214 protein-coding genes, 1 tRNA gene, 2 other RNA genes, 1 pseudogene and 1 riboswitch are annotated in these 225059 nt (G+C 61.1%); of the genes and pseudogenes, 117 read left to right on the top strand and 101 right to left on the bottom strand.

The window, feature by feature from the left end; translation table 11 throughout:
- The first annotated feature begins 200 nt into the window (after window positions 1–200).
- A complete protein-coding gene (locus tag NA8A_RS05790) occupies window positions 201–947 on the top strand; it encodes a DUF4336 domain-containing protein (RefSeq protein WP_009449705.1) in 747 nt (248 codons plus the stop codon).
- A 65-nt stretch (window positions 948–1012) separates the two neighbouring features.
- On the opposite strand, the gene NA8A_RS05785 is transcribed toward NA8A_RS05790, so the two are convergent.
- Window positions 1013–1333 carry a DMT family transporter gene (locus NA8A_RS05785; protein ID WP_009449704.1) on the bottom strand — a complete coding sequence of 107 codons (321 nt, stop codon included), beginning with the start codon at window positions 1331–1333 and terminating at the stop codon, window positions 1013–1015.
- 96 nt (window positions 1334–1429) lie between these two features.
- Complete coding sequence (locus NA8A_RS05780; protein WP_040671878.1) at window positions 1430–1774, bottom strand: ArsR/SmtB family transcription factor; 345 nt, start codon at window positions 1772–1774, stop codon at window positions 1430–1432.
- Window positions 1775–1925: 151 nt separating this feature from the next.
- Between NA8A_RS05780 and NA8A_RS05775 the strand changes: the two genes are divergently transcribed.
- The 4 genes from NA8A_RS05775 to NA8A_RS05760 all read left to right on the top strand — a co-directional run bounded on the left by NA8A_RS05775 (window position 1926) and on the right by NA8A_RS05760 (window position 6544).
- On the top strand, window positions 1926–3101 hold the full coding sequence (locus NA8A_RS05775) for an MFS transporter (RefSeq protein WP_009449702.1): 1176 nt from the start codon (window positions 1926–1928) through the stop codon (window positions 3099–3101).
- A 180-nt stretch (window positions 3102–3281) separates the two neighbouring features.
- Window positions 3282–4220, top strand: a complete 939-nt coding sequence (ypfJ, locus tag NA8A_RS05770; RefSeq protein WP_009449701.1) for a KPN_02809 family neutral zinc metallopeptidase — start codon at window positions 3282–3284, stop codon at window positions 4218–4220.
- Window positions 4221–4266: 46 nt separating this feature from the next.
- On the top strand, window positions 4267–4782 hold the full coding sequence (locus NA8A_RS05765; protein ID WP_009449700.1) for a DUF2937 family protein: 516 nt from the start codon (window positions 4267–4269) through the stop codon (window positions 4780–4782).
- Window positions 4783–4939: 157 nt separating this feature from the next.
- Window positions 4940–6544 carry a TadE/TadG family type IV pilus assembly protein gene (locus NA8A_RS05760; protein ID WP_009449699.1) on the top strand — a complete coding sequence of 535 codons (1605 nt, stop codon included), beginning with the start codon at window positions 4940–4942 and terminating at the stop codon, window positions 6542–6544.
- A gap of 75 nt (window positions 6545–6619) precedes the next feature.
- Here NA8A_RS05760 and carA read toward each other — a convergent pair whose 3' ends face one another.
- Entirely contained in the window at window positions 6620–7816 is a 1197-nt protein-coding gene (carA, locus tag NA8A_RS05755; protein ID WP_009449698.1) for a glutamine-hydrolyzing carbamoyl-phosphate synthase small subunit, read from the bottom strand.
- 376 nt (window positions 7817–8192) lie between these two features.
- On the opposite strand from carA, the gene NA8A_RS05750 reads away from it, so the two are divergent.
- Window positions 8193–8642, top strand: coding sequence for a GatB/YqeY domain-containing protein (locus NA8A_RS05750; protein ID WP_009449697.1), 450 nt, complete (start codon window positions 8193–8195; stop codon window positions 8640–8642).
- 148 nt (window positions 8643–8790) lie between these two features.
- On the opposite strand, the gene NA8A_RS05745 is transcribed toward NA8A_RS05750, so the two are convergent.
- On the bottom strand, window positions 8791–11163 hold the full coding sequence (locus NA8A_RS05745) for an EAL domain-containing protein (protein WP_040671876.1): 2373 nt from the start codon (window positions 11161–11163) through the stop codon (window positions 8791–8793).
- Between the two features lie 252 nt (window positions 11164–11415).
- Here NA8A_RS05745 and dnaG point away from each other — a divergent pair, with 252 nt between their 5' ends.
- The 5 genes from dnaG to NA8A_RS05720 all read left to right on the top strand — a co-directional run bounded on the left by dnaG (window position 11416) and on the right by NA8A_RS05720 (window position 17502).
- A complete protein-coding gene (gene dnaG / locus NA8A_RS05740; protein ID WP_009449695.1) occupies window positions 11416–13350 on the top strand; it encodes a DNA primase in 1935 nt (644 codons plus the stop codon).
- A gap of 369 nt (window positions 13351–13719) precedes the next feature.
- Window positions 13720–15723, top strand: a complete 2004-nt coding sequence (gene rpoD, locus NA8A_RS05735; protein ID WP_009449694.1) for an RNA polymerase sigma factor RpoD — start codon at window positions 13720–13722, stop codon at window positions 15721–15723.
- A gap of 122 nt (window positions 15724–15845) precedes the next feature.
- Window positions 15846–16265 (top strand): secondary thiamine-phosphate synthase enzyme YjbQ, encoded by a 420-nt coding sequence (locus tag NA8A_RS05730; protein WP_009449693.1) that lies wholly within the window; start codon window positions 15846–15848, stop codon window positions 16263–16265.
- 190 nt (window positions 16266–16455) lie between these two features.
- Window positions 16456–16749 (top strand): HlyU family transcriptional regulator, encoded by a 294-nt coding sequence (locus NA8A_RS05725; protein WP_040671953.1) that lies wholly within the window; start codon window positions 16456–16458, stop codon window positions 16747–16749.
- A gap of 51 nt (window positions 16750–16800) precedes the next feature.
- Entirely contained in the window at window positions 16801–17502 is a 702-nt protein-coding gene (locus tag NA8A_RS05720; RefSeq protein WP_009449691.1) for a DUF599 domain-containing protein, read from the top strand.
- A gap of 22 nt (window positions 17503–17524) precedes the next feature.
- Here NA8A_RS05720 and NA8A_RS05715 read toward each other — a convergent pair whose 3' ends face one another.
- The 3 genes from NA8A_RS05715 to NA8A_RS05705 all read right to left on the bottom strand — a co-directional run bounded on the left by NA8A_RS05715 (window position 17525) and on the right by NA8A_RS05705 (window position 19663).
- A complete protein-coding gene (locus NA8A_RS05715; RefSeq protein ID WP_009449690.1) occupies window positions 17525–17941 on the bottom strand; it encodes a VOC family protein in 417 nt (138 codons plus the stop codon).
- 85 nt (window positions 17942–18026) lie between these two features.
- Entirely contained in the window at window positions 18027–19277 is a 1251-nt protein-coding gene (locus NA8A_RS05710) for an RNA polymerase sigma factor (protein WP_009449689.1), read from the bottom strand.
- On the bottom strand, window positions 19274–19663 hold the full coding sequence (locus NA8A_RS05705; protein WP_040671951.1) for a YciI family protein: 390 nt from the start codon (window positions 19661–19663) through the stop codon (window positions 19274–19276). The genes NA8A_RS05710 and NA8A_RS05705 overlap by 4 nt, the downstream gene beginning before the upstream one ends.
- A gap of 339 nt (window positions 19664–20002) precedes the next feature.
- Here NA8A_RS05705 and NA8A_RS05700 point away from each other — a divergent pair, with 339 nt between their 5' ends.
- Window positions 20003–20695, top strand: a complete 693-nt coding sequence (locus NA8A_RS05700) for an orotate phosphoribosyltransferase (RefSeq protein ID WP_009449687.1) — start codon at window positions 20003–20005, stop codon at window positions 20693–20695.
- A 268-nt stretch (window positions 20696–20963) separates the two neighbouring features.
- Here the strand turns inward: NA8A_RS05700 and NA8A_RS05695 are convergent, their stop codons facing one another.
- A complete protein-coding gene (locus tag NA8A_RS05695) occupies window positions 20964–22994 on the bottom strand; it encodes an OmpA family protein (RefSeq protein ID WP_009449686.1) in 2031 nt (676 codons plus the stop codon).
- Window positions 22995–23187: 193 nt separating this feature from the next.
- Here NA8A_RS05695 and NA8A_RS05690 point away from each other — a divergent pair, with 193 nt between their 5' ends.
- The 3 genes from NA8A_RS05690 to NA8A_RS05680 all read left to right on the top strand — a co-directional run bounded on the left by NA8A_RS05690 (window position 23188) and on the right by NA8A_RS05680 (window position 24624).
- On the top strand, window positions 23188–23634 hold the full coding sequence (locus NA8A_RS05690) for a YcgN family cysteine cluster protein (protein ID WP_009449685.1): 447 nt from the start codon (window positions 23188–23190) through the stop codon (window positions 23632–23634).
- Between the two features lie 66 nt (window positions 23635–23700).
- Window positions 23701–24114 carry a ketosteroid isomerase-related protein gene (locus NA8A_RS05685; RefSeq protein WP_009449684.1) on the top strand — a complete coding sequence of 138 codons (414 nt, stop codon included), beginning with the start codon at window positions 23701–23703 and terminating at the stop codon, window positions 24112–24114.
- 96 nt (window positions 24115–24210) lie between these two features.
- Window positions 24211–24624 (top strand): hypothetical protein, encoded by a 414-nt coding sequence (locus NA8A_RS05680; protein WP_009449683.1) that lies wholly within the window; start codon window positions 24211–24213, stop codon window positions 24622–24624.
- Window positions 24625–24747: 123 nt separating this feature from the next.
- Here the strand turns inward: NA8A_RS05680 and NA8A_RS05675 are convergent, their stop codons facing one another.
- Window positions 24748–25467 (bottom strand): SIMPL domain-containing protein, encoded by a 720-nt coding sequence (locus NA8A_RS05675; protein ID WP_009449682.1) that lies wholly within the window; start codon window positions 25465–25467, stop codon window positions 24748–24750.
- A gap of 118 nt (window positions 25468–25585) precedes the next feature.
- On the opposite strand from NA8A_RS05675, the gene NA8A_RS05670 reads away from it, so the two are divergent.
- Window positions 25586–25662: transfer RNA gene (locus NA8A_RS05670), tRNA-Ile, on the top strand.
- Between the two features lie 178 nt (window positions 25663–25840).
- Here the strand turns inward: NA8A_RS05670 and NA8A_RS05665 are convergent.
- The 11 genes from NA8A_RS05665 to NA8A_RS05610 all read right to left on the bottom strand — a co-directional run bounded on the left by NA8A_RS05665 (window position 25841) and on the right by NA8A_RS05610 (window position 36563).
- On the bottom strand, window positions 25841–26254 hold the full coding sequence (locus NA8A_RS05665; protein ID WP_009449681.1) for a hypothetical protein: 414 nt from the start codon (window positions 26252–26254) through the stop codon (window positions 25841–25843).
- A gap of 528 nt (window positions 26255–26782) precedes the next feature.
- Complete coding sequence (locus tag NA8A_RS05660; RefSeq protein WP_009449680.1) at window positions 26783–26980, bottom strand: hypothetical protein; 198 nt, start codon at window positions 26978–26980, stop codon at window positions 26783–26785.
- Window positions 26981–27131: 151 nt separating this feature from the next.
- Window positions 27132–27575: a hypothetical protein gene (locus NA8A_RS05655; protein ID WP_009449679.1), complete on the bottom strand. Its 444-nt coding sequence runs from the start codon at window positions 27573–27575 to the stop codon at window positions 27132–27134.
- Window positions 27572–28072: a hypothetical protein gene (locus NA8A_RS25060; protein ID WP_143087882.1), complete on the bottom strand. Its 501-nt coding sequence runs from the start codon at window positions 28070–28072 to the stop codon at window positions 27572–27574. The genes NA8A_RS05655 and NA8A_RS25060 overlap by 4 nt, the downstream gene beginning before the upstream one ends.
- Window positions 28073–28119: 47 nt before the next feature.
- Window positions 28120–29637 (bottom strand): hypothetical protein, encoded by a 1518-nt coding sequence (locus NA8A_RS05645; protein ID WP_009449677.1) that lies wholly within the window; start codon window positions 29635–29637, stop codon window positions 28120–28122.
- Window positions 29634–29834, bottom strand: a complete 201-nt coding sequence (locus tag NA8A_RS05640; RefSeq protein WP_009449676.1) for a hypothetical protein — start codon at window positions 29832–29834, stop codon at window positions 29634–29636. The genes NA8A_RS05645 and NA8A_RS05640 overlap by 4 nt, the downstream gene beginning before the upstream one ends.
- Window positions 29834–30259 (bottom strand): hypothetical protein, encoded by a 426-nt coding sequence (locus NA8A_RS05635; protein ID WP_240532741.1) that lies wholly within the window; start codon window positions 30257–30259, stop codon window positions 29834–29836. Before NA8A_RS05635 ends, NA8A_RS05640 begins: the two co-directional genes overlap by 1 nt.
- A gap of 383 nt (window positions 30260–30642) precedes the next feature.
- Window positions 30643–32997: a bifunctional DNA primase/polymerase gene (locus NA8A_RS05630; RefSeq protein ID WP_009449674.1), complete on the bottom strand. Its 2355-nt coding sequence runs from the start codon at window positions 32995–32997 to the stop codon at window positions 30643–30645.
- Between the two features lie 385 nt (window positions 32998–33382).
- The gene (locus NA8A_RS05620; RefSeq protein ID WP_009449672.1) at window positions 33383–33583 is read right to left on the bottom strand and encodes a helix-turn-helix transcriptional regulator; all 201 of its coding nucleotides are present in this window, start codon (window positions 33581–33583) and stop codon (window positions 33383–33385) included.
- A 241-nt stretch (window positions 33584–33824) separates the two neighbouring features.
- The gene (locus tag NA8A_RS05615; protein WP_009449671.1) at window positions 33825–35171 is read right to left on the bottom strand and encodes a tyrosine-type recombinase/integrase; all 1347 of its coding nucleotides are present in this window, start codon (window positions 35169–35171) and stop codon (window positions 33825–33827) included.
- 498 nt (window positions 35172–35669) lie between these two features.
- Window positions 35670–36563 carry a LysR family transcriptional regulator gene (locus NA8A_RS05610; protein WP_009449670.1) on the bottom strand — a complete coding sequence of 298 codons (894 nt, stop codon included), beginning with the start codon at window positions 36561–36563 and terminating at the stop codon, window positions 35670–35672.
- Between the two features lie 101 nt (window positions 36564–36664).
- Between NA8A_RS05610 and NA8A_RS05605 the strand changes: the two genes are divergently transcribed.
- Complete coding sequence (locus NA8A_RS05605; RefSeq protein WP_009449669.1) at window positions 36665–37060, top strand: (R)-mandelonitrile lyase; 396 nt, start codon at window positions 36665–36667, stop codon at window positions 37058–37060.
- A gap of 31 nt (window positions 37061–37091) precedes the next feature.
- Entirely contained in the window at window positions 37092–37835 is a 744-nt protein-coding gene (locus tag NA8A_RS05600; RefSeq protein WP_009449668.1) for an SDR family oxidoreductase, read from the top strand.
- Window positions 37836–37954: 119 nt separating this feature from the next.
- On the opposite strand, the gene NA8A_RS05595 is transcribed toward NA8A_RS05600, so the two are convergent.
- The gene (locus NA8A_RS05595) at window positions 37955–41671 is read right to left on the bottom strand and encodes a DUF7929 domain-containing protein (protein WP_009449667.1); all 3717 of its coding nucleotides are present in this window, start codon (window positions 41669–41671) and stop codon (window positions 37955–37957) included.
- A gap of 11 nt (window positions 41672–41682) precedes the next feature.
- Window positions 41683–43680, bottom strand: coding sequence for an SMP-30/gluconolactonase/LRE family protein (locus tag NA8A_RS05590; protein WP_009449666.1), 1998 nt, complete (start codon window positions 43678–43680; stop codon window positions 41683–41685).
- 493 nt (window positions 43681–44173) lie between these two features.
- Here NA8A_RS05590 and NA8A_RS05585 point away from each other — a divergent pair, with 493 nt between their 5' ends.
- The 3 genes from NA8A_RS05585 to NA8A_RS05575 are packed head-to-tail and all read left to right on the top strand — an operon-like array spanning window position 44174 to window position 46813.
- The gene (locus NA8A_RS05585; protein ID WP_009449665.1) at window positions 44174–44746 is read left to right on the top strand and encodes a sigma-70 family RNA polymerase sigma factor; all 573 of its coding nucleotides are present in this window, start codon (window positions 44174–44176) and stop codon (window positions 44744–44746) included.
- Window positions 44743–45396: a hypothetical protein gene (locus tag NA8A_RS05580; protein WP_009449664.1), complete on the top strand. Its 654-nt coding sequence runs from the start codon at window positions 44743–44745 to the stop codon at window positions 45394–45396. The genes NA8A_RS05585 and NA8A_RS05580 overlap by 4 nt, the downstream gene beginning before the upstream one ends.
- A gap of 16 nt (window positions 45397–45412) precedes the next feature.
- Window positions 45413–46813, top strand: a complete 1401-nt coding sequence (locus NA8A_RS05575; protein ID WP_009449663.1) for a S8 family serine peptidase — start codon at window positions 45413–45415, stop codon at window positions 46811–46813.
- Window positions 46814–46890: 77 nt separating this feature from the next.
- Here NA8A_RS05575 and NA8A_RS05570 read toward each other — a convergent pair whose 3' ends face one another.
- From NA8A_RS05570 to NA8A_RS05550, 5 genes are read right to left on the bottom strand one after another with little or no spacing between them, the layout of a single operon-like run.
- Entirely contained in the window at window positions 46891–47991 is a 1101-nt protein-coding gene (locus tag NA8A_RS05570) for an energy transducer TonB family protein (protein WP_009449662.1), read from the bottom strand.
- Window positions 47988–48773, bottom strand: coding sequence for an ABC transporter ATP-binding protein (locus tag NA8A_RS05565; RefSeq protein WP_009449661.1), 786 nt, complete (start codon window positions 48771–48773; stop codon window positions 47988–47990). The genes NA8A_RS05570 and NA8A_RS05565 overlap by 4 nt, the downstream gene beginning before the upstream one ends.
- The gene (locus NA8A_RS05560; RefSeq protein WP_009449660.1) at window positions 48773–49762 is read right to left on the bottom strand and encodes a FecCD family ABC transporter permease; all 990 of its coding nucleotides are present in this window, start codon (window positions 49760–49762) and stop codon (window positions 48773–48775) included. Before NA8A_RS05560 ends, NA8A_RS05565 begins: the two co-directional genes overlap by 1 nt.
- Window positions 49759–50631, bottom strand: a complete 873-nt coding sequence (locus NA8A_RS05555; protein WP_009449659.1) for an ABC transporter substrate-binding protein — start codon at window positions 50629–50631, stop codon at window positions 49759–49761. The genes NA8A_RS05560 and NA8A_RS05555 overlap by 4 nt, the downstream gene beginning before the upstream one ends.
- Window positions 50628–52475 (bottom strand): TonB-dependent receptor plug domain-containing protein, encoded by a 1848-nt coding sequence (locus NA8A_RS05550; RefSeq protein WP_009449658.1) that lies wholly within the window; start codon window positions 52473–52475, stop codon window positions 50628–50630. Before NA8A_RS05550 ends, NA8A_RS05555 begins: the two co-directional genes overlap by 4 nt.
- A 131-nt stretch (window positions 52476–52606) precedes the next feature.
- Window positions 52607–52808: riboswitch (cobalamin riboswitch) on the bottom strand.
- A gap of 258 nt (window positions 52809–53066) precedes the next feature.
- On the opposite strand from NA8A_RS05550, the gene NA8A_RS05545 reads away from it, so the two are divergent.
- The 7 genes from NA8A_RS05545 (at window position 53067) to NA8A_RS05515 (ending at window position 59592) form a co-directional block, all read left to right on the top strand.
- The gene (locus tag NA8A_RS05545) at window positions 53067–54095 is read left to right on the top strand and encodes a peptidase inhibitor family I36 protein (protein ID WP_009449657.1); all 1029 of its coding nucleotides are present in this window, start codon (window positions 53067–53069) and stop codon (window positions 54093–54095) included.
- Between the two features lie 200 nt (window positions 54096–54295).
- Window positions 54296–55648, top strand: coding sequence for an NAD(P)-dependent oxidoreductase (locus NA8A_RS05540; RefSeq protein ID WP_009449656.1), 1353 nt, complete (start codon window positions 54296–54298; stop codon window positions 55646–55648).
- Window positions 55649–55662: 14 nt separating this feature from the next.
- Complete coding sequence (gene preA / locus NA8A_RS05535; RefSeq protein ID WP_009449655.1) at window positions 55663–56976, top strand: NAD-dependent dihydropyrimidine dehydrogenase subunit PreA; 1314 nt, start codon at window positions 55663–55665, stop codon at window positions 56974–56976.
- Between the two features lie 174 nt (window positions 56977–57150).
- Window positions 57151–57648, top strand: coding sequence for an RrF2 family transcriptional regulator (locus NA8A_RS05530; RefSeq protein ID WP_009449654.1), 498 nt, complete (start codon window positions 57151–57153; stop codon window positions 57646–57648).
- A gap of 33 nt (window positions 57649–57681) precedes the next feature.
- The gene (locus NA8A_RS05525; RefSeq protein WP_040671939.1) at window positions 57682–58149 is read left to right on the top strand and encodes a carboxymuconolactone decarboxylase family protein; all 468 of its coding nucleotides are present in this window, start codon (window positions 57682–57684) and stop codon (window positions 58147–58149) included.
- A gap of 35 nt (window positions 58150–58184) precedes the next feature.
- Window positions 58185–58559, top strand: a complete 375-nt coding sequence (locus NA8A_RS05520; RefSeq protein WP_009449652.1) for a DoxX family protein — start codon at window positions 58185–58187, stop codon at window positions 58557–58559.
- Between the two features lie 88 nt (window positions 58560–58647).
- Window positions 58648–59592: a DMT family transporter gene (locus NA8A_RS05515; protein WP_240532740.1), complete on the top strand. Its 945-nt coding sequence runs from the start codon at window positions 58648–58650 to the stop codon at window positions 59590–59592.
- A gap of 30 nt (window positions 59593–59622) precedes the next feature.
- Here the strand turns inward: NA8A_RS05515 and NA8A_RS05510 are convergent, their stop codons facing one another.
- Genes NA8A_RS05510 through paaI form a run of 4 tightly spaced genes read right to left on the bottom strand, consistent with a single transcriptional unit; the run spans window position 59623 to window position 62951 of the window.
- The gene (locus NA8A_RS05510; protein WP_009449650.1) at window positions 59623–60504 is read right to left on the bottom strand and encodes a PaaX family transcriptional regulator; all 882 of its coding nucleotides are present in this window, start codon (window positions 60502–60504) and stop codon (window positions 59623–59625) included.
- A 39-nt stretch (window positions 60505–60543) separates the two neighbouring features.
- Entirely contained in the window at window positions 60544–61140 is a 597-nt protein-coding gene (locus tag NA8A_RS05505) for a TetR/AcrR family transcriptional regulator (RefSeq protein WP_009449649.1), read from the bottom strand.
- Window positions 61141–61174: 34 nt separating this feature from the next.
- Entirely contained in the window at window positions 61175–62485 is a 1311-nt protein-coding gene (paaK, locus tag NA8A_RS05500; protein WP_009449648.1) for a phenylacetate--CoA ligase PaaK, read from the bottom strand.
- A gap of 28 nt (window positions 62486–62513) precedes the next feature.
- Window positions 62514–62951: a hydroxyphenylacetyl-CoA thioesterase PaaI gene (paaI, locus tag NA8A_RS05495; RefSeq protein ID WP_009449647.1), complete on the bottom strand. Its 438-nt coding sequence runs from the start codon at window positions 62949–62951 to the stop codon at window positions 62514–62516.
- 154 nt (window positions 62952–63105) lie between these two features.
- Here paaI and NA8A_RS05490 point away from each other — a divergent pair, with 154 nt between their 5' ends.
- Both NA8A_RS05490 and paaZ read left to right on the top strand, forming a co-directional pair.
- The gene (locus NA8A_RS05490) at window positions 63106–64353 is read left to right on the top strand and encodes a cytochrome P450 (RefSeq protein WP_009449646.1); all 1248 of its coding nucleotides are present in this window, start codon (window positions 63106–63108) and stop codon (window positions 64351–64353) included.
- A gap of 33 nt (window positions 64354–64386) precedes the next feature.
- Window positions 64387–66417 (top strand): phenylacetic acid degradation bifunctional protein PaaZ, encoded by a 2031-nt coding sequence (paaZ, locus tag NA8A_RS05485; protein ID WP_009449645.1) that lies wholly within the window; start codon window positions 64387–64389, stop codon window positions 66415–66417.
- 157 nt (window positions 66418–66574) lie between these two features.
- Here the strand turns inward: paaZ and NA8A_RS05480 are convergent, their stop codons facing one another.
- The 9 genes from NA8A_RS05480 to aptA form a co-directional block, all read right to left on the bottom strand.
- Window positions 66575–67558: an ABC transporter substrate-binding protein gene (locus NA8A_RS05480; protein WP_009449644.1), complete on the bottom strand. Its 984-nt coding sequence runs from the start codon at window positions 67556–67558 to the stop codon at window positions 66575–66577.
- A gap of 43 nt (window positions 67559–67601) precedes the next feature.
- Window positions 67602–68465 (bottom strand): ABC transporter permease, encoded by an 864-nt coding sequence (locus NA8A_RS05475; protein WP_009449643.1) that lies wholly within the window; start codon window positions 68463–68465, stop codon window positions 67602–67604.
- Window positions 68462–69397, bottom strand: a complete 936-nt coding sequence (locus tag NA8A_RS05470) for an ABC transporter permease (RefSeq protein WP_009449642.1) — start codon at window positions 69395–69397, stop codon at window positions 68462–68464. Before NA8A_RS05470 ends, NA8A_RS05475 begins: the two co-directional genes overlap by 4 nt.
- Before the next feature lie 111 nt (window positions 69398–69508).
- Window positions 69509–70354, bottom strand: a complete 846-nt coding sequence (locus NA8A_RS05465) for an ABC transporter ATP-binding protein (protein WP_009449641.1) — start codon at window positions 70352–70354, stop codon at window positions 69509–69511.
- A gap of 6 nt (window positions 70355–70360) precedes the next feature.
- Window positions 70361–71812 carry a dihydropyrimidinase gene (hydA, locus tag NA8A_RS05460; RefSeq protein WP_009449640.1) on the bottom strand — a complete coding sequence of 484 codons (1452 nt, stop codon included), beginning with the start codon at window positions 71810–71812 and terminating at the stop codon, window positions 70361–70363.
- Window positions 71772–72779: a hypothetical protein gene (locus tag NA8A_RS05455; protein ID WP_009449639.1), complete on the bottom strand. Its 1008-nt coding sequence runs from the start codon at window positions 72777–72779 to the stop codon at window positions 71772–71774. The genes hydA and NA8A_RS05455 overlap by 41 nt, the downstream gene beginning before the upstream one ends.
- A 56-nt stretch (window positions 72780–72835) precedes the next feature.
- Entirely contained in the window at window positions 72836–74086 is a 1251-nt protein-coding gene (locus NA8A_RS05450; protein WP_009449638.1) for a Zn-dependent hydrolase, read from the bottom strand.
- A 15-nt stretch (window positions 74087–74101) separates the two neighbouring features.
- Window positions 74102–74395, bottom strand: coding sequence for a cupin domain-containing protein (locus NA8A_RS05445; protein ID WP_009449637.1), 294 nt, complete (start codon window positions 74393–74395; stop codon window positions 74102–74104).
- 1 nt (window position 74396) lies between these two features.
- Window positions 74397–75725, bottom strand: coding sequence for an omega-aminotransferase AptA (gene aptA, locus NA8A_RS05440; RefSeq protein WP_009449636.1), 1329 nt, complete (start codon window positions 75723–75725; stop codon window positions 74397–74399).
- Between the two features lie 278 nt (window positions 75726–76003).
- On the opposite strand from aptA, the gene NA8A_RS05435 reads away from it, so the two are divergent.
- The 3 genes from NA8A_RS05435 (at window position 76004) to NA8A_RS05425 (ending at window position 78204) form a co-directional block, all read left to right on the top strand.
- A complete protein-coding gene (locus NA8A_RS05435) occupies window positions 76004–76618 on the top strand; it encodes a TetR family transcriptional regulator C-terminal domain-containing protein (RefSeq protein ID WP_009449635.1) in 615 nt (204 codons plus the stop codon).
- 94 nt (window positions 76619–76712) lie between these two features.
- Window positions 76713–77612, top strand: coding sequence for a tetratricopeptide repeat protein (locus NA8A_RS05430; RefSeq protein WP_009449634.1), 900 nt, complete (start codon window positions 76713–76715; stop codon window positions 77610–77612).
- Between the two features lie 103 nt (window positions 77613–77715).
- Complete coding sequence (locus NA8A_RS05425) at window positions 77716–78204, top strand: CreA family protein (RefSeq protein ID WP_009449633.1); 489 nt, start codon at window positions 77716–77718, stop codon at window positions 78202–78204.
- Between the two features lie 109 nt (window positions 78205–78313).
- Here the strand turns inward: NA8A_RS05425 and NA8A_RS05420 are convergent, their stop codons facing one another.
- Both NA8A_RS05420 and NA8A_RS05415 read right to left on the bottom strand, forming a co-directional pair.
- Window positions 78314–78649 (bottom strand): hypothetical protein, encoded by a 336-nt coding sequence (locus tag NA8A_RS05420; protein WP_009449632.1) that lies wholly within the window; start codon window positions 78647–78649, stop codon window positions 78314–78316.
- A gap of 148 nt (window positions 78650–78797) precedes the next feature.
- The gene (locus NA8A_RS05415) at window positions 78798–79232 is read right to left on the bottom strand and encodes a PaaI family thioesterase (protein ID WP_009449631.1); all 435 of its coding nucleotides are present in this window, start codon (window positions 79230–79232) and stop codon (window positions 78798–78800) included.
- 120 nt (window positions 79233–79352) lie between these two features.
- Here NA8A_RS05415 and paaA point away from each other — a divergent pair, with 120 nt between their 5' ends.
- From paaA to paaE, 5 genes are read left to right on the top strand one after another with little or no spacing between them, the layout of a single operon-like run.
- Window positions 79353–80348, top strand: coding sequence for a 1,2-phenylacetyl-CoA epoxidase subunit PaaA (gene paaA / locus NA8A_RS05410; RefSeq protein ID WP_009449630.1), 996 nt, complete (start codon window positions 79353–79355; stop codon window positions 80346–80348).
- 5 nt (window positions 80349–80353) lie between these two features.
- Window positions 80354–80641: a 1,2-phenylacetyl-CoA epoxidase subunit PaaB gene (gene paaB / locus NA8A_RS05405; RefSeq protein WP_009449628.1), complete on the top strand. Its 288-nt coding sequence runs from the start codon at window positions 80354–80356 to the stop codon at window positions 80639–80641.
- Window positions 80641–81408 carry a 1,2-phenylacetyl-CoA epoxidase subunit PaaC gene (paaC, locus tag NA8A_RS05400; RefSeq protein WP_009449627.1) on the top strand — a complete coding sequence of 256 codons (768 nt, stop codon included), beginning with the start codon at window positions 80641–80643 and terminating at the stop codon, window positions 81406–81408. Before paaB ends, paaC begins: the two co-directional genes overlap by 1 nt.
- 5 nt (window positions 81409–81413) lie before the next feature.
- Complete coding sequence (gene paaD / locus NA8A_RS05395; protein WP_051017962.1) at window positions 81414–81941, top strand: 1,2-phenylacetyl-CoA epoxidase subunit PaaD; 528 nt, start codon at window positions 81414–81416, stop codon at window positions 81939–81941.
- 7 nt (window positions 81942–81948) lie between these two features.
- Window positions 81949–83028 (top strand): 1,2-phenylacetyl-CoA epoxidase subunit PaaE, encoded by a 1080-nt coding sequence (gene paaE, locus NA8A_RS05390; protein ID WP_009449625.1) that lies wholly within the window; start codon window positions 81949–81951, stop codon window positions 83026–83028.
- A gap of 11 nt (window positions 83029–83039) precedes the next feature.
- Here the strand turns inward: paaE and NA8A_RS05385 are convergent.
- The 5 genes and pseudogenes from NA8A_RS05385 to NA8A_RS05365 form a co-directional block, all read right to left on the bottom strand.
- Window positions 83040–84399, bottom strand: a pseudogene (locus NA8A_RS05385) (Nramp family divalent metal transporter).
- A gap of 256 nt (window positions 84400–84655) precedes the next feature.
- Window positions 84656–85018 carry an SHOCT domain-containing protein gene (locus NA8A_RS05380; RefSeq protein ID WP_009449622.1) on the bottom strand — a complete coding sequence of 121 codons (363 nt, stop codon included), beginning with the start codon at window positions 85016–85018 and terminating at the stop codon, window positions 84656–84658.
- Between the two features lie 129 nt (window positions 85019–85147).
- Window positions 85148–86797 carry a thiamine pyrophosphate-binding protein gene (locus NA8A_RS05375; RefSeq protein WP_009449621.1) on the bottom strand — a complete coding sequence of 550 codons (1650 nt, stop codon included), beginning with the start codon at window positions 86795–86797 and terminating at the stop codon, window positions 85148–85150.
- On the bottom strand, window positions 86794–87969 hold the full coding sequence (locus NA8A_RS05370) for a CaiB/BaiF CoA transferase family protein (RefSeq protein ID WP_009449620.1): 1176 nt from the start codon (window positions 87967–87969) through the stop codon (window positions 86794–86796). Before NA8A_RS05370 ends, NA8A_RS05375 begins: the two co-directional genes overlap by 4 nt.
- Window positions 87970–88048: 79 nt before the next feature.
- A complete protein-coding gene (locus NA8A_RS05365; protein ID WP_009449619.1) occupies window positions 88049–89005 on the bottom strand; it encodes an alpha/beta hydrolase in 957 nt (318 codons plus the stop codon).
- A 168-nt stretch (window positions 89006–89173) separates the two neighbouring features.
- Here NA8A_RS05365 and ettA point away from each other — a divergent pair, with 168 nt between their 5' ends.
- Together ettA and NA8A_RS05355 are read left to right on the top strand one after the other, a co-directional pair.
- On the top strand, window positions 89174–90823 hold the full coding sequence (ettA, locus tag NA8A_RS05360) for an energy-dependent translational throttle protein EttA (RefSeq protein WP_009449618.1): 1650 nt from the start codon (window positions 89174–89176) through the stop codon (window positions 90821–90823).
- A gap of 285 nt (window positions 90824–91108) precedes the next feature.
- A complete protein-coding gene (locus NA8A_RS05355; protein ID WP_040671926.1) occupies window positions 91109–92230 on the top strand; it encodes a beta-ketoacyl-ACP synthase III in 1122 nt (373 codons plus the stop codon).
- Window positions 92231–92247: 17 nt separating this feature from the next.
- On the opposite strand, the gene NA8A_RS05350 is transcribed toward NA8A_RS05355, so the two are convergent.
- Window positions 92248–92586: a DUF2293 domain-containing protein gene (locus NA8A_RS05350; protein WP_009449616.1), complete on the bottom strand. Its 339-nt coding sequence runs from the start codon at window positions 92584–92586 to the stop codon at window positions 92248–92250.
- A gap of 115 nt (window positions 92587–92701) precedes the next feature.
- Between NA8A_RS05350 and NA8A_RS05345 the strand changes: the two genes are divergently transcribed.
- The 4 genes from NA8A_RS05345 to NA8A_RS05325 all read left to right on the top strand — a co-directional run bounded on the left by NA8A_RS05345 (window position 92702) and on the right by NA8A_RS05325 (window position 98055).
- Complete coding sequence (locus NA8A_RS05345) at window positions 92702–93733, top strand: ArsR/SmtB family transcription factor (protein WP_009449615.1); 1032 nt, start codon at window positions 92702–92704, stop codon at window positions 93731–93733.
- Window positions 93733–94656, top strand: a complete 924-nt coding sequence (gene metF, locus NA8A_RS05340; protein WP_009449614.1) for a methylenetetrahydrofolate reductase [NAD(P)H] — start codon at window positions 93733–93735, stop codon at window positions 94654–94656. The genes NA8A_RS05345 and metF overlap by 1 nt, the downstream gene beginning before the upstream one ends.
- 626 nt (window positions 94657–95282) lie before the next feature.
- Window positions 95283–96503: an alanine racemase gene (locus NA8A_RS05330; RefSeq protein ID WP_009449613.1), complete on the top strand. Its 1221-nt coding sequence runs from the start codon at window positions 95283–95285 to the stop codon at window positions 96501–96503.
- A gap of 124 nt (window positions 96504–96627) precedes the next feature.
- Window positions 96628–98055: a cation:proton antiporter gene (locus NA8A_RS05325; RefSeq protein ID WP_009449612.1), complete on the top strand. Its 1428-nt coding sequence runs from the start codon at window positions 96628–96630 to the stop codon at window positions 98053–98055.
- A 54-nt stretch (window positions 98056–98109) separates the two neighbouring features.
- Here NA8A_RS05325 and NA8A_RS05320 read toward each other — a convergent pair whose 3' ends face one another.
- Complete coding sequence (locus NA8A_RS05320; protein WP_009449611.1) at window positions 98110–99288, bottom strand: lytic murein transglycosylase; 1179 nt, start codon at window positions 99286–99288, stop codon at window positions 98110–98112.
- Between the two features lie 26 nt (window positions 99289–99314).
- Window positions 99315–100109: a glycoside hydrolase family 25 protein gene (locus NA8A_RS05315; RefSeq protein WP_040671924.1), complete on the bottom strand. Its 795-nt coding sequence runs from the start codon at window positions 100107–100109 to the stop codon at window positions 99315–99317.
- A 215-nt stretch (window positions 100110–100324) separates the two neighbouring features.
- Between NA8A_RS05315 and NA8A_RS05310 the strand changes: the two genes are divergently transcribed.
- Window positions 100325–101722, top strand: coding sequence for a serine hydrolase domain-containing protein (locus NA8A_RS05310; RefSeq protein WP_009449608.1), 1398 nt, complete (start codon window positions 100325–100327; stop codon window positions 101720–101722).
- A gap of 16 nt (window positions 101723–101738) precedes the next feature.
- Here NA8A_RS05310 and NA8A_RS05305 read toward each other — a convergent pair whose 3' ends face one another.
- The 3 genes from NA8A_RS05305 to NA8A_RS05295 form a co-directional block, all read right to left on the bottom strand.
- Complete coding sequence (locus tag NA8A_RS05305) at window positions 101739–102359, bottom strand: class I SAM-dependent methyltransferase (RefSeq protein ID WP_051017961.1); 621 nt, start codon at window positions 102357–102359, stop codon at window positions 101739–101741.
- Window positions 102360–102391: 32 nt separating this feature from the next.
- Entirely contained in the window at window positions 102392–103648 is a 1257-nt protein-coding gene (locus tag NA8A_RS05300; RefSeq protein WP_009449606.1) for a BtaA family protein, read from the bottom strand.
- 172 nt (window positions 103649–103820) lie between these two features.
- Complete coding sequence (locus NA8A_RS05295; RefSeq protein ID WP_009449605.1) at window positions 103821–107450, bottom strand: hydantoinase B/oxoprolinase family protein; 3630 nt, start codon at window positions 107448–107450, stop codon at window positions 103821–103823.
- Between the two features lie 146 nt (window positions 107451–107596).
- Between NA8A_RS05295 and NA8A_RS05290 the strand changes: the two genes are divergently transcribed.
- The 32 genes from NA8A_RS05290 (at window position 107597) to ilvD (ending at window position 143249) form a co-directional block, all read left to right on the top strand.
- Window positions 107597–108580: a TRAP transporter substrate-binding protein gene (locus tag NA8A_RS05290; protein ID WP_009449604.1), complete on the top strand. Its 984-nt coding sequence runs from the start codon at window positions 107597–107599 to the stop codon at window positions 108578–108580.
- A gap of 92 nt (window positions 108581–108672) precedes the next feature.
- The gene (locus tag NA8A_RS05285) at window positions 108673–109224 is read left to right on the top strand and encodes a TRAP transporter small permease (RefSeq protein WP_040671921.1); all 552 of its coding nucleotides are present in this window, start codon (window positions 108673–108675) and stop codon (window positions 109222–109224) included.
- On the top strand, window positions 109224–110528 hold the full coding sequence (locus NA8A_RS05280) for a TRAP transporter large permease (protein ID WP_009449602.1): 1305 nt from the start codon (window positions 109224–109226) through the stop codon (window positions 110526–110528). The genes NA8A_RS05285 and NA8A_RS05280 overlap by 1 nt, the downstream gene beginning before the upstream one ends.
- Window positions 110528–111055 carry a winged helix DNA-binding protein gene (locus tag NA8A_RS05275; RefSeq protein ID WP_009449600.1) on the top strand — a complete coding sequence of 176 codons (528 nt, stop codon included), beginning with the start codon at window positions 110528–110530 and terminating at the stop codon, window positions 111053–111055. The genes NA8A_RS05280 and NA8A_RS05275 overlap by 1 nt, the downstream gene beginning before the upstream one ends.
- Window positions 111056–111197: 142 nt before the next feature.
- On the top strand, window positions 111198–111404 hold the full coding sequence (locus tag NA8A_RS05270; RefSeq protein WP_009449599.1) for a membrane lipoprotein lipid attachment site-containing protein: 207 nt from the start codon (window positions 111198–111200) through the stop codon (window positions 111402–111404).
- Between the two features lie 146 nt (window positions 111405–111550).
- Window positions 111551–112261: a J domain-containing protein gene (locus NA8A_RS05265; protein WP_009449598.1), complete on the top strand. Its 711-nt coding sequence runs from the start codon at window positions 111551–111553 to the stop codon at window positions 112259–112261.
- Between the two features lie 47 nt (window positions 112262–112308).
- Window positions 112309–113040, top strand: a complete 732-nt coding sequence (locus NA8A_RS05260; protein ID WP_051017960.1) for an N-acetylmuramoyl-L-alanine amidase — start codon at window positions 112309–112311, stop codon at window positions 113038–113040.
- 187 nt (window positions 113041–113227) lie between these two features.
- The gene (locus NA8A_RS05250) at window positions 113228–113890 is read left to right on the top strand and encodes a lytic transglycosylase domain-containing protein (RefSeq protein WP_009449595.1); all 663 of its coding nucleotides are present in this window, start codon (window positions 113228–113230) and stop codon (window positions 113888–113890) included.
- Window positions 113891–113974: 84 nt separating this feature from the next.
- Window positions 113975–114412: RNase P RNA component class A (gene rnpB, locus NA8A_RS24290), an RNA gene on the top strand.
- A gap of 470 nt (window positions 114413–114882) precedes the next feature.
- A complete protein-coding gene (mraZ, locus tag NA8A_RS05240) occupies window positions 114883–115350 on the top strand; it encodes a division/cell wall cluster transcriptional repressor MraZ (RefSeq protein ID WP_009449593.1) in 468 nt (155 codons plus the stop codon).
- Window positions 115347–116366 carry a 16S rRNA (cytosine(1402)-N(4))-methyltransferase RsmH gene (gene rsmH, locus NA8A_RS05235; RefSeq protein ID WP_040671858.1) on the top strand — a complete coding sequence of 340 codons (1020 nt, stop codon included), beginning with the start codon at window positions 115347–115349 and terminating at the stop codon, window positions 116364–116366. Before mraZ ends, rsmH begins: the two co-directional genes overlap by 4 nt.
- A 9-nt stretch (window positions 116367–116375) precedes the next feature.
- Window positions 116376–116744, top strand: a complete 369-nt coding sequence (ftsL, locus tag NA8A_RS05230; RefSeq protein WP_009449591.1) for a cell division protein FtsL — start codon at window positions 116376–116378, stop codon at window positions 116742–116744.
- Window positions 116741–118477 carry a peptidoglycan D,D-transpeptidase FtsI family protein gene (locus NA8A_RS05225; RefSeq protein WP_009449590.1) on the top strand — a complete coding sequence of 579 codons (1737 nt, stop codon included), beginning with the start codon at window positions 116741–116743 and terminating at the stop codon, window positions 118475–118477. Before ftsL ends, NA8A_RS05225 begins: the two co-directional genes overlap by 4 nt.
- A 64-nt stretch (window positions 118478–118541) precedes the next feature.
- The gene (locus tag NA8A_RS05220) at window positions 118542–119996 is read left to right on the top strand and encodes a UDP-N-acetylmuramoyl-L-alanyl-D-glutamate--2,6-diaminopimelate ligase (protein WP_009449589.1); all 1455 of its coding nucleotides are present in this window, start codon (window positions 118542–118544) and stop codon (window positions 119994–119996) included.
- Window positions 119993–121417 carry a UDP-N-acetylmuramoylalanyl-D-glutamyl-2,6-diaminopimelate--D-alanyl-D-alanine ligase gene (locus tag NA8A_RS05215; protein WP_009449588.1) on the top strand — a complete coding sequence of 475 codons (1425 nt, stop codon included), beginning with the start codon at window positions 119993–119995 and terminating at the stop codon, window positions 121415–121417. Before NA8A_RS05220 ends, NA8A_RS05215 begins: the two co-directional genes overlap by 4 nt.
- Window positions 121418–121420: 3 nt before the next feature.
- Entirely contained in the window at window positions 121421–122503 is a 1083-nt protein-coding gene (mraY, locus tag NA8A_RS05210; protein ID WP_009449587.1) for a phospho-N-acetylmuramoyl-pentapeptide-transferase, read from the top strand.
- 10 nt (window positions 122504–122513) lie between these two features.
- Window positions 122514–123923 (top strand): UDP-N-acetylmuramoyl-L-alanine--D-glutamate ligase, encoded by a 1410-nt coding sequence (murD, locus tag NA8A_RS05205; protein ID WP_009449586.1) that lies wholly within the window; start codon window positions 122514–122516, stop codon window positions 123921–123923.
- A gap of 1 nt (window position 123924) precedes the next feature.
- Window positions 123925–125079, top strand: a complete 1155-nt coding sequence (gene ftsW / locus NA8A_RS05200; protein WP_009449585.1) for a putative lipid II flippase FtsW — start codon at window positions 123925–123927, stop codon at window positions 125077–125079.
- Window position 125080: 1 nt separating this feature from the next.
- Window positions 125081–126205, top strand: coding sequence for an undecaprenyldiphospho-muramoylpentapeptide beta-N-acetylglucosaminyltransferase (gene murG, locus NA8A_RS05195; RefSeq protein WP_040671920.1), 1125 nt, complete (start codon window positions 125081–125083; stop codon window positions 126203–126205).
- Window positions 126202–127605, top strand: a complete 1404-nt coding sequence (gene murC / locus NA8A_RS05190; RefSeq protein ID WP_009449583.1) for a UDP-N-acetylmuramate--L-alanine ligase — start codon at window positions 126202–126204, stop codon at window positions 127603–127605. Before murG ends, murC begins: the two co-directional genes overlap by 4 nt.
- Entirely contained in the window at window positions 127605–128567 is a 963-nt protein-coding gene (gene murB, locus NA8A_RS05185; RefSeq protein ID WP_009449582.1) for a UDP-N-acetylmuramate dehydrogenase, read from the top strand. The genes murC and murB overlap by 1 nt, the downstream gene beginning before the upstream one ends.
- A 252-nt stretch (window positions 128568–128819) precedes the next feature.
- Entirely contained in the window at window positions 128820–129746 is a 927-nt protein-coding gene (locus tag NA8A_RS05180) for a D-alanine--D-alanine ligase (RefSeq protein WP_009449581.1), read from the top strand.
- Window positions 129734–130642 carry a cell division protein FtsQ/DivIB gene (locus NA8A_RS05175; protein WP_009449580.1) on the top strand — a complete coding sequence of 303 codons (909 nt, stop codon included), beginning with the start codon at window positions 129734–129736 and terminating at the stop codon, window positions 130640–130642. The genes NA8A_RS05180 and NA8A_RS05175 overlap by 13 nt, the downstream gene beginning before the upstream one ends.
- A complete protein-coding gene (gene ftsA, locus NA8A_RS05170; protein WP_009449579.1) occupies window positions 130639–131952 on the top strand; it encodes a cell division protein FtsA in 1314 nt (437 codons plus the stop codon). The genes NA8A_RS05175 and ftsA overlap by 4 nt, the downstream gene beginning before the upstream one ends.
- A 67-nt stretch (window positions 131953–132019) precedes the next feature.
- On the top strand, window positions 132020–133669 hold the full coding sequence (ftsZ, locus tag NA8A_RS05165; RefSeq protein ID WP_009449578.1) for a cell division protein FtsZ: 1650 nt from the start codon (window positions 132020–132022) through the stop codon (window positions 133667–133669).
- 385 nt (window positions 133670–134054) lie between these two features.
- Window positions 134055–134993, top strand: a complete 939-nt coding sequence (gene lpxC / locus NA8A_RS05160) for a UDP-3-O-acyl-N-acetylglucosamine deacetylase (protein WP_009449577.1) — start codon at window positions 134055–134057, stop codon at window positions 134991–134993.
- Between the two features lie 209 nt (window positions 134994–135202).
- Window positions 135203–136027: an outer membrane protein assembly factor BamD gene (locus NA8A_RS05155; RefSeq protein ID WP_009449576.1), complete on the top strand. Its 825-nt coding sequence runs from the start codon at window positions 135203–135205 to the stop codon at window positions 136025–136027.
- A 112-nt stretch (window positions 136028–136139) separates the two neighbouring features.
- The gene (gene recN, locus NA8A_RS05150) at window positions 136140–137813 is read left to right on the top strand and encodes a DNA repair protein RecN (RefSeq protein ID WP_009449575.1); all 1674 of its coding nucleotides are present in this window, start codon (window positions 136140–136142) and stop codon (window positions 137811–137813) included.
- A 175-nt stretch (window positions 137814–137988) separates the two neighbouring features.
- Window positions 137989–140100 carry an NAD-dependent DNA ligase LigA gene (gene ligA / locus NA8A_RS05145; protein WP_009449574.1) on the top strand — a complete coding sequence of 704 codons (2112 nt, stop codon included), beginning with the start codon at window positions 137989–137991 and terminating at the stop codon, window positions 140098–140100.
- A 92-nt stretch (window positions 140101–140192) separates the two neighbouring features.
- Entirely contained in the window at window positions 140193–140921 is a 729-nt protein-coding gene (locus tag NA8A_RS05140; protein WP_009449573.1) for an AzlC family ABC transporter permease, read from the top strand.
- Window positions 140918–141217, top strand: a complete 300-nt coding sequence (locus NA8A_RS05135; protein WP_009449572.1) for an AzlD family protein — start codon at window positions 140918–140920, stop codon at window positions 141215–141217. Before NA8A_RS05140 ends, NA8A_RS05135 begins: the two co-directional genes overlap by 4 nt.
- A 193-nt stretch (window positions 141218–141410) precedes the next feature.
- Window positions 141411–143249, top strand: a complete 1839-nt coding sequence (gene ilvD / locus NA8A_RS05130) for a dihydroxy-acid dehydratase (protein WP_009449571.1) — start codon at window positions 141411–141413, stop codon at window positions 143247–143249.
- Between the two features lie 209 nt (window positions 143250–143458).
- Here the strand turns inward: ilvD and NA8A_RS05125 are convergent, their stop codons facing one another.
- Complete coding sequence (locus NA8A_RS05125; RefSeq protein ID WP_009449570.1) at window positions 143459–145288, bottom strand: aminopeptidase P family protein; 1830 nt, start codon at window positions 145286–145288, stop codon at window positions 143459–143461.
- A gap of 228 nt (window positions 145289–145516) precedes the next feature.
- Between NA8A_RS05125 and NA8A_RS05120 the strand changes: the two genes are divergently transcribed.
- Window positions 145517–145705: a hypothetical protein gene (locus tag NA8A_RS05120; RefSeq protein WP_009449569.1), complete on the top strand. Its 189-nt coding sequence runs from the start codon at window positions 145517–145519 to the stop codon at window positions 145703–145705.
- Between the two features lie 108 nt (window positions 145706–145813).
- Here the strand turns inward: NA8A_RS05120 and NA8A_RS05115 are convergent, their stop codons facing one another.
- Together NA8A_RS05115 and NA8A_RS05110 are read right to left on the bottom strand one after the other, a co-directional pair.
- Window positions 145814–146689: a 50S ribosomal protein L11 methyltransferase gene (locus tag NA8A_RS05115; protein ID WP_009449568.1), complete on the bottom strand. Its 876-nt coding sequence runs from the start codon at window positions 146687–146689 to the stop codon at window positions 145814–145816.
- Window positions 146690–146701: 12 nt separating this feature from the next.
- Entirely contained in the window at window positions 146702–147280 is a 579-nt protein-coding gene (locus NA8A_RS05110) for an SCO family protein (protein WP_009449567.1), read from the bottom strand.
- Window positions 147281–148185: 905 nt separating this feature from the next.
- Here NA8A_RS05110 and NA8A_RS05105 point away from each other — a divergent pair.
- Window positions 148186–148614: a hypothetical protein gene (locus NA8A_RS05105; RefSeq protein WP_240532739.1), complete on the top strand. Its 429-nt coding sequence runs from the start codon at window positions 148186–148188 to the stop codon at window positions 148612–148614.
- A gap of 122 nt (window positions 148615–148736) precedes the next feature.
- Here NA8A_RS05105 and NA8A_RS05100 read toward each other — a convergent pair whose 3' ends face one another.
- Both NA8A_RS05100 and NA8A_RS05095 read right to left on the bottom strand, forming a co-directional pair.
- The gene (locus NA8A_RS05100) at window positions 148737–151259 is read right to left on the bottom strand and encodes an ATP-dependent helicase (RefSeq protein WP_009449565.1); all 2523 of its coding nucleotides are present in this window, start codon (window positions 151257–151259) and stop codon (window positions 148737–148739) included.
- Between the two features lie 132 nt (window positions 151260–151391).
- A complete protein-coding gene (locus tag NA8A_RS05095; protein WP_009449564.1) occupies window positions 151392–151805 on the bottom strand; it encodes a MerR family transcriptional regulator in 414 nt (137 codons plus the stop codon).
- A gap of 159 nt (window positions 151806–151964) precedes the next feature.
- Here NA8A_RS05095 and NA8A_RS05090 point away from each other — a divergent pair, with 159 nt between their 5' ends.
- Window positions 151965–152843, top strand: a complete 879-nt coding sequence (locus NA8A_RS05090; protein WP_009449563.1) for a dienelactone hydrolase family protein — start codon at window positions 151965–151967, stop codon at window positions 152841–152843.
- 10 nt (window positions 152844–152853) lie between these two features.
- Here NA8A_RS05090 and NA8A_RS05085 read toward each other — a convergent pair whose 3' ends face one another.
- Window positions 152854–153054, bottom strand: coding sequence for a hypothetical protein (locus NA8A_RS05085; protein ID WP_009449562.1), 201 nt, complete (start codon window positions 153052–153054; stop codon window positions 152854–152856).
- A gap of 374 nt (window positions 153055–153428) precedes the next feature.
- On the opposite strand from NA8A_RS05085, the gene NA8A_RS05080 reads away from it, so the two are divergent.
- Window positions 153429–155288: a chloride channel protein gene (locus NA8A_RS05080; RefSeq protein WP_009449561.1), complete on the top strand. Its 1860-nt coding sequence runs from the start codon at window positions 153429–153431 to the stop codon at window positions 155286–155288.
- A gap of 28 nt (window positions 155289–155316) precedes the next feature.
- On the opposite strand, the gene NA8A_RS05075 is transcribed toward NA8A_RS05080, so the two are convergent.
- On the bottom strand, window positions 155317–155811 hold the full coding sequence (locus tag NA8A_RS05075) for a thioesterase family protein (RefSeq protein ID WP_040671912.1): 495 nt from the start codon (window positions 155809–155811) through the stop codon (window positions 155317–155319).
- 243 nt (window positions 155812–156054) lie between these two features.
- Between NA8A_RS05075 and NA8A_RS05070 the strand changes: the two genes are divergently transcribed.
- Entirely contained in the window at window positions 156055–157473 is a 1419-nt protein-coding gene (locus tag NA8A_RS05070) for an FAD-binding oxidoreductase (protein ID WP_009449559.1), read from the top strand.
- Between the two features lie 96 nt (window positions 157474–157569).
- A complete protein-coding gene (locus tag NA8A_RS05065) occupies window positions 157570–161400 on the top strand; it encodes an AsmA family protein (protein WP_276274602.1) in 3831 nt (1276 codons plus the stop codon).
- Between the two features lie 15 nt (window positions 161401–161415).
- Here the strand turns inward: NA8A_RS05065 and NA8A_RS05060 are convergent, their stop codons facing one another.
- The 4 genes from NA8A_RS05060 to ssrA all read right to left on the bottom strand — a co-directional run bounded on the left by NA8A_RS05060 (window position 161416) and on the right by ssrA (window position 162913).
- The gene (locus NA8A_RS05060; protein WP_009449557.1) at window positions 161416–161634 is read right to left on the bottom strand and encodes a ribbon-helix-helix domain-containing protein; all 219 of its coding nucleotides are present in this window, start codon (window positions 161632–161634) and stop codon (window positions 161416–161418) included.
- Window positions 161634–161831, bottom strand: a complete 198-nt coding sequence (locus NA8A_RS05055; protein WP_009449556.1) for a DUF4169 family protein — start codon at window positions 161829–161831, stop codon at window positions 161634–161636. Before NA8A_RS05055 ends, NA8A_RS05060 begins: the two co-directional genes overlap by 1 nt.
- A 3-nt stretch (window positions 161832–161834) precedes the next feature.
- A complete protein-coding gene (locus NA8A_RS05050; protein ID WP_009449555.1) occupies window positions 161835–162365 on the bottom strand; it encodes an SspB family protein in 531 nt (176 codons plus the stop codon).
- 179 nt (window positions 162366–162544) lie between these two features.
- Window positions 162545–162913: a transfer-messenger RNA gene (gene ssrA, locus NA8A_RS24615) on the bottom strand.
- Window positions 162914–163063: 150 nt separating this feature from the next.
- On the opposite strand from ssrA, the gene NA8A_RS05045 reads away from it, so the two are divergent.
- The 7 genes from NA8A_RS05045 (at window position 163064) to NA8A_RS05015 (ending at window position 169170) form a co-directional block, all read left to right on the top strand.
- Window positions 163064–163375, top strand: a complete 312-nt coding sequence (locus NA8A_RS05045) for a DUF2853 family protein (RefSeq protein WP_009449554.1) — start codon at window positions 163064–163066, stop codon at window positions 163373–163375.
- A gap of 357 nt (window positions 163376–163732) precedes the next feature.
- Window positions 163733–164527, top strand: coding sequence for a thymidylate synthase (locus tag NA8A_RS05040; protein WP_009449553.1), 795 nt, complete (start codon window positions 163733–163735; stop codon window positions 164525–164527).
- A 71-nt stretch (window positions 164528–164598) separates the two neighbouring features.
- Window positions 164599–165096 (top strand): dihydrofolate reductase, encoded by a 498-nt coding sequence (locus tag NA8A_RS05035; RefSeq protein WP_009449552.1) that lies wholly within the window; start codon window positions 164599–164601, stop codon window positions 165094–165096.
- Between the two features lie 144 nt (window positions 165097–165240).
- Entirely contained in the window at window positions 165241–166347 is a 1107-nt protein-coding gene (hflK, locus tag NA8A_RS05030) for an FtsH protease activity modulator HflK (RefSeq protein WP_009449551.1), read from the top strand.
- Window positions 166347–167270 carry a protease modulator HflC gene (hflC, locus tag NA8A_RS05025; RefSeq protein ID WP_009449550.1) on the top strand — a complete coding sequence of 308 codons (924 nt, stop codon included), beginning with the start codon at window positions 166347–166349 and terminating at the stop codon, window positions 167268–167270. Before hflK ends, hflC begins: the two co-directional genes overlap by 1 nt.
- Before the next feature lie 9 nt (window positions 167271–167279).
- Window positions 167280–167465, top strand: a complete 186-nt coding sequence (locus tag NA8A_RS05020) for a DUF2065 domain-containing protein (protein ID WP_009449549.1) — start codon at window positions 167280–167282, stop codon at window positions 167463–167465.
- Window positions 167466–167667: 202 nt separating this feature from the next.
- Entirely contained in the window at window positions 167668–169170 is a 1503-nt protein-coding gene (locus NA8A_RS05015) for a DegQ family serine endoprotease (protein ID WP_009449548.1), read from the top strand.
- Window positions 169171–169258: 88 nt separating this feature from the next.
- Here NA8A_RS05015 and NA8A_RS05010 read toward each other — a convergent pair whose 3' ends face one another.
- Window positions 169259–169822, bottom strand: coding sequence for a GNAT family N-acetyltransferase (locus NA8A_RS05010; RefSeq protein WP_009449547.1), 564 nt, complete (start codon window positions 169820–169822; stop codon window positions 169259–169261).
- Window positions 169819–170709, bottom strand: coding sequence for a phosphoserine phosphatase SerB (serB, locus tag NA8A_RS05005; protein ID WP_009449546.1), 891 nt, complete (start codon window positions 170707–170709; stop codon window positions 169819–169821). Before serB ends, NA8A_RS05010 begins: the two co-directional genes overlap by 4 nt.
- Here serB and miaA point away from each other — a divergent pair.
- Both miaA and NA8A_RS04995 read left to right on the top strand, forming a co-directional pair.
- Window positions 170708–171679, top strand: coding sequence for a tRNA (adenosine(37)-N6)-dimethylallyltransferase MiaA (gene miaA / locus NA8A_RS05000; protein ID WP_009449545.1), 972 nt, complete (start codon window positions 170708–170710; stop codon window positions 171677–171679). The genes serB and miaA overlap by 2 nt on opposite strands.
- Window positions 171680–171766: 87 nt before the next feature.
- Window positions 171767–172549: a GGDEF domain-containing protein gene (locus NA8A_RS04995; RefSeq protein WP_009449544.1), complete on the top strand. Its 783-nt coding sequence runs from the start codon at window positions 171767–171769 to the stop codon at window positions 172547–172549.
- Window positions 172550–172724: 175 nt separating this feature from the next.
- On the opposite strand, the gene NA8A_RS04990 is transcribed toward NA8A_RS04995, so the two are convergent.
- Window positions 172725–174602 carry an ATP-binding protein gene (locus tag NA8A_RS04990; RefSeq protein ID WP_009449543.1) on the bottom strand — a complete coding sequence of 626 codons (1878 nt, stop codon included), beginning with the start codon at window positions 174600–174602 and terminating at the stop codon, window positions 172725–172727.
- A gap of 339 nt (window positions 174603–174941) precedes the next feature.
- On the opposite strand from NA8A_RS04990, the gene NA8A_RS04985 reads away from it, so the two are divergent.
- From NA8A_RS04985 to NA8A_RS04975, 3 genes are all read left to right on the top strand, one after another.
- The gene (locus NA8A_RS04985; RefSeq protein WP_074896505.1) at window positions 174942–176744 is read left to right on the top strand and encodes an acetolactate synthase 3 large subunit; all 1803 of its coding nucleotides are present in this window, start codon (window positions 174942–174944) and stop codon (window positions 176742–176744) included.
- A gap of 58 nt (window positions 176745–176802) precedes the next feature.
- On the top strand, window positions 176803–177375 hold the full coding sequence (ilvN, locus tag NA8A_RS04980) for an acetolactate synthase small subunit (protein ID WP_009449541.1): 573 nt from the start codon (window positions 176803–176805) through the stop codon (window positions 177373–177375).
- Between the two features lie 120 nt (window positions 177376–177495).
- Entirely contained in the window at window positions 177496–178095 is a 600-nt protein-coding gene (locus NA8A_RS04975; RefSeq protein ID WP_009449540.1) for a LysE family translocator, read from the top strand.
- Window positions 178096–178125: 30 nt separating this feature from the next.
- Here the strand turns inward: NA8A_RS04975 and NA8A_RS04970 are convergent, their stop codons facing one another.
- Window positions 178126–179940: a glycoside hydrolase family 9 protein gene (locus tag NA8A_RS04970; protein WP_009449539.1), complete on the bottom strand. Its 1815-nt coding sequence runs from the start codon at window positions 179938–179940 to the stop codon at window positions 178126–178128.
- Window positions 179941–180067: 127 nt separating this feature from the next.
- On the opposite strand from NA8A_RS04970, the gene NA8A_RS04965 reads away from it, so the two are divergent.
- Entirely contained in the window at window positions 180068–181195 is a 1128-nt protein-coding gene (locus NA8A_RS04965) for an ATP-dependent DNA helicase (RefSeq protein WP_009449538.1), read from the top strand.
- 45 nt (window positions 181196–181240) lie between these two features.
- Here the strand turns inward: NA8A_RS04965 and NA8A_RS04960 are convergent, their stop codons facing one another.
- Window positions 181241–181672 carry a SpoIIAA family protein gene (locus tag NA8A_RS04960; protein WP_009449537.1) on the bottom strand — a complete coding sequence of 144 codons (432 nt, stop codon included), beginning with the start codon at window positions 181670–181672 and terminating at the stop codon, window positions 181241–181243.
- A gap of 135 nt (window positions 181673–181807) precedes the next feature.
- Between NA8A_RS04960 and NA8A_RS04955 the strand changes: the two genes are divergently transcribed.
- Window positions 181808–182548, top strand: a complete 741-nt coding sequence (locus tag NA8A_RS04955; protein WP_009449536.1) for a pyridoxine 5'-phosphate synthase — start codon at window positions 181808–181810, stop codon at window positions 182546–182548.
- A gap of 188 nt (window positions 182549–182736) precedes the next feature.
- Window positions 182737–183315, top strand: a complete 579-nt coding sequence (locus NA8A_RS04950; RefSeq protein ID WP_009449535.1) for a transglycosylase SLT domain-containing protein — start codon at window positions 182737–182739, stop codon at window positions 183313–183315.
- 93 nt (window positions 183316–183408) lie between these two features.
- On the opposite strand, the gene NA8A_RS04945 is transcribed toward NA8A_RS04950, so the two are convergent.
- Window positions 183409–184302, bottom strand: a complete 894-nt coding sequence (locus tag NA8A_RS04945; protein ID WP_009449534.1) for an SDR family oxidoreductase — start codon at window positions 184300–184302, stop codon at window positions 183409–183411.
- A gap of 219 nt (window positions 184303–184521) precedes the next feature.
- Between NA8A_RS04945 and NA8A_RS04940 the strand changes: the two genes are divergently transcribed.
- The 5 genes from NA8A_RS04940 to NA8A_RS04920 all read left to right on the top strand — a co-directional run bounded on the left by NA8A_RS04940 (window position 184522) and on the right by NA8A_RS04920 (window position 188495).
- Window positions 184522–184902 carry a winged helix-turn-helix transcriptional regulator gene (locus NA8A_RS04940; RefSeq protein WP_040671910.1) on the top strand — a complete coding sequence of 127 codons (381 nt, stop codon included), beginning with the start codon at window positions 184522–184524 and terminating at the stop codon, window positions 184900–184902.
- Between the two features lies 1 nt (window position 184903).
- On the top strand, window positions 184904–186184 hold the full coding sequence (locus tag NA8A_RS04935; protein WP_009449532.1) for an FAD-dependent oxidoreductase: 1281 nt from the start codon (window positions 184904–184906) through the stop codon (window positions 186182–186184).
- Between the two features lie 119 nt (window positions 186185–186303).
- Window positions 186304–186957 (top strand): TetR/AcrR family transcriptional regulator, encoded by a 654-nt coding sequence (locus NA8A_RS04930; protein ID WP_009449531.1) that lies wholly within the window; start codon window positions 186304–186306, stop codon window positions 186955–186957.
- On the top strand, window positions 186954–188030 hold the full coding sequence (ilvC, locus tag NA8A_RS04925; protein ID WP_276274599.1) for a ketol-acid reductoisomerase: 1077 nt from the start codon (window positions 186954–186956) through the stop codon (window positions 188028–188030). Before NA8A_RS04930 ends, ilvC begins: the two co-directional genes overlap by 4 nt.
- A gap of 141 nt (window positions 188031–188171) precedes the next feature.
- Window positions 188172–188495: a hypothetical protein gene (locus tag NA8A_RS04920; RefSeq protein ID WP_009449529.1), complete on the top strand. Its 324-nt coding sequence runs from the start codon at window positions 188172–188174 to the stop codon at window positions 188493–188495.
- A gap of 274 nt (window positions 188496–188769) precedes the next feature.
- Here the strand turns inward: NA8A_RS04920 and NA8A_RS04915 are convergent, their stop codons facing one another.
- The 3 genes from NA8A_RS04915 to NA8A_RS04905 are packed head-to-tail and all read right to left on the bottom strand — an operon-like array spanning window position 188770 to window position 190375.
- Window positions 188770–189108 (bottom strand): hypothetical protein, encoded by a 339-nt coding sequence (locus NA8A_RS04915; RefSeq protein ID WP_009449528.1) that lies wholly within the window; start codon window positions 189106–189108, stop codon window positions 188770–188772.
- Entirely contained in the window at window positions 189093–189656 is a 564-nt protein-coding gene (locus NA8A_RS04910; protein WP_009449527.1) for a 3TM-type holin, read from the bottom strand. The genes NA8A_RS04915 and NA8A_RS04910 overlap by 16 nt, the downstream gene beginning before the upstream one ends.
- Window positions 189653–190375 (bottom strand): glycoside hydrolase family 108 protein, encoded by a 723-nt coding sequence (locus tag NA8A_RS04905; protein WP_009449526.1) that lies wholly within the window; start codon window positions 190373–190375, stop codon window positions 189653–189655. Before NA8A_RS04905 ends, NA8A_RS04910 begins: the two co-directional genes overlap by 4 nt.
- Before the next feature lie 177 nt (window positions 190376–190552).
- Between NA8A_RS04905 and NA8A_RS04900 the strand changes: the two genes are divergently transcribed.
- A complete protein-coding gene (locus tag NA8A_RS04900) occupies window positions 190553–191335 on the top strand; it encodes a glycosyltransferase family 25 protein (protein ID WP_009449525.1) in 783 nt (260 codons plus the stop codon).
- Here NA8A_RS04900 and NA8A_RS24285 read toward each other — a convergent pair.
- The 28 genes from NA8A_RS24285 to NA8A_RS25045 form a co-directional block, all read right to left on the bottom strand.
- Complete coding sequence (locus NA8A_RS24285) at window positions 191332–193527, bottom strand: hypothetical protein (protein WP_051017957.1); 2196 nt, start codon at window positions 193525–193527, stop codon at window positions 191332–191334. The two genes, NA8A_RS04900 and NA8A_RS24285, sit on opposite strands and share 4 nt — an antisense overlap.
- A 153-nt stretch (window positions 193528–193680) precedes the next feature.
- Window positions 193681–196161 carry a hypothetical protein gene (locus NA8A_RS04890; RefSeq protein ID WP_009449523.1) on the bottom strand — a complete coding sequence of 827 codons (2481 nt, stop codon included), beginning with the start codon at window positions 196159–196161 and terminating at the stop codon, window positions 193681–193683.
- A complete protein-coding gene (locus tag NA8A_RS04885) occupies window positions 196158–198608 on the bottom strand; it encodes a hypothetical protein (RefSeq protein WP_009449522.1) in 2451 nt (816 codons plus the stop codon). Before NA8A_RS04885 ends, NA8A_RS04890 begins: the two co-directional genes overlap by 4 nt.
- Window positions 198605–201373 carry a transglycosylase SLT domain-containing protein gene (locus NA8A_RS25700; protein ID WP_009449521.1) on the bottom strand — a complete coding sequence of 923 codons (2769 nt, stop codon included), beginning with the start codon at window positions 201371–201373 and terminating at the stop codon, window positions 198605–198607. Before NA8A_RS25700 ends, NA8A_RS04885 begins: the two co-directional genes overlap by 4 nt.
- A gap of 11 nt (window positions 201374–201384) precedes the next feature.
- The gene (locus NA8A_RS04875) at window positions 201385–201921 is read right to left on the bottom strand and encodes a hypothetical protein (protein WP_009449520.1); all 537 of its coding nucleotides are present in this window, start codon (window positions 201919–201921) and stop codon (window positions 201385–201387) included.
- Window positions 201922–204414 (bottom strand): phage tail protein, encoded by a 2493-nt coding sequence (locus NA8A_RS04870; protein ID WP_009449519.1) that lies wholly within the window; start codon window positions 204412–204414, stop codon window positions 201922–201924.
- Window positions 204415–204418: 4 nt separating this feature from the next.
- Complete coding sequence (locus NA8A_RS04865; RefSeq protein WP_009449518.1) at window positions 204419–205060, bottom strand: phage connector family protein; 642 nt, start codon at window positions 205058–205060, stop codon at window positions 204419–204421.
- A 58-nt stretch (window positions 205061–205118) separates the two neighbouring features.
- Window positions 205119–205409 carry a hypothetical protein gene (locus tag NA8A_RS04860; protein ID WP_009449517.1) on the bottom strand — a complete coding sequence of 97 codons (291 nt, stop codon included), beginning with the start codon at window positions 205407–205409 and terminating at the stop codon, window positions 205119–205121.
- 53 nt (window positions 205410–205462) lie between these two features.
- Entirely contained in the window at window positions 205463–206326 is an 864-nt protein-coding gene (locus NA8A_RS04855; protein WP_009449516.1) for a phage capsid protein, read from the bottom strand.
- A gap of 219 nt (window positions 206327–206545) precedes the next feature.
- On the bottom strand, window positions 206546–207406 hold the full coding sequence (locus NA8A_RS04850) for a hypothetical protein (RefSeq protein WP_009449515.1): 861 nt from the start codon (window positions 207404–207406) through the stop codon (window positions 206546–206548).
- Window positions 207403–207837, bottom strand: coding sequence for a hypothetical protein (locus NA8A_RS04845; protein WP_009449514.1), 435 nt, complete (start codon window positions 207835–207837; stop codon window positions 207403–207405). Before NA8A_RS04845 ends, NA8A_RS04850 begins: the two co-directional genes overlap by 4 nt.
- A 39-nt stretch (window positions 207838–207876) precedes the next feature.
- Window positions 207877–209490 carry a portal protein gene (locus NA8A_RS04840; RefSeq protein WP_009449513.1) on the bottom strand — a complete coding sequence of 538 codons (1614 nt, stop codon included), beginning with the start codon at window positions 209488–209490 and terminating at the stop codon, window positions 207877–207879.
- Complete coding sequence (locus NA8A_RS25055; protein WP_009449512.1) at window positions 209490–209684, bottom strand: hypothetical protein; 195 nt, start codon at window positions 209682–209684, stop codon at window positions 209490–209492. Before NA8A_RS25055 ends, NA8A_RS04840 begins: the two co-directional genes overlap by 1 nt.
- A 54-nt stretch (window positions 209685–209738) precedes the next feature.
- On the bottom strand, window positions 209739–210167 hold the full coding sequence (locus NA8A_RS04835) for a GNAT family N-acetyltransferase (RefSeq protein ID WP_143087883.1): 429 nt from the start codon (window positions 210165–210167) through the stop codon (window positions 209739–209741).
- A complete protein-coding gene (locus NA8A_RS04830) occupies window positions 210155–211723 on the bottom strand; it encodes a hypothetical protein (RefSeq protein WP_009449510.1) in 1569 nt (522 codons plus the stop codon). Before NA8A_RS04830 ends, NA8A_RS04835 begins: the two co-directional genes overlap by 13 nt.
- A 404-nt stretch (window positions 211724–212127) precedes the next feature.
- Window positions 212128–212706 carry a hypothetical protein gene (locus tag NA8A_RS04825; RefSeq protein WP_009449509.1) on the bottom strand — a complete coding sequence of 193 codons (579 nt, stop codon included), beginning with the start codon at window positions 212704–212706 and terminating at the stop codon, window positions 212128–212130.
- A complete protein-coding gene (locus NA8A_RS04820; RefSeq protein WP_009449508.1) occupies window positions 212706–212891 on the bottom strand; it encodes a hypothetical protein in 186 nt (61 codons plus the stop codon). Before NA8A_RS04820 ends, NA8A_RS04825 begins: the two co-directional genes overlap by 1 nt.
- Before the next feature lie 273 nt (window positions 212892–213164).
- Window positions 213165–215069 carry a hypothetical protein gene (locus NA8A_RS04815; RefSeq protein WP_009449507.1) on the bottom strand — a complete coding sequence of 635 codons (1905 nt, stop codon included), beginning with the start codon at window positions 215067–215069 and terminating at the stop codon, window positions 213165–213167.
- 24 nt (window positions 215070–215093) lie between these two features.
- A complete protein-coding gene (locus NA8A_RS04810; protein WP_009449506.1) occupies window positions 215094–215690 on the bottom strand; it encodes a hypothetical protein in 597 nt (198 codons plus the stop codon).
- A 110-nt stretch (window positions 215691–215800) separates the two neighbouring features.
- Window positions 215801–216109: a Gp49 family protein gene (locus tag NA8A_RS04805; RefSeq protein ID WP_009449505.1), complete on the bottom strand. Its 309-nt coding sequence runs from the start codon at window positions 216107–216109 to the stop codon at window positions 215801–215803.
- A 2-nt stretch (window positions 216110–216111) separates the two neighbouring features.
- The gene (locus NA8A_RS04800; protein ID WP_009449504.1) at window positions 216112–217230 is read right to left on the bottom strand and encodes a DUF7146 domain-containing protein; all 1119 of its coding nucleotides are present in this window, start codon (window positions 217228–217230) and stop codon (window positions 216112–216114) included.
- Window positions 217227–217673: a hypothetical protein gene (locus tag NA8A_RS04795; RefSeq protein ID WP_009449503.1), complete on the bottom strand. Its 447-nt coding sequence runs from the start codon at window positions 217671–217673 to the stop codon at window positions 217227–217229. Before NA8A_RS04795 ends, NA8A_RS04800 begins: the two co-directional genes overlap by 4 nt.
- 134 nt (window positions 217674–217807) lie before the next feature.
- A complete protein-coding gene (locus tag NA8A_RS04790) occupies window positions 217808–218128 on the bottom strand; it encodes a hypothetical protein (protein ID WP_074896563.1) in 321 nt (106 codons plus the stop codon).
- 6 nt (window positions 218129–218134) lie between these two features.
- Window positions 218135–218281: a hypothetical protein gene (locus tag NA8A_RS25050; protein WP_157174135.1), complete on the bottom strand. Its 147-nt coding sequence runs from the start codon at window positions 218279–218281 to the stop codon at window positions 218135–218137.
- Window positions 218278–218550, bottom strand: coding sequence for a hypothetical protein (locus tag NA8A_RS04785; RefSeq protein WP_009449501.1), 273 nt, complete (start codon window positions 218548–218550; stop codon window positions 218278–218280). The genes NA8A_RS25050 and NA8A_RS04785 overlap by 4 nt, the downstream gene beginning before the upstream one ends.
- Window positions 218547–218837 carry a hypothetical protein gene (locus NA8A_RS04780; protein ID WP_009449500.1) on the bottom strand — a complete coding sequence of 97 codons (291 nt, stop codon included), beginning with the start codon at window positions 218835–218837 and terminating at the stop codon, window positions 218547–218549. The genes NA8A_RS04785 and NA8A_RS04780 overlap by 4 nt, the downstream gene beginning before the upstream one ends.
- Window positions 218834–219040, bottom strand: coding sequence for a hypothetical protein (locus tag NA8A_RS04775; RefSeq protein WP_009449499.1), 207 nt, complete (start codon window positions 219038–219040; stop codon window positions 218834–218836). Before NA8A_RS04775 ends, NA8A_RS04780 begins: the two co-directional genes overlap by 4 nt.
- On the bottom strand, window positions 219037–219246 hold the full coding sequence (locus NA8A_RS25045; RefSeq protein ID WP_143087884.1) for a hypothetical protein: 210 nt from the start codon (window positions 219244–219246) through the stop codon (window positions 219037–219039). Before NA8A_RS25045 ends, NA8A_RS04775 begins: the two co-directional genes overlap by 4 nt.
- A gap of 95 nt (window positions 219247–219341) precedes the next feature.
- Between NA8A_RS25045 and NA8A_RS04770 the strand changes: the two genes are divergently transcribed.
- The 13 genes from NA8A_RS04770 (at window position 219342) to NA8A_RS04720 (ending at window position 224940) form a co-directional block, all read left to right on the top strand.
- Complete coding sequence (locus NA8A_RS04770) at window positions 219342–219974, top strand: S24 family peptidase (protein WP_009449498.1); 633 nt, start codon at window positions 219342–219344, stop codon at window positions 219972–219974.
- A gap of 156 nt (window positions 219975–220130) precedes the next feature.
- Window positions 220131–220442, top strand: a complete 312-nt coding sequence (locus tag NA8A_RS04765; RefSeq protein WP_009449497.1) for a hypothetical protein — start codon at window positions 220131–220133, stop codon at window positions 220440–220442.
- Complete coding sequence (locus NA8A_RS04760; RefSeq protein ID WP_009449496.1) at window positions 220439–220783, top strand: hypothetical protein; 345 nt, start codon at window positions 220439–220441, stop codon at window positions 220781–220783. Before NA8A_RS04765 ends, NA8A_RS04760 begins: the two co-directional genes overlap by 4 nt.
- Window positions 220780–221064: a hypothetical protein gene (locus NA8A_RS04755; RefSeq protein ID WP_009449495.1), complete on the top strand. Its 285-nt coding sequence runs from the start codon at window positions 220780–220782 to the stop codon at window positions 221062–221064. The genes NA8A_RS04760 and NA8A_RS04755 overlap by 4 nt, the downstream gene beginning before the upstream one ends.
- Entirely contained in the window at window positions 221061–221285 is a 225-nt protein-coding gene (locus NA8A_RS04750; protein ID WP_009449494.1) for a hypothetical protein, read from the top strand. Before NA8A_RS04755 ends, NA8A_RS04750 begins: the two co-directional genes overlap by 4 nt.
- Window positions 221282–221557, top strand: a complete 276-nt coding sequence (locus tag NA8A_RS04745; RefSeq protein ID WP_009449493.1) for a hypothetical protein — start codon at window positions 221282–221284, stop codon at window positions 221555–221557. Before NA8A_RS04750 ends, NA8A_RS04745 begins: the two co-directional genes overlap by 4 nt.
- Window positions 221554–222237 carry a hypothetical protein gene (locus tag NA8A_RS04740; protein WP_009449492.1) on the top strand — a complete coding sequence of 228 codons (684 nt, stop codon included), beginning with the start codon at window positions 221554–221556 and terminating at the stop codon, window positions 222235–222237. Before NA8A_RS04745 ends, NA8A_RS04740 begins: the two co-directional genes overlap by 4 nt.
- Entirely contained in the window at window positions 222224–222361 is a 138-nt protein-coding gene (locus tag NA8A_RS25040) for a hypothetical protein (protein WP_157174134.1), read from the top strand. Before NA8A_RS04740 ends, NA8A_RS25040 begins: the two co-directional genes overlap by 14 nt.
- A complete protein-coding gene (locus NA8A_RS25645) occupies window positions 222351–222482 on the top strand; it encodes a hypothetical protein (RefSeq protein ID WP_276274377.1) in 132 nt (43 codons plus the stop codon). Before NA8A_RS25040 ends, NA8A_RS25645 begins: the two co-directional genes overlap by 11 nt.
- 101 nt (window positions 222483–222583) lie before the next feature.
- A complete protein-coding gene (locus NA8A_RS04735; protein WP_143087885.1) occupies window positions 222584–223945 on the top strand; it encodes a site-specific integrase in 1362 nt (453 codons plus the stop codon).
- Window positions 223942–224295, top strand: a complete 354-nt coding sequence (locus NA8A_RS04730) for a hypothetical protein (RefSeq protein ID WP_009449490.1) — start codon at window positions 223942–223944, stop codon at window positions 224293–224295. Before NA8A_RS04735 ends, NA8A_RS04730 begins: the two co-directional genes overlap by 4 nt.
- A 31-nt stretch (window positions 224296–224326) precedes the next feature.
- Complete coding sequence (locus NA8A_RS04725) at window positions 224327–224527, top strand: hypothetical protein (protein ID WP_009449488.1); 201 nt, start codon at window positions 224327–224329, stop codon at window positions 224525–224527.
- A 170-nt stretch (window positions 224528–224697) separates the two neighbouring features.
- Window positions 224698–224940, top strand: a complete 243-nt coding sequence (locus NA8A_RS04720; RefSeq protein WP_009449486.1) for a hypothetical protein — start codon at window positions 224698–224700, stop codon at window positions 224938–224940.
- Window positions 224941–225059: the final 119 nt, after the last annotated feature.

The raw sequence follows: 225059 nt of genomic DNA, 5'->3' as shown, positions 1-225059 counted from the left end.
GGGAGGTCCGATCTTGTGCGTGCGCACGGCACCGTCGCGCGGGGAGGCGGAAGGGCCATGCGAAAATTGTCAGGCTAGGCGGGCCTTATAGGCAATGGCGGCGGGAGACGGAACCCCGAAAATGCACTGGACACAGACAGATCGTCTCATCACGTCGGATGTGGTTAGACTATAGGGGAAGAGCTGAAGGGAGAAAGCCCATGTCTGCTCACCGCGATGTCACCTATCCACCGCTCAACACCCTCAAGCCCGTGGCCGAGAATGTCTGGATCGTCGATGGTCCGGCAATCCGTTTCGGCATGCCATGGCCAAAGATGAAATTCCCCACGCGGATGACGATCGTGAGGCTCGCAAGCGGGGAACTGTTCGTGCATTCGCCCACACATCTTACCGAGGATCTGCGTGAGGCCATCGATGTGTTGGGGGCCGTCCGTCATATCGTTGCACCCAACCGCATACATTATTGGTGGGTGCCTTTCTGGAGGCAGGCCTTTCCCGAGGCGCAAATTTGGCTCGCCCCCAGGATCAGGGAGCAGGCGGCGGGGCGGATCGACTTCGAAGCTCGTGAATTCGCGAGCGTCGATGGCTATCCCTGGGACAAAGAGATTTTCACGCTTCCCATTGCTGGCAGTTTCATGACTGAGGTGGAATTTTTCCACCGTGCCTCGCGCACGCTGGTGCTCACCGATTTCATCGAGAATTTCGAGCCGCGCAAATTGTCGTTTCCAATGCGCGTTCTGACATGGCTTGGCGGCGTGCAGGATCCGGACGGACAGATGCCGCGCGACATGCGGCTGACCTTTTCTGCCCAGAAGGATGCGTTGAAAGCGGCAGTCGAAACCATGATCGGGTGGCAGCCCGAACGCGTGATCATCGCTCACGGGCGCTGGTACGAACGTGACGGGACGAAGGAGCTGAAGCGCGCCTTCCGGTGGCTTCTCGAGTGATCCTGATATTGGCGGGCTGATACTGCCGGCCTGATACCGCCGGAGTGTCTGACTGCGGAGATGTTCTAATGGCCGGAGGTGAGTTTCAGGCCGACCATACCGGCCACAAGCAGGGCTGCGCTCACCAATCGTCCTGCTGTGGCCGGTTCATGCATGAAAAGAATGCCGACCACAAAGGCTCCGATAGCGCCGATGCCCGTCCAGATCGCGTAGGCAGTGCCCAGCGGCAATGTGCGCATGGCAGCGGCCAGCAACCAGAAGCTTCCGAACATGGCCACAGCCATGAGAAGCGTCGGAACAAGCTTCGTGAAACCGGCCGATTCCTTCATGAAGGTCGCCCAGACGACTTCAAGCAGACCAGCAACCCCGAGATAGAGCCATGCCATTTTGGCTGTCCTTCGCAAAACGGGCCGCATGCCGGCCGGGGAAGAAGGGAAGAGAATCCGCGGCGCGCGCGGACCCGAGCTTTTCGGCAAGTGGTATCAATCGACCGGAGCCAGCCGCTTTTCGGGCGGCGGCATGCTTACAGCCGTCGAGATGATCGAATCGAGCAGGCCCGGAAAGCGGGAATCGAGATCGGCCCGGCGCAGCGTCACCAGACGCGCGGTGCCGCAGGGCTCCACACGGATGATGCCTGCCTCGCGCATCTTGGCGATGTGATAGGAGAGGTTCGACTTCGATCCCAGCCCCGAAAAATGCGAACAGGACAGGGCCGTGCCCTCGCGCCGCGCCAGGTCGCCGACGATCGCCAGCCGGGTGGGATCCCCGAGCGCGGATAAAACAGTGTGCAGACTGAGCTGCTCGACAGTCGGATGCGGCAACATGATCGGTCTAACCTAAGCGATCCTGATCGGGATGCAAGGACCCGCGACGCGGTGTCACCGTGTCAGGAGGCGGCGGCAATCGACGTATGGCGATTGACATGGACGAGTACATGTTCAATAGTTCAATGAATTTTGAACAAAGGCAACTCCTCCCATGGACAAACGTCTTTCCCTGCTGGCGCTGGGCGCCTTCGCGGTCAGCACCGTCGCTTTCGTTTTTGCCGGGCTCCTGCCTTTGATATCCGATGAGACCGGGGTGACGGTGGCGGAGGCCGGTTATCTCGTATCGGCCTATTCCATGGCCTATGCGCTCGGCACACCGGTGCTTTCCGCGCTTACGGGCGGCATGAACCGGCGCCGCGCCATCGCCCTTGCCTTGAGCTTTTTCGTGCTCGGCAATCTCGTGGCCGCTCTCAGCGGCGGTTTTCTGCCTCTCTTCGGTGCGCAGGTGATCATCGGGCTTGCGGGCGGCCTGTTTGCTGCCACGGCGCAGGCTGCGGCGGTCACGCTCGCAGGGCCTGAGCGGCGGGCCGCCGCGATTTCGGTGGTTGTCGGCGGCACGACATTCGCACTCGCCTTTGGCGCGCCGGCAGGTTCGTTTCTGGCGCATATGGTGGGTTGGCGGGGTGCTTTCGTCATGCTGGCCGTGGTTGGCTTCTTCTGCCTCTCGGCATTGTGGATATGGCTGCCGCGCACGATCGAGGGCACGCATATCCCGCTTTCCGAGCGGGTTCTGGTGGTGCGTCGTCCCGGCATCCTTCTCAGCCTTGCCGTTTCGGTCCTTTACCTTACGGGCGGGTTTGCCGTGATCGCCTATCTCGGGCCAATCGCTACGCAAGGGGTGGGACTTTCTCCGGATTATCTGCCGATGGTGCTTCTGGCCTACGGGTTGGGGGCGATCCTGGGAAATTATGCAAGCGGCCGCCTTGCCGACAGGCTCGGTGCCTCGCGCGTGGTGGTGGGCTCGATGCTTCTGGCCGCGCTTTTCTCGCTTGGCTTTTCGGTGCTGATGCGGTTTGCGCCGGTGAATATTGCCGGGCCGCTTCTCTTTGCCCTCATCGTGCCATGGGGTTTCGTGGGCTGGACGTTTCCGCCTGCGCAGGCGAGCCGGCTTGCGGGGTTTGCACCGGATGTGGCGGGTCTTGCGCTGGCCCTCAACGCTTCGGCCATCTATCTGGGTGTGGCGCTTGGCACGATGGTGGGAGGCCGGGTTCTTGAATATGCCGATGTTTCGGATCTGGGTATCGCCGGGGCCGCTTTCCCGCTGGTCGCATTGATGCTCATGCATCTGGCGCGGCGTGAAAGCCGGCGTGTGGCGCTTATGGGCTGAACGGGCGAGGGCCGGCGCTTATGTGCATATCGCCGGCTTCGCGCCTAAATTCCCGAGGTCGAATTTCATTCCGATTTTCCGGGCTTTCCGCTAACCTTGCGCCAGCAGGGACACAAGTCACTGGCGTCGGGAGCCGCTAGGCGTTATTCGTGGCGTCGGAAACGATCTGGAGTTGAATGAATGCGCTGGAAAGATCGCCGTCAGAGCAGCAATGTCGAGGATCGCCGCAGCGAGGGCGGTGGTAGCGGCGGACTTCCGGGTGGGTTTGGCCGTTCGGGTGGCCGTATGCGCTTACCGGTCGGCAATTCTCGCAGCGCCGGTGGCGGGCTTTCTGGAATCATCATCCTGGTGGTGCTGTTCTTCGTGCTGAAATCCTGCGGCATCGATCCAATCGGCATGCTGACCGGCGATCCGGGCAGCGGCGGGCAGGTCGTGACGCGCCAGACCACGAACAATGGCGGCAGTGGCACTTCGGCGGCCAGTGACGAGATGGCACAGTTCGTGAGCGTCGTTCTGGCCGAGACGGAGGATACCTGGAAGGGTATCTTCGAATCGCAGGGGCTCGATTATCGCGAACCTTCCATGGTGTTGTTCACCGATGCCGTTCGTTCGGCTTGCGGTTATGCTTCCGCAGCCACCGGGCCGTTCTATTGTCCCGGGGATCAGAAAGTTTATCTCGATCTTGGCTTCTTCGATCAGCTGGCGCGCCGTTTCGGCGCCTCCGGCGACTTTGCGCAGGCCTATGTGGTCGCGCACGAAGTGGGCCACCATGTGCAGAACGTGACCGGTATCCTGCCGCGCTTCAACGAGATGCGCCAGCGCATGAGCCAGGCGGAAGCAAACGCCATGTCGATGCGGGTCGAGCTTCAGGCCGATTGTTTTGCCGGTATCTGGGCGCATTACACGGCGCAAAAGGGCCTTCTGGAAGAAGGCGATGTGGAAGAGGCGCTCAATGCAGCCAACCAGATCGGCGACGATACGCTGCAGAAGCGCACCCAGGGCTATGTGGTGCCGGAAAGTTTCAACCATGGTACGTCGGAGCAACGGCGCACCTGGTTTGCGCGGGGGCTCAAGAGCGGACGGTTGGCTGATTGCGATACGTTCAACGAGCCTATCTGAGCCTCGGGCTGGCTGTTCCGCTGCCAAAGGAAAGGCATGACGGAGCATGTTCGGATTGGGAAGAATTCTCGGCCTGCTGGTAGCGTTATCGGGCGGGCTGGTGACCTCGCAGGCACCTGAACTGGCGCAGCAATACCGCCAGCGCATGAATGGCGCCATGAACGAGCTTGGCGGCGTGATCGCCGCCTTCGATCGTGATGCGGCGAACAATAATCTGTCCCGCGCCGATATCCTAAAGGTCTATGACGCTTCGACGGTTCCGGTGCTGAGGGATCGCGGGCTTTCCATGCGCGTGGCGATAGACCGGTACGGCAATCTCATTGCCCAATCGCAGGCGTTCGAAAGCCTCCCGCCCATCATGCGCCCGATAGCATTGCTGAAGAACCCGGACGCGGTTCTTTTCAAGGGAACTGTTTCGGATTTCGAACCGGCCGTACCCGTTACACCGCATGGTCTCGTGTGGACTGCGCTGGGGGTGATTTTCGGCGGTGGGCTGAGCTGGGGTTTAGGCAGGCTTTTCCGGCGTAGAAAGGTGCCTCCCGTGCGCAATATACGTGTATAAAATTAAGAATACCCGTTTAAATTGTTTTTAAGAAGCTCGCCATATGAATGGGCCAACAAAAGGGTTGGCGGTATTGGCTATGCGAGTTTCTTCAAAAGTGCTGCGGCGGTTTCATAGTGGATTGCTGCGGGGGGCTGCAAGGCACGCAGGTCAAGCTTTGCCCGGCAAGGTTAAGGCCCGCTTTAACGGGTACGTTCCGGCGCGCCAGGGGCTTTTGCGCTCCTTCGTGGAGGATCGTGCGGGCAATTTTGCAATTCTTGCCGCGATCTGCAGCATACCGCTTGTGGGGGCCGCGGCGCTTGGGGTCGATTACGCCAATACGAGCCGTGTGCGCACGCAGCTTCAAAACGCACTCGACACGGCCGTGCTCGCCGTTGCCCAGAAGGGCGTCAAGATCAGCGATGACGAAGCCAACCTGATCGCCCGGCGCTTCATGTCCGGCAATCTCGACCCGCAATATGTGAACCTGAAGATGGTGCGCAAGGACACATCTGTCACGCTGGAAGCCGGGGTGGATGTCGGATTGTATTTCGGAGGTATTCTGGGCAAGAAAAGCGTCCCCGTCTTTGCCTCCTCGACGGCCGATCTCGCCATGGTTTCCTATGAAATCGCGCTGGTTCTGGACACTACCGGCTCGATGGCTGGTGGAAAGCTGCAGTCCATGAAGGAGGCCGTGATCGGGCTGATCGAGGATATCTCCAGCCAGGTCACAGATACGGAAAAACTCAAATTCTCGCTGGTCCCGTTTGCCACCTTCGTCAATGTCGGCCCGCAATATGGCCCTGAGTTCGACAAGCATGGCCGGGTCAAGAAAGGAACGGGAGCGGAATGGCTCGATCTCGAGGGCAGCAGCGAGATTCCCCAGCTCGAGCTCAAATCGGGTGTAAGCCGTTTTGAGGTTTTCCATAATCTTGGTCAGGAATGGGCCGGTTGTGTGGAAACCCGCATGCCGTCCAAGAAGGGCGACCACGATACCGATGACACGCCTGTTCTCAAATCGGACAAGGCAAGTTATTTCGTGCCGGCTTTCGCCATCGATGAGCCGAATGAGCGCGGCTACAGCAACGACTATATCAACTCTTCCGTAAATCCGCTCGACAAGTCGCTCACCGGCGAGCTTCGCAAGCTTCTCAAATACGGTGTGGGCGATCTCCTCGGATCGCTGCTTTCTCCCCCAGGCGGCGTCAATATCGAGGGCGGGCGGGGGCCCAATCGGGGCTGCAACATGCAGCCGATCACATCGCTCACCAATGATTACGGGCTTCTGAAGAGTAAGGTCAGTGCGCTGGAAGCCAGCGGCAACACCAATATCATGGAGGGTGTTTCTTGGGGCATGCGGGTCCTGTCGCCGCAGGAACCTTTTGCCGGTGGGGCGGAGCGTCCCGGCCTTGAGAAGGTCATGATCGTTCTCACGGACGGTTCGAATGTGTTTGGAACGACCCGCACGGCACTCGGCTCAAGCTATTCGAGTTTCGGTTATCTCGTGGATGGACGCCTTGACGGGCTGACGGCTGCAAGCAGCTCCAAGATGACCGAAAAGATGAACGAGAAAACGCTTGCTGCCTGCAGCAATGCGAAGAAGAAGCACGACATCAGTATCTACACGATCCGCCTGGAAGAACGCGATACGAATACGGGATCGATGCTGGCGCAATGTGCGAGCGACTCGACGCAATATTTCGACGCGCCGTCGCGCAATCAGCTCAAGGATGTCTTCAAAGCGATCGGCGAGAAGATTGTGAAGCTGCGCCTTTCATCCTGATCGGGATGCCGGACAGGCGAAGCGAAGGTTACGCAATGTCGGCGCCGCACGGAAACGTGCGGCGCTTTTTTGCTCTCACTCAGCCAAGGCGGGCTCGCCGCGGCGGCTACGGATGAGGTTGGCGAAGCGCCGGAAGAGATAGTGCGAATCCTGCGGGCCAGGCGAAGCCTCGGGGTGATGCTGGACCGAAAAGACAGGCCGGCCGGTAATGGTCAGGCCGCAGTTCGAACCGTCGAACAGCGAGACATGGGTCTCCTCGACGCCTTGGGGCAGGGTATCGCCATCCACCGCGAAACCGTGGTTCATGGATACGATTTCCACCTTGCCTGTGGTGAAATCCTTTACCGGGTGGTTCGCGCCATGGTGGCCTTGATGCATCTTCACCGTCTTGGCGCCCAGCGCCAGCGCCAGCATCTGGTGTCCGAGGCAGATGCCAAAGAGCGGAATCTCCGTCTTGAGAAGCTGCTGGATCATGGGAACCGCATATTCGGCGGTAGCGGCGGGGTCGCCAGGGCCGTTCGACAGGAAAATTCCGTCCGGGCGAAGGGCGAGAATATCATCTGCGCTCGTCTTCGCAGGCACGATGGTGACCTTGGCGCCGAGGCCGGCCAGCAGCCGCAGGATATTGCGCTTGGCACCATAGTCCACCGCCACGATATGTGTGGTGGGTTCGTCCTGATTGCCATAGCCTTCATCCCATACCCAGGGTGTTTCGGTCCAGGTCTGGGACTGACCGGAGGTCACCTCCTTCGCAAGGTCGAGGTCGACAAGGCCGGACCATTCGCGGGCCTTTGCCTTGAGGGCATCAACATCGAACACACCGTCGGGATTGTGGGCGATCACGGCATTTGCCGCGCCTTTTTCGCGCAGCAAAGCAGTAAGGGCGCGCGTATCGACGCCGGCAATCGCGACAATACCCCGGCGCTTCAGCCATTCGTCGAAATGGGATGCGGAGCGGTAATTCGAAGGGTTTGAGATATCCGCGCGGAACACGGCCCCCACCGCTCCGGCGCGGGCTGCGGGGTGCAGGTCCTCGATGTCTTCGTCATTGGCGCCGACATTGCCGATATGCGGGAAGGTGAAGGTGACAATCTGCCCGGCATAGGAGGGGTCGGTGAGGATTTCCTCATATCCTGTAAGCGCGGTGTTGAAGCAGAGTTCGCCGACAGCCTGTCCGCCTGCGCCGAGGCCTCGGCCCTCAATCACCGTTCCGTCGGCGAGCACGATCAACGCGGTCGGCCGGGTTTCGCTCCAGGGGGCGGTGCTTGCCATCGGATTGTCTCCATCCTTCGTGTAGCCGGGCGCGCGGTCGCGTCGAGGCGGCTGCGCTCGTGGCCATCTTCGGTACGTGATGCTTGTCGCCTTCCGGTTGTCACTTTTTCCCGCCGAGCGCAAGGGGCTTGAAAGCTTCCTCCACCTACGCCATATGGCGCATCGAATGTGCCAAGGGGTGCGGCGCGGTTCCGTTACTGCCCCGGAAAGGACCGCAATTGTCCGTTCGGGGCGTGGGCGGTCGGCAATGGCTATTGGGTAAATCAGTCTGCTGTAAAATATTTATTCTAATATTTACAGTGACTTATGGGTTTCCCTGTGCTTGCTTCCAAAATTGACCGGCGCTATGTTGCCCCCTGTACGGGAGACTAAGGTAATGCGCGAGATGTTCGCAAAGGCGTTAAATGACGCCGTAAAACAGAAAGACAAACGTCGTATATCGACGCTTCGACTGATTCAGACTGCGATCAAGGATCGCGATATCGCCAATCGCGGTGCGGGCAAAGATCCCGTCAGCGACGAGGATATCCTGCTGATCCTGGCAAAAATGGCCAAACAGCGCGCGGAATCGGCAAAGGCATTCGAGGAGGGCAACCGCCTCGAACTCGCCGAGCAGGAGCGCGAGGAAATCGCCATCATCAAGGAATTCTTGCCCAAGCAGATGTGCGAGGATGACGTGAAGAAGGTGTGTGCCGAGGTGGTGCAGGAAATCGGTGCGGATGGCCTGCGCGACATGGGGCGCTGTATGAATATCCTCAAGGAGAAGTTCTCCGGCCGCATGGATTTCGGCAAGGCGAGCGGCATCGTCAAGAACATGTTGCGCTAGGGTTTTCTGCGCTCTTGACGAAGCAGGACGTTCTTCCTGCCGCATATCCGGCTTGTCAAAACAAAACGGGGCTTCCTGCGAAGGAAGCCCCGTTTTGTTGTGCCCGTCTTGCTCTGCCCCGTCTTGTGCTGGACTGCGCGCCGGGCGTTCAGGCGGCGTTGGCGGAACTGTCTTCCTTGTCGCCCTCAATGTCCTCGATGGAGGAGGGGCGTCCCAGGTAGTAGCCCTGGCCGATCTGACAGAGCTCGCGGCTCAGGAAGCTGGCTTCGCCCGAGGTTTCCACCCCTTCGGCCAGAACTGGCAGGCCGAGCCCACGACCAATACCGAGAACGGCCTTCACGATGGTGGCGGACTGTTCGTTCGTGTCGACCTGACGAATGAAAGACCCGTCGATCTTGATCTTGTCGAAGGGGAAGGCGCGCAGGTTCGACAGGGAGGAATACCCGGTGCCGAAATCGTCCATGGCCACGCGCACGCCGAGCGACTTCAATTGGCGCAGTGTCGTCAGTGCACGATGCATGTCGCGCACCAGAGCGGTTTCGGTGATCTCGATTTCGAGGCGGCGCGGCGAAAGCCCCGTCTCAAGCAGAATGCGATGCACGGTCTGGGTGAAGTTCGGGCTGTGGAGCTGCACGGCCGAGACGTTCACGGCGATGGTCAGGTGGGGCGCCCAGCTGGCGGCCGTGCGGCAAGCGTCTTCCAGTACCCACTCGCCGATGGGAACGATCGCACCGCTTTCCTCGGCAACGGGAACGAAAATCGCCGGGGAAACATTGCCGCGTTCGGGGTGCTTCCAGCGCAGCAGTGCCTCGTATCCCACCACCTCGCCCGTATCGAGGCGCTTCTGCGGCTGGTAGACGAGGCGGAATTCCTTGCGCGAAACGGCATGGCGCAGTTCGTGTTCCATGATGCGGCGCGAACGCGCTTCCTGGCCCATGGCGTGCTCATAGAAGCGATATGTGTCGCGCCCTTCGGATTTTGCGCGGTAGAGCGCCGTGTCGGCATGGCTGATGAGGTTTTCCTGATCCTGGGCGTCCGCGGGATAGAGCGCGATGCCGATGCTCGAGGACATGAGGCCGTCGCTGGTCGCGCGCTCGTTTTCCTTGCGGAAGGCATCGAGAATGTCCTGAGCGAGATCGGCAGCTTCCTCAGGGTCCGAAAGATCCGGTGCAATGACGGCGAATTCGTCGCCGCCCAGGCGCGCCAGAACCTGCCCCTCGCGCAGGACGCTGCCGGCGCATTCGGCAACCTTCTGGAGCATGGCATCGCCGGCGGCGTGGCCGAACAGATCGTTCACTTCCTTGAAGCGATCGAGATCGAGGCACAGCAGTGCGATGGATTTGTCTTCGGCGAGTGCCGCCATCTCCTGTTCAAGTCGGGTGGTGAAGGAGCGGCGGTTGGGCAGGCCCGTGAGCGTATCGTGCATTGCGAGGCGGTGAATGTCGGCCTCGGCTTTCTTGCGCTCGCGAATGTCGCGAACTGCAATCACCGTATGGGGCTTGCCGCCATAGTCGACGACGCGGGTCAGAAGCTCGACCGGAGAGCGGGAACCGTCAACATGGATGAGGTTGCTTTCCCAGATCGGATCCGCGTTGGCGGAAAGACCGGATGAGGGATTGATGGCGCTGAACAGTTCGGTGAAATCGCTGCCGATCATGTCACCCAACGTACGGCCGCTCAGGCGGCAGAGGCTCTTGTTGGCGGTGACGATGGTGGTGTCGTCGCAAACGATCAGCCCTTCGAGCGCTGCATTGGCCAAACCATTCATCCGCCGCTCCTCAAGCTTGGCGCGCTGTGCGTCGCGGATGTCGACCCACAGCGCAAGCCCGGTCAGCATGAGGATGGTGAAGGCGGCGAGCGCCACGGCTGTGGCAAGCCAGTTGGACGGCACGGAGGAGGGGGCGATCACCATGGCCGGGTCGGGATAGATCGACACCGCGCCCATTGCCGTGAAATGCATCGTGCAGATGGCGAGGGTCAGGAGGATCGTGCCGATGACATTGTTCATGCCCGAGGTGCGGCGCATGGCAATGCGGATGGCGGCAGCACCCAGAAATACACCGAAGATCACCGAGGATGTGACGAGCGCCTTGTCCCATACGATGCGGCCTTCCACCTGAAACGCCATCATCCCGGTAAAATGCATCGCTGCCACGCCGGCACCGACGATGGCGCCACCCACCAGATGGTGATCGGTCTTCTGACGCGTGGCGGCGACGGCAATGCCGATACCCGTGACGACCACCGCAATCACCAGCGAAAGCAAGGTGATCGGCATGTCATATGCGTTGGGAATGCCGGGTGAGAACGACAACATGGCCACGAAGTGCGTGGCCCAGACGCCGAAACCGAAGGAAAGCGCTGAAACCAGCGTCCAGACGAGCCGCATCTGCCCGCGGGCCTTGCGCATATGCTGGAGGATGTTGACTGCTGCAAAGGAGGCGATCGCCCCGATCACCCCAGCAAGTAAGACCAAGGTTAAATTGTGGTCGTTAACAATGCAATTGTAGACTGTAAGCACTTTGCCCCACCGCGCTGACTGGTCGTCCTTGCGTCGATTTATTGCCTTTACGCCAAGGACTGAAATTTGCCCGATACTTGATACTTGCCCTCAATTCTGATGCGGTAGCACGTCAGATTTGAACAATCGGTTAAGTTGTATGACGGCCAATTGGCGCATGTTGTGAATTACGTGCAGAAGTGCTGCCTCGATTCGCTTCCTGGGACGCGCATGCTTATATGATGGTCCTGCACTCTTCCGGCCGCCAGAACCATGCGCTTTTCGAACTCATTCCTCGACGAACTTCGCGATCGCGTTCCCATTTCGCAGGTCGTCGGTTCGCGTGTGACATTCGACCGGCGCAAGACAAATGCATCGCGTGGCGACTACTGGGCTTGTTGCCCGTTTCACGGCGAGAAATCGCCGAGCTTTCACTGCGAGGACCGCAAGGGCCGCTACCATTGCTTCGGGTGCGGCGTTTCTGGCGATCATTTCAAGTTTCTCTCCGAGCTCGACGGGATCAGCTTTCCCGAGGCCGTCGAACGGGTGGCCGATATGGCCGGCGTGGCGATGCCCGAACGCGACCCGCAGGCGGAACAACGGGAGAAAAAGCGTGCGTCGCTGACCGATGTCATGGATATGGCAGCTCGCTTCTTCGAGGAATCTCTTCAGGCGCAGGCCGGCGCGGCAGCGCGGGCCTATCTGCGCGGACGCGGGCTTTCGAGCGCGACACAACAGTCTTTCCGGCTTGGCTATGCGCCATCCAGCCGCAATGCGCTCAAGGAATATCTGGCAGGCAAGGGGGCTTCGAAAGATCAGATCGAAGCCTGCGGCCTCGTCGTGTTCGGTCCCGACATTCCCGTGTCCTATGATCGCTTCCGGGACCGGGTAATGTTTCCCATCGAGGATGCACGCGGGCGCGTGATCGCCTTCGGCGGGCGCGCCTTGTCTTCGGATGTCCCTGCGAAATATCTGAACTCTCCGGACACGGAGCTCTTTCACAAGGGCAATGTGCTCTACAATCTGGCGCAGGCGCGCCGGGCCGCCGCCAAGGGCGAGACAGTGATCGCGGTCGAAGGGTATATGGACGTGATCGGTCTTGCGCAGGCGGGGTTCGAAAACGCCGTGGCGCCGCTCGGCACCGCGCTGACCGAAAACCAGCTCGATCTTCTGTGGCGCATGACCGGTGAGCCGGTTTTGTGCTTCGACGGTGATGATGCGGGATTGAAAGCGGCCTGGCGGGCAGCCGATCTGGCACTGCCCCTCGTGCAGCCGGGGCGCAGCCTGCGCTTTGCGCTCCTGCCTGAAGGAAAAGACCCCGACGACATCGTGCGTGAAAGCGGGCCGGATGCCTTTGCGTCGGCGCTGTCGAGCGCCCGTCCTCTCGCTGATGTCCTGTGGATGCGGGAGACCACGGGCAAGATGTTCGATACGCCGGAGCGCCGGGCCGAGCTGGAGAAGAACCTTCAGTCGCTCACGGCGCGGATCGCCGATGAGAATCTGCGCCGGCATTATGCGCAAGACATGCGCGAACGGGCGCGTGCCTTCTTCGGCAATGAGGCGCCGCGGCGCGGTCAGGGTGGTTTCGACCGGCAGGGTGGGCGTGGCGGACGCGGCGGCGGTGGCGGTCGGCCCGGCGGCGCCTCCGGGCGGCTTGCGGTGTCGGAAAGCCTTGCCCGTTCCGCATTGGTGCGCAGCACCGCCCAATCCATGCCATTGCGCGAGGCGACGCTGATGGTGTCCCTCGTCAACCACCCGGAGCTCATCGACGCCTATTTCGATGCGGTCGAGCAGATGGAGGTGACGAGCGGCGATCTCGGTCGCTTGCGTTCCGCCGTGTTCGATGCGGTGGCGCATAATCCGACGCACGATCGGGCCTTGCTTCTTTCCGCCATCGAAGCGGCGGGCCTGACGGCGATATGGAAGCAGGCCGAGGCGCGTGTGAAGTCCGCCTATCAGTGGCCCGCACTGGAAACGGCGGCGCTGGAGGATGCGCGGGAAGCCTTCGCCCAGACGCTGCACTTGCACCGGCGCGCAAGCTCTCTACATAAGGAACTGAAAGCGGCCGAACTGGCGCTTGCGACGGATTGGAACGAAGAGGATGCGCGGCACCTGGTTGAAATCCAGGCGGAGCTGAGCAACCTGCAGGCGACCGAAGCGCTGATCGAAGGCTTTGGCCTCCTTTCCGGACGCGCGAATCGCTCCTGACAGGAACGAAGGTTCGAATGCCGGGCTGAGGGCTTGAAGAGTGGTCAAAGGGGCTTATTTGGCTTCTGATTCGCTTTTTTGCCACGAATCATGGCACTGCGTCTTGACCTGCGGACGGATTAACGGAATCAGGATCGATTCGAGAAATTGCGCCACTTCATGATGTGCGGCGCGGCAGGGCAGAAGCAAAATAGCGGAATTCGACGTCACAGGGAGTCCGTCCAGGCATCAAGCCAGGCATCAGGGTTAATCGGGCTTTAACGCGGCCAACGATAAATCACGAATCAGAATGCAGGATGTCGTTGCGTTACGGCGCAGCGACGGCGACGGGGGAAAGCAGGACCCCCGCTCGGTTGGAGAAGACACAGCATGGCGACAAAAGAGAAGGAAGAGGTCGAGAACGAACGCGAAGGGTCCGATGGCCCGCTGCTCGACCTTTCCGACGACGCAGTCAAGAAAATGATCAAGGCCGCAAAGAAGCGCGGCTATGTCACGATGGACGAGCTTAATGCTGTCCTTCCCTCCGGCGAGGTCAGCTCCGAGCAGATCGAAGACACGATGGCGATGCTCTCCGACATGGGCATCAACGTCGTGGAGGACGATGAGGAAGTCGAGGACAACGATTCGTCCAACGAGGAGAGCGAGGAAAGCAACGAACTCGCGCCTTCAGCCGGTACTGCGGTTGCTACCGCCGCCAAAAAGGAGCCGACGGACCGCACCGATGATCCCGTGCGTATGTATCTGCGCGAGATGGGATCGGTGGAGCTGTTGTCGCGTGAGGGCGAAATCGCCATCGCGAAACGCATCGAGGCCGGTCGCGAGACGATGATTGCGGGGCTTTGCGAAAGCCCGCTGACCTTCCAGGCGTTGATCATCTGGCGTGACGAGTTGAACGAAGGCAAGATTCTCCTGCGTGAGATCATCGACCTCGAGGCCACCTATGCCGGCCCGGAGGCCAAGCAGGCCCCGGTCGTGCAGCGTCCCGACGAGGAAGACAAGCAGGCGGCGGAAAAGCCGAAGCGTGGCCGCGGTGAGGACGATATTACCGATGTCGGCGGCGAGAGCCGCCCTGAGGAAGAGGACGATGAGGAGGACGAGGCCAATCTGTCGCTGGCAGCGATGGAAGCCGAGCTCAAGCCCGGCGTCATGGAAACGCTGGACTTCATCGCCGACACCTACAAGAAGCTGCGCAAGCTGCAGGATCAGGAAGTCGAATCCAGCCTGGCCGATGGCGACAGCCTTTCGGCCAGCCAGGAGCGCCGCTACAAGCAGCTGAAGAGCGAGCTCATCACCTCGGTGAAATCGCTGTCGCTCAACAATGCCCGTATCGAGACGCTGGTCGAGCAGCTTTACGACATCAACAAGCGCCTCGTGCAGAACGAGGGACGCCTGCTGCGCCTGGCCGAGAGCTATGGTGTGAAGCGCGAGGACTTCCTGAAGGAATATCAGGGCTCCGAACTCGATCCCAACTGGGCCGAACGCATCGCCACGCTTTCTTCGAAGGGGTGGAGGGAGTTTACGCAGAACGAGCCGAAAGCCATCGACGATCTGCGCTCAGAGATTCAGAATCTTGCGCAGGAAACAGCCATTTCCATCGGCGAATTCCGTCGCATCGTGAATCAGGTGCAGAAGGGCGAGCGCGAAGCCGCCATCGCCAAGAAGGAGATGGTGGAGGCCAATCTGCGCCTCGTGATCTCCATCGCCAAGAAATACACGAACCGTGGCCTGCAGTTCCTGGATCTGATCCAGGAAGGCAACATTGGTCTGATGAAGGCGGTGGACAAGTTCGAGTATCGCCGCGGCTACAAGTTCTCCACCTATGCGACATGGTGGATCAGGCAGGCGATCACCCGTTCGATCGCCGACCAGGCCCGCACGATCCGCATTCCGGTGCACATGATCGAGACGATCAACAAGATCGTGCGCACCTCGCGCCAGATGCTGCATGAGATCGGTCGTGAGCCGACCCCTGAGGAGCTGGCCGAGAAACTCGCCATGCCGCTTGAGAAAGTGCGCAAGGTGCTGAAGATTGCCAAGGAGCCGATCTCGCTCGAAACGCCGGTGGGCGACGAGGAGGATTCGCATCTGGGCGATTTCATTGAGGACAAGGGCGCGGTTCTGCCGATCGATGCGGCCATTCAGGCCAATCTGCGCGAGACCACGACGCGGGTTCTCGCCTCGCTGACGCCGCGTGAAGAGCGTGTGCTGCGCATGCGTTTCGGCATCGGCATGAACACCGACCACACGCTGGAGGAAGTCGGCCAGCAGTTCTCGGTTACGCGTGAGCGTATTCGCCAGATCGAGGCCAAGGCGCTCAGGAAGCTCAAGCATCCGAGCCGTTCGCGCAAGCTGCGCAGCTTCCTCGATAGCTGAGACCGGAGTAGACGGCCGTTTGGCCAGAGAAGTGTCATTGGAAGCCGGGCGCATGCGCCCGGTTTTTCATTTCCGGAATTGCCACCGCTTGACGAACCGACCTTCCGATGTTCCAGAAAAACATGCGACAGACAATTATCCGCATTTCCACATCCGGGGCCGGACTTTACGAATTCACCGAGCGTGTGCGGCGCTTCGTGGACGAGAGCTGCGTGGAAACCGGGCTTCTGACGGTCTTTGTGCGGCATACATCCTGTTCGCTGATGATCCAGGAAAATGCGGACGTGGACGTTCAGCGCGATTTGAGCGCGTTCTTTCACCGTCTTGTGCCGCCGTCGGACGACCCGTCCATGGGATGGGTGGTGCATCGCCATGAGGGGCCGGATGACATGCCCGCTCACATCAAGTCTGCCCTGACCCAGACATCCATCGGGATTCCCGTGTCGGATGGGCAAGTGATGCTTGGCACCTGGCAGGGCCTTTATCTCTTCGAGCATCGAGCCAATCCGCACCGGCGCGAGGTGGTTCTGCATATCGGCTAGGGCATTTTGCGCCCGGGCGGTTACGCCTGACATTCGCATAAGTTGGGAAAACAAGGGATGGAGCATCCTTTGTACTTCCGAATGGGCAGGCAATGGATGTTCGGGCGATGCGCGATCTTTATCCTGGAACCGGTTTCCTCGGCCGGGAGACATGTTTTAGAATGCATCAGACAGAAACGGGAGTATGGGCATGTCATTTCTGAAGCGCCTTTTCGGCGGCGGTGAAACGGGTGCGACGGCGGGCGCGGACACACCTGCCGGCGCAGCCGTGGAACACAAGGGGTTCACCATCCAACCGACGCCCTTCTCCGAAGGCGGACAGTACCAGACCTGCGCGATGATCACCAAGGAAGTCGATGGCGTGGTCAAGGAACATCGGCTTGTGCGGGCCGACCGGTTTCCGAGCGCCGACCTTGCCGTCGAACATTCGATCCGGAAAGGTCGCCAGGTGATCGATGAACAGGGCGAAGCGATCTTCCGGTAAATCTGCACACCTGCTTGTGCGGGCGTTCCGGCCCGCCTTTGCTTTGATTGGGTGTCAATCGAAAGCCTGAAAGGAAAGACCATTCTTACCCTGGCCGCTTCCCTGTTTCCGCTCTTTTGCTGGGGCTTCTACACCATGTTCGCCACCTGGCTGGAAAAGCGGCGGCCATCGCTTTCAACCATCATGGCGGAGCAACGCAAGCGCTGGGTGCGCAATGCGGTGCGGCGCGATACGCCGCTCGACGCGATCCTTTCGGGCAATCTGATGAGTGCGGTGTCGTTTTTTGCCTCGACCACAGTGCTGATCATTTTGGCGGTCATTGCGGTGTTCGGCCAGATCGATGCGGTTCATGAGGCGGTGTCTCTGATGCAACCGGATTCGGATATCACCAAGACGGCCATCGAGCGGCATCTGGTCATGTTCCTCATCATGTTTCTGATGGGCTTCATGGCGTTCACGCTGTCGCTGCGCCAGTTCAACCATTTCTGCATCCTGCTTGGAGCCGCTGATCAAACGGGCGAGGGCGATCCGGAGGAAGTCCGGGTGATGGCAAGCATCAACACGATTGCCGCGCGCAACTTCAACAAGGGGATCCGCACCTATTATTTCGCGATCGGCATGATCGCGTGGTTTGTGTCCATCTGGGCAGCCATAGGTGTTTCTGTCGCGGTCTTCGCCTCGATCCTTTACCGCGAGTTCTTTTCCGCTGCGCGCGACCTTGCTGCCGGCCTCAAGACCTACGACGCGCCCTGAGACGAGGGCGCGCCGTAAAGCCTTATTTTCCGACGAAAGCCCAGCGAAACCCGAACGGATCGCGGACTTCGCCATAACGGTCTCCCCAGAAGGCTTTTTCCAACGGAACCAGCACTTCGACGCCAGCGCCGATGGCGCGGGCCCACCAGCTGTCGACCTCTTCGCCGAGCGTGAGGGTCAGGGTGAAGCCCTGCGGGGTAACAGCAGGTTGACCGTATTCGGGATAGGGATCGCAAAGCATGATAGATGCTTCGTGGATATAGAGGTGGATGTGCATGGTGCGCCCCTGATCGTCTTCAGGCTGACGAAACACTTCGCGCGCGCCGAACGCTTCCTCGTAGAACCGCGCGGCGCGGGAGGCGCCGTCGACCATGAGATAGGGAACCACGCCGCCTTTGACCTGCGGCATTTCCAGTGTGTCTGCTTGCATTTGCGACATTGTCTTCTCTTCTTGAAAGGCACCAATGGCGGGCCTTGTCAGGAGGACGAATGGGCGCGGGCCAATCCGACAGCGCCGATGCAATTCAGGCGGAATTTTTTTTTGACAGCTTGTCCAGATGCTGGCGAATGTGGGCGGCCTCGGCCGGAGTACGCGCTAAAGCGATGGCGCGGCCGAAGGCTTCGCGGGCTTCGCCGGCACGGCCAAGCTCGCTCAGATAAGCACCGCGCACGCCGTGATAGTAGAAGTATCCCGAAAGGCGTTCGGCAAGTGGCGCGATCAGGTCGAGTGCGCTCTGCGCGCCGTTCATCTTTGAAATAGCGACCGAGCGGTTCAATGTGATCACGGGCGAGGGCTGGAGACGTTCCAGCATCTGGTAGAGAAGGTCGATCTCCTCCCAATCCGTGTCTTCCGGCTTCGCCGCGCGCGCGTGAAGCGCGGCTATTGCCGCCTGTACCTGATAGACGCCCGGCGCCCTGTGACGCAGGGCTTTCTCCACCAGCGCCAGCCCCTCGTCGATCTGCGACCGGTTCCAGAGATTGCGGTCCTGGTCGTCGAGAAGGACGGCGTTACCCTCGGCGTCGACACGTGCTTTTGAACGGGCATGCTGGAGAAGCATCAGGGCCAGAAGGCCCATGATCTCCGGTTCGGCGGGAAAAAGGCGCAGCAAGAGGCGGGCAAGGCGGATTGCCTCCTCGCAAAGCGAGGCGCGAACCATATCCGCGCCGCCGGAGGCCGAGTATCCTTCGTTGAAAACCAGATAGAGCATGGCGGCAACGGCTCCGAGGCGTGTTGCCCGTTCTGCAGCATCCGGTGCCGCGAAGGGTATGTTGGCCTGCGAAACCCGCCGCTTGGCCCGGGTAATTCTCTGCTCCATGGCTTTCTCATTGACGAGAAAGGCGCTCGCGATTTCCCGCACCGAGAGGCCGGAGACGATCCGCAGGGCAAGCGCCACCTGCTGGGTGGCCGGCAGGTCGGGATGGCAGCAGACGAACATGAGGCGCAGAATGTCGTCCCGGTAATGCGCATCGTCGAGCCGCTCTGCCATATCGGCTTCCACGTCTTCCAGATCGGAGATGCGTTCCTCGTCGGGCAGGGCGGTGTTGCGGCTGTCGCGGCGCAGATGGTCGAGTGTGGCGTTGCGGCCAACAAAAATCAGCCAGGCGGCCGGGTCTCGCGGCGGACCGTTGACAGGCCAGCTCTTCATGGCCCTGAGGCAGGCTTCCTGAAACGCCTCCTCAGCCCGGTCGAGATCGCGGAAATAGCGCAGAAGTGCTGCAACCGCCTGCGGTCGCGCGCCCGTCAGTGCATTCTCGATCCAGGCCAGTTCCGTCATGATGCGAGCGTTTCCTTTCCACTCAGATTACCCGTCTGGAAAATGCTCATCGGGCGAATTTCGAAGGTGCAGGTGTTTTCCCCTTCCTTCATGCGCTTGGCGAAGTCGATGACCTCTTCAAGGCTTTCGCAATCGACCACATAGAAACCGAGCAACTGTTCCTTGGTCTCGGCGAACGGCCCGTCGAGCACGAGCTGCTCGTCGCCGGAATTTCGGATCGTGGTGGCGGCGGAGGTGGGAAGCAGGCGCAGGGCAGGGCCCATCCGCCCCTTGTCGACAAGCTCCTGCTGGACCTTGTGGCGCTTGGCCAGAACGGCATCGTCTTCTTCCTTCGTCCAGGACATGACGACGTCTTCATCGTGGTAGCAGAGGATGGCGTAGAGCATTCCGGTTCCTTTCCTTGCTTCAAGACGTGCGAGCTTGCCGCAATCCGACATGCCGCGTCGAGATTTTTTCCCGATCAGCCAAAAAGAGTGCGTCACGGCGGTGTTTTGCCGGTTTTCTTCGTTTCGGGTGTTTTCAGCCGGGGCCAAAAGTTCTACTGGGTCCTTTTGAGCCGCATGGGTGCCGAGGGTGTTTAGGCCGAAGCATCGCGCTTGCCGAAAACCGGCTTCGGTTTTCGGGTCGGTGCGCTAAGCGCCATCCACCGGAATATTTCGCAGAAAACTTTCTCCTGGCGCGCAATCCTGATAGCTGGAAGCCGCGTCAGAAACCGAGGGCCAGCCATGTTCGCCAACACCTTTCCCGACCGCGCGTTGATCGCCGAAACCGTGGCCAAGATGCTGCTCGAAATCAAAGCGGTGCACTTTCGCGCCGACGAGCCATATACTTTCACTTCGGGGCTTGCGAGCCCCGTTTACATAGATTGCCGCAAGTTGATCTCCTATCCGCGCATCCGTTCAGGCGTGATCGATTTCGCCGCCTCGGTGGTGCTGCGCGATGCGGGTTTCGAGAAGTTCGATGCGGTGGCTGGCGGTGAGACTGCCGGCATCCCGTTTGCCGCCTGGTTGTCCGATCGGCTGGCCCTGCCGATGCTTTATGTCCGCAAGAAGCCGAAGGGCTTCGGCCGCGATGCCCAGATCGAAGGCAATCTGAAGGAAGGCGCGCGCCTGCTTCTGGTCGAGGATCTGACGACCGACGGTGGCTCCAAGCTGAAGTTCGCCGAGGCGATCCGCCGTGCAGGGGCCGAAGTCACCGATACGTTCGCCGTTTTCTACTACGACATCTTCCCCGAAACGCCGAAGCGCCTCGAGGATGCGGGCATGCGTCTTCACTATCTCACCACCTGGTGGGATGTGCTCGGCGTTGCCCGCAAGGAAAAGCTCTTCGACGAGAAGACGCTCTCGGAAGTCGAGAAATTTCTCAACTCGCCGCTCGAATGGTCGGGGGTGAATGGCGGGATTTCCTCGCTCGGCTGACGAGCGGCGCCAGATATAAAGAGACCCGACCGGAGGAGGGAACGTCCGGTCGGGCTCCTTCCGCTTTTCCCTTTGACGCGGGTACGCAGCGGAAGTTTCAGGTCGGGATCGGCTCCAGCCTTTCGGGAAGGTCGGAGCCGATCTTTTTTAGCTCTCTCAAAATGGAAGAGAGCTTCTCGCCGGTCTTGAACATGCCGGCTTTTGCAGTGTGGATCGCAGTGCGATCGTTCGCTGGTTTCAGACCGCTGTTTTCCGGCAGCAAAAGCCTTTAGTTAGCGCTCGCCACCGGGGCGACAAGTGGCGTGATGCGGCGCAGAGCCACGCGACGGTTCTGCCGTTCGCGTTCCTGGGTGTCGATCTTCAGGTAGCGCTCACCGTAGCCCTGGGTAACGAGATTTTCCGGCGGGATGCCGAAAACATCGGTGAGGGCACGGGCCACCGATTCCGCGCGGCGATCGGAAAGCGCGAGGTTCGAAAGATCGGAGCCGACCGCATCCGTGTGACCTTCGATCAGGAAGGTTTCAGCCGGATTGTCTTTCAGCATCCGCTCGATGGCCGTGGCGATGGCCTCCAGCTCATCGATCTCGCTTTCGTCGATATCCGCCGAGCCGAAGGCGAATTCGATGGTGTCGAGATCCACGCGACGCACCATGTCACGCACGCGGGCCGAACGCTTCACCTCCTCCAGCGAATAGATGCGCTGCACGGTTTCGACGGGCGGCTTCTCAAGGAACGTGTAGTAGATGTTGGGATCCTCGACCCGTTCGGCTTCCAGAATATAGTCGCTGACGGGAATGGTCAGGCGCAGCGGCGGCAGATCTTCTGCCGGATCGCGCCAGCGATCGCCTCGGTCCAGACGCTCATCTGGAACGAAGACGAGAACCTGTTCACGACCTTCGGGTGTCACACGGACGCGGCGGATCACGTCGCCATAGCGGTTTCGCACCGTGATGAGCTTCACCCCATTGGGGCGTGTGACGACCTCGCGCACACGGCCGCGCGGCAGCTCCTCATAATAGACCTCATCCCTGTCGCGGATGAGGCGGTCGCTGTCCGGGCTTTCGACAAAGATCTGGTTGTTGATCTCGATGATCGTGCGGTTATCGTTGAACTGCTTCACAACCTCCGTTCCCTCGGGACGCTGGCGCATCTCGCGGCGTCGTTCGCGACGCTCTTCGCGCGTGCGTCCCATGTCGATCCGTTGGCCCTGATCCTTCAGGATGCCCTGAATCTCGTTGCGCAACGTCTCGACATTGATGGTTTCTGTCTGCGCCTCCGCATCGTTGGCAGGAGGCGGGGTTGCAGCCTTCTTGCCGGCCGAAGAGGGGGCAGCCTCTGGTGTTCCGTTGGATGCAGGGACTTCGGCGTTTTCGCCTCCGTCGCCCTTCTTCTGACTGTCGAGGACAGGGGCGGCATTTTCAGGCAGGACTTGCTGACCCGCATCGGCAGGCTGTTCCATTTTGGGTTCCTGCGGCGCGCCTTCCGAGCGCGGAGAAGGAGCCGGTACGGGGGTATTCCCCGCATCGGGAGCAGGGGGTGCCGGCGTGGGTGCTTCAGGTGTGCTGCTTTCTGCCGGAGTCTCCGGTTTTGCGGGCTGTTCGGCAGGCACAGGCTTTCTCGGTACGCGGGGCTTGGTTGCTTCGCGCGGTTCCTGCTTCGGTTCGGGGGAGGCCTCTTTGCGTGCCGGCTGTTCTGCTTCAGGAGCAGGTGCTTCCTGTGCGCCGGAGCGCTTTTCGTTCTCTGACGGCTGGCTGGCTTCCGGTCTGCGGTTGGATTCCTCGCTCCGGGGACGCTCGCGGCGCTGCTGCGCGCGAGGAGCTGGCTCTGCCGGTTGTGCGGGCGTTGCCCCTTCGGGTTGCGCAGGCTTTTCCTCAGCCTTGGGGGCAGGCTCAGGCGTTGCAGGCTTGGCTGGTTCGGCGGGCGCGGCCGGAGGCGTCTCTTCCCTCACTTCAGGCTTTTCCGGCTTCACTTTAGGCTTGGCCGGGCGTTCCTCTGCCGACGCGGGCTTCTTTGCCTCGGGTTTGGCTTCAGGGGCGGGCGGGGTTTCTGGGGCCTTCGGTTCACCCCTTTTTTCACCGCGTTCCCGACCGGGAGCTTCTTCGCGCTGCTCACCCTTATCCTGCCGCTTCTTCAACAGGGCGCGCCAAGCCTCTTCGCTCATCCCTTCCGGCTTTTCAGCCTGAGCCAGGATGATGCCTGCCTTTTGCGCCATGGAAGGCGCAGCAGACATTGCAAGCGGTGCTGCAGCCAGAAGAAGGCCAAGGGCCGTTTTCGACATGATGCGCTTTCGCGTGTTCATTAAACTCTCCTTGATCGGGGGTGTCCCATCGCGGACTAAACAGGCGAGATGGCGCAAGGTTCCGGTATCGCGACAAATGAGAGCTGATCGATACCTGTGCGTGTGGAACCGTGGCGAAGACGTGGCAGGGGAATGGCGCGAATGCGTCGAGGGGCGCTTGACGACTGGCTCCGCGCGCGCGAAACAACCGCTCATGAGCGAAGCTTTCTGGAAAACGACCCCTCTTTCTCAGATGTCGCCGGAGCAATGGGAATCCCTTTGCGACGGCTGCGGAAAATGCTGCCTTGCCAAGCTCGAGGATGAGGATAGCGGCGAGATTTACTGGACGAGCGTCGGCTGCCGCCTGTTCGATGCGGAAGCCTGCCGTTGCCATGATTATGAAAACCGCTTTGCGAAAGTGGCCGATTGCGTTCGCCTGACGCCGGACAACGTGAAGACTATAAGCTGGCTGCCAGCGACCTGCGCCTATCGGCTTATTGCGGAAGGGGAAGACCTCTATTGGTGGCACCCACTCGTTTCGGGCGACCCAATGACGGTGCATGAGGCGGGTATTTCGATCCGGGGCCGTGTCGAGGCTCTTGAGGATGAACTCGACGAACCGGAAGCTTATTTCCCATATATATTGGAAGAGGAACCTTGAGAGGCTTCCGGGCTTCTCCTCAGGAGGGCCATCAGGCTTCATATAACATTCTGTCGAGGAGCTATCATGTCGGAACAGGAAACCCGTGCGCTGGTGCTGCGCTATCTGGAGGCTTTCAATGCGGCCGATCATGCCGGCATGCTGGATCTGGTGAGCGAGGATGTGGCGCATGATCCCTTCGATGCGGAACGTGAGATCGGCAAGGAAAAGCTACGCTGGCGCCTCGGGCTGGCGGGACGCCATTTCGACGAAACCCTGGCCGATATTGCGGTGATGGCTGAGGAGGGGGGCGTTCGGGCCGCTGCCGAATGCACGGTTCGTGGTGTCTATACGACATCGGCGGATGGTCTGCCGGAAGCTCGGGGCCAGAGTTACGCCGTGCCGGCCGGCTTTTTCTTCGAAATCGATGAAGGGCGGATTTCGCGGATTTCCGCTTATCGAAATCCGGTGACCTGGCTTTCAGCCCTTGGCGGGGAGTGAATGGCGCATGAACGGATCATTCCCGAACGGTTCAGGATGGGAATGAGAAAGTGCGTCCATTGCAGGAAGCGTTCCTGCCCACTCGAGGAGAGCATCATGTTCAAGAAAATCAAGATGGCTGGCTTATCGGTTCTCATCGGACTGGGTGCGCTGGCAGCCGCTCCTGGCGCAGCGCAGGCCGACAATCTCTATTTCGGTCTGGGTATCGGCACGTCTTCCCAGATGAGGCCGCCTGCCGCCAGCGGTCACCGCAGCGATCGTAACGACCGCTATGACCGGGGCCGCCACGACAATGGTCGTTTCGACCGGGACAGGGGGCGTCGTCATGGCTGGCAGCAGGCGCGTGCCTGCACTCCGAACGACGCCATGCGCAAGGCTGAACGCTACGGTATGCGCCGCGCCCGCATCGTCGATGTGAACCGCCGCACGATCCGTGTTTCGGGCCGGGTCAACCACCATCGTGCGCAGTTCGTTTTCGGACGTGCGCCCGGATGCCCGATGTATCGCTGATCTGTCTTGTGGAGGAGGCTGTTTCTCCGCAACGGTGAAACAACTCAACGAAAAAAGCCGCCGGATTTTCCGGCGGCTTTTTTGCAGGCGCAGGCTGCCTGGGGCGGCCTGCGCACCTATTCGTTATTGATCGAGCTCGAAGGTGACGTTGACCTGGACCTTGTAGCTGTTTTCGCCCGCCTCGACGGGAACAGAATCGGCTGACGCTTCTATCCGCATCATGCGGCCGCTCACGGGCATGGGCTGGGGACGGAAGGACTGCTCGGAAATCTCCGTCACCTTGCCGAGCTTCACTCCGGCTGCTTCCGCGAGGGTTTCGGCCTTGGCGCGGGCATCGGCAACTGCGCGCTTGCGTGCTTCGGTGAGGGTTTTTGACGGATCGTTGTTGGTGAAGACGATGCCGCCGCCCTGGTTGACGCCGAGCGTTACGGATTTGTCGATCAAGTCGCCCACTTTTTCCATGTCGCGGATGCGAACGGTAAGTGTGTTGGTAACGTCATATCCAACGATGCGCGGGGCCTTTTCGTCGTTGTTCTTGTCCGGATAGACGTAACGTGGGTTGATGGACAGACCGCCGGTCTGCAGGTCGCGGGCCTCGATGCCTCCGTCCTTCATGGCTGCGATGACGGAGCCCATGGCTTTGTTGTTCGCGTCGAGCGCGATCCTGGCTGTTTCGCCGTCGCGAAGAACCGACAGGGTGAGGATGGCCATGTCGGGGGCGACTGCGGCTTCGCCTTCGCCGGTAACGATGATCTGGGGCATTCTGTCCTCTGCGAAAACGGGTGATGCAGCCATAAGCGATGCGGCAAGCGCCGGAACGGCGAAAAGCATGGATCTGGTCATTGAAAACTCCTCATTGCAGAATTCCAGCAGAATTCAGTGCCTCTATTAGGGGATTGTGGGGCGATTGCGGCAAGGTCTCTTGTGCCGCAGCGAAAAAGCAACTAATCCATCGCCCACCGGGCCTGTAGCTCAATTGGTTAGAGCCGGCGGCTCATAACCGCTTGGTTGGGGGTTCGAGTCCCTCCGGGCCCACCAGAAAATCTAATAAAAACAATATTTTAGATTTCATCCCGGTTTTGTTGTGGAAAATTGAGCTACATTTTGAGCTACAAGACTGAACGTTGTAGCTTTGTAGCTCACAGTGTTTCGTTGCCAGCGGCAGATTCACTCTGCAAAATGACAGCGTCGTGCGCTTGGGCAGATGGCCCGCTGGTTAAATCAGGGCGGAACCTGTCAAGAGGGCCATTAAGGCCAGCAGATATGTAGAAGCCACCACACCGATCAAAAATGCAACGACTAGGACCAACGTGACGAACAAGCCAAGAGGGCTGCGTGGAGGGAAGTTCGCTGACACAAAGTCCCTGATCCTCACTGGCACGAATGACGACAGGTATCCAAAAACCACGCCGCAAAGAGCGCTGAAAATAAGCCCCCCAAGAACAAACGCGCCAAATGAGAAAAAGCCGGAGGACAGAGCCACCGCGACAACGTTGTCAAGGTGGTGCTTAATCCCGTAATCCCAAAAATGACCGGGAAGCGCCGGGAACACAAACATGAACAAAGCGGCGACCACCCAAGCGAACCCTGCTATAGAAAAGCACCCTAAGAATTCATCTCTGGGGTTCATGAAGACCTCTTAAATCCGCAAGCTATGCTACCGCGCAGTAACTACCGAGATAACGCGGCATTGCGCACTACGACGAGTGGGCCGTCAAGCAACTATTCTTCTTCGTCATCGATCTCGACGGCGATCAGGTGAGCTATTTGAGTCAGTAGTTCGATGATGATCGACGCCCGCGTTCAGATCAATGCAACGCTCGCTTGGGTTGGCGATCCTTGAATGCACGCTGCCCTTATGCTGATCTGCGTACCTTCATAGGGGAGGATGTACATTGAACCGGATTCTCGCGGACGCACTTTCGGCGCTCAACATCGCAATCGCGATAGTCGTAGTACTCGGCTTTACGTATTTCGGCTATCGGGCCTTATCAGGCTTCGGAGCATCAATCGGATTTGTCGTTGGAGCGCTCACTGCAGTACTAATCTGCGGGTACGTTGCTTATTTGTCGTTGATCGAAAGCCATCTTAGAAAACTCGCCGGATCGGAGAATCCGTCCCCTGAAAACGCTCCGGCGATTCGAAGGGAACCAAATTTCTAGTCCCGCGAAAGCTCACGGAAGCGCTTAGCCCAATCCGTCGCGACGATTGAGTTTAACACCTCATCAAGCGCGGACTCGGTCAAGCCATAGCGATCAGCAATTGCGCAAAGTTCGTAGCCTTCGCTAGCAAGCCGCCGGGCCAATCGCTTCTGCGCGGGCGTCAGCAAATCCTCATCGCGTCTCGTCTTTGCCATTTTCAAAAATCCTCACAACGCAAAACGCCCCGAGATCGGACAACTCGGGGCGTTGTTTTCCGCAACTCCGGGCAAAGTTGCGGCTGCTGAGGGGCGAACCGGCGGACGGTGGGAGAAAACCGCCACGCAAACCGGTTCGACCAACCACTTGTCAACCGTTCGGATACATTGTCGCGTGCTTCTCTTCGAGACGCTGCCGGTAGGCGCTTTCCTCAGACTCGTAAGATTTCGCCATCAGATCGGGCCGCTGTTTAAGCAGTCGGATAGCCGCCTCCTGTTCGGTGACGTCCCATTTCTCGCTATAAGACTTTACAAGTTCGTCATAAGTCATCGAAGTTTCTTCCTTTTTTCCAATGCCCAATTCGCGGGCTTTTTTCATAGTTGCGGCACCGTCAATGATGTTCGGACCGCGAGCATGTGATTTCTCGACGGGCTTGGCCTTGGTGCTGTCGAGCCGTCCGGCAACATCCAGCATCGAGCCGTCCGCCGCCGTGGAAGTTCCGCCGACATGACCGAGTCGAACGGCTGCGAGCAGGCCGGACGTCAGGCCAAATTTATGAATTTCGGATGAGGTGAAGCGGTCGAGGTCGTTCATGCCTTCGCTCGCTTAATATCTTCCGGCGAAAGCCAGCGATGAAGCGTGCGAACGTCCTGCGACAAAAACGGAGTGCCGTCCGAATGATGGTCGATTCGACAGGCCTTCAACATTCCGTTGGCATTGAGTCCGCTTCGAAGGTTCGTTTCGTAGTAAGCACTGCGAGTATCGACCGTGCCAAGATGGGGAAATTCCCGGAACGGTCGGGATTTTTCAGCAATTTCCCGATAAATTTCCCGGCGCTCCAGCAGCGCCCGACGTGTCGCATCGACCGCCTTGTCAAGTTTTTCGCTTACATCGATAAGATGTTTTGCCAGTTCCTGACACTCGACCTTGCGGCCTTCGAGCTTCTTTTCCTCTTCAACGCGCTTTCTCTCAAGTTCCGCCTGCCGTTCTTCTTCGACAAGAGGAGACAATGCACGGACCTGTTCCGCGTGAAATGCGTTTAAGCGCTCAAGCTCTTCGGATGCGGATAATTTTTCTTTTGTCTTACTCATGATTTGAAGTATTATCACGCGATTCGGTATATTGCATAGCCCCTGCGCTAACGGCTCCGCGACGCTCCAAAACTTGCAGGATCATGCGCGCTGTGATCGGCGTAAGTCATTGAAAACTCGCCACCATTGAGGCTGAATGCGGGTGCTGCGAGTGCGAATTTCGGATGGGCGGCGGGCTTCGTCAGCGCATACGAGACACCCGCAACGGCGTTCACAATGTCATCATGCGCGTGAATGCTTCTGCCGTGTCCGATCTGCTGTTTCCCACCAGATGAAATGCGACGTTCCAGCCCTAGCGCCTGCCGACGCAGCTTCTCATCGTCCAAGAGCCGAATATTCTGAGCATTCACAACCGGCAGGAGCGCGGCGAACAATTCCGACGCAGTTTTTGTGCTCGGGCGGTGCGCGATGCCGTGTCGCACCCACGATGTGCTGTTCCATGCCGAAGCGTATCGATCCGTTTGGATTGTGCGCACGCCGTAGCGCTTCAAGTCGGCTGCGTAGGCTTCCACGATCTGCTCAGGATTAAACGGCGCGAGGGTCTCACGGATCAAATCCAAAACCACAACGCCATCTTCCATGTGCGCGATAGTGAGCGTGAAGCCGTCCAGTCCGGTGCCGCCGCTCGGGTCTGCATAGGCTGCGTATCGAATGCCTGGGATCGGCTCACGCTCCGTCACGCCAATATCGGTGATGGCGTTCAGGCCGTCGATTGTGAAAATATTCAGCACTGAAGCGAGGAAATTGCCGTTCCATTCTGCGTCAGCCATCGCGGCGTCACGCTCCATAGCGCGCTGCACGGTCTTAGGATCAAGCGTGCTGTTCCATTCCAGCGACGAACCCTTCGCCACCACAATATCAGCATCACCGTTCGGGCCGTGATGCTTGGCAAACGCATCGTATAGCTCGCCCTTCGGCCCCCATGGGCTGGAGATAGCCACAAGCGGGCCGTGGTGCTTACCGGACTGGAGAGATGGCCGCACAGCGTCCAGCAGCCCCGCATCGGTCAATACGCCCTCGGTGTAGAAGTGGGCAATCTCATCCGCGATAGCCAGCGGGCTAGTGATGCCGCGAATGGTCTTTTGATTACCGGGGCGGACCTCAATATCGCAGCGGGTCTTGAGGCGGATGGTTTCGCTGTTCGACGTATCGATCTGCTTGGACAGGATCGGGCTATCTTCCAGCAGCATACAGGCGCTGAACGCTTTCTGTGCCTGTACGGTCGAAACGGCCATAACGGGGATCGTGGCACGTTCGGAACTGGAGAGGTACGCGGAATGGTCCACACAGGTGCCCACGAACGCCGCAAGGGTGCCAGCGGCCCGAGTCTTTCCGCTGCGACGACCAGCTACCGCGAAGAACTCGGCAGGGATAAAGCCCGGTTCGGCGTCACGTCCGGTAAACTGGCGATAGATCGCGCGTTCATCGTCCGTCAGTTCCTCGCCCATGATCGCAACAAGCATCGTGCGCCACGGGAGCCATGAGTCACCCGGCAGCGCATGACCAAGCAGCTTCGGTTCGTGCAGGGCTTCACGGATGGTGAGTTTCTTGGACAGACCAATCATCGCCCGGCCTCCACGGCTTCAAGGCCACGCGCGACGAATGCAAACCGGCGCTCATAGTTCGTACGTTCGGCGGTGCGTTCCATCTCTTCGATGAACAGACGCGTTGTGAACGTCGCGAGGCGGCTCATCTTACCGTCCTGCAACAGTTCGTCTGCGGTCTGGCGCAACACAGCGAGGGCATAGGGATCAGCCACCATCACGCCCTCCCTGCGATGTACGCATCAAGATCGTTCGCATCCTTCATCACACGATCCATGCCGAGAAGTTGCGCGGTGCGGTTGCGTGAATTGACAAGAGTCGCCACGCTGCCCGGATCGATCTGTTCGCCGCGCAGGAACCGAGCCGACGCGTCGGAAATCATTGCGGACATGACGGCGAGCGATGACGCCATTTCCAGTTTAATGGCGCTGAGAGAGCCTTCACCGCCCAGATCGGCGATGACACTATCACGAAGGTCGAACGCATAGCGCGCTGCTGCGGTGCGTTTGTCCAAATCGTCAAGCGACAAAAGTCGCGCTTTCTTCGTATCGGCCCGCTTCGGCGTTGCGGTTGGCACGTTCATGCCCGGTAGCCCAGGCATACCGGGGGCGGAACTGAGGGTATTTTTCGTCGTCAAATTCATTAAATGTAGCTCATTTGTAGCTTTCATTTCCTCTTGAATAGCATATGATTCAATGTATTGAGAAGGTTAAGTCATATAACCACGCGGTTGTAAGCCGCTGATCGGTGTTGTGAGTGAAAAATGTTAAGGGACCGGAGGATGCGAAGAGCGGGCGTTTCGACCTGCCAATTACCAGTTGCGGGCGGGTGCGGGGAGCTTTGTGGAGTTCCCGGCTGTTGGGATTCCAGCACACCATGAGGGAGGGTATAGATATGAATGAAAAACACTTAAAATGTAAAAGGGTCCCCGCAGTCCCCGCAAAGCGTCGCAACACCTTGTAAAATAAAGAACAATTATGCGGGGACCGGAAAAACAAGCCTCCGCAAGGTCCCCGCAGGTCCCCGCTAAAATCCAGCTAATTCCACGCGGTATTTATTAGTCTTCGTGTGACTGTCTTTCTCGAAGACAATTTTACGCCCGTCGATAATTTTACCGGCGTTATTTTTGAGCCAAGTGCCCAGTTTTTGAACGTCAAGCGGGGACCCTTGCGGGGACCCTGCGGGGACCTGTTGAAGCGCCGCCGTAAATTCCGTGCTTACCGAATTGGCCTCACTGACAAGTTCGCGGGCGGTATAAATCTGCCCGGTAGGCCAATTTGCCAGTACTATCGCCAGCACGTCGCGAGCGTCATCATCGCTTTTTAACTCATCTTGCGTGAGCAACGGATCGGCCATTCCGAGCCAAATCAACGGCTGACGGACCCGCCGCGACCACTCACCGAATGAACCAAACGAGTCGGCAACGACAGGCTCACCGGCTGCCGCATACGCTCTGGCGATAGTGAAAACCGCAGCGAGATAACGCCCACGGTCGGCGCGGACGGTGGCAATGGGGTTGCCGGTGAACTTTCGACGCCACGGAGATTCCATTCCAGCATCGAGTTGCGCCCGGACGGTACGCCGCACCACGTCATCAAGAACTCGGAGATTGTTCCCGGTGGCAAATAGCGTGTGGGTGTTCCGCGCTGTCCGACTTTCCGATTTACCAAGAACGCGCATAGACACTTCAGGTCGTTCAATGGCTTGGCAGAAGAACTCGCCGCCCATCGCCCTGTTGACGTTATCAATCAAGATCGTGGGCTGACCCGCCATGATTTCCGTCACGAGTCGTTTTTCAAATTCTTCGTGACGTGATCCCATCGAGATTGAGCGCATTGAATCGGAGCCATAGATGACGGCAGCGGCAATATCGCAAGCAAACGACTTACCAGTTCCGGCCTCTGGCGCTGAAAAAGCGTGAAGCGGCGCACGATCCAGCGCACCACGGAGCACTGCCGTCATGACAGCCGACACGGCAACGGTTCGTGACGCTTCATCCTTGAACGGGGACTCATTGAACAGGTCGCGAATAAGCTGCAAGGCTGTCAGCGCCTCATCCCGTGTCGGCGTTTCCGAGATAACGGGCAGATCAATCGACTCGGAAACGATAAGGCCCGTTGCAGCATCGAAGCCGGATCGCAGGATCAGGCTGCCATCGGGTCGCATGGTCGGCGCGGAAATAATGCCGTTGACTACGGGGAATTTCCACTCGGCGTTTCGCGACATTATAATTGACGCGATTTCCAAAGGGGGCTTGACCTGTGACTCGACAGGCTTGCCCGTTTTCTTATCATCCGAAACAACGATGAAGCGTGCCGCCCGCGACATCTTATCTTGAACAGTCCGCGCCTCAACTTCGGAAAGGATCATCCCGGCGTCGGTTTGGACCGGCTGCCGAAGGGTTCCTCCCCGCTGGTAGAAAGGCGTTCCGTCTGCAATCAGCGCTGCTTCCGTAATGTCAGCGACCTCGTGCAGTTCGACTGATAGATAAACCTTCGGGCGTTCCCTTGGTGCCTCTGACGCTATCGGCAAAAAATTACCCACAGGAATATCGGGAAACGCGATTTCGAGCGCGGCATTGGTTCCCCGGGTCAGGTGACGCAACGTGCCTTCACCAATCCCGCCGGTACGATCAAACGTGAAGGACCGCCATCGTCGCGCAACGTCCTTGGAGCCCTTGTAGCGTTCACCCCCGGTGGCGCTCCATCGGTCAGCGACTTCGAAGCCTTCAGCACTTCCATGCGTCATCGCGTGAACGGCCATCAATGCGGAAAGCCATTTATCCCGGTCACAGTTCGCATCGAGGTTACTGAGGTAGATTTCAGCACGTCGTAGCGCTTTCGCGTGTTCTTCAGTCGTGAGTGGGTTAATCGGTTCCGGGATTGTTTCAACGCCGGGCAGCCCCTGCTTGGCGACAAGCCTTAGGAGCCATTCCGGCGCGTCGGCAATCGGGCGGCGATCTATAACCCGATAACCGTCATTACCGGGCGCCACGACATAACCGCCATCCCCTCGCACGTCCACGCCGGGGAGGATGTCGGACTTTGTAACGATTGACGTTCCTGCCCCCGGATGGCGGAAATAATAGTGACGCCCACCGGAACGGGTTTCGACCGTGAAAGTCGCCGGAACGTTTCCAGCCGCTAGAAACGTGGCAATACCGCCTTTCCCGTCCTTCTCGTCCGGGTCGATGACGAATATCCCGGATCGCTGACCGGTGATGATGCCGACCATATTCGAAGTATCGGAGAAATATCGGGCGATATCTTCCGCAGTGAGTTGCGTCTCTCCCCATCTGTGGAGTGGAATTTTGTTGCTGTTCGCCGCGAGAATAGGCCAGCCTTCTTCAGCAAGCTCTTTGGCGGTTTGAAGCGCGCTCATCGACGCACCTCCCGATAATCCGGCCACACCGGGGAGATTCGTATTGCCGTGACCAGCGCGGCAGGAGCATCGACCCGCCTGCCGTTTTTGATAAACTCGCACCGTTGCTCGACCGCCCGAAGGATAACGGCGTTCGTCGCTGCGACGGTGCGACCGCCTGAAATCGGGGCAGTTAGCCGATCATCTTGTTTTCGCCGATAGAACTTGACGCCCGCCGCGACCAAATGTCGAACCACGTCATCCGCGACGGCGTTCGTCCGGCCAATTGTGATCTCGAAAATTTGACAATCACTGGAGATTGTATTATTTTTAGTATACATTTTTAGCTTTCAATCCTTTCTATTTTCGGCGACCGGGCTCCAAATCGGTCGCCGTTTTCGTATCATCACGCTGCGATCCGTTCGTCGCGTGCGGCGACTCGTTCGGCCATCCACGCGTCCACCTCCGACTCAATCCATGCGACGCGAATTTCTGAAATTTTGACACTTCGCGGGAACTCACCCGCCGCCATCAGGCGATAGATGCTTGCCTTGTTCAATCCGATACGCTGAACTACTTCATTCATCTTTAAAAATTTCAATTTCATTTCCTTTCTTTCTGTTCAACCGAATGCACCGAATGCGAAACACTCGTAGCACCAAACACTAAATGTCGTGTTAATAGACTTTTAATACTCGCATATTTTGTGTTTAAGTTAGTTATTTGCGCTACATTTTGATAATATCGACCGGTCAGCCTATTGCATAGACCAGTCATTTCGCACTCGAAACAAAGCCCGCCGCGATGCGAAACCGGGCGGGCTGTTAAAAGTATTGATAAGTATTAATTCAGGCGGTCGCCCGATGGTCGTCGAGTCGCGTAACGTTGCCGGTAGGCGTCGGATTCACTATCCCGCGCAACGCGATGGCCCATTTTTCAAGGGCTTCGCGCATTTCCGGTTCGAATTCGTGGTGATCGTAAACACGGTCGAGACCCTTCTTGCCGTGGCCGATTACCAGTTCGGCCACGTCACGATTCACTTTCAATGCCGACAGGCGAGTCCGGACCGTTCGCCGCACGTCATGGAAAGTCCAGGGGGCGAGGGTGGCGTCCGGGTCGTCCTTCCGCAGCGCGGCCAGCATTGCAGTGTCGAGGGCTGATTTTGCGCGGCTGAAACCGTTGATTGGTTTTTGGCCCCCCGTGGTCGAAAACAGGCAATCGCCCGCAGTCTCGCCTTCGAAACGGTCCAGCGAATTGAGCAGCGTGACGGCATCTGATGACAGTGGAACGATATGAGATTGTCCGGATTTGAATCGCTCCGGCGGGACGGTCCAAACGTTCCGCGTAAGGTCGAATTCCGGCCATCTGGCGTCGGACACTTCGCTCTTTCGTTGTCCCGTGAGCATCAGGAGTTTGTAAAATGGACCGAGCGGGTAGGGGGTTGTATCTGCCGCTTTCCAGAATGCCCGGATTTCCTGATCGCCGAACACGCGGACACGGGCGCGGTCCTGCTTGGATGCGAGTCCGACGTGTTTCGGTTTGATATTGCGCGTTGGGTCGTCTGCGAGGTCGTAGCCGCTTCGCCGTTCGGGCCACATCGCCCAGCCGAAAATTGCCTTGGCGTGGCCCAGCGCGACATAGGCCATTCCGGGTGCTGGGCGGTCACGAATGGCGGCGATTAGTTCGGCAATATCGCTATCGGTGATATCCGCCACAGGTTTGTCTGCCCAGGGATTTGACCACGTCACTTTGCCCGTCTTGCGATCCTTGCGTTCCAGAAGTTCGCGGCGGATTTCGCGTTCGTCTTGCTCAATGTGGCGATTGCGCTTTCGGTTCGGCATGTCTGCGATATAGTCATCGACAACCGCTCTCCACGTGTTCACGCGCTTTCGTTCCAGCGCCTTCCGCTCTTGTTCTTCCTCGAGTCGGGGATCGGTTCCGGCTTTGATTTTGTCTTTCCAGTCGTCCGCCTTGCGGCGTGCATGGGCCAGCGCCATCGCCGGATAGCTTCCGAGCGTAACGCGCGTCGGGCTCTTGCCGCCCGGAAAGCGCGTGAAGATGATGAACGTGACCGCTCCTTTTGGGCTCACACGGATGCCAAATGCGGGCACGCGCGTATCGAAAATTTCGTACCGTTTTCCGGTCGCCTTTGCCTTCGAACAGTGAGTGTCTTTGAGGTCAGCTTTCGTCGCCATATCCATCCCCGCGAGCTACAATTGAGCTACAGATAGCACGCATTTCGGTGGTGTCAAATGAACCAAATGCGACGGAGATTTGGCAGATGTTAAAGGATTATGCTGTTAAATCAATATCTTAAATGTGTAGCTTGAAATCTCATGTGGTTCATGTAGAAGCGGGGAAATACGGCTCATAACCGCTTGGTTGGGGGTTCGAGTCCCTCCGGGCCCACCATTTTCCTTGATTTTCAAGGCTTTGTGGTGTCGTGAGAACCTTGTATGGCAACCCGGTAACTCACTGTATTCGAGGTGTGCGGACCTGTCATCACGCACAAATGCAGGCGGTGCGTTCTCCAGCCTGAGACTTCACGAATCCGCATGGATAGACCGGCGGGATCAGTGTTTCTGATTGGCTGTTTTCGCCGCCGAAAGATCAACCGCTCTCCGTTCCGCTTCCTGAAAAGGCTCGCCAAGAGCGCCGCGCGGCAGAAATCGGCTTAGAGAGCCTGGCAGACCTTATTGGCGGTATCTGAGTGCGTCGACCAGTCTGGCAAATGCAGGCGCTGCCAGGCGGCGGTTCGCATAATAGAGGTGATATCCTTGGATATACGGGCACCAATCGGTCAAAACCATGCGTAACCGCCCCGCCTGAATGTGCGACAGGGCAAGATCCTCTGGAACATAAGCGAGGCCGTGACCGTCCAGGGCAGCGTTCAGTATGGGCATGATGCTGTCAAACCCGAGCTGCCCGCTGACCTTCACGTTAAGTTCGCGCCCATCCTTTTCGAACTCCCACGCATAAAGGCCTCCTGCTGACGGCAGCCTTAGGTTGATGCATTGATGATTGGTCAGGTCGCTTGGGTGTTCGGGCGGTGAACGCCTGCTGAAATATCCAGGTGTGCCGACGACGACAAATCTCCAGTCGGGTCCTATCCGGACGGCAATCATGTCTTTGCTGACGGCTTCCCCAAGCCTGACGCCGGCATCGAAATGTTCTCCAACGATGTCTACAAATCCATCATTTACCGAAACCTCGACATTGATGTCTGGAAACTCAGGCAGGAATTCCGCCAGGCGTGGCCGCAGGATGGTCTCTACTGCATGAACACCGGAGCTGATGCGTATGGTGCCGGCCGGTTTGTCCCGCAGTTCGCTCAGCGCATCCAGCTCTGTGCGGATTTGCTCGAAATGGGGGGCGATTGACTGAAAGAGGCGCTCGCCTGCTTCTGTCGTTGAAACACTGCGGGTCGTTCGCGTCAGTAGGCGCAACCCGAGCCGCTCTTCGAGCGCACGGATCGTATGGCTGATGGCGGAAGCCGACACTCCGAGCCTGGCAGCTGCCTTTGTGAAGCTGCGTTCATTGGCAACGGCGATGAAGGCGCTCAGATCGCTTAGCTCGTCCCGTGACATTGATGAGAATTACTCAGCAGTACATCCAGATTATGATGCCTAACCGAATAGACCATCTCGGCCTACATTGCGAGGACCAAAGCAAAAGAAAGGGACATTCCATGGAGATCATTCGTGCTGAAAGCCGCTCCGTAAACCCTGGTCCGACCGATTGGTTTACGGGGACCGTGCATGTCGAAGCGCTTTTCAATGCGTTCGACAAGGAACGCGTTCAAGGCGCGAGCGTAACGTTTCAGGCCGGCGCCCGTACGGCTTGGCACACCCATCCGCTTGGCCAGACTTTGGTCATCACCTCGGGAGCGGGACGTATTCAACGCTGGGGTGGGCCGATTGAAGAAGTGCGGAGTGGAGACGTGGTCTGGTTCCCACCGGGTGAAAAGCATTGGCATGGCGCAGCGCCCCATGCGGCCATGACCCATATGGCCATCCAGGAAGTTCAGGACGGCAAGACCGTCGATTGGATGGAGCAGGTCTCCGATGAACAATACGAACGCTGAACGAACTGAAAACCAGTAAGGCTCAAATTCCATGATCAAAGACAAAGTTGTTATCATTACCGGAGCTTCTTCTGGCATAGGAGAAGCTGCTGCCAAGCGGCTTGCCGGGGAGGGGGCGAAGGTTGTTCTCGGCGCGCGACGTGAAGACAGGCTGAAGTCCATCGCAGATGAAATCGTCAATGGTGGCGGTCATGCAATCCATCGCGCCCTGGACGTGACCAGCCGGTCCAGCAACGAAGATATCGTTCGCTTGGCAATGGACGCTTTCGGGCGTGTCGATGCGATTTTCCTCAATGCCGGCCTGATGCCGAGCAGTCCGGTCTCCGCGCTCAAGACGGATGAATGGGACAGAATGGTCGATGTGAACATCAAGGGCGTTCTTAACGGAGTGGCGGCGGTGATGCCGACATTTCTGAAGCAGAAATCGGGTCATATTCTCGCCACCTCTTCAGTTGCTGGTCTCAAGGCTTATCCTGGCGGCGCGGTTTACGGTGGGACGAAATGGTTCGTGCGCGATTTCATGGAAGTTCTGCGCATGGAGTCGGCGATGGAGGGTACGAATATCCGGACGGCAACGATCTATCCGGCCGCCATCAACACCGAGCTTCTTGGAACCATCAGCGATCAACAGACTGCAGATGCAATGAAGGGGCTCTATGCCAATTTCGGGATTTCACCTGATCGTATAGCGGATGTCGTGGCCTTTGCGCTTGATATGCCTGAAGACACAACGGTCAATGAATTCACGATCGGGCCTGCAAGGCAGCCGTGGTAAGGCTCAATTCCGTTTTCAAACGGGCGAGGTATCGTTCGAACGAACCTGTCTGAAATTCATCATTGAGAAGAATGGCCCCGCCAGCGGACTGGCGGGGCCTTGTTGTGAGAACCGGTTCGTTACTGAATCCGGTTCGTGTCGCGTGGCCGCAGGAGTTGCGGGGTCACCCGTTGGGGCGCCACGTTCACCTTGCGGCAGTTCGGTGGCCGGCCAACCGTTCCGGGCGGGCAGGTCGGGCGAACGATCGGGCGGCAGTTGGGGAACTTGCCAACCGTACCGCGCGGGCATTCGCGCTGCACTTCCGGCTTGCGGCAGGCACCGGCCACCAGACGCGTTCCACGCGGGCAGACGCAACGCCCGTCCTTGGTGCGAATCTGGCCCGGAAGCAGGCGGCACTGCTGCACGATCGGGCGGCAGTTTGGATACCTGCCCGTGGTGCCGCGTGGGCATTCACGCTGCACTTCCGGCTTGCGGCAGGCTCCGGCCACCAGACGCGTTCCGCGCGGGCAGACACATTGTCCATCCCTTGTGCGGATCTGGCCCGGAAGCAGGCGGCATTGCTGCACGACCGGCCGGCAGTTCGGCGGCCTGCCGGTGGTTCCGGGCGGGCAAACCGGGCGCACGATCGGTCGGCAATCCGGATAGCGGCCCGTGGTGCCCTGTGGGCATTCACGCTGCACTTCCGGTTTGCGACAGGCACCCGCCACGAGGCGCGTTCCACGCGGGCAGACACACTGTCCATCCCGTGTCCGGATCTGACCTGGCAGCAGGCGGCACTGAGCCTCCGGTTGCGGGCGGTCAGGACGCTCGGGGCGCGGATCGACCGGCGGACGCGGCGTGGGCAACGGCACGGTGGAGGTGCCGACGCACTGGCCGTTGCGGAAGCTTGTGCCCTCGGGGCACACGCACCGCCCGTCGCCGTTGAACACCAGACCCGGCGAACACTGCACATCCGGACCTTCATCCTCTGCCAGCACACGGAATTCGTGGCAGTCGAAGGGACGTTCGTCGCCATTGGCTGCGGCACCAGGCACCATCGACATGGCGCGCACATCCGCCTGGGGTGGCACGACCGCGGCACAGTTGCGGCCCTCGGCTCCATTGCCGACCTCGTTGGCAAGACCGCCCTCGGCGGGCAGCTCGACCGTCACCACATGGGTACGGCTTTCACCGGCTGCCAGTGTCAGGTCGGCCTCACAGACGAAGGGCAGGGCGGCCGGCTCGGGCGTGCAGCCGAAAGGCGGCTCGACCGAGACGATTTCTGCCGGGACGTTGCCGAACCCTTCCACCGTCAAGGCATCGCCGATCCGCACGGGGCCGGAGATGTCCGAAGGACCTTCATTGCGAATGGTCACCTCGAAGGCGCAGGGCTCACCCAGGAGGCACTGGGCGTCACCCGTCTTCTCGACGGTGATGCGGGTTCCGCCCTCAGCGCAGGATTCGCCGAACGGATAGACGATGTCGTCGCCCGGCGCGGGGCCGAAGGAGCCGCGTGCGCAGTTCTCGAACCGCTCACCCGTCGAGACATTCACCGTCACATCGAAGTGACGTGAGGTGCCGGGCGTCATGACGGCACCGGGGATCTGGCAGCCCAGAGAGGCTGTCGGAGCCGGGTCGCATGTCCACTCGGGTCCATCGGGGGTAACCGAGGCGATATCCACCGGCGATCCGCTGCCGATGATTTCGGCGGCGTCATTGACGCGGACCGGACCCATCGGGGCGGAACTACCGCCATTGGTGATCGTGATCCGGCAGGCGACCGCGCCATTCGAGACCGCATTCTCGCAGGTCTTGTGAATGCGCAGCGCCGGCTCGCCATCCTGAATTCCGGGGATGGTGGCTTTTGCGCAGGCCTCGTTGTTTTCGAGGTTGGTTTCGCCGGGAAGCGGCGTGACCTTGGCGCAGTTCTCCACCACGTCGGTTGGATAGTCGCTCGCGACTACCTGCACCAGAATGTCCGTGGCGCCGCCCGGAATGAGCGTCAGTCCCGGATGATCGCACTGGAAGCTGTTGCCCGAAAGGGCTGAGCAATTCCAGGGCGGCATCGGGCTGAAGGTTGCCGAGGCGACATCGCCGGCCGGGAAGGTATCGACGAAGCTGACCGGCCCGTCGATCGTGTCCAGTCCTGCATTGTAGACGGTGATGACATAGGTGCAGAACCCGTCCGGTGTGCACTGGGCCGGATCGGCGCGCTTGCGAACGCCGATATCCGGCGTCTTGTCCTCGGGCGGCGTGCAGTCGGAACCGCCCGGCAGGCAGATGGCGATCACGGCGCAGGCCCGATCGTTGGTCAGGATGCCGAACGGGGCATCGTGACCGCTTGCCGTGTAATCGAAGGCGGCGCAATTGCGGATCGCTCCCCAACTCCATTCCGCACCGGGCTGGAAGCCGAGCTTCAACTCGACGAACTCGCCCGGATTGAGTGTGGTTTCAGGGTGTTCGCACGACATGGGGCTTGTCATCGGGGCGCAGCTCCAGGGCGCATTGGGGCCGCTGATAACGGTGGCGCTGCCCGGTCCCGTGACCTCGTCCAATACGATCTTGCCCGTGTAGGGCGCGTCGCCCGCATTGGAAACGCGGATGGTGAAGTCGCAGGGCCCGTCGATCTCGCAGAGGCTCTCATCGGCGCGCTTCTCGACCTTGATGTCGGGTTCGCCGTCATCTTCGGGCGGGCATTCGAGATCCTCGGGAATCTCGATGTCGACAGTCTGCGAGCAGCACAGGCCGACGCCTTCGGCGGGACCCGCATAGGTCTCGATGCCGGTGACGACGAGATGCACCGTGTCGCCGGGAGCGGCACCGGTGATTTCCCATTCCAGTTCTCCGCCGCCTGCCGGAACGAGCTGGTTCGGCGGGTCGATGGTCACGCCGGGCGTGGTCGACATGACGGCCACCACGCGGCCGGCCATCTCGGGACCGACATCCATACGATAGATATAGGCACCACCACCCTCGACACAGTCGACCTCACCGGTTTCGACCTTGAAACAGGCTTCTTCCGGGCGGTCGCCGGGCGGCGGCGGCGGTGGGGGCGGCGTGCATTCCGTAACGTCTATGACGATGCGCGTGGCGTCGCCAGTCTTCCAGTCCCCATCGTCGGGCAGTTCCGGATTGTGCGAGGGTATGACGCCGAGCACGGCGCCGTCGGTCCGGCGAATGGTGATCTCTGCCTGGTTGGATACATTCGTCACCGCCGGGAAGGCCGACTGGTCGATCTTCGCCGTTATGATGACGTGGCCGTAGCGTTGCGTGGGACTTCCGTCACCGTCCAGATCATTGGGCGACAGGCGGAAGCCGTTGAGCGCCATCGTGTCGTCTGGTGTGGCCGATGTCGACAGGATATGGGCCGGAAGCGGCCCGCCGCCGGGGCCGGTCAGGTCCCCGGAGATCTGCACATCGGTGATCTTGAGATTGGCGGGGATCTGATCCTTCAGGTCGAAGGTGACCGCGTCCAGCACAAGGGCCGCAGCGGGGCCGGAAATGATCTCCGCATCGCCGCGAACGCCGAAGCGCAGGCGGTATTGCACGGTATCGCAATCGAGCTGGATGCCGCGCTTATAAAAGAACGGGACCAGCTTGTCGGAACTGGGGGCGGGCTCGAGCGGCTCGATGTCGAGGCGCGGACCGTCCGGTCCTTCCGGGGCGATTTCGCGAAGTTCAGGAGTTTGAGCGGCGGCCGGTCCGGCCACGGCGAGCGGGATAAGCGCAGTGGAGAGCGCCATGCCCGCCGCCAGGAGCCAGCGCGGAGCGCGCCAGGTTCCAGCAAGAGGTTTCATGATCGTCTCCGTGACATCACTGATGGATTTGCGCGGTGAAAGGCGGGTGAACATGGTCATCTCTCCCTCCCTCACGGTTCGCAGCTTGCAAGTGGCGTCTTGAGCGGCAGCGTCACCTTGCAACAGGGGAACGCACCGCCCGCCTCGGCATCGGCCTCGCGATGGAAGCACAGGCCAAGTTCGACGGTTTCGCCGGGAATGTTGCCATTCACGCCAAGAGTGAAGGGCGTCGCAAGGCTTGGAACCGTCTGTTTGGGCGGGAAGACGCTTACGCCCGGCGTCAGTGATTTTGCGGCAAGCGCATCGCCACCGATGCCGGAGCGGTCACGGATGTAGAGATCTGCCTCAAGGCCGGAGGGGGTGCAGAAATATTCTGCCGCCTCGATCTCGATGCAGGGCGGAATGTCGCCACCGGGAGGCGGCGGGAAGCCTGGAGGCCAGCCGGGCAGGGGATAGTCGCCCGGATAGGGGATCGGTTCGTACCATCCCGCGCGGCCCTCGCAGGGACGCCAGACTTCCACATCGCCGACATGGCCGGTGGTTTCGGCATCCTCGAAGAAGCCGTCATAATCGGCAAACCACGAGCCGAAGGGCGGCACGTTCTGAGGCCGCACCAGGAAGGTGGCGGTGAGCTGCACCCCTTGAACGGCAAGCGGCCCGCCCTCGATCAGCTCGTTTTCGCGGGCAGGATCATCGCGCAGGCGGTCTCCCGTTTTTACCAGCGTGTCGGAACAGGCGTTGCGGTTTATGAAACCGTCGGCCCCGTATCCATATTGCAGGTCAATGCCGCCGGTCGCCTGGCGGTTCGGGCTGGGAAAGCCCACAGCATAGTCCTGCGGGACCGGAACCCAGATGCTTTCGGTTTCCGGATCGTCCGGGCTCTCGCGCCAGTAGCGCAGAACCGAAGCCTCGCCGCTGTCGGCGAAACTCGAATAGTTGTAGCGGTTTTCGACCTTGCCGCGCTGGGCGAGATACATGAAGCCACGCCCGTCGAAGGCGATATCGGTGATGGGAAGGTCTTCCTCCGCCTCGACGGTTAGCTCCCAGCGCGGATCGCCTGCAAAGCTGCCGTCTCGCGCGAGACCGACCGACCAGATTTCCGCTTCCTCGCCGACCGCGTAGTAAAGCCTGCCGCCATGGACAGCGAGGCCGTAGACGCGGCGTTCATCCTGGGTATAGCCCCAGGAGCGCGGCTCGGCCGCTTCGAAGGCGGCTCCTTGAATGTCCATCACAGCGCCATCATCGGCGACCGGATCCAGCCCGTGTTCGGGGCGGCCTGCGGTTCCGTGATCGAAAGTGTCGATCAGGTTTCCGTCGATGTCGATGCGGTGGATGAGGCCGGAATCCAGATCGGAGGCGAAGAACTGGCGGTGCTGCCGGTCGAAGGCGAGGTTGCCGATGCCGGGGCCGCTGTTGGTGTCGATGTCGGCGAAACGCGAAATCGCACCGGTCTCGCCATCGATCTTCCAGATCGTGCCGGGACCGCCGCCATTCCTCTCGCCGAACTGGCCATCCATAAAGCGTGCGCCGGGCGCGCCGCGCCTCTGGCGTTCGGGTCTGCCGTCCTCATCCTCGTCGTCGGTGACGATCTGGATGCCGTGGAAGGAGGTGGCCGCCGCATAGAGGTTGGGTACGATGCGGGGACTCTCCTCGCGGATGCCATCATCATAGGCAAGCCCGAATACCTGCCCGATCTCGCCGGCCGCGACTTCGAAAGGAGGCGGCGTGAAGACCAGCTGGCCCTTTGGAGGCCCGCCGAGGAATGTCATGTCGAAGATGCGCAGAGAAGCGCGATCCATATCGATGAAGGTCTCGTCTACCGGGTCGATGCCGGGCAGAAGGCCTTCCTCGAAACCGGGAATGATCGTTCCGGGAAAGCCGGTAACGGCCATGAAACCGGGCTGGACGACGTCGTTTTCCTGTGCGCTCGCCGGCGCAGAGAGAAAAGTCCCCGCGGAAAAGGCAAATGCCAATGCTGCAATGCCCGTTCGCATGCGCCGGGTCAAAGATGCGGGATTGCGCCGCGTTTTCCCGTTGCAGTGCTTCGGGAAACCCGTGAGCTTGAACATGACATACCTCCCGCCGCCGTTCGGGAGGGTTGCCGGCTGGGCGTCCTTGATGCGCCCGGTCCCTGTGTTTCCGGCAAAATCCCCCGAAGCGGGGCCACTCAAAACCCCGTCGCAGGCAAGGGTACGCCTCGGTTTCCGTAGCGTCAACAAAACCATGCCCACCGGGGCAGGCGGTGGTTCCGTCACACTTCGGCGTTGGTCGTTACGTGTCATGGGAACACTCCTTTCCGGGCGCGCACCATGCGAACCCTGACGGGTCTGTGTGACTGGGGAACGAAAAGGTTCACGGGAAAGGTGTGGAGCAGGCGCAAGCATGAAGACGCCGGGGCTTGCGTGGGATGCGGGGCGGACGTTCTATCCTGTTGTTTTCTCCCCATTATGGGGACATCAGACGATTTCCTCTGGTGGCAAAATGCTTTAGCGTTCGCTGAAAAAGGGGAAATGCGATGAACCTAATCGTCCCGCCGCGCGACACAGTGGCGAAGGGCCGGCCATGAGCGGTGGTTCGGGCGAGACGTCCGATGCCGATCTCGTGGCAAGGGTGGCGCGCGGCGATCGTGCGGCGCTCAGGCTCCTGTTCATGCGCCACCACGCACGGGTCTACCGTTTCGTGATGCGCCAGACGGGATCGGAGACCATGGCAGACGATGTTGCAAATGAAGTGTTTCTGGAAGTGTGGCGCCAGGCGGCTCGCTTCGAGGGACGCGCACAGGTTTCGACCTGGCTTCTCGGCATTGCCCGCTTCAAGGCGCTTTCGATGCTGCGCAAACGCAGCGAGGAAGCACTGGATGAGGGGCAGGCTGAAGCCGTGGCTGACGGCGCCGATACGCCCGAAGTGGTGACGATGAAGGACGACAAGGCGTCCGCATTGCGCCGTTTCGTCGACGGCCTGTCCGATGAACATCGCGAGGTGGTCGACCTTGCCTACTACCATGGCAAGTCCGTGACGGAGATCGGCGATATTCTCGCCGTGCCGGTCGCCACCGTGAAGACGAGAATGTTTTACGCCCGCAAGAAGCTCGGCGAGGCTTTGAAGGCGGCTGGATACGATCGAGGCTGGCCATGAACGACAAAGCTCTTTCCAACCGCCGCGACCGGCTCGAGGCTCTCCTGCCTTTCTTCCTCAATGGAACGCTTTCAGGCGCGGAGTTGCATGAAGTGGAGGAATGGCTTGCCTCCGATCCCGACGCGATGGCCTCGCTTGCCGACGCGGAAGCGGAGTATTCCGCCACGATGGAGACGAATGAGGCAATCCGTCCGCCTGCCGATGCGCTTGCCCGCTTTTCCGAAGCGCTCGAAAGCGAGGCGGGGCCACAGCGACAGCCGGCCTTGTCCCTGCGCGAGAGGCTGGCGCGCTTCCTGCCCTCCATGCCCGTGCAGGCAGCCTGGGTGGCGGCAGGGCTCGCCATTGCCATTCTCGTCGGACAAACGGTCTGGCTCAACCTGTCCGAGCGGACCGATTTCTCTGTGGCGGGTACAGAAACCGCCGATGCGCCCTTCGCCTTCGTCACCTTCAAGGAGGATGCGGCTATCGCCGATGTTTCGGCGGCCCTTGGCGCGCTGAAGCTCAAGATCGATGCGGGCCCCTTGCCTGGCGGACTGTATCGTGTGGTTGTGCCCGCCGAAAACGGCGCGCAATATGACGATATTGTCGCGCGTTTGCAGGAGACAGGCGTCGTCGCAACCGTTGTTGCCGGTCGGCGACCGGCGGAGTGAACGATGGGAGAGGGTCTTGATCGGTAGCCGGTACGGCACATTGGCAAAGCGCGGCATTGCCGCACTTTGCTTTGGCGTTCTGCTGTTTGCGGGTTCCTTCGCGTCAGCGCAGGAACCTGCTGCCGCAGATGCCGACCCTGCAACGGAAAGGCCTTTGGCTGGACGCAATGTCATTTTTCTGCCGCCCGTGCTGGCCGAGCTTTTCGGACCGGGACAGGGAGCTGTCGCCAATCCGGCTGCGCCCTCCGCCGCAGGCGATCAGGCCAACCCAAGCGGGAGCGATGGCGCGCAATCTGCAAGCGCTGCTTCCGCTCCGCTCTCCCAGAATGGGGCGAGGCGCCCTGTGGTCGAGCCGGTGCGGGCAATCGCCGGGCGTTTCGTTCCCGACGAGGTTCTGGTCACGCTCGATGGCGGAGCCGGGGTTGCGACGGAAATCGCCCAGCAGTTCGGCCTCGAACTGCGTTCGGCGCGGGTTTCGGGCCTGCTCGGGCAGACGGTTGCGCGCTTCGGCATTCCCGATGGGCGGCCGGTGAGCATTGTGCTCGCACAGCTGGCCGACGAGGGACGCCTTGCCACACGCGCGCCCAACCATGTGTTCGAACTCCAGCAGGCAGCGAGCCTCGTCAACTACGCTTTCGAGCGCATTGCACTCGATGCGGGGGCTGCGAGCGGTGAGAATGTCAGTGTCGCCGTCATCGATACGGCCTTGGATCCGGAGCATCCGGCCCTGAAGGATGCGGTTGCCGAGAACTTCGATGCCTTGCCGGATATGCCGGTGGAGGATCGCGGGCATGGCACTTCGATTTCTGGTCTGATTGCCGGACGCGGAGCGTTTCGCGGCGTCGCGCCCGGCGTGCGGCTGCTCCACGCGCGGGCTTTCGAAGCGGGTGTTTCGAGTGCGGATGTGCTTCTTGCTGCTCTCGACTGGGCGGTGGAGCAGGGGGCGGAAATCGTCAATATGAGTTTTGTCGGCCCGGAAAATGAGCTTTTCGATGCTGCTTGCGCCAATGCCATGGCGCGTGGCGTCGTGCTTGTGGCGGCGGCCGGCAACAATGGACCAGGCGCGCCTTTCGGTTATCCTGCGGCCTATGATGGCGTGATTGCCGTAACAGCCACGGATGCTGAGGACCGGCTCATGGAACAGGCCAATCGGGGGCGTTATATCGATCTGTCTGCTCCCGGTGTCGACGTGATGGCGCCGGTGCCGGGCGGAATGGATGCGGTCACGGGTACGTCGTTTGCCGCCGCCGTGGTGTCCGGGGCGATTGCCAATCTCATGCATTCGGGTAAGCGCATCGAACCGCAGGCGCTGTCGGAGCTTCTCGCTACGACCGCCGTTGACCTCGGTGCGCCGGGCCGCGACAATGATTTCGGCTCGGGGTTGATCAACGCCCGCGCAGCGATGGATGCGCGATAAGGCAGTTCAGCGGTTTCATGGAAGGCCGTTCGACGGCAGGTCGTTTTACCTGACCGCATACACCAGGCTTGGCCCGATCAGCGCTTGTAATCAAGATTGACGGAAATGCTGATGGTTTTTCCGCCAACGCCCTCGGGTGGACGCGGATAGGGCGCGGCGCGGCGGGCGGTGGCGAGTGCTTCCTTGTCGAGGATCGCGTGCCCGGTTGCCTTCCGCAGTTTCGCGTCGATAAGGCGGCCGGATCGGTCGATGGTGATCGACAAGCCGGCACGGCCTGAAAGTCTCTGGTTTTGGGCGGCCGCCGGATATTTTTTATGGCGCTGCACATGGCCAAGCAGACGGCGAGCATAGGCTGCCTGCTCACCCTTCGTCGCTCCGCCCTTGCGCCCGGTATTGCCGCTGGAGGAACGGGGCGCGGGTCTGGCTTCAGCCTTTGCCGCTGGCTTAGGCCGTGCGGGGCGAGGCGATGCCTTCTGCGCCGGGGCAGGTTTGGCGATCTTGCGTGGCGCAGCGACCTTCGGAGCTATGCGGGGCTGATTTTCCGCTGGGGGTGGAGCGGGACGCGGGGTCGGTAGTGGAGCCTCTGTGGAAAGCGGCAGGGCGACGGGTTCTTCGGCGGGGCGATCCATTGGGATTGGCCGGCTTTCCTCTGCTTCCGCCGTTTCCCCTGTGTCCTCAGAAGGCGATTCCGGGTCTTTCGGCAAGTCGCTGTTTTTGCTTTCCTGTTCGGGTTCGGTGGATTTCTCGTCCTGGGGCTCCACAGTCTCGGGAGGGCGCGTTTGCGCCAGCTGCTCTTCCGGCTGTTCTTTGCTTCCTGCTATGGGCTGTGCGGGCGGTTCCGGGGGGGCTTCCAGTATGATTTCCACGGAAACGGCATTGCTCGCCGCCTCCATGCCTTCGACGGGAAGCATGTCGCGCAGCAGTGCGAGCACCGCGCCGTGGGCGAGAACCGAAACCAGTAGGGTCGCGACAAGGCCAGCCGTCAGGAGCTTTCCTGCGGGTGGCGGCAACCGTGCCGCGTTCGCGGGGCTCGGAATATCGGGCGCTGCGCCGGAAGCTCCGTCTTCGGCAGTGTCGCGAATAGGAGGGACAGGGAATCGACCGCCCGCTTCAATCGGCGCGAGAACAGGTTCGGCCTCGGCCGGCATGGAGCGGGCAAGGTCCGGCCAGACGATCATGGCTTTTGCCTGTTCTCCACCAGATCGACCGGGGTGAGGATCAGCCCTTTGCCATCCTTCGCGCGATGGGCGGTCACACCGTAGACCTCGGCCAGGCGGTCGTCGCTCATGATATGTGCGGGTTTGCCGGCGGCGAACAGGCTGCCGCCCTTCAGCATCACCACCTGATCGCACCAGCGGGCGGCAAGGGTCAGGTCATGCAAGGAAACGAGCACCGTCGCGCCTTCGGCAGCGATGCGCCTCAGAGCCTGCATCATTGTGATCTGATGGGCGGGATCGAGGCCGGAGGCCGGTTCGTCGGCGATGAGGAGGGGCGTCGTCTGCGCCACGGCGCGCGCCGTCAGAACGCGAACTTGTTCACCGCCCGAGAGCTCGGTGGCGATGCGGTTTGCAAGGGGGACGATATCCATCATCTCCATCGCGCGGTCTATGGCGTTGCGGTCTTCTTCGGCCAGGCGTCTGCCGAAACCCCGCCAGGGCAGACGGCCGAGTGTCACCAGATCGCGAACGGTGAGACGCCAGCCAATCGTGCGCGTCTGCGGCAGATAGGCCAGAAGGCGCGCGCGCAGGCCCGGGGCAAGGGCAGCAAGATCATTGGCGCCGAGATGCATCGAGCCATGTGCCTCGACCTGCCCGGCAAGAGCGCGCATGAGTGTGGACTTGCCCGCGCCATTCGGCCCCAGAAGTCCGATCACCTGACCGGGAGCAAGGTCGAGGCCGATCCCGTCCAGAACCTTTCTGCGGCCAAGCTCGACCGAGAGCGCTTCGACAATGAGCCGCATCACAGCATCTCCCGTCTGGCGCGTGTGACGAGCCACAGGAAGAAGGGCGCGCCGATGAGGGCGGTCAAGACGCCGACATTGAGTTCGCCGGCGGCAAGGATGAGACGGGCGGCGATGTCGGCTGCCAGAAGAAGGGCAGCGCCGCCGAGCCCCGCCGGAAGCAGAAGGCTGCTAGGGAGCCGGTCCGTCAGCGGACGGATCAGATGCGGGACCACCAGTCCAATGAAGCCGATCGTGCCCACGACGGCTGTCGCCGCGCCGACGCAGAGCGCCACGCCAACCACGATCAGAAGGCGAGCGCGGCCCATATGGATGCCCATGCTGGCGGCGGCTTCCTCGCCGAGCGACAGGGCATCGATGGCGCGTGCCGAAAACGCGATCAGGATCCAGCCCAGCGCCATCAGGGGCAGGGCAAGCGCCACATGCTCCATCGACCGGTCCTTGAGGGATCCCAGGAGCCAGAAGATGATCTCATAGGCGGCAAAAGGATTTGGCGAGAGGTTGAGCACCAGAGAGGTGAGTGCACCCGAAAGGCTCGAAAGGGCGACACCTGCAAGAATGAGTGTCAGGGTGGAGCCCTGTCTCGCAGCCAGAGCAAGCAGGATGAGAACCGCGATCAATGCGCCGATCAGTGCGCCGGCGGGCAGCGCGTAGAGGGAGCTGCCGGCCAGGCCCGAATAGAAGATCGCCACGGCGCCGAGGGCCGCGGTGGACGAAACGCCGATAATGCCGGGTTCCGCGAGAGGGTTGCGCAGGAAGCCCTGAAGCACTGCGCCAGAAATGCCCAGCGAGAAGCCGATGGCGACGCCGAGGAGCGCGCGGGGCAGGCGTATTTCGCGCATGATGATGGATGCGGCCTCGCTGCCACCGGCAAAAAGACCGATGACGCTGTCATGCAGGGAGAGATCGGCAGGTCCCACCAGCAGCGAAAGCACGAACAGCGCGAGTGCCAGAACCATCAGGACGGGAACGAGAAGGGCGCGCTTCATTGGGTTGCCTCGCCGGGGCAGGGTGCGATTTCAGCGCGCAGTTTTGCCAGCGCCCGCACGGCCTCGATCACCGAAGGGCTGGCGCAGGACCAGGAGCCTTGCGGCACGAAGGAGCCGATCCGCGTATCGGGCAGTGCGGCGATCGCAGGGTGACGCGGTACGCGCTCGCCGAGTGTCGGGGTTTCTCCCGGCCTGCCGATGATGATGACGTCCGGACGGGTTGCGATGACCTCTTCTATCGGGAAAGGCGCCATGCCGACGACGCCGAGATCGGCCGCGATATTGTCGAAGCCAGCTGCCTGCAATACCGAATCCGCAAGCGTTCCCTTGCCCGGCGCAATGCCGTTCTGATCGTAGGCGATGACGGTCGGGCGACGCCCGCACTGCTTCTTCTTTATGCTTTCGATCTCGCTCGTGAAATCGCGGGCGATCTTCTCGGCTTTTTCCTCCTGGCCGAGAAGACTGCCCATGCGGCGGATTTCGTCGGGGATCGTATCCAGCGTCTGGACGAAGGAGAATTCCTCCACGGCAAATCCGAGGCGCTTCAGAAGGGAAGTCGTGTTGTGCAACGAATAGGTGCCGGTGACGACGAGATCGGGATCGTTGAGAAAGACTTCTTCGGCGCGTCCGCGATTGGCGGGATATTTGAGCGCCTCTTCATGCAGCATGGACAGGCTGGGCTGTTTTGCGAGGAAGGATACGGAGACGAGCTGACCGGGGGCTGCGAGTGTCATGGCAAGCTGGTCTGTGCACAGATTGAGCGACATCACGCGCTTGGGCGTCGCACTGGCCGGCGCGGCAAGAAGCGCGCCGGCCAGAAGCATCAGGCCGGAAAGGTGGGATACGCTTTTCCGGCGGGGCTTCCTCATGGGGCGAATTTCGCCTTGAAGCCGGCGAAGACCGAGAAGCCCTGTGTGTTGTAGCCGCGCACGACCTGATAATCCTGGTCGAGAATGTTCTCGGCGCGCAGATAGAGCTCGGTGTTTTCGGTCGGCTTGTAGGCCACCTTGGCGTTCAGCAGGAAGTAGTCATCGAGTTCCCCGCCATCGACCGTGTCGAGCGCGATCTTGCCGGTGGCTGCGATTTCCCATTTTTCGGCCGGGCGCACGACTGCCGAAAGCGCGATGTCATGGCGCGGAATGCGCACTTCGCGGGTGCCGTCGGGGCGCGTGGCCTTGGTGTAGGTGTAGGAGCCGGCGAGGTCGAACCAGTCGGTCACCGCATAGGCCATCGATGCCTCGACGCCACGGGTGCGGATCGTGCCCTCCGTCTGGATGTTCTGGTAGGTCACCGGATCGTAGCCGATGAAGTCGTCGATATTGAGCATAAAATAGGTAAGGTCAGCCGTCAGCTTTCCGTCAAGGAAGCTTTGCTCGACGCCGACATCAAAGCTGACGCTCGTCTCAGGCTCGAGATCGGCATTGCCGTAGAAGGGCGCATAGAGCTCATAAAGGCTCGGTGCGCGGAATCCGGTTCCGACGGAGGAGTGCAGCCGTGTGCCGGTGGCTTCGAACCGGTAGGAGCCGGTGGCGCGCCAGGTGGTGTAGCCGCCATAGGTGGAATGCTCGTCGTGACGCAGGCCAAGCGTTACGGTGAGCGGGTCTACCGGTGTTGCCACCGCCTCAACCCAGCCTCCGCCCATGGAAACGGATTTGTCGATGCCGGCAGATGTTTCGGCGTGATTGCGTTCCCAGTCCGCACCGAAATTCACGGTCAGCATGGGGCTGACCTCGAGCGATCCGAGATAGTCGAGCTTCACACGGCGACCGTCATAGGTGCCGGGGTAGCTGCTGTATTCCTTGCGCGAGATATCGGAAATCTGGGCAGAGACCGTGTTGCTCAGGCGGCCATCGAAGAGCTTGAAATCCGCGCCGACGCGACCCGCGTAGTGATGGTAGGTGGAATATGCGTCGCTGTCGCCGAGCTGGTACAGAGGGGCCGGGTAGGCATCGTCATATTCGGTGCGGCCGTTGATGAAGAGGCCGTTGGCGAAGAAGGAAAGGTCCTCGCTAGCGTCGAACCGGCCGTTGATGGTGCCGGTCACGTTCCGGTAGCCGTCATCCTCGGTGCCTGCGGCTGCGGCAGAGAAACCGTCGGTCTTGACGCCTGACAGCGAGAAGCCGAACTGGCCGCGCTCGAAACCTGCATCAAGTGCATAGCCGCCGCGGAAGGTCTTGTTCGAACCCGCCTCGCCGAAGACGGAGTGGGTGACACCCATTTGCACGCCGCCAAGCGTCGAGATGTTGACGACGCCAGCAATGGCGTCGGAGCCGTAGAGCATGCCCTGGGAACCCTTGAGCACCTCGATACGGTCGACCTCGCCGGCCATCAGATGTGCGAAGGAGGCCTGCGGGGTAGGCGCGGAAACGTCGGAAATGTCGATGCCGTTGTACAGCGTCTTGACGTATTGGCCACGCGCGCCGCGCATGATCATCGTCGTGTTCTTGCCCATGCCGCCCTGGGGAGAAAGGTTGATGCCGGGCAAAAGGGTCAGATAGTCGATGACCAGCGGCAGGGACTGTTCCTCGATTTCCTTCTTTTCCACGACTTCCACCGTGGAGCCGACCTTGGAAAGTTCGGTTGGGGTACGGTTCGGCGTCACGACGATGGTGCCGAGCTCGAAATCCTGAGCGTTGATGGCGGAGGCCGAAAGGCCGAGCGCCAGCGTGGAGACGCTCAGGAAAAGCGGAATGGATCTGGTTGTGCGGTGCATATGCGTGCTGCCCCCTCAAAACAAACTACAAAATGCTGGAGAGAGCGTTGGCAAACCCCGTGCCTCCCTCCGCCAGCGATGACGAATCGTCACCACTGCGAGAAGCACAGTTCCGAAAGCGGCCCGCATCCGGAGGGTGACGGCTTGAGGCAGGTTTCCTGGCTCACGCTTCATCGGCTTCCCCGCCTTCCCAGACATGGTCCAGTGGCATTCGGGGAGCCTTGGCGCTTACAGTTGCGGGCGCAGCCACGGCTCGAACCTCGATCAGGTTCCCCGTGTTCCCTTTTCTCCGAGCGTTTTCACGACCGGAGCACCTCAGGCAATTCCGGCTGATTACCAAGAAGCTTTGTGAGGCGCAATTGGCCAGAACCGCCTATGCGCAAAGCGCCTGTGAAGATTCAAAGACTTATCGGAAATCGAGGGACTGGAAAGAGTGTGCGTGGTTGCTAGCGTGGCCGAAAGGCCACATTTCTGCGGAGGCAGCACCCAATTTTGTGCGCAATCTCCGCGTAAACGAAGGCCTTTTAATGGAGTGTCATGACTTTTTGCGTCATGTTGTTTTTGCGAGTGTGCGTGAAACAGGAGATTTTCATGCGATTGAGTTCTTTCAGGTTCCTTATTTCAGTGCTTCTGGGGCTTGGTTTCATCCTTCCGTTGGCGGCAATCTCGGCCAGGGCCGAGGGCGTTCTTGCCGTTGCCGTCAACGATCTCAATATGCGTGAAGGGCCGGGCACGCGTTATCGGCCGGTCCTCCTCATTCCACGCGGGGCACGGGTTCCTGTCATGCGTTGCACCGACCGCTATGCCTGGTGCGAAGTTGGCTATGCGGGCCGTGCCGGCTGGGTGGCTGCGCGCTATCTGCGCGATACCCGCCCGCGCTACGATGATCGGCCGATCTCCGATATCGGGGCGGTCATCGGATTGCAGCTCTTCAATTTCGTTCTCAACGAGCTCGCCGATCGCGACCGTGGGCCTTCCAATTCAGGCGGTTACGGACGTCCGGGGGGCGGTTCGGGCGGTTACGGTCCCCGCGATCCGGGGCCGAACGAAGTCTGCTTCTTCGAAGATGCCAATTTTCGCGGTCGCAGCTTCTGCGCAGGCGTTGGCGACAGCGATCGACGTCTGAGCGAATTCTGGAATGACCGGATTTCATCGGTTCTGGTCGGGCGCCGTGCAGCCGTTCGCGTGTGCGAACACGAGAATTTCGGTGGCTGGTGCCAGATGGTTACCGACGATATCCGCCTTTTCCCCGGCAGCCGCAACGACGCCATCTCTTCCTACGACGTGCGCCGTGCTGGCGGCGGTGGAGGCAATTGGGGCGGCGGCGGAGGTAACTGGGGTGGCGGTGGCAATTGGGGCGGTGGACGCTCGAAGAGGGCCTGCTTCTTCGAACATGCCAATTTTCAGGGCGCTCGCATTTGCTTCGATGCGGGCGAAGGGACGGCTCGTTTGCCACCCAACTGGAACGACCGCATTTCCTCGATCAAGCTTGAAGGCGGTGCGCGGACCCGTGTCTGTCAGCATGAGAATTTCGGCGGATGGTGCGAGATCGTTCGTGGCGATGCCGCTCGCTTCTCCGACCGCCATAATGACGAAATCAGCTCTCTCGAGGTCTTCTGAAGCCTGATCTCTTCCAGAATTCGCCAGAAACGCCGGGCCTCAGGTCCGGCGTTTTTCTTTGTATGTGAATGGCTTGCATTTATATGAGTATAAGGATCATATTTTACTTTGCAGGCGCCGGTTTCATCAAAAATTTGACCGATTGATAAAAAAATAAAACTGCGCTAGCCTTCCTCCCAATAATAAAAGGGGAATATGGAATGGCTGATGGTCACTATGCGGACGGCATAGCTGCCGGCCGGCTGTCCGGCGAGGACTACAAGCGCAATTTTGCCGATCTTCATCCACCGCTCGATGCGCATGAAGCGCTGGTGGAGGCGGATCGCTGCTATTTCTGCTATGATGCGCCTTGCGCTACGGCGTGTCCCACCTCCATCGACATACCGATGTTCATCCGGCAGATCGCGACAGGCAATCCTCTCGGATCTGCCCGAACGATTTTCGATCAGAACATTCTGGGCGGAATGTGCGCCCGCGTCTGCCCGACCGAAACGCTGTGCGAGGAAGCCTGCGTGCGCGAGGAGGCTGAGGGCAAACCGGTGCAGATCGGGCGCCTGCAGCGCTATGCGACAGATGTCGCGATGGCCGCAGACAGGCAGTTTTACGAACGTGCAGCGTCGAGCGGGCGCAAGGTGGCGGTCGTGGGAGCAGGGCCTGCAGGGCTCGCCTGCGCGCACCGGCTTGCCATGCACGGCCATGCGGTGACGGTGCTTGAGGCGCGCGAGAAAACGGGCGGCCTTAATGAATATGGTATTGCCGCTTACAAAGCGCCCGACGGGTTTGCGCAGGCGGAAGTGGACTACGTCACTGCCATCGGCGGCATAGACATTGAAAACGGCAAGATGCTCGGCCGCGATTTCGCACTCGGCGATCTCCTGCGCGATTACGATGCCGTGTTCCTTGGGATGGGACTTTCAGGCGTCAACGCTCTGCGGGCTGAAGGCGAAGAGGCGGGAGGGGTCGAGAATGCCGTCGATTACATCGCGCATCTGCGTCAGGCGAACGATCTGTCCAGCCTCCCGGTAGGACGGCGCGTGGTCGTTATCGGCGGTGGCATGACGGCCATCGACGCTGCGGTGCAGGCAAGGCTTCTGGGCGCTGAAGAGGTGACCGTGTGTTATCGGCGCGGTCGCGAACAAATGAACGCTTCCGTGTTTGAACAGGACCTTGCCGCCTCGAAGGGCGTCACCATTCGCCATTGGCTCCAGCCGAAAAAGGTTCTGGCCGATGGCGGGCGGGTGACAGGCATCGAGCTCGAATACACAGCGCTTTCCAATGGCAGGCTCGCGGGTACCGGCGAAACGGTGACGCTGAAAGCCGACCAGGTTTTCAAGGCGATAGGACAGGTATTCGACGCTGCCGTTCTGAATGGGAGCAGTGCCTCCATCGCGCTTGAGGGCAACCGCATCAAGGTCGACGGGGAGGGGCGCACCTCCATGCCGAAGGTCTGGGCGGGCGGCGACTGTATCGCAGGCGGAGACGATCTCACGGTTTCGGCGGTCGCGCAGGGGCGCGATGCGGCCGAAAGCATCAATCGCGTATTGGCTGGCTGAGGAGCCTGAGACCCATGGCAGACATTCGCAGCAATTTCGTCGGCATCAAATCGCCTAATCCGTTCTGGCTGGCTTCCGCGCCGCCGACCGACAAGGCTTACAACGTGGAGAGGGCCTTTCGCGCCGGCTGGGGCGGAGTGGTCTGGAAGACGCTGGGCGAGGCCGGGCCGCCGGTCGTCAACGTCAACGGACCGCGCTATGGCGCCATCTGGGGGGCAGACCGCCGCCTTCTGGGCCTCAACAATATCGAGCTCATCACCGACCGCGATCTCTATCTCAACCTGACCGAGATCAAGCGTGTGAAGCGAAACTGGCCGGATCGCGCGCTTGTGGTTTCGCTCATGGTCCCGTGCGAGGAAAACGCCTGGAAAGCCATTCTCCCGCTGGTGGAAGAGACCGAAGCCGATGGCATCGAACTCAATTTCGGCTGCCCGCACGGCATGAGCGAGCGCGGCATGGGAGCTGCGGTCGGACAGGTGCCTGAATATGTCGAGATGGTCGTGCGCTGGTGCAAGCAGAACACCCGCATGCCCGTCATCACCAAGCTGACGCCGAACATCACCGATGTGCGCAAGCCGGCGCGGGCCGCGCATGCGGGCGGTACGGATGCTGTGTCGTTGATCAATACGATCAACTCCATCACTTCCGTGGATCTGGACGATTTCGCCCCGGAGCCGACCATCGACGGCAAGGGCACGCATGGTGGTTATTGCGGGCCGGCCGTCAAGCCGATCGCGCTCAACATGGTGGCCGAGATCGCGCGCGATCCGGCAATGGCCGGTTTGCCGATCTCCGGCATTGGCGGCATTACGACCTGGCGCGATGCGGCTGAATTCCTGGTGCTCGGGTCCGGCACCGTGCAGGTGTGCACGGCGGCAATGACCTATGGCTTCAAGATCGTCGAGGAGATGGCCGAAGGGCTCAAGAACTGGATGGACGCCAAGGGTCATGCCACGCTCGATGACGTTATCGGACGTGCGACGCCGAACGTTACCGACTGGCAGTATCTCAACCTCAACTACATCACCAAGGCTCGGATCGACCAGGATTTGTGCATCAAATGCGGCCGCTGCCACATAGCCTGCGAGGACACATCCCATCAGGCGATCACGGCAATCGTGGATGGTGCGCGCCGGTTCGAGGTGAAGGAAGAAGAATGCGTGGGCTGCAATCTGTGCGTCAACGTGTGCCCGGTCGAGGGATGTATCGACATGGTGCCGCTTGCCGCAGGCAGTCTCGACCAACGTACGGGTGAGGCGGTTCCGCCAAGTTATGCGAACTGGACCACGCATCCCAACAATCCGTCGCGGGTGGCCGCGGCTGAATAATTCCCGTCTCCTCCGGGCGGGGGTTGCCCCAGGGAAGCTGGCGGTGCCTTCGGGCACCGTCTTTTTTATGTGCGGGTCTCCAGGTTTGTCAGGAGGCGTCAGAAGACAAGGCGCATCCTATTGAAGACAATTCATATCATGGATATATTTTATCCATGAATTGGAGGGAAGGTGATGAAGCTCAGCGAAGGCGTCGAGGCGGCCATCCATTGCACTGCGCTTCTGGCGCAGCTTGAGGAGGGCAAGACCATGCCGGCGAGCGCTCTTGCCGAGTATCACGGCCTGTCTCAAAGCTATCTTTTGAAGCACCTCAAGGCTCTTGCGGGGGCGGGCATTCTGGAATCCGTACCGGGGCCACATGGCGGCTATCGGCTGGCGCGACTGCCTGAGCAGATCACGCTTCTCGATGTGGTTCTGGCAATCGAGGGGCCGAAACCCGCGTTTCGTTGCGCGGAGATACGCCAGCGCGGGCCGGGCGCACTGGAACCGGCTGCTTATGTGAAACCATGCGGCATCAACGCTGCGATGCTGCGCGCGGAGCGCGCCTATCGTTCCGTTCTTGGAGAAACCCGGCTGTGCGACGTGTTGGCCGATTACCGCAACGATGCCGATCCCCGCTCCATTGCCTTCGGTTGCGCCTTTGTCGAACGCAATCAAAGGCCACAAGGCTGAACCAACCATACGATGTCATGAAAGGAAATGACGATGAAGGAACGCCTGAACTACTGGAAGGCCGCACCCGAGCTCGTCGGTGCCGTGCGCGGGGTCAAGGATGCGGTCGCGGCCTCGGGGCTGGAAGCAAGCCTGATACATCTCGTCAATCTGCGTGCCTCGCAGATCAATGGCTGCAGTTATTGCGTCGACATGCATACGCGTGAGGCGCGCCGGGATGGAGAAACCGAGCAGCGGGTGCACCTCGTTTCGGCCTGGCGGGAATCTCCGCTTTTCAGCGAGCGCGAGAGGGCGGCGTTCGAGTGGACGGAGCGTTTGACCCGAATTTCAGATGGGCCGGTCGACGATGCACTTTATGCCCGGATGCTCGAGCACTTTTCCGAAAAAGACCTGGTGAGCCTGACGGTTCTAGTCGGCCTCATCAATACGTGGAACCGGATCGCGGTGCCTTTCCGTTCGGTTCATCCGATCATCGATAAGGAAAACAGCGTGGCTGCCTGAGGTCGCCTCGTTGTTTGCACGCTTTGGAGACGATCATGCCTGAAGCATTTGTTGCTTTTCTGCCTGTTCTGGGGCGCCTTTGTCTCGGGGGAGCATTTGTGTTCGCGGGTCTGCGCAATCTCGGCAATATTCCGGCTCTTTCGGACGCCCTGGCTCAGCGCGGCGTGCCTGCGGCGAAGCTTGTCCTGATGGCCGGGATCGGTCTTCAGTGTGTTGCTGGCGCACTCTTCGCAGCCGGTTTCCTGACGGCCTATGCTGCTGCGGCGCTTGTCGTCTTTCTGGTCGCCGCCACCGCGATCTTCCATAATTTCTGGGATCACCGGGGTATGGATCGCAGCGCCCGCATCAACGGTGTCGTTGCCAATATCGCACTGGCGGGCAGCTTTCTTCTCGCCATGGCCCATAGCTGAACCCGCCTGGATTGCGTAAGGATCGACCGGTTCCGGAGGAGAAGATCGCCGGAACTGGTTCAGACGCATAAATGGCATGGGGTTCAGGGTGAACGAGACGGTTACGACGAAGGCGGCACGGCAGGCGGGATATCGGCAGAACGCGACCGGACCTCAAAAGACTTTGGGCCACCTTGCCATGGTTGCATTTGCGGCCCTTGTGGCCGGTTCTTTTTCCGTTGGCGCCATCGTGGCTCCCCATATCGGGCCTGCGTCGCTCAATGCGGCCCGCTTTCTCGTGGCCATCGTACTGATGGGGATCGTCGTGAGAGTGGTGCTTCGGCGGCCCATTCCCTTTCCGGCCGCACCCTGGCGCTTCTTGGTGATGGGGGGCGCGATGGCGCTCTTCTTCATCACCATGTTTACGGCACTTGGCATGACGGACCCGGTGTCGACCGGTGCCGTTTTCACTCTGATGCCATTTCTCAGCACCTTTTTCGGCTATCTGTTTCTGCGGCAGGTACCCCGCGGGCTCGTGCTGCCGAGCCTGATCCTGGCCGGGGTCGGCGCGATCTGGGTCATTTTCGGTGGCGACCTCGACGCCATGCGGCGTTTCGATGTGGGACGAGGGGAGACCATCTTCTTCTTCGGAGTGGTGGGGCACGCAGCCTATGCTTCGCTCGTGCGCTTTTACAATCGGGGTGAACCGGTGCTGGTTTTCACCTTCTGGACGCTGTTGGCGACCGGCATCATCATCGCCGTTTACGGGGTGGGTGAGATCGCTGCGACCCACTGGCAATCGATCCCGTTCAAGGTCTGGGCGGGCATTCTCTATCTGGCGATCTTCACGACTGCCGGAACCTTCTTTCTGCTGCAGTTCGCGGCATTGCGGCTGCCGGCTTCAAAGGTCCTTGCCTACAACTACCTCACGCCGACCCTCATCATCATCTATGAAGGGCTGCTCGGACATGGCTGGGCAAGTTTTTCGGTCATTGCCGGCGCAGGCGTGACGATCCTCGGGCTCGTGCTTCTGGTGCTTGCACCGGATGGCTGATGCAGCGGAGGGCTGACAGAACTGCGGAACCTATCCGCCGAAGCGGCTTCCGAACAGCTTCGGATCGGCCAATGGAGGGAGGCCGGTAATGTCCAGCCATTCCTCGCTGCGGGCAGCGAGCTTGCGATAGATGTTGCGGACCAGGGCCCGCGCCTCTTCACCGGGCCAATCCTGGGGAAGAAGTGCTGTGGGCAGACCGGGATCGCGCAAGACGATGCGCCGCCAGTCATGGATCAGCAGCGTTCTGGCCGCCATGGCATCGACGGGCCGTTTCAAGCCAGTCTCGGAGAGGGCGTCGGCGAAAGGACGGTAATCCTCGATCAGGCTCGCATAGGCGCTGGCGATTTCTTCTGACGGCCAAAGCGTGCGCAACATCTCGGGATGCTCGGCGCTGGTGCCATGAATGAGAAGGATTTCGGCAAGCAGAGCATCGTCGCGATCATTCAACTCCAGCGTTCGCGGCAGAAGATGCACGCTGTTTGCAATTTTCAGGAAGCCGCGTTCGGCAAGGGCTTCCGCGCCGCCATTGTCCATGCCCGGCGGCAGGACGGCAACGGTCCAGGAGCCGTCCCAGGCGGGCGGAGCTGCAGCATAGATGCGCCGCGTGGCAAGGTCGAAGGCGTGCCTGCCGCGATTGTCGAGCGAGAAGAAGGAGTTGCGGCCGCGCCGCTCGCGCACCACCCAGCCATCGCCGGCAAGGCGCGAGAGCGCCGTGCGCAAGGCGCCGGCTTCCACGCCGAGGCGGGCCATCACGTCCTGCAGGCCAGAAAGAGGGGCTTCTCCGCCGCGCGGCACGACTGCATCGCCAAACAGCGTGATGACCAGCGACCAGACGCGCAGGCGTCCACGCTGGTGCAGCCGCTCTATGAGGGCGGAAAGGGCGTTGTCTGCCGGGTCATTGGGCGCATCCATGGCAACGACATGCCACGGGAGCGGGGGCGGGGCAAGATGTCAGGCGAGTGCACGCACACCGTTCACCAGAAGCTCGGTGGCGAGCTTCGCATAGTCGCCCCTGCTCAGGCTGCCGCCTTCTCGAAACCACATGTAGAACCAGTTGAGCATGCCGAACAGGCTCATCGTCACGGGTTTGAGCAGGGGCCTGCCTTCGAAGGCGGAGGGATTTATCTGCCGCACGGCCTCGGCAAAGACCAGGACGAGCCGGCGTTCAAGCGCCTTCAATTCGTCCTGTTGTTCCTCGGGCAGGAGCTTCAGGCCCGAAAGCTGCACCCGATGTTCGTTGTCGGCATCGCGATAGGCTTCCAGCAATGCGATGACCAGCCTTTCGAGCCGTGTTTCGGGCGGAGCAGCCGGATCATCTGCCTCTTCCACCGTTTCCACGAGATCTTGCAGATGGGCGGCAATGATGTCGTAGAGCAGGGCCTCCTTGGAGGCATAATAATGATAGAGAAGCGCCTTGGAGACACCCAGTTCCCCCGCCAGTTGCGACATGGATGCGCGGTCGTAGCCGTCGCGGGCAAAGATGCTCGCCGCGCCATGCAGGATGGCGTCGCGTTTGTCATCATAGTCCTTGGCGCGTGTGCGGGCCATCAGAGCGCTCCCGCCGACATATCCATCTGAAACATCAACCCTTCTGCCGGTTATCGAGAATGCGCACGGCCTTGCCCTGGCTGCGGGCGACGCCGCCGGGCTCGGTCGCGTTGATGCGCACGGTGACACCGACGATGTCCTTGATCCGCTCGCCAAGCTTGCGGCAGGCGCTGATGCGCAATTCCTGATCGATGTCGGCGGAGACGAGCTCCACATGCACGGTCATGGCATCCATGCGGCCTTCGCGTGTGAGTTCGATCTGGAAATGCGGCGCCAGGCCCGCCACGGTCAGAATCTGTTCCTCGATCTGTGTGGGAAACACATTGACGCCACGCAGGATCATCATATCGTCGGAGCGGCCCGTGATCTTTTCCATTCGCCGCATCGTGCGCGCTGTGCCTGGAAGCAGGCGCGTCAGGTCGCGCGTGCGATAGCGGATGATCGGGAGGGCTTCCTTGGTGAGCGATGTGAAAACCAGCTCGCCCTTCTCACCTTCGGGCAGGACTTCGCCGGTCTCAGGATCGATGATCTCGGGGTAGAAATGGTCTTCCCAGATATGCAGGCCATCCTTCGATTCAACGCATTCATTGGCGACGCCGGGGCCCATGACTTCCGAAAGCCCGTAAATGTCCACCGCATGCATGTCGAAGGCATCCTCGATCTCGGCGCGCATTGCGTTGGTCCAGGGTTCGGCGCCGAAGATGCCGACCTGAAGCGGGCTCTTGCGCGGGTCAAGGCCCTGGGCACGGTATTCGTCGAGTATCGACAGCATATAGGAAGGCGTGACCATGATGGTCTGGGCACCGAAATCCTCGATCAGCGTGACCTGACGCGCCGTCATGCCGCCGGAGGCCGGCACCACCGTTGCGCCAAGGCGTTCTGCGCCATAATGGGCGCCGAGCCCGCCGGTGAAGAGCCCATAGCCATAGGCCACATGCACCACATCACCCGGCCGCGTGCCGGAAGCGCGTATGGAACGGGCCATGACATCCGCCCAGGTGTCGATGTCCTTTTGCGTGTAGCCGACCACGGTCGGCTTGCCAGTGGTGCCGGAGGAGGCATGGATGCGCACCACTTTGTCGCGGGGAACGGCGAACATGCCGAAGGGATAATTGTCGCGCAGGTCCGTCTTTACGGTGAAGGGGAACTTCGAGAGGTCGGAGAGCTGCTTCAGATCGTCGGGATGAACACCGGCGGCATCGAAGCTCTTCTTGTAATGGGGCACGTTTTCATAAGCGTGCTTCAGCGACCATTTGAGACGCACAAGCTGGAGTGCGGCGATCTCGTCACGCGAGGCGATTTCGATCGGGTCCAGCTCTTCCTTCCTCGGTGTCAGATCCTTCATGTTTTCCTCCCGAAACCTCTGTCCGCCCTCAGGCGTTTTCCTCGAAATGCTTGCCCTGGATGACGCGGGAGTTGCCCCGGAATTCGGCAATCAGCTTGCCGTCCTGATCGCATACGCGCACATCGTAAATGCCGGAACGGCCGAAGCGGGCCACTTCGCGCGCTTCGGCCGTCAGGCGGTCGCCTGACTTGCCCGGGGCGACGAATGTGATGGAGTTCTGCTGCGCCACGACAATCTGGTTGTAGGAATTGCAGGCAAACGCGAAGGCAGAGTCGGCGAGCGTGAAGATGAATCCGCCATGGCAGATGTCGTGCCCGTTCGTGTGATGTTTCTCGACCGTCATCGACATGGTGGCCGTGCCCGGCCCAATGGCGACGAGCTTGCAGCCAAGCCATTGGGATGCATCGTCGCGTGCCCACATGGCCTGCGCGCAGCGCTCGGCCGTCTCCTGTGGAGACAGTTGCATTTGTGACATTTAGGCTCCTCCCAACGTCACCGGCCAATTCCACTGGCTGAGGCCGATGAACGAAAGCAGACTTGCATAAACCGACTGGTCGGTCAATAATACTATGAGGAACGGGGCGGGTCTATTCCGCATCGCTCCAGGGAGGATGAGAACGATGATTGCGGCAAACCTGCCTGCGGGCAATTCCGCTTTGGATGAGGCGGCGCTTGCGGATGCCTTCGAGCTGACGGCGCTGCCGCCGGGTTTCGTGAAGGATCCCTTTCCCACCTATCATGCGCTTTTGGAGCATCGCCCCCTGAAGCGCTTCAGGGACGGGTCGGTGATGCTTTCGCGCTATGCGGATCTCGACCGGGTCTACCGGGACACGAAAACCTTTTCATCCGACAAGAAGGCGGAGTTCCTGCCGAAATTCGGGCAGACCCCGCTTTACGAGCACCACACGACAAGCCTCGTGTTCAACGACCCGCCGCTGCACACGCGGGTCCGCAAGATCATGATGGGTGCGTTGACGCCAAGGGCGCTCGCCGCCCTGGAACCGGGCCTTGTGAACCTTGTCGATGGCCTTCTCGATCGGATGGAAGAAAAGGGCGAGGTCGACCTGATCGAGGATTTCGCAGCGGCGATCCCCATCGAGGTGATCGGCAATCTGTTCGATATTCCCCATGAGGAGCGCGAGCCTTTGCGAGACTGGTCGCTTGCCATTCTTGGCGCGCTGGAACCAGTCCTGAGCGAGGAGCAGCACCGGCGCGGCAATACCTCCGTGAGCGATTTCAAGGCTTTCCTCAAGGACATTGCAGACGACAGGCGGCGCAATCCTGGCGATCCGGCAACCGATGTCCTGACACGGCTCATCAACGGCAATGAAGGGGAGGAGCTCTCCGAAGTGGAGCTTCTGCAGAACTGCATCTTCATCCTCAATGCGGGCCATGAAACCACAACCAACCTGATAGGCAATGCGCTTTACGAACTGCAAGGCTGGCAGGAGGAGAAAGGCCGGCTCGAAACCGATCCCGAGCTTATCGGAACGGCTGTGGATGAATTCCTGCGCTTTCAAAGTCCCAATCAGCTCGGCAACCGTATGGCGGTGGAGCCTGTCGAGTTTCATGGGGAGACGGTGGAGCCGGGAACGCCGATCCATCTGTGCATTGGCGCGGCCAATCGCGATCCGCGTCAATTTCCCGATCCCGACCGGCTCGATCTGTCGCGCAAGCCCAACAAGCATCTGGCCTTTGCCGGCGGCCCGCATCTTTGCGCCGGTTTCTCGCTGGCGCGAATGGAGGGACGGATCGGCATTTCGCACTTTCTGAAGCGTTTTCCCGATTATCGACTGACCGGTGCGGCCGAACGCACGGGCCGTGTCCGTTTTCGCGGATTTTCGCATGTCCCGGCGCGGGTTCGCTGACACCCGACGCCACGCTTTTCAAAAGGAGCCCCCATGTCCGTCATTTCGCTGAACAGCTATTCGCTGGGCCGATGGATACCCCCTTCAGGTGAGCGGCAGGGGCTCAAAAGCGCCGTAAGCGGGCAGGTGGTGGCCGAGATCGGTTCTGCCGCGCTCGATTTCGCCGGGATGGCCGACTACGCCCGGCGTGTCGGCGGTCCAGCCCTGCGCAAGATGACCTTCCACGATCGGGCCTTCGCCCTTAAGGCGCTTGCGCAATATCTGAACGAGCGGCGCGAGGCGCTCTACGAGCTTTCCTACGAGACCGGCGCAACCAAGCCCGATTCCATGATCGATATCGATGGGGGCATCGGCACGCTTTTCGTCTATTCCTCCAAGGCGCGGCGGGAACTCCCCGACGATCGCATCCTGACGGACGGGGCGCTTGAACAGCTGTCGCGTTCCGGCCAGTTCGTCGGGCAGCATGTGGCGACGCCGCTGCAGGGTGTGGCGGTACATATCAACGCCTTCAATTTCCCCGTCTGGGGCATGCTTGAAAAGCTTGCGCCGACGCTGATTGCCGGCGTGCCGGCCATCGTCAAGCCGGCTTCGGCCACCGCCTGGGTGGCGGAAGCCTGTTTTCGCATGGTCGTGGAATCGGGGCTTTTGCCGGAAGGCGCTGTGCAGTTCATCGCGGGATCGACGGGCGATCTGCTCGACAGGTTGAGCGGTCAGGATGTTGTGTCGTTCACGGGTTCGGCGGCCACGGCCGCGATGCTCAAGGGCAAGAGCGCGGTCATCGAGAAATCCGTGCGCTTCATCGCCGAACAGGATTCGCTCAACGCCTCGGTTCTTGGACCGGATGCCGCTCCCGGCACGCCTGAGTTTGAAGCTTTCATCAAGGAAGTGCATCGCGAGATGACGGCCAAGGCCGGGCAGAAATGCACGGCCATCCGCCGCATCATCGTCCCGCAGGAAAGCCGTGCGGCGGTGATCGACGCACTCGTGGCACGGCTTGAGAGGACGGTGATCGGCAATCCGCGCGACGAGACCGTGCGCATGGGGGCGCTGGCAAGCCTTGCCCAGCGTTCAGACGTTCTGGAGAAGGCTTCCATTCTCGGAACCGAGGCAAAGCGGATTTATGGCGACCCTGAGAATTTCCGCGTCGAGGGGGCTGATGCGGGTGAGGGCGCCTTTGTGCCGCCAATGCTCTTTTCGTGTGAAGATCTGGATGCGGCGCAGGCCGTTCACGCGGTCGAGGCCTTCGGGCCGGTGTCGACCGTGATGGCCTATCGCGATCTTCCGCATGCGCTGGCGCTTGCCAATCGCGGCGAGGGCTCGCTTGTCGCTTCCGTCTTCACGCATGATCCGGCGGTTGCACGGCAGGCCGTGCTCGATGCCGGCGCCTTCCATGGCCGTCTCTATTTCGCCAATCGCGACACGGGCAAGGAGGCGACGGGCCATGGCTCGCCATTGCCGCATATGGTGCATGGAGGGCCGGGCCGGGCCGGCGGCGGCGAGGAAATGGGCGGCATGCGCGGCGTCATGCATTACATGCAGCGTACCGCCATCCAGGGCAGTCCCGATATCATCGCAGGCATTACGCAACGCTATGTTGCCGGCGCTTCCACTTTCGAGGCGGAACCGCACCCTTTCCGGCTTGCCTTTGGCGAACTTGCGCCCGGGCGCACCCTATGGACCGCCGAACGTACGGTGACGCTCGAGGATATCGAGCATTTCGCCACGTTCACGGGTGATACATTCTATGCCCATATGGATGAGGAAGCGGCGGCGGCAAACCCGTTCTTTCCGGGCCGCGTGGCGCATGGCTATCTGATTTTGTCCTTTGCCGCGGGCCTTTTCGTGGAACCGGCACCGGGGCCGGTGCTTGCCAATTACGGGCTCGACAATCTGCGTTTCATGAAGCCGGTTTCGCCCGGCGACAGCCTGAAGGTACGCCTTACGGTGAAGCAGAAATCCCGCCGCAACGACGAGTACGGCGAGGTGCGCTGGGATGTCGGCGTCTACAATGGCGAGGGCGAACAGGTGGCTGCCTACGAGCTGCTCACCATGAATGCGATGTAGTTCACACGCGGGCGTTTTTCGCGATCCCTCCTCGCCCCACCGCACGCTTCCTGAGTTTGGCTAGGAGTGAAATGCGGGGAATAGGGGAAGGCTCGGCTCAAAAATAGAAGAGGGCGGTTTCCCGCCCTCTGTCATCGGCTGAAACGATCCTGCGCGATCATTTCAACTTGTCTGTCACCGCATGCGTGAACGCGCCTTCGGGTTTCTTGGTGATGACCGGATCGGACCCTGCCTGAAGCAGTGTGTCGACAGTCTGCTGGTAGGACGCCTCGTCGAGCGCCGGGCCGTCGCCGAGCAGTTTGGCGATTTCCTCCATCATGCGCTTCTGGTGTTTTTCGGTCTGGGCACCCGTCGCATCGTTGTCGAGCACGATCAGAGCTGCATCGCCGGGATTTTCCTTGGCCCATTGCCAGCCCTTCATGGAGGCCTTCACGAAGCGCGCCATCTTGTCGACGAAAGCGGGGTCTTCGAGCTTGTCCTCGAGCGCGTAAAGCCCGTCTTCCAGAGTGGCCACGCCTTCGTCCGTATAGTTGAAGACAACAATGTCGTCCTGGGAAAGCCCGGCATCGATCACCTGCCAATATTCGTTGTAGGTCATGGCGGTGATGCAATCGGCCTGCTTCTGAAGCAGCGGATCGACGTTGAAGCCGATTTTCTGGATGGTCACGCCCTCGGCCGAGCCATCGCGTGGCAGGTTGAGCTTCGAGAGCCAGTTATAGAGCGGATATTCATTGCCGAAGAACCAGGTGCCCAGCGTCTTGCCCTTGAAGTCTTCGGGCTTCGTGATGCCGGTTTCCTTGCGGCAGACCATGGTCAGGCCCGAACGTGCGAAGGGCTGGGCGATGTTGACCACGGGCACGCCTTTTTCACGCGCGGCAAGAGCCGAAGGCAGCCAGTCGACCATCACATCCGCCCCACCGCCGGCAAGCACCTGAACGGGAGCGACATCGGGTCCGCCGGGCTTGATGTCGACGTTCAGGCCTTCTTCCTCGTAGAAGCCCTTGTCCTTGGCGACATAGTAGCCGGCGAACTGAGCCTGGGTCACCCATTTCAACTGCAGGGTCAGGTCGTCAGCGGCCATCGCCTGCGAAACGGCAAGCATGAACGCGCCGGAGACTATGCCTTTCACTACCTTTTTCATCGTGCTTCCCTCTGTGGTTGAGGCCGTTCTGCGCCGGCCTTGGTTATGCACTCCGCATGGACGGATGCCAGAACGTTACGGCGCGCTCGATGAGCGCCACCAATCCATAGAACAGCGAACCTGCAAGGGCCGCAACGGCGATTTCGGCCCACACCATGTCGATGTTCATGCGCCCCACTTCGGTGGAGATGCGAAAGCCCATGCCGACGATGGGCGTGCCGAAGAATTCGGCCACGATTGCGCCGATCAAGGCCAGTGTGGAGTTGATCTTGAGCGCATTGAAGATGAAGGGAGCTGCCGCCGGCAGGCGCAGCTTGAACAGCGTTTGCCAGTAGGACGAGGCGTAGGTGCGCATCAGGTCGCGGTCAATCGCGCTGGAGGCCGCAAGGCCCTGCACCGTGTTCACCAGCATGGGAAAGAAGGTCATGATGATGACGACGGCGGCCTTGGAGGGCCAGTCGAAACCGAACCACATGACCATGATGGGCGCCACGCCGATGATCGGCAGGGCGGAAACGAAATTGCCGAGCGGCAGGAGACCGCGCTGGAGGAAGGGCGAGCGGTCGATGGCAATCGCCGTCAGGAAGCCCGCGCCGCATCCAAGCGCATAGCCGATCAGCACCGCCTTCAGGAATGTCTGCTGGAAATCCGCCCAGAGCGTTGGAACGGAGCTTGCGATCCTCTCCCAGATGACGCTGGGCGGGGTCAGGAGCACGGGCGAAATGTTGAAGCCGCGTACCATGCCCTCCCAGAGGATCAGAAGAGTGACGCCGAAAATCGCCGGTACGAGAATGCCGAGCAGACGGCGGGCGGAAGAGGAGCGCGGCGAAAGCCGGACAAGCCATTCGTTCAGCGCCCAGGCGGCGGCCCAGAAGAGCAAGGCTGCGATCAGGGGCCACCAGTTCATGATCTTTCTCCCTCTCGGGTTCCCATGCGGGCCATGACGATGCGCTGGCCAATGCCGATGATACCGACAAGAACCGCGGCGAGGGCAGCCGCCATGAAGAGCGCCGACCAGATCTGCACCGTCTGGCCGTAATAGGAGCCGGCAAGAAGCCGCGCCCCGAGGCCGGAAACGGCGCCGGTGGGCAATTCGCCGACGATGGCGCCGACGAGCGCGATGGCGACTGCCACCTTCATGGAGGTGAACAGATAGGGGAGGGCCGCAGGCCAGCGCAGTTTCCAGAAGGTCTGCGTGCCGCTCGCATTATAGGTGCGCATCAGATCGAGCTGGATGACTTCCGGGCTGCGGAAACCCTTCACCATGCCGACCACGACGGGGAAGAAGGAGAGATAGGTGGAAATCAGTGCTTTGGGCAAAAGCCCCGAGAGACCTATGGCGTTCAGGACCACGATGATCATGGGTGCAATTGCCAGGATCGGGATCGTCTGGCTGGCAATGACCCAGGGCATGACGGATTTGTCCATCGCCCGGTTGTGAACGATGCCGATGGCGAGCAGAACGCCCAGCGCCGTGCCTATGACGAAGCCAAGCAGCGTGGACGAGAGCGTTATCCAGGCATGGTAGATGAGGCTGCGCTTCGACGTGATGCGGGTTCCGATCGTCGTTTTCCAGATTTCCGCCATGACCTGATGGGGAGCGGGCAGCACTGGCCGCTCCTGAGCCATCGTATCGCCGACGAGATCGGCAGCAGTCCATTCGCTGCCGGCACGCTGATAGGCGTCGATCTGCCAGGGGGCGTTCAGGTAAACCGTGAAGGCGTACCAGATCAGGATGATTGCGCTCAAAACGATCAGGATCGGTAGTGTCCTGCCGACGGCCGCGCGGCGCAGGAAACCAGGTTGCGAACCGGAAACTGCGAGGCTGACCGCGCTCATTTTCGCGCCTCGCAGCCGGGCTCGCTGTAATCCTGGAAAGGCAGGGGGTGGCGGGGCGTCAAACCACGCCGATCAACGGCAACCGATGGGTTTCTGCGCTGTGTCCCGAAATCAATCATCGCTGTGTCCTGCTCTCAGTCCTTCACGGACGCGATGGGCGATCTGGAGAAACTCCGGTGTTTCGCGGATGTCGAGCGGACGTTCCCTGGGAAGTGGGGATTCGATCACATCCGTCACTCGGCCCGGGCGCGGTGACATGACGATGATCCGGGTCGACAGATAGACCGCCTCGGGAATGGAATGGGTCACGAAGCCAATGGTTTTGCCAGTGCGCGCCCAAAGGTCCAGAAGCTGCTCGTTCAGATGATCGCGTACGATCTCATCGAGCGCGCCGAAAGGTTCATCCATCAGGAGCAGGTCTGCGTCGAAGGCGAGCGCGCGGGCGATGGACGCACGCTGCTGCATGCCGCCTGAAAGCTGCCAGGGGAATTTTTTCTCGAAACCGGCGAGATTGACGAGATCGAGCGTGCGGAAGACGCGCTCTTTCTGTTCAGCCCTGGAATAGCCCATGATTTCGAGCGGCAAGGCGACATTCTGTTCGATTGTGCGCCAGGGGAAAAGGCCGGCCGCCTGGAAAACGTAGCCATAGGCCCGCTTGCGGCGGGCTTCGGCCGGCGTCATGCCGTTGACCCGGATATCGCCCTCCGTCGGCTGCTCCAGATCGGCGATCACCCTCAAAAAGGTGGTCTTGCCGCAGCCGGAGGGGCCGATGAAGGAGACGAACTCGCCCTTTCCGATAACAAGATCGACGTTGGAAAGCGCCTGAACGGGCCCGTCATTGGTCTCGAAGGTCAGGCCGAGGCCGCGGGCTTCGACGACGGTTTCGCCCGAGGCTTTCGATGATGCTTCCTGGGACGCTTCCTGGCGGATGGCTGGGTTGGCGTTCACGTGGTCCATGCCTCCTCAAACGCCGCTTGCCGGGATGCCCGAGCGCTCGACCTTGCGGGGCGCGGTAATCTCCTTCCATTGCGAAAGGGCTTTGTTGACCGACATGTGCGGCTTGCGGCCCACGAATTGGCCATGGCCGGGTTTGGGCTTCACTTCGCCGTCCTCCACCACGATCTCGCCGCGCGACAGAACGGTTTTCGGCAACCCTTTTACCTCGATCCCCTCGAACACGTTGTAATCGATGGCCGATTGCTGGTTTCCGGCGGAGATCGTTTTCGTGGCCTCAGGGTCCCAGATGACGATATCGGCATCGGCCCCTTCCACGATCGCTCCCTTTTGCGGATACATGTTCAGGATCTTGGCGATATTGGTGGAGGTGACGGCCACGAATTCGTTCATGGTCAACCGTCCGGTATTGACGCCATAGGTCCACAGGACCGGCATGCGGTCTTCAAGCCCACCCGTGCCGTTGGGGATTTTGGTGAAATCGCCCACGCCATAGCGCTTCTGCTCGGTGGTGAAGGCGCAATGGTCGGTCGCCACGCATTGCAGCGAGCCTGCCTGCAGGCCTGCCCACAGCGAATCCTGATGCAATTTGTTGCGGAAGGGCGGGCTCATGACCCTTCGTGCGGCATGGTCCCAGTCGGGGTTCGAATATTCGCTTTCGTCCAGAACCAGGTGCTGGATCAAAGGCTCGCCGAAGACGCGCATGCCTTTCTGGCGTGCCCGGCGAATGGCCTCGTGGCTCTGTTCGCAGGAGGTGTGCACCACATAGAGCGGCGTGCCCGCCATATCGGCAATCATGATGGCGCGGTTGGTGGCTTCGCCCTCCACTTCGGGCGGGCGGGAATAGGCATGGGCCTCGGGGCCGTTATTGCCTTCCTCAAGGAGTTTCGACTGAAGCTGCGCGACCACATCGCCATTCTCTGCGTGGACGAGGGGCAGGGCGCCGAGTTCGGCGCAGCGCTGGAAGGACGAATACATCTCGTCGTCATCCACCATCAGGGCGCCCTTGTAGGCCATGAAATGCTTGAAGGAGGTGATGCCTTTCTCGACCACGAGGGGCATTTCGTCGAAGACCTGCTTGTCCCACCAGGTGATGGCCATGTGGAAGGAGTAATCGCATGTCGCGCGCGTCGACTTGTTGTCCCACATGGTGATGGCTTCCAGAAGCGACTGGCCGGGTGCGGGGAGACAGAAATCCACCACCATGGTGGTGCCACCGGCAACGGCCGCGCGCGTTCCACTCTCGAAATCGTCGCTGGAATAGGTTCCCATGAAGGGCATTTCCAGATGGGTGTGAGGGTCGATGCCTCCGGGCATCACATAGCAGCCCGTGGCGTCGATCTCGTGATCGCCGTGGAGGTCGTTGCCGATGGCGACGATCTTTCCGTGCTGGACAAGCACATCCGCCTGCCAGGTCCGGTCAGCCGTGACGATGGTTCCGTTTCTGATCACCTTGGACATCAATTTCCCCTGCTGCGTTTTGTTCGTCGCTTGGTATTGTTGCAAGCATCGGCACTGCCGCTGCCGGCGCAAGGACGGTCTCCTTCCGGACCCTGCGCTGCATTCTCTTGGTGCGCCACCGCCGCACATCCGTCAGGAGCTCGTCGAGCGTCCCGTAGACGGGAACGACGATGGCGAATTCGGCCGGCTTCAATTCGCGCGAAGGCATGCAGGCGGCTTCCACCCGCTGCTGATAATCGGCCGGCGCCCATATGCGGGCAAATTCCAGGAACTGGCCGATCACCGCCTCGCGCAGAGCGTCGATGCGCTCGTAATTGGCGCGGAAAATCGCGAAGGCCGTATAGAGCGCCGTCAGCAGCGACAGGCCGATGATAACGGCCAGTATGCTCATATCGCCGGTGTAGCGCCCGGTGAGCACGGCGTAGAGCCAGGCGCCCAGCGAAAACACGATGAATGTCTTGGATATCCGAAATGCGGTGGACACACCGTCGATCTCGTCGAGATAGCCGGCCTCCGTGGTCTTCTCGATCTCGCGCAGCTTTTTCTTGAACTCGTAGAGGCGCTGGTTCTCTTCGTCTGTGTGCTCTTCGCCGCGCGCTTCGCGCAGGATATCGAAGGCGGTCAGCGTCACATCGTCGATCGCCTTCCAGCCGGAGAGCGGGACGATGGCGGGCGGCAGATAGGCTCCGATACGGTTAAAGACCACGTAGAGGAGGTGAATGCTCGTCAAGAAAAGAAAGAAGATGAGAAGAAGGGCGAAATCGGAGACACCGAGCACGTCGAAGATGGTCTGGTAGTTCTGCACCACCTCGTTCAAAAGATCCGCATTGGGCAGGAAACCTTCCGTGGTGCTGCCGATGTCGGTGAAGCCCGAGACGATGTAGAAAACCACGCCGGAAACGACCAGCCTCGACGTCATGAAGTTCGAGAACCGGATTACGCTTTGAAGCAGGCCTTCTACATCCATCGGCGCCTCACCCCCGGGGCCTTTGTGCCGCTCATCCGCGGCGGAGCTCGAATTCCCTATTCCACGATCTGCGCTGTCTCGACCACGGCGTGGAACAGGACGTCTGCTCCCGCACGCGCCCAATCCCTGGTGATCTCTTCCGCCTCGTTGTGGGAGAGCCCGTCGACACAGGGGCACATCACCATCGCGGTCGGCGCCACCTGGTTGATCCAGCAGGCATCGTGACCGGCGCCCGAAACGATGTCGCGATGCGAGTAGCCGAGCCGTTCGGCCGCGTCGCGGATCGCTTTCACGCAATCCTTGTCGAAGGTAACCGGGGCGAAATGGCCCACCGGCTCCACCGAAAACGAGAGGTCCATCGCATCGCAAATGGTGGCGATGCCGGCTTCGACGCGCGCGCGCATCGTGTTCAGCGTTTTCTCGTCGGGCGAGCGGATGTCGACCGTGAAGACGGTCTTTCCCGCAATGACGTTGCGTGAATTGGGATAGACTTCCACATGGCCTACCGCACCGACGGCATTCGGCTGGTAGTCCATGGCGACCTCGTGCACCAGTTCCATCACGCGGGCCATGGCAAGGCCGGCATTGCGACGTTTGGGCATGGGGGTGGAGCCGGTATGGGCATCCTTGCCCTCGATGGTGACCTGAAGCCACCATAGGCCCTGGCCATGGGTGACGACGCCGATATCCGTGCCCTCGTCCTCGAGGATCGGGCCCTGTTCGATATGCAGTTCGAAAAATGCCCGCATCTTGCGCGCGCCGACGGGCTCGTCGCCCTTCCAGCCGATGCGCTCAAGCTCGTCGCCGAAGCGCTTTCCCTCCGCATCGGTGCGCCCATAGGCCCATTCGAGGTCGTGAACCCCGGCGAAGACACCGGAAGCCAGCATGGCCGGCGCGAAACGCGCGCCTTCCTCATTGGTCCAGTTGGTGACGACAATCGGGTGTTTTGTCCGGATGCCGAGATCGTTCAGCGTGCGGATGATTTCGAGGCCACCAAGCACGCCGAGCACGCCGTCATATTTACCGCCGGTCGGCTGGGTGTCCAGGTGAGACCCCACATAGACGGGCAGGGCGTCGGGGTCGGTGCCCTCACGTCTGGCGAACATCGTTCCCATCGTATCGACGCCCATTTCGAGGCCCGCATCCTCGCACCATTTCTTGAAAAGGGTGCGTCCTTGCGCGTCGGCGTCGGTCAGCGTCTGGCGGTTGTTGCCGCCGGCGACACCGGGCCCGATCTTCGCCATCTCCATGAGGGTGTCCCAGAGACGGTCGGCGTTGATCCTGAGGTTTTCGCCCGGTGCAGCCATGTTGCGGTATTCCCCCTATTTCAGTTCCACTTCGACAAACGACATGGGCCGGTCGCCGCCATTGATCACATTATGCTCGACGCCCTCGTTACGCCGGTAGCAGACGCCGGCCTCCAGATTGTTGCGGACGGTCTCGCCGCCCGGCAGTTCCAGATGGAAGGCGCAGGGCGTCAGCGTGGTGATGACGTAGTCCATGCCATGGCGGTGCCAGCCCGTTTCCGCGCCGGGCTCGAAATCCCAGCGCGTCACACGCACCCGCGCGTCGTCGATCAACACCTCGTGGGTGGCCTGCGGTTTTTCGTTGGCCATGTCAGTCCACCATCCGCAGAACGTCGCGCAGATTGTCGATCATTTCGTCGATCTGGCCCTTGGTGATGATGAGCGGCGGCGAAAGCGCGATGATGTCGCCGGTCGTGCGGATCAAGAGACCGCGTTCGAAGGCTTTCAGGAAGGCGGAGAAGGCGCGCTTGGTGGGCTCGCCCGGAATGCTTTCAAGCTCGATGGCGCCGACAAGGCCGATATTGCGAATGTCGATCACATGTGGTTCGCCCTTCAGGGAGTGGAGGGCATCCGCCCAGTGGTCGGAGAGTTCCGAGGCGCGGGTGAGAAGCCCTTCTTCCTGATAGGTGTCGAGCGTGGCCAGACCCGCCGCGCAGGCAATCGGATTGCCCGAATAGGTGTATCCGTGGAAGAACTCGATCATGTGCTCGGGGCCGTTCATGAAGGCGTCGTGGATTTCCTTCTTAACGAAGACGGCACCCATGGGGATGACGCCGTTGGTGACACCCTTGGCCGTGGTCATGATGTCGGGGACAACGCCAAAATAATCGGCTGCAAAAGGTGCGCCGAGACGGCCGAAACCGGTGATGACCTCATCGAAGATCAGGAGAATGCCATGCTTGTCGCAAATCTCGCGCAGGCGCTTCAGATAGCCCTTCGGTGGAATAAGAACGCCTGTGGAACCGGCAACCGGCTCGACGATGACGGCGGCGACCGTGGAGGCGTCATGCAGCGTGACGATGCGTTCGAGTTCGTCGGCAAGATCTGCGCCATGCTCCGGCTCGCCACGCGTGAAGGCGTTCTTGGCGGGCAGGTGGGTGTGGGGCAAGTGGTCGACACCGGTCAGAAGGGTGCCGAACATCTTGCGGTTGGAGACGATGCCGCCGACCGAAATGCCGCCGAAATTCACGCCATGATAGCCGCGCTCACGCCCGATCAGGCGGAAGCGCGAACCATCGCCCCTGGCGCGGTGATAGGCGAGCGCGATCTTGAGCGCGGTTTCCACCGATTCGGAGCCCGAATTGGTGAAGAACACATGGTCCATACCTTCCGGCGACATGGCCGCAAGACGGTTGGCGAATTCGAATACGATGGGATGGCCCATCTGGAAGGCGGGCGCGTAATCGAGCTCCGCCGCCTGCTTCTGGATCGCCTCGGTGATCTTCGGACGGCAGTGGCCTGCGTTGACGCACCAAAGACCTGCCGTGCCGTCCATCACCTTGCGGCCATCGTCGGCGGTGTAATGCATATCCTGCGCGGCGACCAGCATGCGCGGCGCCTGCTTGAACTGACGGTTCGCCGTGAACGGCATCCAGAACGCCGATAGGTCGTTCGGCTTCTTGTTAAGCCTGTCGAGCATGACCAAGCTTCCCCTGATTGTTGTTGCGCTCGGCTTGTCCCGGCCAATGCTTGGTGCTTTGCATCGAGTTATGCTACGCAAAATTTGACCGTTTGGACAAACGTTAACACCGCCATGTGGGCGGTCAAGAGGATTGTAGGGCAAATGTTTTGGGGCGGGCGCACTCCACAGTGGACTAATCGAGTGGTCCAGAGGCGGAAATTTCTTTTAGCTTCCAGTCATGCACTGGCACTTTGCTCTACCGTCGGATGTGCAGGCCGCAGGGTGGGGAGACAGTGATGGACGGGAAAGTTACCCCCAAGCGTACGCGTATCCAGCGCGAGAAGCGCGAACTGATCCGGGAGGCAGCGCTTGAGGTTTTCTCCCAATACGGGTTCAGAGGTTCCACGATCGACCAGATCGCGGAAGCGGCGGGCATGTCGAAGCCCAATCTCCTTTATTATTTCAAGAACAAGGAAGAGATTTTTGCGACTTTGATTCAGCGCTTGCTGGAGACATGGCTGGCGCCGCTCAAGGAGATGGATGCTGAAGGCGAGCCGCAGACGGAGATTCGTTCCTACATTCGCCGCAAGATCGAGATGGCACGCGATTTTCCGCGCGAAAGCCGCCTGTTTGCCAATGAGATTCTACAAGGCGCGCCGCGCATCCTGCCGATGCTCGAGGGCGAGCTGAAGGCGCTGGTGGATGAAAAAGCAGCTGTTATCGGGCAGTGGATGCGGGAGGGAAAGCTCAAGAAGAGCGATCCCTATCACTTCATTTTCGCAATCTGGGCCACCACCCAGCATTATGCCGATTTCGACGTTCAGGTTCGCGCCGTGCTGGGGCCGGTAAGGGGCGGAGAAGGGCGCTTTGAGGATGCCGCACGGTTCCTGGAAGGGCTGTTTCTTGGATAAATGCAACCTGGGGCTGTTCGTTTCGGTCAGCTTCGTCTAGGTTGCGCGCCCGGCAGGAGAGGCTTGTTCCTTTTAACGTAAGCGAGGCGTGTTGATGACGGGTGGGGGAAAAAGGCCGCTTTCAGGCGGTCTGCTGGTCGCCGCAATCGCTGTTTTGGGCCTGGGGGGCGCTGTGGACGAAGCCGCTGCTTCCGACGCGCTCGACCGCCTCAAGGCGATCCATCAAATGGTGATGGATCCCGCACAGACCTTCAGTATCCGCGCCACGCTTGGCGAACTCGATGAAATTGAACCGGGGCTTGCCGAGAGCGATATCGAGGCGCGCGGGGAGCTCAACTATCTGCGCGGTTTCGTGCTGTTCCGGGCCGGTCGGGCTGAGGAGTCGCTGCCCCCGAGCCAGGAGGCGTTGCGGATCGACGCCCAAAGCCCGTTCCTGGCCCCGCGCGAGCGGTCGCGCTTTTTCTATCATCTGGCCAGCCAGGCAGAAGATCTGGCCGAGTGGGACATTGCCATCGCTTCCTACCGGAAAGCGATTGCGCTGTTCGATGATGATCCCGAGGTCTCAGAGGATCAGCGCCTGGGCACGCGCGAACGTCTTGCCTATTGCCTGCATGAGGCCGGAGATTTCGCCGGTGCTCTTGAAATCAACCGTCAGGTTCTGGCCGGCGGCGAAACACTTTTCGGATCGGACAGCGAGAAATTGCTCGTTGTCATCACCAACATGGCGCAGAACGCGCACGGACTGGAGCAACCCGACGTGGCCGACAAGTTCTTACAACGACGGCTCGATATTGCGAGCAGGCATGGCAATGAGAGGCATATTGATGAAAGCCTCTTCCAACTCGGTGTGGTGGCCTTCGAACAGGGGCAGACAGAGCAGGCCGAGACGTTCATGAAGAGGCGTCTGAAACTCGCCGAGGCAAGCGGCGACCAGGAACGGATCGCGGATGCCCGCGAAGCGCTCGATGTCCTTCACGAAAAGATGGGTAAATAAAGCGCGCAGGCCTTGTCTGCTTTCGCTGGCGTTTGCGCATTCCATTTGCATCGGCAAGGTCCCATATAAGCGGAACCCGATATTTCATCTTTCGAGACCTGCCATGCGATTTGTTTCCCGAATTCTCACCGCTTCGCTGTTTGCTTCAGCATTTGTCGTCATGCCCGCTTCGGCCGAAAAGGTCGGCGAGGTCGGCGTGGACTGGCTGGGTAACGACATTATCGTCGAGGCGATACACGATCCCGAGGTGGAGGGCGTGACCTGCCACGTCACCTATTTCGATCGCGGCGTCATCGACCGGCTGCAAAAAGGCAACTGGTTCGAAGACCCCTCCAATTCGGCCATCGCCTGCCAGCAGACCGGGCCTATCGTGATCGGCGATATCGATCTTGGCGAAGGCGGTGAAGAGGTTTTCAAGCAGCGCCAGTCGCTGATCTGGAAGTCCGTGGTCGTCAAGCGCATCTATGATGAGAAGAACAATACGCTCATCTATCTCTCGCATTCGCGCCAGGTGCAGGACGGCTCAGCTAAGATGGCGATATCGACCGTGCCTCTCTATGGGCAGGACGTGACCTGGAAGAACAAGAAGTAGCCTGAAACCAGGGAGGGGCGGCGAGTGTCGCCCCTGTAGTATTTCGTTGTCAAGTGACCTCACCTGACATCCGTTGATTCCGCCTCACAAGAAACGTTCTGGCCCGGCTTCATTGCCGATCGACAAGCGGCTCCAGCCCGTAAGGGCACCACCAGTATAACCGGCGTACGCAGTTGCCCTGAGCATCCCCGAAAGCATGGTATGTGCGTTTGAAGCGTTTTTCATCGATGCCGAAGAGTGAAGCGACCTCGGCAATCTGGAAATCGTTGAGGCCGGCTTTCGCCAAATCCCCGAAATAGATTTTGGAAACGAAACCGTTATCATCGAAATCGAGGCAGTGGCGGAAGAAGGAAAGCTCCTCGCTGCTCAGGCTCGAAAGATGCGATGAGACGAATTTCTGATTACTCCTGCAGAACTCGTCGAAATCTTCAAGTGATCTGATCATGATATGCCTCACATACAATTTATAAGGGAAATCAGATCAATTATATATCATCTATGGTTGAATTTCTACCCGCTAGGGAATGGCATGCTGCCTCTCTTATCAAGGATAGGCTGTTCGCCGCATCTCATTGTTTTTCAGGGCGGATGGCTCAGCCATCGAGATAGGCATAGGCGCCTGTCGCCGTGAAGGCGAGGCGCGGATCGCCCTTTGCGCGCATCTCAACCCGAAGATAGGCCATACGGCGACCGTTCGACAGGAGATCGACGCGGATCGAGACAGGCCCAGGCTTAAGCGGCCGGATGAAATGCGTCGTCATGTCCACCGTGGTGCAGGGGCGGAAACGACCATTGGCAGCGGCAATGGCGGCAACGGCGCAGGTGTCGGCTGCCGATGCGGTTGCCTGACCGCAGATGACGCCGCCCGCATGCGCGAGGTCGCGGTTCTCGGGCAGCAGAAAATCTCCGCCTCCGTCATCGGCGGAGAGCGCTTCTATGCCAAGCGCGGCAATCCATGGTGCAAATACGCTCTGCAAAGTGTTTGCGGCCACTTCGAGCGCTGTTTCGGACGCGATATCCTCGCTCATCTTCCTCTCCCTTGGATAAAAGCGTTACAAAATATTGCCTAGTTTTATATTTTTCGTTACATTTTGGCGTACGGGTATGCAACCCGCCCCTGAGCCGCGCGCGAGCATGGAGGAGAAGCGATGTACAGCCAAGGGCTTATCGGCGCGAAGACCGATACGACGGAGGACGAGGCCTTTCTCGTGGCCTTTCAGGCGCGGATCGATGCCGAGGAGAAGATCGAGCCCAACGATCCGATGCCGGAAGGCTATCGTCGCACGCTGATCCGCCAGATCGGTCAGCACGCCCATTCCGAGATCGTGGGCATGCTGCCGGAGGGCAACTGGATCACGCGTGCGCCGTCGCTGCGCCGCAAGGCAGCGCTTCTGGCCAAGGTGCAGGACGAGGGCGGACACGGGCTCTATCTTTATTCCGCCGCCGAGACGCTTGGCGTGTCACGGGAGGAGATGACGGAGGAGCTTCTTTCAGGCAAGGCGAAATACTCGTCCATCTTCAACTATCCGACGCTGACCTGGGCCGATATTGGCGCCATCGGCTGGTTGGTCGACGGCGCGGCGATCATGAATCAGATTCCGCTTTGCCGCTGCTCGTACGGTCCCTATGCGCGGGCCATGATCCGGGTGTGCAAGGAAGAGAGCTTTCACCAGCGCCAGGGCTACGAGATCATGATGACGCTGGCGCGCGGCGCGCCTGAGCAGAAGGAGATGGCGCAGGACGCGCTGAACCGCTGGTGGTGGCCCTCTCTCATGATGTTCGGCCCGCACGATGCCGACAGCCAGCATGGCGATCAATCGATGAAGTGGAAGATCAAGCGGTTCACCAATGACGAACTCAGGCAGAAATTTGTCGACGCCACGGTTCCGCAGGGCGAGTTCATTGGCCTGACGTTCCCCGATCCTGAGCTCAAATGGAACGAGGAGAAGGGCGCTTATGATTTCGGCGCCATCGACTGGGATGAATTCTGGCGTGTGGTGAAGGGCCACGGGCCGATGAACCGCGAGCGACTGGCGGCCCGGCAGAAGGCCTGGGACGACGGCGCCTGGGTGCGCGAAGCGGCGCTGGCGCATGCCGAAAAACGCAAGGCGCGCCGTGAGGCGGCAAAAATGGCTGCGGAGTGAGAGATATGACCAGGAACCAGATTCCCCTTTGGGAAGTCTTCATCCGCCCACGCAACGGGCTTGCCCACAAGCATTGTGGCTCTGTGCATGCCGCCGACGAGGTCATGGCGCTGCAAGCGGCCCGCGATGTCTACACGCGGCGCGGCGAGGGCACCTCCATCTGGGTGGTGCCGTCCGCGGCGATCACCGCTTCGGACCCCGAGAACAAGGCGGAGAATTTCGAGCCGGCCCTCTCCAAGGTCTATCGCCACCCGACCTTCTACGAAATCCCCGAAGAAGTGGGGCATATGTGATGGCGGCGACGGTTTCCCGCGAGGTGCTGACGGCTTTCCTGCTCAGGCTTGCCGACGATCACCTGGTCATCGGCCACCGGCTTTCGGAATGGTGCGGCCATGCGCCAATGCTTGAGGAAGACCTCGCCATGCCGAATATGGCGCTCGATCTCATCGGTCAGGCGCGGGCGCTTTATCAATATGCTGGCGAGGTGGAAGGCAAAGGGCGTGACGAGGATCAGATCGCCTATCTGCGCCGCGAGCGCGACTATGTGAATTGCCTGCTTGCGGAACGCGAGAATGGCGATTTTGCCCATACCATGCTGCGACAGCTCTATTTCGCGGCTTTCATGCAGCCCTTGTGGCAGGGCATGCTTTCGTCCAGCGACGCGCATCTGGCGGGTATTGCCGCCAAGGCGGAAAAAGAGGTCGCCTATCATGTCCGCCATGCTGGCGAATGGGTTGTGCGGCTTGGCGACGGGACGCCGGAGAGCACGCGGCGCATGCGGGCTGCGGTGGATGCTTTGGCGCCCTATGTGGACGAACTTTTCGAAAGCGACGATGTGACGGCTGCGATTGTGAAGGCCGGGATTGCACCCGACCCGGCAACGCTGCGTCCGTCCTTCGAGGCGATTGTTGGGCCGATCTTCGCGGAAGCCGGGCTTGAATGGGTCGAAGCGTCCTATGGCCAGACAGGCGGTCGCCAGGGACGCCATGGCGAGGCGCTGGGGTATCTTCTTGCCGATCTGCAGCACATGCAGCGCACCTATCCGGGAATGGTGTGGTGAGCGGACTGTCGGCAAAAGAAGCAGCCTGCAGACCACAGGGGGGTGGGGAAGCACTCTTCGCTGAAGAGCGTGCCTATCGCGCGGCGGCCTGCGTGGTCGATCCGGAAATTCCGGTCGTCACCATCGCGGATCTGGGCATCCTGCGTTCGGTGACCATGGAAGGCGATACCGCAGTCGCGCGTGTCACGCTCACCTATACGGGATGCCCGGCTGTGCTTGCCATCGAACTTGCGGTGGAAGCGGCGTTGCGCGATGCGGGTTTCAAGCCGCGCGTCGAGCGGGTCATCACTCCCGCCTGGAGCACGGACTGGATCACCCAGGAGGGCCGGGAAAAGCTGCGTGCCTATGGCATCGCGCCACCGGCGAAGGCCTCGAATTCCGTTCGCGCCCTGTTTGGCGAAACGGAGGTGGCTTGTCCACGCTGCGGCTCGCACGCGACCGCACGCATTTCCGAATTCGGCTCCACGGCCTGCAAGGCGCTGTATCGCTGCACGGCCTGTCACGAGCCCTTTGATTATTTCAAATGTATCTGAGGTGAGGATGGCACCGCGTTTTCACGACCTGAAAGTGGCTTCTATCGAACGGCAGACGCCGGAAGCCGTGGCGATTGCCTTCGAAGTGCCCGCGGATTTCGCGGAGGCCTTCGCTTTTACGCCCGGGCAGTATCTGACGCTGTCGGCCGAGATCGACGGGCAGGAGGCGCGTCGTTCCTATTCCATCTGTTCCGCACCCGGCGATCCGTTTCTCCGCGTCGGTGTGAAGAAGGTCGCCGACGGACGCTTTTCCTCCTTCGTGAACGATGTTCTGAGTGTCGGGGATACGATCCGCGTGATGCCGCCGCAGGGCCGCTTCACGGCGCTGAAGGGCGAGCGGCACGACTATCTGCTTTTTGCGGCGGGCTCGGGCATTACGCCGATGCTTTCCATTGCGCGGACGGTTCTGGCGCATGAACCGGACAGCACAATTACGCTGGTCTATGGCAATCGTTCGACCGAGACGATCATGTTCCTTGAAGAACTGAATGACCTCAAGGACCGCTATATGGGGCGTTTCACGCTCATTCATCTCTTGTCGCGCGAGGCGCAGGATGTTGCGCTTTTCAACGGGCGTATCGATGCCGGGCGGGTTCGCGAACTCGCCGGTGGCGGGCTCATCGAACCGGCGGAGATGGATGGCGTGTTCCTGTGCGGTCCAGGTGAGATGATCGAGGCCGTTTCCGGCGTTCTTCAGGAGATGGGCGTCGAGCGTGACCGCATTCGTTTTGAACGCTTCACGCCTTCGGGCGAGGCGCCGGCCCCGCGCAAAGCCTCGCAGGCGGCGCGCGAAGCCGTTGAGGAAGGTGTTGCCGTGGAAGTGGTGGTCGATGGAGTGCGCCGCAGCTTCTCCATGCAGGATGCGGACAACACGGTTCTGGACGCCGCCCACAAAGCGGGTATCGACCTGCCTTACTCATGCGCTGGCGGTATGTGCTGCACCTGCCGTTGCCGGGTCGTGGAGGGCGGTTCGGAGATGGCCGTTAATTTCTCACTGGAACCCTGGGAAGTGGAGGCGGGTTTCACCCTTGCTTGCCAAACCCGGCCTACATCGCAGAAGCTGGTGCTCGATTTCGACGCGGCCTGAAGGCCGATCGTTTAAAGCACGCCGATATCGAAGCCGGACGAGACGAAATCGATGACGAGCTTCACGTTCAGCGCGACGATGATGGCCGCGATCAGCGCGGCCGTTGTGATGAGCCATAAGGGGGCACGCAAGCTTCCCATCTTGCGCCGGTCGGCGGTGAACTGCACCAGCGGAATCACCGCGAAGGAGAGTTGAAGGCTGAGCACCACCTGGGTCAGGATCAAAAGGCGCCCGGTGCCGCTTGCGCCATAATAAATGGTGGCGATCGCTGCCGGAACGATGGCGATGGCTCGCGTCACCAGCCGACGCAGCCAGGGCTTGATGCGCATGTTGATGAAGCCCTCCATCACCGCCTGGCCTGCCAGTGTCGCGGTAACGGTCGAATTCAGGCCACTGCACAAAAGCGCAATGCCAAACAGGATGGGGGCGAGGGCGGAACCGAGAAGCGGCTCGAGAAGTGTATGGGCTTCGGCGATGTCGGTCACGTCGGTGCGACCAGTGGAATGAAATACGGCGGCCGCAAGAATGAGGATCGACGCATTGATAAGCAGGGCGAACATGAGCGCCAGCGTCGAATCCAGTGTCGCGAAGCGCAATGCTTCGCGTTTCTCTGCGTCGCTCGAACCCCAGGCCCGGGTCTGGACGATGGCCGAGTGCAGATAGAGATTGTGCGGCATGACGGTCGCGCCGAGAATGCCAAGCGCGAGATACAGCATGTCCGGATCGGTGACGATGTCGGTCGTCGGCGCGAAGCCGCGGATCACGGCACCCCATTGCGGATCGGCAAGGCCGATCTGGACGGCAAAGCACAAGGTGATGACAGCCAGCAACGCCATAACCATGGCTTCCAGATAGCGGAAGCCAATGCGCTGCAGGTAGAGGATCAGGAACACGTCGAGCGCAGTCACGACGACACCGATCTCAAGCGGCAGGCCGAAGATCAGATTGAGGCCGATGGCCGTGCCGACCACCTCGGCGATATCGGTCGCAATGATCGCGGTTTCGGCAAGAAGCCATAGCGGATAGGCCGTCCAGCGGGGATAGGCGTCGCGGCAAGCCTGCGCGAGGTCGCGGCCGCTGGCGATCGCAAGCCGGCGCGCAGAGTGCTTGCAGGATCACCGCCATCAGGTTGGACACGAGCGCCACGACAAGCAGCGCATATCCGAACTTCGAGCCACCGGCGATGGATGTCGCCCAGTTGCCGGGGTCCATATAGCCCACCGCCACCATGTAGCCGGGGCCGACAAAGGCGGCGAAGCGGCGAATGCGGCTGGCCGATGGGCGAATCTGGATGGAACGGTGGACATCCGAAAGCGCAGCATCGCCGCGACTGTTGCGCCAGCCGCCTTCCGGAGACTTGTCCGAGGAAATCTTTGATGAAACGTGATCGAGCACGGTTGCTCTTTAATGCAAATGAATTTCAAAAGCGATAATGCATTGCGCGCGCTTGTGCAAGGGGCGCCCGGAGCTGACAGAACGGAAACGGGGACGGCGCTGGCTCTACGGCTTCATATGGGGATCGAAAGCCGATGCGGCGCGACGACGTTATTGCGGGCGCAGGCGGCGGGCGGTTGAGCCCGCCTCTCGCAGCCCGATGTGCCGGATCGTCCGCGCCCGGCTGGAATTGTCAGTTCGACAGAAGGCGCTTGCGCTGGTCGAATTCCTCGGCGTCGATCTCGCCGCGGGCAAACCGCTCCTTGAGAATGTCGAGAGCCTTGTCGTTATTGTCTGTTGAGGCCGGTGCTCCGAAAAGGCCGAGGGCCCGCAGGACAAGAACGACGGCCACCACAAGGGCGGCAAGCAGGATGAGCATGAAGAGCAGGCCGAAAATCATCCCGAACCCGCTGCCATAACCGCCGTCCCACATCATGCCGGGACCGTGGTAATATCGGTCAGCCGGACCCGATTGGGCGAGGGCAGTCGTAACGCCAGACAACAGCAACGCCAGTAGTGCAAGCGCACGCGAAACAAGCTGCAAACACGAAATCATGGCAGTCTCCTTTCATGATGGCTGGATCGCCTGAAGGAGAGGAAGAATGCGCCGATCGCTACCTGCGGGCCTTGATACGGATCAAGACCCGGCAGCGAGGATGGAGGGGAGGCGGATGCGGCGGAATTCCTACCGTTTTTCGCGAATGTCGGTCAGGGTACGGGTGGGCGTGATCGCTTCGGGGTCGAGCCGGATCTCGATCAGGGCGGGCTTGCCGCTGGCGCGGGCTCGCTCGAAGGCCGGGGCGAATTCGGCGGTCGCTTCCACACGTTCGCCATGGCCGCCATAGGCAAGGGCGAGGGCGGCGAAGTCGGGATTGCGGATATCTGTGCCTGAAACCCGGCCGGGATATTCGCGCTCCTGATGCATGCGGATCGTGCCGAAAATGCCGTTGTTGACCACGATCACGATGATCGGCAGGTTCTCCTGAACGGCGGTGGCGAACTCCTGACCGTTCATCATGAAGCAGCCGTCGCCCGCAAAGGCGATCACCTCCCGCTCGGGAAACAGCGCCTTGGCCGCAACTGCGGCTGGCGTGCCATAGCCCATGGAACCGGACGTCGGCGCGCCCTGCGTTGCGAAGCGGCGGAAGCGATGGAAGCGGTGAACCCATGTGGCGTAATTGCCTGCGCCATTCGTCAGGATCGCGTCTTCGGGCAACATCTTTTCCAGATAGGCCATGATCGGCCCCATCTGCACGGCGCCGGGTCCCTTTTCGGGCGGTGTCGACCAGTCGAGATAAGACTGGTGGAGTTGCCTGGTCTCATCCGCCCAAGGCTTGTTGCTGGCCGCCGGCAGCGATGCGAAGGCCTTGGCGAAGGCTGCGCTGGAGGCGTTGATGGCAAGGGTGGGGCGGTATACGCGACCAAGTTCGCCGGCATCAGAATGGACATGAACGAGCTTCTGGTCCGGATAGGGGCTTTTCAGAAGCGTGTAGTCGGAGGACGGCATTTCGCCGAAACGGCCGCCGACGAGTAGAACCAGATCGGCACCCTTGATCGCGGCCGCGAGCTTCGGGTTGGGGCCGATGCCCACATCGCCGGCATAGGATGGGTGCAGGTGATCGAAGAGCATCTGTCGCCGGAAGGAGCAGCCGACGGGCAGCGCCCAGGCTTCCGCCGCCTTCTGGATGGCGGTGACCGAGGCTTCATCCCAGCGCGTTCCGCCCAGGATGACAAAGGGGCGCTCGGCGCTTTTCAGGAGAGCGGCAAGCTCGTCCATCTGGGCAGCGCCCGGTTCCGTCTCGACCGGGGTCCAGGCTTGCGCTTCCGGGGCTTCCACCACACTCGTCAGCATGTCCTCGGGAAGCGCGATGACAACGGGGCCGGGGCGCCCCGACGTGGCAACGGAAAAGGCGCGGGTGAGGATTTCGGGTATGCGGCTCGCATCCTCGATCTCGGTCGCCCATTTGGCGATTGGGCCGAAGAAGGCGCGGTAATCGACTTCCTGAAAGGCCTCGCGTTCGCGCGCATGACTTGCGATCTGTCCGATGAAAAGGATCATCGGGATCGAATCCTGCATGGCAATGTGGATGCCGGGCGAGGCATTGGTGGCACCGGGGCCGCGCGTTACGAAACAGATGCCGGGTTTGCCGGTGAGCCGTCCGTGACAATCGGCCATCATGGCCGCGCCGCCTTCCTGGCGGCATACGATGTTGCGGATGTTGGAATCGTGAAGCGCATCAAGGACGGCGAGATAGCTTTCGCCGGGAACGCTGAAGACGCGGTCGACGCCATTGGCCTCAAGGCAATCGACAATGAGCTGGCCGCCGGTTTTCATTCTTCGCCTTCTCCGATTTCGCTCAGGATTTCCGCCGTATGTTCGCCGAGCCTCGGGCTCGGTCTTCCGTAGACCGGTGGTGTCGCCGACATCAGCATGGGAGCACGGACCGAGGGCAGCATGTTGCCGTGCCCATCGTCCAGTTCCATGCGCATGCCGCGTGCGATGGTCTGCGGATCGTCGAACATTTCTCCGATGGTGTTTATCGGGCTCGCGGGGACGGCGTTCGCATCGAGCTTTTCCAGAAGCGGGGCCTTGTCCCATTCGGCAAGCCTCGCCACGACCGCTTCCCGCAGCGCGACGCGGTTTTCAACACGTGCCGGATTGGTAGCGAAGCGCGCATCGCCGGGCAACTCGTCCAGCCCGACAATGGTGCAAAAGCGCTGGAACTGGCCATCATTGCCGACCGCGAGGATGATGTGGCCATCGCGCACCGGCAGCACCTCATAGGGTGCGATGTTCATGTGGGCATTGCCCATCTGCACCGGCGAATTGCCCGAAACGAGATAGTTGAGGTTCTGGTTGGCGAGCACCGAGATCTGCGCGTCGAACAGCGCCATGTCGATATGCTGGCCTTCGCCGGTGGCCTCGGCATGGCGCAGCGCGGCCTGAATGGAGATCACCGAATAGAGCCCGGTGAAGATGTCGCTGACCGCGACGCCGACCTTCTGTGGCTCGCCACCCGGTGCACCGGTAATCGACATCAGGCCCGACATGCCCTGGATGATGAAATCATAGCCGGCGCGCGGCGCATAGGGGCCGGTCTGGCCGAAGCCTGTGATGGAACAATAGACGAGACGCGGATTGATTGCCTTCAGGCTCTCGTAATCGAGGCCGTATTTTTTCAACCCGTCCAGCTTGAAATTCTCGATGACCACGTCGGCCGTGGCAATCAGCTTCCTGAGCTTTGCGGTATCCTCAGGGTTGGAGAAATCCAGCGCTACGGAGCGCTTTCCCCGGTTGCAGGCGTGATAATAGGCGGCGGAAAGGTTTTCGCCATCCTCGCCCATCACAAAGGGGGGACCCCATTTGCGGGTATCATCGCCGCCATTGGGATTTTCCACCTTGATGACATCGGCGCCGAGGTCGGTAAGAAGCTGGCCCGCCCAGGGGCCTGCGAGAATGCGCGCGAGTTCGATGACGCGAACGCCTTTCAAGGGTGGGTTTGCCATGATCCTCCACGGCCCTTCTGAAGAAATGCGCTTCCTGAGTAGCAAAGCTCCCTTGGGGCGACCAGACGAGGAGACTGCATTATTTCCGCATCAATTGATGATTTTTTCGATCCAAGTTTCCTTCGATCCAGCTCAGAAGGTCGCGCATGGCCTCATCGGCTTCGGGTTCGTTCAGGGTTTCATGGCGGGCCAGCGGATAAAGCCTGATCGTGACATCGCCAAAGCCGTTTCGCTTCAGAATATCGGCAGTGCGCTGCACGATTCTGCCGCCGCCGGTCGACGGGTCGGCCCCGCCGCCAACCAGATGCAGGGGCAGATCCTTGCGGGCTGCATTGTATTCGTTGCGGCTGGCGGCGATCAGGCTGAGCTCGAAGAGCACAGTCCAGACGCCGATGGACACATCGAACCCGCAAAGCGGATCCCGGACATAGCGGTCCACTTCCTCGGGGACGCGCGACAGCCAGTCGAATTCCGTACGGCGCTGCGGAAATGCGCGTGCCCAGCTTCCGAAAGTAAGCCTGGGAACAAGGCGGGAGGGAACGTCAGAGCCAAGCCGGAAACGCTCGACCGCGAGAACAGCCTTGCCGGCGAGGGCTTCCAGGCGTGTGGCGAAGGGCGCATTCCAGGAGGCCACTCCGGCAATGCGGCGTGAATGGCGCAATGCATAGGTGAGGGCGATCATGCCGCCCATGGAGTGACCGAACACGAAAACGGGAAGGCCGGGCCAAATGCTTGCGATGTGATCATGCACAGCTCCGACATCGGCAAGGATAGTGTCTGCATTTGCACCCGGGCCGAAATGGCCGAGGGGAGCGCCCTGAGCCTTCGTACCGCCATGGCCGCGGTGATCGTGGGCGAGAACGTGGAAACCGTGTGCGGAGAGAAAAGTCGAAAGCCGGGCGTAACGCCCGGCATGTTCGGAAAGCCCGTGGTTGACCTGCACGATCGCCCGCGCGGGGCCCTGAGCCGTTTTCCTGAGGAGCCTCAGATCGGCGCCGCTCGGACTGGTCAGCCGCATTTCACCGTCGAACGTCATCGAGCCTCCACCATCCCCTCCTGCTATGCCCATTGGCATCCTCTACTGGCATGCATTGCCCCGCTGCTCTCTTTGGCCTACATACGCGGGCGCGTCGGGTCCCCAATTCGCCACGACGCCACTCAGACCTGATCCCGATTCGACCTGATACGGAGCGCGACGAGCCAAATGGCACGCCAATTCATCTATCACATGTCCGGCCTCAACAAGAGTTTCGGTGCCAAGAAGGTTTTGGAGAACGTCCATCTCTCCTTCTACCCGGACGCGAAGATCGGCATTCTCGGCCCCAACGGCGCCGGTAAGTCGACCGTCCTGAAGATCATGGCGGGGCTCGACAAGGAGTTCACCGGCGAAGCATGGCTTGCCGAGGGCGCGACCTGCGGATACCTGCCGCAGGAACCTGAGCTCGATCCCGCGCTCAACGTGCTCGGTAACGTGATGGAAGGTGTCGCCGCCAAGAAGGCGGTGCTCGACCGCTACAACGAGCTGATGATGAATTATTCCGACGAGACCGCGGATGAGGCATCGCAGCTTCAGGACCAGATCGACAGCCAGAACCTGTGGGATCTCGATTCCCAGGTAGAAATGGCCATGGAGGCGCTGCGCTGCCCGCCGGGCGAGACCACCATCGACAATCTGTCGGGCGGCGAAAAGCGCCGTGTGGCGCTCTGCCAGCTCTTGCTGCGCCAGCCGGACCTGCTCCTCCTCGACGAGCCGACCAACCATCTCGACGCCGAGACGACGGCCTGGCTCGAAAAGCATCTGCGCGAATATCCGGGCGCGGTGCTGATCATCACCCACGATCGCTATTTCCTGGACAATGTCACGGGCTGGATTCTCGAGCTCGACCGTGGCCGCGGCATTCCCTACGAGGGCAATTACACGGCCTATCTGGAAGCCAAGGCCAAGCGCATGGCGCAGGAAGGGCGCGAGGAAGCCGCCCGCGAGAAGGCGCTGGCGCGCGAGCGCGAGTGGATCGCGGCAAGCCCCAAGGCACGCCAGGCCAAGTCCAAGGCACGTATCCGCGCCTATGACGAGTTGGTGCGTGCTGCCGGGGACCGGCGCCCGGGCGATGGCCAGATCGTCATTCCTTCCAGTGAGCGCCTGGGCTCGGTGGTGATCGAGGCCGAGGGGCTGAACAAGGGGTTTGGCGACCGGCTTCTGATCGACGGTCTCGACTTCAAGCTACCGCCCGGCGGCATAGTCGGCGTCATCGGTCCCAACGGCGCGGGCAAGACCACGCTTTTCCGCATGCTGACGGGGAAGGAACAGCCCGATTCAGGCGCGATCCGCGTCGGCGACACGGTGAAGCTTTCCTATGTCGATCAGAGCCGCGATGCGCTCGATCCCGACAAGACCGTCTGGGAAGAGATTTCGGGCGGCAACGACGTCATCAAGCTCGGCAAGCACGAGATGAACAGTCGCGCCTATTGCTCCTCCTTCAACTTCAAGGGCGGAGACCAGCAGCAGAAGGTGGGATCGCTTTCGGGCGGTCAGCGCAACCGTGTGCACATGGCCAAGCTCCTGAAGGAGGGCGGCAATGTTCTCCTGCTCGACGAACCGACCAACGATCTCGACACCGAGACGCTGGCGGCGCTGGAAGATGCGCTGGAGAATTTTGCCGGCTGTGCCGTCATCATCTCGCATGACCGCATGTTCCTCGACCGTCTGGCGACGCATATCCTCGCCTTCGAGGGCGACAGCCATGTGGAATGGTTCGAGGGTAATTTCGAGGACTACGAGCAGGATAAAATTCGCCGTCTCGGCCCCGACAGCGTGAACCCGAAGCGGGTCACCTACAAGCGCCTGACGCGCTGACCAGGACACTTCCGAAAGGGCCGTTTTTCCCCGCGTTGCAAGGCGTTGGGGAAGATCGGCCTTTTCCTTTGCGCCTCCATTCCGCCCCATTGGCATTCTCTTAGGGTGTTACGGCTAGTCTCAGGCCGTGATGAGCGGGGAGCCTGTGTCACCTTGACTCTGTCTCCCCCTGGCGTAAATCCGCATTGAGGGCAAACACGGGCAGGGATCATGCTACGGCGTACCAGCGAGCAGGGTGCTTCCGAAATCGCGAACCGGAATTTCAATCTCAGGGGTTCCAATGCGATGACACGGGTCTGCGTGAGCGGGATCGGTGTGGAAATTCCCGAAGCCTCCATCTCCAATGAAGAGCTTGTCGAGAGCTTCAACAGCTGGGTGGATGCGGAGAATCCGAAGCGGGCGGAAAAGGGTCTGCCGGCTCTTGCAAAGTCCGATGCGGGCTTTATCGAACATGCCTCCGGCATCAAACGGCGGCATGTTTATGAGCGCGAGGGGATTCTCGATCCTTCACGCATGGCTCCGAGAATTCCTGCAAGAGCCGATGACGACCTTTCCGTCATGGCGGAGTTCGGCGTTGCGGCGGCAAAGAAAGCGCTCGATCACGCCGGCGTTTCGGCCCGTGACGTCGACCTCGTCATTTGTGCTTCGGCGCATCATCAGAGGCCTTATCCGGCCATCGCAATCGAAATCCAGAAAGCCATTGGTGCTGTTGGCGCCGGGTTCGATATGGGGCTTGGCTGTTCCTCGGCGCTTGCGGGATTGCATGTCGCCGCCAATCTGGTGCGCGCCGGCGCGCACCGGCGTGTGCTGGTGGTGACACCGGAACTCATCACGGCGCATCTCAATTTCCGGGACCGGCAGACGCATTTCATCTTCGGCGATGCTTCGGTTGCCGTGCTCATTGAAGCGCTCGGGGCATCCGAGGAGCGCCCGGGACGTTTCGAGATTGTCGATACCGGTTCCTGGACACAGTTTTCCAACAATATCCGCACCAATTTCGGGTTCTTGAGCCGGGTTGCGCAGGAAGACCCGTCCTACATGGAGATCGAGGGCAACCTCATCAAGCAAAACGGCAACAAGGTCTTCAAGGACGTGACCATTGCCGGGCATCAGTTTATCGTCGATTTCCTGGCCGAGCACGGGCATACGCCCGAGACCATGCGCCGCTTCTGGCTGCATCAGGCCAATGCCCGCATGAACGCGATGATCCTGAAGCTCGCTTTCGGAGCCGAAGTAGGACACGACCGCGCTCCCATGGTGCTCGACAGGCTCGGCAACACAGCCGCAGCGGGTGCGATCATCGCGCTCAAGGAAAATCATGAGGACATGAAGCCCGGCGAGCATGGGCTGTTGTGCGCTTTCGGGGCGGGCTATTCCATCGGCGGCGCGCTGATGCGCATGATGTAGGGCGCACGGTCCGGCGGTCAGGAATCCAGATTGTTTTCGAGCGATTCTTCCTCGGGGTCTAGAAGGCGCGTGGCGCGCCAGCGGGTCAGCACCTCGTTGATCCGGTCCACCACAAAATGCCGGGCCGCGTCGCGATCATAGCCCTCATCCAGCAGTTCGTCATATTCGGTGTGCTCATGGCGGACATGGGAAACCGTCGCAATCCATACCGCGATGGTCGCGGGAAGGGTGCGCAGCTTCCGGTCGTCGGCAAGCGCGCGGATCGCTTCGGCGTCGGAATAGGGCGTCAGCGGCGCCAGAAGCGTCAGCGCCTTGTCGACAGCGCGGTGTCTGGCCGTGGATGCACGTCTCGTCAATTCTTGTGGCCTTTCGATCCCTTGGGAGACTGTCTTGCACAGTGGCGTGTGGAGCCTTGCCAAGCAAGTCTGAACGATATAAACATATCTTTATATCTGCTAGGAGATGCTGCGCATGCTGACGCGCCCGGCAATTCATCTCGACCATATGGTCGATACTTTGAAGGCGGTGGCCGAGACGAGCCGGCTGCGCATTCTCGTGCTGCTTGCGCAGGGCGACCTGACGGTGACGGACCTGACCGAGATTCTGAGCCAGTCGCAGCCGCGTGTTTCGCGCCATCTCAAGCTTCTTCTCGAAGCCGATCTGATCGCGCGCTATCAGGAAGGGTCGTGGGCCTATTTCCGGCTTTCGGATGCTGATGCGGCGCGGGAATTCGTGGATGGTGTCGTGGCGCGGCTCGACCGGGCCGATCCGGTGATCGACCGGGATTTCGAGCGGCTGGCGGCCATCAAGCACCGCCGCGAGGAACGGGCCGCGGAATATTTCTCCCTCAACGCAGCAAGCTGGGATGAAATCCGCTCACTGCATGTGCCGGACAAGGCCGTGGAGGAAGGGCTTCGCAAGCTTGTCGGCGACAGACCGTTTCAGTCCATGGTGGACCTGGGCACGGGCACGGGGCGGCTTCTGGAGATTTTCGCACCGCTCTACCAGCGCGCCATAGGTATCGATCTTTCGCGGGAAATGCTCGCGGTGGCGCGGGCCAATCTCGACCGTTCAGGGGTTACCCATGCGCAGGTGCGCCTCGGTGACATCACCGCTCCGCCCGTGGAGCGCGACGCGCATGATCTGGTGACCATTCATCAGGTGCTGCATTATCTTGACCGGCCGGGCGTCGCGATCCGTGAGGCTGCGCGGCTGTTGCGGCCGGGTGGGCGGCTGGCGGTTGTCGATTTCGCGCCGCATGAACTGGAATTCCTGCGTGAGGAGCATGCCCATATGCGCCTTGGCATTGCCGACAGCCAGATTGGGGAATGGCTGGAGGAGGCGGAACTCGATCTTGAAAATACCCTTGAATTCGCGCCTCAGGGCGATGCCGGGAAGGGCCTTACGGTCAAGCTCTGGCTCGCTCGTGATCGGCGCATATTGCTGGCCGGGGCCGATCTTGCGGCAGACACCCAGCCAAATACCCAGAAGGAGACGGCTTGATGCCGCAATCGCGTTTTTCCCGCCAACCGGATACGGCTGGCAAGCTCCGGGTTTCGTTCGAGTTCTTCCCGCCGAAGACTGATGCGATGGAGGCAAGGCTCTGGGAAACCGTGACGCGGCTTGCGCCGCTCTCACCGGCCTTCGTTTCAGTGACCTATGGCGCAGGCGGTTCCACACGCGAGCGCACTGCGCGCACGGTGAAGCGCATTCTCGATGAAACCGCGCTGACACCTGTGGCGCACATGACCTGTGTCGATGCGACGCGAGAGGAAGTGGATCAGGTGATCGCTGAATTTGTGGACATGGGCGTTTCCCGCTTCGTGGCGCTGCGCGGCGACCCCAGCGCGGGGCTGGGCGAGGCCTATCAACCTTATCCGGGCGGTTATGCCAATGGCGCGGAGCTGGTTGGCGCCATGCGCCGGCAGGGGGATTTCGATATCTCCGTTTCGGCCTATCCGGAAAAGCACCCGGAGAGCCCGGATTTCGCGACCGATATCGATATGCTGAAGCGCAAGGTCGATAATGGCGCAACGCGCGCCATCACTCAGTTCTTCTTCGATAACGACGTGTATGAGCGCTATGTGGAACGCGTGCGCCGTGCGGGCATCTATATCCCGATCGTGCCGGGCATCCTGCCCGTGCATAATTTCACGCAGGTCGCCAATTTTGCGGGGCGTTGCGGGGCGCGGGTGCCGGCGTGGTTTGCCGAGCGTTTCGAGGGGCTCGAGAACGAGCCTGAAATCCACGCGCTCGTCGCCTCTGCTGTCGCGGCGGAACAGGTTCTCGACCTGATTGAGCGCGGTGTCGACGATTTCCATTTCTATACGATGAACAGGGCCGAACTGCCCTATGCGATCTCGCACATGATCGGCCTGCGCCCGCGCGGGGGCGACGCTGTGGCAAACCAGCCGGCGGCGGCTTGAACGAGTTCCCAACGATTAAATGTAAAAAGGGCCGGATTTTCTCCGGCCCTTTTTCGTTCGGATATGGCCCGAACTGTTTTACGATGTAACAAATGGCGCTTGGCTGCCTTGCTCGGTGGCACGGCTGCTGTGGCCTATGGCAGGACGCCCATGATGAGGGCGCCGATGAAAACAAATGCTGCGCAAATCATCACTGCATTGACAGGCCGTGTCAGTCCCATGGCAAAGCCTCCTCTGCTTTAACACTGTGGATTCTATGGCAGGGCGGGGCCGCCGCAAAGCGGATTTTTTGCTGCGCTGCGGCAAGAATGGGAAAAATCTGTCCGCATTTCCGCCGTGCCATTTGAAATTGCTCAGCAATCGGTTCGATTCACATTTGTTAACAAAAGTGGTTCGAGCCATTCGCCAAAGCTTGGCAGATGTGGGTTTGGAACGGTTTCGTTTCAAGATGTTTCAAGCCGTTTCACGCCATTGAGGGGTGTTACGTGGTTGTGAAGATCGGGCATGGCTGCGGCAGGAAGTTTCGCAGTTGCGCAACCGAATTTTGCCTCAGGCATTTTCCAGAAGGGGAGGATCGGCTAGTTTTTGCCCGGATGCCGGGCTTCCCACGCGAATCGGAGATGCTGATGCAAGTGTTCGACACTGCCAAAGACGCAGCCCTGAGCCTTCGCCCCGATGAACCTGTCTATTGCTTCCGGCCGGATGTGCTGAAGGCAGATACGCGTTCCTTCATGAAGCAATTCCCCGGAAAGACAGCTTACGCGGTCAAGACCAATGGCGAGCCACTGGTCCTGAAAACCCTGGCGGAAGCAGGCGTTCAGGCCTTCGACGTTGCCTCACCGGCCGAGTTTGCCGCAGTGCGCGCGGTCGCTCCCGAAGCGGAGATGCTCTACATGCATCCGGTCAAGGCGCAGTCGGATATCCGGCTGGCCCTGGAAGGCTACGGCATCCGGGTCATTGCGGTCGATCATGAGGATGAGGTCACCAAGCTTATCCGGGTCGTGCGCGCACTCGACATCGATCCCGGAGCGTTGACTGTCTTCGTGCGCATTCAGACCAAGGGGCACGCGACCTACGAACTGTCCAAGAAATTCGGGGCCGGACCGGCGCAGGCGGTGGAGCTTTTGCAGCGACTTTCGCGGCACGGCTTTCCCGTCGGCATCTGCTTCCATGTCGGTTCGCAGATACAGGACCCCGACACCTATGAAAGGGCGCTCGCATCTGCGGACTGGGTGCGCAACCGAGCCGGACTGCCGCTTGCCGGGCTCGATGTGGGCGGCGGCTTCCCGGCTGAATACGGCCACGATCCCAACCGAAAGAAGCCGGAAATGCCAAGCCTCGATGAGATCATGGCACGGCTTCGGCAGGACATTTCGGAATGGGGCTTTGAGGAGACGCCTCTGGTGGCCGAGCCTGGCAGGGTGATCGTCGCCCGCGCCTTCTCGCTCGTGGTGCGGGTGCTTCTGCGCAAGGGGCGCAGGCTCTATATCAATGACGGCATCTGGGCGTCCCTGTCGGATTCATGGACCGGCAAGATCACACTGCCTGCCCGTTTCATCCCGGATCCGGCAATCCGCAGCCGCAATGGCGATCCGGACAAGCTGGTGCCGTTTCGCGTCTGCGGAGCGACCTGCGATTCCGTCGATATCCTGTCGCGGCCCTTCTGGCTGCCGGAAACGGTGGATACGGGCGACTGGATCGAAATCGGCCATATTGGCGCCTATTCAATGGCGCTCAGAACACGTTTCAACGGGTTTTATCCGGACCTTTTCGTGGAGGTGAAAACTCCATTCGATGCCGGTGAGGCCCCGGACGGCTTTGCCAGTCTGGAGACGATGGCGGACTGAATATCCGGAGCGCCGCGCAACTTTTTGGGTGCGCGATGAATGCTGCTCTATCATTTTCCGGCATTTCTGCGGACGTCAGGCGATCCCACCTGATTGCAAAATGCTCCAGAAAGGAAACCCAAGTTTGGAAGCAGAAGCCCACGCCGTTCCTCTGACCGAGATGGCGTTCGTCATCCTCGTCGCTATTGCGCTCGGTCTTGGGCTGATGCGGCTCAAGCAACCGCCACTGGTCGGTTTCATTCTTGCCGGTGTTGTTCTGGGCCCCACCGGTTTCGGGCTCATCAGCAACTCGGAAACGGTTTCTGCGCTGGCGGAAATGGGCGTCCTCATGCTGCTGTTCTTCATCGGGATGGAACTGTCTCTGAGGGCTTTCATCCTGAGCCTCAAACCCGCCGTGCTCGTTGCCGCCGGACAGCTTGCCGTGGCGCTCGCCATTGGTTTTGCCATAGCCTATGCGGGTGGAGCGCGCCTGTCGGAGGGGCTGATCTTCGGCTTTATCATCGGCTTGTCGAGCACGGTGGTGGCCATGAAGATGCTCGACGAAATGGACGAGCTGCGCGGCGATGCGGGCAGGATCGCTATCGCTGTGCTGATCGCCCAGGACATCGCAGTGGTGCCTATGCTCATCATCGTTTCGTCGCTCGGCGGGCAAGGAGCCGGAATCGTGTCGGTAGCCGCCAAGGTAGCGCTGGCGGTGGGCTTTCTCGGCTGGCTCCTGTGGTGGCTCGGCCGGCGCGGCAAGCTGCGTGCACCCTTTGCTGCCGGCATCGGCAACAATGTGGAAATTCTCGCCCTCGGCGCTATGGGCGTGTGTTTCGGCGCGGCGGCGTTTTCGGGTTTTCTGGGGCTTTCGCCCGCCTATGGTGCGTTCGTGGCGGGGATTGTCGTGGGCAACTCCACCCTGCGGTCACGGGTTATCCCCGTGATCGAGCCAATCCAGAGCGTGCTGGTGGTTGTTTTCTTCCTGTCCATCGGTCTTCTGTTTGATCTCTCCTATATCTGGAACAATCTCTGGATGGTGCTGGGTGTCGCGCTGCTGGTGATCGCGGCGAAAACACTTCTCAACGTGTTCCTCCTGCGCCTGACGGGGCATGACCGGGAAACGGCGCTGATCGGCGGCCTTTCCATGGCCCAGATTGGCGAATTTTCCTTCGTGCTTGCCGCAGCCGGCCTGTCCGCCGGCGCCCTTGCGCCCGACAGCTACCGTCTTGCAATCGCGGTGACCGCTATTTCGCTCCTCTTCTCTCCCGCCTGGATGTCGGTCATGCGGCGTATCGAGGAAGTGGCGGCAAAGGGGTTTTCTTCCTATCGCCAGGCGCTCTCGGAAGCGTATGCGGACGAGCTTGAGAATGTCGGCATGGGCATTTCGTGGCTACGCGCGCGCCAGCGCGCGGCTCAATTGACCCTGACCCGCTGGCGCGCCAGACGCGCGGTGGAAAGGGCGCAGCGCGCTCTGCGGAAAAAGGAGGCGCAGAGCGCTTCGCGGGAAAAGGAAGAGAAAGCCGCGCAGAAAGAACCACCGGCGTCCGAGGGCGGGTCGCCGGAGGCATAGAGGACAGTAAAAAGGCCGGGCGTTTCCGTCCGGCCCCTTGAACTTTCCGAAAGATCAGAGATTTGAGAAAAGGGTCGGCGTTGGCCATCCATCGGCCGGCAGGCCCAGTCGCAATTGCTCCTGCCGAACCGCTTCGCGGGTTCCCGCACCCAATATGCCGTCGACGCCGCCCACATCATGGCCACGGTCGGCAAGCTTCTGCTGGAGCTGTTTCATCACTTCGGGTGCGAGCCCCTGGTCGGGATTGCGCACGTTGAAGCGCGGTTCGCCGGCAAGGCGTGCGGCCAGATGCGCGGCCGTCAGCGTGTAGACCAGCGACTGGTTCCATTCCAGATAGATATCGTAATTGTCGAAAGCGAGGAAGGCAGGGCCCTTATAGCCCATGGGAAGCACCAGGCCGGCCTGAACCGCATCCGTCTCCAGCGGGCTGCCGTCCCGACGGGTGACGCCCATCGCGGCCCATTCGGAACGCGGCAACTTGTTCACGCGGCCGGTCTTTTCCCACGCCATGTGGTCGGGGATGCGCACTTCCTCAAGCCAGGGCTGGCCGGGTTTCCAACCCAGCGACTGGAGGTTCTTCGCCGCGGTCAAAATCGCGTCCGGTGCACTGCCCTTGAGATCGACCTTGCCGTCTCCATCGCCATCCACACCCTTTGTGTAATAGTCGGATGGCAGCATCTGCATCTGGCCGATCTCGCCGGCCCATGCTCCCGTCACGCCGGCAGGCACCCAGCCCTGATCGATCAGATGGAGAAGCGAAATGAGCTGCGGTCGGAAAATCTCCGGGCGCCGGCAGTCATGGGCAAGGGTGGCCAGGGCGTTCAGGGTCGAGAAGTCGCCCTGCACAGCGCCGAAATCGGTCTCCAGCGCCCAGAAGGAGGCGATAACCGGGCCGGGAACGCCGAACTCGTTCTGCGCGCGGGCAAAGGTGTCGGCATATTTCCTCAGGTTCGCCGCGCCGTTCTTCAGGCGGTAATCATTGATCATCCGGCCGGAGAATTCGGCGAAGGTCTGGTTGAACACGCCCTGCGCGCGGTCTCGCTGCAGCACCTTCTGGTCGACCTGGGCCTGGTTGAGCGCAGAAAGACCGCGTTCGCCTATGCCGTCGGCTGCGGCCTGCGCACGCACGCCATCGCGCCAGGTGCCGAAATCGCCGCCGCATTGTTGCGCCATGGCGGAGGTTGAAAAACCAAGCACAAGGGCGAGGCCGAGCGCGGAGAAACTTGCGTGCATTGGGAAGCTCCTGAAAATTCGACCGCTCAGCTTGCGTGGGCTTTCAGCCAGTTGCGCCAGGCGGAGCTACTGCCGTTGAAGACGTTTATATCTGCGTTGCCCTCTATGCCGGGAATGACCCCGGTGCCGGTATATTGCCAGAACACCCAAGGATGTTTCGAATATTTGTCATCAGGATGACCGGCAACGGAACGTAACCAGAAGGGGTAGCCGCGGAACTGGCTGAGGCCGTTGTCGTCGAAGAAATCGATGGAGGTATAGATGATCGGCCGTTTGCCATAGTGCCGTTCGATCGCTTGCAGGAAGACGCGCATTTCGGCGCGCACCGTTTCGGCGGGGGGGCGCAGCCTGCATGTGGGCGAATGCGCATTCCATTCCATGTCCAGAACCGGCGGCAGGGATGATTTGTCGCGCGGCACGTTGCGGATGAACCATTGCGCCTGCTCGATGGCCGGGCGGCAGAAATAATAGAAGTGATAGGCGCCGCGCGGAATGCCGGCGGTCTTGGCCTGATGCCAGTTGCGGGAGAAATAATCGTCGACCCGGTCGCCGCCCTCCGTCGCCTTGATGAAGGCGAAGGAGATGCCGTTGCGCGCCACCTTATGCCAATCCACCTCCGCCTGATATTTGGCGACATCGGTGCCATGGACGGAATAATGCCAGGGCGCGCCGCCTTCCCATTCGTGGGGATCCGTATCGGCAAAGCGCATCTTGCCCGTGGCTGCCGGACGAACAGGCTTGGCGACATCGGAAAAATCGTAATCGGTGGTCGAACAACCGACAAGAAGGGCGGTTAGACCGGCAAGCAGGAAACGGCGCAGAATCAACGGCAGCCTCTCAACAGCGAATCGACGGAAACGAAATCATTACAAGAAATAGGCCAAGATTGGCTGGCCGTCACCTCGCGATGGCTGGAGGGCCGTGCGTTCTTTCGGGTGCATGAAGGGTTTTCTATTTTTTGTCTTTCCGCATTCGTGCGGATGTCAGGCGGGGCCGCCTGACTGCAAGATGCTTCAAAGCTGGGAGGAGCAAGGGAATGCGCAGGGTCTTCGGGGTCACAAGATGGGTGCTTTCCGGCTTGCTGTTTGCCGCGGTCGCTGCGACCTTGTGGCTTTACCTTGCCCCTCCAGCCCTGATCCAGCTTGGCTCGAACTATGCCGCGAAGATCATATGTTCAAACGTGTTCATGGCTGGGCGTGATGCCGAAACCGTGTTGCGCAACGATGTGCAGGCGCCAGGCCATCCGCTTCTCAAGTTGATGCGTGTTTCCGTCGACCCGCAAGAGGCCACCGTGCGAACGGGCCTCTTCGGACTGTTTGGGGGCGGACTTGCCGTTTATCGCGGAGGAACGGGGTGTGTCGCGGTACCCGACGGCGATATTGCCGCCGCTGAAGGACTGGATTTCACACCGCCCGAGCCTGAGCCGCGCAGTGCTTCCCTTTGGCCCGAGGGCAGGGAGACGGATGCGGCAGACTATCCGCAAATCGCGGCGCTGCTTGACGATGAGCGCCTCGCAGGGCCAGGCATGCGCGCGATGATTGTCGTGCAGCATGGCCGCATCATTGGCGAGCGCTATGGACCGGATACGATAAGCGCGGATCAACCGCTGATTGGTTGGTCCATGACGAAGACCGTGACATCGGCCCTCGTTGGAACGGTGATCGGGGCGGGGAGGCTTTCGATCGATGACGATCACCTTCTTCCCGAATGGAGCGGCGATGAGCGTGCCGGGATCAAGGTCGCAGACCTGCTCGGCATGCAGAGCGGGCTCATTTTCAACGAGGACTATGGCGATGTGACCGATGTCACGCGCATGCTCTATCTGGAAAACGACATGCCTGCCTTCGTAGCTGATAAGCCGCTTGCCGGACCTCCCGGCACGATATTCAATTATTCGAGCGGCACGAGCGTGCTTCTCTCGCGGGTCTGGCAGAACGCGCTCGACAATGACGAGGAGGCTCTGGCCTGGCCCTATAAAGCACTGTTCCGGAAGATTGGCATGGACAGTGCCGCTTTCGAAACGGATCCGCGCGGCACCTATGTCGGATCTTCCAACCTCTATGCGGCGGCGCGCGACTGGGCGAAATTCGGCCAGCTCCTCCTGCAGGACGGTGTGTGGAAAGGCGAGCAGGTTCTGCCTGCGGGGTGGGTGGATTACATGCGCAGGCCGACAAAGGCGTCAGGGGGTGAATATGGGCGTCAGGTCTGGCTGCACGGGCCTCGCGCGAACACTCCGAAAGGGGTGCCGGAGGACCGTGGATTCGACCTGCCGAAGGACGCGTTCTGGATGCTTGGTCATGACGGCCAGACGATCACGATCATTCCCTCCCTCGACATGGTGGTGTTGCGAATGGGACTGACGCCGTCCTGGCTCGGTTACAAGCCGCAGGCGCTTATAGAGGCTTTGTCGAAACTGCCAGAAAATCCCTCATGAGGACCCGTTCTGACCTTCAAACGGGCTTCTGGATGACGGCTTTGATTGCATAACCCCTGAAAAGGGAGTCGAACCGGAGACTTGCGCCCAATTTCTCGCATTCTGATTCAAGGACTTCACGCATTGAATCGCGCGGTGCCACATGGAATGCCGCAAGCCATTGCCGCAAGCCGGTGCGGAACCAGCAGGGAAGGTGTTCCTGGCGGCCGAAATCCACGATGTGCAGCGATCCGCCGGGGCGCAGGGTCGCCAGTGCTGCGGCGATGGTTTCCCGCCAGGGCGGGATCATCGAGAGCGAATAGGAAATAAAGATGCGCTCGAAGCCGGTTTCGCCGAACAGGCGCTCGGCATCGAAGGTGGAAGCATCGGCCTGTGCAAGCGAAGCGCTTACGCCTTCCCGAGCAAGTTGGGTTTGCGCGGTTGCCAGCATCTGGCGGGAGATATCGAGCCCGAACAGGCGCGCATGCGGATAATGCCGTGCGACGAGCGACAGGTTGCGGCCTGTTCCGCAACCGAGCTCAAGCACACTCGCGCCTTGTGGCACGGCAAGCTCCGCAATCATGCGGTCACGGCCCAGAAGATAGTATTTCCGTGTCAGGTCGTAGAAATGCCTTTGCCGGCGATAGACACCGTCCATGAGCTGCGCATGGACACTTTCATCCACTGCGCTCACGACCGCGCGGTTCCCGGTTTCACATAAAGGTGGAAGCCGCCATAGATGGCCGAGCGGTCATTCGCAGTCAGTTCGCGCGAACGCATTTTCTCGTAACGCCACTGGCTGAGCAGGGTATCCGAAACGCGACCGGGCAGCAGCGAGGGCGCGGCGGCGGTGCGGAAGATCACCCGTGCATCCGGGGCTGCAGTGCGGGTGATTTCGCGCCATAGCGTGTTCAGCTGTTCGTCGTTCATCCAGTCCTGCGCGTCCAGAAGAATGAAACGGTCGAGGCTTTCCGAGGGTTTGGCACGCAGCATGTCGACGAGATTGACGTGATGGACCGTCACACGGTCGACCGAAGAACGGATGGTTTCGAAGTTCCGCTTTTCCAGATAGGCGGGAAGGGTGGCTTCGCCGTGAGCCGGATAGTGGCGGGCAAATGCCTGCCAGGCGAAATAGTTTTCCTTGAGGGGAAAGTGGCAGGCAAGTTTTTCAAGCCGGTTGGAAAGCACTTCGGCCATTGTTCCGTCGCCCGCCGACAGAAGCGAATCATATTGTGCCGGGGGAATGCCCAGGCCGAAGAGCGAAGCCTTGCGAGAGGTGATCCAGCGGATCGCGCCACGCTCGAAAAGCGGCTTCAACTGCTCTTCGAAGAAGATGCGCTGTTCACGCAGGGTGCGCGCCTTCATGATGTCGGCGGGATTCACGCCGTAAAGGCGTGCGGCCGTATGGCCCGTGGCGATGAAGAAGCCGAGGAGGCCGCAGCGGTAGAAATTGTGCGAGAAAGCACGGATGCGCCGCCGCCCGAGCAGATCGCGGCCCTCCCAATGCTTGCGGCTGCGGGCATCCAGATGGGGCGCGATAAAGCGCTCATAGGCCTCGCTGTTGGCGCGTTCGTCGGTAGCACCGAAGAAGCGAAGGAGATCGCCGTGGGAAGGAAGCGTTCTGAAAGCGGTGAGCTTCAGCCGGTTCAGCGCCACGTGCGCGGCGTTCAGGTCAACGGCATCGATGCTTTTCGGCTGGCGGGTGAGATAGGCAAGAACGTTGCAGCCGCCCGACGCGATGGTGGCGATGCGGTGGCTCTCGTCGAGTTCCATCGCGGCCATGTCCACATCGGGATCTTCCCATATCTGCGGATAGACGAGGCCTGAAAACAGGAGAGCGAAGAGCCGTTCGGAAAACCCGGCCCGTGAAGCCGCGCGGTTCTGATAGACGGCCTTGCCGAGATGACGGCGGGTGGAAAGGCCGGAGCCTGCCGAAAGATCTGTCATGGGTCTCTTCCCTCAATCTTTCCCTGAGGGGCTACTGCGCTTCCATGACAGGCGCGTGAAGACTTGGTGACGGAATGTGATGGGGATGTTGATGGCGGCTTCCTTCTCCCCGCGTGGGGGAGAAGGGACCTCGACGTCAGTATATCGCCTCTACCGGAACTGGAGTGGGGGTTCAGGCCTTGCCGAAGCCGCCGGCCGTGGGCGTGGTGAGGATCACGGCTTCACCGGCCCCGACAACGGTCTGATCGCAGCCCTTGAGACGTTCCACAGTCCCGTCCTTGCGGCGGACCTCGGTCTTGCCCATTTCGCCATCGCCGCCGTTTTCGACACCGCGCGGGGGCAGTGTGCGATGAGACGAAAGGATCGCACATTCCATGGTTTCCAGGAAGCGGATGGTGCGCCTTGTGCCGTCGCCGGCCGACCATTTGCCCTTGCCGCCGGACCCCTTGCGGATATGGAAATCCTCAAGAAGCACGGGGAAGCGCAGTTCCAGAATTTCCGGATCGGTAAGCCGCGAATTGGTCATGTGGACATGAACGCCGGAGGCGCCGTTGAAGCCGCGACCGTCGTTCATCCGCCCGGCGGGAGAGCCGGAGCAGATCGTCTCGTAATATTGATATTCGGCATTGCCAAAGGTCAGGTTGTTCATGGTGCCCTGGCTGTTGGCGATGGCCTTCATGGCACCGAACAGCGCGTTGGTGACGTGCTGGGAGGTTTCCACATTGCCGGCCACAACCGCGGCGGGATAGGCGGGTCGCAGCATGCAGCCTTCCGGGATGATGATGTTGATGGGCCGCAGGCAGCCGGCATTCATCGGGATCGAACCCTCCACCATCACGCGGAAAGCATAGAGAACGGCGGCCCGGGTCACTGGCTCGGGGGCGTTGAAATTGTTCTTCTCCACCATCGAGGTGCCGGTAAAATCCACCGTCGCCTCGCGCTTGTCGCGGTCGATGCTGATCCTGACCCGGATCACCTGGCCGGTGTCGGTCGGATATTCGTATTGGGAGGCGTCCGGAAGGCGCTCCAGGACCCGGCGCACGGCTTCTGCGGCGTTGTCCTGGACATGCCCCATATAGGCCTCGACGACCTCCAGACCGAACTGGTCGATCATTTTGCGCAGTTCCGCCACACCCTTCTCGTTGGCGGCGATCTGTGCCTTCAGGTCGGCGATGTTCTGGTGCGGATTGCGCGCCGGATAAGGATGGTCGGTGAGGAGGGTATGTAGTTCCTTCTCCCGGAACCGCCCACCCTCGACCAGATGGAAATTGTCGAAGAGCACGCCTTCCTCGTCCACCGTGGTGGCGAGCGGCGTCATGGAACCGGGGGCGGTGCCGCCGACATCCGCATGATGGCCGCGCGAGGCGGTATAGAACAGGATGTTTTCGCCGGCATCGTCGAAGACGGGTGTCACGACGGTGATGTCTGGCAGATGGGTGCCGCCATTATAGGGGGCGTTCAGGGCGAACACGTCGCCGGGGCGGATCCTGCCTTCGTTCAGCCTGATGATGGTTTCCACCGAGCGGTCCATGGAGCCCAGATGCACCGGCATGTGCGGCGCGTTGGCGACCAGCGCGCCGTTTCGGTCGAAGACGGCGCAGGAAAAGTCGAGCCTTTCCTTGATGTTGACCGAATAGGCCGTGTTCTGGAGCGTGACGCCCATCTGCTCGGCAATCGACATGAAGAGGTTGTTGAAGACCTCCAGCATCACCGGGTCGGCCTCGGTGCCGAGGGCGGCCATGCGCGCCTTCTTTTCGACGCGGCGCATGAGCACATGGTCGAGCTCGGTGATCTCGGCCTGCCAGCCCGGCTCCACGACGATGGTCTGGTTTGCCTCGATGATGAGGGCAGGGCCGGACACTTTTGCGCCATGGGAGAGCTCGGCGCGGCGGAAAACGCCCGCCTCGTGCCAGGTGCCGTCGCAGAAAACGCGGCGCGTTTCGCGTGCTTCAGGGCGCGAATCCTTGATAGCGTTTCTTTTCTCCTGAGGCTTGCCGTCACTGGCATCGAGCCCTTCGACGCTGACGGCTTCGACGACCATCGGCTTGTTGTCGTAGACGAAACCAAACTGGGCCTTGTGGGCTGCCTCGAAGGCTATTCTGGCCGTATCGAGCGAAGCGTCGTCGAAGGCGACGGGCAGGGTGGTGTCGGTGCCGTCATAGCGGATTTCAAGCTTGGTTCGCCAGGCGATGCGTTCGCCAAGGATGCCCTGATCGGCGAGTTCGGCGCGGACATCCTCGCGCAGCGTTGCCGCAAGCGCCTCGATGGCGCCGAGCGATCTTTCCTCGAAGGGCTTCAGAAGCGCCTGCTGGCGTGAGGCGAAAACGGTCGCAAGGCCGATGCCATAGGCCGAGAGGAGGCCGGACATGGGGTGGATGAGCACGGCTTCCATGCCCAGCGCATCGGCGACGAGACAGGCGTGCTGTCCGCCGGCACCGCCGAAGCAGTTGAGAAGATATCCGGTCACGTCGTAGCCGCGCTGCACCGAAATCTTCTTCACCGCGTTCGCCATGTTCTCCACTGCGATCGTGATGAAGCCTTCGGCCACAGCCTCGGGTGGGCGGCCATCGCCGAGCTTGCCGGCAAGTTCCGTGAAGCGGACGCGCACGGCGTCGACATCGAGTGGCTGGTCCTGATCGGGGCCGAAAATGGCAGGGAAGAAATCGGGCTGCAGCTTGCCCAGCATGACATTCGCGTCGGTGACGGCGAGCGGGCCGCCACGGCGATAGCAGGCGGGGCCGGGGTTTGCGCCCGCCGAATCCGGGCCGACCTTCAGGCGGTTGTCCTCATAATGCAGGATCGAACCGCCGCCGGCGGCGACCGTGTGGATGCGCATCATCGGCGCGCGGATGCGCACGCCGGCGACTTCCGTGTCGAATGCGCGCTCATATTCGCCATCATAATGGGTGACATCGGTCGAGGTGCCACCCATGTCGAAGCCGATCACCTTGTCGAAACCGGCAAGGCGAGCAGTTTCCACCATGCCGACAACGCCGCCGGCAGGACCGGACAGGATGGCGTCCTTGCCCTGGAACTTGTCGGCGGCGGTGAGGCCGCCCGACGACATCATGAATTTCAGGCTTGGACCCTGATCGCCTTCCGTGACGCCCAGTTCCGTGGCCACGCGGTTTACATAGCGGGCGAGGATCGGAGAGAGATAGGCATCCACGACGGTGGTGTCGCCCCGCCCGACGAGCTTGATCAGCGGCGAGGTCTCGTGGCTGACGGAAACCTGAGAGAAACCGGAATCGCGGCAAAGACTTGCTGCCGCTTTCTCATGTTCGGGATATTTCCACGAATGCATGAAGACAATGGCGATCGCGTCGATCCCATCCGCACGGGCGGCGGCGATCTCGCCCTTCACGACGTCCAGATCAAGCGCAGTTTCGACTGTGCCATCCACACGCAGGCGCTCCGGCACCTCGATGACGCGCTCATAAAGCTGCTCGGGAAGAATGATTTCCTTGGCGAAGATGTCGGGGCGGGCCTGATAGGCGATGCGCAACGCGTCACGGAAGCCTTTCGTGATCAGGAGAGCGACGCGGTCGCCCTTGCGCTCAAGAAGTGCGTTGGTGGCAACCGTGGTGCCCATCTTGACGTCGCCGATGCGCGCTGACGGCATCGGCGCGCCGGGGGCGACGCCCAGATGGTCGCGAATGCCCTGAATGCCGGCGTCTGCGTAGGCCTCGGGGTTTTCCGAAAGCAGCTTGCGTGCATGCAGCCCGCCCTCCGGATCCTTGCCTATGACGTCGGTGAACGTGCCGCCGCGGTCGATCCAGAAATCCCATTTCCCTGCTGTCATGGCGTGTTCCTTCGCACTAAACTCCATGACAGGAGAAACACGTCATGGACAAAACGTCAATAAATTGTTGACATATTATATGTGTGTGACAGTCTGGCATTTCGCTACGCAATGGAGTGGCGCAGCAAACAAATGGGAGCAGCAAAATGAAATATCTTGCGAAATCCGCAGTCCTCGCAGCCGCCATCGGTTTTTCGTCCGCCTTGACGGGGGGAGCCTGGGCGGAGACCAAGTGGGATATGCCGGTGCCCTATGGCGATACGAATTTCCATACCCAGAACATTGCCCAGTTCGCAGACGATGTGAAGGCTGCGACGAATGGCGAACTCGTCATCACGGTCCATTCCAACGGTTCGCTCTTCAAGCATCCCGACATCAAGAACGCCGTGCGTCAGGGACTTGCGCAGATCGGCGAAATCCTCGGTTCACGCCTTTCCAACGAAGACCCGATCTACGAGGCCGATTCCATTCCCTTCCTGGCCACGAGCTATGATGACGCCAAGAAGCTTTACGCCGCTTCCAAGGATGCGCTTGCCAAGAAGCTCGACGGGCAGGGCCTGCAGCTTCTGTTCTCCGTTCCGTGGCCGCCGCAGGGCATCTACACGAAAAAGGAAATCAGCAAGGTCGAGGACCTGAAGGGGCTCAAGATGCGCGCCTACAATGCGGCGACCGAGCGTCTTGCGCAGCTTGCGGGTTCGCTGCCCACACAGGTCGAAGTGCCGGATCTGCCGACCGCTTTTGCCACGGGGCGTGTGGAGGCCATGGTGACCTCGCCGTCGACTGGCGCGAATTCGAAGGTGTGGGATTTTCTCTCCCATTATTCCGATGCCCAGGCCTGGCTGCCGCGTAATATGGTGTTCGTCAACAAGGCCGCCTTCCAGGCTCTGCCCGAGGACCAGCAGAAGGCCGTGCTCGAAGCCGCAGCCACTGCCGAGACGCGCGGCTGGGAAGCTTCCGTCAAGGAGACGGAAGAAAAGACCCAGGAATTGAAGGACAACGGCATCACCGTGACCACGCCGACGCCCGAGCTTAAGGAAGGCCTTGCCAAAATCGGTGCGACCATGGCTGAGGAATGGGCTGCGAAGGCCGGCGATGAGGGCAAGGCTGTCCTCGACGCCTACAAGAACTGACCGCTTTGACCCGGGGCCGGGCGGAACCAACCGTCCGGCTCTCTCTGCCTGCCGAAAGCGGGCTGCATTCGTCGAAGCGGGAGTTCATGACGATGCGAAAATTACTCGACGGCCTCTATGGTATTGCCGAATGGCTTGCCATGGCTGCGCTTTGCGCCATCGGACTTCTGGTATTCGCCCAGGTTCTGGGGCGTGTGCTGGACACGATCCTTAAATTGATGGGCATGCCCCCTTATGGGTTTCTGGTACCTTCTCTTGCTGAAATCGCCGGCTTTCTTCTTGTCGGCGCGTCCTTTCTGGCGCTGGCCGGATCGCTGCGCGGCGGCGTTCAGATCCGCGTGACACTGGCGATCGGTGCAATGCCCGAGAAGATGAGGCGGGTCGCGGAAATCGCGGTGCTGTGCGTGGCGGCGGCTCTTGCCTCGTTCTTCTTCTATTATGCAGCTAAACTTGCCATCGACAGCCATCGTTTCAATGAACTTTCCTACGGGATCATCCCGATCCCGCTATGGATTCCGCAGGCTGTGATGGCGGGAGGTATCGGTGTCTTCGCGATTGCCCTCCTCGACGACCTCGTGACGCTGCTGCGCGGGGGGCAGGCATCCTACGCCAGCTCCGAGGTGCAGGCGGCGGAGGAGATTTGATGGATCTGGCTTCGATTTCTCTGACGCTTGGCGTCGTTCTTCTGGCGCTTCTGGCTTCCGGGCTCTGGGTTGCGCTGGCGCTGATGGTCGCCGGTCTCCTTGCCATTTTCCTGATGGTTTCGGTGCCGCCGGGAGCCGTGATGGCGACGACGGTCTGGGGTTCCATCAATTCCTGGGACCTGGCGGCTCTTCCCATGTTCATCTGGATGGGGGAAATCCTATTCCGCACGCGTCTTGCCGAGGACATGTTCGCCGGCCTTGCACCCTGGATGCGGCGTCTGCCGGGCAGGCTCCTGCATGTGAACATCCTTGGCTGCGCCATCTTCGCTGCGGTGTCCGGATCGTCTGCCGCCACTACGGCTACCATCGGGCGCATGTCCTTGCCCGAACTCAGAAAGCGCGGTTACGACGAACGGATGGCCATCGGCTCGCTGGCGGGGTCCGGCACGCTGGGACTCCTTATTCCGCCCTCGATCATCCTGATTGTCTATGGCGCGGCGACAGAGCAATCCATTGCCCGGCTCTTCATTGCCGGGGTTGTTCCGGGGATGATGCTGGCCGCGCTTTTCATGGGATACACGGCGATCTGGGCCCTCATCAACCGCGACCGCATGCCTGAACCCGATCCGCGCGTACCGATCCTGGAACGCATCTGGCAGACGAGGCGGCTCTTTCCCATTCTTGGCCTGATCGCCGGTGTGATCGGCTCGATCTATGGTGGGTTTGCCTCTCCCACCGAGGCCGCCGTGGTGGGAGTTGCGCTCTCGCTCGCCCTTTCCTGGCTGACGGGAACGCTTTCGCGGGAAACTTTTCTCGAAGCGCTGCGCAATGCCTCGCGGACTTCGTGCATGATCGTGCTCATTCTTGCGGGCGCTTCCGTGCTGACCGTGGCGATGGGCTATACGGGCATTCCGCGAGCGCTTGCTCAATTCATCGCGGAGCAGGGGTTTTCGCCTTTCGCTCTGCTTGCCGCGCTCACGCTCTTCTTCGTGGTACTCGGCTGCTTTCTCGACGGGATCTCCATCGTCGTTCTGACTGCGTCGGTCATCCTGCCGATGATCGAGGCGGCCGGGCTCGACATCATCTGGTTTGGCATCTATCTGGTGCTGGTGGTCGAAATGAGCCAGATAACGCCGCCGGTCGGCTTCAACCTGTTCGTGCTGCAAGGGCTCACGGGGCATAACATTTTGAAAGTGGCCGCGATGACCTTGCCGTTCTTCCTGATGATGATCGTTGCGGTGGTGCTGATCGTGCTCTTTCCGCAGCTGGCGCTGTGGCTGCCGCAGACAATGCTTGCGAGGTAATGATGACGAACGGGGAAGGAAAGAAGATCGGCCCTGTCGTTTCCGCAGCCCATCTGGCTGCGGGCGCCATGCCGGCACTTTCCGAAATCGAGTTCGCCATGACGGTGATGAACCATTCCTTCGAGCGCTGGATGGTTCGTTGCATGGGGGCGGCCGGCGTGCCCGGCCTGCAACCCACGGCCGTCCAGATCCTTCACGCCGTCAATCATCGAGGGCGCGAGAAGACGCTTGCCGAGCTTTGCATGATGTTCAACATCGAGGACGTGCATGTGGCTTCCTATGCCATCAAGAAGCTTGCCGCACTCGGCCTCGTGAAGACCGGGCGCCGAGGCAAGGAAAAGACCGTCAAGGCGACGGCTGACGGCATGGCTGCGTGCGAACGCTACCATGAGGTGCGCGAGGCGCTTCTCGTGGCAAGCGCCAAGCGTCTCAAGCTCGACGAGGAAGCTCTTTCGGGGATTGCTGCCGTCATGCATGCGCTTTCGGGGCAATATGATCAGGCGGCGCGCAGCGCGACCAGTCTCTGATTTTCAAGAGGCGAAGACTGTTCGTTCCACGATTATTACGTGTGGTCATCGAACGTTACGAAACCGCTTTCCATTCCGCGCATTGAAGGGCTGTACGGCGCGCGATGCCGCGCCTCAGTGACGCGCATAATGGAGAGTTATTATGAAAAAGATCCTTATTGCCGCCGTTTCCGGTTTCGCTCTTCTGGGCCTTGCCGCCTGCAGCGAGGGCGACAACACCACAACGCAGAGCGTCGAGCCCACGCAGCAGGATACCGCTCCGATGGAGCAGCCTTCGGCAACGCCGGACGCCACTGCGCCTGACGCTACAGGTACTGCCCCTCAGGGCCAGGACACGATGCAGCAGTAATCTCCGTCCTCTTCAGGGTGACAGAAGAGCCGGCGGGAACGCGACGTTCCTGCCGGCTTCTTGTCGTTGAGGCATGCGTCATGATTGCCCGTCCGTGAAGGATTTGAGCGATTTCGCCTTGACGCAAAATGTTCTAGAAGACGGGCATGACGTTCTGGGCCCGCATCACCGACTTCATAACCCGAGCGCCGGGGAGTGCGCTTTCGGCCATGGTCGAAGCGATCCGCACCGTGTTCGAGGGCGACCCGCACTTGCGCAGGCGGGTGGCGTTCTCCATCGCCATCATCGCTCTTTCGGCGAAAATGGCGAAGGCCGACGGCGTCGTGACACCTGATGAAATACAGGCCTTCCATGAAATCTTCTCCGTGCCGCAGCAGGAGATGGCCAATGTGACGCGGCTATATCGTCTGGCCCAGCAGGATGTTGCAGGCTTCGAGGCCTATGCGCAGCAGATGGCAGGTCTTTGCGGTTCCGAAGGGCCCAATTGCATGATGCTCGAGGATATTCTCGATGCACTGTTTCACATTGCCAAGGCCGATGGGGTAATCCACGAACGGGAAACCGACTTCCTGCGACGCGTTGCCGACATTTTCCGTATCGAGGAGGATCATTTCGAACAGCTTCTCTCGCGCCATGCCATCATGGGTGAGGGTGATCCCTACCTGGTGCTTGGCGTGGAGCGGGGATCGAGTTTCGACGAGGTGAAAAGGCGGTATCGCAAACTGGTCTCGGAGAACCACCCCGACAGGCTGATCGCGCGCGGAGTGCCCGAGGAATTTCTCGCGATCGCCAATACACGGGTTGCTGCGATCAATGCGGCCTTCGAGAGCATCGAAAAGGCAAGGGTGGGCGCGTGAGCGCGGATGCTGTGTTTCAGCCCGATTATGCCGGCGCCGAGGTGGCGATGTCTCCCAATTTCGGGATGCGGCGTGGCGCCAGAAAGCCCGATGCGCTGATCCTTCATTATACGGGCATGGAGACGGGAGAAGGCGCGCAGGCCTGGCTCTGCGACCCGCGCAGCGAGGTCTCTTCTCACTACATCGTTCACGAAGACGGACGCATCGTGCAGATGGTGCGCGAAGCCGACAGGGCCTGGCATGCGGGGCGTGGCTCCTGGGGCGGGGTCGACGATGTAAACTCGTTTTCCATCGGCATAGAGATCGTCAATGCCGGGCCATTGCACGGATTTCCGGGTTTCCCCGATGCCCAGATCGAGGCGGTAATCAGGCTTTCTGGCGACATTTGTCGGCGCCACCGTATTTTTCCGCACCGCGTTCTCGCCCATTCCGACACCGCGCCGGGACGCAAGATCGATCCGGGCGAGCGATTTCCATGGCATGTTCTGGCTGCTGCCGGAGTGGGGCACTACGTGCTTCCGGTGCCGGTCACACCGGGCAAAATCCTGCAGGAGGGAGATCGGGGGGCGGCTGTCGACGGGCTCAGGCGAATGCTCGCGCGTTATGGCTATGATGTTGAAAAAGAAGGGTTTTTTGATCCATCTTTGTCTGCGGTTGTGCAAGCCTTTCAGAGGCATTTTCGACCCGCACAGGTTGATGGTGTTGCTGATCTTTCGACTTGCGGAACCTTGAGGGGGCTTCTGGATTCATTGCCAGATGCAGAAAATTACTCCATGTAACCCTCGGGTTCTTCTTCAAGCGCCTGTTTCAATGTGTAATTCTTTTTGAATTGAGCGGCCATTTTTGTTTCCTCTTCGGCTGCGAAACAGCCAGCCGCATTGAAGTTGAGGGGCGTGGCTCCGAGCTTCCCACACATTGAAAGCAACAGCTGCGCATCAAAGTCGCGGCAAGAATTCACGGGTCGAAATGAAAATCAAAATCCTTCTCGCGGCAGCATTCGCTGTCAGCGCCACTGTATCTTTGTCTCATGCTGAAGATACGCCGGACGTTGCGCAACAAATCGCAATCTTCTCGGCCAAGAAGAGGCAGCAGGAAGCGGATGCAGGCAAGGAAGGCGCGGGCGGGTCGTTCCTGCGCGATCTCATTCGTGGCGGACGCCCGGCAAATGTCGACAAGACGACCACTGCGTCCATCAGCACCAAGAAGGTGTCAGGCAAGTCGATTGCCGCCAAGTCCACCGTCACAAAGTCTGCCAAGGGCGTCTCCTACCAGACCATTGTCGCGCGGTATGCCTCGGCCTATGGGGTTCCGGTTTCGCTGGCCCATGCCGTTATCCGCATCGAGAGCAATTATCGCGCCAATGCGCGGGGCCGTGCCGGCGAAATCGGCCTGATGCAGATCAAGCCGTCAACTGCCCGCATGCTTGGGTACACGGGTTCGGCCAAGGGCCTCTACAATCCCGATACCAATGTCAAATACGGCATGAAGTATCTTGCCAAGGCGCACAAGCTCAGCGGCGGCAATACCTGCGGAACGATCCTGCGCTACAATGCGGGTCATGGCGCCAAGCGCATGAACCCCGTCTCTTCCGCATATTGCTCGAAGGTGAAGCGGATCCTCGGCCGCTGATCTGCGGCCCCGGATGGAGGGGTTCGTGTGTGCCGCATCTGTTTTGAGTTGCGTTTTGCTGCGCGAACCCCTTTATACACCTTGCCAGCCGGTCGGACGGCCGCGCGAACGAGAGCCGAAAGGCTGTTTGCGAGGAAAGTCCGGGCTCCACGGAAAAACGGTGCCGGATAACTTCCGGCGGGGGTGACCCCAGGGACAGTGCCACAGAAAGCAGACCGCCCCGCCTGTTTTTCGGTTCGCTCGCTTCGGCGGAAGAACCGAAATACTGGCGGGGCAAGGGTGAAAGGGTGGGGTAAGAGCCCACCGCGTCGCCGGTAACGGGGACGGCACGGTAAACCCCACCGGGAGCAAGACCGAATAGGGACGGCGCGAGGGGCAACCCTCAGGGCTTTTTCCGGCCCGACCGTCCGGGTAGGTTGCTAGAGGCCGATGGCAACATCGGTCCCAGAGGAATGGTCGTCACGTCGCGTTGCCTGTGGGCGCGCGGCCATACAGAACCCGGCTTACAGACCGGCTGGCATCTTCCTACCCGTCCCCGCTTCAATCAGCGCGGGATCAGACCGAAACGAGGCGCAAAGCGCCTTTCAATCCCTTCCATGCCCAGTTTCCAGCCTTCGACGGATCGCTTTCGATGCTGCGATTGCTCGTCTGTCATCTGCTGGCGGTGCGCCGCAGCCCGGCATTCGTAACCCTTCGTTAGCCTTAACAAGCGATAAAGGCCGATGGTCTGCGAAACGTCGAAATTCGCCGTCAAACGGGCCTTTGTGAGGCCTAATCCCGTTGACGCCCATAGCAGCCCATGATACCCCATATTACAAATCAGCGTTTCGTTGCAGTTGGCGTTCGTTTTGGAGTCGCAAGTCCCTGTGTTTCGGGCGGTTTGCGGGTCTTGGGTTCACCTTTGCAGGGGAGCGGGCAAGTGTTCATCGAGCCGTGGGGCGCGGCCATTGAAGAGATGCAGAGGGACAGCGGCCTGACGGTCGCGGCGCGTCATGGATCGATTTCTGTCGAATGCGGTGAACAGGATCGACTCGAAGGGACGGGTTTCCGTTCCTGCGCATTTCCGTTCTGTCGTTCAAAAGCGCGGCTTCACCGAACTCTATGCGTTGCGGGCTCTCGACATTCCGGCGATGGATGTGGGTGGCCTGGACCTGCTCGACCGCTACGAGGAGCGGATCGCGCAGGAGGATCCCTTTCTCCAGACGGCGGACGACATGTCGTTCTTCGTGCATGGCGACGGAGCGTTTCTGAAGCTCGATCAGGACGGGCGCATCACGGTCTCGGATTTCATCCGCGAGCATACGGGCATTACGACGGAAGTTGCGTTTGTGGGGCGTGGTCTGTTCTTTCAGATGTGGGAGCCGGAGCGTCTGGCCGTGCATGGTCGTCAAGTGCGCGAGCGGCTTTCCAAGCTGCGTCAGGCGGCCATTGCGGTTCGGGCGCCGGGGCAGGCGGAATGATGGCGGGCCCCGATGGCTCAGGCCAGTCCGGTGGCGGACCGGCCCGTCATATTCCCGTTCTGCTCGATGAGGTCGTTGCGGCGCTCGGACCCTGCGACGGCGCAATCTTCATCGACGGGACCTTCGGTGCCGGTGGTTATACTGGAGCGCTGTTGAATGCCGGCGCGTCGGTGGTCGCGATCGATCGTGATCCGACGGCGATCGACGCAGGGCAGGCGCTGGTCGCGGGTTCGGGCGGGCGCTTGAGGCTCGTTGAGGATCGCTTTTCCAATCTGGATGCTGTCGTCGATGCTCCTGTCGACGGCATCGTGCTCGACATTGGCGTTTCCTCCATGCAGATCGATCAGGCGGTACGCGGTTTCTCGTTCCAGAAGGATGGCCCGCTCGACATGCGCATGGAGCGCAGGGGCATGAGTGCTGCCGACGTGGTGAACACGATGAAGGCGGGGGATCTCGCGCGCATCTTCGGTATTCTGGGAGAAGAGAAGCAGGCAGGGCGCATTGCACGCGGCCTTGAGCGCATGCGGGCCGAACGGCCTTTTGAAACGACGCTCGAGCTCGCCAATGCGGTGGAGAAGATCGTTGGCCGCCGCCCCAAAGAAAAGATTCACCCTGCCACGCGTGTGTTTCAGGGCCTGCGTATTTTCGTGAATGACGAGCTCGGCGAACTGGCGCGGGCGCTCTTTGCCGCCGAGCGCGCGCTCAAGCCCGGCGGCCGGCTGGTGGTGGTCACGTTTCATTCCCTCGAGGACCGGATCGTCAAGAGGTTCATGTCCGAGCGCGCGGGCGGGCAGGGTGCGTCGCGACACCTGCCGGAAGCTTCCGGTCCGGCTGCGACCTTCGAGAAGCCGTCGAAATCCGTCTCGGCAAGCGAGACGGAGACTGCGCGCAATCCAAGGGCCCGTTCTGCGCGCCTGCGGCGGGCGGTGCGGACAGCGGTGCCTGCGGGTGCCGTCGATTATGAAATTGTCGGCCTGTCGCGCTTTCCGCGGCTGCCAGGTGTATCGGAAAGGTAGGGGCGAGCCATGTTTCGAACCAGCGATATCGTGTTGATCACCGTCATGTTGGCGGCGGCGGCCTTTACCTACAAGACCAAGCACGATGCCGAGGCCAAATACGACGAGTTGCGCAAGATCCAGACCCAGGCCCGCCTGGAAGAGGACACGATCAGCATCCTCAAGGCCGACTGGAGCCTTCTGACGCAACCCTCGCGCCTTCAAAAGCTTGAGGAAAGATACAATGACGAGCTGGGGCTGAAGCCGGTGAACGCCCCCCAACTCGCCGAGTTTGCCGATCTGCCGCAGCGTCCGCTCACGATAGAAGGCATCGTGACCGATATGGCCAAGGCCGACGGCGGACCTGATCGAACCGTGACGGGGGCGGTGAAGCCATGAGCGAGAAGAACGCATCCACGCAAGAGGAACTGGGCGGTTCCGCTGTCAGGCCGGGTGCTGCGACCATCGTCATGGATGGCGCCGGCAAGGCGCGCGGCGGGCGGGCGCAAAACCGCGTCATTATGGCGATGGCGCTGATCTTCTCGATCTATGGCGCCATTGGCGGGCGTCTCGTCTATCTGGCAACGCAGGAGGAGCCGGAAGCAACGGTACCGGCCGCCCGCATCACGGCGTCGCGTCCCGATCTCGTCGACCGCAACGGTGAAGTGCTTGCCACGGACATCAAGACGGCCTCGCTGTTCGCGGAGCCGCGCCGGATCGTCGATGTGGACGAGGCCATCGAGAAGCTCGCCACCGTGCTTCCGGACCTCGATTACGAACAGACTTACCGGCGGCTGGACAGCGATGCGGGATTTGTGTGGCTGCGTCGTCAGCTTTCGCCGCGCCAGCAGGCGGAGATCATGGCGCTCGGCATTCCCGGACTCGGGTTTCGCACCGAAAAGCGTCGCTTTTACCCCGGCGGTCCCACTGCTTCCCACATTGTCGGTCTCGTGAATATCGACAACAAGGGCATCGCGGGCATGGAAAAGTTCGTGGATGATCAGGGGCTTGCCGATCTGCAGGCCACTGGTCTTGCCGTTGCGGGACATATGGAGCCCGTGCGGCTTTCCATTGATCTGCGCGTGCAGCATGTCATTCGCGACGAATTGGCCCAGGCCATGCAGCGCTACAAGGCTGTCGCAGCGGGCGCGATCATGCTGAATGCCCGCACCGGCGAGGTCATGGGCATGGCTTCGCTGCCGGACTACGATCCGAACAACCCGGTCAACGCGCTGGAGAAGGACCGCCTGAATCGCGTCTCGGCCGGTGTTTTCGAGATGGGCTCGACCTTCAAGCTGTTCACCACGGCGATGGCGCTCGATTCCGGCCTCGTCAAGATCACGGACCGCTTCGACGCCACGCGACCGATCCGCATCGGCGGCTTCACCATCAACGATTTCCATGGGAAGCGCCGGGTTCTCAGCGTGCCGGAAATCTTCATCTACTCATCGAATATCGGTACGGCGAAAATGGCCGATGTGGTGGGCATCGAAGGCCATCGCAATTTCCTGAAGAAGATCGGTCTTCTCACCCGTACTCCCACCGAGCTGCCGGAGGTCGCCATGCCCACCGAGCCGAAGGAATGGAAGAAGATCAACTCGGTCACCATTTCCTATGGCCACGGCGTTGCGACGACGCCCCTGCAGACTGCCATGGCGGCCGTTGCCATGGTCAATGGTGGCAAACTCATTCCGCCGACCTTCCTGCCGCGCAGCGAAGCCGAGGCGAATGAGATCGCAACCCAGGTGATTTCGCCCAAGACCAGCTCGCAAATCCGCTACCTCTTCCGCTACAATGTGGAGAAGGGAACGGGCGGCTCCGGCAGCCGGGCGGATGTGGAGGGCTATTTCGTCGGCGGCAAGACAGGCACAGCCGAAAAGGTCATCAACGGGCGCTATTCGAACAGTGTCCGTTTCAATGCCTTCATCGGTGCTTTTCCGGCGGATAATCCGGACTATGTGGTGCTGACTTTCGTGGACGAGCCGAAGCCCGAACGCGAGGGCATCGGCGCTACTGCGGGCCTCAATGCGGCGCCGATGGTGGGTAACATCATCCGCCGTACGGCCACCCTGCTTGGCGTCAAGCCAGAATTCAGCCATGAAAGTAAGGCTTTGCTCGTCTCGCAACAGTGAGTCGGTATAGCAATCTGGGAGCGACGTTCATTGAAGAAGTTGGCATTGAAGAAGTTTGGTTCCGATGAAATTCAGTGAGTTTGCAGACATCCTGCCTCCGAACGGGGCCTTGCCTGCGAACGCGCAGATCACCGGCATTTCTTCGGATTCGCGTCGTGTCGAGGCCGGAAATCTCTTCTTCGCGCTGGCTGGCAGCAAGGCCGATGGATCGACTTTCGCAGCCGATGCGGCCGGCAGGGGCGCCATCGCTGTCGTGGCACCGGCAGGACACATCAAGGACAATCCGGGCGCGCCCGTCATCGAGGTCGACGATGCCCGTAAGGCGCTCGCCTTTTGCGCGGCGCGCTTCTATCCGCGCCAGCCGGCGACGATGGTCGCGGTGACCGGTACCAGCGGCAAGACATCGGTTGCTTCTTTCACGCGCCAGATCTGGGAACATGCCGGCCTCGCCGCCGCCAGCATAGGCACGACCGGGGTGGTGGCTCCGGGGCGCGACGATTACGGTGAACTGACGACCCCCGATCCCATCTCTCTGCATCGGCTGCTCGACGAACTGGCAGGCGAGGGCGTGACGCATGCCTCCATGGAAGCTTCCAGCCATGGGCTCGACCAGCGCCGTCTCGACGGTGTGCGGCTTGCTGCCGGCGGTTTCACCAATCTCGGTCGCGATCATATGGATTACCATCCAACGGTCGAGGAATATCACCGCGCGAAGCTGCGTCTTTTCGATACGCTTCTGCCCAAGGGAGCGCCGGCGGTGATCTTCGCCGACGACCCATGGTCCGAGCCGACGATCAGGGCTGCGACAGCCGCCGGTCTCAAGGTTCTGACGGTGGGGCGCCATGGCGATTTCCTCAAACTGAAGCGGGTGGAGCATGAACGGCACCGCCAGCGTGCGGAGGTCGAGCATGAAGGCACGATCCATGAGATCGACCTGCCGCTTGCAGGTGATTTTCAGGTGGCGAATGCGCTTGTTGCAGCCGGGCTTTCCATGGCTACGGGGACGCTTGCAGGCGTTGCCTTTGCAGCGCTTGAGAAACTGAAGGGCGCTTCGGGGCGGCTGGAACTGGTCGGCTCCGCTGAAAATGGCGCTCAGGTCTATGTGGACTATGCCCATAAGCCGGACGGGCTGGAGAATGTGCTCCAATCGGTGCGCCCGTTCACCACGGGACGGGTGATCGTCGTCTTCGGATGCGGGGGTGACAGGGATCGCGGCAAGAGGCCCATCATGGGAGAGATCGCGACGCGGCTTGCCGACGTCGCCATCGTGACCGACGACAATCCCCGTTCGGAGGACGCGGCGACGATCCGCGCAGCGATCATGGAGGCGGCTCCCGGTGCGCGCGAGATTGGCGACCGGCATGAGGCGATCCGCACCGCCGTGAGCATGCTTCAGGAGGGCGACACGTTGATCGTCGCAGGCAAGGGGCATGAGACCGGGCAGGAGATTGCGGGCGTCAAGCATCATTTTTCTGATCATGAGGAAGTGCGCGCGGCACTCGCGGAGCGCCTCGCATGAGTGTGTTGTGGACCTTCGAACAACTGGCGCAGGCGACCGGTGGGCGGCCGTTAGGCTCTGTTCCTAGCGGCATTACCGGCGTGTCCATCGACACGCGCTCCCTGAAACCGGGCGATGCCTTTTTCGCGATCCAGGGCGAGCGCTTTGACGGGCATGACTTTGCCACCGCGGCCATGGCTGCCGGTGCTTCCGTTCTGGTGGTTTCCGAGGGCAAACTGCCTGCACTTGGGCGGCTGGCGGTGGCCAAGCTTGTCGTTCCCGACGTCCTGAAGGCGCTTGAGGACCTTGGCCGGGCTGCACGTGAGCGCACGAAAGCCAAGGTGATCGCCGTGACCGGCTCGGCGGGCAAGACCTCCACCAAGGAGATGATGCGCCAGGCATTTTCGGCGGTGGGTACCGTCCATGCCGCGGACCGCTCCTTCAACAATCATTGGGGCGTGCCGCTGACGCTTGCCCGCATGCCGGCCGATTGCGATTATGCGGTGATCGAGATCGGCATGAACCATCCGGGTGAAATCCGTCCCCTGGTCGCAATGGCCAGGCCGCATATCGCCGTGGTGACGCTCATTGCCGCCGCCCACATGGGCTTCTTCAAGTCGCTTGACGAGATCGCCCGCGCCAAAGCCGAGATTTTCGAAGGCGTGGTTAAGGGCGGTTATGCGCTCATCAATCGCGACGACAAGCGGTGGAAGATTCTCTCCACCCTGGCTGCCGAGGCGGGGGTGAAGAATATCTGGGGGTTCGGTGAGAATGCGCGCTCCGAGGTGAAGCTTCTTCATGCCGAACTCGGTCCCCAATCCTCCACGCTTGCCGTGAAGATCGACGGCGAGGAGATAGAGGCGCGTCTCGGCGCGCCGGGCAGGCATATGGTGCAGAACGCGCTTTCCGTTCTTGGCGCGGCGAAGATCGCCGGTGCCGATCTGCAACGGGTTGCGCTTGCACTCGGTTCGTTTCGTGCCGAGGCCGGGCGTGGCCAGCGTCACCGCCTGCGGGTGGGAAGCGGCAGCTTCACCCTGATCGATGAAAGCTACAATGCCAATCCGGCTTCCATGAGCGCAGCCTTCGACCTGCTCGGCAAGTCGGAACTGGGCGCAGGGGGGCGGCGCATCGCCATTTTGGGCGATATGGCCGAACTCGGCGAACATTCCCACAAGCTTCATGCCGGGCTTTCCGATCTCGTGACGGGCTCGAAGACGGATATGGTCTTTCTCGCCGGCGCGGAGATGAAGGCATTGGCGGAGGCGCTGCCCGACGGTTTCGCGGTGGAACATCGCGAGCGCATGGATGATCTGCGCGGCCTTGTGATCGAAGCGGTCAGGCCGGGGGACGCGATTATCGTCAAATCTTCGAACAGCGCGGGTTTCGGCCGTCTGGTGGATGCCTTCCTGAATACTTTTCCGAGCGTGGCGACGGGGGATTGATCCATGCTGATGATGCTCGCCGAACTCGCCGATGAACTCTCGGTGTTCAATGTTTTCCGCTACATCACCTTCCGGACCGGAGCGGCGCTGATCACCTCGGCGCTTATCGTTTTCCTGTTCGGGCCGATGATCATCGCTTCCCTCAGGGTCCGGCAGGGCAAGGGGCAACCGATCCGCGCGGACGGGCCCCAGACCCATTTCAAGAAGGCTGGAACGCCCACCATGGGCGGCCTCATGATCCTGTCCGGCATTCTGGGCTCCTGCCTGTTGTGGGCCAATCTCAGCAGCGTCTATGTCTGGGTGGTGCTGATGGTGACGGTCGGCTTCGGGGCGATCGGCTTCTATGACGACTACCTGAAGGTCACGAAGCAGTCGCATCTCGGCTTTTCGGGGAAACTCAGACTGCTCATCGAATTTGCAATCGCGGGTGCTGCGGCCTGGTTCATCATGCGGGCGGGGCAAGAGCCCTTTTCCTCCTCCCTCACTTTCCCTTTCTTCAAGGACCTGATCCTCAATCTCGGCATCTTCTTCATTCCCTTCGCCGCCTTTGTGATCGTGGGGGCGGGCAATGCGGTGAACCTGACCGACGGGCTCGACGGGCTTGCCACCGTTCCGGTGATGGTGGCGGCCGCCTCCTTCGGCGTGATCGCCTATCTTTCGGGCAACGCCATTTTCGCGAACTATCTGCAGATTCATTTCGTGCCGGGAACGGGCGAGCTTGCCGTGATCCTCGGCGCGGTGATCGGCGCAGGTCTCGGTTTCCTTTGGTTCAACGCACCGCCGGCAGCTATCTTCATGGGCGATACGGGGTCGCTCGCCCTGGGCGGCCTGATCGGTTCGGTGGCGGTGGCAACCAAGCATGAGATCGTGCTGGCCATTATCGGTGGCCTGTTCGTGGTGGAAATCATGTCCGTGATCATCCAGGTGGCCGTCTTCAAGATGACCGGCAAACGGGTGTTCCTGATGGCGCCCATACACCACCATTTCGAAAAGCTAGGCTGGACGGAAAGTCAGGTGGTGATCCGCTTCTGGATCATCGCTGTGCTTCTGGCGCTGATTGGCCTTTCCACGCTCAAGCTGCGTTGAGGCGGACCGCATGATCCCCGTTTCGGTCTTCAAGGACAGGAAGGTCGCCCTTTTCGGCCTCGGCGGTTCCGGCATTTCCACAGCGCTGGCGCTGGCGGCTGGCGGTTCGCTCGTCACCGCATTCGACGATAATCCCGACAGTGTCGCGCGGGCTGCGGCAGAAGGCATTTCGGCGCGGGACCTCCATGAGATCGACTGGGCCGAAATGGCGGCCTTCATCCTGTCCCCAGGCGTGCCGCTGACGCACCCGCGTCCGCACTGGAGTGCGGACCTTGCGCGGGCGGCGGGTGTCGAGATCATCGGCGACATCGAACTGTTCGCCAGGCAGCGCCGTGCAAGCGCGCCGCAAGCGCCGCTGATCGGCATAACCGGCACGAATGGCAAGTCGACCACGACGGCGCTGATTGCGCATATGCTCGCCCATTCGGGACGCGATACGCAGATGGGCGGCAATATCGGCCGCGCGGTGCTGACCCTCGATCCACCGGCACCGGACCGGCATTACGTGATCGAATGCTCCTCCTACCAGATCGATCTTGCGCCGACACTCGATCCTTCGGTGGGTATTCTTCTCAATCTGTCGCCCGACCATATCGACCGGCACGGGACCATGGAAAACTATGCGGCGATCAAGGAGCGGCTGGTGGCGAAGAGTGCCCTGGCGGTGATCGGCGTGGACGATGCGGATTGCCGCGCCATAGCCAGCCGCCTCGAGGACGAGGGGCGGCGGGTGACGCGGATTTCGGCCACAACGCGGCTTGAGGACGGATTCTACGCTGAAGGGACCCGTTTGCTGCGGGCGCGAGGCGGCAAGACGGAAACCATCGCGAAGCTCGAAGGTATCGGGTCCCTGCGCGGCGCGCACAATGCGCAAAATGCGCTTGCAGCGGTCGTCACTTGTCTTGAATGCGGCCTCGATGCACGGGAGATACAGGCCGGTCTGGAGAGCTTTCCGGGTCTAACGCACCGCATGGAACAGGTGGCGCGGCAGGGCAAAGTGCTGTTCGTCAACGATTCGAAGGCCACCAATGCCGATGCGGCGGAGCGCGCACTGGCGAGCTTCGAGCATATCTACTGGATCGCGGGCGGCCTGCCCAAATCGGGCGGGATTGAACCGCTGCGCCCCTTTTTTCCGCGCATCGCCAAGGCCTATCTGATCGGCGAGGCGGCTCCGGCCTTCGCGGCCACCATAGGGGAGGCGACGCCGTTCGAAATTTCAGGTACCATTGAAGCTGCCGTCGAACATGCGGCGCGCGATGCGGCGGGCGATGTGGCAGGCGGTTCTGCGCCGGAGGCTGTGGTTCTGTTCTCCCCGGCTTGTGCGAGTTTCGATCAGTTCAGAAATTTTGAAGTGCGCGGCGAAGCCTTCCGCGAGGCGGTTCGTTCGCTTGCCGGCACGCAGATGATGGAGAAAGAGTGACATGGTGAGCCGGACCGACCGCAGCCCTGTCGCCAACTGGTGGTGGACAATCGACCGCTGGTTCCTGGCCGCATTTCTGACGCTGATGGGACTTGGCGTGGTCCTGTCCTTTGCCGCAAGCCCGGCGGTGGCCGAGCGCATCGGCTTGTCGAGCTTTCATTTCGTGACGCGGCAGATCATCTTCATGGTTCCGGCCGTGGTCGTGATGATCGGCATTTCCTTCCTCACGCCGCGGCAGGTGCGGCGCGTGGCGCTCCTGATGCTGGTCGGGGCGCTCGCCATGATGGTGATGACGCTGTTCTTCGGCATGGAAGTGAAGGGCTCGCGCCGCTGGCTGCATATTTTCGGCGTCTCGGTCCAGCCTTCCGAATATCTGAAGCCGGCATTTGTCGTGATCTGCGCATGGCTCTTCCACGAACATGCCCGCCAGCCGGAAATTCCGGGCAATCTTTTCGCGATGCTGCTTCTGGGCCTCGTCATGTCGTTGCTCGTCGCACAGCCGGATCTCGGGCAGACCATGCTGGTTCTCGGCACCTGGGGGGCGATGTTCTTCATCGCCGGCATGCCCTGGCTCTGGATCGCCGTGCTTGGTGCGGTCGGTGCGGGCGGCGCTTTCCTTGCCTACACGGTCTTTCCCCATGTGTCGGAACGCATCGACCGCTTCCTGACCGGAGAGGGCGATACCTATCAGGTGGACATGAGCCTCGAGGCGTTGTCGCGCGGCGGCTGGTTCGGACGCGGACCGGGCGAAGGCACGGTGAAGCGCATCCTGCCGGACAGCCACACGGATTTCGTCTTTGCGGTGGCCGGCGAGGAGTTCGGCATCATCCTTTGCTTCATCATTCTTGGCCTGTTCGCGTTCGTGGTGCTGCGCGGGCTCGCGAAGGCGCGCAGGGAGGAGGATGATTTCACACGCTACGCGGTGAGTGGTCTGGTCATCCTTTTCGGGTTCCAGTCCATCATCAACATGGCTGTGAATGTGCGCCTTATGCCCGCCAAGGGCATGACGCTTCCCTTTATTTCCTATGGCGGCTCCTCTCTCATCGCCATGGCGATTTCCATGGGCTTCGTGCTCGCCCTGACACGGCGCAGGCCGGAGAAACGGCGGCCCGTGACCTATGCTCCGCCCGCCGGAAGCGAGGCGCTTGCGGGCTGACATGGGCAAAGGAACGATCTTTCTTGCCGCCGGAGGGACCGGCGGCCATCTCTTTCCAGCCGAGGCGCTGGCGCATGAACTCAACGGGCGCGGCTGGTCCATGCATCTCGTGACGGATGCGCGGGCAGCCCGTTATGCGGAGCATTTTCCGGCAGATGAACTGCATGTCATCGAGGCCGCGACGTTTGGGTCGAAGAATCCGGTCGCGCTGCTGAAGGCCGGCTGGACCATCTGGCGCGGGGTAACGCAGGCATCCAAACTGCTCCAGCGGTTGAAACCCGCTGCTGTGATCGGCTTCGGCGGCTACCCGACGCTGCCGCCTCTTTATGCTGCGACGCGCCGCGGCGTGCCGGCGCTGGTGCACGAGCAAAACGCTGTGATGGGGCGGGCCAACAAGGCGCTTGCCACACGCGTTCAGGCCATCGCAGGTGGGTTTCTCAGGGCAGAGGGGCCCTTCGCAGAGAAAATCGTCGAAGTCGGCAATCCCGTACGACCGGCTGTGATCGAGGCCGCGGCTACGCCTTATGCGCCGCCCCGCAAAGGCGAGACAATTCGTCTTCTCGTGTTCGGAGGCAGCCAGGGCGCGCGCTATTTTTCCGACACGATGCCGGAGATCGTGGCGCAGATGCCCGAAGCACTTCGCCGGAGGCTCGCCATCACCCATCAGGCGCGTCCGGAGGACGAAGAGCGGGTACGGCGGTGCTATGAGGAGCTCGGAGTAAGCGCCGAGGTGGCGCCCTTCTTCGGCGATTTGCCGGCACGCATGGCGGCCGCCCATATGGTCGTCAGCCGCGCTGGCGCTTCCACGGTGCTGGAACTCTCCGTCATCGGCCGACCCGCTGTACTGGTTCCACTGCCGCATGCACTCGATGACGACCAGGGGCACAATGCGAAGATATTGGTGGATGCGGGCGGGGCGCTGATGCGGCGCCAGCAGGAGATCGACGTGGCGACCTTGGCGGGCGAACTGGCCGAGTTGCTGGAGAATGGCGAACGGCTTGCGGGCATGGCAGCAGGCGCGAAAAGCGTCGGCCGTATCGATGCGACGCGGTTGCTTGCCGATCTCGTGGAGGCTATTGCCTCCCGCACGCCCGTTACACGATTCAAGGAAGGACACGGCGCATGAAGATGCCGCAGACCATCGGTACAGTACATTTTGTCGGTATTGGCGGCATCGGCATGAGCGGCATCGCGGAGGCCCTGCATACGCTGGGGTACCGGGTGCAGGGCTCCGACCAATCGGAAAACGCCAATGTTCAGCGTTTGCGTGAAAAGGGCATTTCGGTGTTTGTCGGCCATGCGGCTGACAATCTCGGCGATGCCGAGGTAATCGTCGTCTCGACGGCGATCAAGAAGAACAATCCCGAGCTCATGGCCGCGCGCGAGCGTCATCTGCCTATCGTGCGGCGCGCCGAGATGCTGGCGGAGCTCATGCGCTTCCGGCAGGCCGTGGCGATCGGCGGCACCCATGGCAAGACCACGACCACCTCCATGGTGGCGGCGTTGTTCGATGCCGGCGGGTTCGATCCGACGGTCATCAATGGCGGCATCATCAACGCCTACGGAACCAATGCCCGCATGGGCGAAGGCGACTGGATGGTCGTTGAAGCGGATGAAAGCGATGGCAGCTTCCTGAAACTGCCGGCCGAAATCGCCGTCGTCACGAATATCGACCCGGAACATCTCGACCATTATGGTGGCTTCGACCAGGTGCGTGAGGCGTTTCGCCAGTTCGTCGAGAACGTGCCCTTCTACGGTTTCGCCGTCATGTGCATCGACCATGCAGAGGTTCAGGCACTGGTGGGGCGCATCGATGATCGCCGCGTCATCACCTATGGCGAGAATCCGCAGGCTGATGTGCGTTTTACCGGTCACCGCATGGACGGGGCGGTCTCGGTGTTTGACGTGGTCTTCCGCGACCGCAAGACGGGCAAGACCGAAACGCTGGAGGGGCTGCGCCTGCCCATGCCCGGCCGCCACAATGTCTCCAATGCCACGGCTGCAATCGCGGTGGCGCACGAGTTGGGCATCGGCGGGGAGGCAATCCGCGCCGGGCTTGCCGGGTTTGGCGGTGTGAAGCGGCGCTTCACGCATACGGGAAGCTGGAACGGCGTCAGCGTGTTCGACGATTACGGCCATCATCCGGTCGAGATCAAGGCCGTCCTGCGGGCGGCGCGCGAGGCCTGTTCGGGGCGTATTCTGGCAGTTGCCCAGCCACATCGCTATTCGCGCCTGCACGATCTGTTCGACGATTTCGCAGCCTGCTTCAACGATGCGGACAAGGTGCTGATCGCGCCGGTCTATGCGGCGGGCGAAGACCCCATCGAGGGGGTGTCTTCGGAAACGCTGGTTTCGCGCATCCGGGCTGCGGGCCACCGCGATGTCCGCTTCATCGATGGGCCTGAAGCGGTGAAGGCAATCGTGCGCGGCTGGGGCAAGGAGGGCGATTTCGTCGTCTATCTCGGCGCCGGCAACATCACGCAATGGGCCTATGCGCTGCCCGGCGAGCTGGAGGCCGGGGACTGATGCGGGGCGCTCAACTGCTTGAAAGCCTGGGGGACCGGCTGTCGGGCCTGCGCGGGCGCATCATTCCCGATTCCGGTATGGACAAGATCACCTGGTTCAGGGCCGGCGGGCAGGCGGATGCGCTTTTCCAGCCGGCCGACGAGGACGATCTGGCGGCTTTCCTGAAGGCCGTTCCAGACGAGATTCCGATCACCGTGGTGGGCATCGGCTCAAACCTTCTCGTCCGCGACGGGGGTATTCGCGGCTTTGTCGTGCGGTTGTCCGCCAAGGGTTTCGGCCATGCGGATGTCGTTTCCGAAACGCGGATCAAAGTGGGGACAGCCATTCCCGACAAGCGGCTCGCAGCGGTGGCGCTCGATGCGGGTATCGGCGGATTTCACTTTTACCACGGCATTCCGGGCGGAATTGGCGGTGCGTTGCGGATGAATGCAGGGGCAAATGGCGTCGAAACCTGCGAACGCGTTGTCGAAGTCCGCGCCCTCGACCGCAGGGGCGACCTGCACGTCTTTTCCAATGCCGATATGGGATATGCCTATCGTCATTCCACCGCGCCGAAGGACCTCATCTTCACCGAAGCTGTGATGGAAGGTTATCGCGAAGACAAGGCAGTCATCCAGTCGGAGATGGACGCAGTCCAGCATCATCGCGAAACGGTGCAGCCGATCCGCGAGAAGACGGGCGGATCCACCTTCAAGAATCCGCCGGGAAGCTCCGCCTGGAAGGAAGTCGACAAGGCCGGTTGCCGCGGGCTCATCATCGGCGGAGCGCAGATGTCGCCGATGCACTGCAATTTCATGATCAACACCGGCACGGCGACGGGTTACGATCTGGAATTCCTTGGCGAAACCGTCCGTACGCGCGTGCTGGATCATTCCGGAATCAAGCTGGAGTGGGAGATCAAGCGGATCGGCAGCTTCCGCGAAGGGCATGTGATCGAGCCATTTCTCGGACGTCTTTTGTAAGCGTAGGCGCTTCGGCGCCTTCACGAAATGTCGTTTGCGTTCACAAACCGTAACATTTTCAGAAAATTGAATCTTACGGAATCTCAAGGCCTTGCCATGGAATCAAACCTCTGATTCTTTGGGGTCATAAGTAATCACTGATTTGAGTCGCGGCGTACCGGTCGGGGGCTTTTCCGTTCAAGGGGGTCTTGCTCGACCAATGGATACTATTGCCCTGTTTTTGGGCTGGCCGGATAAGGGGGTGGCCGGGATATGAAGAGGAAGCACGTCGCCGTTCTGATGGGAGGATTTTCCTCCGAGCGGCCTGTCAGTCTCTCTTCCGGTGTGGCTTGCGCCGATGCTCTCGAAGTCGAGGGATACTCCGTCACGCGCGTCGATGTGGGGCGCGATGTGGCGAAGGTTATTGGTGAGCTCAATCCCGATGTTGCTTTCAACGCTCTGCACGGCCCCTATGGTGAAGACGGGACAATTCAGGGAATTCTTGAATATCTGAATATTCCCTACACGCATTCGGGGGTTCTTGCTTCAGCGCTCGCGATGGATAAGCAGCTTGCCAAGGCTGTTGCCCGGACGGTCGGGATTCCTGTCGCCGAAGCGGTCATTATGAATCGTTTCGAGATCGTTTCGGAGCACCCGATGGCGCCGCCTTATGTGGTGAAGCCCGTCAATGAGGGGTCGAGCTTCGGCGTTGTGATCGTGCGCGAGGATCAGTCGCATCCGCCGCAGATCGTAAGCTCTCCCGAGTGGCGTTACGGCGAGCGGGTGATGGTGGAGCGCTATATTCCCGGGCGTGAACTTACCTGTGCCGTGCTGGGCGAACGGGTCCTTGGTGTCACGGAAATCGTCCCCGTTGGGCATTCCTTCTATGATTATGACTCAAAATACGTTTCGGGCGGGTCAAAACACGAATGCCCGGCAAAACTTTCACCAAATATTTACCAAAAAATACAGACACTGGCGCTTGAGGCACACAGGGTAATCGGCTGCCGGGGCGTGACCCGGTCTGACTTCCGTTTCGATGATCGCTCTTCCGAGGATGGCGAGCTTGTCTGGTTGGAGATCAACACGCAGCCCGGCATGACGCCGACCTCTCTGGTGCCGGAAATCGCCGCTGAGGCGGGTTTGGGTTTTGGTGAATTGTTGAGTTGGATCGTGGAGGACGCCTCGTGTTCCCGCTGACGACACGGCAAAGCGGAGCAGTCCGCCTGGCCGGTGGCGATTTCGTGTTGCCGCGCTGGCTGCGGCGCCCGGCGCGCTTTATGCAGCGCGTGAATGCGGGCGAGGTCGAAGCGCCGCGCTACGGAGCGACCATTGCAAGCGCGCTGCTTCTGGGTGCTGCTGTCGCTTATGGAACCGTTGCCGGCGGACATATGCCGCAGGTGGTGGAGGCCGTAACGGCTCGTACCGGTTTTGCCATAGCCAAGGTGAATGTCGCGGGAAATCGCGAGACATCGGAGATCGATGTCCTGCAAGTGCTCGGACTTGACGGCTGGACGGCCCTCATGGGGTTCGATGCCGAAGCCGCAAGAGAGCGTATTGCGGCGTTGCCCTGGGTCGAGAGGGCAGCTGTGCGCAAGGTTTATCCGGGTACAGTGGATGTCGACATTGTCGAGAAATTGCCCTTCGCCATCTGGCAGCAGGGCAGCAAACTGTTTCTGATCGAGAAAGATGGCTCGGTGATCGTGCCGTTCAATGGTTCCAAATTCGCATCCCTGCCGATGGTTATCGGTTCGGGCGCTCGCGACTCCGGTCCGGCGTTCATCGCCAAGATCGACAGGCATCCGGACCTGGCTCGCCGCGTGCGGGCCTATATTCGCGTGGGTGAACGGCGCTGGGATCTGCGGCTCGACGACGGGGTGACCGTCAAATTGCCGGAGGCCGGTGAGGAATTGGCGCTAGCAACCCTGTCGCGGCTGGATCGCGAAGAGGGGCTTCTGTCTCGCGACATCACCTCCATCGATATGCGCTTGCCCGACAGGCTCGCAATCGGCCTTTCTCCGGAATCTGCCGAGGCGCATGAAGCTGCCATGCGCGAGCGGCTTGGTTTGAAGAAGAAATCCGGGGCGCGCATATGAACTGGTTATCAGAAACGAAGGATAGCGCGCGCCGCTCCGGCATCATTACGGTTCTTGATGTCGGCTCGAGCAAGATTTGCTGCATCATCGCCAAGCTGATGCCCAATGAGGAGGGGCGTGCCCTGCGGCATCGCACCCACCGGGTCAGGGTGATCGGCATTGGCCATCAGCAGTCGCAGGGCGTGAAGTCCGGGGTCATCATCGATCTGGACCGGGCGGAGGAAGCCATCAGGCTCGCGGTGGACGCGGCCGAGCGGATGGCAGGGCTGACGGTCGATTCCCTGATCGTGAACGTGTCGGCGGGACGGCTGAAGAGCGAAACGATCTCCGCGTCGATCAATCTTGGCGGCCACGAGGTCACGCGCTCCGACATCAACCGGGTTCTTGCCGCCGGTGCTCGTCACGGGCTCGCGATGGAGCGTGAGGTGGTGCATTCGCTTGCGACGGGGTTCAGCCTGGATGCCGAACGCGGCATTCGCGACCCGCGCGGCATGGTCGGTTCGCAGCTCGGCGTGGACATGCATATCCTGACGGCGGATGCCGCGCCCCTGCGTAATCTGGAGCTGTGCATCAACCGCTCGCATCTTTCAGTCGAGCGCATGGTTGCGACGCCCTATGCAAGCGGCCTTTCGGCCCTGGTGGACGACGAGGCCCAGATGGGGGCCGCCTGTATCGACATGGGCGGCGGCACCACGACGATTTCCGTGTTTTCCGAAGGCAAGTTCGTGTGGGGCGACGCCCTGCCTATCGGAGGCAATCACGTGACGATGGATTTGGTGCGTGGCCTTTCCGCACGGCTCGAAGATGCCGAGCGCCTCAAGGTCATGCACGGCTCGGCGCTTCTGTCGTCGAGCGACGATCGTGACATCGTTTCCATTCACCCAATGGGGGCGGAGTACGGAGAGCAGCCGATTCAGGTGCCACGCGCGGTGATGACGAGGATCATCCGTGCCCGCATCGAGGAAACGCTGGAGCTGGTGCGCGACAAGATCAATCGCTCCGGCTACGGCAGTCTGGTCGGCCGGCGTGTCGTTCTGACGGGGGGCGCAAGCCAGCTCGTCGGTCTGCCCGAGGCGGCACGCAGACTGTTCGGACGCAATGTGCGCCTTGGCCGTCCGCTCGGTGTTGCGGGACTTCCGGAGGCGGCAAAGGGGGCCGCTTTCTCCGCGACGGTCGGGCTCTTGATCTATCCGCAGGTGGCGGAGTTCGAAAACCGTGGCCGCGGCGGAAAGAGCGGCATTTTCACTCGCGCGACCGGCACTGGCGGCCGGCTGCAGCGCGTCGGCCAATGGCTGAAAAGCAACTTCTAGCGGGGGATACGCCCCAAGTGACGACCGCGGCGGCGAGGCGGCGGCAAAAGGCGGAAAGGACGAGACAATGACGATTAACCTGCAGAAGCCGGATATTACCGAGCTCAAGCCGAGGATCACCGTATTCGGTGTTGGCGGTGGCGGCGGCAATGCCGTCAACAACATGATCAACGCCGGCCTGCGCGGGGTCGAGTTCGTGGTCGCCAATACCGATGCGCAGGCGCTGACCCAGTCGCGCGCCGAGCGCCTGATCCAGCTTGGAGCCGCTGTCACCGAGGGACTGGGCGCCGGTTCCCAACCTGAAGTCGGTCGCGCCGCCGCTGAAGAATGCATCGACGAAATCCTTGATCACCTGACGTCTACCCACATGTGCTTCGTCACCGCCGGCATGGGCGGGGGCACGGGCACGGGTGCCGCTCCGGTCGTCGCCCGCGCTGCCCGCGAAAAGGGTATCCTGACTGTCGGCGTCGTCACCAAGCCGTTCCATTTCGAAGGCCAGCGCCGCATGCGCACCGCAGATGCGGGCATCGAGGAACTGCAGAAGTGCGTCGACACGCTGATCGTCATCCCGAACCAGAACCTCTTCCGCATCGCCAATGACAAGACGACCTTTGCCGATGCTTTCGCGATGGCAGATCAGGTTCTCTATTCGGGTGTTGCCTGCATCACCGACCTGATGGTCAAGGAAGGCCTGATCAACCTCGATTTTGCCGATGTGCGCTCGGTGATGCGCGAGATGGGCAAGGCCATGATGGGCACGGGCGAAGCTTCCGGCGAGGGTCGCGCGATGGCCGCTGCCGAGGCGGCAATCGCCAATCCGCTGCTCGACGAGAGCTCAATGAAGGGCGCCAAGGGCCTCCTTATCTCCATCACCGGTGGTCGCGACCTGACCCTGTTCGAGGTGGACGAGGCGGCGACCCGCATCCGCGAGGAAGTCGATCCGGACGCCAATATCATCCTTGGCGCGACCTTCGACGAGGAACTGGAAGGTGTGATCCGCGTTTCCGTGGTTGCCACCGGCATCGACAAGGCGGCCGCGGAATTGGCTGCTCCAGCGACGATCACGCGTCCGGCCGTAGCGCCGCGTCCGATCGAAGCGCCGCGCCCGGCCGCTGTCGAAGCGCGCCCGCAACCGGTTGCCGCCGATCCGGTCGCCGAGGCGATCCGCGAGGCAGAACGTGCCGTGCCGCAGACGCCTGCACCGGCTCCGCGCCCCGCAGCCGCCGCCGAGGGTTTCCAGCCGCAGAGCACGCTGTTCCGTCAGGCGCCAGAGCAGCCGGTTGCCCGCCCCGCCGTTGCCCCGCGTCCCGTTCAGGCCGCTCCGGTGGCTGCCGCCGTTCGCGAACCGCAGCCGCAGGCCGCAGCGCCCCGCATGCCGCGGGTCGAGGATTTCCCGCCGGTGGTCAAGGCTGAAATCGAGTCGGCATCCCATGCGCATCAGGAGCAGGAAGACCGCGGTCCGATGGGCCTCATCAAGCGCCTGACCCATGGTTTGTCGCGTCGTGACGGCGATGCCGCTCCGGTCGAGCAGCCGCGTGAGCCCAAACTTCGTCAGGCCGCGCCGCAGCCGCGTCACGCGGGCAGCAACGAGGCGCAGCTTTACGCGCCACGCCAGGGGCAGCTCGACGAGCACGGTCGCCTGACGACGCAGCAGCGCAGCGTCCAGGAAGACGATCATCTCGAAATTCCGGCGTTCCTGCGCCGGCAGGCCAACTGATCCGGAGGCCGGGCTTAAACGTCCGGCTTTTTCCGTATGTCGGGAATCGGTGACAAACTCGAGCCAGACGGAAAGACCGGACCATTCGCCGGCTATCGGATAACGCTTGTTAACAGCATGTTTCAGGGGAGGCGCTATGCGCCTCCTCTGTGTTTAAGAATTAGTAAATAAAACAGTGTCTTATAAGAGCATTACTGTGTTTGTGTGTCGTAACATGGAGTAAGAAAGCGTGATTTGGAGTCCGTGTCTCACGACATTATCTTTCGCCCTGGATAAAGGCGGGGCGTGGGACGCATTTGGGGGTGTCGTCCTAAGTATCTTCGAACATGCGGCTGCGTGCCCTTGTGCGCGGGCTGCGGATTAGACGAGCTGACGGGGACCCATTTTGCTCGAATATCAGACGACACTGAAATCGCGTTGTTCGCTCTCTGGCATCGGCGTTCATAGCGGCAAACCGGTTTACATTCATTTTTCGCCCGCCGACGCGGACACCGGTGTGGTGTTCCAGCGCATCGACGAGGGCGGCACCGGCCGCGTGATCCGCGCGCTGGCTTCCGAAGTCGCACAGACCGATCTCTGTACCGCTCTTGGCGATGTGCGCGGTGAGCATGTCGCGACCATCGAACATCTGATGGCGGCTTTGATGGCCGTGGGCATCGACAATGTCGCGATCGAGATCGACGGCAGCGAAGTGCCGGTGCTCGACGGTAGCGCCATCGGTTTCGTGGAGGCCTTCGAACAGGCAGGCGTCGCCACCCTGGGGGTGAAGCGGCGTTACATTCGCGTGCTCAAGCCGGTCCGTATCGACAATGGGAATTCCTGGGCCGAGTTTCGTCCGCACGACGGAACGCGCTTCGAGGTGGATATCGATTTCGATTCGCCGGCCATCGGGCGTCAGTCCTTGTCGCTCGATCTCAGCGCCCGCAGCTTCCGCGAGGAAGTGGCACGTGCCCGCACCTTCGGGTTCATCAAGGATGTGGAGCGCCTCTGGGCAGCCGGCTTCGCGCTTGGTTCCTCGCTCGAAAATTCCGTGGTGATCGGTGAGGATCACAAGGTCATCAATATGGGCGGCCTGCGCTACCCGGACGAATTCGTGCGCCACAAGATGCTTGACGCCGTCGGCGATCTGGCTCTGGCAGGTGCGCGTTTCATCGGCTGTTTCCGTTCATATCGTGGCGGGCACAGGCTGAATGCTGCGGCGCTCCGTCATCTTCTGACCGATCGTTCGGCCTATGAAGTTGTCGAGACCACGCGCCGCGAGCAGGGGCGTCGTGCGGAAATGGTGGCGGTCAACGCACCGGTCTACGCCCCCTGGATGATCTGAGCCGATGCTTTTTGCTGCCCGCGGCTGTTGATGGCCGGGGGCTTTTGACGGCGAGACGTCTCACCGCCACAAAATTGCACCATTGCGCGGCAATAGCGTTGCCGGGGCAGCAGTGATATGCTCTATGGCTGCGATCCAGTATCGATTTCCCAGATGCGAGAGGCGAAATGCGTTCAACCAATGTTGCCGGGATGACCAGAACAAGCAGAATGGCTTTACTGGCGGTATCGGCCCTCGGCGCTTCGCTTCTGCTTGCAGGCTGCAATGCGGAGAAGGATCTCGATCTTTCGACTTATGTCGAGCCGACGGATTCTGCTGACGTTCTCTACAATCAGGGCCTTGCCAATATGAACGCCGGTCGCCTCAAGGAGGCGAGCGCCAAGTTCGAGGCCATTGATCGGCAGCACCCTTATTCCGAGTTCGCCCGCAAAGCGATGATCATGAACACTTTCGCCAGCTACCGGCAGGCGAAGTATGACGAGGCAATCAATAGCGGTAAGCGCTATGTTTCGCTTTATCCGACCTCGGATGAGGCTGCCTATGCACAGTATCTCGTCGGCCTTAGCTATTTCCGCCAGATTCGCGACGTCACGCAGGATCAGCGCGAGGCGCGCCTGACCGCCGAGACGATGGGCGAAGTCGTTCAGCGCTGGCCCGAGTCCGAATATGTCGAGGATGCCAAGGCCAAGATCCGCTTCGCGCAGGATCAGCTTGCCGGCAAGGAGATGCAGATCGGCCGCTATTATCTCGAGCGGCGCGAATATGTGGCTTCGATCCGCCGCTTCCGCGGTGTCGTCGAGGATTATCCAAACACCCGCCATGTAGAAGAGGCGCTGGCTCGTCTGACGGAAGCCTATTTCGCCATGGGCCTTGTTTCCGAAGCTCAGACGGCTGCCGCCGTGCTTGGCCACAACTTCCCTGACAGCAAGTGGTACAAGGATTCCTATTCACTTCTGCAATCGGGTGGCTTCGAGCCGCGCGAGAACGCGGGGTCGTGGTTGTCCAAGGCCGGGTCTGCAATTCTCGGCGGTTAGAGCGGTTCATTGTTTCATGGAAACGCCGTTCCGCTCCATCTCCGTGTTTTTTCGCAGTCCTGCGTCGTCAGGTGATTTCACCTGACGACGAAATGCTATAGCGTCGGCACCCATGCTCTCACATCTGTCGATCCGCGATATCGTCCTGATTGAACGCCTCGACATGGATTTTCCGGGCGGGCTTTCGGTTTTGACCGGTGAGACCGGCGCAGGCAAATCCATCCTGCTCGATTCCCTGTCGCTTGCGCTCGGGGGTAGGGGAGACGCTTCCCTTGTGCGCCATGGCGCCGATCAGGGGCAGGTGACCGCTGTCTTCGACCTTCCGGCGGTTCATCCGGTGCGCACGCTTCTTGCTGAGAATGCCATCGACGACGAGGGCGACATTATCTTGCGCCGTGTGCAGAGTGCCGATGGGCGCACGCGCGGTTTCATCAACGATCAGCCTTCGAGCGTCGCGCTCATGCGGCAGGTGGGGCGTGCGCTTGTGGAAATCCACGGGCAGCACGATGAGCGTGCTCTGGTGGACGCGGCGATCCATCGCGATCTTCTCGATGCGTTTGGCGGTCATGGCGAGGCGGTCGGTCGGGTGCGGCTTGCCTGGCGGGACTTGCGGCAGGCCGAGCAGGAGTTCACGCGACACAAGGCGCGGGTCGAAGCGGCGGCGCGTGAAGCGGATTTTCTGCGTGCGTCCGTCGATGAACTCTCCAAGCTCGATCCGCGTCCGGACGAGGAAGAAGCGTTGGCCGAGGAACGCGCCAACATGATGCGCGCTGAAAAGATCGCTTCGGATATTTCGGATGCGCAGGAGGTTCTGTCCGGTGGCGCTTCAGCGATACCTCAGCTGTCCAGCCTTTTGCGCCGGCTTCAGCGCAAGGCGCAGGATGCACCGGGCCTGCTGGACGGGATCATAGAATCGCTCGACGCAGCGCTGCTGTCTCTCGATGCGGCCCAGTCGGGCGTCGATGAGGCCATGCGAGCGACCGAATTTGATCCGAAACGTCTCGAACAGGCGGAAGAACGCCTCTTCGCCCTCAGGGCCGCAGCGCGCAAGCACAATGTGCAGGTGGACGATCTGGCGGCACTATGCGCGCGCATGGTCGGCGATCTGGACGAGCTCGATGCAGGCGAGGAGCGGCTCGGTCTGCTGGAGGAACAGGCTGCTGCAGCTATAAAGGCTTACGACGCGGCTGCGGCTGAACTTTCGAAGATGCGCCTGCGCACAGCCGAAGGGCTTGCCAAAGCGGTCATGGCGGAACTTCCTGCGCTGAAGCTGGAACGGGCCGAATTCATTGTCGAGATCGCCACCGAAGCGCAGGACCGCGCCGAAGAAGGCATCGACCGGGTGGAATTCTGGGTGCGAACCAATCCGGGAACGCGCCCCGGCCCCATGATGAAGGTCGCATCGGGCGGCGAACTCTCCCGCTTCCTTCTGGCGCTGAAGGTGGTTCTCGCCGACCGTGGATCGGCCCCGACGCTGGTCTTCGATGAGATTGATACGGGGGTGGGCGGCGCGGTTGCCGATGCGATCGGTCAGCGCCTTTCACGTCTTGCCGGTCGTATTCAGGTGCTTTCCGTCACTCACGCGCCGCAGGTGGCTGCACGGGCCGGGACGCATTACCTGATCGCCAAGAGCGGCGGTCAGGAGAAGGTCTCGACCGGTGTTTCCGTGATGGATACGGATGCGCGCCAGGAAGAGATCGCCCGCATGCTGGCGGGCGCCACGGTCACCGATGAGGCGCGCGCGGCAGCCCAGAGGCTGCTGAAGGGCACGACCCCGGTTTCCTAGAACGCCCTTGCTCTCCGTCTTTATGCAGGGCGCATGGATGATTTCACCGGACTGCAAAATGCCTTGCGGGCGCTTCAGCAGCTGTCAGCATGTGCATGACAGGTTCAAAGCGGGTTTTCTCCACGGGCGGATGATGGTCTAAACTCCGGCGCAGTTCACAGCCGGAATCAATGCCATGCCCGCAGCCAAGCCGCCCGTCGAGGATCTGACGGAAGATCAAGCCAGGGAAGAGCTGGAGAGGCTCGCGGCTGAAATCCGCGCGCATGACAGGCGTTATTTCGAAGAGGATGCGCCCAGTGTTTCCGACGCTGAGTACGATGCCTTGCGGCGGCGCAATCTGGCCATCGAACAACGCTTCCCCGATCTTGTTCGGGAGGATTCGCCCTCACGGCGTGTGGGGGCGCCCGTTTCGGGAAAATTCGAGAAGGTTCGGCACAAGGTGCCGATGCTTTCTCTCGACAACGCGTTTTCGGATGAGGATGTGATCGACTTCGTCGGGCGCATCCGCCGCTATCTCAAGCTTGCCGCGGATGCGCCGGTGGTCATGACGGCGGAACCGAAGATTGACGGGCTCTCGCTATCCCTGCGCTATGAAAACGGACGCCTCGTTTCGGCCGCCACGCGCGGCGACGGGCAGGAGGGCGAGAACGTTACCGCGAATGCCCGCGCCGTTGCTGATATTCCCACCGTGCTTTCCGGAAACCCGCCGGAGATTATCGAGGTGCGCGGCGAGGTCTACATGACGCATGCCGATTTCCTGGCACTGAACAGGCGACAGGAGGCCGAGGGCAAGCCGACCTATGTCAATCCGCGCAATACGGCAGCCGGGTCGTTGCGCCAGCTCGACGCCTCGATCACGGCAGCCCGCCCTCTCAAATTCTTTGCCTATGCCTGGGGGGAGGTTTCGCAATTGCCGGCCGATACACAGACCGGCATGGTCGAAGCGTTCGAGCGCTACGGCTTTCGCGTGAATCCATTGATGGCGCGCAGCGAGAGCGCCGAGGGCTTGCTCAACCAGTATCGCAAGATCGAGGAGGAACGCGCGCGGCTTGCCTATGACATCGATGGGGTCGTCTATAAGGTTGACGATCTCGCCTTGCAGGAACGGCTGGGTTTCGTGTCGCGCAGCCCGCGCTGGGCTATCGCGCACAAGTTTCCCGCCGAAAAGGCAACGACCATTCTGAGGGGGATCGACATTCAGGTGGGCCGCACGGGCGCGCTGACCCCGGTCGCCCGGCTCGAGCCCGTGACGGTCGGCGGTGTGGTGGTGACGAATGCGACGCTGCACAATGCCGAGGAGATCGAGCGGCTGGGCGTGATGATTGGCGATACGGTGACCGTTCAAAGGGCCGGCGACGTCATTCCACAGATACTCGGCGTCATTGAGGAAAAGCGGCCGGCAGACGCGGAGGCCTTCGTGTTTCCGACCGTCTGTCCCTGCGAACTCAAGACACCGGTGGTGCGCGAAGGGATCGGCACCGGTGTGGAAGGTGTCGTGCGCCGTTGCTCGGGCGAGTTCGCCTGTCCCTTCCAGCGGGTCGAGCATTTGCGTCATTTCGTGTCGCGGCGCGCATTCGATATCGATGGGCTGGGCGAGAAGCAGATCGAGTTCTTCTTCAATGATCCCGACCTGCCCGTGAAGAGCCCGGGCGAGATCTTCACGCTTGCGGAACGCGATGGGAAGAACATCAAGAAGCTCAAGGACAAGGAAGGATGGGGCGCCACTTCGGCAGCCAATCTGTTTGCGGCAATCGAGGCGCGCCGCGAGATCGGTCTCGAACGGATGATCTACGGGCTCGGCATTCGCCATGTGGGCGAACAGACAGCCAAGACCCTGGCACGCGCCTATGGCTCCTGGGGGGAGTTCCACGATGCTGCACTCAAGGTTGCCGAAGGCGACATGCAGGCGCGCGAGGAGATGGACGCTCTCGACGATATCGGCGATGCAGTGATCGATTCCATCGCGCAGTATTTCGGCGAAGAGCATAATCGTGACCTTGTGGAGAAACTCGCCGATCAGGTGAGGGTGATCGACGCCGAGCGGCCGGCCGCTGACACTCCCGTGGCGGGCAAGACCATCGTCTTCACGGGCAGCCTGGAGCGCATGTCGCGTGATGAGGCCAAGGCGATGGCGGAACGCCTGGGCGCCAAGGTCGCAGGGTCGGTTTCGAAGAAAACGGATCTTGTCGTTGCGGGGCCGGGCGCCGGATCGAAACTCAAGAAGGCCGCCGAGTTCGGCATTGAGGTGATCGACGAAGACGCCTGGTTCGAGCGCGTCGGCGGGTGATCCTTGCCTGTCAGGCTTGTTGATCGCTGGCTCAAAGAAATTGAAGCGACTGGTCAGCGGGACTGACCTATCATGGCCTTTCTGGAGGCTCCATGACAACCGATATACTGGCCGGTCAATCCGGTCCACGCGACTTCGCGCAGGGTGTGCGCGACAGTGTTCCGATCATTGTTGCCGCTTTGCCGTTCGGTGTCCTGTTCGGCGCGCTGGCGGTCGATAATGGTTTTAGCGTCTTCGAGGCGGTGCTGATGAGCGCGGCCACCTTTGCCGGCGCCAGCCAGATGGTGGGCATCGAGCTCTTCGGGCAGAAGGTGGCCCCGTGGCTGATCGTGTTTTCGATCTTCGCGGTCAATTTCAGGCACGTGCTATATTCAGCAACCACGGGGCGGCGGATCGCCCATTGGAAACCCTGGCAGCGCCTTGTCGGTTTCTTCGTGTTGTCCGATCCGGTCTTTGCCGAAACCGAGCGGCGCGGAGAGACGAAGGGCGTGGTGACCTGGGGCTGGTATCTGGGCGTTGCGATCCCTGTCTATTTCACCTGGATCATCGAAGGCTGGGTTGGGGCGCTTTTCGGCAAGATGATGCCGGATCCTGAGCCCTACGGCATCGACTTCCTGCTGCCGATTTATTTTCTGGGCCTGGTGATGGGCTTTCGCAAGCGGCCCTTCTGGCTTCCCGTTGTGGCGGTCAGCGCGGTGGTCTCGATCATTGCCTATCGTACCGTCGGCTCGCCCTGGCATGTCTCCATCGGGGCTCTGGCGGGGGTGCTTCTGGCTGCAATGTTTTCTCCCGATGCAAGAGGAAAGCGGGGCGCGCAATGAGCACCACGATCTGGATCATCCTGGCCGGCGGGCTCCTGACCTATCTGACGCGCATTGGCGGTCATATCGTCCTGTCGCGCTTCGAGCGCATTCATCCGCGCGTCGAGGCGGGCTTGAACGCCGTGCCGGCGGCCGTCCTGACCACGCTCGTCGCACCTGCCGCAATGAATGGCGGGCCTGCTGAACTTGCCGCACTTGGCGCGGGCGTTCTTGTCTCTTTCTGGGCGGGCGGCATGATGACCGTGTTCCTGACGGCGGCAGCCGTGCTGATCGTGCTGCGTAATATCGGCATCTGACGGATGCTGCGCGCATTTCGGCGACCGGTTTCGGCCTGATCCGGCACGAAACGGGGCATTTTGCGCAAAAACTCTCCGGAATCGCTATCCCGCTAGCCGGCTCGGTATGGTATCGGACGGTGCAAAGGTTTACTTGGTGACCGATGATCCAGCTCTTCGCAAGAGCCATACGTAAGTGAAAGACGACAGCCCAATGCCAGATTATCGTTCGAGAACAACCACCCATGGACGCAACATGGCGGGAGCACGCGGCCTCTGGCGCGCAACCGGCGTGAAAGACGGGGACTTCGGCAAGCCGATCATTGCCGTGGTCAATTCCTTCACGCAGTTCGTTCCCGGACACGTGCATCTGAAGGATCTGGGACAGCTCGTCGCGCGTGAGATCGAGGCGGCGGGCGGTATCGCCAAGGAGTTCAACACCATCGCGGTGGATGACGGTATCGCCATGGGCCATGACGGCATGCTGTACTCGCTGCCGTCGCGCGAAGTGATCGCCGACAGCGTCGAATATATGGTCAACGCGCATTGCGCCGACGCGATGGTCTGCATCTCGAATTGCGACAAGATCACGCCTGGCATGCTCAACGCCGCCATGCGTCTCAACATCCCGGCGGTTTTCGTTTCGGGCGGGCCGATGGAGGCCGGCAAGGTCGTGCTGAATGGCAAGACCCAGGCGCTGGACCTCGTCGATGCTATGGTTGCGGCTGCCGATGATAAAATCTCTGATGCCGATGTTTCGGTCATCGAGCGCTCCGCATGTCCGACCTGCGGTTCCTGCTCGGGCATGTTCACGGCCAATTCGATGAACTGCCTGACCGAAGCGCTCGGCCTTTCCCTGCCTGGAAACGGCTCTACGCTTGCCACCCATGCGGATCGCAAACGCCTCTTCCTGGAAGCGGGCCGCCTCGCGGTGGGTATCGCAAAGCGCTATTATGAGCAGAATGACGCTTCCGTGCTGCCGCGCAACGTGGCGAACAAGCGTGCCTTCGAGAATGCGATGTCGCTGGATATCGCCATGGGTGGTTCCACCAACACGGTGCTGCACATTCTGGCGGCTGCCTATGAAGGGCAGATCGATTTCACCATGGACGATATCGATGCGCTGTCGCGCAAGGTGCCATGCCTCTCCAAGGTCGCGCCTGCCAAGCAGGATGTGCACATGGAAGATGTGCACCGGGCCGGCGGCATCATGGCGATTCTCGGCCAGCTCGATGCGGGCGGTCTGATCCATCGTGATTCCCCCACGGTACACACGCCGACCATCGGTGAGGCGATCGACGGCTGGGCCATTGACCGCACCGACAGCGAGAGCGTGCATAATTTCTTCAAGGCTGCCCCCGGCGGTATTCCGACCCAGACAGCGTTCAGCCAGGAAGCCCGCTGGGACGAGCTTGATCTCGACCGCGAAAAGGGCGTCATTCGTTCCGTCGAGCATCCGTTCTCGAAGGATGGCGGTCTTGCCGTTCTGAAGGGCAATATCGCGCTCGACGGCTGCATCGTGAAGACGGCGGGCGTGGACGAGTCCATCCTGAAATTCACCGGGCCAGCCGTGGTCTATGAAAGCCAGGATGCGGCGGTGAAGGGCATTCTGGGCAGGGAGGTCAAGGAAGGCGACGTGGTGGTGATCCGCTACGAAGGCCCCAAGGGGGGCCCGGGCATGCAGGAGATGCTCTATCCGACCAGCTATCTCAAGTCGCGCGGCCTCGGCAAGGCGTGTGCGCTGGTGACGGATGGCCGGTTCTCGGGCGGAACCTCGGGCCTTTCCATCGGCCATGCATCGCCGGAAGCTGCGCAGGGCGGCGCCATCGGCCTCGTGCGCAGTGGCGATATGATCGAGATCGATATTCCCAACCGCACGATCAACCTTGCCGTTTCGGATGCGGAACTCGCCGAACGCCGCGCTGAGCAGGACAAGCTTGGCTGGAAGCCAGCCGGGCCGCGCAAGCGCAACGTCACGACCGCGCTGAAGGCCTATGCGGCCTTCGCCTCGTCGGCAGACAAGGGGGCGGTGCGCGTCCTGCCCGAGGAATAATCAGCATTTTGCAGCCGGGCGATTTCGTCCGGCGTCGCACAAATGCGAGAAGAAAGAAGCATTTTGCAGCCGGGCGATTTCGTCCGGCGCTTTTCAGGTTTCGGTCGAGCTGCCCATCTCTCCTGCGGGGAGAAGGTCCCGGCAGGAGATGAGGGGTGGGCTCGGCCAAAAGCCCCATAACCTTGTAAAACTGCGATGGCTGGGCAAAGTCAGGAAAGCGGCGCAGTCGCCTCTTCGAGCCAGGCGCGCACGTCTTCTTCCACCATTGGCCCAATTTCGCTCAGAACGCGCGCATGATAGGCGTCGAGCCAGGCGCGCTCACCCTCGTCAAGGAGTGCCTTGTCGACGAGCCTGCGGTCGAGCGGGGCGAGGGTGAGTGTCTCGAAACCATGCATGGGAATCTCGCCTCCCGCGACAGGGGTGGCAGGCTCGACCACGATGAGGTTTTCCAGACGGATGCCGTAGGCGCCGGGCTTGTAGTAGCCGGGCTCGTTGGACAGGATCATGCCGGCTTCCAGCTTCTGCATGCCGGTCTTGGCGATGCGTTGCGGCCCTTCGTGAACGGAAAGATAGGAACCCACGCCGTGGCCTGTGCCGTGGGCGTAGTCGAGGCCTGCCTGCCAGAGGGCGTGGCGGGCAAAGGCATCGATATCCGCACCGCGTGTACCCTGCGGGAAGCGCAGGCGCGAAATCGCAATCATACCTTTCAGGACGCGGGTGAAGCGGTCGCGCATTTCGGCATCCGGCGCACCGATGATGACGGTGCGCGTAATATCGGTCGTGCCGTCTTCATACTGCGCGCCTGAATCGACCAGATAGAGTTCGTTCTTTCCAAGCGTGCGGTTTGTCCTCGTCGTGACCCGATAATGGATGATCGCCCCGTTGGGACCGGCCCCCGAGATGGTGTCGAAAGAAATGTCGCGCAGCGGCATCTGTGTCTCTTCGCCGGTCGTGGCGCGGCAGGCCTCCAGCTTTTCTGCGACGGCGATCTCGGTCAGTGTTCCGGGTGCCTGGGTGTCGAGCCACGAAAGAAACCGGGCCATCGCAGCGCCGTCGCGGCGGTGTGCTGCGCGCGCACCGGCCAGCTCCGTCATGTTCTTGATGGCGCGGGGCAGGCGGGCAGGATCAGCGAGATCGACCGTCTCCATGCCTTCCCCTTCGGCGATAAGGCGCAGCTTGTCGGCGGCGAGCACGGGATCGAGGCCGATGCGCTTGCCGTTTCCGGTAAGGCGCTTCACCTCGTCGTCGAGCATGGAAGGGGGCATCAGCTCGGCGAGCTGTGTCAGATAGGCCTCGGTTTCGCGGTCGAGCTTGCGCTTGTCGAGAAACAGGAGCGGCCGGCCGCTCTCCGGAACGATGGCGAAGCCGAGCGCCAGGGGCGTATGGGGCACATCGCTGCCCCGGATGTTGAAGGCCCAGGCAAGGGATGATGGATCGGTCAGAACTGTGAAGTCCGCGCCACCCTGTCGCACGGCCTCGGCCAACCGCTCCAGCTTCTGGCTTGCGAGTTCTCCGGCCAATTCCTTGGGTTGGATGCGGGCCTGTCCCAGCGGGGCTGTTGGGCGCTCGTTCCAGATGTCGTCGACCAGATTGCCGTCGGAGGGAACCAGCTGTCCGTCGATCTTTGCCAAGGCTTTCTCAAGGCCGCGGACTTCCCCTACCGTATGCAGCCAGGGGTCGAAGCCGATACGCGCACCTGCCGCAAGGTTCGATACCATCCAATCACGCGGCGGATTGTCGACGAGGCTTTCGATGGTGAAGGTACCCGGATCTGCCTGTTCTGAAGCCTGCAATGTGTAGCGGCCGTCGACGAAGAGCAGCGCCTTGTCGCGCAGAATGAGCGCAACGCCGGCAGAGCCGGTGAAGCCGGTCAGCCAGGCCAGTCGTTCCGAGCAGGCGGCCACATATTCTCCCTGGTGCTCATCGGCGCGGGGGACCAGATAACCGTCAAGGCCGGCGCGCTCCAACGTTTCGCGCAGGCGCGCCACGCGGGCAACGCCCTGGGACGGGTCGGCGGTAACTTCAAAGGACTGGAACATGGGAACCTATGTGAAAGTCAGAAACGGCCAGACCCTACAACATGACGCCTGGAAGCGAAATCAGTTCGTTGGGGTGACTGGAAAAGCACTTAAATTTCAAGAGTGAGTGCATCGCAGCAATTTATGTTGCAATGCAAAAATGAATGGATGCCATGCGCAATCAGCGCTGGTTGGAAGAACGGGGCAGACTTATCTTTTGATCAAGATCAGGGATCAAGGAGAGTTCAGATGGCTCACATGGCAGGCAAGCGCGGTTTCTTCCGCAATGCATTCGACGCACTTATCGAGGCTCGTCAGAGGCAGGTCAGCAGCTATGTCAATGGCGCCCTTCTGATGCTGGACGACGAGACCCTGCGCGCTCATGGCTATACCCGTGACGAATTGAAACGCAGCCGCAGCGTTTCCTACATGTTTTGATCGAAATGTTCTGACCGGACGATGCCTGCCGGGCATCGCCCCTTTCCAAGAGACCCCGTAAGCCACCAGCGGCTTGCGGGGTTTTTTGTTGCCTGATTGCAAAATGCTCTAGCGTCGCAGAATGATCGTTACCCAACCTTCGCGCGCTTGCGTGCGGATGTGGCGGAAGCCCTGGTTGACGTAGGATGCCACCACCGCGTCGCGCTGGCGCTCAAGGATGCCCGACAGGATCAGCGCTCCGCCGGGTGTCAGGTGATTGGCCATCTGCGGAGCGAGCCGCATCAGCGGGCGCGCCAGAATGTTTGCGACAATCAGATCGAATGGCTTTCGCTCGGCAAAGATACGGTTGTGAAAGCCGGGGGCCGTATGCGTTTCGACCAATGCGCCAACGCCGTTGAGGCGCGCGTTCTCGGCTGCCACCTGCGTGGCGATGGGATCGATGTCGGTTGCCAGAACCGGGATGCGCGCCGCGCGCGCAAGGGCTATGGCCAGCACGGCACTGCCCGTACCGAGGTCGAGCGCGTTTCGCGGCTTCTCCCGCTTGAGCAGATCCGCAATCGCCTGCAGGCAGCCGGCCGTGGTGCCGTGGTGGCCTGTGCCGAAAGCAAGGCCCGCCTCGATCTCGATGGCAAGGTCTCCGATGCGGCGCAGGTTCCGGTCGTGGCTGCCGTGAATGAGGAAGCGCCCGACGCGCACCGGCTTCAGGCCTTCCAGCGAATGGGCGACCCAGTCGATCTCCGGCAGCACCTCACGCAGGAGCTGTGGCGGATCGGGAAGCGTTGCAACGGCCTCGCCAACTTCGTTGAAGACACGATCCGCGTCCTCCTCCTCGGCATAAAGGGAGACTTCGAAGCGACCATTTTCCTCGTCGGCTTCGAAAACACTGATGGGCAGCCCATCTTCCTCGAAACGGGCATCCAACAGCTTGAAGAGGGCATCTGCCTCGCTTTTGGAGGCGTTCATGTAAATGCGTGTCTGTGCCATGGATCCGTTCTGTCAGGCTTCTTTCGCCAGCCGTCTCAGCTTGGCGACGGCTGTGTCGCGATTCTCTTCATAGGCGATGGTGCCGAAAAAGTCGCCGTCGCTGTCGAGAAGCAGAACGGAAGCGGTGTGATCCATGGTGTAGCCGCCATCGTCCAGTTCGACCTTGCGCACATAGATGGAAAAGCCCTTGGCCATGGCTGCAACCTTGTCGGGGGCGCCGGTAATGCCTGTGATGCGGTCTGAGAAATTGCCAAGATAGGTTTTCATGACCTCAGGCGTGTCGCGCTCGGGATCGATCGAGACGAAATAGGCCTTTATGTCCTTGCCTTCGTCGCTCAGTTGATCAAGCCATCCATCCAGCTCGAAAAGCGTTGTCGGGCAGACTTCCGGGCAGTGCGTGAAGCCGAAAAACACCACGCGAGGTCCGCCCTTGAAGGCAGCCTCCGTGATCTTCTGGCCATTCTGGTCGACCAGTTCGAACGGGACGCCGAATGCCTTGCGGGCATTCTGCTGCTCATACCACTGGAAGGTCAGAAAACCGATGCCCGCGGCCATGACCGCGAGAATGCCGACGAGAATGGAACGCATCATGAAGGAAATTCCCGATTGTGGGCGGGGCCTATCCCGGAACTATGGGCCTAGAAGCACCAGGAAAGGCCGGATTGGGCCATGGCAAAGAATATGCCGGAACCGTGCTGCATCCACATCGAAAAGGCCCAGCCAGAAACGGCAGCTGCAGCAAGTGCGGCTGCGCCAACCTTGAGCCAGGTTCCCGAACGCGGAAGTTCTTGAGTTCTCATGCCCCATGATAGCGCAGATGAGGGCTTTCACGAAAGCCGCAACTTGTCGCAAGCCTGTCAGGCAAAAAAGGGAACCTCCCGCCGGCTTGCGACGGGAGGAGGGGCGGAATAGGGACACTTACTGGGTAGTGCAGACCAAGTGTCTACATAGCCAACCTAGCGCATCCGGGTTGCGAATTGGCATGGGGCGATCACACTCATCGAGTGTGCGCGGTTGAGCGGGGTGGCGAAGCACAGGATCGCGCTCGGAAGGACGGGAACCATTTCGATGCGCGATTTTCTATATAACGTTCGCAAATCACGGTGCGAAACTCAAAAATGTTCGGCCGCTTCTTGCTGTTGCAGAATTCGATGCCCGGATATCGCGTCAATCCGGTCGCGCTTCTTTCGGGAACGGCTGCGCGACAACCTTATTCTTCGATTTGAAGGGGCTTTATGGCTGTCGGCCTATAAAGGATGACGAATCATCTTTCCATGAATGAAGAGAGGCTTTCAACCAGTGGCTGCGGGCGGAAACCGGCTGCTTGAGCGCATCTGGCATTATGCCAGATGCAGGAATTTCCTGTGTTTATTGTATACTCTAGGTTTCTTTTGTTGACTTGTCGTTCTGTTATATAGACATATGCCGCGACTGATAGCTTATGGCTGCATAATAGGCCAGGTTACGGGGGCGAAGACGTGATCAAGGATTTCGATATGTTAAAGCAGCAGCTCGCCGAGTTGGCGGAGGCAGTGAACAAGTTCGAGTCCGAGGCGGTTCAGCTGCGCGTCGTCGAACTCGTTTTAGAGAAAGCGCCGAGGAAAGATATTGGCTTTTCCGAAGAGAGTTTCTCGCATTATGTGGCTGCGCCGGACCTGTCCGGGCTCATGCGCAATGGGCGGCTGCGCAAGACAAAACCTTCCGAGAGTGCCCGCGGCGCGGTCGCCGCACTCAACGATCTGATCGAGAGCGATTTCTTCAGCGAACCACGCACCATTGGCGACATCGTCTCCCATTGCGAGGAAGCCCGGGGCGCACAGTACAAGTCGAACGCATTTTCCGGGCCGCTTTCGCGCCATGCTCGCAGTGGGGTTCTGGCTCGCGAGAAGAATGCCGACGGCAATTTCGTCTACTACAAGCCCTGATTCCCTTCCTTGCGCCCTCGCACTGCGGGGCGGACCTGTGTGCTCAACAAACCCGAGCGTCCCTTTGCTTGTTTTTCGCATTTATGCGGGCGTCGGCTGATATTATCTGATTGCAAAATGCCCTATGCGGGCTGCACGAAGCTGTCGAGAACGCGTTTCTGGCCAGCCTTGTCGAAATCGATGGTCAGCTTGTTGCCGTCGATGGCCGCTACATTCCCATTGCCGAATTTCATATGGAAGACGCGGTCGCCAAGCTTGAAGGCGGACGGGCTCTCGGAAACGGATTTCGCAACCAGCTCGCCCTCGATGACGCGGCCTTTTACAGAGCCTCTCCCGGCGCCATAGCCTGAATCGGTCTCGCCATAGCCGATCCGCTCGACCTGATGGCCGGAGCGCGTTCCCCAATTGCGGGCTGTCGCGTCGCTGCGGTTTTTCTGTGCGCGTTGCCAGCCTGGCGTCGAATAGGTGTTGGAAAACACCTCGGCATTGTCGAAGCGCGACTTTCCATAGGGGTTTGGCCTGCCGATATGGCCCTGGCCATACCCGCCATAGGAGCTGCCTTCGTCAGCCACGTCTACATGGGCTTCGGGCAGCTCATCGAGAAAGCGGGAGGGAATGGTGGATTGCCAGAGGCCGTGAATACGGCGATTGGAGGCAAACCACAGGTGAAGGTTCTTCTTGGCGCGGGTGAGCCCCACATAGGCGAGCCGCCTTTCTTCCTCAAGCCCGGAGCGGCCACCCTCGTCGAGTGCCCGCTGGTGCGGAAACAGACCTTCCTCCCAGCCTGGCAGGAAGACCGTCTCGAACTCCAGCCCCTTTGCCGAGTGCAGGGTCATCAGGCTGATGGCGTCCATTTCCTCATGCCGTTCGGCGTCCATCACCAGAGAAACATGTTCCAGGAAGCCGCGCAGGCTTTCGTAATCCTCCATGGAGCGGATCAGCTCCTTGAGGTTTTCCAGCCGGCCCGGCGCTTCGGGCGAGCGATCATTCTTCCACATGTCCGTGTAGCCGGATTCTTCGAGGATCGTTTCGGCCAGTTCGGTGTGGGAGGTCTTGTCCAGGAGATCCTGCCAGCGATCGATGTTTTCCGTCAGCGTGCGCAGGGCGCTGCGCGGCTTTGGCTTCATTTCCTCCGTGCCGGCAAGGTCGCGTGCGGCTTGCAGCAGCGGCACCTGGCGCGCGCGCGCCACATCGTGCACCTGCCGCAGGCTGGCGTCGCCGAGCCCGCGCTTGGGCACGTTGATGATGCGCTCGAAAGCCAGATCGTCGGCTTCCTGCGAGACGATGCGGAAATAGGCGAGGGCGTCGCGGATTTCCTGCCGCTCGTAGAAGCGCGGTCCGCCGATGACGCGGTAGTTCACTCCGAGAGTGACGAAGCGGTCTTCGAATTCGCGCATCTGGAAGGAGGCGCGTACAAGGATCGCCATGTCGTTCAGCGCGTGGCGCTTGCTTTGAAGCGCTTCGACTTCCTCGCCGATAGCGCGGGCCTCTTCCTCCGAATCCCAGGAGGCGTGCACCTTGACCTTGGCCTCGTCGGGCTGCGCCTTGTCGGTGAAAAGCGTCTTGCCGAGGCGACCCTCATTATGCGCGATGAGATGGGAGGCTGCGCCGAGGATATGGGCGGTTGAGCGATAATTGCGCTCGAGCCGGATGACCTTCGCGCCGGGAAAATCCTTTTCGAAACGCAGGATATTGTCGACCTCGGCACCGCGCCAGCCATAGATGGACTGATCGTCATCGCCCACGCAGCAGATGTTCAGGGGAGCCTCACCAGCGCTCTTCGGGCGCTGGGCCAGCAGGCGCAGCCACATATATTGAGCTGTGTTGGTGTCCTGATACTCGTCGACCAGAATGTAGCGGAACTTGCGATGATATTCGGCCAGAACATCCGGGTTGTCACGGAAGATACGGATGGGCAGGCACAGAAGGTCGCCGAAATCGACGGCGTTCAGCGACTTCAGCCTTTCCTGATAGGCGGCATAGAGCTCGCGGCCACGGCCGTTGGCAAAGGCGCGGGCATCTCCCTCGGCGATCTCCTTCGGGGCGAGGCCCTTGTTCTTCCAGCCATCGATCATCTGCGCGAACTGGCGGGCAGGCCAGCGCTTGTCATCCAATCCTTCAGCCTGAATGATCTGCTTGATAAGGCGGATCTGATCGTCCGTATCGAGGATGGTGAAGGAGGATTTGAGGCCCGCAAGCTCCGCATGGCGGCGCAGGATCTTGACACCGATGGAGTGGAAGGTTCCGAGCCACGGCATGCCCTCGACCGCTTCGCCGACCAGGGTTCCGATACGCTCCTTCATTTCGCGTGCGGCCTTGTTGGTGAAGGTCACTGCGAGGATTTGAGAGGGGTAGGCGCGGCCCGTGGCAAGGATATGTGCGATGCGCGTCGTCAGCACCCGCGTCTTGCCGGTGCCGGCGCCGGCGAGAACGAGCACGGGGCCTTCTGTGGTCTCCACGGCCAAACGCTGCTCTGGATTGAGCGCATCGAGGTAACGCGCACTTGCCGCCCCGCCGCGTGCGGCCATGGCGCGGGCGGCAATCCCTGACCCTGAGCCCGAACCTGCAGGTTTCTGCTGCGCGGGCGGGTTCGCGGACGGCTCGTCCTCGTCAAAGAATGGAATATCGTCAGGAAAACCGGACATCGCGCCTGCATATGGTGATTCGCGGGCCGAAGCCCAAGGATGTTTTCCATTTGTACCGGTTTGGCGCTTGTGGGCCAAGGGCTTCCTGTGGCCGAGCCGGCAAGGGAACGGTAAGGGGCAATAAAGGGAAAGTCAGTGTTCGCTGTCGCAAAGCGAATGGTCGCCGAGCGCCCGCAACACGAAGCAATCGCAGATTGCGCCATTGTCGCAGCTCTCCACGATGCGCTCGAGTTCATGCTCGAGGCGTTTCAGGCGGGCAATGCGTGCGCGCACCTCCTGCAGATGCTCGCGCGCTATGCGGTCCGCCGTTTCACAGGGCTTTTCGGGATGTCCGCTCAATTCGATCAATTCGCGTATCGCGTCGATGCCGAGACCGAGATCGCGGGCATGCCGGATGAAGGTGAGACGCTCCAGAGCCTGCTTGTCATAGCGGCGCTGGTTGCCGGCCGAACGCTCGGGCGTTTCGATCAGGCCCGTGTCCTCATAATAGCGGATCGTCGGCACCTTTACGCCCACGCGTCGCGATAATTCTCCGATGGACCACATATGCGTCTCCTGTCCGGCCTTTTCCTTTCTCATATAGGCAGCGACCCGGAACGGATGAAGGCCTTTTGGAAGCAGCGTTCACGGGGCTGTGAATGGACCTTGCGCCAAGGCGACCTAAAGTCCGGAGGGCGGGGCAGACATCGATATAGGGAGACGAGCATGCAGGAAGAGCCGAAGATCACGCAGGCCATGATCGACGCCTATGATGAGTATACTCATCTTTCGCTTGATCGCCGCGCCTTCATGAACAAGCTGACTGCACTTGCAGGGTCCGGTGCCGCAGCAGCAGCGATTGCTCCGATGCTGGCCGCCAATTCCGCGCGTGCGGCCATGATCGCCGAGGATGACGGTCGCATCAGTGCCGAGGATGTGACCTACCCGGGCGATGGCGGTGAGATGACGGGATATCTCGTCAAGCCGGCCGCAGGGGAGGCGAAGCTGCCGGGGGTGATCGTGATTCACGAGAACCGCGGCCTCAATCCGCATATCCGGGATGTGGCGCGGCGTATGGCGCTCGAAGGGTTTGTCGCGCTTGCGCCCGACTTCCTGTCACCGTCGGGCGGAACGCCTTCAGATGAAGACAAGGCGCGTGAGATGATCGGGGCGCTCGATGCAGGCCAGACCATGCGCAACGCCGTGGCAACCGTCGGTTTTCTAGCGGAAAACGGGGCGACCACGGGCAAGGTGGGAGCAATAGGTTTCTGCTGGGGCGGCGGCCTTGTGAACCAGCTGGCCGTCAACGCCCCGGACCTGGGTGCAGGCGTCGCCTATTACGGGCGCCAGGCCGATGCGGCTGACGTGCCGAAGATAAAGGCACCGCTGCTTCTTCACTATGCGGGGCTGGACGAGCGCATCAATGCCGGCATCGATGCCTATAAGCAGGCGCTGGAAGCTGGAGGCAAGGATTTCACGATCCATGTCTATGAGGGCGTCAATCACGCCTTCAACAACGATACCTCGCAGGCACGCTACGACAAGGAGGCCGCCGATCTCGCTTGGCGAAGAACGGTCGATTTCCTGAAACAGAAACTCGCTTGAGCATCTGACGTCAGAACCGGTCGCGCACCTTTTGCGCCCGGCGCAGGATCGCACGCGTGAATACCAGATCGATCGGGATCGGCCTGCGGCCGGTCTCGATTTCGTTAAGCTCGTCGTCGAGCGATACCAGCGCGCAGCGCATGTCGCTGTCGCTGATATTGATGTTGTAGGCAACGGTGCGCGATAGCGCGTCGATGTCGATCTTGCTCATGTCTCCTGCCGCACGCTCTTCCTCGCCAGTCCGCAGACGAGGGGCGGAACCCGAAAATGCCCCATCCGCCGAATCGGGTTCCCTTAAGACAGAGTCTCAGCCGGCTGCCGCTGCGTTCAAGAACGAGCCACGCCATAGCTGTGCATAAGAAAGGCCGAGCGGATTATGGTTAATGAAATCTCTGAAAGATTTGCCGGCTGTCTACTCGCATGGGATGCTGTTTTCCTTCGCCAATGGGCCAGAAGGCGATATTTGCTGGTGATGGACGGGGTTTCGGGCGAAGCGGCTTGCGTTCCAAGGCGTGCGCGCAATATGACAGGGGAGCGCAAGGCGCAAAAATTCAACTAGAAAATCCAGCTCGCAAAGGATCCGTTATGTCCTCCCAAGTCACAGCCGTTCTGCCCGCAGACAAAAGCGTGTCGGGCGGAGGAGGCGGTGGGGGAGGTGAAACGGAGGGGCTGGAGGCTCCCGAACCTTCGGAAACCAATGAGCGCGAATTTTCGCTTCCCGTCCTGTCGGGCATGGCCCTTCTTGTTGGCATTGTCGCTGCCTTCGGCGCGATCGTCTTCAAGTTCCTGATCGCCGGTATCTACAATCTCGCCTTCTACCAGACCTTCTCGTTCGACTACGATCCGAATTCCTTCGGAGAGCCGAGCCCGCTCGGGCCGCTCGTCATCCTTGTTCCCGTCATTGGCGGTCTGATCGTGGTGGCGCTGGTGCGGGCATTCGCGCCGGAAGCCAAGGGCCACGGCGTGCCCGAGGTCATGTATGCGATCTATCACAAGGGCGGCAATGTACGCGGTGTTGTCGCCATCGTTAAATCGCTGGCCTCGGCGATCTCCATCGGAACAGGTGCGTCGGTTGGGCGCGAGGGGCCGATCATCCAGATCGGTTCTTCCTTCGGATCGACCATTGCCCGGCATCTGCGTCTCGTGCGGCCGCAGAAGATTACGTTGCTTTCGGCGGGGGCGGGCGCGGGCATTGCGGCCACCTTCAACACGCCGCTCGGCGGCGTGCTCTTTGCAAGTGAAGTGCTTTTGCCGGAAATCTCGCCGCGCAGCTTTCTGCCGGTGGTCATTGCCACTGCAACTTCAACCTATGTCTATCGGCTCGTCATGGGCGGAGAGACGGCCTTTATCGTCCACGCATTGTCGGAGGTGGAGTTCTCGGTCGTCAATTTCCATGAAATCGGCCTTGCAGCGCTTACCGGCGTGATCATGGGCGTGGCTGCCTACACCTTCGTCAAGGTGCTGGCCTTCATGGAGGACTGGTTCGAGGAGCTGCCGCTCAACGCCTATGTGCAGAACATCATCGGCATGCTTGCCGTTGGCCTGATGGGGTACGGTTTCTTCCTGGCAAGCGGACATCATCATGTTCTGAGCGTCGGCTATTCGACGATCCAGGACATCTTGTCGGGCGGAAATGCGAGCATCGTTCTCCTGGTCGCTCTTTTCGTGGGCAAGCTTCTGGCCACTTCGATCAGCCTGGGGGCGGGGGCGTCAGGCGGCATCTTTTCGCCCAGTCTGTTCATGGGCTCGACGCTGGGGGCGGCAATCGGCGCTGCCGGCGCCATGGTCTTTCCCGATGCGGGCATTTCCGTGCCGACCTTCGCCATGATCGGCATGGGCGCGATGGTGGGCGGGGCAACAAGCGCCGCCATGACGGCCATCGTCATGATCTTCGAGATGACGCGTGACTACAACATCATCCTGCCGCTGGTGCTTGCGGTCGCCTTGTCGATCGGCATCCGCCGGGCCCTCGTCGTGGACGACATCTACACGATCAAGCTGCGCAATCGCGGGCGTCCTATCCCCACGAACCGCACCACAAACATGTTCCTGGTACAGCCGGTGACGGAGATCATGAACCGCGATTTCCATGTGCTGCCGGGAGATATGAAGGTTGCCGAGGCGCTGAAGCAGATCGATGTCAGCACCGCGAAGCTGATCGTCACCGACGGGCAGCGCATTTCCGGCTTCATCCGGCTTGGCACGCTGAGGGCCGACATGGAAAAGCTCGGCAAGGAGCGGCTCGATTCAATCTCCTCCAATGCCTTCATCATGGCGGCGGAGCGGAGCAATCTCAACGATGTGGTGACGCGCATGAGCCGCAGGCAGCGCTCTTACGCCATTGTCATCAAGGGGAATCGCGGCGTGCCGCGGCCCGACGAGATCGTCGGTGTGATCGATAGGGAAGAGCTTGCCCAGTCGGTCATCCGCAACCACTACGGTTGAGAGCCGGTCAAGCAGCCTGGCTTGACGATTACGTTATATCGCCGCTCTTGCGGTGGATGCCGATGGCGCGGCCGGCCCGTGGTGGCCACGGCAAGGCCGCGTGGCGCGCGCGCATCGCTTCGATATTGCCCAGAATGTCGGCGGGGAAGGGGGCGACTTTCGGTCCTGACATGTCCACATGCAGGGTCAGCACCTCCGAGGTGGCGGCCAGCCATCCATCCACATGGCGTAGCTCCTGGAAGACATGCAGGCGCTTTTCGTCATGGTCGATCAATTGCAGCGTTCCGCGCACCCGGTCGCCCAGGTGCAGTTCGCGAATATAGCAAATATGGATTTCGGCCGTGTAGGTGGTGAGCCGGCGGGTGGCAGCATAGGAGGGGCCCATGCCAAGCGCTACGGAAACCTCGTCGCTCGCCCGGTCGAACAGCACATTGTAATAGGCCATGTTGAGGTGGCCATTATAGTCGATCCAGTCCTTTTCTAGGGCAAAGATGCTGGAAATCTCGGGGCTGGGTTGAGGCATGTGCAGGTCGGTTCGCATCCGGCTTTGACAGTGTCGGCGCTCGCCGCGCGCTGGCGCAAGACAGGACGGGCGCAATGGTGCATAGAAGCATAGAGCATTTTGCAGCCGGGTGGAATCATCCGATGCCTGCAGAAATGCGGAAAAAACAACGGGATAGGGCGCCTTTTGTTTGTGCGGGTGCACGCCCGGCGTTTCTAGGACGGGGCGTCCCATCGATGAACCCGAAGGCTTATGGAGAAGGCTATGGCGCTTGCAGAACTTGAACAGGTTTCCCGCAATGAAGAGGGTATCGCCACGGCGCTCGGCATTCTGCGGCAACGGTTCGGCGAGCGGCTTCTGACGGGACAGTCGATCCGCGAGCAGCATGCGCATACCACGACCTATATTCCTGCCCAATTGCCCGATGCGGTGTTTGCTGCCGGGGATACGCAAGAGGTTCAGGAGGTCGTACGGATTTGCGCCGAGCACCGTGTCCCCGTCATCCCCTTCGGCACGGGAACTTCGCTCGAAGGCCATGTGAATGCGCCTGGCGGCGGCATTTCCATCGACCTGATGGGAATGAACCGCATTCTTTCCGTCAATGCGGAAGATATGGACTGCACAGTGGAACCGGGGGTCACGCGCGAAGATCTGAACCTGCATTTGCGGGACACGGGTCTGTTCTTCCCGATCGACCCTGGCGCCAATGCCAGCCTCGGCGGCATGGCGGCGACGCGGGCCTCCGGCACCAATGCGGTACGCTACGGTACGATGCGGGACAATGTGGTGAGCCTTTCGGCGGTGATGCCGGACGGGCGCCTGATCCAGACAGCACGGCGCGCCAGAAAGACGTCCGCCGGTTATGATCTGACACGCCTTCTCGTGGGCGCGGAGGGAACGCTTGGTGTGATTACCGCGCTGACGCTTCGGCTTTACGGCATTCCGCAGGCGATATCGGGAGGGGTGTGCCCCTTTCCGGATGTGGAACGTGCCTGCCAGGCCGTGATCACCACGATCCAGATGGGAGTGCCGGTCGCCCGTATCGAATTCGTCAATGCGCTCGCCATGAAGGCGATCAATGCCTATGCCGGCCTCGACTATTCTGAAAGCCCTTGTCTGTTTCTGGAGTTTCATGGGAGCGAGGCCGGGGTGAAGGAACAGGCTGAGACCTTTGGCGAGATCGCGGCAGAGTTCGGCGGTGGGCCGTTCCTGTGGACGAGCGTTGCCGAGCAGCGGACGAAGCTCTGGAAAGCGCGCCACAACGCCTATTGGGCCTGCGTGGCGCTGCGTCCCGGGGCGCGGGGTCTCTCAACGGATGTGTGCGTCCCGATCTCGCGGCTTGCCGAATGCATTGTCGAGACGGAGGCGGACATTGAGCGTTCGGGACTTCTCGCCACCGTTCTGGGGCATGTGGGGGATGGCAATTTCCATGTGCTGGTCATGATGGATATGGACGACCCGAAAGAGGTCGAGGCGGCGGAGGCCTTCGTCGCGCGGCTCAATCGGCGGGCCCTCTCGATGGACGGGACCTGCACCGGCGAGCATGGAATCGGCCAGGGCAAGATGCGCTTTCTCGAAGAGGAGCTGGGCGAGGCTGTCGACGTCATGCGTGCGGTGAAACAGGCAATCGATCCGCATGGCATCATGAATCCCGGCAAGGTCGTCGGGGCAAGACGCATATAAGCCGAATTTGTGCGATCATTCCGAGGAGGCCCCTTTATCGTCATCGAAATCGCACTACTGTGCGGTGGGTGATGGGAGAAGGCTGAGGAGAAGCAACTGGCCCGGCTGTTCGTATTTTTCGGTGGACTTGTTGTGCTGGCGCTCACGGCGGCGCTGGTTGCTCCTTATTTCATCGATTGGAACCATTATCGCTCGGCCTTCGAGCGCGAGGCGGGACGGGTGCTTGGCCGGGAGGTGCGCGTGGAGGGCACGGCGCGGGCGCGCATGCTTCCCTTTCCCTCGCTGACATTCACCGACGTGGTTGTGGCCGGCGAGACGCCGCAGGCCCCGAGCATGACCGTGGAGGAATTCTCCATGGATGCGGAACTCGCGCCGTTTCTTCGCGGCGAGGTCCTGATCTTCGACATGCGGCTTGTGCGACCGAAAGCCAGGATTTCGGTCGCTGCGGACGGGGCCATCGACTGGGCGGTTCGCCCAACGGGGCCATTCGACGCGCGTCAGGTGACGCTCGAGAAAGTGTCCATCGTCGATGGCTCGGTGGACCTCATGCATGCGGCAAGCGGGCGCGAACACCGGCTGACCAATATCGATGCCGATCTTTCAGCCCGCACGCTGGCGGGGCCGTGGCGGATATCCGGGCACCTCGATTTCGATGAGCTGCCGATTGCCGTATCCGTCGCCACGGGCAGCGTGGACGAGAATGGCGCCATGCGGCTGCGTGTGGAAGCCTTGCCCGATACGGTTCCGGTTAAGATCGCGGCGGATGGGCAGGCCCGGATTGAGGAGGGCGTTGCGCGCTATGACGGCACGTTTTCACTCAACACCTATGCGCAGCAGGAGATGGACAGGCTGCGCGGCAGCGACGGTGAAACCTTTGCATTGACCGCTTCTGCGGCCACCAATCGGCTTTCCGGCCGGTTTGGACTGGTTCATGATCGCCTCATGGTCGAGGAATTCCGCTTCGAGACCGGGCCGGCGGACGCGCCTTACCGGGCTGAAGGAACGGCGAGCCTCGAACTCGGCGATGCGCCGCGCTTCGACATTACGGCGAGCGGGGCGCAATTGCGTTTCGAGCCGGATGCGCAGGCTGAAAATGCAGTCGCTGGCATTGATCTTGAAAAGCGGCTTGCGGCGCTTGCCGAGATTCTGCAATCGGTGCCGGAACCGGGCATTCCCGGCAAGGTGCGCATCGACCTGCCGGCCATTGTGGCGGGTGACACGACGATCCGCGATATCGAGCTGATGGCGGAACCCGCAGAAGGCGGTTGGTCGGTTTCCTCCATGGCCGCGACGCTTCCGGGGCGAACCCGTTTCGAGGGGCGGGGTCTGCTGACGACGCGCGATGCGTTTTCCTTCAACGGTCACATGCTGCTTGCCATATCGCAGCCCTCCGGCTTCGCGGCCTGGATATCGCGCGAGGTGGACGACGCAATCCGCAGGCTTCCGGCGGCGGGTTTCAGCGCTGACGTATCTCTTACCGGCGAGCGCCAGAGTTTCGAAAATCTCGAACTCGTCTTGGGAGCGGCGCGTTTCAACGGGCGCCTGGAACGCGATCAGCCATCGGATGCGCGTCCCTCGCTGGCGCTTACATTGGACGGCGATGCGCTCGATTTCGACGGGATCAGGGCATTTTCCTCGCTCTTCGTGAGCGACACGGGCATCAACCGGCTGGCCGGCAGCGATGTCGATCTCTCGGTGAAGGCCGGGCCAGTTTCGGCTCTCGGTCTTCAGGCGGACAGGCTCGATACCGCGTTGCGGCTGAGAGAAGGTGTGCTCGAAATTGACCGTTTGACGGTGGGCGGGTTGGCTGGCGCGCAGCTGAGCGCCACCGGCCAGGTGAAGGATTTTGCTTCCGCACCCACGGGCCAGATCGACGCGACGGTGGTTTCGACCGATCTTTCGGGTTTCGTTGCGGCCCTTGCGGCGCGGTTTCCTGAAAACCTTTTGCTTGCTGGTCTTTCGCAGCGCGCACTCGCATTTCCGGGATTGCTTGCCGACACGGAGCTCAATCTCGTGGCGAGCGCTGCCGACAATGGCGATGACACGGTGGGAATGGCCGTCAGTGGGGAAGGCAGGGCGGGTGGAACCGACCTCAGTTTTTCCTTGTCCGATACCAGCCCGCGAAATGCCGCGCTCGACGGCCGCTTCAAAATGATGCTCACCGCGCGCAATGACGATGCCGCCGTTCTTTACGGGCTTGCGGGGCTTCCCGCTCTGCCGCTGGGGCTTGCCGGAGAGGCGAAGCTCGAGGCGAGCGCGGAAGGGTCGCGCGTGGATGGCATCGCCACGAAGGCGAGCATCGCGGGCGAGGGGCTTTCTGGGGCATTCGATGGAACATTGTCCCTTTCGGGAGACAAGCCTTCGCTTTCCGGCAAAGCGGAACTGAAAAGCGACGACCTCGAACCATGGCTGGCCGTCGCCGGCACGACGTTGCCGGGGTTCGGTCTCGGCATGCCCGTCGATCTCTCCGCTGAACTGGAGTGGAGCGAAGGGCTCGCGGTTCTTTCCGCGCTCAAGGGCAATGTGGTGGACAGCGATGTATCCGGTGATCTCACCATCGGTTTGAAGGATAGCCTTCCCGACGTGGAAGGATCGCTCGAACTCGCCAGTTTCGATCTCGGCCCTGCCGCCGAACTGGTTCTTGGCACGAACGCATTTTCGGCGGAGGCGGGAAATGTGTGGCCGGAGGTTCCTTTCGGGCAGGAGGTCGTTCTCCCCTTTACAGCCGATCTCGATCTGCGCGCCGATGCGCTGTGGGTCGGAGATTGGGCCGGCGCACGCAATGCGGCCATGAAACTCAAGCTCGGCGAGGAAGGACTTTCGGTTTCCGATCTGAAAGCAGAGATTTATGGAGGCACAGTCGAAGCGTTTGCCACGTTGCGCAACAATGCCGGTACAGGGCTTCTTTCCGCTCAGCTTGGTGTAAGCGGAGCGGCGCTCGACGCGCTTCTGCCGGAGGCAAGCCTGGCAGGAACGACCGATGCGCGCGCGAGCCTGACGGCAAGCGGCAAGACCGTGAATGGCATGGCTGCCTCCTTGACCGGTTCGGGTTCGGCCATCGCGCGCGATCTTGTCATAGAAGGGCTTAATCCGGACGTCATCGGGACGATCCTCGAACAGGCGGACCGGATCGGCAACGCCATTACCGCCGAGCAAGCTGCGGATTTCGTTCCCGAATTGGTGCGCTCGGGCAGTTTTGCCGCCGGCGAGGCGGAATTCGCGTTCACGATTGCCGGCGGTACGGTGCGCACGCCGCCCATAAGGCTTTCCGTGAATGGCAGTGTGCTGTCGGCGGAATTGTCCGCCGACCTGAAAACCCTGAACCTGCGCGCCTCGGGGCGGCTTCTTTACGATGCTGGCCGCGAGGCTGTGGTGGGCGCGGATCCGGCTGTTATTTTCGAGATTTCAGGCCCTCTTGGGGAGACGATCACGGAGATCGGAACCGGACCCATGGCCCAGTTTCTGACCCAACGCGCCCTGGAGCGCGAGCAGGCCCGTGTGGAGCGCATGCAATCTGTGCTTCTGGAGCAGCAGCGCCTGCGTCGCGAAGCGCGCTATTTCACCGCCTTGGAACAGGAACGGGAGCAGGCCGAGGCCGAGCGCCTGCGCAAAGAGCAGGAACTGAGGGAGCGACTGGAGCGCGAGAAGCGCGAACGCGAAGAAGAAGAGGCACGCCGCAAGGCTGCTGCGGAGGCCGAAAGGCGCGCTCAGGAAGCGGAACGGGCGGCAAAGGCGCTGCGGGAAGCCGGCGAAAGCCGTCCCTCGCCACCTTCAGGAGGTTCGGACGTTGAGCGGGCACCCCTTTCAGCGCCTTCCGGCACCTCGTCGTCCGGAACGCCGAACTCGCCCGATGCGATCTCCGAATTCTTCCGTGCAAAGGAGCTTTCCGCCGACCGTTTGCGTGAACTGCTGCGCTCGACCGACTGATCCGCCTGCCGGCGATCAGGACCGGCTGCGCTTAAGGTCTTCGAGAACCAGCAGGCGCAAGGCGGATGACAGATTGCTTTCGTCAGGACGTGCGGCGTCCACTTCCGCGATGAGCGCAGCGACAGGCATGGCGCGTTCCAGCGCGATGCGTTCAACCTCGGCGAAAAATGCAGGTTCGAGCGAAATGCTCGTGCGATGTCCACGAATGCTGACGGAATGCTTCTTCACGCCCATCAGCGGGGCTTCGCCTCGCCATCGGGCAACAGGCGGTGGCCTTCCAGGTGATTTTCCGCGAGTTCCGCAAGCTTTTGCTCGCGCTTCCTCTCCGCTTTGGAGCGACCGTGCAGGGCGCGATTTTCCGCGGCGCGCTGTTGTTTTTCCTCACGCGTCTTGCGTTTACGGATCTGGCGAAGGTTGACGACCTCGCCCATTGTTCACTTCTTGCGAAATGCGTCGAGCGAGACGACGTCCGCACCCTTGGTTTCGGATTTTTCACCGTCGGCGTCGTCTTGTTCTGCCGCTTCCTCGGAGGTCGCGCTTTCGGGGGCGGACGGTGCGTCGCCTTCGACAACTTCGTGCAAGGGCTGGGGCTCGGCGGTGTCTTCCTCTGGGCGTACGTCGAATTCCAGCTCGAAATTGACCGACGGATCGTAGAAGCCGCGTACTGCGGAGAAGGGGATCGACAGCATTTCCGGCACATCCGCAAAGGACAGGCCGACTTCGAAGCCCGTCTCGGTGACTTTCATATCCCAGTACTGATACTGCAATACGATCGTCATCTGTTCAGGATAGCGTTCACGCAGACGCGTCGATATCCGAACGCCCGGCGCCGTGGTCAGGAATGTGATGAAGAAATGGTGCTCGCCCGGCAGGCCGGTGCGGGCCACCTCGGTCAGTACCTTTCGCATCACACCACGCAGGGCGTCCTGTGCGAGAATGTCGTAACGGATACGGTCTTCGGCCATCGTAGGAACCGGGTTTGTGAATCTTGCCATACCTCTAATGAAGGAGTGTGCCGAGGTAAACCGGCAAAAGCCGCAATGGTTCAACCGAAGTTTCTTCAAAAACGACAAAATGCCAGGTGCAAAGGCTCGCAGGCCCGGTGTGCCCTCGGTTTTTTTCTGGATACGACATGGGAAAATAAAGTGGAGGCTTCTGTTGCCAGGTGCCTCCGAACCCCGCTTAGACCTGCGACGGCCTAAGGCTTGATTTGAAGCTATCGCGCCGCATTAAGCAGCGAGACGTGCCTCCGCATAGTTGTCGTTGGCAACTATAGAGTTTAGCCCGATAACGGTGGTACCATGCCGAGCGAAAGTCCGATCTTTACACCCTCGTCGATCCTGTTTCGCCCCCAGCAGAAACCGCCCTGCGATCATCGCCTTTCGGCGGTTTCTGGTGGAGGCGCCGGGCACTGCCCCCGGGTCCGAATGGTTTATTTCACCGGCAGTTTATCGCCATAGTCAGTCAAGCCGACGAGGCGAATATAGTGAGGCTCAAACGTCATGGAAAGGGGCTTGCGGGGGAAAAGGGATTTCGGGATTGACTTGACGTCATCCATTGCGGAATCTCTCTTCCGGTGTGGTGAAGTTTTGACGAACGTGCAGGTTGCGTTAGCGGCCTGCGGTTGAAGCGGGGCCACGATCTGCAATTATGGGAAGAGATCATGGCTGATTATCTCGCGGACGTTAAGAAGTACGACGCAGGCGCCTCCGAAGACGCCGTCAACAAGATCGTGAAGCATCTGGGCATTGCGCTTCGCAGTCGCGACGCCTCGTTGGTTTCCTGCTCCGATCCGAGCGAACTCGACCGGGTGCGCGAAAGCTGGTGCATGAAGAAACTCGGCGAAACCGATGCCGGCAAGTGCGATTCGACCATTCAGAAGGTCTGCGAAGCCATGTCGGCCGACCGTTCCAAGAGCCGCGTGACGTTCTACTATCTCGTCGCCAAGGATCTCGGGAAGCTCGCAACGCTTTAGAGCGTGCGCATCTTTTCGGTGCCAAGGGACGCTCTGGCTTTTTGTTCTCCGCATTTATGCGGATTGAGGTGAAGTAACCTGACCGCAAAATGTTCTGAGCGCCGCCTGTCATCCGGGCGGAGATGTCCGGCATCTGCAACAAAAGGCTTGTTTCTTTCAAGCGATTGAGCGCCTTTCCCGGCTTCGGGGAAGGCGCTTTCTGTATGTACCTCCGCACATACAAGGATATCGGGCAGGGCCGTTCAGCTCGGAATGCTTCGGGATTGCCGTCCATGTGGACGGACGCCGGTTTTCCTTTCCGTTGCCGTCTGCTCGATTATGATGGCGCCTTCACACGACAGTCCGAATCGGTTTGCCATGCGCCAATATCTCGATCTTCTTTCCCATGTGCTCGAACATGGCGTCGACCGCGGCGACCGCACGGGAACAGGCACGCGCGGTATTTTCGGCTATCAGATGCGCTACGATCTGGGCGAGGGGTTTCCCGTGCTCACCACCAAGAAGCTGCATCTGCGCTCCATCATCCATGAGCTTCTGTGGTTTCTAAAAGGCGATACCAATATCGCCTATCTCAAAGAAAACGGGGTTTCGATCTGGGACGAATGGGCCGATGAGAATGGCGATCTCGGTCCCGTCTATGGCGCACAATGGCGCTCATGGCCAACGCCCGACGGCGGGCATATCGACCAGATCGCCCGCCTTGTCGATGGTATTCGCAATAATCCCAATTCGCGCCGGCATGTGGTTTCGGCCTGGAATCCCGCCGAAGTGGACCATATGGCGCTTCCGCCATGCCATTGCCTGTTCCAGTTCCACGTCGCTGAGGGGCGGCTTTCCTGCCAACTTTATCAGCGTTCGGCCGATATCTTTCTCGGCGTGCCCTTCAACATCGCTTCCTATGCCCTGCTTACGATGATGGTCGCCCAGGTGACGGGGCTCAAGCCGGGCGATTTCGTGCACACGCTGGGGGACGCGCATCTCTATTCGAATCACTTCGATCAGGCGCGCGAGCAGCTGCAGCGCAGCCCGAAGGCCTTGCCGGCCATGTGGATCAATCCGCAGGTCGACGATCTCTTTGCTTTCCGTTTCGAGGATTTTCGTCTTGAAGGCTACGAAGCCGATCCGAGCATCCGCGCGCCGATTGCGGTCTAGGGTATTGGCATGGCTGAGAAACGAATGGACCATTTGATGCCCGAGGACTGCACATGTTCAAGAGGTCCGCTATGAGCATTGAACTTGTGGTCGCCGTTTCCGACAACGATGTTATCGGCAGTAGCGGCGATATGCCCTGGCGGCTTTCGACGGACCTCAAGCGCTTCAAGGCGCTGACGCTCGGCAAGCCGATCGTGATGGGGCGCAAAACCTGGGAAAGCGTCGGGCGGCCTTTGCCGGGTCGGCGCAATATCGTTATCACGCGCCAGACTGGGTATCGCGCGGAAGGCGCGGAGTGCGTGGGTTCGCTTGAGGAGGCGCTGGCGTTGGCTGGCAGTGACAGCGGAGATGTCGCCATTATCGGTGGCGGCGAGATTTATCGTCAGGCGATGGCGTTTGCCGACAGGCTCCATGTGACGCATGTTCATGCACAGCTGGATGGCGACACCCGCTTTCCGCCGATTGCATCGAGCGTCTGGACGGCGGTCTCGAAGGAAGAGGTTCCAGCGGGTGAAAAAGACGATTATCCCACGACTTACGTGGTCTATGAGCGTCTTTTAACGAACTGAATCGGCTCTTTGCTGCAAAATCGCTGAAATCATGGCGGTCGCGGCGGCGCGCCGCGTTGAAAGCGCTTGCTGCGCTACCTATAACAGGCCGGATGGAGGAGCGGTCCCCTCAAGGGATGGCCCGGATCTAGAAAAGGAACACGAATGCCCTGGAACAATCAAAGCGGTGGAGGCGGCCCCTGGGGGGGCGGCAATAACGGAGGTCCATGGGACCAGGGCCCACGCGGACCGAGCGGACCGCAGGGAACGCCCCCCGATCTCGAGGAGATCATCCGGCGTGGCCAGGATCGCCTGAAGAACGCCCTGCCGGGTGGTGGCGGTATCAGCCCTGCGATGATTGCTCTCGTCCTGGTGGCGCTCGCGGGTCTGTGGCTCTTCAAGGCCGTCTATACGGTGCAGCCCGATGAGCTGGCTGTGGAGCTGCGCTTCGGCAAGCCGAAGCCGGAGCTTTCCGAACCGGGCCTTCACTTCCATTGGTGGCCGATCGAGACCGTCGAGCGCGCAACCGTGGCCGAACGGCTGGTGGATATCGGCTCCACGCGTGGCGGTGCTTCCAGCGGGCTCATGCTTTCGGGCGACCAGAACATCGTCGACGTGAAATTCTCCGTCGCCTATCAGGTCAGCGATCCGTCGGCTTATCTCTTCAATGTTGCCGGTCCCGACGAAATGCTTCGCCAGGTTGCAGAAAGCGCCATGCGCGAGGTGGTCGGCCGCCGGCCCGCGCAAGACATTTTCCGCGACGACCGCCAGGGCATTTCCGACGATGTGCGCACGACCATTCAGACCGTGCTTGACCAGTATGGCACGGGGCTGACCGTGAATGCGCTTTCCATCGAGGACGTGGCTCCGCCGCGCGAGGTGGCAGACGCGTTCGACGAGGTGCAGCGCGCCGAGCAGGATGAGGATCGTTTCGTCGAGGAATCGAACCAGTATTCCAACCAGAAGCTCGGTCAGGCCCGCGGTGAGGCAGCCCAGGCCCGCGAAGAAGCTGCCGCCTATAAGAACCGTGTGGTTCAGGAGGCCGAAGGTGAGGCGCAGCGCTTCATCTCCGTCTACAACGAGTATGCCAAGGCTCCCGAGGTCACGCGCAAACGCCTGTTCATCGAGACCATGGAAAATGTGCTGCGTGGATCGAACAAGGTGATTGTCGAGCAGAATGGAAGCGGGCCCGGAGTGGTGCCTTATCTTCCCTTGCCCGAACTTCGCCAGCAATCGCAGCAGCCGCGTCCGAGCGCGGGAGGTAGCAACTGATGTCCAACCGTCTCCCAATTCTGGCTGTCATCGGTGCGGTCATTCTCTTCCTGCTCTATTCGGCGATCTTCGTGGTCAATGAGCGGCAGCAGGCCATCGTCCTGCGCTTCGGCGAGATCGTCGACGTGAAGACGCAGCCCGGTCTCTACTTCAAGCTGCCGTTTGCCTTCCTCGAGGCCGACAATGTCCAGATCATCGAGGATCGCATCCTGCGCTTCGATCTCGACGACATTCGCGTTCAGGTCTCGGGCGGCAAGTTCTACGAAGTCGATGCATTCATCGCCTATTCGATCAGCGATCCACGCCGGTTCCGACAGGCGGTTTCGGGCAGTGTGCCTCTGGCCGAGCAGCGTCTGCGCACGCGTCTCGATGCAACCCTGCGCCGGGTCTACGGTCTGCGTGGCTTTGAATCGGCGCTTTCGGAGGAACGCTCCTCGATGATGCGCGAGGTGGCCGAAGACCTGCGTCCGGCAGCCGCTTCGCTCGGGCTCGAGGTCAAGGACGTGCGCATCCGGCGCACCGACCTGACTGCGGAGGTCTCGCAACAGACCTATGACCGCATGAAGGCGGAACGCCTTGCCGAGGCTGAACGGCTTCGCGCTCGCGGTCGTGAGGCTGCTGCCCGCATCCGCGCCCGCGCTGACCGTGAAGTGGTTGAAATCCTTGCCGCTGCCAATCGTGAGGCCGAGATCCTGCGCGGTGAAGGCGAGGGTGAGCGCAACGCGATCTTTGCCGATGCCTTCTCGCGCGATACGGACTTCTTCGAGTTCTACCGCTCGATGTCGGCCTATCGCGAGGCCCTCGATCCGGCGGGCACGACGATGCTTCTGTCGCCCGATTCGGAGTTCTTCCGTTTCTTCAATGACGCGCAGGGAACTTCGCGCCCGGGAGCGGGGCCCCGGATTGGCGCCCCAGCGCAATAGGGGCGGGCGATGAATGATTTCATCGCCGCCCTTGGCCTCGTTCTTGTGGTCGAGGGACTGGTCTATGGCGGGATGCCGGCCTTTGCCAAAAGGCTCGCCGAGCAGGTGACCGAGATGCCGGAAAGCGCGCTGAGAGGTGCCGGCATCGCGGCCATGGTGGCAGGCGTCTTCGTCGTCTGGCTGGCGCGGGGCTGACACGGCCAAGAAACTGGCCCAAGAAGCGGGCCTAAGAAACTGGCGGCCCGCGCAGGAGAAAGACCCGCGCGGGCCGCAAACACGCCGCAATCACGCTGGATCATGCGATGGTGAAGTGCGTTTTCATGGAAAAAGCGCACAGCTCGTCTTAAACTGCCGGCAAAGTGATCCACACGACAAGCCATCCGGAGATTTGTCCTCAATGACGTCGTCGAAGATTTTACGCGCGGCTCGCGCGCTTCCCATCGCCGCAACGCTGGCTGTTGGCGGTCTGGCGTCGTCGCCTGTCGTGATCCCGCAGCGGGCCATGGCCGAGGGGCCGGCCTCAGTGGCCGATCTCGCCGAACGGCTTGCCGGCGCCGTGGTCAATATCTCGACGTCGCGTTCTGCGGGAAACACGGGTTCGGGCAAGGTGCCCATGCCCAAGCTTCCCGAAGGATCGCCGCTGCAGGAATTTTTCGACGATTTCTTCCAGGAGCAGCCCGACCAGGACCACGAGCCGCAGCAGGCGCAGTCGCTCGGGTCTGGTTTTGTTATCGATGCGAAGGAAGGAATTGTCGTCACGAACAATCACGTGATCTCGGGAGCAGACGAGATCGTGGTGAATTTCAGCGATGGCGGCAAGCTCGATGCCGAGCTGCTGGGCGTCGATACGAAGACGGACATCGCGGTCCTCAAGATCGATCCTTCGAAGCGGGAACTGGCGGCGGTGCCCTTCGGAAATTCCGACAAGATGCGCATCGGCGATTGGGTGATGGCCATCGGCAACCCGTTCGGCCTTGGCGGTACGGTGACTGTCGGCATCATTTCGGCGCGCAACCGGGAGATCGGTTCAGGCCCCTATGACGATTTCATCCAGACGGATGCTGCCATCAACCGGGGCAATTCCGGCGGACCGCTGTTCAACATGGATGGCGAGGTGATCGGCATCAACACCGCGATCATTTCACCGACCGGTGGATCCATCGGCATCGGGTTTTCGATTCCCTCCTCGCTGGCCGTCAATGTGGTGGACCAGTTGCGTGAGTTTGGCGAGACCCGGCGCGGCTGGCTCGGTGTGCGCATCCAGGAGGTTACCGACGACATTGCCGAGAGCCTCGGTATGAAGAAGGCTGTCGGTGCCATGGTGAGTGGTGTTATCGAAGGCGGCCCCGTCGATGACGGCACAATTCAGCCCGGAGACGTGGTAACGCGCTTCGATGGCAAGGAGATCGTGCATATGCGCGATCTGCCGCGCATTGTTGCCGAAAGCCCCGTGGGCGAGGAAGTCGACGTTGTCCTCATCCGCAAGGGTGAGGAAAAGACGGTTCGTGTGAAGCTCGGGCGGCTTGAGGACAGCGAGAAGCTGGCTTCGGCGGAAGAAGGCCAGGACAATAAGTCCGGCGACGATGCTGCTCCCGTTTCCACCGCCGCAGTGCTTGGCATGCACATGGCACAGCTCGATGATGCGACACGCGAGACGTTCGAGATTTCGAACGATGTTTCGGGTGTTGTGGTCAGCGAAGTCGATGAGGGCTCGGTTGCGGCTGAAAAAGGTGTTTCGGCAGGCGATGTTATCGTCGAGATCGCGCAGGCGACCGTTTCGTCTCCGAAGGATGTTCTGGACCGCCTCGAGGAGCTCAAGGGGCAGGGGCGCCGCAATGCTCTTCTCATGCTCGCGTCGAAGAATGGTGAGCTGCGCTTCGTGACGCTGCGGATGGATTAGAGCGCGGGCGGAGTTTTAGCAATTCAGGTGAGACGGGTTCGCCTGAATTGCTCCGGAGCCATATGCCGGCCGGAACCGGCTGAAATTTCTATCGGTTCAATTCCTGCCACTTCAGGCGCGTGAGGCGGTAGAGGACATGCCGCTTCAGATGCGGATGCGTTTCTGGAACCGAGGGATGATCGAACTCGCCTGCATCGTCCCGTGTCATGCCGATACGTTCCATTACCGCTGTGGAACGCTCGTTTCCGGCGACCGCAAAGGAGACGATCTCCTCAAGGCCAAGCGGGCCGAAGCCATGGTCGAGCCAGGCCCGCGCCCCTTCCGTGGCAAAGCCCTTTCCCCAGAATTCAGGCGCAAGGCGCCAGCCGATTTCGACGGTTCCTGAGGAAATGCCGGGCAGTCCCGCAGTCTCGTGTAGCCCGACGAAACCGATCAGTTCGCCTGTTTCGCGAATTTCAGCAGCCGTGAAACCGAAACCGCTTCTTGCGATCTCTTCATTCATCAGATCCATGACGCCATCTGCTTCCGCCCGATTGCGGCGAAAGGGGAAGAATTCCATGATTGTCTCATCGCTGTTGAGGCGATGGAAGAAGGGGCGGTCGCGTTCCTCCCAGGCCCGTAGGGTCAGCCGGCTGGTCTCAAGCGGCTTCATTGCTTGAACTCGCTGGCGCGATAGCCCTGCAAATAGAGTAGCGCGGTCAGGTCACCGTGGTCGATGCGTACGCGCGCCTGAGCCGCAACAGCCGGTTTGGCGTGCAGCGCCACGCCGAGGCCGGCCATGAAAAGCATGTCGAGATCGTTTGCACCATCGCCGACGGCGATCACATCGTCGTGGGTTATGCCGCGTTCGGCCGCGAAGGCTGCCAGCGCTTCGGCCTTGGCGGCGCGCCCCAGGATTGGCTTGCCGACGCCTCCCGTCAGGCTGCCGTTTTCGGTCAGCAGCGTGTTTGACTGATGTGTGTGGAAGCCGAGCATCTTGCCGATGGGACCCGTGAAATGCTTGAAACCGCCGGAAACCAATGCGGTGAAAGCGCCCGCACCGTTCATCGTCGCAACGAGCGCAGGGCCACCGGAGGCAAGCGTTATGCGCCGTGCGATCACTTCCTCGATCACGTCGACAGGCAGGCCCTTCAACAGACCCACGCGCTCTTCCAATGCGGGTTCGAACGCGATCTCGCCGTTCATCGCACGGCGGGTGATTTCGGCGACCTGTTCCTTCAGACCGAGTTCGGCGGCAAGCTCGTCGATGCATTCCTGATCGATCATGGTGGAATCCATGTCGGCGATCAGCATTTTCTTGCGGCGACCCGCAGCTTTCTGCACGGCAACGTCGATGGGCTTGCCCTCGAGCAGTTTTCGCAGACGCTCTTCCGTTGCGGATGCCTCCACGGGGGTATCGCCGAGCGGTATGTCGCAGGCGACGCCTTCGCAAAGCCATTCCACATGGCTTGCATCGAGAGCCTCCATGGCCATAGTCGCATTGGACACGGTTACCGCGGGATTTGCGGGATGGGAAATAAGAGTGGCAACGAGAGACATGGGCTTTTCCGCTGAGAAGGAAGGGCAGGAGGGCCTGAAGAATGCGATCCTGATAGCGGGACCGACAGCCAGCGGCAAGTCTGCGCTGGCGATCGAGATCGCAAGGGCCGTCAATGGGGTCGTGATCAACGCCGATTCCATGCAGGTCTATGATGTGCTTTCGCTTTTGACGGCGCGGCCCGATGCTACCGATCTGGAGGGCGCGGTGCATTGGCTCTATGGTCATGTGAATCCTGCCGACCATTATTCCACCGGCCACTGGCTGGCTGACGTTGCGGCACTGGCAGAACAGATTGGGCAGGACGGACAAAGGCCAATCTTCGTCGGCGGGACGGGGCTTTACTTCCGCGCGCTGACAGAGGGACTTTCGCCAATGCCGCAGGTGCCGGCCGAACTCAGGGCGCATTGGCGGTCGCGTCTTCAGGAGGAGGGTCCGCAGGCTCTGCACCGGGTTCTGGGAGAGTGCGATCCGGTTGGCGCTGCTTCCATACGCCCCTCGGACGGGCAGCGCATCGTACGGGCACTGGAAGTGTTCGAGGCGTCGGGCAGGCCTATCGGTTCCTGGCAGGGCGAGCCGTCCCGGCCGCTTGTCGACGCAAAAACGGCAGTTTCCATGGTGCTTGCACCGGATCGTGCCTTTCTTGCCGAGCGGATCGATATGCGTTTCGAGCGTATGATAGGTGCCGGCGCACTCGATGAGGTGCGGGCGCTACGGGCGCTCGATATTCCGCCGGACCGCCCGGTGATGAAGGCAATCGGAGTGCCCGAGCTCGGCGATGTTCTGGACGGGACGCTGTCGCTTGAAGAGGCCATGACGAGGGCCAAGACGGCAACGCGCCGTTACGCGAAACGCCAGATGACCTGGTTCCGCAACCAGTTCGGCCCCGAGTGGCACGCAATGCCCATCGAACGGGGCATGAGCGTGCGGGATATCGCCGGTCTCGGGTTCGGTATTCTCGGCCTGAAATGACGCGAAGCTCCATTTCTGATTGTGGAGATTAACCTTGCGTAAGTGAGAGTGTGCGAGAAGGGCACAAAGGTATTTGACGGGGCGGGGATGCGTTTCCACAAGGCAGAATCGGCGTTTTTTGTATTCGTCTCCCTGGTCTTCGGCGCCGGGGCTCTGCTCGTATATACCTACATGCTCATCCAGAACGGGTTCGCAACCCAGGGCGTCGGGGAGCATCTGCAACGCTTCAATCAGCTTCTCTTTCTCGTCGGTGTGCTTTTGGCCACTGCCGTGGTGTTCGGGGTTTTCTTCATTTATCCGCTCATTCGTACCCAGGTGCGCGAGGAGGGAAAATTACGGGCGATGACGGAAACGCTCAGCGCCCGCTCCGAATCCCTCCAGCACGCCGCTCTCACAGATCCCCTGACCGGTACGCAGAACCGTCGCTTCTTCGATGATGCATTACGCGAATATCTGCATGAATTCGGCCGGATAGAAAAACCCGTCGGCCTGATGGTGCTCGATCTCGATCACTTCAAACAGGTCAACGATACGCACGGCCATGACATCGGCGACAAGGTGCTGCGCGAGGTTGCGCGGGCCTTCAGGGACATGACGCGTTATCACGACGTCGTTGCCCGCATGGGCGGCGAGGAGTTCGCCATCGTCGCTCCGAACATGAGCCAGGAAGCATTGGTGAAGCTTGCCGAGCGCATTCGCAAGGCGGTCTCCGGCCTCATCATCGATGCCGGCAATGTGCGTATCCGTGTAACGATCAGCATCGGTCTGTCGATCTGGAACGGTCGGGAATCCTCCGAGGAATTCTACCGGCGCGCCGACAAGATGCTTTATGAAGCCAAGCGCCTGGGCCGAAACCGCGTCTGCGCTTGATCGCTGCTGCCTTTCCGTATTTTCCCCATCGCTCAGGCATATATAAAATCTCAGGCCAGCCCGAAGAGGATGTCGCGAGGTTTCATGCCCGGAACGGCTCGCCTTGTGGGGAGCTTCAGGAATCGGTGCCGGCGGTCATGCCGATCTCATTCGTCGCGATAAGGCGAGGGGTGCGTCAGCGATTTCCGAAGCGCCCGCGGGCGCCGGGAATGATCTGCTGGGAGCGAAACCCCAGCGCTTCGTCCGACCAGACCGGCGGGGGGCTGTTGTGGAATTCGCGTTGGGCGGGCGCGTAGCCCCGATCCCCTGCCTGGCCAAGTGAGGATGAGCCATAATCTTCGGCTTCCGGAGGGCTGGAAGCTCGCCCCTGTGCCTGCCGGGACGTATGCCCGCTTTCACGGAGCCTCTTGATGATCGAGGCGAGATCGATTTCCTGCCCCTGGGCATCCTCACCGGTGGTCTCGGCCCCGCGGCGGCTGCCCGGAATTACCGCATCGGGAAGTTTTTCGAACTTGACGCGCATGGTGGTCGCGACGCCTTCGCCAAAGACGATGGCTTCGCGCCGGCCCATGGCCGACAGGAAGGAGAGGGTGGAAGCGGAAGAATCTGCAATCGCCGAACGGATGATCGACTGATCGAGTTCATTCGCAAGACGCATTGCGAAGACGGTCGAGCACTGCGAAAGGACGGTCGGGTCCAGTTCGCCGGGGCGCTGGGTTATGACGCCCAGATAGCAACCGTATTTGCGGCCTTCCTTGGCAATGCGCGCCAGCGCATGGCGCGTCGGGGCAAAGCCCAGACGCGTGTCGACCGGCATGTAGCGGTGCGCTTCCTCGCAGACCACGAGAACCTTGAACTTGCCGTTGCTCCACAACGTCATGTCGAAGGCCAGGCGCGCCAGAACGGAACACACGGAATTGATCACTTCCGGTGGCATGCCTGCCATTTCCAGGCAGGTTACGGTCTTGCCGTTGCTCGGTACGCGAAAGATCTGGCCGATGGTCTGGTGGATCGTGTCCTCGATCATGCGCGAAGCGAACATAAAGCGATAGCGGGGGTCGGCGAGTGCCGCCTCGATGCGCGCCTTCAGGCTGCGATAGAGCGGCCGCTCGTTCTTTGTCTCCAGCATCCCCATGCGGTCATCGATCTCGCGGATGAGGTCGGCCATGCGATAGGGGACTGGCGTGTCGGCGGTAAGGCTGTTGGTGTCGCTGCCGCGCTTCAGAATCGAACCGGGCTGTTGCGGGTTCTGATAGACATGCTTGGCGTGCGGGATGAGGTCGCGCAGAAGCTCCACCTCTTCGGGGACAGCTTCCCGGCCGCGAAACAGAACCTCGACGAATTCCTCCAGGCGGAAGAGCCAGAAGGGCAGATCGAGTGTCGACGTATCGATGCGGACGGCATGTTCGGGAAGTGCAGTGGCAAACTCATTGTGCGGATCGAGGATCAGCACGCGCAGGTCGGGCCGCGAGGCGATGGTCTTGCGTAATAGAAGCGCGACGGCTGAGGATTTGCCCACGCCGGTCGTGCCGACAACGGCGAAATGCCGGTTCAACGTGTCGTCGACGGCGATGCAGGCGTCGATCTGATCGTCCTGGGAGAGTTTGCCGATGACTGTCGAATTGCGTCCGTTGAGATCGTAGATCGCCTGCAGGTCGCGGGAGCGGATGCGGTGGGCGGGCGCTCCGATATACGGATATTCGGTGATGCCGCGGTCGAAGACCGGCTTGTTCTCGAAGTCGCGAACCTCGCCGACCAGCTCTACCGAGATGATGATCGGATTGGTCTCGTTGTCGTTCCAGCGCTGTTCGGGGCGTTCCACTGCATAGACGAGGCCAACGGTGCGGGTGGTGCCCAGATTGATGGAGATCATCTTGCCGACGGCCCAATGGTTTCCTGCGCCGGAATCGACGGTCTCCGTGTCGGCAGCGATGGTTGCGCGGGCTCCGTCGCACTGTACCACATGGCCAAGCAGGCGCCGTTGCGGCTGATCTACCGCGCGCCTTTCCTGCGATGTGGTTTCACCTTGCGTTGTCCCGCGCTCCACAAACATTGAGCCACCCCTTTATGCCCTAAATTTCGACCTTAGTCGGTATCGGTTAAGGGGGGGTTGGGCGGGATGGTTGAAGGAAGGTTAAGACCAGGGGCGGTTTCCTGTGCAAATGGGCGGTTGACGGCGTTCGCGCGCAACCTTATTGTGCGCCGCCATGAACACTGGAAACATTCTTATCGTACGATCGCGCATGGGCAAGGCGGTGTAACCGTCTGGCGAAAGCCTCTCATGCGCGAAACACAGGCTCCTTCGGGGGCCTTTTTTATTGGCCCGGTGTTTCCTTGGGGGCATCGGGCGGCTAAACCACCTTCGCCGGATAAACAGATCGGAAACAGACAGATGAACAAGGCAGAGTCAGGTGCCGCAACCGAGGCTTCCTCGCGCCGCGAGATGACGGGCGCAGAGATGGTCGTGCAGGCGCTCAAGGACAACGGGGTCGAGCATATTTTCGGATACCCGGGCGGCGCCGTACTGCCGATCTACGATGAGCTTTTCCAACAGGAAGACATCCAGCATATCCTGGTGCGCCACGAACAGGGCGCTGGGCATGCGGCAGAGGGGTATGCGCGCTCCACCGGCAAGGCCGGGGTGATGCTCGTGACTTCCGGCCCCGGTGCCACCAACGCTGTGACGCCGTTGCAGGACGCGCTGATGGATTCCATTCCGCTCGTCTGCATCAGCGGTCAGGTTCCCACCACCCTGATCGGCTCGGACGCGTTCCAGGAATGCGATACGGTCGGTATCACGCGCCCCTGCACGAAGCACAACTGGCTGGTGAAGGACGTCAATCAGCTTTCGGCCATCCTGCATGAGGCCTTTCACGTGGCGACCACGGGGCGGCCGGGGCCGGTCGTCGTCGATATTCCCAAGGATATCCAGTTCTCGAAGGGCATCTATACGCCGCCCCAGACCGCGCCGCGAACCAGCTACCACCCGCAGGTCCAGGGCGACATGGAGCAGGTCAAGGCGGCGATAGCGCTGATGGCGCATGCGAAGAAGCCGGTCATCTATTCCGGCGGCGGCGTTATCAATGCGGGCCCGGAGGCGAGCCATCTCCTGCGCGAGTTGGTCGATCTGACCGGTTTTCCCATTACTTCGACGCTGATGGGGCTCGGCGCTTATCCTGCTTCGGGAAAGAACTGGCTCGGCATGCTGGGCATGCACGGCACCTATGAAGCCAATATGGCCATGCATGACTGCGATGTCATGCTGTGCATCGGTGCGCGCTTCGATGACCGCATCACCGGCCGGCTCGATGCTTTCTCACCCAATTCACGCAAGATTCACATCGATATCGATCCTTCCTCCATTAACAAGAATGTGCGGGTCGATGTTCCGATCATTGGAGATGCGGGCCGGATTCTGGAAGATCTCGTGCGGCTGTGGCGGGCGTCAGTCAAATCCGACAAGGAGGCGCTCAAGCCGTGGTGGACGCAGATCGATATCTGGCGTGCGCGCGATTCTCTCGCCTACAGGCCGAACGACGACATCATCATGCCGCAATATGCGATCCAGAGGCTCTATGAGCTGACGAAGGACCGCGAAACCTACATCACCACCGAGGTGGGGCAGCATCAGATGTGGGCTGCGCAGCATTTCGGCTTCGATGCGCCTCACCACTGGATGACGTCCGGCGGTCTGGGCACTATGGGCTATGGCCTGCCGGCGGCGCTCGGCGTACAGATCGCACATCCCGATGCGCTGGTGATCGACATTGCCGGCGATGCCTCGGTGCAGATGACCATTCAGGAAATGAGTGCGGCGGTGCAGCACAATGCGCCGATCAAAATCTTCATCCTGAACAACCAATATATGGGCATGGTTCGCCAGTGGCAGCAACTCCTGCACGGCAACCGCCTGTCGCATTCCTACACGGAAGCGATGCCGGACTTCGTGAAGCTGGCGGAAGCCTATGGCTGCCACGGCATTTTGTGCGACAAGCCTTCGAAGCTGGACGATGCAATCCGCGAGATGATTGCGGTGGACAAGCCGGTGATCTTCGATTGCCGTGTGGCCGCGCTCGCCAATTGCTTCCCCATGATCCCGTCGGGCAAGGCACATAACGAGATGCTCCTGCCCGATGAGGCGACCGACGAAGCCGTGGCGACAGCCATCGACGAGGAGGGGCGGCAGCTGGTCTGACGATCGGTCGCCTTCCTTCCGTGAGTTGCACGATGTTCCTCGAAAAGAGACCCATTCTATGAACGCTCAGCTTCAGCCGACTGGCTCGGCATATTTCATCACCAAGGAGACCGAGGCCGCACGGCGGCACACGCTCGCCATCCTTGTCGACAACGAACCGGGCGTTCTTGCCCGCGTGATCGGTCTCTTCTCCGGCCGGGGCTACAATATCGACAGCCTCACCGTGTCGGAGACCGAACATGAAAAGCACCTGTCGCGCATCACCATCGTGACGCGGGGCACCGGCCATGTGCTGGAACAGATCAAGCATCAGCTCGAGCGTATCGTGCCGGTTCACCGGGTGGTGGATCTCTCGGTGGTCGCCGACGAGCTTGGCCATGACCGACCGATGGAGCGCGAGCTTGCCCTGGTGAAGGTGCGCGGCAAGGGCGATGACCGTGTGGAGGCGCTGCGGCTTGCCGATGCGTTCAGAGCGCAGGTAATCGATGCCAACACGGAGCATTTCATCTTTGAGATCACGGGACGTGTTTCGAAGATCGAGCAGTTCATTTCCATCATGACGCCGCTTGGCCTCGTGGAAGTGTGCCGCACGGGTGTGGCCGCGATGAACCGTGGCCCTGAGGGTATGTGAGGTCTGGTGCCTTGCCAGCAAGCGTCCCGTCATGGGACGCTTTCTCAACATTACGTGAAAATTTTGCAGTAGCGGGCCGGCGCTTTCCGGCCGATTCTTGCTTGCCGGAGGAGGAGCCTCATGTCGGCAGACGTTTTCGCGGCGCTATTGGTTTTCGCATTCGTTTCCTCGGTCACGCCGGGTCCCAACAACTTCATGCTTCTGGCATCCGGTGTCAATTTTGGGTTCCGGCGCACGATACCGCATATGTTCGGTATCGCCTTCGGCTTTGCATCGCTTCTGGTCGCCGCGGGTTTCGGGCTCGGTGCGCTTCTTACCGCGTTTCCAACCTTATATCTGGTGCTCAAGATCGCCGGTGGTGCCTATCTGCTTTACCTGGCCTGGCGGATCGCCATGTCGCGTTCGCTTGGCGGCAAGGCGGGTGATGAAAAGGTGAACCCGATGACCTTTGTCGAAGCGGCAGCCTTTCAGTGGGTGAACCCAAAAGCCTGGGTGATGGCGCTGACGGCGATGGCGCTCTACACCAATCCCGAAGCGCCGTTGTTCACCGTTCTTCTGGTGACGATTGCCTTTGTGATCGTGAATTTTCCAAGCGTTTCGATCTGGGCTGGGTTCGGCGTGGCCTTGCGCGGTTTCCTGTCCGATCCGGTGCGCCTCAAATGGTTCAACATAGCGATGGGCATTTCGCTCGCCGCTACGCTGTGGCCGATGTTGCGATGAGGCGCCGTGAGGTCCTGCCGGCACGGGACCTCATTGTTCTGCAAGAAAACCCGACAGTTCGGCGAGTGCCGCGTTCCAGTTGATCGCCGTTTCATTGGTGGACCAGCTTTCGATGTCGTCGATGTAGCAGAATTGCGGGGCGCAGCCCTTACGCTTTTCCCGCACGATTTCATCGCTCAGCCAGACATTCGGGCCACCCGCAAGGGTCCCCTTGGGGGGGCCTGGCAATGCCGGGTCGGCGGCATAGGCGAACCAGCGCGAATGCTGGTTTTTCGCATAATCCGTGCCGTAGCCGGTCACATAGGAGATGCCCGGTCCGTTGCGTCCGAAGATGTAATCCATGGTTTCCAGCACGGCATCGCGATATTTGGGGCTGCCCGTCAGGTCGTGGGCCCGTGCGATGATGATGGCGTTCTGAAGAATCAGATGGTTCGATCCCCAGGCGTATCTGCCTTCGGGCGGATCATAGACATGGCCGAAGGGCGCCCGCTTCTGAAGCTTCAGATATTCGTCGGCGGCGGTCACGATATCGCGCTTCAGCCATTCCGCATCGCTGCGGGAGAGGGAATTGGGCACGAGGGCCAGCGACAGGGCCGCCCGCGTTTCGACATTGGCCCATTCGTAGCCGGCGGGTTTGAAGATGGAACTGCGCCAGTGGGGCGACGCCTCGATTGCCGCACGATAATCCGCATTGCCGGTGGTGATGAAGAGTTCAGCCGCTGCCCAGTAAAGCTCGTCGGTAAGGTCCGTATCGTGATAAGCGCCGCCACCATCGCTATCGCCTTCGGGGGCAATCAGTCCGGGATGTTCGGCTGCTGCCCGCCATGCCTGCTGGGCCGCTTTCAGGAGCCGTTCGGCGAAGGCTGCGTCATAAGGCTTGAAAAGACGCGCGCCCTGTGCGGCTGCGGCTGCAAGGTTGAGGGTCGCTGCGGTGGAAGGGCGGTGGAGAAGGCGTCTTTTCGGGTCTTCATGGGGCAGGGTCGGAATGCCGGTCCATTCGTCGTCATGGACCTTGTGATGCGCCATTCCGGCCAGGGGGGGGCCTTCCGGAACCTGCATCGAGAGCAGGAATTCCAGCTCCCAGCGCGCTTCGTCCAGCGCGTCGGGCACACCGTTTCCATGCTCCGGCAGGGCAAGCGCTCCGTCGGCAAAGGGCTTTGCCGAAGCGCTCTTCGCATAAAGGGTCCGCTCGAAGGTGCTCATGAGTTGTGCAACCGACAGCGCGCCATTGACGACGTATTTTCCCTGGTCGCCGGCGTCGTACCAGCCACCGGTCACATCAAGGGTGTAATCGCAACTCCAGGGATCGCCATAAATCTTTAGCGACGAACCTTCTTCCTGGCAGGGAACGGCCTTGTCGCCCTGGTTCAACGCGCCGCTCTTGGGCGCGGAGACATGTCCGGCGGGGCGCGCATAGGCCTCACCGGCGATATCGGCGCGGATTTCGATGCCCGAACGCATGGGATAGAAATAGCCAAAGGCATCCCGTGGCAGATTGACGTAGAGTTTTGGTTTGATGGCAAATGGCGGGCTGGTGACACGCTCCGCAACGAGAGAGAGCTTTTCCCCGCTTTCGCGCACTTCGCTGAAATCTATCAGGTGAACTTTTCGTCCAACGGATGCATCCATGCCAAGCGGCTTGGTCTGTCCGCGCGCGATCTCCCGGCCTTTCGCATCCACGAGCTGCCAAAGTACCGGTGTTGGACGATCGGTGATCAAGGATGCACGCTTCGGTCCGTCGGGAAGGTAGCCGAGCTGATTGACACGCAGAAGCGTATCGGCGAGGGCCGCGCCCGAGGTAAAAAGCGCGACGCTCGACAGGGCGGCGAGAAGGACGGTTTTCATGCTGCACCCCTGTTGACGCAATATCAGGCCAAGCCCACTTCGTAGGTTTCCACTCGAAGGGGTAAAGAAACTTTGTGGCAAAGGGAATGGCCTGTTCACAGGACAACGAATCTGCTTTCTCAGACCAATGGAATTCTCCCCGCAACAGGATGAGGCGTTGAAATCCGTGGCGCGCTGGCTGAAGGCCGGCGACAGCCAGATTTTTCGCCTTTTCGGATATGCCGGCACCGGCAAGACCACGCTGGCTCGCTATTTCGCCGAGCATGTGGACGGAGACGTTCAATTTGCGGCCTTCACCGGAAAGGCGGCGCAGGTGTTGCGCTCGCGCGGGGCAACCAACGCCCGCACCATCCACTCTCTCATCTATCGCCCGCGCGGCGAGGAAGAGGTGGAGAACGAGCTGACGGGCAAGACGTCGATTTCGCCGACATTCTCGCTCAATCGGCAAAGCCCCATTGCCAAGGCTGCGCTCGTCATCATCGACGAGTGTTCCATGGTGGACGAGGCGCTCGGGCGCGATCTCATGTCCTTCGGCACACCCATTCTGGTTCTCGGCGACCCTGGTCAGCTTCCACCGATTTCCGGTGGAGGTTTTTTTACCGAACACGAGCCGGACCATCTCCTGACCGAGATTCACCGTCAGGCGCGCGACAATCCGATCATCCAGCTTGCCCTCGATGTTCGCGAAGGACGCGACATCGAACCCGGCGATTACGGCGCCGCACGCCTTATTTCCAAGGCGGAGGTCAACCAGGATATCGTGCTTTCCGCCGATCAGGTTCTGGTGGGAACCAATCGCACGCGACGGCGCTACAATCAGCGTCTGCGCGAGCTCAAGGGGTTCGATGCGTCCTATCCGCAAGCCGGCGACAAGCTCGTTTGTCTCAGAAATGACCCTGCGAAGGGGCTTCTGAACGGTTCCTTATGGAAGGTCATGACCTCGTCGCGGGAGACGGTGAAGCCCGGCATCAACCTGCTTGTCTCGCCCGAGGAGGACGATCCCGATCGCGGCATTTCCAAGATCAAGCTGCTGAAGGCCGCCTTCGAGGACCCTGAGGGCGAAATCCCGTGGCAGACCAAGAAACGCTTTGACGATTTTGACTACGGCTATGCGTTGACCGTGCACAAAGCGCAGGGTTCGCAATGGGATGAGGTGGTGCTGTTTGATGAGAGCTTCGCCTTTCGCGACACGCGCCAGCGCTGGCTCTACACCGCCATCACGCGCGCCTCGGAACGATTGACCATTGTCCGATGAGCCGGTGTTGCCGGCGCGACATGGACCGCCCAAGGGGAGAGGGCGCTAGACGCCTGCCTTGACCTCGTCGGGGGTCGTCGGCTTCAACGGCGCAGCGCCGATCCATTCCCAGGCCGCTTCAGCCTGGTCCAGTTCGAAATGCCTGATCTCCATAGAGAAGAACGGCCGCACTATCGAAACGATTGAGCTCATCCAGCCCGGCCCGCCGACGAAAGCATATTTGCGGATGTGCCTCAGCGCATGGGTCTTGCCGATCATCGTCTGTTCCTTGAAAGCCGCCTGCCAGTCGAAGCCTTCGTAATGATGCAGGATGACGATGACATCGATGCGGTCGTGTATCTCATAGGCGCCTTCAAGCAGGCCGTAGAGATTTTCCACGTCGGCGGAGGTGATGTGTCCGACGATCTCGAAAGCGTAGGCGTCGTCCCGATCTGTATCGATGCGCCGGACATGCGGCGGTTCGTCAATGGCGATCATGGCGTTCTCCAATCGCGTTGCGGGCAGCAACTGACATCTGTCCATCATCACAACGCGAATTGGTCCTGTGCGTTCCGCGCCGGACAGGGTAAGCAAAGAGACTGGATCAAAAACGGGTCATAATCAGGACGAACCATGCCGGCCAAACTCTCCGTCAACCTCAATGCCGTTGCCATGCTGCGCAATCGACGCGATCTTCCCTGGCCGAGCGTGACGGGGCTGGGGCGCATCGCGCTTGAAGCCGGTGCGCATGGCCTGACCGTTCACCCGCGCCCGGACCAACGTCATATCCGCTTTTCGGACCTGCCCGATCTGCGTGCTCTGATCGATGACGAATTTCCCTCCTGCGAGTTCAATATCGAGGGATACCCGAGCGAGGATTTTCTTGAACTGGTGGAGCGTATAGAGCCCGAGCAGGTGACACTGGTGCCGGATGATCCCGCACAGGCCACTTCCGATCACGGCTGGGATTTCGAAGGGCAGGGAGGTTTGCTGGAACCGGTGATCGCGCGGCTGAAGAAGAGTGGCTTTCGTGTTTCCCTGTTCAGCGATGCCGAACCCGGTGGAATTGCAGCCGCAAAGGCGCTCGAGGCGGACAGGGTAGAGCTTTACACCGGCCCCTATGGCGGTTGTTACGACAATCCGCAGAAGGCTGCGCCCGAGATTGAAAAGCTCGGAAAAACGGCCGACGCGGCCCGTGTTGCCGGGCTTGCGGTCAATGCAGGGCACGACCTCACGGTCGCCAACCTGCCGGCGCTGATGCGGCGCATCCCGGATCTCGCTGAGGTTTCGATTGGGCATGGCCTGACGGCCGATGCGCTCGAATACGGCATGGCGGAGACGGTGCGCCGCTTCCTCAAGGCCTGTGGAAACTGAGACTGCGGACCTTATGGTTAACGGAAGCCGATAAGGATTCTTAGCATTTTACTCATTAGACCGGGGCGTCGGTTCACGGAAACGCTGCCCCGGTCCATCCGGCTTTGCTTTCCGCATTGGTGCGGAAGTCAGGCACTTCAGCCTGAAGGCAAAAGGCTCTGGCGCGGTGCAGCCTGCAAGGTTTTTTCATGCGCGCCATTGTTCTTTTGTCGCTCGCCCTCGTCTTATCCGCTTGCGCTTCGACGCCGGCACGGATCAACAATGTCTGCTCGGTCTTCGACCAGAAGCAGGGGCCGTTCGGGGGCTGGTACACGCAGGCCAAACGCACGGAACGGCAATATGGCGTCCCGGCCTCCGTTCTCATGGCCACCATCCGCATCGAATCCGGTTTCCAGTCGAGCGTTCGTCCACCGCGAACGAAACTGCTCGGCATCATTCCATGGAAACGAAAATCGAGCGCCTATGGCTATTCGCAGGCGCTCGATGGCACATGGGAACGTTACAAGCGCGAAACCGGGAACTGGTCGGCGCGCCGGTCGAACTTTGCCGATGCGGTGAATTTCGTGGGCTGGTATCACTATACGAGCAACCAGACCAACGGCATTCCGCTGAATGACGCCTACAACCTCTATCTCGCCTATTATGCCGGTCATGCAGGCTATTCGCGCGGTGTCTGGCGCAGCAATCCCGGCATGCAGAAATCGGCCCGCAAGGCCGCCGGCATGGCCAACAGCTATGCGGCCCAGATGAAGAGTTGCGGACGATAGATCAGCGTCCCGGCGAGCCGCCGCCAGCGGAATCCTTGCAAATGCCTTTCTCCCGGTGGTTGGGAGAAAGGCGTTTTTCATGAAAACCCCCGGTCATCCGGCCAGAAGCGCTTCCTTGTTGTCTTCCAGAAAGGCCCTCAGCGGACGCGGTTCGATACCGGCGAGTTTCTTGACGTCATTCGTGACATCGCTGATCGTGCCTGCACGCGTGTTGGCATCGAAAGAGACAAGCAGGGCCGCAACAGGAGCAGGGAGGCCTGAAGCCTTCAGCCCCTCAAGCAGGGCCTCGTCAGACAGATGCACGACCTCGACGGGTTTTCCGGTAACCGCACTTGCCAATGCGGCAATCTCATCGGTGTCGAAGGCCTGCGAACCCGTCAGCGTGTAAGTTGCATTGCCCTGCGGCTTTGAGGCAAGTGCTGCGGCGATGGCGCGCGCTATGTCCTCACGGGCCACATGGGCAAGACGGCCCGAGCCTGCGGAAGTGAACCATTTGCCGCTCGCAATGGCGTGTGGCAGGCCCATCAGCAGGTTTTCCTGATACCAGCCATTGCGGAAGATGGTGTAGGCGAGGCCGCTTTCCTTGATCGCCTGTTCGGTCCCGTAGTGATCGCCGGCGAAAAGCACGGGATTGCCGGGCTCGGGATTGGGCATGGAAGTATAGGCGATCCGGCGCACTCCAGCTTTCTGCGCGGCTGCGACCGCTGCTTTGTGCTGCGCAAGGCGTTTGCCGGGTTCTCCCAGCGCGTCTGTGGAAACGACCAGAAGGGTATCTATACCTGCAAAGGCTGCGCCGAGTTCGCTGGGCTTGTCGAAGTCGACTGCCCGGGTGGCAATCCCGCGACCTGCAAGGTCCGACAGTTTGGTGGGCTCGCGCGAGCCGGCAACGAGACGGGCCGGAGTGACCTTCTGCGTTTCAAGGAGATGGTTCAGGACCAGGCGGCCCAGCTGGCCGGATGCGCCGGTAACAAGAATGGTTTCAGACATGGTTCTTCCCGCTGAAGTGTAAATCTGATAGATGGTCTCAAAATGAGAGCAGGGCGAAAATAGGAATTTGCCACGGTTCGTAAAGAAGGCAGTTTTTTGGCTGCTGGTTACCTTGAAGTGACCGGTTTTCGGAAAGCGGCAGGCTCAAGGCTACGGCAAGCGGCAAAAGGGCAGCTCGTGAAAACGGATGATAGTGTAAACAGGTGCGACTTCGAGCGGATCGCCGGTGGCAAGATCGTGAGCGCTCAAGGCGGCGGGTTCGACGATTGTCCCGTGCGTGCGGTAATCGCGAATATCGGCGGGAAGTGGATATCGCTCATCATGCTGGCTCTGGCCGACGGGCCGCAGCGTTTCGGCGCTTTGCGCCGCATGTTGCCCGATATCTCGCAACGCATGCTTACCCAGACGCTTCGCGACCTGCAGCGGGACGGTTATGTCCACCGCGAGGTTTTTCCCACCAAGCCGCCGAGCGTCGAGTACAGCCTCACGGATCTTGGACGATCCATGTATGGCCCCTTGCGCGACCTGGTTCTATGGGCAGAAAGAAATCATGGTGCCGTGGTTGCGGCGCGCGCGAGATTCGATACTGCCGAGGGATAGAATGCGCCGACTGGAGATAGCGGTCGCCGGTGCCGGGCCGGCCGGGCTTGCAGCAGCTCTGTTTCTGGCGAGGGCGGGGCATCGTGTCATTGTTTTCGAGCGCTTTGAAACCCCCAAACCCCTGGGGTCGGGGCTGGTTTTGCAACCGACGGGCCTCAGTGTTCTCCATGCCCTTGGTTTGCTGGATGATATTCTTGCGCTCGGCAATCGGCTTGACAGACTCCATGGGCGCGATGCGCATACGGGGCGCACAGTGCTCGATGCGCGCTATTCCATGAAACCGGCCGGGCGCTTCGGCCTCGCGATACATCGCGCTGCACTTTTCAACGTGCTTTTCGATGCCGTATTCGCCGAGGACATTCCAATCGAAACAGGTATGGATATTGCCGGGCTCGATATGCATGGCGAGCGCCCCTGCCTGCTGACCAGCAGGGGGCAAAGATTAGGGCCGTTCGATCTGGTCGTGGATGCGAGCGGCGCGCGTTCGCCGTTGCGTCATCACGCCGACATTCCTGTCGAGCCGCGTCCTCTTGCCTATGGGGCCATCTGGACGACGCTCGACTGGGTGGGCGGTTTCGACGAACGCGCCCTAAGCCAGCGGTATGACGGGGCGAGCGTCATGATCGGGGTTCTTCCGGTCGGCCGGCAGACGATTTCGGGCGGCGACCAGGCCGCATTCTTCTGGAGCCTCAAGGTCGATACGTTCGAAACCCTGCGCAAGGAGGGTCTTTCCGCCTGGAAGGAGCGGGTTCTGGGTTTCTGGCCGGAGAGCCGTCCTTATGTCGATCAGATCAATGGTTTCGATGAGGTGACGCTCGCGCGTTACCAGCATCACACTCTGCCTGTTCCGGCGGGGCGCGGACTTGCGATCATCGGAGATGCCGCTCATTCGGCGAGCCCACAATTGGGGCAGGGGGCAAACATGGCCCTGTTGGATGCGGCAGCGCTTGGGGCCGCCATTGCCTCGGCTGACGATGTGCCCGCCGCGCTTCAGGCCTATGCCTCTGGCAGGCGGACGCATGTTCGGCTGTTTCAGGCGCTTTCCCGAATGTTCACCCCCTTTTATCAGTCGGATTCGGACGTCTTGCCCTTTCTGCGCGACTGGCTGGTGGCGACGGTTGCGCGCATACCTCCTGCGCCGAGCATTCTGGCTGCTCTCGTCTCCGGCATGTTGGCCGATCCGTTGGGGTCGCTCGGGGTCGATGAGCCCGATTGGGCGCGTTATGTCTCCGCCCGCGACTTGCACATGTCCAGGCGCGTATCGCTGCGTGTGACGGGCTGATTTCCGGGGCGCTTCCAGTTCAAAGATTTCGCCCTGCGGTGCCCCGCCGGCCTTGCAATCGGGTCCGTATTGTGGAAGAACCGTACCGTACGGTACGTAGTCGCCAGGGTAATATTCTTTTGCAGGAAGCTTTCAACGATCCCGAAAATTTCACGCCGCGCCAGCGAGCTGTACTGGATCGTGCGTTGGGCCTTCTGATGGAGGGCGGCGAGCGTGCGCTGACGACGGCCGGTCTGGCGCGTGCGGCGAGCTGTTCGAAGGAAAGCATCTACAAATGGTTCGGCGACCGCGACGGGCTTCTGGCTGCGATGATCGCGCATCAGGCGAGCAAGGTGCGCGCGCCCAGCGACGACGGTTCTGCGCTCGACTTGGCGCGCTTCCGCGCCAGGCTGGTGGATTTCGCCGACGATCTCCTGCATGTCCTTGGTGGCGATGTGTCGCTTGCCCTGAATAGGCTCGCAATCGGCCAGGCGAGCCGCGAGGGCAGCCGCCTCGGTCAGCTTCTGATCGAGCGCGGACGGCGCGGAATTGACAGACGGGCCGGCGCGCTGCTTGAAACGGGGCGGCGGCGCGGGCTGATCGATTATCGCGATCGCGACGCCGCTTATCACACGTTATACGGCCTGATCGTACGCGATCTTCATGTGCGCATGCTTCTGGGCGAACCGGATGCGCGCAAACCGGAGGCTTTCCGCTCGCTTGCGGAGGAGGCCATTGCACAGTTCTTCGTGCTCTTCGGGGTGCGGGATACCAAGAAGGCGGATCCGGCCTGAACCGGCCCGCCAAACGAACCACGCCAGTTGAACGTCAAAGGAAGGAAACGGGTATGCGTGTTTATTATGATCGGGATGCCGATCTGAACCTGATCAAGGGCAAGAAAGTCGCGATCATTGGCTATGGCAGCCAGGGACGTGCCCATGCGCTAAACCTCAAGGATTCGGGCGCCAAGGAAATCGCGGTTGCGCTGCGCGCCGGTTCCTCGACGGCAAAGAAGGTTGAGGCCGACGGTCTCAAGGTGATGACTGTGGCCGAGGCAGCGGCCTGGGCCGACCTCATGATGATGGCGACCCCGGACGAACTGCAGGCCGGCATCTACAATGAAGAGATTGCGCCGAACATTCGCGACGGCGCCGCGATTGCGTTCGCTCACGGCCTCAACGTTCACTTCGGCCTGATCGAGCCGAAGAAGACGGTTGATGTTCTGATGATCGCGCCGAAGGGCCCCGGCCACACGGTGCGCGGCGAATATCAGAAGGGCGGCGGCGTGCCGTGCCTGGTGGCCGTTCATCAGGATGCCTCGGGCAATGCGCTCGATCTGGCGCTCTCCTATGCCAGTGGTGTCGGCGGTGGCCGTTCGGGCATCATCGAGACTACGTTCCGCGAGGAATGCGAGACCGATCTTTTCGGCGAGCAGGTGGTTCTGTGCGGCGGTCTGGTGGAGCTCATTCGCGCCGGTTTCGAGACACTGGTTGAAGCTGGCTATGCGCCGGAAATGGCCTATTTCGAGTGCCTGCACGAAGTGAAGCTGATCGTCGACCTGATTTATGAGGGCGGTATCGCCAACATGAACTACTCGATCTCCAACACGGCCGAGTGGGGCGAATATGTTTCCGGTCCGCGTATCATCACGCCGGAGACCAAGGCCGAGATGAAGCGCGTCCTGCAGGATATCCAGTCCGGCCGTTTCACCTCGGAGTGGATGCAGGAGTGGCATTCGGGCGCTGCCCGCTTCAAGGCCACCCGCCGCCTGAATGACGAGCATCAGATTGAAGAAGTTGGCACCAAGCTGCGTGGCATGATGCCCTGGATCACGAAGAACAAGCTGGTCGACAAGGACAAGAACTAGTTCTTTAGAATAACATTATATACGCGTCGTGGGGAAACCTACGGCGCGTTATATATTTTGAATGTATTGTTCGAAAGCCGCGTTGCCACAATCCTGCCGTAACGATAAAGCTTCTGGTTGCGGAAATGGTTGGAGGCATTGATGCAGTTTTTTAGTCGGGTGGCTTTTTCTTTTATTTCTATTTCTTTTTCCTTCCCCTCGTTCGCCGCTTCGGATGAAGCTTGGAAGGCTTTTCAGGATGAAGTGCGCAGCGCTTGTCTTGAGGCTGCTGGCGAAAGTCTGGAGGGTGCCAAGGCGCTGGTCGATCCTTTCGGTTCGGAGACATTCGGGCTCGCGCTCGTGGGTGGGAAGTCCAAATGGTCCGACGACCGTCTGGGTATGATCTGCGTCTTCAACAAGCAGAGCAAAACGGTAGAGCTTTCCGGTGAACTTGATGCGGGGCAGGTAAGCGAAACGCTGGAATAGGGTTCACCCGCTTTCCGAAATCGCGGGAGCGTTGCGGCGCTCCCGCAGATCGCTGCAATTTCTTCATGACAGCTTCAGTCACGGCAGGGAAGCGCCCGATCGCTCGAACATTGCTGTTATTGTACAATTTTGGAGGGAGGTTGGTGGGTGATCACGGGCTCGAACCGTGGACCCGCTGATTAAGAGACGGCTTGAGTATAAGGGATTTCAAATACTTACAGGAAAGCCTTGTGGGAAAACGAATCAAAATCAGCGGGTTTTCCCACGGTTCGGCTTAGCGGTTCTGCCAGCCGTTTCGTTCTACCGCTACCAGGATCCTATCCACCTTTTCCCCTTGCGAAGCTATGCGCTCCTCGATGCGGATCACGCGCGCCGAAATGTCAGCGCGATCATTCTCCATGACGGAAAGACGCAGGTTCAGGCGTGTGTCCTCGCTCTCGCGCAGCATCTTGTTGGTCGATACGTCTTTCTCGAGTGCAGACAGGCGATTGTCGAACTGAAACCATCCGGCCATGACGCCGGCCGCCACGACCAGGATGGTGATAATGTTGCCCATCGACAGGCGCGGATCGAACCACTGCCGCCGGCGTTCTGCGATCACTTCTTGCGCCATATCTCTGTAACCTTGTCGACGCCGCTCTTGATGGTGTGGCCGCCCATGTAGAGGCCGGCATAGACGCCCGTCACGGTCATCCATGTGCCTGCGTCGACAGTGAGCACCACATGCATGCTCGCGCCAAACAGGGCCAGGAACAGGTTGATAAGCGGCACGCCGGCGAGAAACCACAGCCAGCCGGCGAGCAGGCCCCACATGGTGGCAGGACGCCAGGCCCAGGTCCATGTGCCATCTTTCTCCATTTCGGCCAGTTGCAGGCGGTTTGCCTCCCGCTGCTGTTCGACCTGGGCGAGGATCAGCTGGGGCGCGTCCACTTCGAAATCGCGCACGGCCTGTTCGAGCTCCCCGCTCGAAAGCTCGCCGAGCTCATCCGTGGTGCGCCGGGCCTTGCCGGCGATAGCCTCAATGACCTTGCCGGCCAGATCGCCGGCGACACCGCCGGCCTTATCGCCAAGCGCCTTTCTCATTATGCTTTCGATCACCGGAGCCCCGACACGCCGGGCTACGTCGAGGATGATCGGGATTGCGACGGCCGAAACGCTCATTGTGCCGCCGCCTCCGCCTCGTAGGCTTTCCGGCGCTGCCGGTTCACATGCGCCCGCCAGAGCAACCAACCACCGATCATGACGCCGGCGAGGATGATGCCGCCCAGGATCCAGCCCGCCACCTGGTCAGCCGCCTCGGGCGACAGCGCAGTGGAGCCGCCGGTGGCCGCGCCGCCTGCACCTTGCTGTTTGGCCTTGCTGCCGGCGGCCTTGGCCTCGTCCTCAAGGCCCTGCTTGACGGTCGGCGCGTCCTGCGCGGCCGCAAGCGCCCAGGCAACGCCTTTGGCCTCGATGCGCGCAATGCGGTTCGTCCAACCTTTGCCAAAGGTCGACCAGTGCCTGAAAGTGCGATAGATCGACAGGCGCCGCGCACAGAGGCGTTTGACGGTTACATGGTCTTCTCCACCCGCGACCGCCGTCAAGCTCTTCCAGGCTGCCCCTGGGCCGGAATTTACGGCATAGTCGAAGGTGGCCAGGTCGACGCCTGCGGCGAGGCGGTCGCCATGCACCTTGTCCCAATAGTCGGTGCGATAGATCTTCTGCAACATGGTGTCGGAGATCTTGCGCAGGTCGGTTTTCGTGGCGTTGGGTTTGAAGCGGCGCAGGGTGGTGAGTGTCACGCCCTTCATGGTCGCCCCGCCTGGATCCTTCGGATGGTCCGCCCACCCGCCTTCCTCACTAAGCGTGACGTTCAAGCTCTTGGGAAAATTCTCGCGCATGGCCGCGCCTCCTGTCCGCTGTCGCCAGCCTGGAAGGGCGGCGGGTCAACGAGGAGGCTAACGGCGCGCGGCCGCTGTCACGTTTCTGTGCTCGGCCTGGATCAATCCATTTCAGGCCAGGCACGGTTGCCAGGCCCCGCCGATCTCCGTTATCTGGGACTGTAAGGGTGGGGTACTATGCAGGTTTACATTATCAATCTCGACCGTTCGCCGGGGCGAATGGCGTTCATGCGTCAACAGTGTGAAGCACTATCTTTAGATTTCGAACGCATCCCGGCTGTCGATGGCGACACCATCGACGCTGAAACGCTCGCTCGGCACGGGCTGTCGGTTGGTGCTACGGCATGCTTTATGAGCCATCGGCTCACCTGGGAGCGGCTGCTTTCCTCGGAGGCTGAGCGCGCGCTCATTCTCGAAGATGATGCGGTGTTGCAGCCGTCCCTCGCGGATCTGGTACGAAATGACGACTGGTTTCCGGCGAATGCCGACATCGTTCGGGCGGAGGCAACAGGACAGAAACAGATCCTTTCGCTAGACCCGATCGAAATCCCCGGTGGCCGGGTGCTGCGACAGCTGTATTCCGACTGCTGGGGCTGTGCCGGTTACATCATCACGCGCGACGTGGCCAGAAGATTGCTGGCAATGACCGAAGATTTCACCGAAGCCGTTGACATGGTGGTTTTCAGCAATGAGTTCGTCGCCCAAGCTCGCGTCTACCAGATGGCGCCTGCGCCGGTGATGCAAAAGAGCACTGTGCAAGAGCTTGCGGTTGGCGATTTTCAAAGCACGATTGATCTTGATCGGTTCGATGGTAGCCGAAAGAGGGAGCGGTTTTCGGTGCGTTCATATGCCCGGAAGATCGTATGGGAGATTACCCGGCCATTTCGCCAGGCTATAACGCTGTATCGCAGGCTTGCCGGAATTGATCGCTTCAAGTTGGATCAGGTGGAGTTCGGTTAGCTGACCCTCTGCGCCAGGTATTTCTGATCCGACGAGCTGACCCACTGTGTTATGCCACGGGCTTTCCAGGTTCCTGCCAGAACCGTGCCGGCCCCGCTATTGCTGTATTCTGGATCCCCTGCGGGACCGCTGAGCCTCAAAGTCACCGTAGCATTGCGGGCGACATTGGCAGACGCCTTGAACGATACGATGTGGCCGACCGGAAAATCTGTCTCCTCGGAGTCGCTTCCCGTATACAGTCCGACCGGGGCAGCCGGTGCCAAAGCTGCAATCGCCTGTGCAACACGTTCCGCCGACCAGACACGCGGCTCGGTCGCCACTCCGGCTTCCGCCTCGGCCTGCGAGACGAGGTCACCAGAATGGAGGACAATGTTCCCATTGATCTGAAATTCAGAGCAATCTGCGCTTAGTGTGGCCGAACCTGTGTCGCCGCTCGTCCCACCTGTGGCAACAATTCTTGCGGTATCATAGACGCCAGAGGCGAAAGTCTTGAAGCCAAGGGTCACTGAGCCGTTGCCGGAGCGAACGCCACCGACATACATACCACCTTTTGAATAGAAATGGCCCGCGCCGGAGATCAGAGCCGCACGAGAGCCACCCTGATACCAAGAAAAAGTGTATCCGTCTTCTACGACATGGTTCATTCCGTTGCTGTAGGCATTTATGCCCACCGTTGACCCGTATAGGGCAATGTGTCTGGAGAGGTTGTTGGAAGCCGCAGCCCACTCCGAACCAAAGTTGATCCCTGCTTTGAACTCACCACCCCGGTCGGTAACGATGCGTGTCCAAGGCCCCCAAGTGGTGGTTCCTTTGTAACGCACGTAGATTGTCGGAGCATCGTCACTTGCCAACGGGTCGGTCGCCATATACTTGACCGCCCGCATCATGAGACGCTGTCCAAGGTCTGTGGAGTAGATGTTCTCCACCTGGATGTGCCAGAAATTCGAAGATATTGGTGGGAACGCCCCGGTGCTGCCGGTGACTGAAACGAGCGCCTTGAAACCTGCGACGCAATCAGTGTCGATATTCAACCCGCCAGATGTCGAGTAATAGTCGCCGAAATCGCGCAGGACTTCATGCGCCACTTCATCGGCGCGAATTGCTTGATCGCCGGTTGCCCCGGCAGGTAGCTTCAGTGGCCCCGTCATTGTGTCACCGGTCTTGGTGACAAAGCCCGTCCCCGAGACATACGCGGCTACCCAGGCGGACCCGGTATAGACCATCATCACGCCGGTCGTTGAGTTGAAGTACAACGCACCGCCAACCAACGGATCGCCGTCATTGTCGGTGGCGGGGTCAGAGCCTTTTTCCCCCAGGTATCGATCGTCGAACGCATCGTAGAGCGCCAGTATCTGATCCCGCGCGGCCTCTGCAGAAACCTGCGCGCTTGCAGCTGCGCCCGCACTGGTGGCTGCGCTGTCGGCCGAACTGACGGCCGTGCCCGCGCTCATCGCTGCTTCTGTAGCATTTTCAACTGACGTGACCGCCGCAGCATTGGCTGCGCTTTCGCTGTCCGCCGCCGCGCTCTGAGAAGCGGCGGACGAAACGGCACTGGCATTGGCCTCTGCTGCTTTGGTCGCCGCATACGATGCGGCGTTCTCTGCACCGGTTCGGGCAACTTCTGCCCCGGTTTGCGCGTTCTGTGCGGCCACCTTGGCGGCATTTGCGTCTATCGCGTATCCTTGCGCGTTGGATATCTCATCGCCAGATCCGCCGTCTTTCATATTTCCGTCTGCGTCGGACAACCAGAAGCGGTTTTCGGTCAAGACCTGAAGTTGTCTCCCCTGCGTTTCGTAGTCACTCATCCACGCGCGAGACAGGTCGCGACGGTGCTCCTGGGCGATCAAGGTGAGGGCATCGAGCTGCGCGTTTATCTTGTTCGTATCGAAGCTGATCGAGGCGAGGAAATCGGACAGCCGTTCTTCCGGGTGATAGCCGATCAGAATATAGCGGTCGCCCTCAAGGCTTGCGGCAACAAGTTCGATGCTGGTTCCCGTTTCATTGCCAAGGCCGGATGGAAAGCTGTAGTCGATGCCCAGCGTCAACTGGCTGCGCGATCCGTCTGCGCGTTCCCGGATGATCGTCAAGCCGTCCTCCCGGGTCAGCTCGAAGTCGGTGGACATTAATGTCGTGCCCGCCATCGGTGAGACGGACTTGACGCGATCGTTGAAGGGGAGCGGTGTTTCTGTCATGCGCCCGATGCTATGGAGGAACGGGCGCTGTCACGTTTCCGCGAGGGTGCCGGAGGGCGGGCAGGCCCTCCGGCGGGTGCTTGCGCTAGCCGGGACAGGAAACGGCGCGCGCTATCAATCTATGTGCGCCCGAGCGGCGTCACGTTTCTCACGTCAGAAGGCGGGCGCCCTTTGAGGTGCAGATGTGCCGGGAGCCCAGAAGTATTCCTGGCCGAAATCACGCCGCCAGAATTGTTGCTGCCGCTTGAAGGCCTTGTTGGCTTCCGGGTCGAGGAGATATTGCGCCTGGTCAAGCACCAGGCGTTCCCATCCAAGACGCAGATACCAGATGTTCGATCCGGGTATGTTGCCGCGCGCGAACTTCACGAGCTCACGGCCGAAATGCGTTTTCTCGCCGCTCGCCAACTGCACGGCGTTGCCCGCTGTCAGGTTCCAGAAATCGTTGGCACGCTGCACCACGGGGCCGGCGAATGTCGTGGCAAAGCCGCCGCCGTATCGGTTGATGTTCCCGAATGCGAAATCGCCGTAAATGCCAAGGCCTCCGCCCTGGAGCATCGCGGAAAACCAGAAGCTCTTCGTATCCATGTCGCGCGGATCCCGGCCGGCGGCAACCTGCTTCGCCTGCAAGGCAAGCGCTCCGTAAACCGTTGTGGTCAGGAGCAGGGCACCGGCATAGGCTGCGCCATGGGCGCGCGTTTCGCCTTTCGCAAGCATGGCCGCTATGCGTGATCCATGCAATAGCATGAACACCGCCCCGAAGGATTTGAACTGCGCGAAGCTGCGAAGCACCTCGCCAATGAACGTGCCTGGCTGGTTCTGGTTGAGCAGGGCCGTGCGGCTGCGGTGCGAACCGGACGGGATGGCATATTCCGTTTCCGTCTGGATCATCTCCAGATAACGCTCTGCCAGGCGCGGGTCGATGCGCTCGGCAATCTCGGCCGGGCGCAGAAAGCCCGCACCAGGCTCGGGTTCATGCAGCGGTGCCTTGCGGATCATATCCCATTCACGGGCGTGGATCCCGTAGCGGCGAAAGAATGTCTGCATGCCGGCTGGTAGCTGGTCGAAACTGAGATGGACGCGCGCGCCGATCTCTGCCTGCGCGGCCAGGCCGAACGCATGCCGGCCGGCCTGGGTCCACGGCGTCAGGCCGGAGAAAGTCAGTACGCGGTCGGCCAGGTAACTCGCCCATTCGGGCCCCGAGATCGTGCCGACATAGCGCGCCTGGGCGTGGAACACATGCGCGGCGCTATCGAAGATCAGCCCGGAACGCACGGCCTCGCGGCGGTTGGATGGAAGCAAGGCGCTGATTGTCTGCTTCACAACCCCGCGCGGGCTCATGCCGGCAAACGCGCGGGTGATCTGCTGTGTCCCCACGTCTGAGATCGAGGAAATTGCCGCAGAACCCAGAACGCTCGCGGTGATGAGCGAGCGGAAGGCAGAAAGGCCGCTCGCCCATTTTCCATTGATGGGCGTCTCCAGCCCCCCGCGAATGGAGTTCCAAACGGCGTCGATGCGGTCTATGCGCCATTTGGCGTAGTCAAGCGCGGCGTCGGGCTTGGCGGGAATTCGCCCCGGCTTGCCGGCGGCCACGTCCTGCGCCTCTTTCTGGATCGCCTGTTTCATCCATTCGATGGAGCCGCCCGGATTGGGCCCGAGGATTTCCATGGAAGAGATATCCCGCGCCATCATGTTGATGTGGCTCATCATGGCGGCGAATGGATCGCCGCCGCCGCCATAGGCTTCCTGATATTCCAGCCAGCTGTCGGCATCGCGGAAGACGAGAAACCGGTGCTCTGCCCTCTGGTTGGCAAGCGCGCCGCGCCCGAAGGGCTGGCGCTTCGGCTCCACCTTGTTCCAGCCTTCGGTTGTGATGCTGTCGAAAATCTCGTCCAGTATCCCTTCAAGCTCTTTGCCGTCGATCGTCTTGCCGGTGAGGGGGTGTTTCATCCGGGCGACATCGAGCCGGCCGCGAATGTAGTCTTTCCAGGCCTCGCGTCCGGTTTTGCGCAAGGCACGCGCGTCGTGGTGCTGGGGCAGTCCCCAATTCTCAAGCTTGCCGATCGCGCCGCCGGCGGTGTTGAAGCGCTGGCGCAGCCATTCCGCCGTTTGTGTCCAGGATCTGGCAAGGCCCTTTGCTGCCTGGTCGCCGGTATCCTCGCCAAAAGCTTCGCGCACCAGGTTGCGAAGATCCGCCTTGTTCCAGCGCGAGCGGTCACCGCCGACAGCACCGCGACGGAAATGGTGCAGCAGTTCCTCCATGCGGGCATGTGCCATTCCGACGATGGCCCGCCGGCGGCCCTCGACCGATGAAAAGCCGGCCGTGCCGAAATGCTCCAGCATATCCAGCGCGCCGGCGGCAATGTCGCGTTTCCCCTTCGGCGTGACGTGGTTCGCAAGATCGTTCGCAATGCGCGCCGTGACCTTGGCTGCGATCTTCGCCTTGCGCCTCTTGTGCTCCGTGTCTGCGCGCAGCGCTTCGGCCAGGTCGGCCTTTGCCTGTTCATTTGCCGTTGCTGCGCCGCCGGCCTCCCGCCGCGACCGGTAGCGCTCGAATTCGTCTTTCAGGCGGCGCGCTTCATCCTTGCTGATGGCTCCGCCGTTCACGGCATTGTCAAGACACGCGTCGATCGTCATGGGGTGACCTTGCACAGTTCCACCAGCTCGGCGATTTCCGCCTGCCGGTCCAGTTCGTCCATGTAGGCGGAAAGCGGCACCATCTCGCCGGCGTCGTTCATCACCTCTGTGTCGCCATACTCAGCCCGGAATGCAGCCTCCTGCGGATCTTCCGGGAGCCTGGAAGGCATCGGGTCATCAAGGCCGTTCGCCTCGAGCGTTGCCGGCCGGTATTCCGATGCTGCCTTCAACTCGTCGTCGCTCCAGCCTGGAAGGACCTCACCCGATCGAACACCTGCATTGGGACCCGGTGCCCGCCAGAGCGAGACAGAGAACGTATCTTCGCGTCCACCCATCGCGTGTTTTAATTTTCGGAACGCCTTGATCTGGCGATTGGTGGGAAAGCCGAAGAAGTCCACTCCGCCTGTAAAACTCTCGGCAATGTGACTAACACGGAAAATCGCAAATTCTGCCGCGTTTCCTAGTGCTTCATCGTGCTGGTTTTCGTTTGCTCGAATGGCGTTGAAGAAGTCCTCATGGAAGGGGCGCTTGAGCTTCCATGTTTTGCCCTCGCGATCCAGAACGTATGCCCATTGCGGCTTGTCTTGCAGGATAACATCGCGAGGATCGATTTTTTCGGCGTTCTCTGACAAATAGGATGCGACGGCACGCTGAACTCTTGGTTTGTCCGTAACGGCAGGGACGGGTGCCAAGCGCTCTTCAATAACAAAGTTGCCCAACCTCCTGGCCATTTCCTCTACGTCGATTTCGCTTGGAGCCGCCTTCGGTTCCGGCTGTTCCATCACCGCGCGTTCGAACGCATCGGCCGGGTCGCCGCCGTCCCGTTCAGCGATCTCCACCGCCCGGGTTATGATCTTGTCATCTACGCCGGGGCCGGCCATTGCCTGCATCTCAGCAACACGAGCTTCCACCGCGCGGCGGTTAGCTGCAACAGTCTCGGCCGCCTGGCGTGCTGCGTCGCTCACTATTCCAGGCGGGAAGGCGGGTTTGCCGCCCAGTTCATCCTCGATCAGATTTAACAGATCGGCCGGCGTTGAGCGTGCCACAGCCTCTTCGGGCGTTCCATAGAGATGATCGAAATATCCGGCTTCGGCGACCGCCTCGCGGGCGTAATCCAAAGACTTGCCTCCTGGGCGCACAAGCCGTCCCTCAAAGCTGCGCGAAACACGTGTAGCGCCTATCTGTTCGAGTTCGGCTATATCCGGCTTCAGGCCTCCGGCGTCGATTAGATAGCTGACAAGGCTGCGGCCCTGCTCGCCGGCTGCCTCCTTCAACTGCCGGATGGCGGTTGCATCATCGATAGCAATCAACTGATCGGCAATGCGCGCCGTCTGCTCGGCATCTGGTATGAAACCGGGGAAATCACCATCTTCCGCCAGGCGGGTGGCTCGCGCTGCATTCTGGTCATGCGCCGTGCGGGAGACCGATGCCGGTCGCGTAGCATCCAAATGGTCAAGCTGGTCGGCCTGGTCGAGCGCCCCGCGCACTTCTGCCGGCAATGCTTCGCGGATCTCGGGCAGGATCCGGCGGGCGGCATCCACGTCACCGGAAAGGGCGGCGCGAGCATCGGGGCTTACATCGTTTCGCGCTGCGGCCAGTTCGGCCGCCGCATCCAGCTCGACACCGCGAAACGCACGCGCGCCCTCGGCGATAGCGCCGCCGGCCAGGCCGAAGGCCCCGCCGAGTGCTGTGGCAAATGCGACATTGCTCATGGCTTCATTCAGGCCATGCGGAAGGCCTGCTTCCTCGCGCCAGGCCTGCACCGTCGGCTGAAACAGGGCCTCCGTTGCGCCGTTCACCAGCGCTTCCTTCGAGGCTATGGAAAGGATTCGCGCGGCGATACTGCGGCCAGTGCCAGGACCAGCACCGGCAAAAAGCGTCATCACCTGCAAAGGGTCGCGCATGGCACCGGCCATGCCGCCCGCAAGCAATGCCCCCCATTTTCCGATGCCGTCGCGTGCCGTGATCGCCGACAGCAAATCACCCTCGGCCTTCTGAGCCAGGCGCTTGGCATCGTCTTCCACGCTGATTTCAGAGCCGATCAGGGCGGCCTTGTCAGGGTGTTGTGCCGCGATTTCTGCCAGCCGATCGGAAAACCTTTTCTGCTCCTGGTCGAGCAGTATCTGATATGGATCGCGGCCTTGCTCTCCAGGCCCGCCGAAAAGCTTGGATTTGCGAATGGGGCTGACTTCGTTCATATCCTTCTGGCGCGTGAAACGGCTTTCAGCCGTGCGCAACGGGTTTTCCAGAACGATGCCGGTTTCGGCCTTTACGCGGGCAATGCGATCTTCATAGGCCCGGTCGAGCGAAGTCTGTGCTGCATTGAAGTTGTCGACATAGAGCGCCGAGCGCCAGGCCGCTTCGCCGATCTCGAAAAGCGTCGATCCGCCGCGCCGCGCAAAAGTGGCCGTGGGGTTCGCCTGTGGCGTCTCATAGACGAAGCTCATCGGAAATACCCGAAGAAACCGGATCCGAGTTCGCCCTGGTCGCGTACGAGCTGCTCCATGTCGAGGATGAAATATCCGCCCGTGCCGAGCTCAGCAGGTGCAGGGACGTATTGCGGATCTCCCGTAGCCGGATCCTGCAACGCAACCCGATAGCGCCCGGGCGCGACCATCTCGAGGTAACCATTGCGGATATCGCGCGCCGAAATGCGATGGTCGCCCCCGGCGATTGCCATCTGGTTGGCCAATTGCCCGTCCGTGAGCTTGGAAAGCCTGGTGTCGAGATCCGCGGCGGGCATGTCGGGCGGCGCAACGGTCTGCCGGCCATTGACCATTGTCAGCCCGCCGAACTTCTGACCGTCGCGCATTGTAGCGCCCAGGGCGGCGTCTATCGCTTCGGTCAAGAGCTCATGTGCCGGGTCGAGCGGGTCAGCGGCGTTGGCCGGATCCACGCCACGCGCCAGGGCGCGCTTCTCGAATATCAGAGCTGCTGTCTCGCGGGCGGCCGCGGCCGTGCGGGGGAGGCCAGCAAGGGCCGCGCCCGTGGCGGCCGCAAACACCTGGCTCATTTTGCCCTGGGAGGGCAGGGCGGATTTGTAACCCTCCTGGCGGCGGGTATCGAGCATGGTCGCCACCTCGGTGGCAACGCTCTCGTTCCCTGTGGCGGCAATCAGCCCGGCCATGTGCGCGAGCACCGGCGCGGACTGGCTGACCTCCCGCATGGCATCGGGCATGGCATTGCCCAGACCGGCCTCGAGGCCCGAGAGCAAGCTTGGCATTGCCAGCGGGTTTTCCTCGAACTGCCGCTTGATCGCGTCCGCTTCGTTCGCCGTGAAGTACCGTGGCTGGATCCCGTAGTGCTCGGCCACGGCCTGGGCATCGTTTGCGCGCTCGGAAAGGCTGGCGGTCAGTCTCTGGCTGTCGGAGAAATCGAGCGGGGCAACGTCAGTAACGCCGGCCCGTGCCGCCCATGTCAGCGGATCGTCGCGCAATCCGGCCTTCATGGCCTTGTGCAGGCCTTCCATGACATCGAGCGTGTCCAGGGTCGCCTCGGTAGCGCCCTCCTGCTGCATACGCCGTTGCAGCTGCACCATCTGCTGTTCGATTGCTTCCGGCCGTGCCGCCAGGTGCGCCGATTGCCAGCTGGCGAGCTGGTCGAAAAAATCGGCTCGAGCGGCCAGTTGTTCGTCGCCGGTTTCGGCAACGGCCTTGCGCAGGGTGGAGCGTTGCGCTTCCGTGACGGGCAGGCCCTTTTTCAGGATGCGCGTCTGTTCGTTGAAGGCATTGCCGATGGCCGTCGCCTGTTTGCTGGCAGCCGTTGCATCCTGCTGCACCCGCCTGGCCAGTTCGGAATTTACCTTGTGAAACGCGTCAGCATCGAGGTTCTGAGCCAGCCCCTCGCCGTTTTGCCACTCGGTTTGTACCTGTTCGGCGTAGGCTGCGCGTTCCGCCGGCGTTGCCAGCCCGTCAAATCCAGACAGTATTCGCGCCGCATAAACGTCATTGGCTGTGGCACGCTTCAGCCGCTCCCGGGCGAGCGGTGTCATGCCTGGCGCGTTGTCGATCGTCTGATTGAGGCCTGCGAGCTCCTGCGTCAGCGCCTGGTCGGCTTGTTTGTCGGTTCCGGCCTTGGCAGCCAGGCGCAGAATATTCGTGGTCTGCGTATCGATGAGGCCTTCAGAACTGGCCTTCAGCTCCTCGTCCAGGTTGCTCCGGGCCTTCTGCATCGCCTGGCGCTGTAGCGAAAGGCTGGTGGCGTCAAAGCTCGCCAGCATCTTCGCCCGGAGGATCGGCGGAAGGCCTTCAGTAAAGCCAGCCCGGAGAGGATCCAGGGCGGCCTGCATTTCTGCCGGCTTTCCCTCGTGCTCAAGTGCAATGGCGTCCATCTGGGCGCGCATCGAGCTTTCCAGCCGGTTCGCGTAAACAGCGGTTGCGGCCTCGTTGTAAGCGTCTCCGACCAGCGTTCCCGGCTGTGCTCGAGGCAATGCCCCGCGCGCGCCGGTGAGGCTGACGCTGACCTTGCCCGGTTGCGCGGCGACAGGGCCGCCTGCCTTCGCCAGCCACAACCCGGCGAATTCGCCGGCCGTCATATTGGCGCGGCCACCATTAAGGCGAACGGCATCTGAGCCGACAATGTCGGCAGCGCGTGCGTTTGGATTTGCGAGAAGTTTCCCGGCGCCGCCAGCACCCTGCTGGTGTGCCAGATAAAGCTCAGCGGCAGTTGGTTTCCGGCCCAGCACCTTCTGCAGGTGGGCTGCGTTGTCACGCGCTAGCCGTGCAGCAGCGTCCGCTGCCTGTGCGGGGTCGTAGCGGTTGGCCAGTCCGTATTGCGCGGCCGTGCTGTCGACAAACTGGAAAAGGCCGCCGGCGCTGGACGATGGGTTTTTCGCGTTGGGATTGAACGAGCTCTCCAGCTCGGCCATTTTCATCAATGCGGCAGGATCGACGCCGTGGCGTTGGGCGGCGGCTACGATCACGTCGCGAATACCTGCCGGCGCGTTGACCTGACCGCGACTTGGCCGCTTGCCGGGCGTTCCTGGCTGGAATGCGAAATCCACACCTGGCATGGAAACATTGGCAGCATCGGCCGCGCCCTTTTCACGGGCTGCGGTCACCGCGCGATCGCGTGCGATCTTTCCCAGGCGGCCGGCCAGCTGGGAAGACGCAGCGGCAACCGATGCCAGCGCCTGCGCTGCACCCGTGTCGTTGTCAACCGCGAGGGCTGGCAGGCGAGGGGCCTTTGCCGTGAATTCCGGTATCTTCGCCATCAACTTCCCTCTCAGGACAGGCTGCCGAGCTGCGAGCGGTCGATCACGTCATTGGCAAGGGTCTGCCCTGCACCGACGACACTCGAGAACAGTTGCGCCCGGCCACGCGCCCTGACATTGGCGGCCTGGCGGCGGCGTGCGAGCGAGCGCTGCAGGCGCTGATTGGAATTGATCGAAAGTTCTTTCTCCGCGTCATCGACCGCCTGGCGTCTGGCGGTCTGTGCGGACACGGAGGAAAGATCCACGCCGCCGGCGGCGAATGCCACTGTCTGATCCGACACGGTGCGCATGAGTTCTTCTTTCAGGGCCGTGCTCGTTTCCTTTCCCTGGATGAATTCCTCGCGATCCTGAAACTTGATCTCCTCCGCTTCGGCTTTCGCCGCGTTGTTGGCCGCGACGCCCGAGCCGATGCCGGCCACCACGGAAAGGAGGGAGGCACCCGTCTGGAGCGCCCCGATACCGGTGATGCCGGCCCCGGCAGCGGCAGCGCCGCCGGCGGCTGAGCCCCCGCCGAGCAATCCCGCAAAAAGTCCGCCGATGAGTTCCATCTAACCCGCTATGTCCTTTTGCACCGACCGAACCGTGAGGCGGCCCGGAAAAAGCTGTGTGATCCTCGAGCGGCCATGACGCGAAAAACCGTGCATGCCTTCAACCTCGATCCGGGCAGTGACTGGCCGCGCAATCGGGCCTTCATCCATGATCGTGTCGGCATTGCTCCGCAAAGGAACGTTGAAGGCAGGAGCATCGTTGACCGCAATGGCGAGCGATGTTGTTTCGTAGAGGGAAACCACCAAGCGGCTGACGCGCTTCAACCGGGCTTCGCGCCGGCCGGTTTCGGTTTCAAGCATGACGTCCATATCGTCTGCGACAGGTGGCCGCCATGTTCCCACGATGATGGTGCCGGCGACTGGGTCTTGCAGGGTCGCTTCGCCGGCCGTGACTTCAAACGGCCCATGAAGATTGTCGCCCTCCTGGATCCAGATGCTGCGCCCGGAATAACGATCCAGACCGGATAGGCTGTTGGTCGGCGCGCCAAGCACGATCTGTTCCGCCTCATCGAGAAATAAAACCGGGTCGTGTTCTTCGAGGCGAATGCTATCCTGTCCGGCCGATGTTCGCCGGCAGAGCATCCAGATACTGCGGTCGGTGTCGGACATGACCGACAGGAATTTTCCATCGGTCTCCCACGGCGCAAAGCCGGAAACTTCCTGCGTCCTCATCACGGTGAGGCTGGTAAGCGTGCCGTCTTCCATGGGCATCAGCATCATGTCGGCATCGACCTTGCCGTAGGCGCGCCGGCGGGCAAGGTCTGTGGGCTGCTTGATCAGATGCGCGGAAAGGACGGAGGCATTCTCACCGACAAAGTTCTGCTCGAGCTCCGTGTATGATAGGAGGCGCAATGTATCGCCCCCTTCCTGGACATAGAAAATGCCGTTGTCTGACGATGTGGTCGGCAAACCAGGTGCAATGCCCGGAGCATCCGAGAAACCGAATTCAGGAACCTCCGTCGCCGACAGCACCAGGTTCTTGAGATAGGCGATTTTCTCGGAACCGAAGAACAGGAGCGTGCGCCCGTTCACGATATCCCGCATCACGTTGGCCTCGCCGGCCTCGATCTCGTAGACCAGGGCCGCCCGCGATGCATCCAGCTCGGTGTCGATGTTGAATGGCTCGCCCGTCACCGACGCCATGAAATGATTGGGGCGGCTTTTGAAGCCGGTCATGACCAGCCGTTGCTGAACAATGCGGCCCACGGCTGGCCAGCCGCGTTCCTCGCTCATGATCGGTTCACCGCCAGGTCGGCCCTTGGTGACAGTCTTCACCCGGAAATAGGCTTTGTTGTCGAGAGGGCTGGCACCCATCTGCAACCAGTCGCGATTGGCGTTTCCTTCGCCCGTGAATTGGATCTTGTAGCGTTCTGGGTTGCTCCCCCCGGTTGTCAGGTTCGTCACCGTCAGGCCGGGCGCTACACCTGGAAGATCCTCGAGGGCGGCTTTGATCAGGAGGGCGTTTGCAGGACCATCGTCGCTAACCGTGATTGAGGTCGTGGTGTTGCCTTCCAGGGTCAGGTCGAATGAACCGCCATCAATCAGATCGTAGGCGGAAACTTCCTGCACCTCGGTAACGCCATTGGTGTAGACCCCGCCAAAATCGACAAGCGGGACATTCTCGAACAGGATATTCGAGCAGCTCCATTCTGTGCTGCTCCCCATCCTGAAGATGCGCTGCGGGGCCATCTCCTGGTGAAACGCCAGGATGCTGTCAAAACGCGGCTCCATCTGCACCTGGTGCAGAATATCTTCACCGGCAGGATAGGGGATGGCCGTCTGCCAAACACCCGCGACGAAAACGTCAATGTTCCGATCGGTGAACACGAGTTGGTGACGCTGCCCCTGCTCGGGCGTAAAGCGGCGGACCAGGCCGAGCGAGAGCGCAGCACCTTCCGCGCGGAACGCCGCATGTGTGAAGGTGATTGCACCTGCCGCGTCGCCCGTTGCATCGACGCAGACACGAAACATCTGGGCAGCATGCCCGGAGTGACCAGGCGCACCGGATGCAAAGCGCCGCGTCTCCGCTTCAATGGTGAGTTTGAGCGCATTGCCGAAAGGCTGCCAGACTGCGCCGTCCCACCATTCAGCAATCAGGGCAGCGTCGGCCCCGCTCGTTTCAGCATGGACGCCGCCGATATCGATGAAATGCACGGTCTCTGCCGCACCAAGATCGACCTCGAAGAGAACGAAGCGCGCGCCGGCGGCTGCACTGGTGGTGATTTCGGTGTCGGGGTTCAGAAGGTCCGCCGCGGTGCCCCCATTGGGCAGCGTGCACATTCCTTCCGATAGAGCGATGTCTTCGAGCTGACGCCGGGCCCCTGCGCGATCCCATGTGCCGCCACGGTCGGAATACCCACCCTGCGGCAGAATGATGATGTTTTCCGCACCGGAAAGTGCGCTCTGCAAGAACTTTGTATCGCGCCGCTCCTGGGTGAGCGGATCGAGCACGCCATAGGTATGTGCAGCCTGAACCGTGGTCAGCTTGGTCATGCGCTCACCATCCGAACCGCGCGTCGTCGGGCTCGTCCCAGGCGTCGCGAACATCGGTCAACGGGTTGGCCCCGCCGGCGGGCTGCTGGCTCGGCATGGCCTGGGCGTCCAGGTCACTTGCGACCTTGAACTGGCCGCCTTCGCCCTGATAGTCCGGCGGGCCGTAGGCGTCGCGGCGCAGCTCGCGGCGCAGCATGGCATCCTCGCGGATCTCCAACGCATATTCGGCGGCGCAGCACAGCACGATCAGCTCGCGGAAATAGCCAGGCCAATGGGCCGGATCCGGTTTGATCTGGTATTCGGCATAGCACTGCGATGTCATGGTCCAGACCTGAGTTTCGGCGATCTGGAACCGAAGCAAGGGGCGGTCGCTGCTGGGGCTGTCATAATAGCCGCGCGGAAGGGCGAGACGGCCAGGCGGCAGGGAAAAGGCATGGCTCCATCCAAGGGGAGGGGCCTGGGTAAGATGATCGAGGGCGGCAAACCGTTTGGTGAAATGCCAGGGATATTTCGACAGCACGTCCTCGAGGACTGCATTGTAGGTCGCCACAACGCCGTCCCCTGCCGGTCCCGGGCTGGCAACAGACTGGATCGGAAGGCAGCCAATCCTTGAGAGAGCGCGGTTGATGATGGTTGCGGCGTCCATGAGGCTCCCCGGCATTGGCCGCCAGGCTTGACGACTGGCGGCCTTTGAACGTCTGGCGTTATGCGGCTGCGGTCGCCGTGGAGAGCGCCACCGTCACGGCAGAACCCGTGTTGGCGCTTACGATGTACTCATAGAGCGCCGGCGTTCCGTCGAGATCGGCACGGATCTTGATCGTGTCGCCGATGCTCATTTCTCCGGCAAGCGCGTTGAAATGCCCTGCCGTCTCGATTGCCGCCTTGTCGTCGGTGGTCGCATAGTCCCAGGCGGACAGCTGCTTGACGTTGGCGCCGGTGCCGTAGGAGACGCCGGCGCCGTAGCGGCGGATGGTCCCATTCTGAAAGGGTCGCATGTGTCAGTCCTCAATTGCGAAAAGGGGCGGCCGGTTGCCCGGCCGCCGGTTCATCAGGCGGTCGGCAGAACGATGGCGGACGGGTCGTATTTCGCCCTGAGCTGCACCGCACCTTCCGGCAGAAGAAGCTTGGAGCCGATGCGCATGCGCATGTTGTGCGTCCAGCAATCCTTGCGGTTGTCCCACTGAACCGAGCCGGTGAGCTGGCGCACATAGCCGAAGCCGATCGCAGAGCGGTGCCACATCTGGCAATTGACCTGTGCTGCGGCATCGCCGACGCGCAAGGTTTTGTCCGACAGCGCGAAGATGTGGATGCCGTTCCAGCTCTTTGCCAGATTGCCCTTGATGAAAGGCAGGTCCGGGCCGACATAATCGGCATTGGCAATGCGTTTGTCGCCGATCAGCATGGCCCAGCTCACGCTGTCCACACCGCAGAACACTTCACCGTCCTGCACCTCGACATCGTTGCCCATCAGCACCTGCTTGCCCTGCACCAGCGTGGTCGCGGACATGAGGTCGGCATAGGCTCCGACATACTGGGTGGAAGCCTTGAGTGCCCGGATGATCGTCTTGTCATGCACGCGGCCGAGCGCCTTGGCCGAACGCATGGCGACGGCCTGTTGGCGGGCGACGGTCATCTGGTCAAGATCGTCCTCGTAGACCTCCTCGAAGGCACGGGACTTCTTGGTATCCACCGGAACCGTGGTGTCGTTCGGGTTTGCGGGCTTGGCCTCGTCGCCGCGCTGCACGTCTTCCTCGGCTTCGACCTGGCCGAAGATCGGGAAGTGCATTTTCTCGCCGGTGATCTTTTCCGGCGGCGTGGTGGTGTTGCGCAGCGCGAAGCCGCCGGACTGGTAAACATGCAGGGCCTGAGCGCGCCACTGCTGGACGTAATGATTGGGAGCGTTCTGAGACATCGTAATCCCCAAAGAAACGAATAATCGGGTTTCCGGGGCCGATTGCCGGGCGAGCCCTAGGGCCTGTCTCCTTTGCAAGAGCCGGTTGCCTGTGCCGGCCGGGTCCATCCACCGTTGACGCAAGAGCCTATGTGCGCGCGCGCGCTGTCACGTTTCCTGCGTGCTCAAAAAAAAGCCCGGCCATCCGGGCCGGGCTGGAGCACCGCAGGCAGCGGGCGTTCAGTCGCCGAACAGACGACGCGCAATCTCGCGGGTCTCATTCGCGAAGTTCTCATCGAACTTATCGCCGAACGCATTGTTTCGAGGATCCGCGATGCGGGCTTCGTAGTCCTGTTTGGTGACTGCGCGTTCGGCACCGCCCCCGCCTGGATGCACGGAAGGGTTCACGCCGCGGTTCATCAGCTTTTCGATCACCTTCACGCCGGCAAGCGATGTGGTGAGAAGGCGCATTTCGTTCTTCATGTCCTGGTCGAAGCCATGCGCTTCCGCATCCAGCTGCTTGATCCAGTTTTCAGCGGCCGTCAGCCTTTCGCCGCCCTTCGCCTGTTTCTCCTCCGCGCTTCCCTTGAAGCCCTCCGGGGCGAGACTTTCGAGCATGCCGGCGGTATCGAACGGGGCTTCGAGAAGGCCTTTTTCCGCCATTGCTTCCATGAATTTCGGCACGGCAGCCATCTGTGCGTCAGTGAAACCATGTTCATGTGCGATGTTCTTGAAGATACCCAGGGCCTGGTCGTCATCGGCTACGCCGCCCAGAGCTTTGGTTTTCTCGCCCCATTCGAAAGGCTGGTAGCCGTCCGCATTCTCCGGCACTGCGCCGGTCTTCTTCGCCTGGGCATCGCGGAACCCCTTGTTCTCGCGTATCAGGCGATCAATCGTTTCCTCGTTGGTCTGCCCGACGAGATGATCGGCAATACCCTCCGGCTTGTAGATGCCTGGCATCTGGCCGTCTGCACCGCCGATAGGTTCGGTGCGGCCGCCTTGCGTGGGATCGGCGGCAGGTGGAGCGCCTGCGTTGGCCGGGTCGTCGGCGGCGGCGATCTGGGGAGTTGGTTCCACTCCGTGGCTGGGTTCGTTGCTCATGCGTCCTGTCCTCGGTCGGCCGGTACGGGTGTCGCCTGGGCCATGGCCGAGAGAATGGCCCGGACGAATTGGCATTGTGCGTAATGCATCAACAGCAATGGCTCGATCTGCTCGCGGCTCAGCATGGCGTCGAGCGGGAAGGGCTCGGCGCGCAGCGTTTCGTCAAGCATGTACTCGAGGGTCGCGCGGCCCGCCGTGGTCGAAAAACAATCGCGGAACTGGTTTGCCTGCTGTTGCGCGCGCTTGGACTGTTCGGCGCGCTGTTTCAGCATGGCAGCGCCATCACTTTCGATGTCGCCCCAGCCGCCGCTTCCGCCGAGCATGGAGCCAAGCGCTTCTATCAAAGCTTCGGCGCTCGGTTCCAACCCGTCGATTTCGCGCAGTTCTTCATCGGCATCGACGCCGTGCTTATCTGGTTGCTGTTCTGTCATGGTCCTGTCCTTCTTCGTTTTCGTCCCTGCCCGGACGGATCAAGCCTGCACCAGGTCCCCCGGTGCAGGAGCGCCGGCAGGCGATTGCTTCGCCTGCTGCGCCTGCATCTGCGCATTTGCGATCAGCTGGGCGACCAGCTTTTGAATTGATTTCTTTTCGGCTTCCGACCGAACGAATTTTTCAGGAACCCCGAGCTTCCGGCCGATATCGGAGAAGATGTCTTCCACCTTCGCCGTGAGCATGAGCATTTCCATACCGCCGATCGACATGACGATTTGCAGCCACTCCACCAGGTTGGAAACGTCCTGCGCCTGTTGCAGGCGCGCGATGGGCGAGACGACTTCGACCTTGAACAGCAACTGGTCGATATTGATGTTCGCCTTGATGAGGTTGCGGCTCCACAGGATATCGATAATGCGCTGGATCAATGGCCGGATGATTTCGAGAACCAGGCGCGAATAGGCACCCGACAGGTCGGCGGAAAGGCGCTTCATGCGCTCGACGATTTCCGTGGCCGAGCGCACCGCGCCGCTATCAGGCGGCAAGGTATCGTCCAGCATGACGCTTTTCACGGCATCGCGCAGTTCGTTGAGGATCAGGTTGGAGATGTCGAAGCGGCCAGGAACCTCAAGCCGCTGGACGCTGGCCCCCATCGTGCCGCCGGTAGCGCCGACCGCCCACATTGCGCCCGGGCGCATCTTCGCTGTTTTCGGATTGAACACCCGGTCGTTCTTGTGGATCCACAGGCCAAGAATGGCGAAGGCCGCCGCCTTGATCGTCAGTTCCACAACCTTGTTGAGCGTTTTGGCTGTGGGCAATCCGATCAGGCCGGGGCCGGTACCCATGGCGCGCCCGGGCACCTTGTAGAAGCGCGGCGTTAGCCAGGGGCATGTGCGCTCGGTCGTGTGGTAAAGCGCACCTTCGTCCATCTTGTCGGGGCAATATGCGAGGAATTGCCACTGGCCGGTTTCCTCGTTGAACTCGGAGGCTTGGACAATGGTGACCGAAGTGTCGGGCTCTTGCTCCGCCAGGTCCTTCAAACGCTTGGACAGGTTGGTGCGATCCTTGGGCCACAGATGCGGAATGTCCCCGGCGCTGTACGCCCGCTTCCAATAGATGCCGTTGACGACACCCGCGCCATTCTCGCGCAGAGCGATCTCGCCAACCGGCACGGTGACGAAACGGCAGACTTCCCGTTCATGCGGAAGAATGAGCATCGCGCCGGTGCCGCCGAACAGATCGAGGTACATTTCCCCGGATGCGACAGAGAACTGTGCGCCCTCGAGGACGGCGGTCACCTTCTTGGTGATGGTTTCAAGGTCCTGCTCGATCGCCTTCTTTTCGTCGCCCTCGATCTCGAGATATGGCCCAACCTTGAGCTCGAAGAAACGCTGAAACGCCGGCGTTACATCCTGCTGCATCCGACCGGCGAAGCGATAGGCTGCCTTGGTGGCAGTGGCATCGAATATCTTTTCGTTGCGTGCGGCGCGCGAGGCGGTGGACGTACCGGCCGGTGCCCGGTTCGGCAGCACATATTCATAGAGCTGGTCGAGCTGCGCCTTGTCTTCGCGGCAATGCTCATAGGCCTTGTCGCATGCCTTGTTCGTACGCTTGAGCTGGCTTTCTGTCGGCGCCGTGTTTTTCTCTGCCATCAGCCGCCCAGCGTGCCCTTCTTGCTCTGGTCGCGGTATGCGAGCGATTTGCGAAGGCTTGCCGCTCTGGCTGCGAGCGCAACTTTCTGGTCGGCTTCCACGTCTGCGCGGTTCGCTTCAACGTAGCGGTCGCGCTGCATGGCCTTCTCCGCCTCGGTCGGGCCCTGGACGCGGCCACCAAATAGACTTCCCATCGGTTGGACACCCTTCTGTGAGTTCGCGAACAGCCTATGGCCGCGCGGCCGCTGTCACGTTTCCGCGTCCAGGGCAGGGCGTATCCAGGTGCGGATGGTTGTTCCCGGCAGATGTTCTTCCATGGGTACGAAGCCGACGAGCTCCGCCATCTTCCGGGAAGGCGCGTTCCTGTCATCGATCCGCGCCAGCAGAATATGGTCTGGGCACACCGTCGCCCCGTGCATGAGGCAGAGCCGCATCATCGATTTGAACCTTGGCGCGCGGCTGAACCCGGGGGCAAAGAACATCCAGAGCTCGAGCACGCCGGCGGTGTAAGGCACAACGCCGACGATGAGCTGCGGCGCGCCGTCCAGACAGAGTGTCCAGGCTGGATGCGACCGCACCTGCGTCACAATCCCTTTCCAGAGCTTGCGCGGCTGAAACCGAACGATTGCCGGGATGTCGGGCAGGCGGGCAGGGCGGAATTCGATCATGTGTCCCATACGTCGAAATCCGTTTCCGGTGTCGTGGTCCCGCCGAAATCGTCATCGTCGGGCAAGCCGGTAACGCTGTCGCCGCGACCGCCCATCAGCTCGCCGCGCTTCACGCCCTCGATCCCCACCAGATCGATCGCGCCGTATTGGAGCGCGTCATGCGGATTGGAGAATTCGTTTTTCTCAGGGATCGGATCCGTGGAGTTGTCCCCCATGCCGCGCCGCTTGCGGTAGCGGTAGTGCGAATTGAAGCCTTTGCGGATCATCTTCGCCCTGGTCGAAACCAGGAGCGCTGGCCGGCGACCGTCGATGCGATAGCGCAGGAGCTGACGCACGGCGTCATGGCGAATGTTCAGTTCGTTGGTCTCGCACGGCAGAATGACGATGCCCATGGCGTTGGCGACGGTTTCGAACATAGCGAGATCGCCGGTTTCCTTGTCGCCGCCGAAAAAGCCGGCCATGTCGCCCGTGGCGCGCTCGATGCGATATCCGCGATACCGCGCGCCCAACATCATCTTGCAACCCCGGCCGAAGCCGGTAGGGCCGATCCTCCCAGGGCAATATTCGTCGAGGACCCGCAACTGCCCGTCCGGCATCCACTGCAACACCAGCATGGCCGGGCCGGTCACGCCCTGGTCGAAGCACAACCGGATCGGCAGGCCTGGAACAGGCTCCAGCTCCTTGTGTGCGCAATGCACCGTGTCGTCATATTCGGGATAGACCGGCTCGCCATTGCGCGATGGTGACCAGTCGCCATCCACCATAGCCTTCACCCACCAGGGGCGATGCTTGTTCGTCGCCGCCATCTTCTCGTAGGTCTCGCGGCTGATGGCGGCGCGGTTCTCGCCTCCGGCTGAGCGGCCGGACGGCTGGTGAAACATCTTGTGCCCCTCCGGTCGTTCATCCTCGAAAATGCCATAGGTCCAGTTGTCGGTGTCGGGTGGGTTCAAGTCACCGGTCACACAGGTGTAGTACTCGGTCCCTTCATCGAAGAAGCGCTTCGGCGGGAAGCGCTGTTGCAGAGCGCGGCCGATCAGATAGGTGAGCACGTCGCCGGATTGCTGGTCGGCCTCACCCATGTTGGCGCTGGTGAACTCGATTCCGCGCAGGGCAGCGTCCACGTCCTGATCCTGGATCGCCTGAAACACGATCTCGAAATGAAGGTTGCTACCCCCGCCCGTATCGAACACCAGCGTGTGCGTGGCCTTCCGGTTCTCGCCGCCCGTCCAGTGCCCCACGTCTGGCCCGAACCATTGCCACCAGCTTTTGATGGTAGTGCCCCAGAGGTTCGCATAGGTATCGCGCACCTCGATGTGCCGATAGAGCCGATGCCCGGCATATTGGCCCCTGGTGCAGACAGGCATGTTCATGGCCAGGGCGAGCTTGTCGAAGAAGTTCACATTGGTCTTGCCCGAGCCGATCGGCCCCTTGATGAACCGCACCCAATGCTCGCGGTCGTTCATGAACTCGGCAGCCACCGGCCCGGGCGGCTGGTAGGTGCGGATATCGAGCTTGTCGAGCTGCGCCCTGCGATAGAGCTCGAGGACTTCGGCGGGGGCGGTCATGTCCGCGCCCTCCATCCTGGGCAGCGGAAAGATGGGGAAACCTCATATCCCTCGGATTGCGAACCGCAGACATGGCAGCAACCATCATCCCAATTGGCGCAGGTGTTGGCGGTTCGGCTGCTCGCCGCTGCCCCCACCCCCCGGCCCCGGGGCGCCGAGTTCAAGTTTTCCGTTTTCCCGCCACCGGCCCGGTTTGATCCGAAGCCCGAAAACCGCACGGGCTTCACCCTCTCGAGGGTGGCGGCCCGGCTTCGGGAATGCCCCCGGCCTGCGCCGGCCATGGAATGAGGCGGCCCCCCATCGGACGGATTGCGGCCCAGGCGCGGCGCGGCCAGGGCGGCGGGCGCGCTGACCTGCTGATTTTCAATCATGGTCTCGGAAGGGGATTTCTGCTGTGTTTCCAATTACTTGCCCTCTTTGTGAGGCGCGGCATCGTGAGGCGTTGCCTCGTCGTCGTCGCTAAGTGATTGAATTTGCTCGCCCTCTATGAGGCGCATCGGCAGGCCTTCGCCGCCGCCGCCAGGGCCGGTGTTGCCCATCTGGATGACCAGCATTCCGGCCGTCGCGCCCTGCACCTGGACGGCGGTCGGCAGTTTCTGGTGCACGTAAGGGGCAAGGTCCGACATGACCTTGCGGTGATACTCTGCCGCCTCGATCTTCTTGCAGCCCAGCGTGCGCGCGATGACATCGATCGGCGTCGCCACGATCTCGGCCATGGCAAGCAGCGGGTCGCGGCCTGTCGCCTGGATCAGCTTCGCCAGGTCGCGCGTGGTCTTGTTGCGCGCGCCCTTGGGCCGTCCCGGCCCGGTGCTGACCGTGCGCCCGTCCGTCAGGCGCAACGCGCCGAACACGCTCTGCCCGGCGAACAGCTCGTTCTGGATCGGCGCGCCTTCGCGCTCGGCATCGATTTTTTCCGAGAGCCCGCGCGCGCTCTCAGACAGTCCCAAAGCGGCGTCCAAGCCGCGATCCTTGTCGCCGGCCATTATCTGCCCCCTTTTTTATCGCTGGAACGCTGGAACACGGCGCGTTCCACCGCCATGTTCCAGCCAACCCATTCATTTCCCTTATGAATTCCATGGTTGGAACGTTGGAACACTGGAACATGCGTTTCCTCATACGCGCGCGCGCGCGAGGCTATATATGCGGTTCCAGCGTTCCAGCGTTCCATGCGGCTAATTTCCCTGTCTTTTCAGTGTATTAAGCTGGAACCGGCATTGCCCTGCCTTGTGTTCCAGCGTTCCACCCGGCCCCAGATCAGGCCTGAAACACCCGTGGTTTCTTCCTTGCTGATCATGGGTGAGGGTGAGGGCTGTCACGTTTCCCGCGCGGTTTTTCGCTGCCAGGGGGCGCGGGGCGCGGGTCGTGAACGTGGTCAAGCGGAAGCACCGACGCGCCAAAGGCGCGCCGGTGTGGTCTATACTGCGTAGAATGTGATGGGGCATCATGACCGCGCCTCCTCATCGGTCACGATGATGTCTTTCAGCGCGAATGCGGTGCCGCGCTTCTTCTCGCCGTGGATCCGCGCCGAAGCGTCGCGCCAGATCTCATCCGGTGCCATGCGCAATGCGCCTGACCAGACGCCGGCGGCCAGTTCGCCTGCCCATTTCGAGCCCTGGAACAGCTGGTGCAGCAAAGGGTGCTGGTTGGGCACCAGTAGCTCGAAGTTCGGGCATTCCTTGGTTGGTTTGAGGAGCGTCAGCCCGGTTTGCTCGAGGAGCTTGCGCGCGGTTTCGTATTTCAGCGCCTCGGGGTCGCTGATATCGCCCTCGAAAAAGTCGGTCAGCACTTCGCCAACCGTGTGCCTGGTGCCGCCGCGCCAGGCCTCGATGCGCTGGCTCATGATGTGAGACAGACAAAGCCGCCAGTTTGCCGATGCATCGTCATACTCGGCAAGGCGGCTCACCTCGAGGTCGTCGCGCCAGGCGTTGAAGTTTTCGGCATTCGGGCCGATCTCCAGGCCAAGGGCTTCGGCGTCATGGTCAATCACCAGGTCGGCCGCCGCCATCAACGTGCCGAATGTGTCCTGTCCCCGGCCGTCATGGCCGCAATCGGCCAGGAATTCGCGCCAGGCGGTGAACGTGGCGTCCCATCGGTGCCAGTTGTCGATAAGCCTGCGCTGCATCTGCCGGCCGAGCTCCACCAGCTCATGCTCGGGAATGACCGGCCGCACCGCACCTTCCTTGTGCGGTTTGAGGCGCAGGAGCGCAGAACGGGAAAGGTCCTGCGGGTCCATCGGCGGCGTATTGATCATCGAGAACAGGTAGGAGGATCGACCGAAAAACTTGGTGCCGCGGTGGTTGTCGCCACCGCGGTGCATCGGCGCGCCCGAGCACGACAGACGTGCAAGTTCGATCACCGCCTTTTGCTTGCGGGTGTCGTTCTTCGCCTCGAATTCGTCGATAGCCACCGGCAGGCAGTCGAATTTCAGTTCCTGGTAGATGCCGGCGGCCGTGGTGTCGCCGGTCTGCACCAGGCCCGAACCGAACAAGCCTTTCAGATCCGCATGGATCGAGCTTTTACCGGATCCCTTATCGCCCTGGATAAAGCATTCCGGCCGCCAGCCCAGCGCACCGCCAAGGCGGGCGGAGGCAATCCAGCCGATGAGCAGGATAGGATCGAGCCGTGGCCGGCTCCAGTTCCAGCATTGCAGATGCGGCAGGAGTTGGAGGGCGGGGCCTTTTTTGCCCGCCATGGGTTCGGGCCAAGGCGTTTCGATCGGCGGCCTGGTCGGATAAATCATCCCCTCGAGCTCGCCCAGCGGTTCTTCCTTGAGGCCGGTGCCATGCTGCACCAACAGGCGATCACCGCAATGCAGGATCAACTGCCCTTTTCGGCCGCGCCAGGTTCCCCGGCCGCGCACGCGGTTGGCTGCTGACCAGCTGCCTTTGCGCGCGCAGGCTCCCATGAGGATCTCGCGCACCTTCTCCGGCCGCCAGCTGGTGACAAGCCCGTCCGAATTCTTGCGGGGAAAGGCCCAATAGAGCCAATAGTGACGGCCAAGGAACAGGCTGTTCAAGGGTCCCTGGCCGAATTCGCTTTCGCGCAGCGAGCGCATTTGTCCGATGGTGTCGAGAAAGTGATAAACGCCTTCCTCGGTTCCGAGCGGCAGCACGGGACAGCCTGGCGGCAGGCCAAGTTCATCGGGCTTCCAATCGCCAGGCGGTGCGCCGTCCAGCTCGTGACCGGGAAGGGGATCTTCCCGGCCGATCGAGCTGACACTGCGGACGTCTTCCTCCTCGAGCGGGTCCGTGCCGAGCACGGCCGCCGCCACTTCGGCGAAAGGGTTGTCGCGCGTGGAGCCGGACGCGGATCGAGGATCCGCGCCCTGGTTGGTCTGATCTGCCATGCCGTGCTGCTTTGTGCCCGAAGGTTATTTCTTGTCGTCTTTTTTCGCTGCGCCGGCGGCCTTGTCGCCGGTCACCTTCGTTTCTTCGGTCTCTCCCTGGGCATCCTTCCCGCCGGCGTCAGCGGCAGTATCCCCGCCTGCCTCGTCAGGTTGATCAGAAGGCGCAGCTGTAGGTTTGCCGGCTTTCGGATCGGCCGCCGGCGGAGTTTCCCCGCCAGTTCCGTTTCCGTCATCGGGTTCTTGGGTCTGGGTGTCAGCCTCGGTTCCGCCTGCACCGGCGGGGTCATCCTTCGCAGGAGCGGCACCAGGCGCATGATCTTCCTCCGGGTCGGGTTCATGGAATGGCTCGAGGGCGACCGCGACGGCCCGGAAGACCTGGAAGAACGCGCCGATGCCTTTCGGTGCGTGGTGCAGGGTCGCGAAGGAGAACCGTTCTCCAATCATCTCGGCTGTTTTGCGCGCCAAAGTTTCAGGCGGCGGAAAACTTCTGTCCCGTGCATAGGAATAAAGGTCCAGATATGTGGTGTTTCCCGGAAACGGGCGGGGTGTCTCGTCGCTGATGTGGCCCCAGGCGGCCATGGCCGTCTCGAAGGCCAGAGTGGCAATGTCACTGTGCTTCATGTCTTTCGTCTCCGTTGGGTGGTTCCCGGCGGCGCTCCAGGCTTCGCGTTGTCGAGCTGCGGAAGTCGGCCGTGCCTTCACTTCACCGCATCGAGCGCCGCCGGAATGGGCTAAGCCTCAGCAGCCAGGCGCTCGCGCAGGGCGTAGCCTTCAAGCGGCCAAATCTGACGAACGGCGTCCTCGTAGGCGAATTTCCTGCCCAACTCCGCGTCGAAGTTTCCCGGGTCCGCCGGGGCGGTTTTGCCGATGACCACAAAGCCGTTCTGCATCTTGACGAAGCAGACAGTCATGGTCGGTTCCAGATGCGGCGCGTGAAACTCCACCTCGGCAATCTTGGCCTTGATGCTGTCCAGGCTCACACGGTTCGGCGTCTTCTGCACCGCTGCTGCGGCGGCGTCTGTTGCTTCCAAACTGTCCATTCTCATTCTCCTTTCACCAGGTCGTTGAAGTCCTTCCCCCGGGGCGAGCGCGCAACGCGCACTGGCCGGCCGGAAGCTCTCAGCTGCTCGAGGCCCTGCGCGAGCGCGCGCTGTGCCTCGGGCTTGTTCCAATCGTTGTCTGCCGCGACGATGATTTCGGAGACGCAATCCATGATCGGGACCAGGCCGATATTGCCGAGCGTGCAGGCGGCCCAAACGCGATGCGAGGGCAGGGCAAGCGCCAGCGTCAAACCGTCCTCGATGCCTTCGCAGATGATGAGCGGGCAGGCCTTGCCGCGCTTCACCGCCTGTTCCGGGGTCAGGTTGTCGCCACCCTTGGAAATGCGAATGACGGCACCGCGCCAGCCGGCGGGCCATATCTTGCGCGGCTTGTTCTGTTTCGGATCCGGGAAAAGAGCCTTGTCGCGGCCGTCCGGCTCCAGCCATGTGCGATGAATGCCCCAGCATGTGCCATCCGGGCCGGTCAGATGGGCGATCAGGCAGGGCCGCGCGATCAGCTCGCCGTCCGCTGTGCGGTAATCGTGTTCGGCGGCGAAGCGCAATGCGCCGGATACGGGCTTTCCGCGCATGTCGAGACCACGGGCGCCACGCCAATAGCGATCGAGCACTGACCCCTCGAAACCCTCGCCGGTATCGATCGGCCGCGCCTGGAGCCAGAGGCCCAGCGCCGCCTTGCGGCGCTTGGCGGTAATTGCGGCCTCCTCGGCCGCGCGGCGCTTTTCGTCGGCGCGCCGCCTTGCCTCAAGGCGCGCCTGTTCTTCCTTGGTGGGTGCAGGCGCGCCAGGCTGAATGCCGAGATAGCGAAGGCACCAGCGCCGTGTCACGCTGTAGTCGGAAAGGCCCTGCGCATACTGCACCAGCTTGATGACATCGCCGGTTGCCCCCGTCGCCTCATCTTTCCAGATGCCCTTCGGTTCCTTGATGCGGATCCAGAAGCTGCCGCCGTGCTTGTCTGCCCGGGCAGGGTTGCGGCCAATCCAGTAATCGCCATTGCGGCGGCCATCCGGCACCAGGGCGCGGGCGAGCTGCAAGATATCGTCCTCGAGGCGCTTGCGGATCTCGCCCATGTCGATGGTGGGGGCTTCGGGCGCGTGGGTCATGTCAGCACCGCCTCAAGCCTGGAAAGCAAGGCTTCGACGCTCTGACGGTCGCGCGCATCCTCCATCCGGCTACATGCCGCGCAGACGCGCTGCCGGGGCCGGCCCAGGGCACGGGCAAGCCGGCTTGCCGGAATGCCGATGGCGGTAACGGTCAGGTAGAGCGCGCAATCACGGGCAATGCGCGTCTTGCGCCGGCGCATCGTGCCAGGTGTGGCGCGGCTCACGATGTCAGAAAACGAAACGCCGGTGGCACCGGCCATCAGCTGCGCCACACGATAATACGCGGCAAGCGCCGAAGCGAGATCCGCGTTGCCGGAGATCCGCGCGCGACGCCGGCGCATGGCGCGCTCGGCCCGGCGATCTGCCGGCGGCCGGCGCGTGCCGGCGTTGGCGAAGGGCCTCGGCTTGCGGTTCTTTCTCGGCCAGTTCTGCTTGCGCGCCATATCGTTTCCAACAAAAGAGGCGGGCCAGCCGGCACTATGGGCGGAATGCCCGGCCGGCCCGCCAGACAGCCGACGGAGACCCCTTCGTCGGCTATGGGGAGGCAGTCAAAAAACGCGAATACGCTACGCTTACGCTACAAATCGGTGTCGGCCGCTGGCGGCTCCTGGGGGCGGCCGCCGGCGGCAAAGCGCGCCATTGCCTGGCGCAGTTCTTCCAGTGGCCCGGCAATGGCTGGTGGCAGGAGGCCGTTTGCATCGCGAACGGCCATCAGGGCGGCTTCCCGGTAGTGCACCAGGGTTTCGCCAGGATCGAATGCCGCCCGGCGGCAGGCATCGCGAAACACGTCCGCATATTTCAGCATCACGCCATCGGGGCAGCGCAGGAGGATATCGGCCCGCGCGCGGTCGTCGGCGGCATTGTGCATCTGCTCGATGATGGGGAGGAGCGTGTTCATCGGCATTCACTCCGCCAACCCGGAAACCCAGGACACGGCGGCCCGCTCGGCCTGCTGTTCGAGCACGGCATAGGCAAACATGCCGATGCCGGTGAAGCAGAACAGCCAGGCGAAAACGAGAAAGCGACGATGCGGGTTCCTGTCCTGTGTCATGCGGCTTCCTTCCGTGCAGCCCGGCGCGCCTTCTTGAGCGCTTCATAGGCTTCCCTCAGTCGGGCCACCGTGAGAGGTGCTTTGCCCGGGCCTGCGACAATCGTCACAATGGGTTCCTGTCCCTGGCGCTCATCCCAGCGAAATTCGATCAGCTCCGCGCCCGAATGTCCGCGCTTGCGCAGCTCGAGATTGATGACGCCGGCCATGGCCTCCATGAAGCGGGTTTGTGTCGGATATTGCGGGGAAGGGCTGTCGGCGACGGCGATCATGGCTGTTCACCCCGCGCGATTGCCTCGCAGCAGACGCGGCAGACGCGCCGGGTCTCGATGCGCTTGCCGTCCGCGCTGCGCCGGCTCTCGGCGCGGATCCGCTCGCCCTTGTCGATCGGTCCCCAGCATATGCTGCACAGATGGTTTTTCCGCGCGACGACGAAACGGTTCGTCAACGGGTCTTTGCCGTCGCAAACCAGCTTGTAGGACAGCACCGGATCGTTCAGCCAATCCATTTGACCACGGCGGGCGCGGCGCGCCTCGCTCATTTCGGGGGACCAGGTCATGAGCCCTTCCTCCGCACCTCGAACTCGAACGTTCGGCTTTGTTCGTCGAGGCGCATCATCAGATAGCAGCCGCCCGTGCCGTCGATCTCGCTCACCGGCAGGTCGACCTTGCCGCCAAGCCGGTTGATGAGCACGATCAGAAGCTGATCCTTCATGGCATCGATCGCCATATAGTGCTCGGCGGATAGGTCGGAGACCTTCATGCGCTGTCCCTCGCTGTGTCGATCTGCACCTGGCGCTCCATGGCGATGACCAGTTCCACCTGGCGGCGTGTCGTCGAATAGGGCCGGGTGCCGCGCTTGATGCCGTAGGTCACTGTGCTCTCGGAAATCCCGGCACGGCGGCACATCTCTGCTCTGCTAATGCCGAGCTCGCGGCGCTGTCGGTCGATGTCTTTCCACCAGCTCACAGCTGCACCTCCTATGTACAAATGTGAAAAGCTGTGATTTGGATAAAAGTGTCAAGTGAAAATACGGCCAGATGTAATGTGGAGTAGGCCAAAGCATGCTTGCGCGCATGGAAGACTTTGTGGAAAACACTCGGCGCAAGCAGATCGCATGGGTTCGTGCGATCATGGATTATCGCCATTGGAATGCATCGAGGCTTGCCCGTGAGGGGAAGTTTTCACACTCGACGCTTTCAAAGTTCTTCAATGATCCGCTGAATGTCGCGCGCCTGGAAACGGCGATTGTCGAGAAGATTGCGCGCGTCGGCGGCATTCCTCCATATCAGACGCAACCGCCCCAAGCGGCGCGAGGCGTGGCGCAGGGTGAGGCTTCTGCCTATAGGCCTGTTCCGGGTGATGGGCTTGGTGATGCAGTGGATGCCTTAAGCGCAGGCTCAAACAGCGCTGAGGCTTGGGTTTTGCACTCGCGTGCTCTTGAAAGCGCGGGCTATTTGCCCGGTGACGTGGTTGTTGTGGATCGGAACGCGGATCCTCGGCCAGGTGATGTTGTCTGTGCCGTTGTCTATGACAAGACGGGGCACGGTGAGACCGTGGTGCGGTTGTTTGAGCATCCGTTTCTGGTCTCGGCGACGCTGGATCCCGAATTGCTGCGCCCGGTGCTGATTGATGACGATCGCGTAGAAATTCAAGGCGTCGTCACGGCGTCGGTTCGGCCGCGCAGGGTCGCCTAAGCGTCTTCATTGAATTGGGTTTTGGGATATCCGGCGGCGCCGTGCTTGGCGTCACCGGTTTCACGTGTGTCACATTTTCACGTGAAATTGCTTGACGAAATGTGAAGCAAGTAACATTCTCGCCTCGTTTTCATCCATGAAACGAGGTGATTTGCGATGAATGAAGAAGCAAAAGCGTCGATCTCGTCACCGGCGGTGCTTACCGCCGCCGGCGTCGCCCGGCTGCTCAATCTGACAGACGGCTATTTCCGCAACCGTCGCGCCGAGCTCGAGGCGTTCGGCTTCCCCAAAAAGCTTCCTGGTCTCAATGCCTGGTCAAAGGCGGCGGTGATGCGCTGGATTGCGACCAACGGCGAAACCTATCTGCCCGGAAAGGCGGAGGCGCAAATCGGCGGCGCCGACGAACGGCTGGAAATCAGCGTCGCCACACGTGCCCTCGAAGACGAATATGCGGGAGGCCGGCCATGAATGAGAGGATTTTTGTTCCCGCCGACGATGAGGATGCTCTGGCGGATGCTTTGTCTGCCAAGTCACCGGTCGTTCGTTGTATGGCCCGTCTGAACGCGACCGGCATCGTGCGCACAATTGAGACTTGGGCGGAAAGCGAGATGGCTCGCGGTACGACAAGGTCGCAGCTGATTTCTGCACTTGCTGACGTGCAGGTGCAGACCTTCGCAAGCCTCACCGCGCAGCTTTTGCCTGCGGACACTGACCGCTCAATGATCGAATACTACTGCGAGTTCGCAAGAATTCGGATGCAGGAAAACATGAGCGCCACCCGTCTGCTATTGGCGGAGGCGGCGTCATGATGTCCTTCATTTCCGACAAGCCTGCGCATGTCATCGCCAGGCCTTCCGATCTCACAAGCGGCCAGCGCAAGGCATTGCAGATCCTGCGGGATTACCGGGTGAAGCGCGTGAAGGGCGGATGGCAAGCGCCCGGTTCGCCCAAGGTCACGCTGAGCACGGCCAAATATCTTCACTTCAAGCGCCTGGTTATCCGCAAGGATGATCGCGGCCAGCCGCGCCTGGAAGTCACCCAGGCCGGGCGCGATCTGCTCGACGTGGCAGAGAGCAGGGGGCAGGGATGAGGGGGCGCATTCAATCTCTCAACAACTGGACGCCCAAGCGCGCCCACACCTTCGCAATGCGCCGCATCGAAAAGATCAGGCATTTGCTCATCGAGATCGGCGCCGCCTATGGCGACGTTGACGAAATGGTCGTCCAGGAAGCGGATCAGCTTCTTCACGGCGCTTTCGTCGACCTTGAGGAGGCGCTTGACGATGCGCTGGCGGAAGGGAGGAAGCTATGAAATCCCCGGATCGAAAATCCCTTCTCAGAAACTGGCGCAGTCTCTCGCCGGCGATGAAGGCGGCGCTTGATGAAGCGGCCGACGCGCCTTTGCGGCGCCAGAGGCATGGCTGGTCGAGCAAGGGCTTTGGCGGCCATGCACCTGGCACGGTCGAGGCCCTGCACCGGCGCGGCCTGCTGCATATCGATCGCCTCGCTGGATGCGCAGGTGTCGCCCGGATCACCAAGCTGGGCGGCCAGGTATTCGGAAGCGTCGGGGAGCCGGTGTTATGACCAGAGAGCAGAAGTTCACGCAATTTCGCCGCAAGCAGATAGCAGAGCTGCGCCCCTATGTTCCCGGGGATGATCTGGAAGGCGTCAGCGTCGCGCCGGCTGATACGATTGCAGGCTCCCCAAAACTTGGCGACATGATTGCCAGAAACCCAAAGAACCACGAAGATTTGTGGCTCGTAGCCGCGCAGTATTTCTCCGACAACTTTGAGCCTGTCCCCGCCCTCACCGCAGGAGAGGAAGCGGGCGGCGTGAAGGTGAAGGCGCTGGAGTGGAAGCGCTACAGAAACGGGGATGCATATGCGGTCACGCCATTCGGCGACGTTTATACAGCCTACGCCGGTGGATATTGGCGGATAACTAAGCAAGGCAAGGCTGGCAAATTCATTCGCGCGGGGTTCGATGTTGCATCCGCCCAAGCCGCCGCCCAAGCCGACTATGAAAACTCCGTTCTCTCCGTCATCGAACCTACCCCTTCCCCCATCGTAGACGATGCGATGGTGGAGCGGGCAGCAAAACCGATATACCAAACTATTTGCGAAGCATTGCGAGATTTCGGGATAGCGGAAGATGTAGTGGCGAATGACCCTGAAGTGGCGAGCTCTGCACACATTACGGCTGTAGCCGTCCTCAACGCCGCTCTATCAGGAGCGCGGGAGGGAGGCGGCAATGCTCTGGACTGATTTTCTCCCCATGCTCGCCCTCGGCGCTGCTTGCGCTTTCCTTCTCGGCCTCGCCGTCACCGCCTTGGACTGGATCCAGGCGCGCCGTCAGCCGAAATCGCGGGGGCCGTTCGATGTCCGTTGAGGATCGGCGCGGCCGTCACCGTCTGGCCTGCATCGAGGCCGGCTTGTTCTTCGGCGTTGGCCTTGTGCTGGTGCTGGCTTCCGGGGCGCTCGCCGTCGCCGGCGTCCGAATTTTCCTTTAGGCGCGCAACCACACCCTCCGTTCCCTGCGCGCCTGTCGGGCGGCTCCTATTCCCCCAGGGCCGCCCGGCCACTTTGACAACCTCCAGGAGGCATGAACATCATGAACACTATGGGCAAAGTCATCATCAAAATTCCGCTGGTTACGTGGCGCGAAGGGCGTCCGCGGTTCTTCGCCAGCGCCGTGCATCGCCAGCTGGGCTTCAAGGGCGAGGATCTGCGCCACCCGGATGGGCGCTGGTATTCCGTGGACGAGGCTGTTGCCTGGTCCGAAGCCAAGCAGAAGGAAATCGCCTCCTGCCGCGCTGCAATCGCCGGAGGCGAAACCACGGCGCGGAAGACCAGGAACGCGGCCGAGCGCGCCAGGCGCGACGGCCTGGTTACCATCGGCCAGGTTTGCGAAACCTTCGTCGCCAGCCCGCGCATGCAGGGCAGGGAGATCGTGCAGGGCCGCAAGAAGCGCCCGCCGCTCGCGGACAACACAATCCGTTTCTACAGGGGCGCAAGTCGATTGCTGGAAGGGTTCGACCAGGGCCGCGTCTGGAATGAGGCGGCAGCGGCTCTTACCCCGCGTGCGCTTGCCGGCATCCTGGACAAGATAGAGATCCGGCACGGCCTGGCTCAGGCGAGGGCGGTGCGGGCCTTCCTGTCCGTCGCTTATGGGCACGGCCGCAAACAGCACCTGGTGGCGCATAATCCGGTGGAAGGCCTGGAAGAGACATTGCCGGTCCTCGAGGAGCGCGTGCGGCCGGCGAGCGTCGCGGAGTTCGAGCATTTGATTGCCGTGGCCGATGCGCTCGGCCAGCCAGATTTTGCCGATGTGGTTTGCGCCGGCCCCTGGACCGGCCAACGGCAGAATGACCGCTTGTCCTTGCCTGCCGATCGCATCAGCGGTGAAGGTTTGATGTTCTCTCCCTCGAAGAAACGGGCAGTCAGGCAAAACCTGTTGATCCCGCTTGCTGGCCGCCTCGAGGCGAGGCTTGCGGCGGCGCGAGCCAGGCGCAAGGCCTGGACGGTCGTTCCGACAACGCTGTTTGTGTGCGAGCGCACCGGCCGGCCCTGGGCTGCCGACTGGTATCGAAAGGTGTTTCGCGTTCTGCGCCAAGTGGCAGCAACGGGCGATATCGAGCGGGATCAGGCCGGCGCGGTCACCAAGGACGCGGCCACACTTCTTGCCGGTGTCGACGTGCCGGCCGTCCTGGCGGCGGCCGGTTTGCCTGCCATGCCATCGATAGCCACGCTGCGCGACCAGGACCTGCGCGATACGTGCATGAGCTGGTTGGCGCTCGCCGGCTGCGACCGCTTCGAGATCGCAGGTTTTTCCGGCCATGCCTTCGGCCAGTCCGACAAGGTGCTGCGCCACTATGTGGCGATACCGCCAGAGTTCGCCAGGCGCGGCATGGAGAAGCTGGAAGGGTGGTATGCGCGGCAGGCGCAGGAAGCCGGCCAGGAAGCAAAGGGATGAGGGTCTACAGCCGGAGGGCCTTTCTCTTGCTGCCAGAGGGCGTGCTGTTCTGCAAAGGCGTCAAGTGGGCGTTTGGAGAACTGCTCGTTAAGGGCGAGACGCTGCGTTTGAAAGAAGATTACCCTGGTGATTTCTTTTACAGAAACCTTTGCGATATTCAGAGCTTTGACGGGGGAGAATGGTTTGGGCGTCTTGAAGCGATGCTGGACGACAACGCCAGCTTCCCGATCCAGGAATGCTATCAGCGTGACGGATGCTTCAACGAAGAAGATGTGTTCCTGGTCTTCGAGCTGGATGACCTCCGGTGCCTGCGGGAATTGATAGATAAGGCCTTGGACCTTTCCGATTGACGATTTCAGCGCGTGAGAACATAGTAAGAACATGCGCCAAGTTTTCGATCATCGATTTTCGATAGACGCCTTTCGTGGTGGCCAGCTGGTCGCGCAGATCGCGACGGCCGAGCACATCTATGTGGCCTTCGCGGCCTATGATGCCGCGTGCCTGCACCATGACAATCCCGCAGATACGATTTACTTGCGGCAGGGCACGCGCATCATGCGTAGAAGCGACCGCCCGGAATGAAACGGGCGCTCGCCATAGCAAAGACTTCCTAATTTCAGGTGTAGGTCTGGACTAGTTTGCAGGTCATCCACAAAGACCACTGATCAACTTTTCCGTTCATCTGTCACTATGATTGACGCATTCTTAGCCGGGATGCAGCATTGCCATGCTTTTGGAGGCATGGGGAAAAGATGAAAGATCAACATAGTGAACTTCCGTCCTTACACATTACCGAAGATGCGGTTGAAACCATCGGCGGCCTGGTGACGATGCTGTCCTACGTTCATTCGGTCTCGAGCGCCGAAGACCGTGAAAGCCTGCACAACCCGATCGGCTACACGTTGAATGCCGTGCAGTGCCAGGTGAACCGAGCCAGGCGGGGTTATGAAGGCAGCTATGCGAGCCGATGGAAAAGGCGGGCGGAACAGGGGTAGAACGGCGAAAGCCCCACGTGGGGCGTGAGGCGGCCTCACGGTTGCCTCATGTTCTGGTCTTGTTCTGCCAGCATCTGCCGTAACTTATTGAAAAGATTGGTGGGTGATCACGGGCTCGA

The organism is Nitratireductor indicus C115 (genome assembly GCF_000300515.1).
Taxonomy (GTDB): Bacteria; Pseudomonadota; Alphaproteobacteria; order Rhizobiales; family Rhizobiaceae; genus Nitratireductor; species Nitratireductor indicus.
This window is presented reverse-complemented; position numbering and strand designations above follow the sequence as displayed.

What these genes read in the sequence shown, in the direction of transcription:
- NA8A_RS05790 (WP_009449705.1), top strand. Translation starts at nt 201, where the DNA reads ATGTCTGCTCACCGCGATGTCACCTATCCACCGCTCAACACCCTCAAG.
- NA8A_RS05785 (WP_009449704.1), bottom strand. Translation starts at nt 1,333, where the DNA reads ATGGCATGGCTCTATCTCGGGGTTGCTGGTCTGCTTGAAGTCGTCTGG.
- NA8A_RS05775 (WP_009449702.1), top strand. Translation starts at nt 1,926, where the DNA reads ATGGACAAACGTCTTTCCCTGCTGGCGCTGGGCGCCTTCGCGGTCAGC.
- ypfJ (WP_009449701.1), top strand. Translation starts at nt 3,282, where the DNA reads ATGCGCTGGAAAGATCGCCGTCAGAGCAGCAATGTCGAGGATCGCCGC.
- NA8A_RS05765 (WP_009449700.1), top strand. Translation starts at nt 4,267, where the DNA reads ATGTTCGGATTGGGAAGAATTCTCGGCCTGCTGGTAGCGTTATCGGGC.
- carA (WP_009449698.1), bottom strand. Translation starts at nt 7,816, where the DNA reads ATGGCAAGCACCGCCCCCTGGAGCGAAACCCGGCCGACCGCGTTGATC.
- NA8A_RS05750 (WP_009449697.1), top strand. Translation starts at nt 8,193, where the DNA reads ATGCGCGAGATGTTCGCAAAGGCGTTAAATGACGCCGTAAAACAGAAA.
- dnaG (WP_009449695.1), top strand. Translation starts at nt 11,416, where the DNA reads ATGCGCTTTTCGAACTCATTCCTCGACGAACTTCGCGATCGCGTTCCC.
- rpoD (WP_009449694.1), top strand. Translation starts at nt 13,720, where the DNA reads ATGGCGACAAAAGAGAAGGAAGAGGTCGAGAACGAACGCGAAGGGTCC.
- NA8A_RS05730 (WP_009449693.1), top strand. Translation starts at nt 15,846, where the DNA reads ATGCGACAGACAATTATCCGCATTTCCACATCCGGGGCCGGACTTTAC.
- NA8A_RS05725 (WP_040671953.1), top strand. Translation starts at nt 16,456, where the DNA reads ATGTCATTTCTGAAGCGCCTTTTCGGCGGCGGTGAAACGGGTGCGACG.
- NA8A_RS05715 (WP_009449690.1), bottom strand. Translation starts at nt 17,941, where the DNA reads ATGTCGCAAATGCAAGCAGACACACTGGAAATGCCGCAGGTCAAAGGC.
- NA8A_RS05710 (WP_009449689.1), bottom strand. Translation starts at nt 19,277, where the DNA reads ATGACGGAACTGGCCTGGATCGAGAATGCACTGACGGGCGCGCGACCG.
- NA8A_RS05705 (WP_040671951.1), bottom strand. Translation starts at nt 19,663, where the DNA reads ATGCTCTACGCCATCCTCTGCTACCACGATGAAGACGTCGTCATGTCC.
- NA8A_RS05700 (WP_009449687.1), top strand. Translation starts at nt 20,003, where the DNA reads ATGTTCGCCAACACCTTTCCCGACCGCGCGTTGATCGCCGAAACCGTG.
- NA8A_RS05695 (WP_009449686.1), bottom strand. Translation starts at nt 22,994, where the DNA reads ATGAACACGCGAAAGCGCATCATGTCGAAAACGGCCCTTGGCCTTCTT.
- NA8A_RS05690 (WP_009449685.1), top strand. Translation starts at nt 23,188, where the DNA reads ATGAGCGAAGCTTTCTGGAAAACGACCCCTCTTTCTCAGATGTCGCCG.
- NA8A_RS05685 (WP_009449684.1), top strand. Translation starts at nt 23,701, where the DNA reads ATGTCGGAACAGGAAACCCGTGCGCTGGTGCTGCGCTATCTGGAGGCT.
- NA8A_RS05680 (WP_009449683.1), top strand. Translation starts at nt 24,211, where the DNA reads ATGTTCAAGAAAATCAAGATGGCTGGCTTATCGGTTCTCATCGGACTG.
- NA8A_RS05675 (WP_009449682.1), bottom strand. Translation starts at nt 25,467, where the DNA reads ATGACCAGATCCATGCTTTTCGCCGTTCCGGCGCTTGCCGCATCGCTT.
- NA8A_RS05665 (WP_009449681.1), bottom strand. Translation starts at nt 26,254, where the DNA reads ATGAACCCCAGAGATGAATTCTTAGGGTGCTTTTCTATAGCAGGGTTC.
- NA8A_RS05660 (WP_009449680.1), bottom strand. Translation starts at nt 26,980, where the DNA reads ATGGCAAAGACGAGACGCGATGAGGATTTGCTGACGCCCGCGCAGAAG.
- NA8A_RS05655 (WP_009449679.1), bottom strand. Translation starts at nt 27,575, where the DNA reads ATGAACGACCTCGACCGCTTCACCTCATCCGAAATTCATAAATTTGGC.
- NA8A_RS25060 (WP_143087882.1), bottom strand. Translation starts at nt 28,072, where the DNA reads ATGAGTAAGACAAAAGAAAAATTATCCGCATCCGAAGAGCTTGAGCGC.
- NA8A_RS05645 (WP_009449677.1), bottom strand. Translation starts at nt 29,637, where the DNA reads ATGATTGGTCTGTCCAAGAAACTCACCATCCGTGAAGCCCTGCACGAA.
- NA8A_RS05640 (WP_009449676.1), bottom strand. Translation starts at nt 29,834, where the DNA reads ATGGTGGCTGATCCCTATGCCCTCGCTGTGTTGCGCCAGACCGCAGAC.
- NA8A_RS05635 (WP_240532741.1), bottom strand. Translation starts at nt 30,259, where the DNA reads ATGAATTTGACGACGAAAAATACCCTCAGTTCCGCCCCCGGTATGCCT.
- NA8A_RS05630 (WP_009449674.1), bottom strand. Translation starts at nt 32,997, where the DNA reads ATGAGCGCGCTTCAAACCGCCAAAGAGCTTGCTGAAGAAGGCTGGCCT.
- NA8A_RS05620 (WP_009449672.1), bottom strand. Translation starts at nt 33,583, where the DNA reads ATGAAATTGAAATTTTTAAAGATGAATGAAGTAGTTCAGCGTATCGGA.
- NA8A_RS05615 (WP_009449671.1), bottom strand. Translation starts at nt 35,171, where the DNA reads ATGGCGACGAAAGCTGACCTCAAAGACACTCACTGTTCGAAGGCAAAG.
- NA8A_RS05610 (WP_009449670.1), bottom strand. Translation starts at nt 36,563, where the DNA reads ATGTCACGGGACGAGCTAAGCGATCTGAGCGCCTTCATCGCCGTTGCC.
- NA8A_RS05605 (WP_009449669.1), top strand. Translation starts at nt 36,665, where the DNA reads ATGGAGATCATTCGTGCTGAAAGCCGCTCCGTAAACCCTGGTCCGACC.
- NA8A_RS05600 (WP_009449668.1), top strand. Translation starts at nt 37,092, where the DNA reads ATGATCAAAGACAAAGTTGTTATCATTACCGGAGCTTCTTCTGGCATA.
- NA8A_RS05595 (WP_009449667.1), bottom strand. Translation starts at nt 41,671, where the DNA reads ATGACCATGTTCACCCGCCTTTCACCGCGCAAATCCATCAGTGATGTC.
- NA8A_RS05590 (WP_009449666.1), bottom strand. Translation starts at nt 43,680, where the DNA reads ATGTTCAAGCTCACGGGTTTCCCGAAGCACTGCAACGGGAAAACGCGG.
- NA8A_RS05585 (WP_009449665.1), top strand. Translation starts at nt 44,174, where the DNA reads ATGAGCGGTGGTTCGGGCGAGACGTCCGATGCCGATCTCGTGGCAAGG.
- NA8A_RS05580 (WP_009449664.1), top strand. Translation starts at nt 44,743, where the DNA reads ATGAACGACAAAGCTCTTTCCAACCGCCGCGACCGGCTCGAGGCTCTC.
- NA8A_RS05570 (WP_009449662.1), bottom strand. Translation starts at nt 47,991, where the DNA reads ATGATCGTCTGGCCGGACCTTGCCCGCTCCATGCCGGCCGAGGCCGAA.
- NA8A_RS05565 (WP_009449661.1), bottom strand. Translation starts at nt 48,773, where the DNA reads ATGCGGCTCATTGTCGAAGCGCTCTCGGTCGAGCTTGGCCGCAGAAAG.
- NA8A_RS05560 (WP_009449660.1), bottom strand. Translation starts at nt 49,762, where the DNA reads ATGAAGCGCGCCCTTCTCGTTCCCGTCCTGATGGTTCTGGCACTCGCG.
- NA8A_RS05555 (WP_009449659.1), bottom strand. Translation starts at nt 50,631, where the DNA reads ATGAGGAAGCCCCGCCGGAAAAGCGTATCCCACCTTTCCGGCCTGATG.
- NA8A_RS05550 (WP_009449658.1), bottom strand. Translation starts at nt 52,475, where the DNA reads ATGCACCGCACAACCAGATCCATTCCGCTTTTCCTGAGCGTCTCCACG.
- NA8A_RS05545 (WP_009449657.1), top strand. Translation starts at nt 53,067, where the DNA reads ATGCGATTGAGTTCTTTCAGGTTCCTTATTTCAGTGCTTCTGGGGCTT.
- NA8A_RS05540 (WP_009449656.1), top strand. Translation starts at nt 54,296, where the DNA reads ATGGCTGATGGTCACTATGCGGACGGCATAGCTGCCGGCCGGCTGTCC.
- preA (WP_009449655.1), top strand. Translation starts at nt 55,663, where the DNA reads ATGGCAGACATTCGCAGCAATTTCGTCGGCATCAAATCGCCTAATCCG.
- NA8A_RS05530 (WP_009449654.1), top strand. Translation starts at nt 57,151, where the DNA reads ATGAAGCTCAGCGAAGGCGTCGAGGCGGCCATCCATTGCACTGCGCTT.
- NA8A_RS05525 (WP_040671939.1), top strand. Translation starts at nt 57,682, where the DNA reads ATGAAGGAACGCCTGAACTACTGGAAGGCCGCACCCGAGCTCGTCGGT.
- NA8A_RS05520 (WP_009449652.1), top strand. Translation starts at nt 58,185, where the DNA reads ATGCCTGAAGCATTTGTTGCTTTTCTGCCTGTTCTGGGGCGCCTTTGT.
- NA8A_RS05510 (WP_009449650.1), bottom strand. Translation starts at nt 60,504, where the DNA reads ATGGATGCGCCCAATGACCCGGCAGACAACGCCCTTTCCGCCCTCATA.
- NA8A_RS05505 (WP_009449649.1), bottom strand. Translation starts at nt 61,140, where the DNA reads ATGGCCCGCACACGCGCCAAGGACTATGATGACAAACGCGACGCCATC.
- paaK (WP_009449648.1), bottom strand. Translation starts at nt 62,485, where the DNA reads ATGAAGGATCTGACACCGAGGAAGGAAGAGCTGGACCCGATCGAAATC.
- paaI (WP_009449647.1), bottom strand. Translation starts at nt 62,951, where the DNA reads ATGCAACTGTCTCCACAGGAGACGGCCGAGCGCTGCGCGCAGGCCATG.
- NA8A_RS05490 (WP_009449646.1), top strand. Translation starts at nt 63,106, where the DNA reads ATGATTGCGGCAAACCTGCCTGCGGGCAATTCCGCTTTGGATGAGGCG.
- paaZ (WP_009449645.1), top strand. Translation starts at nt 64,387, where the DNA reads ATGTCCGTCATTTCGCTGAACAGCTATTCGCTGGGCCGATGGATACCC.
- NA8A_RS05480 (WP_009449644.1), bottom strand. Translation starts at nt 67,558, where the DNA reads ATGAAAAAGGTAGTGAAAGGCATAGTCTCCGGCGCGTTCATGCTTGCC.
- NA8A_RS05475 (WP_009449643.1), bottom strand. Translation starts at nt 68,465, where the DNA reads ATGAACTGGTGGCCCCTGATCGCAGCCTTGCTCTTCTGGGCCGCCGCC.
- NA8A_RS05470 (WP_009449642.1), bottom strand. Translation starts at nt 69,397, where the DNA reads ATGAGCGCGGTCAGCCTCGCAGTTTCCGGTTCGCAACCTGGTTTCCTG.
- NA8A_RS05465 (WP_009449641.1), bottom strand. Translation starts at nt 70,354, where the DNA reads ATGGACCACGTGAACGCCAACCCAGCCATCCGCCAGGAAGCGTCCCAG.
- hydA (WP_009449640.1), bottom strand. Translation starts at nt 71,812, where the DNA reads ATGTCCAAGGTGATCAGAAACGGAACCATCGTCACGGCTGACCGGACC.
- NA8A_RS05455 (WP_009449639.1), bottom strand. Translation starts at nt 72,779, where the DNA reads ATGGATGTAGAAGGCCTGCTTCAAAGCGTAATCCGGTTCTCGAACTTC.
- NA8A_RS05450 (WP_009449638.1), bottom strand. Translation starts at nt 74,086, where the DNA reads ATGGCTGCACCGGGCGAAAACCTCAGGATCAACGCCGACCGTCTCTGG.
- NA8A_RS05445 (WP_009449637.1), bottom strand. Translation starts at nt 74,395, where the DNA reads ATGGCCAACGAAAAACCGCAGGCCACCCACGAGGTGTTGATCGACGAC.
- aptA (WP_009449636.1), bottom strand. Translation starts at nt 75,725, where the DNA reads ATGCTCGACAGGCTTAACAAGAAGCCGAACGACCTATCGGCGTTCTGG.
- NA8A_RS05435 (WP_009449635.1), top strand. Translation starts at nt 76,004, where the DNA reads ATGGACGGGAAAGTTACCCCCAAGCGTACGCGTATCCAGCGCGAGAAG.
- NA8A_RS05430 (WP_009449634.1), top strand. Translation starts at nt 76,713, where the DNA reads ATGACGGGTGGGGGAAAAAGGCCGCTTTCAGGCGGTCTGCTGGTCGCC.
- NA8A_RS05425 (WP_009449633.1), top strand. Translation starts at nt 77,716, where the DNA reads ATGCGATTTGTTTCCCGAATTCTCACCGCTTCGCTGTTTGCTTCAGCA.
- NA8A_RS05420 (WP_009449632.1), bottom strand. Translation starts at nt 78,649, where the DNA reads ATGATCAGATCACTTGAAGATTTCGACGAGTTCTGCAGGAGTAATCAG.
- NA8A_RS05415 (WP_009449631.1), bottom strand. Translation starts at nt 79,232, where the DNA reads ATGAGCGAGGATATCGCGTCCGAAACAGCGCTCGAAGTGGCCGCAAAC.
- paaA (WP_009449630.1), top strand. Translation starts at nt 79,353, where the DNA reads ATGTACAGCCAAGGGCTTATCGGCGCGAAGACCGATACGACGGAGGAC.
- paaB (WP_009449628.1), top strand. Translation starts at nt 80,354, where the DNA reads ATGACCAGGAACCAGATTCCCCTTTGGGAAGTCTTCATCCGCCCACGC.
- paaC (WP_009449627.1), top strand. Translation starts at nt 80,641, where the DNA reads ATGGCGGCGACGGTTTCCCGCGAGGTGCTGACGGCTTTCCTGCTCAGG.
- paaE (WP_009449625.1), top strand. Translation starts at nt 81,949, where the DNA reads ATGGCACCGCGTTTTCACGACCTGAAAGTGGCTTCTATCGAACGGCAG.
- NA8A_RS05380 (WP_009449622.1), bottom strand. Translation starts at nt 85,018, where the DNA reads ATGATTTCGTGTTTGCAGCTTGTTTCGCGTGCGCTTGCACTACTGGCG.
- NA8A_RS05375 (WP_009449621.1), bottom strand. Translation starts at nt 86,797, where the DNA reads ATGAAAACCGGCGGCCAGCTCATTGTCGATTGCCTTGAGGCCAATGGC.
- NA8A_RS05370 (WP_009449620.1), bottom strand. Translation starts at nt 87,969, where the DNA reads ATGGCAAACCCACCCTTGAAAGGCGTTCGCGTCATCGAACTCGCGCGC.
- NA8A_RS05365 (WP_009449619.1), bottom strand. Translation starts at nt 89,005, where the DNA reads ATGACGTTCGACGGTGAAATGCGGCTGACCAGTCCGAGCGGCGCCGAT.
- ettA (WP_009449618.1), top strand. Translation starts at nt 89,174, where the DNA reads ATGGCACGCCAATTCATCTATCACATGTCCGGCCTCAACAAGAGTTTC.
- NA8A_RS05355 (WP_040671926.1), top strand. Translation starts at nt 91,109, where the DNA reads ATGACACGGGTCTGCGTGAGCGGGATCGGTGTGGAAATTCCCGAAGCC.
- NA8A_RS05345 (WP_009449615.1), top strand. Translation starts at nt 92,702, where the DNA reads ATGCTGACGCGCCCGGCAATTCATCTCGACCATATGGTCGATACTTTG.
- metF (WP_009449614.1), top strand. Translation starts at nt 93,733, where the DNA reads ATGCCGCAATCGCGTTTTTCCCGCCAACCGGATACGGCTGGCAAGCTC.
- NA8A_RS05330 (WP_009449613.1), top strand. Translation starts at nt 95,283, where the DNA reads ATGCAAGTGTTCGACACTGCCAAAGACGCAGCCCTGAGCCTTCGCCCC.
- NA8A_RS05320 (WP_009449611.1), bottom strand. Translation starts at nt 99,288, where the DNA reads ATGCACGCAAGTTTCTCCGCGCTCGGCCTCGCCCTTGTGCTTGGTTTT.
- NA8A_RS05310 (WP_009449608.1), top strand. Translation starts at nt 100,325, where the DNA reads ATGCGCAGGGTCTTCGGGGTCACAAGATGGGTGCTTTCCGGCTTGCTG.
- NA8A_RS05305 (WP_051017961.1), bottom strand. Translation starts at nt 102,359, where the DNA reads ATGGACGGTGTCTATCGCCGGCAAAGGCATTTCTACGACCTGACACGG.
- NA8A_RS05300 (WP_009449606.1), bottom strand. Translation starts at nt 103,648, where the DNA reads ATGACAGATCTTTCGGCAGGCTCCGGCCTTTCCACCCGCCGTCATCTC.
- NA8A_RS05295 (WP_009449605.1), bottom strand. Translation starts at nt 107,450, where the DNA reads ATGACAGCAGGGAAATGGGATTTCTGGATCGACCGCGGCGGCACGTTC.
- NA8A_RS05290 (WP_009449604.1), top strand. Translation starts at nt 107,597, where the DNA reads ATGAAATATCTTGCGAAATCCGCAGTCCTCGCAGCCGCCATCGGTTTT.
- NA8A_RS05285 (WP_040671921.1), top strand. Translation starts at nt 108,673, where the DNA reads ATGCGAAAATTACTCGACGGCCTCTATGGTATTGCCGAATGGCTTGCC.
- NA8A_RS05280 (WP_009449602.1), top strand. Translation starts at nt 109,224, where the DNA reads ATGGATCTGGCTTCGATTTCTCTGACGCTTGGCGTCGTTCTTCTGGCG.
- NA8A_RS05275 (WP_009449600.1), top strand. Translation starts at nt 110,528, where the DNA reads ATGATGACGAACGGGGAAGGAAAGAAGATCGGCCCTGTCGTTTCCGCA.
- NA8A_RS05270 (WP_009449599.1), top strand. Translation starts at nt 111,198, where the DNA reads ATGAAAAAGATCCTTATTGCCGCCGTTTCCGGTTTCGCTCTTCTGGGC.
- NA8A_RS05265 (WP_009449598.1), top strand. Translation starts at nt 111,551, where the DNA reads ATGACGTTCTGGGCCCGCATCACCGACTTCATAACCCGAGCGCCGGGG.
- NA8A_RS05260 (WP_051017960.1), top strand. Translation starts at nt 112,309, where the DNA reads ATGTCTCCCAATTTCGGGATGCGGCGTGGCGCCAGAAAGCCCGATGCG.
- NA8A_RS05250 (WP_009449595.1), top strand. Translation starts at nt 113,228, where the DNA reads ATGAAAATCAAAATCCTTCTCGCGGCAGCATTCGCTGTCAGCGCCACT.
- mraZ (WP_009449593.1), top strand. Translation starts at nt 114,883, where the DNA reads ATGGATCGATTTCTGTCGAATGCGGTGAACAGGATCGACTCGAAGGGA.
- rsmH (WP_040671858.1), top strand. Translation starts at nt 115,347, where the DNA reads ATGATGGCGGGCCCCGATGGCTCAGGCCAGTCCGGTGGCGGACCGGCC.
- ftsL (WP_009449591.1), top strand. Translation starts at nt 116,376, where the DNA reads ATGTTTCGAACCAGCGATATCGTGTTGATCACCGTCATGTTGGCGGCG.
- NA8A_RS05225 (WP_009449590.1), top strand. Translation starts at nt 116,741, where the DNA reads ATGAGCGAGAAGAACGCATCCACGCAAGAGGAACTGGGCGGTTCCGCT.
- NA8A_RS05220 (WP_009449589.1), top strand. Translation starts at nt 118,542, where the DNA reads ATGAAATTCAGTGAGTTTGCAGACATCCTGCCTCCGAACGGGGCCTTG.
- NA8A_RS05215 (WP_009449588.1), top strand. Translation starts at nt 119,993, where the DNA reads ATGAGTGTGTTGTGGACCTTCGAACAACTGGCGCAGGCGACCGGTGGG.
- mraY (WP_009449587.1), top strand. Translation starts at nt 121,421, where the DNA reads ATGCTGATGATGCTCGCCGAACTCGCCGATGAACTCTCGGTGTTCAAT.
- murD (WP_009449586.1), top strand. Translation starts at nt 122,514, where the DNA reads ATGATCCCCGTTTCGGTCTTCAAGGACAGGAAGGTCGCCCTTTTCGGC.
- ftsW (WP_009449585.1), top strand. Translation starts at nt 123,925, where the DNA reads ATGGTGAGCCGGACCGACCGCAGCCCTGTCGCCAACTGGTGGTGGACA.
- murG (WP_040671920.1), top strand. Translation starts at nt 125,081, where the DNA reads ATGGGCAAAGGAACGATCTTTCTTGCCGCCGGAGGGACCGGCGGCCAT.
- murC (WP_009449583.1), top strand. Translation starts at nt 126,202, where the DNA reads ATGAAGATGCCGCAGACCATCGGTACAGTACATTTTGTCGGTATTGGC.
- murB (WP_009449582.1), top strand. Translation starts at nt 127,605, where the DNA reads ATGCGGGGCGCTCAACTGCTTGAAAGCCTGGGGGACCGGCTGTCGGGC.
- NA8A_RS05180 (WP_009449581.1), top strand. Translation starts at nt 128,820, where the DNA reads ATGAAGAGGAAGCACGTCGCCGTTCTGATGGGAGGATTTTCCTCCGAG.
- ftsA (WP_009449579.1), top strand. Translation starts at nt 130,639, where the DNA reads ATGAACTGGTTATCAGAAACGAAGGATAGCGCGCGCCGCTCCGGCATC.
- ftsZ (WP_009449578.1), top strand. Translation starts at nt 132,020, where the DNA reads ATGACGATTAACCTGCAGAAGCCGGATATTACCGAGCTCAAGCCGAGG.
- NA8A_RS05155 (WP_009449576.1), top strand. Translation starts at nt 135,203, where the DNA reads ATGGCTTTACTGGCGGTATCGGCCCTCGGCGCTTCGCTTCTGCTTGCA.
- recN (WP_009449575.1), top strand. Translation starts at nt 136,140, where the DNA reads ATGCTCTCACATCTGTCGATCCGCGATATCGTCCTGATTGAACGCCTC.
- ligA (WP_009449574.1), top strand. Translation starts at nt 137,989, where the DNA reads ATGCCCGCAGCCAAGCCGCCCGTCGAGGATCTGACGGAAGATCAAGCC.
- NA8A_RS05140 (WP_009449573.1), top strand. Translation starts at nt 140,193, where the DNA reads ATGACAACCGATATACTGGCCGGTCAATCCGGTCCACGCGACTTCGCG.
- NA8A_RS05135 (WP_009449572.1), top strand. Translation starts at nt 140,918, where the DNA reads ATGAGCACCACGATCTGGATCATCCTGGCCGGCGGGCTCCTGACCTAT.
- ilvD (WP_009449571.1), top strand. Translation starts at nt 141,411, where the DNA reads ATGCCAGATTATCGTTCGAGAACAACCACCCATGGACGCAACATGGCG.
- NA8A_RS05125 (WP_009449570.1), bottom strand. Translation starts at nt 145,288, where the DNA reads ATGTTCCAGTCCTTTGAAGTTACCGCCGACCCGTCCCAGGGCGTTGCC.
- NA8A_RS05120 (WP_009449569.1), top strand. Translation starts at nt 145,517, where the DNA reads ATGGCTCACATGGCAGGCAAGCGCGGTTTCTTCCGCAATGCATTCGAC.
- NA8A_RS05115 (WP_009449568.1), bottom strand. Translation starts at nt 146,689, where the DNA reads ATGGCACAGACACGCATTTACATGAACGCCTCCAAAAGCGAGGCAGAT.
- NA8A_RS05110 (WP_009449567.1), bottom strand. Translation starts at nt 147,280, where the DNA reads ATGATGCGTTCCATTCTCGTCGGCATTCTCGCGGTCATGGCCGCGGGC.
- NA8A_RS05105 (WP_240532739.1), top strand. Translation starts at nt 148,186, where the DNA reads ATGTTAAAGCAGCAGCTCGCCGAGTTGGCGGAGGCAGTGAACAAGTTC.
- NA8A_RS05100 (WP_009449565.1), bottom strand. Translation starts at nt 151,259, where the DNA reads ATGTCCGGTTTTCCTGACGATATTCCATTCTTTGACGAGGACGAGCCG.
- NA8A_RS05095 (WP_009449564.1), bottom strand. Translation starts at nt 151,805, where the DNA reads ATGTGGTCCATCGGAGAATTATCGCGACGCGTGGGCGTAAAGGTGCCG.
- NA8A_RS05090 (WP_009449563.1), top strand. Translation starts at nt 151,965, where the DNA reads ATGCAGGAAGAGCCGAAGATCACGCAGGCCATGATCGACGCCTATGAT.
- NA8A_RS05085 (WP_009449562.1), bottom strand. Translation starts at nt 153,054, where the DNA reads ATGAGCAAGATCGACATCGACGCGCTATCGCGCACCGTTGCCTACAAC.
- NA8A_RS05080 (WP_009449561.1), top strand. Translation starts at nt 153,429, where the DNA reads ATGTCCTCCCAAGTCACAGCCGTTCTGCCCGCAGACAAAAGCGTGTCG.
- NA8A_RS05075 (WP_040671912.1), bottom strand. Translation starts at nt 155,811, where the DNA reads ATGCCTCAACCCAGCCCCGAGATTTCCAGCATCTTTGCCCTAGAAAAG.
- NA8A_RS05070 (WP_009449559.1), top strand. Translation starts at nt 156,055, where the DNA reads ATGGCGCTTGCAGAACTTGAACAGGTTTCCCGCAATGAAGAGGGTATC.
- NA8A_RS05060 (WP_009449557.1), bottom strand. Translation starts at nt 161,634, where the DNA reads ATGGGCGTGAAGAAGCATTCCGTCAGCATTCGTGGACATCGCACGAGC.
- NA8A_RS05055 (WP_009449556.1), bottom strand. Translation starts at nt 161,831, where the DNA reads ATGGGCGAGGTCGTCAACCTTCGCCAGATCCGTAAACGCAAGACGCGT.
- NA8A_RS05050 (WP_009449555.1), bottom strand. Translation starts at nt 162,365, where the DNA reads ATGGCCGAAGACCGTATCCGTTACGACATTCTCGCACAGGACGCCCTG.
- NA8A_RS05045 (WP_009449554.1), top strand. Translation starts at nt 163,064, where the DNA reads ATGGCTGATTATCTCGCGGACGTTAAGAAGTACGACGCAGGCGCCTCC.
- NA8A_RS05040 (WP_009449553.1), top strand. Translation starts at nt 163,733, where the DNA reads ATGCGCCAATATCTCGATCTTCTTTCCCATGTGCTCGAACATGGCGTC.
- NA8A_RS05035 (WP_009449552.1), top strand. Translation starts at nt 164,599, where the DNA reads ATGAGCATTGAACTTGTGGTCGCCGTTTCCGACAACGATGTTATCGGC.
- hflK (WP_009449551.1), top strand. Translation starts at nt 165,241, where the DNA reads ATGCCCTGGAACAATCAAAGCGGTGGAGGCGGCCCCTGGGGGGGCGGC.
- hflC (WP_009449550.1), top strand. Translation starts at nt 166,347, where the DNA reads ATGTCCAACCGTCTCCCAATTCTGGCTGTCATCGGTGCGGTCATTCTC.
- NA8A_RS05020 (WP_009449549.1), top strand. Translation starts at nt 167,280, where the DNA reads ATGAATGATTTCATCGCCGCCCTTGGCCTCGTTCTTGTGGTCGAGGGA.
- NA8A_RS05015 (WP_009449548.1), top strand. Translation starts at nt 167,668, where the DNA reads ATGACGTCGTCGAAGATTTTACGCGCGGCTCGCGCGCTTCCCATCGCC.
- NA8A_RS05010 (WP_009449547.1), bottom strand. Translation starts at nt 169,822, where the DNA reads ATGAAGCCGCTTGAGACCAGCCGGCTGACCCTACGGGCCTGGGAGGAA.
- miaA (WP_009449545.1), top strand. Translation starts at nt 170,708, where the DNA reads ATGGGCTTTTCCGCTGAGAAGGAAGGGCAGGAGGGCCTGAAGAATGCG.
- serB (WP_009449546.1), bottom strand. Translation starts at nt 170,709, where the DNA reads ATGTCTCTCGTTGCCACTCTTATTTCCCATCCCGCAAATCCCGCGGTA.
- NA8A_RS04995 (WP_009449544.1), top strand. Translation starts at nt 171,767, where the DNA reads ATGCGTTTCCACAAGGCAGAATCGGCGTTTTTTGTATTCGTCTCCCTG.
- NA8A_RS04990 (WP_009449543.1), bottom strand. Translation starts at nt 174,602, where the DNA reads ATGTTTGTGGAGCGCGGGACAACGCAAGGTGAAACCACATCGCAGGAA.
- NA8A_RS04985 (WP_074896505.1), top strand. Translation starts at nt 174,942, where the DNA reads ATGAACAAGGCAGAGTCAGGTGCCGCAACCGAGGCTTCCTCGCGCCGC.
- ilvN (WP_009449541.1), top strand. Translation starts at nt 176,803, where the DNA reads ATGAACGCTCAGCTTCAGCCGACTGGCTCGGCATATTTCATCACCAAG.
- NA8A_RS04975 (WP_009449540.1), top strand. Translation starts at nt 177,496, where the DNA reads ATGTCGGCAGACGTTTTCGCGGCGCTATTGGTTTTCGCATTCGTTTCC.
- NA8A_RS04970 (WP_009449539.1), bottom strand. Translation starts at nt 179,940, where the DNA reads ATGAAAACCGTCCTTCTCGCCGCCCTGTCGAGCGTCGCGCTTTTTACC.
- NA8A_RS04965 (WP_009449538.1), top strand. Translation starts at nt 180,068, where the DNA reads ATGGAATTCTCCCCGCAACAGGATGAGGCGTTGAAATCCGTGGCGCGC.
- NA8A_RS04960 (WP_009449537.1), bottom strand. Translation starts at nt 181,672, where the DNA reads ATGATCGCCATTGACGAACCGCCGCATGTCCGGCGCATCGATACAGAT.
- NA8A_RS04955 (WP_009449536.1), top strand. Translation starts at nt 181,808, where the DNA reads ATGCCGGCCAAACTCTCCGTCAACCTCAATGCCGTTGCCATGCTGCGC.
- NA8A_RS04950 (WP_009449535.1), top strand. Translation starts at nt 182,737, where the DNA reads ATGCGCGCCATTGTTCTTTTGTCGCTCGCCCTCGTCTTATCCGCTTGC.
- NA8A_RS04945 (WP_009449534.1), bottom strand. Translation starts at nt 184,302, where the DNA reads ATGTCTGAAACCATTCTTGTTACCGGCGCATCCGGCCAGCTGGGCCGC.
- NA8A_RS04935 (WP_009449532.1), top strand. Translation starts at nt 184,904, where the DNA reads ATGCGCCGACTGGAGATAGCGGTCGCCGGTGCCGGGCCGGCCGGGCTT.
- NA8A_RS04920 (WP_009449529.1), top strand. Translation starts at nt 188,172, where the DNA reads ATGCAGTTTTTTAGTCGGGTGGCTTTTTCTTTTATTTCTATTTCTTTT.
- NA8A_RS04915 (WP_009449528.1), bottom strand. Translation starts at nt 189,108, where the DNA reads ATGGCGCAAGAAGTGATCGCAGAACGCCGGCGGCAGTGGTTCGATCCG.
- NA8A_RS04910 (WP_009449527.1), bottom strand. Translation starts at nt 189,656, where the DNA reads ATGAGCGTTTCGGCCGTCGCAATCCCGATCATCCTCGACGTAGCCCGG.
- NA8A_RS04905 (WP_009449526.1), bottom strand. Translation starts at nt 190,375, where the DNA reads ATGCGCGAGAATTTTCCCAAGAGCTTGAACGTCACGCTTAGTGAGGAA.
- NA8A_RS04900 (WP_009449525.1), top strand. Translation starts at nt 190,553, where the DNA reads ATGCAGGTTTACATTATCAATCTCGACCGTTCGCCGGGGCGAATGGCG.
- NA8A_RS24285 (WP_051017957.1), bottom strand. Translation starts at nt 193,527, where the DNA reads ATGACAGAAACACCGCTCCCCTTCAACGATCGCGTCAAGTCCGTCTCA.
- NA8A_RS04890 (WP_009449523.1), bottom strand. Translation starts at nt 196,161, where the DNA reads ATGACGATCGACGCGTGTCTTGACAATGCCGTGAACGGCGGAGCCATC.
- NA8A_RS04885 (WP_009449522.1), bottom strand. Translation starts at nt 198,608, where the DNA reads ATGAGCTTCGTCTATGAGACGCCACAGGCGAACCCCACGGCCACTTTT.
- NA8A_RS25700 (WP_009449521.1), bottom strand. Translation starts at nt 201,373, where the DNA reads ATGGCGAAGATACCGGAATTCACGGCAAAGGCCCCTCGCCTGCCAGCC.
- NA8A_RS04875 (WP_009449520.1), bottom strand. Translation starts at nt 201,921, where the DNA reads ATGGAACTCATCGGCGGACTTTTTGCGGGATTGCTCGGCGGGGGCTCA.
- NA8A_RS04870 (WP_009449519.1), bottom strand. Translation starts at nt 204,414, where the DNA reads ATGACCAAGCTGACCACGGTTCAGGCTGCACATACCTATGGCGTGCTC.
- NA8A_RS04865 (WP_009449518.1), bottom strand. Translation starts at nt 205,060, where the DNA reads ATGGACGCCGCAACCATCATCAACCGCGCTCTCTCAAGGATTGGCTGC.
- NA8A_RS04860 (WP_009449517.1), bottom strand. Translation starts at nt 205,409, where the DNA reads ATGCGACCCTTTCAGAATGGGACCATCCGCCGCTACGGCGCCGGCGTC.
- NA8A_RS04855 (WP_009449516.1), bottom strand. Translation starts at nt 206,326, where the DNA reads ATGTCTCAGAACGCTCCCAATCATTACGTCCAGCAGTGGCGCGCTCAG.
- NA8A_RS04850 (WP_009449515.1), bottom strand. Translation starts at nt 207,406, where the DNA reads ATGAGCAACGAACCCAGCCACGGAGTGGAACCAACTCCCCAGATCGCC.
- NA8A_RS04845 (WP_009449514.1), bottom strand. Translation starts at nt 207,837, where the DNA reads ATGACAGAACAGCAACCAGATAAGCACGGCGTCGATGCCGATGAAGAA.
- NA8A_RS04840 (WP_009449513.1), bottom strand. Translation starts at nt 209,490, where the DNA reads ATGGCAGAGAAAAACACGGCGCCGACAGAAAGCCAGCTCAAGCGTACG.
- NA8A_RS25055 (WP_009449512.1), bottom strand. Translation starts at nt 209,684, where the DNA reads ATGGGAAGTCTATTTGGTGGCCGCGTCCAGGGCCCGACCGAGGCGGAG.
- NA8A_RS04835 (WP_143087883.1), bottom strand. Translation starts at nt 210,167, where the DNA reads ATGGGACACATGATCGAATTCCGCCCTGCCCGCCTGCCCGACATCCCG.
- NA8A_RS04830 (WP_009449510.1), bottom strand. Translation starts at nt 211,723, where the DNA reads ATGACCGCCCCCGCCGAAGTCCTCGAGCTCTATCGCAGGGCGCAGCTC.
- NA8A_RS04825 (WP_009449509.1), bottom strand. Translation starts at nt 212,706, where the DNA reads ATGGCCGGCGACAAGGATCGCGGCTTGGACGCCGCTTTGGGACTGTCT.
- NA8A_RS04820 (WP_009449508.1), bottom strand. Translation starts at nt 212,891, where the DNA reads ATGGAACGCTGGAACGCTGGAACCGCATATATAGCCTCGCGCGCGCGC.
- NA8A_RS04815 (WP_009449507.1), bottom strand. Translation starts at nt 215,069, where the DNA reads ATGGCAGATCAGACCAACCAGGGCGCGGATCCTCGATCCGCGTCCGGC.
- NA8A_RS04810 (WP_009449506.1), bottom strand. Translation starts at nt 215,690, where the DNA reads ATGAAGCACAGTGACATTGCCACTCTGGCCTTCGAGACGGCCATGGCC.
- NA8A_RS04805 (WP_009449505.1), bottom strand. Translation starts at nt 216,109, where the DNA reads ATGGACAGTTTGGAAGCAACAGACGCCGCCGCAGCAGCGGTGCAGAAG.
- NA8A_RS04800 (WP_009449504.1), bottom strand. Translation starts at nt 217,230, where the DNA reads ATGACCCACGCGCCCGAAGCCCCCACCATCGACATGGGCGAGATCCGC.
- NA8A_RS04795 (WP_009449503.1), bottom strand. Translation starts at nt 217,673, where the DNA reads ATGGCGCGCAAGCAGAACTGGCCGAGAAAGAACCGCAAGCCGAGGCCC.
- NA8A_RS04790 (WP_074896563.1), bottom strand. Translation starts at nt 218,128, where the DNA reads ATGAACACGCTCCTCCCCATCATCGAGCAGATGCACAATGCCGCCGAC.
- NA8A_RS25050 (WP_157174135.1), bottom strand. Translation starts at nt 218,281, where the DNA reads ATGACACAGGACAGGAACCCGCATCGTCGCTTTCTCGTTTTCGCCTGG.
- NA8A_RS04785 (WP_009449501.1), bottom strand. Translation starts at nt 218,550, where the DNA reads ATGATCGCCGTCGCCGACAGCCCTTCCCCGCAATATCCGACACAAACC.
- NA8A_RS04780 (WP_009449500.1), bottom strand. Translation starts at nt 218,837, where the DNA reads ATGACCTGGTCCCCCGAAATGAGCGAGGCGCGCCGCGCCCGCCGTGGT.
- NA8A_RS04775 (WP_009449499.1), bottom strand. Translation starts at nt 219,040, where the DNA reads ATGAAGGTCTCCGACCTATCCGCCGAGCACTATATGGCGATCGATGCC.
- NA8A_RS04770 (WP_009449498.1), top strand. Translation starts at nt 219,342, where the DNA reads ATGCTTGCGCGCATGGAAGACTTTGTGGAAAACACTCGGCGCAAGCAG.
- NA8A_RS04765 (WP_009449497.1), top strand. Translation starts at nt 220,131, where the DNA reads ATGAATGAAGAAGCAAAAGCGTCGATCTCGTCACCGGCGGTGCTTACC.
- NA8A_RS04760 (WP_009449496.1), top strand. Translation starts at nt 220,439, where the DNA reads ATGAATGAGAGGATTTTTGTTCCCGCCGACGATGAGGATGCTCTGGCG.
- NA8A_RS04755 (WP_009449495.1), top strand. Translation starts at nt 220,780, where the DNA reads ATGATGTCCTTCATTTCCGACAAGCCTGCGCATGTCATCGCCAGGCCT.
- NA8A_RS04750 (WP_009449494.1), top strand. Translation starts at nt 221,061, where the DNA reads ATGAGGGGGCGCATTCAATCTCTCAACAACTGGACGCCCAAGCGCGCC.
- NA8A_RS04745 (WP_009449493.1), top strand. Translation starts at nt 221,282, where the DNA reads ATGAAATCCCCGGATCGAAAATCCCTTCTCAGAAACTGGCGCAGTCTC.
- NA8A_RS04740 (WP_009449492.1), top strand. Translation starts at nt 221,554, where the DNA reads ATGACCAGAGAGCAGAAGTTCACGCAATTTCGCCGCAAGCAGATAGCA.
- NA8A_RS25040 (WP_157174134.1), top strand. Translation starts at nt 222,224, where the DNA reads ATGCTCTGGACTGATTTTCTCCCCATGCTCGCCCTCGGCGCTGCTTGC.
- NA8A_RS25645 (WP_276274377.1), top strand. Translation starts at nt 222,351, where the DNA reads ATGTCCGTTGAGGATCGGCGCGGCCGTCACCGTCTGGCCTGCATCGAG.
- NA8A_RS04735 (WP_143087885.1), top strand. Translation starts at nt 222,584, where the DNA reads ATGAACACTATGGGCAAAGTCATCATCAAAATTCCGCTGGTTACGTGG.
- NA8A_RS04730 (WP_009449490.1), top strand. Translation starts at nt 223,942, where the DNA reads ATGAGGGTCTACAGCCGGAGGGCCTTTCTCTTGCTGCCAGAGGGCGTG.
- NA8A_RS04725 (WP_009449488.1), top strand. Translation starts at nt 224,327, where the DNA reads ATGCGCCAAGTTTTCGATCATCGATTTTCGATAGACGCCTTTCGTGGT.
- NA8A_RS04720 (WP_009449486.1), top strand. Translation starts at nt 224,698, where the DNA reads ATGAAAGATCAACATAGTGAACTTCCGTCCTTACACATTACCGAAGAT.